The organism is Paenibacillus sp. FSL H8-0537 (genome assembly GCF_038051995.1).
In the GTDB taxonomy this organism is placed as follows: domain Bacteria; phylum Bacillota; class Bacilli; order Paenibacillales; family Paenibacillaceae; genus Pristimantibacillus.
The window spans coordinates 5690343-5860000 of record NZ_CP150290.1 but is presented as its reverse complement, the minus strand read 5'-3'; the positions used below and the strand labels follow the sequence as shown (position 1 = coordinate 5860000).

Annotated in this window: 148 protein-coding genes, 7 tRNA genes, 1 rRNA gene and 1 other annotated feature (1 of these 157 only partly in view); of the genes, 130 read left to right on the top strand and 26 right to left on the bottom strand. The window is 48.0% G+C overall.

Annotated elements, in window-relative coordinates; translation table 11 throughout:
- The 8 genes from MHB80_RS24815 to MHB80_RS24780 all read left to right on the top strand — a co-directional run.
- Window positions 1–1169, top strand: a 23S ribosomal RNA gene (locus MHB80_RS24815) (it extends 1766 nt beyond the left edge of the window).
- Window positions 1170–1255: 86 nt separating this feature from the next.
- Window positions 1256–1330 (top strand) — tRNA-Glu (locus MHB80_RS24810).
- Window positions 1331–1340: 10 nt separating this feature from the next.
- Window positions 1341–1416, top strand: a tRNA-Val gene (locus MHB80_RS24805).
- A gap of 16 nt (window positions 1417–1432) precedes the next feature.
- Window positions 1433–1509, top strand: a tRNA-Asp gene (locus MHB80_RS24800).
- A 14-nt stretch (window positions 1510–1523) separates the two neighbouring features.
- Window positions 1524–1599: transfer RNA gene (locus MHB80_RS24795), tRNA-Thr, on the top strand.
- 19 nt (window positions 1600–1618) lie between these two features.
- Window positions 1619–1705: transfer RNA gene (locus MHB80_RS24790), tRNA-Leu, on the top strand.
- A 9-nt stretch (window positions 1706–1714) separates the two neighbouring features.
- Window positions 1715–1789 (top strand) — tRNA-Gly (locus MHB80_RS24785).
- A gap of 9 nt (window positions 1790–1798) precedes the next feature.
- Window positions 1799–1875: transfer RNA gene (locus MHB80_RS24780), tRNA-Pro, on the top strand.
- A gap of 183 nt (window positions 1876–2058) precedes the next feature.
- Here MHB80_RS24780 and isdG read toward each other — a convergent pair.
- Genes isdG through MHB80_RS24765 form a run of 3 tightly spaced genes read right to left on the bottom strand, consistent with a single transcriptional unit; the run spans window position 2059 to window position 5137 of the window.
- Window positions 2059–3177, bottom strand: a complete 1119-nt coding sequence (gene isdG / locus MHB80_RS24775) for a heme oxygenase (RefSeq protein ID WP_341279468.1) — start codon at window positions 3175–3177, stop codon at window positions 2059–2061.
- A complete protein-coding gene (locus MHB80_RS24770; protein ID WP_341279467.1) occupies window positions 3174–4172 on the bottom strand; it encodes an iron ABC transporter permease in 999 nt (332 codons plus the stop codon). The genes isdG and MHB80_RS24770 overlap by 4 nt, the downstream gene beginning before the upstream one ends.
- A complete protein-coding gene (locus tag MHB80_RS24765; RefSeq protein WP_341279466.1) occupies window positions 4169–5137 on the bottom strand; it encodes an ABC transporter substrate-binding protein in 969 nt (322 codons plus the stop codon). Before MHB80_RS24765 ends, MHB80_RS24770 begins: the two co-directional genes overlap by 4 nt.
- A 456-nt stretch (window positions 5138–5593) precedes the next feature.
- On the opposite strand from MHB80_RS24765, the gene isdC reads away from it, so the two are divergent.
- From isdC to MHB80_RS24725, 8 genes are all read left to right on the top strand, one after another.
- Window positions 5594–6688, top strand: coding sequence for a heme uptake protein IsdC (gene isdC, locus MHB80_RS24760; RefSeq protein WP_341283069.1), 1095 nt, complete (start codon window positions 5594–5596; stop codon window positions 6686–6688).
- 21 nt (window positions 6689–6709) lie between these two features.
- Window positions 6710–7141, top strand: a complete 432-nt coding sequence (locus MHB80_RS24755; protein ID WP_341279465.1) for an NEAT domain-containing protein — start codon at window positions 6710–6712, stop codon at window positions 7139–7141.
- A gap of 164 nt (window positions 7142–7305) precedes the next feature.
- Window positions 7306–10962, top strand: a complete 3657-nt coding sequence (locus tag MHB80_RS24750) for an NEAT domain-containing protein (protein ID WP_341279464.1) — start codon at window positions 7306–7308, stop codon at window positions 10960–10962.
- A 100-nt stretch (window positions 10963–11062) separates the two neighbouring features.
- Window positions 11063–12016 carry a heme ABC transporter substrate-binding protein IsdE gene (gene isdE, locus MHB80_RS24745; protein ID WP_341279463.1) on the top strand — a complete coding sequence of 318 codons (954 nt, stop codon included), beginning with the start codon at window positions 11063–11065 and terminating at the stop codon, window positions 12014–12016.
- A 60-nt stretch (window positions 12017–12076) separates the two neighbouring features.
- A complete protein-coding gene (locus MHB80_RS24740) occupies window positions 12077–13060 on the top strand; it encodes an iron ABC transporter permease (RefSeq protein ID WP_341279462.1) in 984 nt (327 codons plus the stop codon).
- Complete coding sequence (locus MHB80_RS24735) at window positions 13050–13820, top strand: ABC transporter ATP-binding protein (protein WP_341279461.1); 771 nt, start codon at window positions 13050–13052, stop codon at window positions 13818–13820. Before MHB80_RS24740 ends, MHB80_RS24735 begins: the two co-directional genes overlap by 11 nt.
- A 165-nt stretch (window positions 13821–13985) precedes the next feature.
- Window positions 13986–14972: a Gfo/Idh/MocA family oxidoreductase gene (locus MHB80_RS24730; RefSeq protein ID WP_341279460.1), complete on the top strand. Its 987-nt coding sequence runs from the start codon at window positions 13986–13988 to the stop codon at window positions 14970–14972.
- A 65-nt stretch (window positions 14973–15037) separates the two neighbouring features.
- Window positions 15038–16273: an aminopeptidase gene (locus MHB80_RS24725; RefSeq protein WP_341279459.1), complete on the top strand. Its 1236-nt coding sequence runs from the start codon at window positions 15038–15040 to the stop codon at window positions 16271–16273.
- A gap of 118 nt (window positions 16274–16391) precedes the next feature.
- Here the strand turns inward: MHB80_RS24725 and MHB80_RS24720 are convergent, their stop codons facing one another.
- Window positions 16392–17771 (bottom strand): Glu/Leu/Phe/Val dehydrogenase, encoded by a 1380-nt coding sequence (locus MHB80_RS24720; protein ID WP_341279458.1) that lies wholly within the window; start codon window positions 17769–17771, stop codon window positions 16392–16394.
- 264 nt (window positions 17772–18035) lie between these two features.
- Here MHB80_RS24720 and MHB80_RS24715 point away from each other — a divergent pair, with 264 nt between their 5' ends.
- Together MHB80_RS24715 and MHB80_RS24710 are read left to right on the top strand one after the other, a co-directional pair.
- The gene (locus MHB80_RS24715) at window positions 18036–18329 is read left to right on the top strand and encodes a hypothetical protein (RefSeq protein WP_341279457.1); all 294 of its coding nucleotides are present in this window, start codon (window positions 18036–18038) and stop codon (window positions 18327–18329) included.
- A 190-nt stretch (window positions 18330–18519) separates the two neighbouring features.
- Window positions 18520–18798, top strand: a complete 279-nt coding sequence (locus MHB80_RS24710; protein ID WP_341279456.1) for a YqkE family protein — start codon at window positions 18520–18522, stop codon at window positions 18796–18798.
- Window positions 18799–18820: 22 nt separating this feature from the next.
- Here MHB80_RS24710 and MHB80_RS24705 read toward each other — a convergent pair whose 3' ends face one another.
- The gene (locus MHB80_RS24705) at window positions 18821–19030 is read right to left on the bottom strand and encodes a hypothetical protein (RefSeq protein WP_341279455.1); all 210 of its coding nucleotides are present in this window, start codon (window positions 19028–19030) and stop codon (window positions 18821–18823) included.
- 320 nt (window positions 19031–19350) lie between these two features.
- Between MHB80_RS24705 and MHB80_RS24700 the strand changes: the two genes are divergently transcribed.
- On the top strand, window positions 19351–20178 hold the full coding sequence (locus tag MHB80_RS24700; RefSeq protein WP_341279454.1) for a sugar phosphate isomerase/epimerase: 828 nt from the start codon (window positions 19351–19353) through the stop codon (window positions 20176–20178).
- Between the two features lie 81 nt (window positions 20179–20259).
- Window positions 20260–20457 (top strand): hypothetical protein, encoded by a 198-nt coding sequence (locus MHB80_RS24695; protein ID WP_341279453.1) that lies wholly within the window; start codon window positions 20260–20262, stop codon window positions 20455–20457.
- A 490-nt stretch (window positions 20458–20947) separates the two neighbouring features.
- On the opposite strand, the gene MHB80_RS24690 is transcribed toward MHB80_RS24695, so the two are convergent.
- Window positions 20948–22636, bottom strand: coding sequence for a methyl-accepting chemotaxis protein (locus tag MHB80_RS24690; protein ID WP_341279452.1), 1689 nt, complete (start codon window positions 22634–22636; stop codon window positions 20948–20950).
- 19 nt (window positions 22637–22655) lie between these two features.
- Window positions 22656–23969 (bottom strand): extracellular solute-binding protein, encoded by a 1314-nt coding sequence (locus MHB80_RS24685; RefSeq protein ID WP_341279451.1) that lies wholly within the window; start codon window positions 23967–23969, stop codon window positions 22656–22658.
- 234 nt (window positions 23970–24203) lie between these two features.
- On the opposite strand from MHB80_RS24685, the gene MHB80_RS24680 reads away from it, so the two are divergent.
- The 13 genes from MHB80_RS24680 to MHB80_RS24620 all read left to right on the top strand — a co-directional run bounded on the left by MHB80_RS24680 (window position 24204) and on the right by MHB80_RS24620 (window position 39195).
- Complete coding sequence (locus tag MHB80_RS24680) at window positions 24204–24794, top strand: ribonuclease H-like YkuK family protein (RefSeq protein WP_341279450.1); 591 nt, start codon at window positions 24204–24206, stop codon at window positions 24792–24794.
- 103 nt (window positions 24795–24897) lie between these two features.
- Complete coding sequence (locus MHB80_RS24675; RefSeq protein ID WP_341279449.1) at window positions 24898–25782, top strand: ROK family protein; 885 nt, start codon at window positions 24898–24900, stop codon at window positions 25780–25782.
- 25 nt (window positions 25783–25807) lie between these two features.
- Window positions 25808–27286, top strand: a complete 1479-nt coding sequence (locus MHB80_RS24670; RefSeq protein ID WP_341279448.1) for a serine hydrolase — start codon at window positions 25808–25810, stop codon at window positions 27284–27286.
- A gap of 341 nt (window positions 27287–27627) precedes the next feature.
- Window positions 27628–28911, top strand: a complete 1284-nt coding sequence (locus MHB80_RS24665) for an ATP-binding protein (protein ID WP_341279447.1) — start codon at window positions 27628–27630, stop codon at window positions 28909–28911.
- Between the two features lie 88 nt (window positions 28912–28999).
- A complete protein-coding gene (locus MHB80_RS24660; protein WP_341279446.1) occupies window positions 29000–29809 on the top strand; it encodes an alpha/beta fold hydrolase in 810 nt (269 codons plus the stop codon).
- Between the two features lie 81 nt (window positions 29810–29890).
- Window positions 29891–30934 carry a LacI family DNA-binding transcriptional regulator gene (locus MHB80_RS24655; protein ID WP_341279445.1) on the top strand — a complete coding sequence of 348 codons (1044 nt, stop codon included), beginning with the start codon at window positions 29891–29893 and terminating at the stop codon, window positions 30932–30934.
- Window positions 30935–31230: 296 nt separating this feature from the next.
- Window positions 31231–32619: an ABC transporter substrate-binding protein gene (locus tag MHB80_RS24650; protein WP_341283068.1), complete on the top strand. Its 1389-nt coding sequence runs from the start codon at window positions 31231–31233 to the stop codon at window positions 32617–32619.
- 25 nt (window positions 32620–32644) lie between these two features.
- Window positions 32645–33727: a sugar ABC transporter permease gene (locus MHB80_RS24645; protein ID WP_341279444.1), complete on the top strand. Its 1083-nt coding sequence runs from the start codon at window positions 32645–32647 to the stop codon at window positions 33725–33727.
- Entirely contained in the window at window positions 33727–34821 is a 1095-nt protein-coding gene (locus MHB80_RS24640) for a carbohydrate ABC transporter permease (protein ID WP_341279443.1), read from the top strand. Before MHB80_RS24645 ends, MHB80_RS24640 begins: the two co-directional genes overlap by 1 nt.
- Before the next feature lie 84 nt (window positions 34822–34905).
- Window positions 34906–35619 carry a Crp/Fnr family transcriptional regulator gene (locus MHB80_RS24635; RefSeq protein ID WP_341279442.1) on the top strand — a complete coding sequence of 238 codons (714 nt, stop codon included), beginning with the start codon at window positions 34906–34908 and terminating at the stop codon, window positions 35617–35619.
- A 509-nt stretch (window positions 35620–36128) separates the two neighbouring features.
- The gene (locus MHB80_RS24630) at window positions 36129–37274 is read left to right on the top strand and encodes a DUF262 domain-containing protein (RefSeq protein ID WP_341279441.1); all 1146 of its coding nucleotides are present in this window, start codon (window positions 36129–36131) and stop codon (window positions 37272–37274) included.
- Window positions 37264–38325 (top strand): DUF3696 domain-containing protein, encoded by a 1062-nt coding sequence (locus MHB80_RS24625; RefSeq protein ID WP_341279440.1) that lies wholly within the window; start codon window positions 37264–37266, stop codon window positions 38323–38325. The genes MHB80_RS24630 and MHB80_RS24625 overlap by 11 nt, the downstream gene beginning before the upstream one ends.
- A 3-nt stretch (window positions 38326–38328) precedes the next feature.
- On the top strand, window positions 38329–39195 hold the full coding sequence (locus MHB80_RS24620) for a hypothetical protein (protein ID WP_341279439.1): 867 nt from the start codon (window positions 38329–38331) through the stop codon (window positions 39193–39195).
- A 90-nt stretch (window positions 39196–39285) separates the two neighbouring features.
- On the opposite strand, the gene MHB80_RS24615 is transcribed toward MHB80_RS24620, so the two are convergent.
- Entirely contained in the window at window positions 39286–39663 is a 378-nt protein-coding gene (locus MHB80_RS24615; protein WP_341279438.1) for a YtxH domain-containing protein, read from the bottom strand.
- Window positions 39664–39887: 224 nt separating this feature from the next.
- Here MHB80_RS24615 and MHB80_RS24610 point away from each other — a divergent pair, with 224 nt between their 5' ends.
- The 9 genes from MHB80_RS24610 (at window position 39888) to MHB80_RS24570 (ending at window position 49873) form a co-directional block, all read left to right on the top strand.
- A complete protein-coding gene (locus MHB80_RS24610) occupies window positions 39888–41030 on the top strand; it encodes a fused response regulator/phosphatase (RefSeq protein WP_341279437.1) in 1143 nt (380 codons plus the stop codon).
- 305 nt (window positions 41031–41335) lie between these two features.
- On the top strand, window positions 41336–41662 hold the full coding sequence (locus tag MHB80_RS24605; protein ID WP_046229046.1) for an STAS domain-containing protein: 327 nt from the start codon (window positions 41336–41338) through the stop codon (window positions 41660–41662).
- Window positions 41663–41676: 14 nt separating this feature from the next.
- Complete coding sequence (locus MHB80_RS24600) at window positions 41677–42120, top strand: ATP-binding protein (protein ID WP_341279436.1); 444 nt, start codon at window positions 41677–41679, stop codon at window positions 42118–42120.
- A gap of 146 nt (window positions 42121–42266) precedes the next feature.
- Window positions 42267–42812 carry a DUF948 domain-containing protein gene (locus MHB80_RS24595; protein WP_341279435.1) on the top strand — a complete coding sequence of 182 codons (546 nt, stop codon included), beginning with the start codon at window positions 42267–42269 and terminating at the stop codon, window positions 42810–42812.
- Between the two features lie 57 nt (window positions 42813–42869).
- Entirely contained in the window at window positions 42870–43322 is a 453-nt protein-coding gene (gene rsbW / locus MHB80_RS24590) for an anti-sigma B factor RsbW (RefSeq protein ID WP_341279434.1), read from the top strand.
- Window positions 43323–43366: 44 nt separating this feature from the next.
- Entirely contained in the window at window positions 43367–44071 is a 705-nt protein-coding gene (locus MHB80_RS24585) for a sigma-70 family RNA polymerase sigma factor (protein ID WP_237163518.1), read from the top strand.
- A 153-nt stretch (window positions 44072–44224) separates the two neighbouring features.
- Window positions 44225–46963, top strand: a complete 2739-nt coding sequence (locus MHB80_RS24580) for a CHASE3 domain-containing protein (RefSeq protein ID WP_341279433.1) — start codon at window positions 44225–44227, stop codon at window positions 46961–46963.
- Window positions 46960–47802, top strand: a complete 843-nt coding sequence (locus MHB80_RS24575) for a protein-glutamate O-methyltransferase CheR (RefSeq protein ID WP_341279432.1) — start codon at window positions 46960–46962, stop codon at window positions 47800–47802. The genes MHB80_RS24580 and MHB80_RS24575 overlap by 4 nt, the downstream gene beginning before the upstream one ends.
- Window positions 47803–47956: 154 nt before the next feature.
- Window positions 47957–49873 (top strand): HAMP domain-containing sensor histidine kinase, encoded by a 1917-nt coding sequence (locus tag MHB80_RS24570; RefSeq protein WP_341279431.1) that lies wholly within the window; start codon window positions 47957–47959, stop codon window positions 49871–49873.
- Window positions 49874–49925: 52 nt separating this feature from the next.
- On the opposite strand, the gene MHB80_RS24565 is transcribed toward MHB80_RS24570, so the two are convergent.
- Together MHB80_RS24565 and MHB80_RS24560 are read right to left on the bottom strand one after the other, a co-directional pair.
- Window positions 49926–50165 carry an NHLP leader peptide family RiPP precursor gene (locus tag MHB80_RS24565; protein ID WP_341279430.1) on the bottom strand — a complete coding sequence of 80 codons (240 nt, stop codon included), beginning with the start codon at window positions 50163–50165 and terminating at the stop codon, window positions 49926–49928.
- Between the two features lie 124 nt (window positions 50166–50289).
- Window positions 50290–51207 (bottom strand): class 1 isoprenoid biosynthesis enzyme, encoded by a 918-nt coding sequence (locus tag MHB80_RS24560; RefSeq protein WP_341279429.1) that lies wholly within the window; start codon window positions 51205–51207, stop codon window positions 50290–50292.
- 184 nt (window positions 51208–51391) lie between these two features.
- Between MHB80_RS24560 and MHB80_RS24555 the strand changes: the two genes are divergently transcribed.
- A complete protein-coding gene (locus MHB80_RS24555) occupies window positions 51392–51775 on the top strand; it encodes a glyoxalase superfamily protein (RefSeq protein WP_341279428.1) in 384 nt (127 codons plus the stop codon).
- Window positions 51776–51883: 108 nt separating this feature from the next.
- Here the strand turns inward: MHB80_RS24555 and MHB80_RS24550 are convergent, their stop codons facing one another.
- Window positions 51884–54007 (bottom strand): EAL domain-containing protein, encoded by a 2124-nt coding sequence (locus tag MHB80_RS24550; protein ID WP_341279427.1) that lies wholly within the window; start codon window positions 54005–54007, stop codon window positions 51884–51886.
- A 217-nt stretch (window positions 54008–54224) separates the two neighbouring features.
- Between MHB80_RS24550 and efeO the strand changes: the two genes are divergently transcribed.
- The 8 genes from efeO to MHB80_RS24510 all read left to right on the top strand — a co-directional run bounded on the left by efeO (window position 54225) and on the right by MHB80_RS24510 (window position 61559).
- Entirely contained in the window at window positions 54225–55136 is a 912-nt protein-coding gene (gene efeO / locus MHB80_RS24545) for an iron uptake system protein EfeO (RefSeq protein ID WP_341279426.1), read from the top strand.
- A gap of 82 nt (window positions 55137–55218) precedes the next feature.
- On the top strand, window positions 55219–56481 hold the full coding sequence (gene efeB / locus MHB80_RS24540) for an iron uptake transporter deferrochelatase/peroxidase subunit (RefSeq protein WP_341283067.1): 1263 nt from the start codon (window positions 55219–55221) through the stop codon (window positions 56479–56481).
- 22 nt (window positions 56482–56503) lie between these two features.
- Complete coding sequence (locus MHB80_RS24535) at window positions 56504–58288, top strand: FTR1 family protein (protein ID WP_341279425.1); 1785 nt, start codon at window positions 56504–56506, stop codon at window positions 58286–58288.
- Between the two features lie 142 nt (window positions 58289–58430).
- A complete protein-coding gene (locus MHB80_RS24530; RefSeq protein ID WP_341279424.1) occupies window positions 58431–58769 on the top strand; it encodes a lipopolysaccharide assembly protein LapA domain-containing protein in 339 nt (112 codons plus the stop codon).
- Window positions 58769–59701: an RsmD family RNA methyltransferase gene (locus MHB80_RS24525; protein ID WP_341279423.1), complete on the top strand. Its 933-nt coding sequence runs from the start codon at window positions 58769–58771 to the stop codon at window positions 59699–59701. The genes MHB80_RS24530 and MHB80_RS24525 overlap by 1 nt, the downstream gene beginning before the upstream one ends.
- Window positions 59702–59718: 17 nt before the next feature.
- Window positions 59719–59919 carry a hypothetical protein gene (locus MHB80_RS24520; RefSeq protein WP_341279422.1) on the top strand — a complete coding sequence of 67 codons (201 nt, stop codon included), beginning with the start codon at window positions 59719–59721 and terminating at the stop codon, window positions 59917–59919.
- A gap of 229 nt (window positions 59920–60148) precedes the next feature.
- Window positions 60149–60850 carry a hypothetical protein gene (locus MHB80_RS24515; protein ID WP_341279421.1) on the top strand — a complete coding sequence of 234 codons (702 nt, stop codon included), beginning with the start codon at window positions 60149–60151 and terminating at the stop codon, window positions 60848–60850.
- A gap of 64 nt (window positions 60851–60914) precedes the next feature.
- A complete protein-coding gene (locus MHB80_RS24510) occupies window positions 60915–61559 on the top strand; it encodes a hemolysin III family protein (protein ID WP_341279420.1) in 645 nt (214 codons plus the stop codon).
- 80 nt (window positions 61560–61639) lie between these two features.
- Here MHB80_RS24510 and MHB80_RS24505 read toward each other — a convergent pair whose 3' ends face one another.
- Window positions 61640–62455, bottom strand: coding sequence for a lipase family protein (locus MHB80_RS24505; protein WP_341279419.1), 816 nt, complete (start codon window positions 62453–62455; stop codon window positions 61640–61642).
- A gap of 218 nt (window positions 62456–62673) precedes the next feature.
- Here MHB80_RS24505 and MHB80_RS24500 point away from each other — a divergent pair, with 218 nt between their 5' ends.
- Window positions 62674–63654 (top strand): Gfo/Idh/MocA family oxidoreductase, encoded by a 981-nt coding sequence (locus MHB80_RS24500; protein ID WP_341279418.1) that lies wholly within the window; start codon window positions 62674–62676, stop codon window positions 63652–63654.
- A 110-nt stretch (window positions 63655–63764) separates the two neighbouring features.
- On the opposite strand, the gene MHB80_RS24495 is transcribed toward MHB80_RS24500, so the two are convergent.
- Window positions 63765–65009, bottom strand: a complete 1245-nt coding sequence (locus tag MHB80_RS24495) for a magnesium transporter CorA family protein (protein WP_341279417.1) — start codon at window positions 65007–65009, stop codon at window positions 63765–63767.
- A 206-nt stretch (window positions 65010–65215) separates the two neighbouring features.
- Between MHB80_RS24495 and MHB80_RS24490 the strand changes: the two genes are divergently transcribed.
- On the top strand, window positions 65216–65755 hold the full coding sequence (locus tag MHB80_RS24490) for a hypothetical protein (protein WP_341279416.1): 540 nt from the start codon (window positions 65216–65218) through the stop codon (window positions 65753–65755).
- 230 nt (window positions 65756–65985) lie between these two features.
- On the opposite strand, the gene MHB80_RS24485 is transcribed toward MHB80_RS24490, so the two are convergent.
- Window positions 65986–67224 carry an FAD-dependent oxidoreductase gene (locus MHB80_RS24485; protein WP_341279415.1) on the bottom strand — a complete coding sequence of 413 codons (1239 nt, stop codon included), beginning with the start codon at window positions 67222–67224 and terminating at the stop codon, window positions 65986–65988.
- Between the two features lie 130 nt (window positions 67225–67354).
- Window positions 67355–68221, bottom strand: coding sequence for an AraC family transcriptional regulator (locus MHB80_RS24480; protein ID WP_341279414.1), 867 nt, complete (start codon window positions 68219–68221; stop codon window positions 67355–67357).
- 213 nt (window positions 68222–68434) lie between these two features.
- On the opposite strand from MHB80_RS24480, the gene MHB80_RS24475 reads away from it, so the two are divergent.
- The 4 genes from MHB80_RS24475 to MHB80_RS24460 all read left to right on the top strand — a co-directional run bounded on the left by MHB80_RS24475 (window position 68435) and on the right by MHB80_RS24460 (window position 73024).
- The gene (locus MHB80_RS24475) at window positions 68435–69607 is read left to right on the top strand and encodes a galactokinase (RefSeq protein ID WP_341279413.1); all 1173 of its coding nucleotides are present in this window, start codon (window positions 68435–68437) and stop codon (window positions 69605–69607) included.
- A gap of 143 nt (window positions 69608–69750) precedes the next feature.
- Entirely contained in the window at window positions 69751–70749 is a 999-nt protein-coding gene (gene galE / locus MHB80_RS24470; RefSeq protein WP_341279412.1) for a UDP-glucose 4-epimerase GalE, read from the top strand.
- A gap of 26 nt (window positions 70750–70775) precedes the next feature.
- Entirely contained in the window at window positions 70776–72365 is a 1590-nt protein-coding gene (locus tag MHB80_RS24465; protein WP_341279411.1) for a UDP-glucose--hexose-1-phosphate uridylyltransferase, read from the top strand.
- A gap of 185 nt (window positions 72366–72550) precedes the next feature.
- Entirely contained in the window at window positions 72551–73024 is a 474-nt protein-coding gene (locus tag MHB80_RS24460) for a hypothetical protein (protein ID WP_341279410.1), read from the top strand.
- A 101-nt stretch (window positions 73025–73125) separates the two neighbouring features.
- Here the strand turns inward: MHB80_RS24460 and MHB80_RS24455 are convergent, their stop codons facing one another.
- Window positions 73126–73353 carry a DUF1128 domain-containing protein gene (locus tag MHB80_RS24455; RefSeq protein WP_341279409.1) on the bottom strand — a complete coding sequence of 76 codons (228 nt, stop codon included), beginning with the start codon at window positions 73351–73353 and terminating at the stop codon, window positions 73126–73128.
- 216 nt (window positions 73354–73569) lie between these two features.
- Here MHB80_RS24455 and yyaC point away from each other — a divergent pair, with 216 nt between their 5' ends.
- The 20 genes from yyaC to MHB80_RS24355 all read left to right on the top strand — a co-directional run bounded on the left by yyaC (window position 73570) and on the right by MHB80_RS24355 (window position 92654).
- The gene (yyaC, locus tag MHB80_RS24450) at window positions 73570–74118 is read left to right on the top strand and encodes a spore protease YyaC (RefSeq protein WP_341279408.1); all 549 of its coding nucleotides are present in this window, start codon (window positions 73570–73572) and stop codon (window positions 74116–74118) included.
- A complete protein-coding gene (locus tag MHB80_RS24445; RefSeq protein ID WP_341279407.1) occupies window positions 74111–74977 on the top strand; it encodes an alpha/beta hydrolase in 867 nt (288 codons plus the stop codon). Before yyaC ends, MHB80_RS24445 begins: the two co-directional genes overlap by 8 nt.
- Before the next feature lie 54 nt (window positions 74978–75031).
- Complete coding sequence (locus MHB80_RS24440) at window positions 75032–75679, top strand: DUF6483 family protein (protein WP_341279406.1); 648 nt, start codon at window positions 75032–75034, stop codon at window positions 75677–75679.
- A gap of 2 nt (window positions 75680–75681) precedes the next feature.
- Window positions 75682–76857, top strand: a complete 1176-nt coding sequence (locus MHB80_RS24435) for an SAM-dependent methyltransferase (RefSeq protein WP_341279405.1) — start codon at window positions 75682–75684, stop codon at window positions 76855–76857.
- Between the two features lie 135 nt (window positions 76858–76992).
- Window positions 76993–78072, top strand: a complete 1080-nt coding sequence (locus MHB80_RS24430; RefSeq protein ID WP_341279404.1) for an HD-GYP domain-containing protein — start codon at window positions 76993–76995, stop codon at window positions 78070–78072.
- Between the two features lie 162 nt (window positions 78073–78234).
- Window positions 78235–78594 (top strand): hypothetical protein, encoded by a 360-nt coding sequence (locus MHB80_RS24425; RefSeq protein ID WP_341279403.1) that lies wholly within the window; start codon window positions 78235–78237, stop codon window positions 78592–78594.
- 128 nt (window positions 78595–78722) lie between these two features.
- Entirely contained in the window at window positions 78723–79589 is an 867-nt protein-coding gene (locus MHB80_RS24420; RefSeq protein ID WP_341279402.1) for a YitT family protein, read from the top strand.
- Between the two features lie 16 nt (window positions 79590–79605).
- Window positions 79606–80796: a thiamine-phosphate kinase gene (locus MHB80_RS24415; RefSeq protein ID WP_341279401.1), complete on the top strand. Its 1191-nt coding sequence runs from the start codon at window positions 79606–79608 to the stop codon at window positions 80794–80796.
- A 15-nt stretch (window positions 80797–80811) separates the two neighbouring features.
- Window positions 80812–81309 carry a tRNA (adenosine(37)-N6)-threonylcarbamoyltransferase complex ATPase subunit type 1 TsaE gene (gene tsaE, locus MHB80_RS24410; RefSeq protein ID WP_341279400.1) on the top strand — a complete coding sequence of 166 codons (498 nt, stop codon included), beginning with the start codon at window positions 80812–80814 and terminating at the stop codon, window positions 81307–81309.
- The gene (gene tsaB, locus MHB80_RS24405) at window positions 81302–82234 is read left to right on the top strand and encodes a tRNA (adenosine(37)-N6)-threonylcarbamoyltransferase complex dimerization subunit type 1 TsaB (RefSeq protein ID WP_341279399.1); all 933 of its coding nucleotides are present in this window, start codon (window positions 81302–81304) and stop codon (window positions 82232–82234) included. The genes tsaE and tsaB overlap by 8 nt, the downstream gene beginning before the upstream one ends.
- Window positions 82231–82728 (top strand): ribosomal protein S18-alanine N-acetyltransferase, encoded by a 498-nt coding sequence (gene rimI, locus MHB80_RS24400; protein ID WP_341279398.1) that lies wholly within the window; start codon window positions 82231–82233, stop codon window positions 82726–82728. Before tsaB ends, rimI begins: the two co-directional genes overlap by 4 nt.
- A 29-nt stretch (window positions 82729–82757) precedes the next feature.
- On the top strand, window positions 82758–83813 hold the full coding sequence (tsaD, locus tag MHB80_RS24395) for a tRNA (adenosine(37)-N6)-threonylcarbamoyltransferase complex transferase subunit TsaD (protein ID WP_341283066.1): 1056 nt from the start codon (window positions 82758–82760) through the stop codon (window positions 83811–83813).
- A gap of 94 nt (window positions 83814–83907) precedes the next feature.
- Window positions 83908–84210, top strand: a binding site (T-box leader).
- Between the two features lie 180 nt (window positions 84211–84390).
- Window positions 84391–84540 carry a hypothetical protein gene (locus MHB80_RS24390; protein WP_341279397.1) on the top strand — a complete coding sequence of 50 codons (150 nt, stop codon included), beginning with the start codon at window positions 84391–84393 and terminating at the stop codon, window positions 84538–84540.
- Window positions 84541–84935: 395 nt separating this feature from the next.
- Window positions 84936–86507, top strand: coding sequence for a 2-isopropylmalate synthase (locus MHB80_RS24385; protein WP_341279396.1), 1572 nt, complete (start codon window positions 84936–84938; stop codon window positions 86505–86507).
- Window positions 86508–87388: 881 nt separating this feature from the next.
- Window positions 87389–88105: an ABC transporter ATP-binding protein gene (locus tag MHB80_RS24380; protein WP_341279395.1), complete on the top strand. Its 717-nt coding sequence runs from the start codon at window positions 87389–87391 to the stop codon at window positions 88103–88105.
- A gap of 31 nt (window positions 88106–88136) precedes the next feature.
- Window positions 88137–88340 (top strand): hypothetical protein, encoded by a 204-nt coding sequence (locus MHB80_RS24375; RefSeq protein WP_341279394.1) that lies wholly within the window; start codon window positions 88137–88139, stop codon window positions 88338–88340.
- Window positions 88341–88369: 29 nt separating this feature from the next.
- Window positions 88370–89293 carry a polyprenyl synthetase family protein gene (locus MHB80_RS24370; RefSeq protein ID WP_341279393.1) on the top strand — a complete coding sequence of 308 codons (924 nt, stop codon included), beginning with the start codon at window positions 88370–88372 and terminating at the stop codon, window positions 89291–89293.
- Window positions 89294–89416: 123 nt separating this feature from the next.
- The gene (gene comX, locus MHB80_RS24365) at window positions 89417–89590 is read left to right on the top strand and encodes a competence pheromone ComX (protein WP_341279392.1); all 174 of its coding nucleotides are present in this window, start codon (window positions 89417–89419) and stop codon (window positions 89588–89590) included.
- Window positions 89591–89740: 150 nt separating this feature from the next.
- Window positions 89741–92020, top strand: coding sequence for an ATP-binding protein (locus MHB80_RS24360; RefSeq protein WP_341279391.1), 2280 nt, complete (start codon window positions 89741–89743; stop codon window positions 92018–92020).
- A complete protein-coding gene (locus tag MHB80_RS24355; protein ID WP_046229099.1) occupies window positions 91998–92654 on the top strand; it encodes a response regulator transcription factor in 657 nt (218 codons plus the stop codon). The genes MHB80_RS24360 and MHB80_RS24355 overlap by 23 nt, the downstream gene beginning before the upstream one ends.
- Before the next feature lie 297 nt (window positions 92655–92951).
- On the opposite strand, the gene MHB80_RS24350 is transcribed toward MHB80_RS24355, so the two are convergent.
- Window positions 92952–94883: an ABC-F family ATP-binding cassette domain-containing protein gene (locus MHB80_RS24350; protein ID WP_341279390.1), complete on the bottom strand. Its 1932-nt coding sequence runs from the start codon at window positions 94881–94883 to the stop codon at window positions 92952–92954.
- Between the two features lie 155 nt (window positions 94884–95038).
- On the opposite strand from MHB80_RS24350, the gene MHB80_RS24345 reads away from it, so the two are divergent.
- The 8 genes from MHB80_RS24345 to MHB80_RS24310 all read left to right on the top strand — a co-directional run bounded on the left by MHB80_RS24345 (window position 95039) and on the right by MHB80_RS24310 (window position 100963).
- On the top strand, window positions 95039–95650 hold the full coding sequence (locus MHB80_RS24345) for a 5-formyltetrahydrofolate cyclo-ligase (protein ID WP_341279389.1): 612 nt from the start codon (window positions 95039–95041) through the stop codon (window positions 95648–95650).
- A 24-nt stretch (window positions 95651–95674) separates the two neighbouring features.
- Window positions 95675–96169: a cyclic pyranopterin monophosphate synthase MoaC gene (moaC, locus tag MHB80_RS24340; RefSeq protein ID WP_338552938.1), complete on the top strand. Its 495-nt coding sequence runs from the start codon at window positions 95675–95677 to the stop codon at window positions 96167–96169.
- Window positions 96170–96234: 65 nt separating this feature from the next.
- A complete protein-coding gene (locus MHB80_RS24335; RefSeq protein ID WP_341279388.1) occupies window positions 96235–96729 on the top strand; it encodes a MogA/MoaB family molybdenum cofactor biosynthesis protein in 495 nt (164 codons plus the stop codon).
- A 56-nt stretch (window positions 96730–96785) separates the two neighbouring features.
- The gene (locus tag MHB80_RS24330; RefSeq protein ID WP_341283065.1) at window positions 96786–97802 is read left to right on the top strand and encodes a molybdopterin-binding protein; all 1017 of its coding nucleotides are present in this window, start codon (window positions 96786–96788) and stop codon (window positions 97800–97802) included.
- Window positions 97803–97843: 41 nt separating this feature from the next.
- Entirely contained in the window at window positions 97844–98074 is a 231-nt protein-coding gene (tatA, locus tag MHB80_RS24325) for a twin-arginine translocase TatA/TatE family subunit (RefSeq protein WP_046229102.1), read from the top strand.
- A gap of 37 nt (window positions 98075–98111) precedes the next feature.
- Window positions 98112–98927, top strand: coding sequence for a twin-arginine translocase subunit TatC (gene tatC, locus MHB80_RS24320; RefSeq protein ID WP_341279387.1), 816 nt, complete (start codon window positions 98112–98114; stop codon window positions 98925–98927).
- 210 nt (window positions 98928–99137) lie between these two features.
- The gene (locus MHB80_RS24315; protein ID WP_341279386.1) at window positions 99138–100295 is read left to right on the top strand and encodes an ABC transporter permease; all 1158 of its coding nucleotides are present in this window, start codon (window positions 99138–99140) and stop codon (window positions 100293–100295) included.
- A 71-nt stretch (window positions 100296–100366) separates the two neighbouring features.
- A complete protein-coding gene (locus tag MHB80_RS24310; RefSeq protein WP_341279385.1) occupies window positions 100367–100963 on the top strand; it encodes a TetR family transcriptional regulator in 597 nt (198 codons plus the stop codon).
- A gap of 75 nt (window positions 100964–101038) precedes the next feature.
- Here the strand turns inward: MHB80_RS24310 and MHB80_RS24305 are convergent, their stop codons facing one another.
- Window positions 101039–101683, bottom strand: coding sequence for a GntR family transcriptional regulator (locus MHB80_RS24305; RefSeq protein ID WP_341279384.1), 645 nt, complete (start codon window positions 101681–101683; stop codon window positions 101039–101041).
- A gap of 227 nt (window positions 101684–101910) precedes the next feature.
- Here MHB80_RS24305 and MHB80_RS24300 point away from each other — a divergent pair, with 227 nt between their 5' ends.
- From MHB80_RS24300 to MHB80_RS24245, 12 genes are all read left to right on the top strand, one after another.
- Window positions 101911–103143 carry an MFS transporter gene (locus MHB80_RS24300; protein WP_341279383.1) on the top strand — a complete coding sequence of 411 codons (1233 nt, stop codon included), beginning with the start codon at window positions 101911–101913 and terminating at the stop codon, window positions 103141–103143.
- 185 nt (window positions 103144–103328) lie between these two features.
- Window positions 103329–104285 carry a sugar ABC transporter permease gene (locus MHB80_RS24295; protein WP_341279382.1) on the top strand — a complete coding sequence of 319 codons (957 nt, stop codon included), beginning with the start codon at window positions 103329–103331 and terminating at the stop codon, window positions 104283–104285.
- A 30-nt stretch (window positions 104286–104315) separates the two neighbouring features.
- Entirely contained in the window at window positions 104316–105155 is an 840-nt protein-coding gene (locus MHB80_RS24290; protein ID WP_341279381.1) for a carbohydrate ABC transporter permease, read from the top strand.
- Window positions 105156–105355: 200 nt separating this feature from the next.
- A complete protein-coding gene (locus MHB80_RS24285; RefSeq protein ID WP_341279380.1) occupies window positions 105356–106762 on the top strand; it encodes an extracellular solute-binding protein in 1407 nt (468 codons plus the stop codon).
- Window positions 106763–107239: 477 nt separating this feature from the next.
- On the top strand, window positions 107240–109093 hold the full coding sequence (locus tag MHB80_RS24280) for a histidine kinase (protein WP_341279379.1): 1854 nt from the start codon (window positions 107240–107242) through the stop codon (window positions 109091–109093).
- A complete protein-coding gene (locus MHB80_RS24275) occupies window positions 109086–110732 on the top strand; it encodes a helix-turn-helix domain-containing protein (protein ID WP_341279378.1) in 1647 nt (548 codons plus the stop codon). Before MHB80_RS24280 ends, MHB80_RS24275 begins: the two co-directional genes overlap by 8 nt.
- Window positions 110733–110988: 256 nt before the next feature.
- On the top strand, window positions 110989–113079 hold the full coding sequence (locus tag MHB80_RS24270; RefSeq protein ID WP_341279377.1) for a hypothetical protein: 2091 nt from the start codon (window positions 110989–110991) through the stop codon (window positions 113077–113079).
- Between the two features lie 55 nt (window positions 113080–113134).
- Window positions 113135–114289 (top strand): glycoside hydrolase family 88 protein, encoded by a 1155-nt coding sequence (locus tag MHB80_RS24265; protein ID WP_341279376.1) that lies wholly within the window; start codon window positions 113135–113137, stop codon window positions 114287–114289.
- Window positions 114290–114360: 71 nt separating this feature from the next.
- Window positions 114361–115551 carry a DUF2264 domain-containing protein gene (locus MHB80_RS24260; RefSeq protein WP_341279375.1) on the top strand — a complete coding sequence of 397 codons (1191 nt, stop codon included), beginning with the start codon at window positions 114361–114363 and terminating at the stop codon, window positions 115549–115551.
- A 417-nt stretch (window positions 115552–115968) separates the two neighbouring features.
- The gene (gene groES, locus MHB80_RS24255; protein ID WP_046229112.1) at window positions 115969–116250 is read left to right on the top strand and encodes a co-chaperone GroES; all 282 of its coding nucleotides are present in this window, start codon (window positions 115969–115971) and stop codon (window positions 116248–116250) included.
- Window positions 116251–116341: 91 nt separating this feature from the next.
- The gene (gene groL, locus MHB80_RS24250; RefSeq protein WP_341279374.1) at window positions 116342–117976 is read left to right on the top strand and encodes a chaperonin GroEL; all 1635 of its coding nucleotides are present in this window, start codon (window positions 116342–116344) and stop codon (window positions 117974–117976) included.
- Between the two features lie 334 nt (window positions 117977–118310).
- Window positions 118311–119654, top strand: coding sequence for an IS3 family transposase (locus tag MHB80_RS24245; RefSeq protein ID WP_341279373.1), 1344 nt, complete (start codon window positions 118311–118313; stop codon window positions 119652–119654).
- 71 nt (window positions 119655–119725) lie between these two features.
- Here the strand turns inward: MHB80_RS24245 and MHB80_RS24240 are convergent, their stop codons facing one another.
- On the bottom strand, window positions 119726–121186 hold the full coding sequence (locus MHB80_RS24240; protein WP_341277701.1) for an IS1182 family transposase: 1461 nt from the start codon (window positions 121184–121186) through the stop codon (window positions 119726–119728).
- Between the two features lie 601 nt (window positions 121187–121787).
- Between MHB80_RS24240 and MHB80_RS24235 the strand changes: the two genes are divergently transcribed.
- The gene (locus MHB80_RS24235; protein ID WP_341279372.1) at window positions 121788–129242 is read left to right on the top strand and encodes an InlB B-repeat-containing protein; all 7455 of its coding nucleotides are present in this window, start codon (window positions 121788–121790) and stop codon (window positions 129240–129242) included.
- Window positions 129243–129702: 460 nt separating this feature from the next.
- Window positions 129703–129912: a hypothetical protein gene (locus tag MHB80_RS24230; RefSeq protein WP_341279371.1), complete on the top strand. Its 210-nt coding sequence runs from the start codon at window positions 129703–129705 to the stop codon at window positions 129910–129912.
- Between the two features lie 193 nt (window positions 129913–130105).
- Here MHB80_RS24230 and MHB80_RS24225 read toward each other — a convergent pair whose 3' ends face one another.
- Window positions 130106–131083 carry a tRNA-dihydrouridine synthase gene (locus MHB80_RS24225; protein ID WP_341279370.1) on the bottom strand — a complete coding sequence of 326 codons (978 nt, stop codon included), beginning with the start codon at window positions 131081–131083 and terminating at the stop codon, window positions 130106–130108.
- Window positions 131084–131516: 433 nt separating this feature from the next.
- Here MHB80_RS24225 and MHB80_RS24220 point away from each other — a divergent pair, with 433 nt between their 5' ends.
- Window positions 131517–133931 (top strand): S-layer homology domain-containing protein, encoded by a 2415-nt coding sequence (locus MHB80_RS24220; protein WP_341279369.1) that lies wholly within the window; start codon window positions 131517–131519, stop codon window positions 133929–133931.
- Window positions 133932–134404: 473 nt separating this feature from the next.
- Here MHB80_RS24220 and MHB80_RS24215 read toward each other — a convergent pair whose 3' ends face one another.
- Window positions 134405–135643 carry an MFS transporter gene (locus tag MHB80_RS24215; RefSeq protein WP_341279368.1) on the bottom strand — a complete coding sequence of 413 codons (1239 nt, stop codon included), beginning with the start codon at window positions 135641–135643 and terminating at the stop codon, window positions 134405–134407.
- A gap of 248 nt (window positions 135644–135891) precedes the next feature.
- On the opposite strand from MHB80_RS24215, the gene MHB80_RS24210 reads away from it, so the two are divergent.
- The 4 genes from MHB80_RS24210 (at window position 135892) to MHB80_RS24195 (ending at window position 140538) form a co-directional block, all read left to right on the top strand.
- A complete protein-coding gene (locus MHB80_RS24210) occupies window positions 135892–137319 on the top strand; it encodes an aldehyde dehydrogenase family protein (RefSeq protein ID WP_341279367.1) in 1428 nt (475 codons plus the stop codon).
- A 112-nt stretch (window positions 137320–137431) separates the two neighbouring features.
- Entirely contained in the window at window positions 137432–138547 is a 1116-nt protein-coding gene (locus tag MHB80_RS24205) for a stalk domain-containing protein (RefSeq protein WP_341279366.1), read from the top strand.
- Between the two features lie 212 nt (window positions 138548–138759).
- Window positions 138760–140055: a homocysteine synthase gene (locus tag MHB80_RS24200; RefSeq protein ID WP_341279365.1), complete on the top strand. Its 1296-nt coding sequence runs from the start codon at window positions 138760–138762 to the stop codon at window positions 140053–140055.
- Window positions 140056–140058: 3 nt separating this feature from the next.
- Complete coding sequence (locus MHB80_RS24195) at window positions 140059–140538, top strand: GAF domain-containing protein (RefSeq protein WP_341279364.1); 480 nt, start codon at window positions 140059–140061, stop codon at window positions 140536–140538.
- 88 nt (window positions 140539–140626) lie between these two features.
- Here MHB80_RS24195 and MHB80_RS24190 read toward each other — a convergent pair whose 3' ends face one another.
- Complete coding sequence (locus MHB80_RS24190; RefSeq protein WP_341279363.1) at window positions 140627–141037, bottom strand: ImmA/IrrE family metallo-endopeptidase; 411 nt, start codon at window positions 141035–141037, stop codon at window positions 140627–140629.
- Between the two features lie 8 nt (window positions 141038–141045).
- Complete coding sequence (locus MHB80_RS24185) at window positions 141046–141474, bottom strand: helix-turn-helix domain-containing protein (RefSeq protein WP_341279362.1); 429 nt, start codon at window positions 141472–141474, stop codon at window positions 141046–141048.
- Window positions 141475–141777: 303 nt separating this feature from the next.
- Here MHB80_RS24185 and MHB80_RS24180 point away from each other — a divergent pair, with 303 nt between their 5' ends.
- From MHB80_RS24180 to MHB80_RS24105, 16 genes are all read left to right on the top strand, one after another.
- Entirely contained in the window at window positions 141778–142392 is a 615-nt protein-coding gene (locus MHB80_RS24180) for an RNA polymerase subunit sigma-24 (protein ID WP_341279361.1), read from the top strand.
- Between the two features lie 266 nt (window positions 142393–142658).
- Entirely contained in the window at window positions 142659–142847 is a 189-nt protein-coding gene (locus MHB80_RS24175; protein WP_341279360.1) for a hypothetical protein, read from the top strand.
- 3 nt (window positions 142848–142850) lie between these two features.
- Window positions 142851–144167, top strand: a complete 1317-nt coding sequence (locus tag MHB80_RS24170) for a phage tail sheath family protein (protein WP_341279359.1) — start codon at window positions 142851–142853, stop codon at window positions 144165–144167.
- Window position 144168: 1 nt separating this feature from the next.
- On the top strand, window positions 144169–144633 hold the full coding sequence (locus MHB80_RS24165; RefSeq protein ID WP_046229141.1) for a phage tail tube protein: 465 nt from the start codon (window positions 144169–144171) through the stop codon (window positions 144631–144633).
- A gap of 43 nt (window positions 144634–144676) precedes the next feature.
- Complete coding sequence (locus MHB80_RS24160) at window positions 144677–145099, top strand: phage portal protein (protein ID WP_341279358.1); 423 nt, start codon at window positions 144677–144679, stop codon at window positions 145097–145099.
- Between the two features lie 236 nt (window positions 145100–145335).
- Window positions 145336–147765, top strand: a complete 2430-nt coding sequence (locus tag MHB80_RS24155) for a hypothetical protein (RefSeq protein WP_341279357.1) — start codon at window positions 145336–145338, stop codon at window positions 147763–147765.
- Complete coding sequence (locus MHB80_RS24150) at window positions 147765–148433, top strand: LysM peptidoglycan-binding domain-containing protein (RefSeq protein ID WP_341279356.1); 669 nt, start codon at window positions 147765–147767, stop codon at window positions 148431–148433. Before MHB80_RS24155 ends, MHB80_RS24150 begins: the two co-directional genes overlap by 1 nt.
- A 4-nt stretch (window positions 148434–148437) precedes the next feature.
- Window positions 148438–149406 carry a hypothetical protein gene (locus MHB80_RS24145; RefSeq protein ID WP_341279355.1) on the top strand — a complete coding sequence of 323 codons (969 nt, stop codon included), beginning with the start codon at window positions 148438–148440 and terminating at the stop codon, window positions 149404–149406.
- Window positions 149403–149678: a DUF2577 domain-containing protein gene (locus MHB80_RS24140; protein ID WP_341279354.1), complete on the top strand. Its 276-nt coding sequence runs from the start codon at window positions 149403–149405 to the stop codon at window positions 149676–149678. The genes MHB80_RS24145 and MHB80_RS24140 overlap by 4 nt, the downstream gene beginning before the upstream one ends.
- Window positions 149675–150076, top strand: coding sequence for a DUF2634 domain-containing protein (locus MHB80_RS24135; RefSeq protein WP_341279353.1), 402 nt, complete (start codon window positions 149675–149677; stop codon window positions 150074–150076). Before MHB80_RS24140 ends, MHB80_RS24135 begins: the two co-directional genes overlap by 4 nt.
- Window positions 150069–151148 carry a baseplate J/gp47 family protein gene (locus tag MHB80_RS24130; RefSeq protein ID WP_341279352.1) on the top strand — a complete coding sequence of 360 codons (1080 nt, stop codon included), beginning with the start codon at window positions 150069–150071 and terminating at the stop codon, window positions 151146–151148. Before MHB80_RS24135 ends, MHB80_RS24130 begins: the two co-directional genes overlap by 8 nt.
- A complete protein-coding gene (locus MHB80_RS24125; RefSeq protein ID WP_341279351.1) occupies window positions 151141–151725 on the top strand; it encodes a putative phage tail protein in 585 nt (194 codons plus the stop codon). Before MHB80_RS24130 ends, MHB80_RS24125 begins: the two co-directional genes overlap by 8 nt.
- The gene (locus MHB80_RS24120; protein WP_341279350.1) at window positions 151722–152003 is read left to right on the top strand and encodes a ketopantoate hydroxymethyltransferase; all 282 of its coding nucleotides are present in this window, start codon (window positions 151722–151724) and stop codon (window positions 152001–152003) included. The genes MHB80_RS24125 and MHB80_RS24120 overlap by 4 nt, the downstream gene beginning before the upstream one ends.
- A gap of 7 nt (window positions 152004–152010) precedes the next feature.
- Window positions 152011–153327 (top strand): hypothetical protein, encoded by a 1317-nt coding sequence (locus MHB80_RS24115; RefSeq protein ID WP_341279349.1) that lies wholly within the window; start codon window positions 152011–152013, stop codon window positions 153325–153327.
- A 237-nt stretch (window positions 153328–153564) separates the two neighbouring features.
- Window positions 153565–154140, top strand: coding sequence for a phage holin family protein (locus MHB80_RS24110; RefSeq protein WP_341279348.1), 576 nt, complete (start codon window positions 153565–153567; stop codon window positions 154138–154140).
- Window positions 154140–154811: a M15 family metallopeptidase gene (locus tag MHB80_RS24105; protein ID WP_341279347.1), complete on the top strand. Its 672-nt coding sequence runs from the start codon at window positions 154140–154142 to the stop codon at window positions 154809–154811. Before MHB80_RS24110 ends, MHB80_RS24105 begins: the two co-directional genes overlap by 1 nt.
- A 157-nt stretch (window positions 154812–154968) precedes the next feature.
- Here the strand turns inward: MHB80_RS24105 and MHB80_RS24100 are convergent, their stop codons facing one another.
- Window positions 154969–155535 (bottom strand): hypothetical protein, encoded by a 567-nt coding sequence (locus tag MHB80_RS24100; RefSeq protein ID WP_341279346.1) that lies wholly within the window; start codon window positions 155533–155535, stop codon window positions 154969–154971.
- A gap of 301 nt (window positions 155536–155836) precedes the next feature.
- Between MHB80_RS24100 and MHB80_RS24095 the strand changes: the two genes are divergently transcribed.
- The 10 genes from MHB80_RS24095 (at window position 155837) to MHB80_RS24050 (ending at window position 167342) form a co-directional block, all read left to right on the top strand.
- Window positions 155837–156739 (top strand): AraC family transcriptional regulator, encoded by a 903-nt coding sequence (locus tag MHB80_RS24095; protein WP_341279345.1) that lies wholly within the window; start codon window positions 155837–155839, stop codon window positions 156737–156739.
- A 32-nt stretch (window positions 156740–156771) separates the two neighbouring features.
- On the top strand, window positions 156772–157791 hold the full coding sequence (locus tag MHB80_RS24090; RefSeq protein ID WP_341279344.1) for a zinc-binding alcohol dehydrogenase: 1020 nt from the start codon (window positions 156772–156774) through the stop codon (window positions 157789–157791).
- A gap of 4 nt (window positions 157792–157795) precedes the next feature.
- A complete protein-coding gene (locus MHB80_RS24085; RefSeq protein WP_341279343.1) occupies window positions 157796–158617 on the top strand; it encodes a sugar phosphate isomerase/epimerase family protein in 822 nt (273 codons plus the stop codon).
- 123 nt (window positions 158618–158740) lie between these two features.
- Window positions 158741–158872, top strand: coding sequence for a YjcZ family sporulation protein (locus MHB80_RS24080; protein ID WP_341279342.1), 132 nt, complete (start codon window positions 158741–158743; stop codon window positions 158870–158872).
- 84 nt (window positions 158873–158956) lie between these two features.
- Entirely contained in the window at window positions 158957–159073 is a 117-nt protein-coding gene (locus MHB80_RS24075) for a YjcZ family sporulation protein (protein ID WP_231594100.1), read from the top strand.
- A 219-nt stretch (window positions 159074–159292) separates the two neighbouring features.
- Window positions 159293–160372: a GTP-binding protein gene (locus MHB80_RS24070; protein ID WP_341279341.1), complete on the top strand. Its 1080-nt coding sequence runs from the start codon at window positions 159293–159295 to the stop codon at window positions 160370–160372.
- A gap of 241 nt (window positions 160373–160613) precedes the next feature.
- On the top strand, window positions 160614–161090 hold the full coding sequence (locus MHB80_RS24065; RefSeq protein ID WP_341279340.1) for a hypothetical protein: 477 nt from the start codon (window positions 160614–160616) through the stop codon (window positions 161088–161090).
- Between the two features lie 373 nt (window positions 161091–161463).
- On the top strand, window positions 161464–163938 hold the full coding sequence (locus MHB80_RS24060; protein WP_341283064.1) for an EAL domain-containing protein: 2475 nt from the start codon (window positions 161464–161466) through the stop codon (window positions 163936–163938).
- Window positions 163939–164133: 195 nt separating this feature from the next.
- Window positions 164134–165147, top strand: coding sequence for a LacI family DNA-binding transcriptional regulator (locus MHB80_RS24055; RefSeq protein ID WP_341279339.1), 1014 nt, complete (start codon window positions 164134–164136; stop codon window positions 165145–165147).
- On the top strand, window positions 165147–167342 hold the full coding sequence (locus MHB80_RS24050; protein WP_341279338.1) for an alpha-galactosidase: 2196 nt from the start codon (window positions 165147–165149) through the stop codon (window positions 167340–167342). Before MHB80_RS24055 ends, MHB80_RS24050 begins: the two co-directional genes overlap by 1 nt.
- A 237-nt stretch (window positions 167343–167579) precedes the next feature.
- Here the strand turns inward: MHB80_RS24050 and MHB80_RS24045 are convergent, their stop codons facing one another.
- The gene (locus tag MHB80_RS24045; RefSeq protein WP_341279337.1) at window positions 167580–168554 is read right to left on the bottom strand and encodes an aldo/keto reductase; all 975 of its coding nucleotides are present in this window, start codon (window positions 168552–168554) and stop codon (window positions 167580–167582) included.
- 148 nt (window positions 168555–168702) lie between these two features.
- A complete protein-coding gene (locus MHB80_RS24040) occupies window positions 168703–169488 on the bottom strand; it encodes an AraC family transcriptional regulator (RefSeq protein ID WP_341279336.1) in 786 nt (261 codons plus the stop codon).
- Window positions 169489–169658: the final 170 nt, after the last annotated feature.

The following is a 169658-nucleotide window of genomic DNA, read 5'->3' as shown; positions in this document are numbered from 1 at the left end:
GGTAGGGTGAATAGCCCGAGGGGGTCGCAGTGAAAAGGCCCAAGCGACTGTTTAGCAAAAACACAGGTCTGTGCGAAGCCGTAAGGCGAAGTATACGGGCTGACGCCTGCCCGGTGCTGGAAGGTTAAGGGGAGCGGTTAGGAGCAATCCGAAGCTGTGAACCGAAGCCCCAGTAAACGGCGGCCGTAACTATAACGGTCCTAAGGTAGCGAAATTCCTTGTCAGGTAAATTCTGACCCGCACGAATGGCGTAACGACTTGGGCGCTGTCTCAACGAGAGATCCGGTGAAATTTTAATACCTGTGAAGATGCAGGTTACCCGCGACAAGACGGAAAGACCCCATGGAGCTTTACTGTAACTTGATATTGAACTTTGGTACGATCTGTACAGGATAGGTGGGAGCCATTGAAGCATGAGCGCCAGCTTGTGTGAAGGCGACGTTGGGATACCACCCTGATCGTATCGGAGTTCTAACCTAGGACCATGAAACTGGTTCGGGGACCGTGTCAGGTGGACAGTTTGACTGGGGCGGTCGCCTCCTAAAATGTAACGGAGGCGCCCAAAGGTTCCCTCAGAATGGTTGGAAATCATTCGGAGAGTGCAAAGGCATAAGGGAGCTTGACTGCGAGACCTACAAGTCGAGCAGGGACGAAAGTCGGGCTTAGTGATCCGGTGGTACCGAATGGAAGGGCCATCGCTCAACGGATAAAAGCTACCCTGGGGATAACAGGCTTATCTCCCCCAAGAGTCCACATCGACGGGGAGGTTTGGCACCTCGATGTCGGCTCATCGCATCCTGGGGCTGAAGTAGGTCCCAAGGGTTGGGCTGTTCGCCCATTAAAGCGGTACGCGAGCTGGGTTCAGAACGTCGTGAGACAGTTCGGTCCCTATCTGTCGCGGGCGCAGGAAATTTGAGAGGAGCTGTCCTTAGTACGAGAGGACCGGGATGGACGTACCGCTGGTGTACCAGTTGTTCCGCCAGGAGCACCGCTGGGTAGCCAAGTACGGACGGGATAAGCGCTGAAAGCATCTAAGCGCGAAGCCCCCCTCAAGATGAGATTTCCCAATTTAGTAAGACCCCTTGAAGACGACGAGGTTGATAGGTTCGGGGTGGAAGCGCAGCAATGCGTGCAGCTGACGAATACTAATCGGTCGAGGGCTTATCCTAAACAACACGCTAAATGTTTCATGACTTGTCTTTCGCATCCAGTTTTCAATGTGCAACACACATTGATTGGTTTTAAACGTGATCATGGCCCGTTGGTCAAGTGGTTAAGACACCTCCCTTTCACGGAGGTAACAGGGGTTCGAGTCCCCTACGGGTCACCATACCATTTTCGGAGGCTTAGCTCAGCTGGGAGAGCATCTGCCTTACAAGCAGAGGGTCGGGGGTTCGATCCCCTCAGCCTCCACCATTATGATTTTGAATACGGAGCTGTGGTGTAGAGGCCTAACATGCCTGCCTGTCACGCAGGAGACCGCGAGTTCGAATCTCGTCAGCTCCGCCATTCTTTCATTATGTGCCGTTGTAGCTCAACTGGTAGAGCAACTGACTTGTAATCAGTAGGTTGGGGGTTCAAGTCCTCTCGACGGCACCATCTTTTTCAAAAAAAATATGCGGTCGTGGCGGAATTGGCAGACGCGCTAGATTCAGGTTCTAGTGGTGTAACAGCCGTGGAGGTTCGAGTCCTCTCGACCGCACCATATTTTTTTGCGGACGTGGCTCAGTGGTAGAGCATCGCCTTGCCAAGGCGAGGGTCGCGAGTTCGAATCTCGTCGTCCGCTCCATTTTTATTTCGGGACGTAGCTCAGCTTGGTAGAGCACCTGGTTTGGGACCAGGGGGTCGCATGTTCAAATCGTGTCGTCCCGACCATTATATGATTTACAGTATGTCTGAACTTGCTCAGCAATTGGAGCGCAAGAGCAGGCTTTTTTATTTGGAAACGACACATAAGAGCGATAGCTTATACATATGAAAGAAGCTTGCAGTTCCACATGAAAAGTGGCTCTGCAAGCTTCTTTTTTTATAGGAATACAACAGGATTAAAGTAGCAGATTAGTTAACCGCAGAAATGGGGTTCCTGATGACTTTGACTTCGTAAAATGTAATCGTATTGGAGATGATGTAGTCCGGTGTTCCCCCGCGACGGGAATGAGCTTCACGGAAAGCGTCGCTGCGAGTCCAAGCATTGAAATCCTCTTTCGTATTCCAGCGTGTAACAATGGATACCTCCTCGTAGTCTTTCGTTTTCTCTGTCAACAAAACCTCAAGGCCAAGGAAGCCCTCTGCTTTTTCTACATCGCCAACGCGATCAAAGCGTTCAATCAGCTTGTGGGCATTGCCTTTTGTAATATGGGATGCATTCGTAACAATAATCATTTTAGTGTCCTCCTGATTTTTTCTTGGATTCGGGATAATAAGGGGATAACCTTCATCAAATTTGATACGGGCATCCATGTTATACACATCTTTTAAAAACTCGGAAGTTAGTACAGTTTGTGGTTCCCCTGTCATGGCAATTAATCCGCGTTTCATAGCAATCATATGGTCACAGTATGCAGCTGCTTGTTGGAGGTCATGTAAAACCATAACAATTGTAATCTGATGATCCCGATTAATCTGCTGCAGCATCTCCATCACATCGAATTGATGGGCAATATCGAGATAAGTAGTAGGCTCGTCGAGCAGAAGAATATTCGTTTTTTGTGCTAACGCCATGGCGATTCGTGCTTTTTGCTGTTCACCTCCAGATAGAGTGTAAAACATTTGGTGCTGGTAACGCTTAGTGCCGGTAATGGTTAGTGCCCAATCTATGATGTCATTATCTTCGTAAGTCATTTTGTTTTTGAACATAGGCTTGTGAGGCGAACGTCCAAAGGAGACGAGTTCACGTACCGTTAGGTCGGGAATCATTTCTTTGGATTGCGTAAGCATTGCGATATCTTTGGCAAAATCTTTGGATTTGTAGCTTTTAAGCGGCTTCTGATTAATAAAGACTTCGCCCTTATCTGGCGTAAGCAGCTTGGTAATGACCTTCAGCATCGTGGATTTGCCTGATCCATTAGGACCAACAATGGCCGTGATTTTTCCTGAAGGAATAATCATGTTGGCATCTTCCATTTCGAACGCGCCGACGGATAAGCCTACATTTTCGATATTGATAGCAGCATTCATCGTATTGCCCCCTTTTTACGTAATAAATAAAGAAAGAATGGTGCCCCTAGACAGGCGAGAAGAATGCCTACAGGAAGCTCAATCGGATCAAACCAGGTACGTGCGAATGTATCTGCTAAAACGACTAACGATGCTCCACCGACGATAGAAAGCGGCAGGAGAAAGCGATAGTCGTCTCCGATAATTAAACGAACGGCATGTGGGACGACAAGGCCAACAAAACCAATTAATCCAGCTACGCTGACGGCAGCTCCGGCTAACAGTGCAGCCAAAATAATGAGCAGGAAGCGCTGGATCTGAACTTTTTGGCCAAGCAGTTGGGCGGAGTCATCGCCAAGCAGCAGCACATTGGCAGGCTTAATGGCTAGGAAGCAGAGCAGCAGGCCTACTATGGCATAAGGTGCCATGAAGGAGAGATGGCTCCAGCTTCTTCCGTTCAGCCCACCTGCAAGCCAAGGTAGAACCGATTGGACACGGTCGCTATAGACGACCATAAGTCCATTTGTTACAGCTCCGAGCAGTGCATTAATGGCTACACCTGCTAGCACGATTTTGATAGGCGAGGTCCCTTTGTCCCATGCGCTCAAATAGATCAGCAAGCAAGTAATGCTCGCGCCTAAAAAGGCTGCTATTGGCAGCATATAGCCAAGCTGCGGAAGAACAACCATTGTGATAACAGCTGCAAGGCCGCCGCCAGCGGAAACCCCGATAATGCCGGGGTCCGCCAGAGGATTGCGCATTACACCTTGTAGAAGAGCGCCTGATGCAGCTAAGCAAGCACCTACCAGCAGGCCAATAATGACACGCGGCATTCTTAAATTCATAATAATGGTTTCGTAACGGGGATCGGCATCGGAAGTGAGTACCTGGCCAATCTCTTTTAACGTAATAGGGACAGAGCCGTAAACGAGACCGAAATAAGTAACGAGCAGCAAAATAATAGGCGCAATTATGATAGACCATTTGCGCCGGCGGCTTCGCTCTGTTTTATTCATGGCTGCTTCTTCTCTCGATCTAGCATTTCAATCATAAGGGTGAGCGCATCTGTTATACGGGTCCCCGGGTTTGTGCCGAACAGGTCGGCAGGCAGCACTTCGATAGCATTGTTTTTTACAGCATCTAGTCCATTCCAGGCAGCATTGCTTTGCATTTCCTTAAGAAAGGCATCCTTTACCTGATCCGGATTGCCATGCGTCATAATCATGACAACTTGCGGATTGGACTGAACAATTCTTTCTGAGTTGAGCTGGGCATATTGTGGATAGCTTTGAAGTGCTTCGTAGTCGGAAGCAATATTTTCCCCGCCTGCCATCTCCAAAATATTGCCGCTGAGGGAGTTGGGCAGTGCAGCCATAAAGGTACCAGGAGCGCCGTATACTAATAGAGCTCGCGTCTTGTTCGTGCTGGCACTTGCAGCAATTTGGCTGAGCTTGTTATCAATTTCGGCAATAAGCTCTTCAGCGCGCGACTGCTTTTGCAGAAGCTGGCCTAGCAGCGTAATCTGCTTTTTAATATCGTCTATAGAATTGGCTGAGGAAAGCACCATCTTGGCTCCAATGCTCTCTATAGTGGGGATATCCTTCGTATTCATAGGATTGTTGCCCAGCACGACATCCGCTTTCAAAAACGCGATTTTCTCCAGATCAACCTCGTGGGTAGATCCGATTTGTTCTACTGCCTCTGCTTCTTCGTTGCTTAATGGAACGGAGGAGGTTGGCCTGCCGACGAGAGTTCCCCCGAGGGCATAAATAATATCGGCTTCTCCATTGCTTAACGCTACAATATGCGATGGGACAGCAGCAAATGTTAATTGCCTTCCTGCAAAATCGGTTATGGCTACGGCATTCTGTTTTTCAGCATTGCTCGTAACCCCTTGTGCAGCGTTCGAATCAACAGTTTGCGAGCAACCTGCTGCAGCTAAGAGAAGCAGAGCCAGCATCGCAGGGTATAAAATTTTCATATAATCCTCCCAATCCGATCTGATAATGATTATTATTATTAAAATAATGATATTGTAAATGATAATCAATGTCAATAAGAAATAACCAATATATAGAAAAAATAATATTGGCATTGAAAAATTAAATTCATTCTTTTAAAAATTTGATTATCGTATTTTAATGTGAAAATAGAAAATAATTATATTTTATCAGTGAAATATAAATCATATCTAAAGCTTTAAAATCATATAAAGAAAAATAAAACAAAAAAATATTAAAATAAGTGATTGACAAAATTAATACAGTTACGTTAATATCAAGTTGTCGGGCAGCTGAGAAACCATTTGCTAGACATCCTAAAGAGCTGTGAAGGGCATGATGAGCAGACTTAGGAAAGGGGAAGAGAAGGTATTTTTTTTGACACTCAATTGATAATGATAATCATTAACTTGATTGTTGTCTACCTTTTCTAAACTATTTTTTTCCATACGACAGGAGAGGAGGAGAAAGACTTCATTCGTAAACTCCCAATATCAGCATTCTTAATTATTTGTTTTATGATTCTTCTTGCAGCGCCGGCGGCCTATGCGCAGAGCATGGTAGACGGTACATATACGATTGATTATGTCATCAAGAAAGCTGAAGACGAATCGGCATCTATGGCAAATGATTATTGGGAAAAGCCTGCCAAGGTTATCGTTGAAAACGGAAAAATAACAGTGCAGCTGCAAATTAATCATAGTGCTTGGGTAACAGAGTTTAAAGTTCCTGGCGGTGGAGGTTACGTGAACACGAAGGTTATCAGCAGCAGTAAGGCTAATGATACGCGGGTTGTGCAGTTCAGCGTAGACGATTTGTCCCAAGCGATGCTGTCTAAAATTCATGTCACAGTTCCAGATATTGATTATGATCATGACTACACTATACGTTTTGTGTTTGATGCGAATAGCCTGAAGCTTGTAAGCAAGGCAGAAACTCCTGCGACAGCGGAGACCACTCCTAAACCTGCAGCGTCTGCGGAAACAAAGCCGACTGCCACACCGACTCCTAAGGCGACTGCTTCCCCGAAAGCGACCAAGGCGCCTGCTAAGGATGGAAATACTGGGGCAGCAGCTATACCAAAGGCTTCTGCTCAAGCAACGCCAACTGCTGCTGAAGAAAAAGGCACAGCTGACAACAGTGTAGTGGAAAGCGCTACCCCATCATCGACAGAGCCTGCGGAGGCAGCAGCAAGCGCATCTCCTGAAGCTGTAGAGACGCCGGAAGCGTTAACTGATGCAGCTGCTTCTGCAGAGGAGGCAACTGCTTCACCAGAGGAAGCGGAGAAGGCAGTATTGGGAGCGGGAACAGACAAGTCTGTTGAAGCTGCCAGTACAACGGAGGCCGAAGTAACGGCTGAGGATGCTGGCAAGGCTAATGTCGCTGATACCGTTTCTGTAGAAGCTGCGGCAGAGGTAGAACCGCTTCAAGAGCGCTCCAATCATTGGGCGACGCCACTCGCGGTTGTTGCTATCGTTATTTTAGCAGGAGCTGCTATGTATTTTTATCGTAAGAACAAAACCAAAAACTAATAATAGGGAGTGTTTATAATTATGATTAAATCGTTCAAAAAAATGATGCCTTTGATGCTGCTGGTTATGGCTGTTGCACTAGTTGTTCAAGTAGGTTCCGCTTTTGCGGCAACTTCACTGAGCTTTACTGTTTTGAAACCAGACGGCACAGTTTCTTATGCTAATGCATATGCAAACAGCCCTGCAAGCCTTGCATCAGATAATAAAACAGTTACATTGTCCTTTGCTGGCGGCAGCTACATCAACTCGCTGAGCATTTCCAATGACGGCGGTGCTACTTACACGGTTGTTTCTGCAACTACGCTTGCAAACGGTGATAAAGAATTTACTTTCGAAGTAAATAATTTAAATGCTGATACAGTTGCTAAAATCCATGTTACAGTGCCGCCATTCCCAGGCTACCCTAATGGCTACAACACTGTTCATGACATCAAATTCGGATGGGATCTGTAAGATCATTTGCACTAATTAAACAAAGATAGAGTACTAAGAACGGTCTGATTTATACAGACCGTTCTTTTGCCGGGTGAATCAGCATGTTAGGGAGTTACAGTGCCTAGTAAGCAAGACACAGAGATAGCGGAAATAAATGAACTGTTAAAAGGAGAGTAAGTAGGGTGAAAAAGCAATATACAAAAGTGGTAGCATTGCTTCTGGCATTCGTGTTAATGCTGCAAGTAGCAAGCATAGGTCCGATTGCTCAAGCGGCAACTACAACGGTGCCGGACGGAGAATATCCAATCAACTTTCGTTATTTGAAAGATAACACCAATGAAACCTCGATTTTAGAATCGATGGTTGTCGTACCTAATACAGGTAAATTAATTGTTAAAGATGGTAAGGCTCAATTTGAAAATGAATTTTTTAACTATACAGCATTTAAACATTTTTCTGCACGAATGGAAGGGCAAGCGAAAGCAGCAGTAAATGGTCAAACGATTACAGGCATGGATGGTTATAAAGCAGTAACGCCGGTCTTGCTTGGTGATGGAACGAACCCGGATTCTGTTAAAGCGCGAATCGATATAGCCGATTTGAGCCAGCGTCAGGATGTACTGGTGCATATTGTTATACCGGCTGCAAGCTATGATAGCTGGTACAATCTGCAGCTCGATTTGGATACAACAACGCTTCCTACTGGTCCAGTAGATGGCGGCGGTGACAATGGCAGCGGTAGTGAAACGGTAACACTTGAAAAGCTGAATGAGCTTTTTACGGTTACGAAATCCGTCTATGAAAGCACTTATGAAGGTACAGGAGATGGCTTCTATCCAGCTAGCTCCAAAACTAAGCTTTATAATGCCATTCAATTGGCAGAGGGTATCGCTGCATCTGCTGGCGGAAATATTGAGCTGATTAAAGCGGCCTACGCCATTCTAAATGAGGCTAAAAAAGAGTATGAGGCTGGACGGATTAGCGTCAGCAAAATTGCCTTGTTCCAAGCTATAACAGATGCAGGGGCATTTGCTGCTACGGTTAAAAATTCCGGAACGGCAGATAATGGAGGTGGAACAAGCATTGTAAGCGATGGCGAGTATCCATTTAATTATGAACTACGTATGCAAAACGCTATTAATACGGCGAATGGCTGGGCTTTTAACAAGGATGCTACCCAAAAACAAGTCAATGATGCCGTACTTGCCTTGCAAACGGAGGAGGCATTCGTAAAAGGCAGCCGCTACAATGCGCAGGTTATCGATCTCATTGTTCTGAACTCCCTTGCAAGCGATGCTGAAATTTCGGAGTTTGCAGGAGATTTTGCTTCGCAAATTACGTTGCTGCAAGGTATGGTCAAACATACAGTTGCCAATATTTCGTTTAAAACAGCGGTTGACGAGTCTGCTTTGAAAGCTTCTTCCCCATCGAGAAACGGCGGATTTTCGACTACCATCTCCCCGCCATTTTATAAAGTGAACAGCTTGTCTGATGCAGACAATACGATCTATCAGGTGGCAGTGAGAAATGATAATGCAACGGATATTACATTCCAAGGACTTTCGTACCTGGTCTACAAAACGGATTCAGTAACGAAATCCGTCTATTTCAGCTATAACTCAGAACAGTTTAAGACGTTAAACGCGACAATAGAAGAAGCCCAATTGGTACATGATCAAGCGACTGTCGGTACAGAAGCTGGTCAATACGATAACAACACCAAAGCAGCGCTTCTTACTGCTATTGAGGCTGCTACGGCGAAAGCTGAGCAATTATCGGCGACAAGACCGCAATTAATCAGTGCCAACACAGCACTGGAGCAGGCAGTGACGGCATTTAAAGCATCAGCGAACCGTCAAATTAATTATGCAGCGCTACATGCAACTAATCAGGCATTCTCCAGCATGGATAGCTACTTCCTGAAACCGGCGAACGTAACTTCATTTGATGGTTCCACATATGTAAGCTTTACGATCAAAGATAGCAGTATCGTTACAGCCTTCAAAGTTAAGGAAAACGGCGTACTAGTTGATTCTACGATTGTAAGTACAGATACAGCGGCTAATACAAGAGTAGTTAAGTTCAAGGTGAGTGATTTGACGGCGCTGCTGGACGCTCAGGTTCATATTTCTATGCCATTGGTTAAAGATCCAAGAACAGGACAGCCTTATGAGGCGGATCACAATATTCGCTTGAGCTTTGGTACGGGTGATGCTACAGCTTTGAAAGCAGGCATAACTGCGGCCCAAAAATTGCACGATGAAGCAGCTGAGGGAACAGTAATTGATAAATACCCTGCAGAGGCAAAAACGAAGTTGCAAACGGCAATCAATGCAGCTAAAGCTATCACAACGAATCCGGTAGCAACTGAAGCACAAGTAAAAGACGGAAGCTCTGCTCTGGAACAGGCGGTTACTGCGTTTAAAGCTGCAAAAGTTCTAAGCAATGGCACTTACAGCCTGGTGCTTAAATCTTCTGATGAAGGCATTTCTGATCATTTGGAAGCCTCAGGAGTTTTGACGTTCAGTGGCGGAAGCAGCGTGATTAGCTTCACTCCTAAAGCGGGAGTAACGATTAAGAAGCTGAAAAATAATGCAACAGGAGCAGAAATGTTCCCTATAGGCTCGACTGGCGGAGCAAACAATGCCGCTTCGCTTACAAACGCTGTATTTTTGGCGGCAATTGTAGCTGGTACGCCTGTTAAATTCACTGTTCCAAATCTGACGGACACGTATTCACTTGTGCTTGGAGTTAGCGGAGCAATAACGGATGTGGAATATGCGGTTCAGTTTACCGATATTACGAAAACAGCTGATGCTCCTGTTGTCGAATTGCCAAATACGACGGTTCCAGGTCAACTGGCGAATGGAAACTACTTCCTGCAATATGAAATTAAAAAATACGACACGGAAAATGAGTCCGTTATGCAGGGCTACGTAGTCTCCCCAGGATTGCTGAAAGTTTCGGGCAGCACAAAAACATTCTATATGACGCTTACGAAGGACAAGGAAATTACAGGGCTCAAATTTAATAACAATAATGTTAGTGTCGAAAGCAGAGATACGGTAAATAACACGCGGGTTGTTTACTTCAATGTTCCGAACCTTAACAGCACGATTGATGGCTGGGTTAAAATTGATTGGCCAGAAGTGAACTATCACCACGAATATGATATTCAAATTAAGTTTAAACCTGAAACTCTTGTATCAACATCCGGTTCTGTAGCACCTGGTGTAGGCGATGTAGAAGTCGTTGAAGGGACAGATCCGAATGCCGGCAAAGATGACCTCAATGAGCCTGTTGTAACGGACTTCAAGGATATTCAAGGCCACTGGGCAATAGCATCCATTGAAAAAGCGCTGGAGCTTGGTATCGTTAAAGGTTATTCCGATGGCAAATTCCGTCCGAATGGCGTTGTGACTCGTGCTGAGTTCGCTGTTCTGATCAGCCGTGCATTGAAACTCACGGACGGATCGACAAGTGCGACATTCAATGACAGCAAGCTAATTCCAGCTTGGGCGAAGACGCATATTGACCGTGCTGCGAAAGCAGGCTTAATCTCTGGCTATGCGAACGGAACGTTCCTTCCGAGTAGAGAAATTACCCGTTCGGAGCTGGCCTCCATTATCGTAAGAGCAGCTAAGCTCGATATTGATGAGACGAACGAGCTTAGCTTTGCAGATGCAGCCTCGATTCCGGATTGGGCGAAAAATGACATTGCCGCTGCTGCAAAAGCCGGTTATGTTCAAGGCAAAGGCGACAACAAATTTGAGCCGCTTGCTCATGCAACAAGAGCAGAAGCATTGACGCTGATCATGAAGCTTCTGGAAACGACATAGGCTGCTGCTAGGGCTCCATACACAAGTGAAGCAAAACTGACAAGGATGCCGGGAGACCGGTATCCTTGTCATGTTCTCATGAAGGGAGTTAGATCAACGGATGAATAACGCTTTTGGCAAAATGCTTGGGCTGCTCGGATTGCTAGCCCTGCTTCTATTAGCCGCCTGCTCGGCGACAGGAACGGACCCTGCTGCAGAGCAGCAGGGGGCTGGCCACTCCGCACAGGCCGAGCAAGCGGAACAGGCGAAGAATGCGGCCGAGCCGGCTGCTTCTCCTGCAGCAGAGCAGCGCGTCGTATCGACGACCGTCGCGATTACGCAAATGCTTGATGCGCTTGAAGTTGAGCTTGTCGGCGTGCCCACCAGCTCAAAGACGCTGCCTGCCCGCTATGACCAAGTGACAAGGATAGGCAATCCGATGAGCCCAGATATGGAGCTCGTCAAATCGCTCAAGCCAACCGAAATATTGTCGGTGACGACGCTGGAGTATGACCTGAAGCCGGTTTTTGAAGCGGCGGGGATGCAGGCTGATTTTCTCAACCTTACGAGTGTGGAAAGCATGAATGATGCTCTTGAAAAACTGGGCGAGACGTACAATAAGCAAGTACAAGCGCAAGCCATCATCGATAAGTTCGAGCAGAAGGTTGCAGACATTCATGCAGCTACCGCTGAGAAGAAAAAGCCAAGCGTATTGATTTTGCTAGGGGTGCCTGGCAGCTATCTTGTTGCGACTGAGCATTCGTACATCGGTGATTTGGTTCGGCTTGCTGGCGGCGTCAACATTGTGCAAGGTGAAAGTGTAGAGTTTTTGGCTTCCAATACAGAATATTTGCAGCAGTCGAATCCGGATGTGATCCTGCGTGCCGCCCATGGCATGCCGGAGGAAGTTGTGAAAATGTTCGATAAGGAATTCCAGAAAAACGATATTTGGAAGCATTTCAGCGCCGTACAAAACGGCCGAGTATATGATTTGGAAGAAGCATTATTCGGAACGACGGGTAATTTATACGCTGTAGATGCTATCGACACTTTGATGGGGATGCTCTATCCATAAGCTAATATAGCTTAGCTTGATGCGGCTCGGCTCGGGAACTTTTTATAAAGGACGTTGGTCATGATTAAAAAGGTAGGCAGTTTTGTTGTTGTTATCGCTTTGCTGGTGGCTGCTATTATTTATTCGGCGATGACCGGGAGTATTAAAGTAGGCATTTTGGATTTGGTGCAGGGGTTATTTTCAGGAACGAACGATCAGGTTGAGGTTATAAAAGATTTGCGATTCCCGCGTATCCTCGTCTCCCTGCTTACAGGAGCGGCGCTTGCCGTTTCCGGCGTGCTGCTTCAGGCCGTGATGAAAAATCCGCTCGCAGATGCTGGCGTAATTGGGATTTCATCGGGCGCAGGGCTAGTATCGCTAACCGTTGTGACGATTTTTCCAGGGCTGTTTTTCTGGATGCCGCTGTTTTCCTTTTTCGGTGGTGCACTAGCCTGCTACCTCGTTTATGCGCTGTCTTGGAAGTCTGGACTTAGCCCGCTGCGGCTCATTCTCGTCGGGATTGCGATTAATGCGACATTTACGGGGCTCGGGCAATCGTTTAATTATCGCGGCAGCTACGCGGTTACGAGCGTCAATCAAGCGATTTCATCGATTTTCACCATGAAGACATGGACGGATGTGCAAATTATCGGGCTATATGGCCTTATTGGCCTGCTGCTTTCCTTGCTGCTAAGTTCATGGTGCAACATGCTCAGCTTGCAGGATAAAACAGCGAAAAATCTCGGGCTGCGGGTAACGCGTGCGCGGCTGCTGATCTCGGTCGTCGCGGTGCTGCTCGCATCTGTAGCAACAGCCATTGGCGGCTTAATTGCTTTCGTCGGCCTGCTCGTTCCGCATATTGCGCGTACCTTGGTTGGCTCCGATCATAAGGTGCTTATTCCGTTTTCGGCACTGGGCGGCGCCCTGCTCATTTTAGCAGCGGATACGCTCGGACGGACGGTGCTCGCACCGACGGAAATTCCGGCTTCGATCATTATGACGATTATCGGCGGGCCATTCCTCATCTTTATGCTTAGAAGGAGTGAGCGCGTATATGGAAATTAAACAGGTGACGTTCTCCTATGACAAAAAGACAGACCAGCTTAAAAACATCAGCGATAAAATTGAAACGGGAAAAATAACGACGATTATCGGTCCGAATGGCTGCGGCAAGTCGACGCTGCTCGGTATTTTATCGCAAAATTATACACCCGCTCACGGTGAGGTGCTGCTTGATGGCAAGTCGCTCGCGCAAATCAAGCCAAAGGAGCTTGCTAAAAAGCTTGCGGTCGTGCATCAGCAAAATGAGGCGCCTTATGATTTAACGGTGGAGCGGCTCGTCAGCTATGGCCGGCTGCCGCATCGCAGCTTCCTCGGACAGCCGAATGAAGAGGACGAGAAGGCGATTGAAGAGGCTCTGACCTCGACCAATCTGCAGCAGAAGCGCACCCAGCGGCTCAATCAGCTTTCTGGCGGCGAGAAGCAGCGGGTATGGATTGCGATGGCATTGGCGCAACAAACGCCGATCTTGTTTCTGGATGAGCCGACGACCTTCCTCGATATGTATTACCAGATTGAAATACTGGAGCTGGTAAAGGCATTAAATCGGGAGCATGACATGACTATCGTCATGGTACTCCATGACATTAATCAAGCCATTCGCTACAGCGACCGGATTATCGTGATGAAAGCGGGCGAAATTGTAGCGAGCGGTACGCCGGAGGCCGTAATTACGAAGGAGATCGTAAAAGAAACGTATCAGGTTGATGTTATGCTTAAGCAAGAAAGCGATACGGGGCTGTATGTCGTACCGATCGGTATTTGAGCTCGTGATTGAAAGGCAAAGCCGATGCGCAGGCTGGATGCCACACTTTAGAAAGTCGACAGTTCGTGCAGATGGATGCGCGGGCAGTCGGCTTTTATTTTTTTTCGTTGGCTGTAGTGGTAGAATAAGAGGAACAAATCAAGATGAGATAGTGAGGAAAAGCTAATGATACGTTTTGGCATAATTGGGACTAACAAAATTACAGATTCTTTTATCGAAGCGGCACGCGGGCTGGAGAACTTTGCTTTAGCGGCCGTGTATTCGCGAACGTCCGAGCGGGCGGCAGAATTTGCGAGCAAATATAAGGTTCCGCATACGTTCACGGATTTGGAGGAAATGGCAAAGAGTGATCAGGTGGACGCTGTATATATCGCAAGTCCCACCTCGCACCATGCTCAGCATGCGATCACCTGTATGAAGCATGGCAAGCATGTGCTTTGTGAGAAGCCTATTGCTTCAAACTCCCGGGAAATGCGGGAGATGATCGCAGCGGCGAAAGACAATAATGTGCTGCTTATGGAGGCAATGAAATCGACGTTCGTGCCGAATTTTGCAGTTATTCGCGAGCACCTGCCTAAGCTGGGGGCGATCCGGGGTTATTTTGCATCCTATTGTCAATATTCTTCGCGTTATGATGCGTACAAGGAAGGCAATGTCATGAACGCGTTCAAGCCGGAGTTTTCGAATGGCTCGCTGATGGACATTGGCATTTACAGCGTTTACCCGCTGGTCTCATTGTTCGGCAAGCCGAATAAGGTAAAAGCAAGTGCCGTTATGCTGGAGTCTGGTGTGGACGGCAAGGGCAGTCTGCTGCTGCAATATGATGGAATGGATGCGGCCGTGCAACACTCCAAAATTTCCAATTCCCAGCTTCCAGCAGAAATTCAAGGCGAAGCGGGCAATATGATTATTGAAAATATTAGCTACCCGAATCAGGTGCGCATCGAATACCGCAATGGCGATGTGGAGGAGCTGACGGTGCCGCAGGCAGATAATGTGATGGTGTATGAGGCTGAGGCGTTTATTCGGCTCATTCAAAGCGGCGAGCATGAATCAGACATTAATTCGCTTGCGAACTCGCTTGCTGTACTTGAGGTGCTGGATGAGGCGCGCAGCCAGATCGGGCTTGTTTTCCCTGCAGATCGGCTATAATATGGATGTAAGGAAGTAAATGGAATGCAGCAAGATTTATTTTATAGAGATAAAGGAGACTTGGAATGAGCGATACATTAGCTGTTCAATTGGAGAAATATGCTGAGATTATTGTGAAAATAGGTGTGAATGTCCAGCAGGGGCAGGCGGTATTCGTAACGGGAGCGATTGAGGCAGCGCCTCTAGTGCGTCTCGTTGCAGAGAAGGCTTATTCAGCTGGAGCAAGCAATGTACATATTGATTGGACGGATGACCAGTTATCCCGATTGAAATATGAAAAAGCGGGCGCTGAAATTTTCGAGCATTTCCCGCAATGGGAAACGGCGAAGCGCCAGGAGTTTGTTGATAAGGGCGCCGCCTTTATTTCAATCGTATCCTCCAGTCCAGATTTGCTGAAGGGTGTCGACACGCAGCGTATTTCCAACTACCAGAAGGCGGCTGGAGCAGGGCTGAAGGAATTCCGCAGAGCGATTCAAGCGGACAAAGTGAGCTGGACGGTCGTTGCGGCAGCCGCCAAGGACTGGGCGAAGAAAGTGTTCCCGGAGGCTGAGGGCGAGCAAGCAGTCGCGCTGCTATGGGAAGCGATCTTTAAAGCGGTGCGCCTGCATGCAGAAGATCCGGTTGCGGCTTGGCAGGAGCATAACAGAGCGCTTGGAAGCAAGGGAGAGGCGCTGAACAGCTATCATTTTAAAAAGCTGCATTACACCGCTCCGGGCACAGATTTGACCATTGAGCTGCATGACAAGCATCTATGGGTCGCTGCCGGCAGCGAGAACGAGCAAAACATTCCGTTTATGGCGAATATGCCGACGGAAGAAGTATTCACAGTGCCGCTGAAAACGGGCGTTAATGGCTATGTATCGAGCACAAAGCCGCTCAGCTACGGTGGCAACATTATTGACCGCTTTAAGCTGACCTTCGAGAACGGCCGCATTGTGAAGGCCGAGGCGGAGGAAGGCGAAGCGATTTTGCAAAAGCTGATTGATACGGATGAGGGTGCGCGTTATTTGGGAGAGGTTGCGCTGGTGCCGCACCATTCCCCAATATCGGAGTCCAACATTTTGTTCTATAATACGCTGTTTGACGAAAATGCTTCGAACCACTTGGCCATCGGCAGCGGCTATGCCTTCAATATTGAAGGCGGCAAGAAGATGTCGCCAGAGGAGCTGGAAGCAAACGGCGTTAATGCGAGCCTGACCCATAATGATTTCATGATCGGCTCTGCCGATATGGATATTGATGGCATTCAAGCCGATGGCACCGTCGTTCCTGTATTCCGTAAAGGCAACTGGGCGTTTTAAGATGTGAAAAATAAGCGTGAAAAACAGGCTCGGAGCTGCACGATGCAGCTTCGGGCCTGTTTTTCGTTGTTCTGCCTGATTCGCGCATGATAGCGGTTAGGTTCCCTCGGCCAAGTCTCTAATATAGCTTGCCTTGGCGGTACAGAACCGTTGACAGCTTCATCACCGAATGATTATAGCAATTTTGCCGCAGCGTGTAAGTGGCGCTGAAGAAGGAAGGCAAAATAGAGCCGAGTGTGCTTTGCATTTTCTCAAACAGCATGCGATGCACCTGCTCTTCCGTCAAATATTGCGTTTCACGGCCTTGAAGCCACTCGAAATAAGAGACGATAACGCCGCCGGCATTGGCAAGAATATCGGGAATAATAATAACGCCGTTCTCGGAAAGCTTCTGGTCGGCTTCGCCGGTTATTGGCGCATTTGCCCCTTCGACGATGATCTTGGCCTTCACTTTAGCTACGTTATCTTCGCGTACCTGCTCCTCTAGCGCGGCCAGCACGAGCACATCGACATCCAGATACAGCACTTCCTCACGTTCCAAAATGTCTGCTTTGAGCTCAAGCTCTGCGAGATCTTCCTTCGTCTTAGGCAAATCGCCTTGATGGCGATTGGCGTAGTCAATTAGTGCCGGAATCGATAAGCCGTCGGCATTGTAAAGCGTTACATTGCGGTCGCTGACCGCCACGACCTTGTTGTTAAGATAGGTACATTTATGCGCTTCCAATGCTACGATGGAGCCAACATTACCGAAGCCTTGAACGGCGATGGAAAGCGATTTTTCCGCTTGGGCGAGAACATTTTCAGCAAATGGATTAGAGCTGTTGGTCAAATAGCCGCGATGCACTTTAATAAAATCATGCAGCATATAGCGGAATGTGAAATAAACGCCCTTGCCTGTCGCTTCCCGGCGTCCTAAGGAGCCGCCGTTAATGACGCTTTTTCCAGTAAAGCTGCCGAGATACGGTTTGCCGGGATGAATATTTTTATATTCGGCCATCATCCAGTCCATCTCGCGTTCACCAGTTCCCATGTCGGGTGCGGGAATATCCTTTTCTGGGCCGAGAATATCGGTAAAATATTGGACATATTTTTTGCATATAATGTATAGCTCTTTCGCTGAATAGTTGCGCGGATTAATACCGACGCCGCCCTTGCCACCGCCGAACGGAACGTCGTGAAGCGCATTTTTGAGCGTCATCAAGGCTGCCAGATTGGTAACCTCTTCTTCATTTACGGATTCGTGGAAGCGAATGCCGCCTTTGTATGGTCCAAGTGTATCATTATGCTGGATGCGATAGGCCGGTATGCGAACGACGTCGCCATCATCCATCGTAATGCGTAAAAAGGCTTTATTCACCTTGTTTGGCGTGGATAAAATAGCAGCTAAAGAGAGGAAAGCCTGATCGCGATGCTTTCCTTGTAAATCGGACAAAAAGGTGGAGTCACCTGATAATGCATGCAAAGATTGCTGAACGATTGTGCCAGTTTGGTTTGCCATGTTTAATCGACCTCCAGTTTGGGTAACGAAGATTGTAGTACATGGAGCCGGAGAGGGCACCTACATCATTTTAACATAGCAAGAAGACTAATCCAAAATGGAATATAGGTATTTCGTAATGAATATTGCGTTTTTTAGTTATTTAGATCTATATGGCAAATGGAAAATAATCCAAAAGTATGTTGAAATATGTCGCTTTCCTCGTTAACATGTACAGAGCAAGAGAAAATTTCATTAGATAATTAGAGGGAGAAGTGAAAGGTCATGGAACAACAATATCAGAATCAGAATGGCTACCAACAACAAAACCATTTGGCGGAGCCGGTAAGCTTTAAAGAGTGGATGATTACTATTCTGCTTTGCGCTATTCCACTCGTGAACATTATTATGCTGTTCGTCTGGGCTTTTGGCGGCAATGCAAAAATCAGCAAGTCAAACTATGCTAAGGCTTCATTGTTATGGGCTGCTATCGGTATCGTTTTATACATTTTCTTTTTCTTAGTATTCGGTGCTGCTCTAATTGCAGGCTTTTCCGAAATGGGCAACTACTCTTACTAATAATAAAAGCAGCCTGCTGCAAGCAGGTAAGCAAAAGGCGCTCCAACCCGCTGCCATGCGGCGAGGGGCGTCTTTCATTTTGCCCAAATCATGCTATAATAAACGACAATGAAAGGCTATGAGACTGCGAGGAAATAAAGTACCGCTAATTTCCTCGCAGCTTCTGACCATGGAAATAGAGGTGTTACGGATGGCGAAAAAAAATCGGCAGGCAGCAACGCAAGCGAGCAAGCCGAAAGCGGCCGCGGCAGATAGCCAGCAGGCGACCTTGAAGGATTTGCTGAGTGCTGATGTGCTGAGCAAGCTCAAGGAGCAGTCGAATGCGCTGAAGGCAGCGGAGGAGCAGAAGAAGCAGGATGCCGCCCAGAAGGCGGATGAAGCGCGGAAGCAGGAGCAGAAGCGGCTGGAAAACGATATGGAGTATTTGCTCAATAACAGCAAGCCGGGCGACTGGAAAAAATACAAATAAAGACGTATAGCGCGTTTGCTTGTTAGGCGCAATAAATACAAAAGGAATCATCGCTTCTGCCGGCGTGATTCCTTTTGTGCTTCGTATGCAGTTTATTTACTCGCTCTTGCAGAGTAGGGGTTTTTCGTTCGCCAGGCTTCACGCCATTCCAGCTTCCCCGCAGCTGCTCGGGATTCATTAAGCCTCGTTGTGCGAGCTTCTGTCTTGCTTTCTTCGCTGTGCTCATTGCCATAATTGTTTGCCTCCTGTTTGCTGCTATGTGGTGCCGGGTGTTTCAAAGCACTTGCTTCTATTATATGCTGAAAAACGTGCTTAGGAAAGTGTCGGCTTCTGGCAATTGACAGACTTTGCAGGCTGCGTTAAAGTCAATAGGCGAGCTTGAAAAGTAAGCGTCATCATATTGGACGGGCTAGCCGTCATAAATCAGGTGAAAATGTTCAATTAACCGTTATATTAGGCTGCTTAACGCCTGTACATCGGTTTGTTTCGTTATACTGAATTGAGGCGCAATTACATAACCTTGTTGTTGCGAAAAAAGAAAGGGTGAAGGAAATGTCCGTAGGCGTATTAGCACATTTATTTGGGAGCTTGTCTTACAGGGAGCTGGCTGAGAAGGTGGGCGCTGCAGGATTTGGCCATATCCAGCTGGCGATGTGGAAGGCTATTAATGATGTCGATTTTAATAAACCGGGCAAGCTGACTCCGGGGCTCGCGATGTCGATAGCGGAGGAGCTTCGCAAACAAGGCGTGTCGATCTCCGTGCTTGGCTGCTATTTGCATTTCTTTGAGCGCGATGAGCAGAAGCTTCGCGAAAATATAGAGCGGTTTAAGGAGCTGATTCGCTACGCACGTCTGCTCGGCGCGCCTATGGTTGCTTTTGAGACGGGAACCCATCCGGATGGCGTTTATACCGAGCAGGACTGGAAGACGCTAAAATCGACGGTTCAGGAGCTAATAGAGGAAGCGGAAAAATGGGGCGTATTCATTGGCATCGAGGCAGCCAGCGGTCATTTGATTGGCACGGCGGCGGAGCTGCATGCTTTTCTGCAACAGATCCCGTCCTCGCATGTTGGCGTCGTAATCGATCCGGGCAATTTGCTGACGACAGAAAACTTTGCCCGTCAGGATGAAGTTATTGAAGAAGCGTTTGCCCTGCTTGGCGACCGAATCATAGGCGCTCATGCGAAGGATCGTAAACCCGATGCGAATGGAGAGCTGCAGACGGTTCCGGCGGGCTATGGCGAAATGAATTACAGCCTTTATATGCGCTTGCTTAATAAGTACAAGCCGGGCGTTCATATTATTATGGAGACGGCGAGCGAGGAGCAAATGGCGTTTTCCAAAAGCTATATTGAGCGCATTCGTTCAGAATACGCATAGTTTTTAGGCATCCTTTTTATTCTTAATTGAAAAAAGTAGTAAAAGCTTAGTAGTTGTTTAGCTATTAAAGTATCGGGCGATTTGTTTGCTGTTTCATCTGTTTCTGGAGGAGTAGCAGCAGTAGCAGCTTATTATGGTGGTCTTCCTGCTATTCCGCCGGGTATAACAGCAGCTTATTTTGGCCTAATGGCTGCCAGAATATCAGCAAATAATGCATATAACACAGGTGTTTATGTAGGAATCACATGGGCTTTTGTTTTTGACATTGAGCCTCAATAAGAAATAGGTGATTAATATGTGGAATGTAATCGTACCTTATGTAATGCCTTTATTCATGGTTGTTATTATTACGACTTCTCTTATTAAATTAAGAAAAGAATATAAATATAAAGATAGAAAAGGAAAAAAAAGTATTCTTTTAAAGCTAGTTCTCTCATTGGCATTCACTTATTTAGTTATTATGCTTATAATAAATTTGTTTATGAATTATGAATAGTTAGGCGCTTAATAAAAAGGTTGGAATCTTTCTTGTACAATATTCCCTGTTTTCGAGACAGGGACAACATAACTTGTAAGTTTCTAATAACCAGTCGTCGGTGATCCAACCAGCGGCTGGTTATTTATATTTTAATCATATTTGAATATAGATACAAAAACACCTTCAAGAACAGCTCCTACATCTTACGATATAGAAGCATGTTCTTGAAGGTGTTCGATTTTTCTCGCGCTTGTCGGAAAATCAAACGCGGCAATTTTTTACCCTTAACCTCTATAGCTTAACATCCTTAACAAATTGCAGCAGCTCTTCTGACATTTTAGCCAGCGCTTGGGACGAGGAGGTTATTTCCTCCATCGTAGCCAGCTGCTGCTCGGTTGCGGCCGATACGCTTATTGCGCCGGAGGACGTTTCTTCTGCAACCTCGGCTACCCCTTGCAGGGACGCCGCCAGCTTATTCGTATCCTCGGACATTTGCTGCGAGGCTTCGGATACGGAGTGGATTTGCAAGGTCACGGAATTTACGGCTTGCTTAATGTTGTTAAAGGACTCACCAGCAGCAGATACCGCAGCAATACCTGCTTGTACGACCTCCTTGCCGTCATAAACGGACTTAACGGTACGCTCGGTATCCGACTGAATGGAGCGGACCAGCACTGCAATTTGCTGGCTGGACTGGGTCGACTGCTCAGCCAGCTTGCGAACCTCTGCGGAGACGACAGCAAAGCCGCGTCCTGCTTCTCCCGCGCGTGCAGCTTCAATCGCGGCGTTAAGCGCCAGCAGATTCGTCTGCTGGGCAATACCAGCGATTACCTCGACGATTTTGCCAATTTCATCGGAGCGTGAGCCTAAAATGCTAACGTCCTCCGCAATATTTTGCACCGTGGACTGAATATGGCCCATTTGCTCGACAGCGGATTGCACCGCGACCGTTCCATCTACAGCAGTCTGAGCGGCTGCACGCGATTTTTCCGAAACCTGAAGGGCGCTCGCCGCAATGCCGCTCGCCTCCACTGACATATTGTTCACAAAAGCTACGCTCTCCTGAACGACTCTAATTTGCTGCTCGGAGCCGCCAGCTACCTGCTCAATAATTTCAACGACCTGCTCGGTTGCTTTAGTCGTCTGTTCAGCCCCGGCAGTTAACTGCTCGGACGAGGCTGCAACTTGCAGCGCATTTTGTGAAACTTGCTCAATCAGATTGCGCAAATTTTGCGACATCGCATTAAAGGATGCAGCTAATACACCTAATTCATCGCGATTTTTCACCTTAACGGCTTCGCTTGTCAAATCCCCATTCGCAATACGTTCAGCGACGGCAGTAATTCGAACAATGGGCACCGTAATCATCCGGCTAATGAAATAAGCAATAGCTATCCCGGCCACAATCGAAATTAATGAAATAATGAGAACCATCAGCTTGGTGCTGGCCACTTTGGCCGACGTTTCTTCCGAGCTTAGACGAAGCACCTCTTCTTGCTCCAGAACGAAGCGATCCGCTGTTTCCATAAACTTGCTGATAATTGGTTCGTTTTTGGCGGCGAGGCGCATATAATCCTCTACTTTATTTTGTTTCTTGAATTCAATCATTTCCTCGGCGTTGCTCGTATAGCTTTGTTGGAGCAAATCGAGTCCTTGCAGCAGCAGCCAGTCGTCTGAATCGTTTGTCATGCCCTGCAGCTGCTGGCTGACTTCATTATAACGGCGAACGGAATCACGGTAGGCATCGATTTCCGCCTCGTCATTCATCAGAAGATAGCCTGTAATGCTCAAGTTTTCATTTTTAATAGAGAGACTTAAATCCTTAACCAGACTGACGCTATGGGCGCGTTCTTGCAGCAGCTTCTGATAGGTGCTGTTAATCGAGCCAATTTCCACATAGTTAAGAGAGGCGATAACAACGAGCAGCAGCAGAATCGAGAAAAAGCCGCCGTAAAGTTTTTTACTAATCGTTAGTTTCATCAGTTATTGTCCTTTCCGCCTAAGAAGCGGCATCTGCGAAAATTTCGTTCGCACCGTCCCGGAATTGTTTTGCGGCTTCAACCGGCGTAATTTGCCCAAGCAGCGTTTGATTTCTGATTTTGGTGAACAATGTGTTGATGCTGGTCGAAGTTAGGGGAACAGGCGGATCAAGCGGGCTAGAATTTTTCTCAACTTCATCCATATAAATATACTGCTCTTTATCGGTTTCTTTCATCGTACTGAGCAGATGCTCGCGTACCTTAGCTGTGGCGGGAACACCGCGCTCGCCAAGCAAAATATCATTCGCTTCAAAATTGTTGAAGAAAAAGTCAACGAACAAAGCCGCTTCATCCTGCAACTTCGTATAGGCAGAGATCGAGAAATACATCGAAGGCTTAACGTAGTTGCCTTCAGAGCCGCCTTTAAAGGCTGGAAGCGGCAGCAGCTTTAATGCTGTGCCTGACAGGTCCGTAAAGGAGACGACGTTATTGCTCGTCAGCCTATGGAAAGCAGCAAGCTGATTGACGATAAGCGAATCCTTGTCAGCTGAGCGGTCTTTGAGAGTTGCTGCGCTTGCCATTAGGCCGTCATCAATAAGCATTTTCTCCAATGTGAAGAAGTCGGATAAATATTCATCCTTATCGTAGCCAAGCGAGCTGCCGTTCTGGGAATAGTAGCTTGCTCCCCGCTGTCTGAGGTAATAGGAAAAGTCGAGCGACTCCGTACCGATCGGGACAAAGTTCGGGTCACTGATTTTTTCCTTAAGGTCGCGGGCTGTTTGAATGAAATCTTCATACGTATAGCCTGCTTCTGGAACAGGAATGCCAGCTTTCTCGAATATTTCCGGATTGTACATCATGCTTAAGGCATTTATACCAGTAACGACGCCGTAAAGCTTGTCGTCTATCGTTCCTGTCGTGCGCGAGCTTGCGTCCAGATCGGAAAGATCAAGCTTGCCGGAGGCAGCCAAATCATCCAGCGGCAAAATCAGCTTGCGCTTGGCATACTCATCAATATATTTGTAATCCATTTGAATGACATCTGGGAAGTCTTGATCAGCTGCTGTCATAGCGAGCAGCGTCCAATAATCAGCATTTGGTACATCTACCGGTTCAATTTTTATATCTGGATATTGCTTTTCAAATAAATCAATGACTTTAAGCGTTCTTTCACGCCTCCCGTCATTGCCCCACCAATAAACCTTAAGCGTTTTTTGCCCATTTTCTGTTGCTGCAGGCTCTGTGGTAGCAGCTTTAGTTGTGCAGCCAGTAGCGATTAAAGCAACAATGATGACAGTAAGAATGATGAATCGGATTTTAAGAGCTGTATTCACTTATTTCCCCCTTGCGGCTTTTTTTGCCATTTATATATGGTTAACTACTTATTATATCGGATTTACAAAATTTTTAATTAGAGCTGACATGTCCAACTTATTGAACGGATGGTGAATACTATTTTGCGGTACTGTTTGCATAGGTATTAAAAGGAGCCCGGGTATCGAAGCCAGGGGACGGCTTTCGGCCGTTTCACCTTATCACACGGGGAGGAATTTGCGATCGTATCCATAGTGGGAAGCAATCAGCAGCTGATTATACCAGAGGGATTATCGTTCCAAAATGTGACCGAAAGCCGCTTAACCTTTCAGGATGTGAGTGAGCGGATTTGCAGCTTTATTGCTGGAGATGTGCATGCTTCGTATCATTTTGTAGTGGGGACGGACAGTCAAGTATTTCGGGGGTATACGAAGTTTGTTACGGGAGTTGTCATTCGCAGAATTGGAAAAGGGGCCTGGGCCTGCTACCGCCAAACGGTTGTTCCTAGGGAAATGATGAAGCTCAGAGAAAAGCTGACGCTTGAGACGGTATTGTCGCAGGAGGTTGCATATTATTTCATGGATGGCGTGCTGCAGCGAATGGAGGATTTGCTGCTGCCCTATGTGTATCAAGGGGCATCACTGGCGCATTTCATTGATATTGATGCCGGAACGGTGCCTTCAGTTAATGAAACTTCGCTTTATGTACAGGAGATGGTAGAGCGGGTGCAGGGAATGGGAACCTATGCTGCGCGCGTCAAGCCGGATTCTTATGCCGCTTCCTCCTATGCCAACCGTTTTACGAAAAAGGCGGTTCCCCGCTACAAGCGCAGGAGTCTGTTCTGAAGCAGCTAGACATCAGGCAGGCTTTCTTGCATATACGGTGGCACTTAGCTGCCCAGCATGGTATATTTCTGTTAGATCATAGGAATAGAAAGCAGGGATTATCGTGCGTATTGGGGCAATTGAGGCAGGCGGTACAAAATTTGTGTGTGGCGTTGGCAATGAGCATGGCGTCATTGAGGATCGCGTAAGCTTTCCGACGGAAAAACCAGAAATAACGATGGCGAATGTAGTCGACTATTTCAAGGACAAGCAGGTCGAGGCTATTGGCGTCGGCACATTCGGTCCGATTAATATTGATAAATCCAGCCCGCAATATGGTTTTGTTACGACGACGCCTAAACCAGGCTGGGGGAATTTCGATTTTCTTGGCGCATTGAAAGCGCACTATGACGTGCCTTATGGCTGGGATACGGATGTTAACGCTGCTGCTTATGGAGAAGCGGTGTGGGGTGCTGCCAAAGGATTGGACAGCTGCATTTATTATACGATTGGCACCGGCGTAGGCGTAGGCGTTTATTCGGAGGGCAAGCTGGTCCACGGACTTGTGCACCCGGAGGGCGGACATATTTTGACCCGCCGTCATCCTGAGGATACGTATGATGGTTTCTGTCCTTATCATGGTGACTGTCTGGAAGGCGTAGCGGCAGGTCCTGCTATTGAGAAGCGCTGGGGCGTGAAGGCAGTAGAGCTTCCACCGGAGCATAAGGCGTGGGAGATGGAAGCTTTTTATATCGCACAGGCTGTAGCGGGCAGCATTTTGCTGCTGTCGCCTCGCAAAATCATTTTGGGCGGCGGCGTTATGCATCAATTGCAGCTGTTCCCGCTTATTCACGCCGAAGTGAAACGCGCTTTGAATGGTTACGTGCAGGCAGCGGAAATATTGCACAACATTGAAGACTATATCGTATCGCCAGGACTAGGTGATAATGCAGGACTATCCGGTTCGCTTGCGCTTGGGCTTGACGCTTTGACAAATAGCCGGAAATAATCAGTCCTTTATAGAGGAGAAGACAATGCAGAAACCCTATGAATTACCTCGTGCAACACCGGAAAGTCAGGGAATAAGCTCGGCAGCTATTCGTTCTTTTTTGGCAGGCATTGCAGATAATCATTTGGATCTGCATGGCTTGATGCTGATTCGGCATGGGCATGTCGTAGCCGAAGGCTGGTGGACGCCCTATCAGGCGGATCGGCAGCACATCGCTTATTCGTTGACTAAAAGCTTGAGTTCAATGGCGATTGGCTTCGCGGTGGAAGAAGGTCTGTTTTCCGTGGAGGATGCGGTGCTGGACTATTTTCCTGAGGAAGCGACCGAGGAGGTCAAAGCCAATATGGGCGGGCTTAAAATTCGCCACTTGCTTACGATGTCCACCGGACATACGAAGGACACGGCACGCTTTGATATGTTCCAATCCTGGTTGTCTGATCATGTCACTCCCAAGGTAGGTGATCGGGCCGACCGCAATTGGATAAAAGGGTTTTTCGAGCAGCCGATTGAGCGTGAGCCAGGCTCGTTTTTCCTCTACAACAGTGGGGCAAGCCATATGCTGTCAGCTCTTGTACAGCGGGTATGCGGCCTTGCTCTGCCAGACTATTTAATGCCGCGGCTGTTCGAGCCGCTTGGCATTGATCGTCCAGTATGGGATGCGGCGCCGAATGGAGAAGCTACCGGAGGCTGGGGAGCCAGGCTGAAAACCGGGGACTGGGCGCGTTTTGGCCAAATGCTGCTGGATAAAGGCATGTTTAACGGCAAGCGCATAATTTCCGCCGAATGGATTGAGCAGGCGACTGCCAAGCAGATGGACAACATCAATCATGGCGACGTCGTAACAGGCTCCGGCACCGATTGGCAGCAGGGCTATGGCTATCAATTTTGGCAATGCAGACATGGCGCTTATAGAGGCGATGGGGCTTTCGGCCAATTTTGCGTCGTCCTTCCGGGGCAGGATGCCGTCATTGCCATCAACAGCGGCGTGCAGGACATGCAGCTAGTGATGGACATGATGTGGGAGCATCTGCTGCCAGCCATGCTGCCAAACTCGCTGCCAGAGAATGAAGCCGAGCTTGCGGGCTTGCGGGAGAAGCTGGGGAGCCTAGTCCTTCTAGAGCGCACTGCGCAGCCGCGCCCTCTGTTTGCCGAGGGAACGATTCATTATAAGGTGGAGCAAAATGAGGATGAGGTCACGGAGCTCAGCCTGATATTTGGCAGAGAAGTGACAACTTTATTGTGGAGCGATGCGGCAGGGATGCATCGTCTGGACTCTGGTCATCAAGAATGGTATTATGGCAATGAGTTGGCCAATGAAGCCGTAGCAGCACGCGCGACCTGGCTGAGCAGCGAGACGCTGGTTTTCGATGTTTGCCGCGTCTTCACGCCTTATCATGACGAGGTTATTTGCACATTCAGCGGCAATCGTATTACAATCGCCTACAAGCATTTTGATTTTGTAACCCGGCATGGCGAGCTTGCTGGCGAGCGGCTTTCAAACTAGCATTTGACAACTATTCTATTAAACTTGAAGCTGCGGAGAAAGGAGGCCTTTGGTCATGAAGCGTTTGTGTCATAGCCGTATAATGTCCATGGGCCTCTACGGGCCGTTTTAAGCATAAGCATGAAGAGGATATGTGGCTTATTTATTATAGGCCGCTGCCGCAGGCAGCTTCTCTTCATATGCAGGAGGACCGTAGGCTGATGGCTTGCGGTCTTTTTTTGTCCAAATAAAGGAAAGTATATGATTTCGCCTTAACTTTCGGCCGTTTCACCTTGTGCCTGACGGGTGTGGCGGACAAGCCCGGTCGTAATTCCTATTTTAAAGGAGATAATGCCCCATTTATGATTACCAAAACGTATAAACCTTATATTTTCAAAGCAGAAGCAGGCCAATCCACCGATGATTATTTCAATTATGCAACGGCCGTCCAAACGATTAAGAGCATGCTTGAAGAAGCCTTCGGCTCACCTATGCAGTTGTACATGCAGGATGACGGGGACGATGTGTGGGACTGGGTTTCGGATGATCTCGCGAGTGGATACGAAGGTGTAAAGCGGGAGGCTGCTATATACGACTTGGTGGAGGATCGCTCATTTCGCTTTGAGGATTCGAAGTCTGAAGCCAATTACCGGATCAATCCTTCGCTGCGCAATAATGTTATTTCTTATCCCGAATATGAGGTAGCGTTCGCACGAATTCCTTTTTTGCGCCAGTATGGCCTAAACACGGAAGATATTATTTTTGCGAAAAATGATGAGACGATGCGTGCTTTTCTCGAAGCGATGCAGGCGAGACAGCTTAGCGAGCGTCGCGTGACGATTTTTACTGATACGAAGGAAGGGTTTGAGCGCAGCAAGGAGCAAATCACGCGTATGGTAGAACGCGACGAGGTGATGATGAGCGATTCCTTGAAGCAGCAAATTTACCGTTCCATCGATGAGTTTTTCTCCCGGGATCGCGAGTTTTTCCAAACCTATAACGTGCCGTATAAAAGAGGTATCCTCCTGTATGGCAAGCCGGGGAATGGCAAGACGACGCTTGTGAAATCTATCGCAGGCAGCGTAGAGGCTCCCGTCGCCTACTGGCAAATTACGGAGTATACGACGAGCGATTCGATTCAACAGGTGTTTTCCGCTGCGATGAAAATGGCGCCAATGATTCTCGTGATTGAGGATATTGATTCGATGCCGGAGTCGGCACGCTCCTTCTTTCTGAATACGCTCGACGGGGCAACGTCCCGTGAAGGCCTGTTTCTAATCGGCACGACGAATTATCCAGAAAAAATCGATCCGGCGCTCATGAACCGCGCGGGCCGCTTCGACCGGGCTTATGAGATGAAGCTGCCGGATAAAGAGCTGCGGCTCGCCTACTTGCAGCGCAAAGGGTTCGGAAGACTGGCAGAGGAAGCGGATGGACTTATGGAGGACGCAGCGTTATTTACCGAGGGTTTCTCGTTTGCCCAGCTAAATGAGCTGTATGTGTCCGCAGCGCTTCAGAAGCACTACGAGCAAACTGTAGATTTGAAGCGGGTCATTGAAGAGCTGAAAACAGACTTTGACAAGGACCGCCGCGGAGTATGGATGGCAGACAAGGGACAAAAGCCGGTAGGCTTTCAAACGCGTTAAGCGTGCTTGACTGAAACTAACAAACCTAATCGGATGGCGGCAAAGGATGCTGCCATCCGATTAGGTTTGAATTGAAAGGAGTTTTGAAATGGTAATGGATTATGGTTCAAATGCAATCTCGCCATCCCGTCATTCGCGTGGACGCCGTTCGCCTTGGAAGCGAGTGCTGTTATGGGCAGCCATTGTCGTCATTGTTTTGATCCTGGGGATTTTCCTATTTTTACAGGCGAAGACGTATAGTCCGCTGGAGGAAGCGCTCACCGCGCTGGAAAGCGACGGCTCTGTTCAGGTAAGTGAGCTTAAGCATGGTTACCGTTTTGAGCCGGCAGCGAGCAAGGAACTGCTCTTGCCTAATATTATTTTTTATCCAGGAGGACTGGTGAAGCCGGAAAGCTACGCACCGCTTGCACGGCGCCTGGCAGAAGCTGGACATCGCGTTTATGTGGCGTCCATGCCATTTAACTTGGCGCTTACTGCGCAGGACCGTGCAGATGAATACATAGCAGAGCATCCAGAAGAAAGCTATGTGATTGGCGGGCATTCGCTTGGCGGTGCATTTGCTGCGAGATATGCGGCAGAGAATCCGAATAAGCTGGCCGGCATCTTTTTCATGGGCGCATATGCCGATGATGGCGCTGATTTGAGCGGCAGCAAGCTGGCAGTACTGCAAATTACGGGAACGCTGGATGCTGTGCTGAACAAGGAAACCTGGAAGCAGTCAAAGCAAAATTTGCCTGCGGAGCTGACCGAATATGTATCGATTGAGGGCGGCAATCATGGCGGCTTCGGTACATACGGCAAGCAGTCCGGCGACAACGATGCGACGATATCGGCTTCCGAGCAAGCGGACAAGGTGGCAGCTGCAATCGATGCTTGGCTTTCGAAGCTGCAAAAATAAAACGGTTGCCAAAGGATATTTTAGCCATTATAATGACGTTGAAAAGGTTTTCAAAAAAAGAAAATAAAGGATGGTTTGGCGATGAAGCCTACGATCCGCGACGTTGCTAGAATGGCTAACGTATCCATCAGCACCGTTTCCCGTGTCATGAATGCGCCGGAATCGGTCACGAAGGATAAGCGACAGCGTGTGCTAGAAGCGATTGAAAGCTTGAATTTTCACCCGAATGCGCTGGCCCGAGGTCTTATATTCAAAAAGTCGCAAATGCTTGGTGTTCTCATTCCCGACATCCGCAATGCTTATTTTGGCGAAATTATTCGCGGCATGGAGGATGCGGCTAAGCAGCTCGGCTACAATTTGATGATTTGCAATACGGACCGGGTGCCAGAGCGAACTATTTCTTATCTGGATACGTTGAACAAGCAGCAGGCCGATGGCTTATTGTTCGTCAGCGATTATGTCCAAAGCCAGTATTACGAAACGATGCAAGCTTGCGGCTATCCGGTCGTGCTTGTGTCAACCGTGTCTTTCGAATATGAGCTTCCATCCGTCAAGGTTGACGAGGAGGCAGCTGCTTTCGAAGCGGTCAGTTATTTAATCGAACAAGGGCATCAGCATATTGGCCTCATCTGCTTCACACTGCCCGACCCCATCTCAGGTCAGACCCGCCATGACGGCTTCGTCCGGGCTCTCGAACAAAACAACCTCCATCATTGTGCAGACTACGTAGAGTTTGCAACACACTGGTTTGAAGAAGCATATGCAGCCACCTCTCGCTTATTCGACCGACACCCACATCTTACTGCTGTATTTGCTTGCTCCGATGAATTTGCAATGGGCGTTATTTCCTGCCTGAATGATCGCGGAATTCGTGTTCCCGATCAAGTATCCGTTGTAGGCTTTGATAACCTGCGCATGTCTTGGATGACGATACCGAAGCTGACGACGATTGCCCAGCCCATGTATGCGATTGGCTGGAGAGCTGTAGAAAAAATGCATGAGCAGCTCGAAGGCAGAGAAGCTGCTGTTCTAAGAGAATGGCTTCCTCACGAGTTAATCATCAGAGAGTCCACTTTGCCTGCACCTCATGTTCGCCTCCAAAGCAATGTGCATAAAGAAGCCTAGGCTGATGTTTGTTCGCTGTACTTGTCACCTGCGGTTCATTTGCTGAATACGTTTAATGTAAACGTATTCATTTTGGGCGGAGCAGCGGTATTCTTTTGCTATCTCATTTCGCTTCAATCGTGAAGGAGGTGATGCATCATTAAGCTATGAATATAGCTTCTATGAACGACGTACAACCTGCAAACGTACATCATGCGGCGAACGTTCATCAACGAGAATGACTTGCGATTCACTTGACTATGAACGATAAGGGGATGGTTCTTTTGAAAAAGCCATTTAAGTTTGGTTACACGCTCATGCTGAGCATGGTTCTAATTATGGCGCTGCTCGTAGCTGCTTGCAGCAGCGGAAGTGGCGGCAGCAATAGCACTCCAAGCGAGGAAGCGGCAGCAACAGCTACACCTGAGGCTAGTGCGGAGGCTACGAAGGAGCCGGCAGGAAACGCGGATGGTTCGCCGCTGGAGCAGGCGCTTGCCGGCAACTACAAAGGAACAAAAGTATCGATGTTTGGTCCATTCGTTGATGTGGACCAGGTGAAATTCGAGGAGAGCATTAAGGCGTTTGAGGAGCAAACGGGCATCGATATTCAATATGAAGGCTCAAAGGAATTTGAGGCGACGATTTCCATTCGAATTGACGGCGGCAATGCGCCGGATATTTCCGATTTCCCGCAGCCAGGGCTGCTGGCGAATTTCGTGAAATCGGGCAAGGTTATCGATGTGTCGCAATTTTTGGACGCTGATAAGCTGAAGGGCAACTACAATCAAAGCTGGCTGGATATGGCGACGATGGAAGGTCCGAGTGGATCGATTATGGCCGGCGTATGGAATCGCAGCAGCGTGAAAAGTCTCGTCTGGTATCCAAAGAAAGAGTTTGATGATGCGGGTTATACCGTACCTAAGACATGGGATGAGCTGCTGGCGCTCACGGAGCAAATTGCCGCAGACGGCGATCCGGCATGGGCAATTGGCATCGAAAGCGGAGCGGCAACCGGGTGGCCCGCAACCGACTGGATTGAAGACATTATGCTGCGCACGACAACACCGGAAAACTATGATAAGTGGGTAAAAGGCGAGCTGCCATTTACAGATCCTATTGTGAAAAATGCATTCGAGAAGCTGTCGCAAATTTGGCTGAACGACGACTATGTTTATGGTGGACGCAAGTCGATCGTAACGACCGCGTTCGGGGATTCGGTTACACCGATGTTTGATCATCCGCCTAAAGCATGGCTGCATCGCCAAGCCAGCTTTATTACAAGCTTTTTCCCTGAAGGGTTGAAATCGGGTGAAGATTATGACTGGTTCTACTTGCCGTCGATTGATGAGGCTTATGGTGACCCAGTGCTTGTTGCAGGTGATTTGTATGCGATGCATAACGACCGTCCGGAAGTGCGCGCAGTTATGGAGTTTTTCACGACAGGCGAATCGATTAAGACTTGGGTGCAGTCCGGTGGCATAATCGCGCCAATGAATGATGCAAGCCTGGATTGGTATCCGACGGATGTGGAGCGTAGAATGGGCGAGCTCGTGAAAAATGCTTCGACGCTGCGCTTCGATGGCTCTGATCTGATGCCTGGCTCGGTAGGAGCAGGCACGTTCTGGAAAGGAACGACGGACTATATTAGCGGTACCGTTGATTTGGACGGCGCGCTTAAAGAAATTCAGTTTGGCTTTAACAATTAAATTTTAATTGAAGGAGGGCTGGGCCATGCTAGCTTCCACGCCAAAAACGAGCAAGTCGCGAAACGTTGCCGTTACTCTGGCTGTCGTGCTTGTAAATGCGATTTTACATTCAGGCATTTACCTATTCCTGCGCGATACGAATTTGCCATCTGTCTTATATGCTTTGCTTGCTATCATTTGGGGAGTGCTGGGCGTTTATTCGATTTATTGGTCGTTTAACTGGGCAGTGGAACAATATCCGGACATCTGGAAGCGACGCATCCAGCCCTTTATTTTCGTAGGACCTGCTGCGTTGCTGCTCGGCTGGCTGCTGCTTATCCCGACGCTGCGCACCTTGTATATGAGTCTTATGGATGCCGGTACGGAGAAGTTTGTCGGACTTTCTAATTATGCCGCTATTTTTACAAACCGCTTGCTGCTCACCGCGCTGCGCAACAATCTGATATGGGTCGCTTTTGGCGCTACCGCCTGCATCTGCTTGGGCTTGCTCATCGCAGTGCTCGCTGATCGCAGCAGCTTCGAGAAATTGGCGAAGGGCATCATCTTTATGCCGATGGCGATTTCCTTCGTCGCTGCTGGCGTCATCTGGAAATTTATTTATTTCTACAAGCCGGGAGATGAGCAGATCGGTCTGCTCAATGCAATCGTGGTCGCCTTTGGGGGGGAACCGCAGGCATTTACCAGCATGCTTCAGCCCTGGAACAATCTTTTCCTGGTCGCCATTCTGATTTGGATGCAGACGGGATTTGCGATGGTGCTGTTCTCGGCGGCGCTCAAGGGCGTGCCGGAGGATATGCTTGAGGCGGCGCGCATTGACGGCGCAGGGGAAATTCGTATTTTTCGCAGCATCATTATACCAGCGATTTCGGGGACGATTTTGTCCGTGTCGACGACAATTGTTGTCTTTACGCTCAAGATTTTCGATGTCGTCATGGTAATGACTGGAGGGCAATATGATACGGAAGTGGTAGCGACGCAGTTTTACCGCCAATTTTTCATGTATCGCAACGCGGGCTATGGCTCAACGCTGGCGATTGTGCTGCTCATCGCTGTCATTCCCGTCATCATTATTAATTTGCGGCAGTTTCGGAAACAGGGGGGATTCTGATGAAGCGAACAAGGAAAAAGACGATGTCGAAAACAATCGTCAACGTCGTACTCGCTTTTATTTGCCTCATCTGGCTCATCCCGACGGTAGGCCTCTTGGTCTCCTCCTTCCGGCCTGCGGTTGATATTTTGCAGACGGGCTGGTGGACGGTATTCCCGCACCGCGATTATGTTGCGCAATCGACGATCACGCTGCCGAAGGAAACCGATTTGCGGCAGCCGATTGAAGTGAATGGCGAGGTGTTTGACGATGATCAGCTGCGCAGCGGCGTCACCGCGCTGGATGGCAGCAGGCTGATCTGGGAAAATCGCCGAGCGCGCACGATTCAGGTGCAGCAGCCGGACTGGAAGGTGAACTCGAACTTTACGCTAGATAACTATAATGGTGTGCTGACGGGCAAAACCTTTGAAATTATGCAGTCAGACGGCACGGTAAGAGCGCAGAAGGGAGAAGGTCTCTCCAAAGCATTTCTCAATACGCTGGTTGTGACGATTCCATCGACGATTATCCCGATCCTGATCGCGACCTTCGCCGCTTATGCATTTGCTTGGCTGCGGTTTCCGCTGCGTCGATCGATGTTCGTCGCTGTCATTATGATGCTGGTTGTGCCGCTCCAAGTTGCGCTCATCCCGATTTTGAAGGATTATACGGCACTTGGCCTGAACGGCAGCTACCTGGGCATATGGATTGCGCATACCGGCTTCGGCCTGCCGCTGACGATATATTTTATGTATACGTTCATCAGCCAGCTGCCAAAGGACTTGTTCGAATCGGCATTTATGGATGGCGCGTCAAACTTTACGATTTTCACACGGCTTATTCTGCCGTTGTCGGTTCCGGCGATTGCCTCCATCGGTATTTTCCAGTTTCTATGGGTATGGAACGATTATTTAGTATCCTTGGTGTTTATCGGCAGCCAGCCGGATGTACAGGTCATGTCGATGCGGATTGCCGCAATGGTAGGATCAAGAGGCAGCGATTGGCATCTGCTGACAGCAGCTGCATTCGTCTCGATGCTGATGCCTCTAACTGTATTTTTCGCCCTGCAAAAATATTTCGTACGCGGCTTATTAGGCGGCTCGGTGAAAGGCTAGGCATCTAAGGGCGCCTCTCCTTCAAGAAACCCGTGCGTATGCCTGAAAGATTGGGTACAATAGCTGGGTAGGAGGAGATTGAGGATGTCAGATATTACATTTTTGCGAAACTTCCCCTTTTTTGAACATTTGAATGATTTGGAGCTGGCGGCGATCGCTCCGCTGTTCGTGACGAAAACCTTTGCTAAGGGCACCCAGCTGTTCTGGGAGCAGGATGAAGGCGATGAGCTGTATATGATTAAAGCCGGAGCTGTGCAAATTTACCGGCATGAGGAGGATCGCGAGGTTATACTTGCTATTTTCCATGAAGGGGACTATTTTGGCGAGATGGCGCTGATTGATAGTACGAAGCTCCGTTCTGCGTCAGCGAAAGTATTGGAGAAAAGCAAGCTATATGTATTGAAGCGCGAGCAATTTTTCGCACTGCTGAAGGAAAACCCGGGCATTGCGATTCATATTTTGGGGATTACACTGGAACGTCTGCGCAAGGCGAATGAGCTGATTACCGACCTGACGATTACGAATGCTCGTACGCGGATCTCGCGGCTGCTGCTGCGGCTGTCGGATAAATACGGAACGACGATCGGTCTGAAGCTGACGCATCAGCAAATTGCCGATATGACGGGAACGGTGCGGGAGACGGTGACCAAGGTGCTGCTTGAAATGCAAAATGAAGGTTATATTCGTATTGTGAGCAAAAAAATCAGCATTTTGAACAAAGAGCAGCTGCAGGTCATCGGCGGAATCCACCAGGATAGCAGGCTTAATGATGAGAAATCTATCGCTCAAGAAGGCTGATTGCCATTATTTTTGCGAAAATGTAATTTGGATTACATTTTTATGCGAGAGAAGTTGTTATGATCTAAAGGAAGAAGATAATAATAATGACGTGATGTCATCCTCCCGTTTATTCATTACCTATTCATATTGCGTTTCTGAGCGAAGCGCCCTCTCTATTAAGCAAGCATGATGCCTTGCGAGAGGCCGCCCTCTCAGTAGTGTTTCACTACTGAGAGGGCGGCCTCCTTTTTTTTCGCTTAACGAATAAATGATGGCTGCTATTGTTTACGATAAGCAAGCGGCGTCATACCCTCCCTTACCTTGTACAGAATGATAACTTAAGGTGGGAGAAAGAGTTTGGAAGTAGAATAAATAATCAAATATATAAGGTGTCTTACGATCAATTTTTTCCATTTGCTTTGAATACAATCATCCAGATTGAGTGTATAATATTGAAGAGTGATATTCTTTGGTACCTTATAGAATCAGCAGTTATAAATATATAATGTGCAATGAGAGGTAGTGAAATGCAAATGCAAAGACAGGATGATTTAATGGAGGAATTAGAGTCAGAACTTATGGAAGAAAAAGATATAGAAGACAAACTGTTTGATAATGATTACCAAGAAGAAGCGAGCATTTATCCTGATGTTACTATTAAGGTAGAGAGAGAGCAATATTCACTGTTTGAATTAAAGCGTAAGTACGATAAAAAGCCGCAACAAGTTAAGCTTGATCCTGACTATCAGCGCGATGATGTATGGGATGATAAGCAACGTTCAGAATTAATTGAATCCGTATTAATGGGAATCCCACTCCCAGTTTTTTATCTTAATGAAACGAAAGATGGGCAATTAATTGTTGTAGATGGAAGACAAAGGCTTACAACATTTTTTCGTTTTTTTGATGATCAGTTTGAGTTACAACAACTCAGAATATTAAATAATTTGCAGGGGCAAAGATTTTCTGAATTAAAGCATAATCTTCAATCAAAGTTAGAAGATTATCAAATTATTGCACAGGTCATTAAGCCACCTACACCAGATAGAGTTATTTTTGATATTTTTGATCGAGTTAACAGAGGAGGAACACAGTTAAATCAACAAGAGATGCGAAATGCACTTTATCAAGGCAAAGCAACCAAATTACTTGATGATTTGTCAAGTAGTGATTCTTATTTAGAGGTGACAGGTCGAACAATTACACCCATTCGAATGAAAGACCGCTATATGATTTTAAGATTAATATCATTTATTTTATGGAGAAATGGAGAATTAACTGAATATAAACATAAAGAACTGGATGAGTTTTTAGGAAGATCTATGAAGTATATTAATGAAATGGATGATGAAAATATTGCAGAACTCAAAACGCTATTTCATTTAACTATGTGTAATAATATGATTATATTCGGGAATCGCGCTTTTAGGCGAACAAACGGGCGTTATCCAGTAAATTTTATTTTATTTGAATCATTTGGGTATCTATTTACTCAGTTCGATCAAACAACATGTGAAAATAATACAGTTCGTTTTCGTGAATTGTCCAATAAACTACTCGAAGATGGAAAATTTAACGAACTATTGTCCAAGGATCGAGGTACTGGCAGCGTTATACCAGATGTCTTTGACAAAATGGATGAATTAGGGCGGAGGTTACGGGATGATAAATAGGCTTATTATTAATGGTTTAAAGAGTATTGATGTAGCAGATTTAGAAGTAGAACCATTAACTTTACTGGTTGGTATGAATTCCTCGGGTAAATCAACCGTGATTCAAGCATTGCTGCTTGCTATACAAAATGTAACTGATAAACATAAATCACCTTTAAATGGTCAGCTTGTTGCTATAGGAACCTTTGCAGAAGCTAGTAATTTCAGAACAAATGCCCGCAATATTAATCTGGAGTTAGGCTCGAATCAAAGTTCATTTATTAACCTAGACTTTGAACAAGCAGATCCTCAAGCTATTTGTAATATAAGTAGGACTGGAACATTAATTGAGGATTATTTAAATCGTAAAAACAAAAAAATTCAATATTTATCGGCAAATCGTTTAGGTGCTCAAGACACCTATTCTAAAAACTATAGCCAGCATGATGAGTCTGGAGTGCTTGGTGAATATGCAATTGATTATTTTGAAAATCACAAAAAAGATCCAATTGAGCCTTGTTTAATTAAAAATCCCGAAATAGGCAGTACATTAGATATAAATGTTAATTTTTGGTTGGGTTATATTATTAATGCTCAGCTATCTACAGAAGATTTAATAGGCACCGATAAAGTTAGAGCACAATTTCAAAATGCAGGAAATCGGAAGGTTCGTCCTAAAAATATTGGTTCAGGCCTGAGTTATATTATTTCTATAATAATTAGTATTTTATCTGCTAAAAAGGATGATCTAATAATTATCGAAAATCCTGAAATTCATCTGCATCCTAGAGCACAGTCTCGTCTGACTGAATTGTTTTCTTTTGCGGCAGAACGTGGAGTCCGTTTTGTTATAGAGTCGCATAGCGATCATATTTTTAATGGTATTCGTAAATCTATATACCATAAACGAATACAAAAAGAGAAAGTAGCAGTGTATTATTTTGATATTGATGAGAATTTGGTTAGTCGGCCTATACGTATTGAATTTCAGAATAATGGAAACGTATCCAATCATCAAAAAGGACTTTTTGACCAGTTCGATGATGATTTGGATGAAATGCTGGGGCTATAATTTATGGAGCTTATCTTAAATGAGCTTTCACTTGATGGTCAATTCACCTCTGTCCAATCCTTTATGGATTCCTTGTCTCCTATGATTAAATTGCAAAAAATAATTGAGTCAACGAATGTCGTTATGCTACGTCATCATGAACTATATAATCGTAAAGTTACGTTAAATATTACATTACATCATGTCTTAACAGATAATAGTGTTAAAACGTCGAATGAAATTCGCGTATTTAAGAGGTTATTACAAAAACTAATGTCGGATGACCCCTTTTGGACTTATGCACCTAAACATAGTAAAGCTGATAGCTATTATTTTGAATATTTAATGGGTTTGACATCCGGAAACGCCTTGGCAGAGGCATGTGAGAGGGACAAAGTTATTTTATCTTTTGAACATGAGCATTTTAAGATGGATACTGTTGAAGTATTGAAAAATGGGACACCTGTTGTTCTTATTAATGTTACTAATCCTATAATCTTATCTAATCTGCTATGGGAAAATAAACTCATAGTAAATGCAAGAGATTACTGTGTATATAGATATGATGAAACGAATCTTTCCTTTCAAATGCTGGAGCAAGAGCATGGATTTGAACAATTGGAGCTAGAAGAGATTAAAGCATTCTTGTCCTCATTCGACAGCTTCATTCAATTGTCATGGGATGATATTTTGATTCATGATGGCTTGCAATACAAGCCTTACTCACCTTCAAGACAACAAGACGACTGGTTCAGAAATTCGGTTCATCGAGAGAAAACAATTAGTAAATTTAGAACTAGTCAAAAATATCGTTGTTATGGATATCGAGAAAATAATATCTTTCATGTTATACGATTTGAAAGAGACCATAGACGCAGTGATCATGGTTAGATAACTTAACCTATCACAAAAATCAACCCACACCAATATATAAACGGTGTGGGTTGATTTTATTACATATCCTGAAGCTGAAATGTTAATTTATACACGAGGTGCCTCAAGCTGCGCCTTAATGCCTTCCTTCGCTTCTTCGGCTTTCTCAGTAACAGCGTTGATGACATGTTCGGTGCTTTCCTTCGCATGGTCGGCTATGTCAGAGGCTTCATCGCGAACGGTGGTGGCGAGGTCTTGCGTTTTATGGCCTATAGTTGAAACGAGATCGCTCGTTTTCTCGCTAATGTTGGAAGCTAGGCGACCTGTTTTTTGTGATAAATCTGAGCATGTATTGGAAAGAGATTTTCGCAGCTCGGAGCCTGATTTTGGAGCTAGCAGCAGGGCCGACAAAGCACCGAGCGCACCTCCAATCAGAATTCCCGCGAGCAGTCCGTTTGATTTTGCTTCGTTTACAGGGTTCGACATATTAATCCTCTCCTCTTATCTGGTTATCGTCTCTCATGTCATTAAGTAACCCGCCTAGCAAGTTTTGAAACAATGGTTAAAATGAATTGCAGCGAAACGCGCTTATGGAAGGATCATTAATTATAGGATTGGAAAGGCATAATCGAATATGATATAACTACTAGAGCGTTTCACTTTGAAAAAAAAGGTTGATTAACTTGTAGCAACGAAAGGAGCGCGAACATATGCGAATCGCAATTGTGGACGACAACGCTACGAATTTGCTCATTATAGAGAAGATCTTGCAAAAAGCCGGATATACGAAATTAACAACAGCCTCCTCAGCAATGGAGCTGTTTGATATTTTGGAGCTAGATGAGCCGAATGCGACGGAACCGCCGGTTTCTCTCATTCTAATGGATTTAATGATGCCGGGCATCGATGGCATTGAAGCGTGCAGGCGCATTCAGGAAAGCGAGCGCTACCGCGATATACCGGTTATTTTTGTTACGGCGCTTGGGGATTCGAATAAGCTGGCGGAAGCGCTGGACGCGGGAGCGATCGATTATGTCATGAAGCCGATCAATAAAGTCGAGCTGCTTGCCCGCATCCGCTCAGCGCTGCGTCTTAAATATGAAAAGGATTGGCATAAGGAGCGCGATCAGCGAATTTCCTTTGAGCTGAATTTGGCGAAGCAGGTGCAGCGCAGCATACTGAGCGATCCGATAGACAATGATCGGGTCAAAATCGATGCGATTTATCGGCCATCCTCTGAGCTGGCAGGCGATTTTTATGCCTGGTACTGCTTAGGCGGCGGAAAATATGGCGTTATTTTGCTTGATATGATGGGCCATGGCATTTCTTCCTCGCTCGTATGTATGTATATTTATTCGGCGCTGCAGGATACGATTAAAAGCATTTCCGATCCCGAGCTCGTCGTGCTTGAGCTGAACCGGAGGATGATGCAGCTGCAGGGCTCGAATCAACTGATGAACTATTATTTTACCGCCATCTATTATGTGCTGGACACGAACGAGCAGACGATTGAATATGTCAATGCGGGGCATCCCGCTGGTATTGCCTTTGTGGATCAAAAACCGCAGCTGCTGACGGAAGGCTGCTGCGCGTTAGGATTTTTTGATAACATTGAAGTGAAAAAAGGCACGATTGCTTATCGCAATCAGGTGAAAATCGTGCTCTATACCGATGGCCTGCTCGATCAGCTCGCCAAAGGACAAGAGGATGATGTCCAGCAGCTGCAAGCAAGGTTAGGTGAAAATGGGGAACAGCTTGAGGATCATGTGCTGAATCTGTTCGAAGGCTTAGGACAGGTAAGCCAGCAGGATGATATTTGCCTCGTTATGGTCGAAACAAAAGCGAAGGCGTGATAGAAATACAAGTGAGATAGAAATAGAAAAAAATTTTGAAATCATGGCCCGCGAGCTGTTTCAATCATTCCCAAACGGTTTAATATAAGGATATCTGACTATTTCAGCAGATGCTGGTTTTGTATGAACAGCATGATCGGCTGCCTTTCACTTTATTGCAAACGTAGGCATGATAAATGTAATAGTCGCTTTCATCCCGCGAGCGGCAAGCGGGCAGCCGATCTTCAAAATCGGCTGTTCTCCGCTTGTGCAGTGACGGTGTTATTGATATGATCTACTTAAAATTTGCCTTGGGAGTGTGTTCAATGACGTTAAACAAATTTCAGGCAGTTATTCATGAAACGGATAGCGCGATAATTGTACAAGTAGGCGGTGAGCTTGATTTGGCCGCAGCGCCTGAGCTGCGCTCCCTGCTCGAAACGGTTGTCAATCGTACAGATAAAACGCTTGTTCTTGATACGGAACGCCTTGCTTATATTGATAGTACAGGTATCGGCATCGTTGTGTCGGTTATTAAAGCGCGTGATGAGAAGAAAGCAGAATTTATCGTTAAAAATATTCCAAGAAGCATTAAGCGGCTATTTGATATTACCGGCATTTCAGGCTATATCAATGAAGGGACCGTAAGCTAAGGATGAAGCGTATTGTGATGCAAATACCGGCGGACGCACAATATTTGGATATCGTCAGGCTTAGCCTATACGGTATTGCTTCTAAAATGGGTTTTTCGTTTGAGGATATCGAGGATATGAAGGTTGCTGTTGGAGAAGCTTGCAATAACGCTGTTTTGCATTATACGGCAGATCAAGCAGCTGATGCCGTTCAAGCAACGGAGGACGAGCTTCAAATTTTAGTTGAATTTGAAGTGCTGCCCGATCATTTGACGATTAAAATTACGAACAGCGGAGCAGGCTTTGAAGCTGGAGCTTATATGGAAAAGGCAGGGCCGCTTGAAGGTGAAGACGCGAGCGGTTTGGAAGTTGGCGGACTTGGCTTGTATTTAATGCAGGCGTTAATGGATGAAGTTAATATACATTCCGCTGAAAGCACGCAGGTCGTCATGACCAAGCGTCTTCTGCCGCTGCAATAACACATAACCACGACTAAGGCATGGGACGCCCCGGCAAGTCGTGGTTTTGTTTTTTTATATTGCTAGCCGGCTGCTGTTTCATTCCTTGTAGAGCAGGGTAACTTAAACGTAACAAGAAGCACAAGGAAAGTAAGGGGGCTATGCTTATGCTATGGGAGATAGGGGTTTTGATAGCAGCAATTGCTTTTGCCATACTCGTTTATTATGTGATAGAGGCGCTTAGATCACTTAAGTATTCACTCGATGAGATGAGGGTAACTTTAATCGAAGTGAAGCATGAGATATCGGCAATCGGTACAGAGGTGAAGAGTGTCGTTCAAACCACGAACTCTGTTGCAGATGATGTAAATATGAAGCTCAAATCGCTTGACTCGCTGTTCGGATCACTTGATGATGTGGGCCATGTCGTTCAGGAAGCGACCTCAGCGGTTAAGGAATCGGCGGTTGCACTCATTTCCTCTGTGAAATCAGGGCAGAAGCTGCGGAAGGAAAGAGCCGCTGTGCAAGCCGAAGCGGAAGCAGCAAGACCGAAAGTGGCAGTAAATAATACAAAGACGGAATTACTTGCCCAAGGAGCAACGCTTGCAGCGAAAGTGCTGCAGCTGATCGTAGAGCGTAAATCTGCTGCAGGAGCCGCAGAAAGTGTATCTAGACCAGCCGGTATGCATAATACGGCTTCAAGCAGACAGTAAACAGACCGTTAGCAGCATGACGCACATAACATAACATCTTACTGTAGAAAGGAAAGAATGGCTGATATGAAAACATCGGTGCAGTTGACAATTCCAGCGGAGGCAGATTATCTCGATATTGTGAGATTAACCTTATATGGTCTGGCCGTTAAATTAGGCTTTGAATATGAGCAAATTGAAGATATGAAGGTAGCCGTAGGCGAGGCGTGCAATAACGCGATTATACATGGTTATGAGCAGCTTGGCTCTGGCGAGCTACAAGTGAATTTTGAACAACAGCTCGACGGCTTGAAAATTTGTATTCGTGACAATGGCACCAGCTTTAATTATGAGCAGGCAGTCAACCGTACAGCGGGGGCGCTCCATACGACGAGACTAAGCGATGCTCCAATTGGCGGACTTGGCCTGTATATGATGCAGGCGCTTATGGATCATGTGGAAGTGAATACGACTAGCGGTACGGAGGTCATTCTTACCAAACTGCTTGGCAGAAAAGAGGAGATGGCATGAGTACGAAACCCTCCTCCAAAGCTCCAAGTGAAATAGCCGCTTTCATGCAAACCTACCGTGATGAAGGTTGTAATGAAGCGGCTACGGCGCTTCTGGTACATTATGAGGATATCGTTCGAATGGCTGCTGGCAAAATGTCTCGCAGCCGCCCGGATTTATATGAGGATTTATATCAGGTGGGCCAAATGTCGCTGCTGCGGCTCTTTAAACAATACGATCCTTCAATCGGTATTCCGTTTGAAGGTTATGCGATGAAAAGCGTCATCGGCAATTTGAAAAATTATTTGCGTGACCGCTCTTGGTATATTCAAGTGCCTAGACGTGTAAAGGAAAAAGGCAGCATGCTTCAGCATGCGATTGATGAGCTGACGGTAAAGCTGGAACGCTCGCCGAAAGTGGAGGAAATCGCGGCCCATCTGGAGCTTACGCAGGAAGAGACGATTGAAATTTTGGCAGGACGTGATTATTACCATTACACGTCTCTGGATACACCGCTCACCAGCGAAGGGGATGGTGCTTCGATTGGCGATCTCATCGCTAATCCGTCCGATGAATTTAAAGCGCTTGATATGAAGCTGGATATAGGGGAAGCGATGAAAAGCCTCAAGGAAGAAGAACAGACCGTCATCCATTTAATCTATCAGGAAGGCCAGTCGCAGCGCATGATAGCCGACAAGCTGGGAGTCTCGCAAATGAGTGTTTCCCGGATTCAGAAGCGTGCGATTGAGAAGCTGCGGGCATGGCTGTAAGTTCATCTTGGGTGCCTCGTTTCTTGCCATACTCTAAGCAATGATGATAGAGTTAGAGGTATGGTTGGAATGGAGGAATGACTTATTTGGCGTTCGATGCGCTTTACGATAAGAGCGAAAATTTTATTAGGCTACCTTAGCATACTATTATGTTTGGCTGTTGCTATTGTTATTATTGTTGTGCGTATAAATGCTTTGCAGAGCGAAATCAATTTCATAGCAGATCACGATATTACGGTTCATGAAGTGGTTGATCAGCTTGAAATTAATATGCTTGATATGCAAAATGGGCAGCGGGGTTACGTTATCAGTGGTGACGAAAAGTATTTGGTTCCTTACAATGATGCTATTTTAGTATGGGGAAGCAATTATAATAAGCTGCATGAGCTATTGAATGATAATCCTACCCAACAGGCGAATTTAGAAGAAATTAAAGCGAATATTGAGCAATGGGACAAGTTTGCAGGGCAGCCCGTTGTTCAACTGCGTAAAGAAAACAAGATGGATGCGATTCGGACCTATTATGCGAGCGATCTGGGCAAAGAAATTGTAGAAAAGGTGCGTACCCAACTGGATCAGCTTCGCACTTCGGAGAAGGAGCTAACGAAGCTAAGAGTGGAGACGCTCTCACAAAATAATCGCAATTTGCAATATGTGCTGTTTATTGCCTTTGCCTTAGTGACGATAAGCGCGATTGCTGCTGCTATATTCGTCTCAGGTGCCATTGTTCGTACGATTAAGGATGTCAAACATACGATTCGCAGCATCATCGCTTCAGAAGGTGATATTAATGAGCGGATTCGCGTGAATACGAAGGATGAAATTCGCGAGTTGGCCGAGGCGACCAATGAATTGCTGGACAACGTCAATGAAGAAAGCTGGGTACAGAAGCGTACCGTGGAGGTAGCGGATATGTATCAGGGCTTTAAGCATATTGCTGATCTGTCCGAAGCGTTTGTTTATCAAGTAACGCCGATGGTTGATGCTACTTATAGCGCTATTTATATGCGTCATGTACAAAATGGCGTGACTACCTATGTGAAGACGGCTTCTTTTGCCGGGCATGAGCATGCTATAGAAGCAGCTGTAAGCTTCAAGCCTGGAGAAGGAATTGCTGGTCAATGTGTCGTTGACAAACGGCTGTATCATTTGACAGATTTGCCGATGGGATACGTTAAAGTCCGTTCTTCCTTAGGGGAGGCTTCTCCTCGAAGCTTGCTGGTGGCTCCGGTTTTCTTCGAGGGCAAAGTGCTGGCGGTTGTGGAATTTGCCTCTTTAGGAAGCTTCGATGACAAACAACTTACGCTTATTAAAGCGCTGCAGGAAAGCCTTGGCGTAGCAATAAACAGCGTCATAGGACGTATGGAAATCGAGCGTCTGCTTAATGAATCACAAATGCTGACCGAGGAACTTCAGGCGCAGTCTGAGGAATTGCAGGCACAGTCTGAAGAAATGCAAATGCAGCAGGAGCAGCTGCGCCTGACGAACGATTATTTACAGGAGCAGCGGGACTTGGCGGAGCAGCGCAACAGTCAGCTAGAGCAGACGAAGCATGAGCTTGAGGATTATTCCGAGAAGCTTGTCCAGAGCTCGCAGTACAAGACGGATTTTCTGGCCAATATGTCGCATGAGCTGCGTACGCCGCTTAACAGCATTTTAATTTTGTCGCAGATGCTTTATGAGAATGAAAATAAGACGATGACGGAGGAAGAACAGCATTATTCCCACGTCATCCATTCGGCGGGCAAGGATTTGCTCAGCCTGATCGACGATATTTTGGATTTATCGAAAATCGAAGCCGGTAAGCTTGAAGTAACGATTGACGAAGTGAATATGACAGAAATTCCAATGTTGATGCGCCAGTTATTCGATCCTGTAGCCGAGAAAAAACAGCTTTCCTTCGTTACTAACTTCGATGAGCAAGCGCCGCCTATTATTTCGACGGACGGTCACCGCTTGCAGCATATATTAAAAAATCTGCTGTCCAATGCGTTCAAGTTTACAGATAGAGGTTCCGTGCGACTCAGCGTTTCTCCTGTTGAGCAATCAAGAATACTAGAGCTTTATAATGGCGAGGCTCCATCGGATACGATGATTGCGATTTCGGTGAGCGACAGCGGCATTGGCATTTCGCCAGACAAGCAAGCCATTATATTCGAAGCGTTCCAGCAAGCGGATGGCACAACGAATCGCCAATATGGCGGTACGGGCTTAGGCTTATCCATCTGCCGTGAATTTACCCGCCTGCTAGGAGGCAGGCTGCAGCTTGAGAGCGTGGAGGGCGAGGGAAGTACGTTTACGTTGTTTTTGCCAAGCCTAAGTGAAGAATTCATAGCGTTCAGCCAGGAAATGCTGAATAGTCGTGATCAGTCGGCGGCTGGTGCCAACACCGTAATATGGCTTGCATCTGATGCTGCTGGAGGCGATTCTAAGCAACAGGATGATGAAGAGCTTAGCGAGGTGGAGACGGCACAGCTTAAAGCTCACATAGAGGATACGCGGCTATTTGAAGGAAAACGGGTGCTGCTCGTTGATGACGATGATCGCAATGTATTTGCGCTCAAGACGGCGCTTACCAGTAAAGGGGTTATCGTGGAATCAGCGAGCAACGGCAAGCTCGGCCTGGAGCTTTTGAATAAACAACCTGATTTTGATATTATTCTTATGGATATTATGATGCCGGTTATGGATGGATTGGAAGCTATACGCAGCATTCGCAGCAATCCATTGCTGAAGGAGCTGCCGATTATTGCACTCACAGCCAAAGCAATGAGGAATGATCGGGAGCGCTGCATGCAGGCGGGCGCCTCGGATTATATTAGCAAGCCGCTCCAAATGGAGCAGCTTTACTCGCTGCTGCGCGTATGGATGACGAAGCAGGAGGGCCGATGAATCAAGAAGTGGAAAACGTAGAGCTGGAATTATTTTTAGAAGGCATCTACCGTTATTATGGATTTGACTTTCGGCATTATATTCGTTCGTCGCTCTTGCGCCGGATTCAAAATCGGTTGCGTATTGAAGGAATTCCTACGATTACAAGACTGCTCGAACAGGTGCTTCGTGATAAAGAAATGCTGGACAAGGTGCTGCATGATTTCTCTATTAGAGTGACCGAGATGTTTCGGGACCCTAGTTTTTTTCGTGCTCTGCGGCAAGAGGTAATCCCTTATTTGCGGGGACTTCCGGAAATTAGAATTTGGCATGCCGGCTGTGCGACAGGCGAAGAGGTTTATTCAATGGCAATTTTGCTCAAAGAGGAGGGCCTCACCCAGCATAGCAAAATTTATGCGACCGATATGAGTGAGAGCGCGATTGAAAAGTGCCAGCGCGGTGCTTACCCGCTCAAGCAAATGCAAATCTATACGAAAAATTATATGGAAGCAGGCGGAATGAGCGCATTTTCCGAATATTATCAAACGGATCATCAATATGCTTATTTTTTGCCTGAGCTGCGGGATAATATTATGTTCGCCCAGCATAATTTGGTGACGGACGGCTCGTTTAATGAATTTCACCTCATTCTTTGCCGCAATGTGATGATTTATTTCGATACGACCCTGCAGCAGCAAGTCCATAAGCTGTTTTACAGCAGTTTGGCGGCGGAGGGGTTTCTCGGTTTGGGCAATAAGGAGTCCATTGTCCAACTCGATAAGCATTTGAAATATGTCGAATTTAACCCGAATGAGCGGATCTATCGCAAACCAACATTAAGCGGAGATGCCGTAACATAAGCTATATTATTGAAAGAGCGGCTTGTCTGCTCTTTTTTTGTGTTATATAATTTTTTTGCCAATAGGTAAAAAAGGCAGGGATGCTATCAAAGATTGTCGAATACTTTAGGAGAAATGGGCTAGTGATGAATTTTCGAAGCTTTGAGGTGCAGGAATGAGAGAAGTATTGAGATACGCAAGGTTCATCGTATTATTCTTCGTTTTATCCATCTGTTTAATGGTTCCTCGAGCTTTTGCGAGTCCTCCTCCTCCACCAATAACACATATTGATCAGTGGTATATTCAATGGCTAGATGAGGCAAGTCAGGAGCCGGTGCTCGCAGATGTGATGGATCAGGAGCATAATGATAGATGGATCTGGTCAACAGGCAATGATCGGGTAACCACCAAGCCGGACGGCTTTAACTCCGCCTGGATCAAGATTGAGGTTCCAGATTTGAAGTGGGAAAATCCAGGTATTATGCTGGACGTGAACTTTGCGCAGCAAATTCGTATATTTAACGATGGTTATCTTATATATGAGGATGAGCGCAACTACGGCTATGAGACGAACAATATTTTGCTGAAGCTGTCTCCTCATTATTATAATAAGCCGATATACATATATTTAAAAGGCAACGCAGATGCAAGCTCGCTAGGAATCGAGGGTAGCGTGAAGCTTGGCGATTTCCAAAGCATGAATTCTAAATATTTGCAAAAAAATATTTTGGATATTATTTTGGGCGGCACGCTTGTATTTGTATCGATTTCATTACTTATATGTATGCTGTTTGTGAATAAAATATATTGGCCAGGCTGGAATTCGTTATGTCTCCTGATGCTGTCGCTTGGGGTTATGACTTTGACGATTTCTCCGTATTTGTATGCGTTTTTCGGCAAATCCAGCCGAGTTTATTATTATTTGTTTGATATATCCTCGACGTTTATTATGACCTGGATCTTTTTATTTTTTGAGCAAATTATCGGGAAAGGCACAAGCCGAATATTAAAATATGGTTTGCGCGTCCAATTAGTCATCTCCATCGGAAGCAGCGTGTGGCTGCTGCTGAGCATCCTGCTAGGCGGAGGGATTCTGCATTATTATGAGAGCATCGTGCCACTCATCTTCGCATCGTCCGTCATGATCGGCAACATCATCTTAATTTCGGTGCTTGCGCTTTATTGTATGAAGCGAAACCGGGAAAGTATTATTATTTCTACAGGTTTTGCGCTGTTTGCCCTAACAGTGGTATCCGAGCTGGTCATTTATTTTACACACAAAGATTATGAAATGTTTTATTGGAAATGGGGAACGCTGTTTTTCATTTTCTCCTTAATTGTGGTGTTGATCCGGCGGATTATTAATAACTATGAGCAAATGCTGCTGTATTCCCGAAAGCTGGAAGTATTCAATAATGAGCTGCAGCGTTCTGAGAAAATGGAAATCATTAGCCAGCTCGCCGCATCGGTTGCACATGAAGTGCGCAATCCGCTGCAGGTGACACGCGGCTTTCTCCAGTTAATTGGCCATCGTTCTGCCGATCAGAAGGATAAAAATTATATGCTGCTGGCTATCGACGAGTTGGATCGCGCCTCCAGCATCATTACGGACTTTTTGACCTTTGCCAAGCCTCAGGTTGAAATGACGACGATATTGAATATAGCGGAGGAATTGGGACAAATCGAAGCGATATTATCTCCGCTTGCTACGATTCAAGGTGGAGAACTGCGGGTGGAGTCGAATTTTGAGCTGTATGTGCGGGGAAATTCCTCTAAGTTCAAACAAGCGATTATTAATATTGTGAAAAATAGCATCGAAGCGCTGCCGACAAAGGGAAGCATCGACATTATTGCCTATCAGGAGGATTCCACCGTCATTATTCGCATTAGCGATAATGGAGTAGGGATGGAGGAGAGCGAGCTGGAAAGATTGGGCGAGCCGTATTTCTCCAATAAGTCCAAAGGTACAGGGCTTGGGCTGATGGTCACCTTCCGCATTATTGAAGTGATGAACGGTCGGATCTATTTTAACAGTATAAAAGGAGTTGGCACGGAAGCGTTCGTAAGTTTGCCTTTAGCAGAAATTCAATAAAAGCGCCTTGCCGTCCTGGCAGGGCGCTTGATTTATGACTGTACGTAGAGGCTTACTTCCAAGGTGGAGATGCGACAGCTGCTTGGGAGCTATCAGCAGGACTGACAGGGATAACGAGATAATAGCTGTTAGTCTGTTCTTCTACTGCTTTTACTTCAACGTCTTCTGGAATTTCAACTTGAAACGCCTCTTTAATAGCGGCACGTGGATCAGCCAGGAGCTGCTTCTTGAAAGCCTCATCTTCCCATGCTTTCTGAATAATTTCCTGTCGTAAATTGTTTTCGCTGCTCATACTGTTCCACCTTTCTAGTATTATGCATAAGTTCCATTTATATATTGTAACATGGAATTTCGACAAAAACTACTATATATTTTCATAAAATACTAATTAATAGCAGATTTTTTAGGTGATTTTGTCATGATAGTGTTTGAAAGAGTCCGCCCTCCATCTGTTTTTTTCGACTGAGCTCTATATTATGAGCATCATTTGCGAGAGAAGCGGTTATGGATCCATGAAATTCCAGTAAATAACCAGCCTTAAGGCCTAATTTGAGATGCGCCTGTTCATATTGGTAAGCGAGCTCCACATAGTCCGTTAGTAGCCCCTGCACATATATCGCTTTTCTCACTTTACTGACTGTAATCGGCGACTGCTCTGGCCATCTATTCCTGAATAACGCTAGCAATCCATTGTAGCTTCCATCGGCCAAATCAGCTTCCCAGTCCGTCCAATCATCGGCCATTTGAAGCGCAACGAGCACATAATCAACAGCCTGTTCGACTGCCGGTATGAAGGCGTGCTGGTCCGAGAGGAGCAAGGCTCCGGTGCTGGCTATTTTCACGAGTGACGACTTTAAAGCGGTGCGAAGCGGATCGGTATTGAAATAATCGCTCTCGGACTCTTGGGCCACGCCAAGCGACCAATCGGCCATGTAGCGGTCGTAATACTCCCAAATCTTAGAGTCAGAAGTGTGCATACGGTGCAGAACACCGTACATCTGCGTATAAAATAAATGGCTCAAAGCCAGTTTCTGTCTGCTTTCCGCACTCCCCGTATCCATCACTTCATCCACAATAAAAAAATGCAGCATGCCGAATAAATTGGCAAGCGCAAGCTGCTCGCATTGCTCCTCGGTCACATCGGCCATTTCCGTTATCCAATAGGGCAGCAAATAGCCGAGATAGTTCTGGCTGCCGCTGCGATGCAGAGGATTGATCTGCGTAATATACGCTTGTCCCGTTTGATTTAGCGGTGCAGGGAATTTTGCCGTTATTTGCTGTGCTTTGGAGAAAACAGCCTGAAGACTGGCTTCAAAATGGGTGATAAATGGCATGGGGTAAGAGTCCTCTTATCTTTATATAATAGGCTTAAAGGCACATAAAATAATTTGTTTTCCAGTATTATACTTTGTTTTGGCGGTTGAAGATAGAGGGGAAGTTAAGTAAAATGTAGAAACTTGGAACTTTTTTGTGGGAAAACGATAAAAAGAGTGCGGCGAATGCCGAAAGGAGTCGCGAATGGGACAAAACGGGCTATTAATGAAACCAGTCGTACCGATTTTGCGAATTTTTGATGAAGCACATGCTAAAGCGTTCTATATGGACTTTCTCGGCTTCCGGCTGGATTGGGAGCATCGTTATGAGGCGGATTTTCCATTGTATATGCAAGTATCTAATGGCTGCTGTGTGCTGCATTTATCTGAGCATCATGGCGATAGCTGCCCCGGCGCAGCTATTCGTATTGAAACGAGCCAAATTGAAGCCTATCATACCCTTCTGCTTGAAAAAGATTACCGTTACGCCAAGCCTGGACTGGAACGGACGCCTTGGCATACACTTGAATGCGTCGTGACGGATCCGTTCGGCAACCGGCTGCTTTTTTATGAAAACCAAATGAAATAAAGCCATACAAGCGGAGCTGATCCAATCCGCTGTATGGCTTTTTCTATATTTCTCGGAATGAAACGCGCCGCGCCGCCAAAGGAAGGCGGCAGCCGTTTCACCTTGAAATCAGCGATAATATTCATCCAGCTTTTGTCGGTGCAGCAGCGTGCGCGCCTCATCAGCCGGAATCGGACGCGAGAACAAATAACCTTGCAGCCGCTCGCATTTGAGCTCAGCCAGCATTTCCAGCTGGGAGGCGACCTCGACCCCTTCGGCCAAAACATCAAGCTGGAGGCTGTGTGCAAGGCTGATGATGGAATGGACGATTGAAATATCAGGCGTGACGCTGGTCATGTCGCGAATAAAAGATTTGTCGATCTTAAGTGTATCAATCGGCAGCTTTTGCAAATAGTGCAGCGAGCTGTATCCTGTTCCAAAGTCATCAATGGCAATGCGCACGCCTAGTGTCTTAAGCCGATTCAGCTTGTTAATGACCTGATCGGCGCCTTGCAGGCCGATGCTCTCGGTAATTTCCAGCTCTAGCAAATCAGGAGGCAGCTTCGTTTCGAATAGTATATGCCTGATCGTCTCGAACAGGCTGTCATCCTCAAATTGCTTCATCGAGATATTGACCGCAATCGTTACTGGCATAAGCCCTTCATCTATCCAGCGTTTATGCTGCTCGCAGGCTCGGCGCAGCACCCATTCGCCGAGCTGGATAATCATGCCCGTTTCCTCGGCCAGCGGAATAAACTCCAAAGGAGAGATGAGTCCCCGCTCCGGCATATTCCAGCGCACAAGCGCCTCGAAGCCAGTTATTTCCCCTGTACTCGCCTTCACCTGTGGCTGATAAAGCAGCGTTAGCTGCTCCTTCTCCAAAGCGATCGCGAGCTGCTTCTCCATCGTCGTACGGCGTACGATTGATTCATTCATTTCGGAGGTGAAAAAGAGATAGCTGTTTTTTCCCTGTTCCTTTACTCGGTACATCGCAATATCAGCAAATTGAATCAACTGCTCGGAGGATGTGCCATGGTCGGGATATAGGCTGATGCCAATACTTGCAGTAGAGAGCAGTCGATTATTGTCGTAGACGATGGGAACGGCGATTTCGTCTAGTATTTTTTCTGCCAGCTGCTTGGCTTCTTGAGCTCCGGCATGCGTCAGCAAAATAATAAACTCATCCCCGCTGAGCCGGGCAATCGTGCCGCTTTCTCCCACGCACTTGCGCATGCGTAGAGCTGTTTGCTCAAGTAAAAAATCGCCAGCCCGGTGGCCAAGCGTATCATTAATGAGCTTAAAGCGATCCAAGTCGACGAAAAGTACAGCGAACTGCCTGTCCATGCATGTGCTGCATTGGGCCAAAGTCGCAGTCAGCGTCTCGAAAAATGAATGGCGGTTCGGTAAGCCCGTCAAGGAATCAAAATAAGCAATGCGGGAAATCGTCTCCATCGATTGCTTTTGCGCGGTCACATTTTGGGCCACGATGTAGAAACCTGCGAGCTGCTCCTCGACAATAATGGGAATGACCGTTGCATGCAAATAAACAAGCTCACCCGTTTTATTAGTAATAGACGTTTCCTGATTAATAGTCCGTCCCGTATGGACCTGCTCCAATATGTGCTGCAGCTGCCAAGTCTCGACATCGTTTATCAATTCGTCAACCGAAAGGCCGATAAGCTCGGAAGCTATATAGCCAGTGACTAGTTCAATGGCGGCATTGCCGCTCAGCAGCTTTCCTTGCAAATCAAACCACAGTACCATATCCGGATTATGCTCAAAAAGCGATTTAAAGCGCTGCTCGCTTACTTCCAGCCGCTTCTCATGCCATTTGCTGAGCGTAATATCGTGGACGACGAGCATAAAGCCGAGCGGGGTTCCTCGGAAGGAGCGAAGGGCCTTGCCGACGATTCGCACGATGCTTCCGGCTTTTCCCTCGCCGGGCTTCAGCCATAGCTCTTGGACAATATCCTGCTCTCCCTGAAGCAAGCGGTTCAGGGGCTGCTGTTCGGAAGGGAGCGGCATTGCCCCGTTCATTTTAAAATAAAGCGGGTACATGCTGACCTTGGCTGCTGCTGTAGCGAGAAAACCGTATTTTTCAGCTACATGGTTGCTCATGACGAGTTGTCCATCTGTATGATAAATGATGATGCCTTCATTCATATGATTAAATAGCAGCCTGCTGATCGGTCGTATAAGCTTGCCGATACCAGGCCGATAAATGGTTTTTGCTATATGTTGGGTAATAGACAAGGGTTGCTGACACTTCCTCATGTGGTTCATTTATGTTTATGTTATGTTTGATGAGAATAATTGTCAACGATTTCCCTCCTGCTGACTGTCAGGAAGAAATGCAGGAAAGATAAGTGCATCGTTGCCATAAAAATATAATTGACAATGATTCTCAATAGGAATATACTTCGCAATAGAATAAATTCACATGACGTGGATTCTTAAAGGGGAAAATCGAATGAACTGGAAGTTAATCGCAATTTCATTATCTTGTGCCAGCCTATTATTTCTTTCTGCTTGCGGGTCAGATACTGCTACTAATACAAAAACAGACACTGCGGCAGCGACAGGAACAAATACAGCTGAAGAATCACCAGCAGCGTCGGAGGAGTCGCCAGCTGCTACAATAGCGCCTGCCACGGAAGAGGAATGGCAGCCTGTTCTTGACGAATATCGCGCCTTCACGATTAAAGAGGCGGATTCGCTCGTTATTGAAACCGAAAAATTCGTCAATGCCGTTAAAGCGGGCGACATTGAGACGGCGAAGCAGTTGTATGCGCCATCGAGAATGTACTATGAAAGAATCGAGCCGATTGCTGAAGCGCTGGGCGATTTTGACCCGCATATTGATGCCCGTGAAAATGATGTCGACGAGAAGGAGTGGAGAGGCTTCCACCGAATCGAGAAAATTTTATGGGAAGAAAATACTACAAAAGGCGCTGAAGGTTATGCCGATACGCTGCTTGAGGACATCAAGCTGCTTCGCGCACTTATGGAGACGGTCGAAATTGAGCCTAGCCTGCTCGTTACGGGTGCGGTTGAGCTGCTGAACGAAGTATCCTCCTCTAAAGTGACCGGCGAGGAAGAACGTTATTCGCATACTGACTTGTATGATTTTGTCGCTAACGTAGAAGGTGCAGAGAAAATTTATGAGCTGCTTAAGCCGCAATTGAACAAGCATGATGCCGAACTGGAAACATTGATTGGCACAAGCTTCACAAACCTGGACGATGCGCTTGCTGTTTATAAAGATGGCGACGGCTATAAATCTTACCTTGATTTGAAAGAAGAAGATACGAAGAAGCTGAGCCGGCTGCTAGACGCTTTGGCAGAACCGCTTTCACAAATGGGCAAAATTTTGGGGGCTTAATGTCATGAGTTCTACTACTAACAACGACGATAAACAAAAGCATAATCAGAAGCAGGCTGGCGACAGTGTGCTGGAAAAACCGATGAGCCGCAGAGATTTACTGCGGCTCATGGGCGTTGGTGGGGCTGGTTTGCTGATCGGCGCGACTGGCGTAGGCGGCATTATGCAGGCGGCAAGCAAAACGCTGTCCGCCCCGACAACGGCAGCGACAACGGCGGCGACAGGGGCTGGAGCAAATGGAGATGTGCTGCCTTTTTACGGTGCTCATCAGGCAGGTATTGCGACGCCGTCACAGGATTTTATTTTATTTGCCGCTTTTGATCTGACAGCAGCTTCAATCGATGAGGTGCGTACCTTGTTTCAAGTTTGGACAGCCGCTTCGGCTGCAATGACGCAAGGAACGATGATTGGCACGGACAATAATAACTTGAACCTGCCGCCATCCGACACGGGCGAAGCCGCAGGCTTATCGCCTTCCAAAACAACGATTACGTTCGGCGTAGGGCCGAGCTTTTTTGATGGGCGCTTCGGTCTGTCAAGCAAGAAGCCCTCTTCCCTTGAGGAGCTTCCAGCATTTGGCGGCGATGAGCTGCAGCCGGAATGGTGCGGTGGCGATATCGGCGTGCAGGTATGCGCAAACGATATGCAGGTCGCTTTCCATGCCATTCGCAATTTGACGCGGATCGCACGGGGCAAAGCGGTGCTGCGCTGGACGACGGAAGGCTTTCAGCGCACCTCCGGCGCTGATAAGCAGGGCGCGACACCGCGCAACTTGATGGGCTTCAAGGATGGGACCGCGAACCCGGATACGAGCGATGAAGCACAGATGAAGCAGGTCGTCTGGGCTTCCGCCGATGACGGTGTACCATGGATGGCGGGCGGCAGCTATATGGTCGTGAGAAGAATTCGCATGCGGGTAGAGGTGTGGGATCGCTCGACGCTGTCTGACCAAGAGGCAACCTTCGGCCGCCATCGGGAGAGCGGTGCTCCAATTGGCAGCTTGAAGGAGTTTGACACAGTCGATGTGAATAAAAAGGATGAGAACGGCAAGCCGGTCATTCCAGCCAACTCGCATTTGGCACTTGCTAGAGGGGACGGGTCTTTGAAAATATTGCGCCGCTCGTACTCCTACTCCAGCGGTCTGGACAAACGCACCGGACAGCTTGACGCGGGACTATTGTTTATTTGCTATAACCGCGATACGAGCAAGCAGTTTATTCCGATGCAGACCAAGCTGAGCCTAATGGATAAGTTGAATGAATATATCGTGCATACGGGCAGCGCCGTGTTTGCTTGTTTCCCTGGCGTCAGCGAGGGCGGCTATATTGGAGAGACGTTATTGTAGCAGGAGAGAGGAGAAGCGGCATATGTTTTCAGGTAGCAGCCGTTACAGCATAGGGTGGAAATGGCTCGGCATTATCGTTATTTTAGCAGCCATGGTTGCAGGCTCGATTGGCGTGAGGCCCGTTTTTGCAGAAACGTCCAGCGATTTGGATAAGCTGCTTCCGCTCGTTGGCGGAGCGCTTGCAGCGGCAAGCCAGAGCGACTGGGAACAGGCATCAGGTCATATTAAAGAAGCGAATGAGCGCTGGAAGCAGCTAAACGTGAAAAAATCAGATTTATCCGCCGATGTCGGCTCCGCGCTGGCTCATGCGATCGTGCTCTTGGACCAGGGAGACAGCAAGCCGGAGGAGGCAAAGGCTTCCTTATCCGAGCTGGCAAAGGCGATTAATAAATATGTGAAAAGCGTCCAGAAGGACGATCAATCTAAGCTGAGCGGCAAGGAAGCGGCGAAGCTGCTTCTGCCTATGGCGACAAAGCTGCTGGTCGAAATTCAAGGAGAGCAATGGGGGAAGGCGAGCGCTGATTATAAGACGATTAACGATAATTGGCTGACGATTGAACCTGCGATCCGCTCGGACAATTTCACCGTCTATGGCAAGCTGGAGACGGCAATGAGCATGATCCGGATTGCGCTGCAGGCCGAGCCGCCGCGTGCGGAGCAATCCGAGACGGAAACGAATGCGATGATTCAGCTGCTTAATGATTATAGGGCAGGCAAAATCGATGCGGCTGCTGTACCAGCGGAAAAACTGGGCATTGCTGACCTGATTGCAATTGTTGATAAAGCAGCTAAAGACATAGCCGCGGGCAATTTAAGTGAGGCCGATGGCCAAATGCAAGCCTTTATTTCAAAATGGCCGTCGGTCGAGGGGCAGGTGCAGATTCGTTCTGCTGATGCTTATACGAAAATCGAAATTCAAATGACGGCGGTATCGGGCTATTTGCTTTCCAATCCACCGGTTCCGGATATAGCCCAAGCCGTAATTGCCGAAATCAGAGAGATACTTGCTCCAATGGTGGAGGAAACGCGCTATACTGCATGGGATGCTGGAATGATTTTGCTCCGCGAGGGGCTTGAGGCAATTCTCGTGCTTGCAGCTTTACTGGCTTATTTAAAAAAATCGGGCAACGAGTCGAAGCGCATCTGGGTATGGTCTGGCGTCTGGGTCGGCCTGCTGCTGAGCGCTGTTATGGCTGTGCTGCTCACTTATGCGATTGCTCAAGCGGCTGCTGGCAGCGCGCGTGAAGCGATTGAGGGCATCGCTGGTCTTGTCTCCGTCATCTTGATGATAACCGTCGGCAACTGGCTGCACAGCAAAGCAAATTTGCGAAGCTGGAACAGCTATATTGACAACAAGATGGGCAGCGCTATTGCCCGCGGCAGTCTGTGGTCTCTGTTCGCTGTGTCGGCGCTTGCCATTATGCGGGAAGGGGCGGAGACGACGATATTTTATGTCGGCATGGCGCCTTCCATTGATCCATACCAAATGATCTTAGGTATTGGCGTAACGTTCCTGCTGCTCGTAGCAATAGCTTTCGTTATTATTCGCTTCAGCACGAAGCTGCCGATTCGGCCCTTTTTCATTGTGGCATCGGTGCTCATTTATTATTTAGTGTTCCGCTTTATGGGAGAAAGCATTCACTCGCTGCAGGTCGCTGCATGGCTGCCGACGCATGCGGTAAGCGAATGGCCTACGATTGGCTTCCTTGGTATTTATCCAACGCTGGAGACGGCGCTTACGCAGCTTGCGGTATTGGTGGTCATTATCATTATGTTCGTATGGCAGCAGGCGAGAAGAAAAGCGTAGTTAACCAATAAAGCTGTACTGGGAACAATCTTAAGCGGATGCTTGCCCTTGAGGCGGGCATCCGCTTGCTGTTTGGCGCTGCGACTATTGGTTTAATAGGGAATATGATAAACTAATAGCAACCCAGATAAAGGTGGAGAAAATGATGAAGGCTCAGACGATGCTTATATCCGCACTGCTGTTTGCATTTGTTATTGCGTTATTTGCCGTAATTAATGTCAATTCGGTGCAAGTTAATTTTATGTTTGCGCAGACTCAAATTCCGCTTATTCTCGTCATTCTCGCTTCGACGCTCCTTGGCGGACTAGTTATTGGATTGTTTGGCATGGTGCGTGTGTTCCGCTTGCAGCGCCAGGTTAAGCTTCTGAATAAACAGGTGAATGAATTAACCGCTGAGGTGGAAAGAAAAGCAAAGCCGGAGCTTACACCTTTCAGCATCGATGAGTCGCTTCCTCAGACACGGACGTCAGTAGACCATTAATGACTCGCTATTTATACAGCTACAGCTGTCATGAAGAGGAATTGGAGCTATGCCGACTGGAATTGTCGCGACTGCTGGAAGCTTCGCTCAGTGATGGCTTCGTCGTGAGCGAGCATAACGTTCATCCGAGCCGCAGTCCGTTTCTCAAGCGTCGCCTAGAGCTCTCCCTTTCAGGTGAAACGTTGCCGGAGCTGCTGGAGCAGCTGCCGCTTGTTGATTTGAATGGAGCGACGTTCAAGGTGCTTTGCACTGTGGCGGACTCTCCATACAGCTACGAGGAGCAGCGCGGACTTGAGCGTTCCGTCGGCGCGTCATTAATTGGAGTAGCGGATATGCGGCAGCCGGAGCGTCTGCTGGGCGTTACCTTTTGGCAGCAGCGTTATTGGTTTGGCGACTGTGTGGAAGCGAGTGCGATTTGGCTCGCCCATCGGCAGAAGCCGCAAAATTATTCAACAGCACTTGGCACGAGGGTGGCCAGAGCTATAGTCAATATAGCTTCGGGGCCAGCAGGCGAGGCGCTCAAGGCGAAGGTGATCGATCCCTGCTGCGGCATGGGCACCGTGCTCATTGAAGCGTTGTCGATGGGCATTGATATTCGCGGTGTGGATCGCAATCCGCTCGCGGTACGGGGCGCACGGGTCAATCTTGCTCATTTTGGCTATAGCAAGGAACTCGTTGCACTTGGCGATATGCGTGAGCTGGAAGGGCATTATGATGCGGCAATCGTAGATCTGCCGTATAATTTATGTTCGGTCTTGCCGATTGGCGAGCAGCTTGATATGCTGGAAAGTGTAAGACGGATTGCTGACCTTGCAGTCATTGTGACGACGGAGCCGATTGAAACGCAGCTATCAGCTTCCGGCTTCAGCTTGGTCGATCGCTGCGAACTGCATAAGGGTGCTTTTACAAGATTTATTACGTTGGTTAAATAATAAAGCGAGGTGATAATATGTCGGACGTGGAGAACAAGGAAGTACAGGAGCAGCCGAAGAAGCTGACTCAAGCGGAGAAAGCCAAGCAATTGCTGGCCCAGAAGAAGCAGGGTAAAGCAGATGCCTTCGCACAAGGCGGTTTTTCAACAAACACGCAGCAAATGAAGAGCCAGAACACGAAGAAGGTCAATAATCAACGCAAAAAGATGGGCGTGTAGTCAGCTTTCAGCTTGGCGATGCCTAATCGTTTGAATAGCCTTTTGTTATGCTGGGAATGTGCAGCGTAGCGGGAGGCTTATTTTTAATTAGAGCATCTAGAAGGCTGGCATTCTCGTTTGTGTTTGAGGCAAATTTGGATTATTTTTAAGTGGCACGTGCAGGAATGAATCGAAGCTTCTTCCCGCATAATGTACCTATACCATATTTCTTTGCAATGGAGGGAGAAGCATGCTGGCAGCTGGTGGAGGAGCCGTTAACATATTTTTGCTGGCAGGTGTGGCTACGACTAAGAGTGCCTTTAACGTTTGTCGGGACAAGCTTGACCAATTATTTCGCGCGTCCGGCGTTGAGCCCCGCATTCATATTTTGCATCCTTATGGCGATAACAGCCGCAGTCTGTTTCGTCAGGTGCTTGAGGTGGGCAGCGATTTAACCAGTTTTATTGCAGCTGGACGCATCGGTGGGCAAATGGCTTACCGCCAAGTGAAGGAGAAGCTGATGAGCGCTGATGAGCCTTCCCTGTTCATCGGACATAGCGGCGGCGGAGCTGCAGCTTATCAAGCGGCGAAAATGCTGATGGAACGCAATCTAATGACCAATTTCCGTGTCCTGCAGGTCGGTTCGCCGCGCAATCATATTGCGCCAAAGCTGAAAGACAAAGTCTGTTATTTGTATTCCGTGAACGAGGCGGGCAAGCTTAATGATCCCGTAAGCCGGATCGGCAGTTGGGGCGGTTGGACGCGAAGCACTTCTGGCTTGCCGCAATGGCAGCAGATGAAGCATGCGCCAGGCAAGGTTGAGCCGATTCATGTCATCGGCGGGCATGCCCATTATTTCCGCCATCAGGAGGCGTTCCGCGACCAAGATGCCATCTGCAATTTGGATAAAACGATCGATCGCCTGCAGCTGTGGTTGAAAGACTGGCACTGATGTTCTACACTGTAAGTAGTAAGTGTTCAAGATATTCAGTGGTTAGGACGGAGGTACCCTAGCAATGGCCAACACGCACACATATTCCAAACGCGAGGAAATAGCCAATGCCATCACACATGGCATTGGAGCTGCACTTAGCGTTGCTGCGCTCGTTATTTTAATCATATTTGCAGTAGAGAAGGGTACAGCTTCTCATGTGGTCAGCTTTACGATTTATGGCACAGCGATGCTGCTGCTTTATGCCGCATCGACATTGGTGCACAGCTTTCCAGAAGGCAAGGCAAAGCGTGTTTTTGAATCGCTTGACCATTCCTTTATTTATGTATTTATTGCGGGGACGTATACACCCATTTTGCTTCATATTGTGCAGGGGACATTAGGGTGGGTGCTCTTCGGCATCGTCTGGGGCTTTGCGCTCGTTGGCGTCGTATTTAAAGCATTTTTTGCTTCAAAGTTTTTGTTTACCTCGACTATCGTGTATTTGGCCATGGGCTGGCTCATTGTTTTTGCCTGGAAGCCACTTACGAGCCATTTGGCGCCTGGCGGCTTGCAGCTGCTCATTACAGGCGGGCTGCTTTACACCGTGGGAACCGTCTTTTATATGTGGCGGGCGTTTCCTTATCATCATGCGGTATGGCATATGTTCGTGCTAGGCGGGTCCGTGCTGCATTTCTTTGCGATTCTGCTCTATATGCTCCCGTCATAAACGTTCAAAGAAGCTTGGCAGCGGGCGGATGCGTTTGCATCTGCCCGTTGCCAAGCTTCTTTGTGCATACATAAGAATGTCTATTGCGTAAGCAGCGGGCACCAGCCCGGGGGCTCCGAACAGATGGCTAGGGCAAAGATGGGTTCCTCGACATATAGATCGTTAAAATAGCTAGGCAGTACATGGTTGGCGGCAACCGAGCCGAGCCTGAACGAGCGCTTGACCTCGCCCTTTACATGCAAGTAATAATACGTTTTTTTCGTTTGCGGCGATTGATACACAAGTGTTGGGAGATGGGGAACGATATCGTATTCGTTTTGAAAACGCCAATGGGTACCGACAAGATTGTTGTAATTGCGGACAAATTTAGGATCGCCGACCCGCGGTGCCCCGAACGTATAGACAATCGGTGATTTTATTGGAGTATTCGCGGCAATATCGGCAGCTGCAAGCGTAGCCAAAGCGCCGCCTAAGCTATGCCCGGTTATAAACAAAGGCTTATCAGCGGGCAACTGCTCTATAAGCGTCAAAATTTGATCGCGCGCGGACATATAAATATCGGTGAAGCCCTTATGCGTATAACCGCTATTTTTCACGGGACGATAGGGTGTTTGCTGGGCGATAAAATCCGATACCCAATCGACGGCGGAGCCCGAGCCGCGAAAAGCGAGTACGGAGGACTGCTCCGACGTCAGCAGGAAGCCAAAGGCTTCCTCCGTCTGATCATAGGCCTTGGCATTGAACGTCCCGACCAGCGTATAATTGCGCGGCACGAGAAACAGCCCGCTTGGGTTCGTGAATTGCAAATACGTTTGACTGCATACCGCGGCCAAAAACAAAGCTGTCCGAGTGTCCAACTGCTGCGATTCCCGGTTGTTTTTTTTCAAAGTTGCCATTGCCCGACCTCCGCTCCTTATTGCGCCTTTGCGCGAGAAGTTTCTGCCTAATTGCTGTCTGCAAGTGGGAAGCTGATGTTGTAGCATATGAAAGGCTGGGCGTCCCCGCAACCGCTTGGGCCATGCACTAGCAAATAAATTTGGCAAAGTAGCATTGGACGCGAGCGGAGCTGCGCCGTTATAATAATAGGAAAAAGCTTTACGATGGGAGCTTGCACATGACTTTGCAGATTGGTGTTATTGGTACAGGTTGGTTTGGACAAATGCACGCTGAAAAGCTGGCGCGTATGGAAGGCGTCAACGTAGCAGCGCTAGTGGCTACAAGCAAGCAGAAGGCAGACGATGCGGCAAAGCCGTTTACAGATGCACGCGGTTATGAAAACGTTTCCGATATGCTCGATGACCGGAAGCTGGATGCGGTCTATATTTGTGTTCCGCCGTTTGCCCATGGAGAGATCGAAAATGAGCTGGTGAAGCGCGAAATTCCGTTTCTTGTCGAAAAACCGCTTGGCGTCGATGTCGAAACACCGGCAGCTATTGGACAAGCGGTACAGGCTAGCGGTCTCATTACATCAGTCGGCTACCATTTCCGCTATATGGACGGCACGGATAAAGCGAAAGAACTGCTGGAGGGCAGACTGGCTGCCATGGCTATCGGGAGCTGGATGGGCGGTATGCCAGGTGTTGTCTGGTGGAGAAAAATGGAGGGCTCTGGCGGGCAGTTTGTCGAGCAGACGACTCATATTGTCGATTTGCTGCGTTATTTGCTCGGTGAAGTGACGGAGGTTTATGCGGCCTATGGCGACCGAATTATGGCGGGCAAGGAAGAAGGGGTTGAGGTTCCCGATATTGGAACGGCCACCTTTAAGCTGGCTAGCGGCGTAGTTGCTTCCATCAGCAATACTTGCGCCATCAGCGCTGGTGATCGTGCCGGACTGCACATATATACGGATAAAGGTGTATTGGAGCTTGGGCATCACGGGCTCATCGATATTGAATCCAGCCGCAAAACTGAGTACGTAAATAAGCGCGATCCCTATCAGCTTGAAAATGAAGCTTTTCTGCATGCCGTCCGCACCGGCGATACTTCGCTTATTCGTTCCACTTATGCGGATGCTTTGCGGACGCAGGAAATTACAGTTGCGGCTAACCAATCAGCGAAGTCGGGCCTTCCTGTTCGTTTGCCCTCGTATTTATAAGCCGCTTTGCTGAAGGCATGAAGCGATGCTGTAAAATAAATCAAAGCCCCTCCATATTCGCTGAAACAGCGAGCAATGGAGGGGCTTATTTTATCTTAAATCCTGTTTGGCTACAGTCGGCGTGATCGAGTTAATGGCTTGGCTGCTTGTGCAGCCTGCTCCTGCGTGGCCGTCTTGGCAGACGATGTGCGCTCCGATGAGTAACGTCGCCCGCTGTCTTCCTCCTCCGGCGCTTCCTTATGCTTCTTGCGGCTGTGGCGATCAGAACGAGAGGCAGCCAGCTTGCTTGAACCGCCGCGGCCAATCAGCATATCGCCAGTCCAGCCTTTTTTCCATAGCCACACGTAAATGAATACGGTAATGCCGATAATGAAGGCGCAAAGGATCGTAAAGCCCCACCATGTATTGTCCCAAGGCAGCGGCTCCAAATTCACACCCCAAAGGGCGGAAATGACCGTTGCCGGAGTGAAAATCACCGTGAAAATCGTCAGCGTCTTCATAATATCATTGCCGCGGAAGTTGGAGATGGCATCGTCCATTGAAATGAGTGTGTCAATCTCCAGTGAATAATGCTTGAGCAGCGTATCGATTCGTTCCAGCTTGTGTGTAATGCGCTTGTAGGCTTCGCTTTCCATAATCCCGTCGAGAAAGGCTTCCTTCACCGAGCCGTGAAGCTCACGAACGGGCGTAAACAGATGGCTCCAATGCAGCAGGTCATACCGTCTTTCAATGATGACGTCCATCAGGCCAGTACGATTGGCGCTGCGCATATTATTTTCAAGGTCTCCGAGCCGTGTTTCAAAGCCGTCCAGCCCTTCGTGAAAAGGGCCTAATATAACGCCGAGCATAACAAGCAAGGCTTCCGGAGCGGTATCGCATGTTTCCAGCCTGCTCGTTACATCATCTGCTTGAAAGCGTATAGCTAGCCGCATATCCTCATGCATCGTCACAAGTCGCCTGCCGGATACCCAAAAGTGGAACGGCTGTATATCCGTATGCACATCTGAGATCTGGATCATCAGTGTGCCATGAACAAGCGGCCCAAGCTCAGTTGCCGGGGCAACTGTAATTTGATTTGTCGTTCGTCCGTTGCATTCCTCAAGCCAGGAGGCGCATTCTGGAAGCAGCAGCTTCGCCTCGAACTTTTGCGAATCGGCACCGCTGCCCGCCTGAACTGGGTATGGCCGCGCAGCAAGGAAGCTTTCATTATTTTTTCTGTTGTCCTGGCGTTTGGGCAGTTTCTGCCCTAACTCCGCATGCTGCCTTTCGATCTGCAGCATTTGCCAATCCCACTGCGCGGGATAGCGAAGCACTCGATGAATCATCGCCTTGCCCCCTGCTTGTCCGATTTCCATTTCACTTCCTTCCATCATACCTTGAAAGTGATTGTTGTACAACAACCGAGCGGCGAATCTCTAAGCAATACGATTGATTCCTTGCCGCTGAGGGTATAACTATTCTAAGAGCGCTCGGTCAAAGCCGGCTATAATAAGGCGTATGCATCATATGCCAAAATCAGCGGGCTTTTGTATTCACAATCAGGTTTTAGGAGGAGATTCGAATGGCTAAGAAGCTGGGGATTTTCAAGACGGAACAAGAAGTGATTGATACGATTACCGCATTGGAGCAAGCCGGATTCGTGCCTGGGGAGCTTCAAATCATTGCCAAGGATGGCGAGCATTCCCGCCGGATCGAGGCGGAAACCGATGTGCATGCCGATGAGGTAATGGAGCTGGCGCGGACCAAGGGAAGCCATGCGGGCAATGAGGGGACGGCGATTGCTGCGGCTGCGGCGATCCCTACGACTGGCATGACTGGAGCTGGCGGCTGGGCCGCGGTGCCTTTGACAACGGATGGCTTGCTGGCGACTAATCTAAGATCGGATGATGACGGCATCAATCACGCCCTCAGGGCACTTGGATTGGATAAAGCCGAGGATGAAAGCCGAGATGCGATTCGTGAAGGACACATTATCGTCGTCATCGAGACGGATGAGAGCCATACGATGATGAACAAAGAGGGCGGACCGAAGCTGGCGCGGCTGTCAGTAGCGGAATCTGTGCTTCGCAGCCAAGGCGCTGTGCATATTGCCGATCTTTAGAGCTCAGATGAAAAATAGCGTTCAACATGAATGCTAAAGGTGACAAGAAATAACAAGCGAGAAACAAACGGCAAACAAAAGATAAGCAAACGGCAAAGGTAAACAAAAGATAAACACAAATAAATGAACGAAGACCAGCAAAAGGTTTAGGTTATATAGACAGGAAGGGCTCCGCCGATCGGCGGAGCCCTTCCTGTCTATATAACGCTCAATAACGCTGTGATGCTTGCCTATACCTTTAATAAGGAAGGACGGTCAAGGCGCACGATGCTCGCGAGCGGATGCTCCTCCCCATTAATCATATCCCTCAGTATATAAGCAGCCATCGTGCTGTAGACAGTGCCATTGCCGCCGTAGCCGAGGCAATAGTAGACGCCTGGCATTTTTGGATCAGCGCCGATAAAGGGCAGATTATCGCGGGATTCACCGAACGTGGCGCTCCATTCAAATTCCAGCGGCTGATCCAGCATCGGAAACAATGCTGTTATTTTCTCCAGCAGCTTATCGGTTCGCTTGCGCCTTAGCTTCTCGCTTTCAATCGGCGCTTCGGTCATTTCGTCCAGACCGCCGACGACGATCCGGCCATCCACCGTCGTGCGTAAGTATAAATAGGGGCGCGCCGTTTCCCAAATGAGGCATTGCCCCGGCCAATTGGCCCGCAGCTTCGCGTCATCCTGAACGCCAGTAACGGCGGCAAAGGAGCGGTTAATGTCGGCTTTAACCAGCTGGCCGCGCAATTCCTCAGGCTCATAGCCAATAGCGAATATCACATGCTCCGCCTCGATTTCCCAGCCGTCGGAAGTCCGCAACAGCTGCCCGCCTTCTGCAGTCTGTTCATGCTTTACGATGTCGGTATGCTCATAAATTTGCAGCCCGGCTTTCGCCGCAGCGCTGGATACGCCCTGCACGAACTGGAATGGATTAACCTCGGCATCCCCCTGCGCCATAATGGCACCCGGTTTACGGAAAGGAAACTGCCGGGAAATATCGTCAGCCTCCAGAAAGGTGACGTCAAATCCATGCTTGCGCAGCATCTCATATTCCTTCCGCAGCATCGGCAAATCCTGCTCGGAGGTCGCATAATAGAGGCTGCTTCTTGGAATGAAGCCGACATCTACGGGGAGCTGTGCCGCAACCTCCCCAAGCTGCCTCACAGCATCCAGACAGCCGCGATAGAATCGTGCAGCATCGTATTCGCCGATTTGGTCAGCGAGCTCCCACAGCATAATGTCATTGGAAAACTGGAGCAAGCCCGTATTGGCCGACGTACTGCCGCCTGCGACGCTTTCCCGTTCGAGCATTGCCGCCTCAATGCCGCTTTTCGCCAAAATATAACCGCAAATGCTGCCAGACATGCCGCCGCCGACGATGGCAACCTTCACTTTTTTGTTCTCGGTAATACGGGGATAGTCTGCCGTCGAATTTAAGGTCGTAGGCCAATACAGACTGCCTGTATGCAGCTCCTTCATCTGTGGCACAGCTCCTGTTCATTTGATTTTAAATGGCGTTATTAGAAACCATTACACATCTATTCAATTGCTGTACCACTAATATGTCCCATAACAGCCTCTCCATATTACAAGGAATGCGGCTTGCGCCCTATTCTTTCAGACTGCGCATCGCTTCGCGGTACGCGGTGGGGGACTGATTATAAAAACGCCGAAATTGCTTGGAAAAATAAAGCGCATCCTGCAGCCCGACAGAAGCGGAAATTTGCTCAATCGTCAGTTCACCACGCTCGCGAAGCATCTGTCTAGCCTTGTCTATTCTCAGCTTGAGCAGGAAGGTGACAGGCGATGTTCCCGTTTTGCGTTTGAAGAAACGCGATAAATAGGCGCGATTGTAGCCAAGTGCCTCCGCCATTTGCTCAATAGAAACGGGATGGGCATATTGCGTTGATAAATAATGGATCATTTTTTGGAGCAATTGCTCCCCTTCTTCATCGGCCATCAGCGCTTTGCCGCGAGCGGTATCGCTCATAACGGCGCTGTATTCAGCGAGCAGCAGCTGCAAATAGCCATTTGCCTTCAAATGTGCGGCCGCCTCATTCGAGCGGAAAATATGGAAGATATGATGAAAAAGCGCGGCTGGCCGCTTGCTGCTGCCGGTATCAACGACAGGCTGTGCCACAGATAACCCTGCTGTCTCGAGCAGCCCGTTAGCCAGTTTGCCCCTAAAGGCAACCCAGCGGTAGCGCCAAGGATTCTGAACGTCCGATTCATAGCTGACAAGCTGCTCCGGTTCAATCAGAAACGTGTGCCCTGCCCGCAGCTCGTAGCGGTTGTCGCCACAAATGAAGATGCCGCTGCCTTCAAGCACGACATGCATCAAATAAAAATCATATACTTTCGGACCGAGGCGATGCGCGGGCTTCGTCTGGCTTTCCCCTGCGAACAACACGTGCAGCAGATCATTTTCGATGATCATAGGGCTTGAGGCGACTTTATAGTTCTCTGGTCTGGTCATTCATTACACCTGCCTGCAATTGGGAATAAAGACTGCTGTATTTGCGGATTTTAATAATCATAGCATGTCTTAAGATCGATATGAAAGTCACATATATCCATGTAAATAGCACTTTGCGCCATTTTAATTGCCGCTAGCCTTGCGCTATACTGAAGGGGAAGACATCGCCTTACATCAAATTACAAAAGACGATAAAAAGGGACGTGATTGCAAGTGGCAAATATTCAAGAGCTTACACAGAAATTTATCCAACAATATGGTGGAGACGCCTCCGCCATTCAAGTATTTCATGCTCCGGGCCGGGTGAATCTGATCGGCGAGCATACCGATTATAACGGCGGGTACGTTTTTCCGGCTGCTTTAACGTTTGGCACAACGCTGCTCATTCGTGCACGCGGAGACCGCAAGCTTGGGCTGGCAACGACGAATTTTCCAATAAGCCGGGAGTTCGACCTTGAAAATATCGTTTATGACGAAGCGGATGACTGGATGAACTATCCAAAAGGGATTTTCCACGAATTGCAGCAGCGCGGCGTGAGCTATACTTCCGGCTATGATCTGCTGTACCATGGCGAAATTCCGAACGGAGCGGGCCTATCCTCCTCGGCTTCCATTGAAGTGGTCACGGCTTATGCCCTGCTGACGCTTGAAAAACAGCCGATCGACAAGGTGCAAATTGCGCTGCTTTCACAAAAATCAGAAAATGAATTCAACGGTGTGCAATGCGGCATTATGGACCAATTTGCTGTGGCAAATGGCAAGAAGGATCATGCGATTTTGCTTATGTGCGACACGCTTGAATACGATCTCGTTCCGTTCCAATCGGGCAGCTACAAGCTCGTTATCGGCAACACGAACAAGCGCCGTGGATTGGTGGATTCCGCTTATAATGAGCGCCGCAGCCAATGCGAGCAGGCGGTTCAGGACTTAAAGCAGGCGTTCCCTGAGCTGACGCTGCTTGGCCAAATTAACTTGGAGCAGTTCAATGCAAACAAGCACCTGATCAAAGAAAATATCGTCCGCAATCGCGCCCAGCACGTTGTCGAAGAGATCGACCGGGTATTGCAATCGATGGAAGCTCTGAAAAAAGACGATCTCGCATTGTTCGGCCAGCTGATGAATGGCTCGCATGATTCGCTGCGCGATTTGTATGAAGTAACCGGTGCGGAGCTGGACGCGATGGTAGCTGCGGCTCGCAAAGTAGACGGCGTGCTTGGCTCGCGGATGACAGGCGCAGGCTTCGGCGGCTGCACCGTATCGCTCGTTCATGAAGACAGCATCGAGAGCTTCAAGCAGCAAGTGGGCGAGGAATATACGGCGGCAACCGGACTTGTAGCGGATTTCTACGTATGCAGCATCGGCAATGGCGTGGAGCAGTTGTTTTAGTCAACAGCAACTGGCTTAAGCAGTCTTATCAACTGAAACGAGTGAAACGACTTAATTTCACCCTCGAAACGGCAGCTTTGCCGCCAGAGGACAGTGATAGCCGTTTACGCTTATATGCAAGCAAATTTGGGAGGGATAACACAATGGCAGTATTAGTAACAGGTGGAGCAGGATATATTGGTTCGCATGCCGTAGCATCACTTAAAGAGCGCGGCGAAGAAATCGTTGTGGTCGACAATTTGGAGCAGGGACATCGCGAGGCGGTAACGGGCGGAAAGCTGTACGTTGGCGATTTGCGCGATAAGGATTTTCTGGAAACGGTATTTAAGGAAAACAGCATTGATGCGGTCATTCATTTTGCAGCTAATTCGCTCGTAGGGGAAAGCATGCAAAACCCAGGCAAGTATTATCACAACAATGTTTATGGCACATTATGCCTGCTTGAAAAAATGATTGAGCACAACGTGCTTAAGATTGTGTTCTCATCCACAGCAGCTACCTATGGCGAGCCGGAAAACGTGCCAATCGACGAGTACGACCGTACGCTGCCGACTAATGCCTATGGCGAAACGAAGCTGGCAATGGAAAAAATGATGAAATGGTTCGATGTCGCGCATGGCTTGAAATTCGTATCTTTACGTTATTTCAACGCAGCTGGCGCGCATGAGAGCGGAGTAATCGGCGAGGACCACAACCCTGAATCGCATCTTATCCCTATCGTGCTGCAGGCAGCGCTTGGACAGCGTCCGCATATTTCTGTGTTCGGCGAAGACTATGAGACGGAGGATGGCACTTGCATCCGCGATTATATCCATGTCAGCGATCTAGCCGATGCGCATGTGCTCGCCGTAGAACGTTTGCGTACAGGTGCGGACAGCTCGATTTACAACCTTGGCAACGGACAAGGCTTCTCCGTTAAGCAAGTGATTGACATTGCGCGCTCCGTAACCGAACGCGAGATCAAGGCCGTAATTGAGCCACGCCGTTCTGGCGACCCAGCTGTGCTGGTAGCCGCATCCGATCGTGCACGCAGTGAACTGGGCTGGAATCCGAAACGCAACAAGCTTGAGGATATTATCCGCAGCGCATGGAACTGGCATGTGGCAAACCCGCAAGGCTACAAAGGCAAAGCACAGGAGTAGGAGCAAGAGGAAGGAGCGGTTTTCGCATGACAGACAGCCAGACAGCCGCCGCTAATGCGGCGAAGGCGCTTTTAAATATTGAACGACTAATTGGTTTTGCTGAGCACCAGGGCTTGATTCACAAGCTGGACATTCATGCAGCCCGCAATGCGCTGCTTGATTTATTCGGCTTTACGGAGCCGTATGAAGGCGAAATAGCTGATGAGCAGCTGGATAGCGCAGTAACGATATTGGAGGATCTTCTCGATTATGGCCACAGCATTGGCCTGATTGAGGAAAATATTACGACCTATCGCGATTTGCTGGATGCTCGCATTATGGGCTTGCTCATGCCGCGTCCCTCGGAAGCAGTAGCTGCTTTCAATCGGACAGCAGAAGCAGAGGGCATTTCCGAGGCGACGGATGCTTTCTACAAGCTGAATATTGACTCCAACTACATCCGTATGGATCGCATTCGCAAAAATAAATATTGGCTGTACGATACGGATTATGGCAATCTGGAAATTACAATCAACCTGTCCAAGCCGGAAAAGGATCCTAAGGAAATTGCGCTGCTCAAGACGCTGCCGCAAGCCAAATATCCTCAGTGCCTGCTCTGTGCTGAAAATGTAGGCTACGCCGGACGCGCCGATCATCCTGCACGGCAAAATCTGCGCGTCCTTCCGCTGACCTTGCAGGCCGAGCAATGGTATTTTCAATATTCGCCTTATGTGTATTACAATGAGCACAGCATCGTATTCAAGGGCGCGCATGAGCCGATGGCGATTTCGCATTCCTCGTTTGCGAGATTGCTCGATTTCGTCGAACAGTATCCGCATTATTTTATCGGCTCCAATGCTGATTTGCCGATAGTGGGCGGCTCAATTCTAAGCCATGACCACTTCCAAGCCGGACGTCATACGTTTCCGATGGAAGCGGCAGGGGTGGAAGCGAGCTTCGTTAATCCGGAGCTGCCAGGCGTCAAATACGGTATCGTAAGCTGGCCAATGTCCGTTGTTCGGGTCAATGGCGCTTCGAAGGCTGATGTGCTGAAGGCAGCCTGCAGCCTGCTTGATGCTTGGCGCGGATATAGCGATGCGGATGCGGACGTTCTCGCATTTACCGCAGGTGCTTTGGATGCGGCACCAACGCCGCATAATACGATTACACCGATCGCGAGGCTGCGCGACAACGGAGAGTACGAGGTCGATCTTGTGCTTCGCAACAATCGGACGAGCGACGAGCATCCCGACGGGATTTTTCATCCCCATCAGCACCTGCATCATATCAAAAAAGAAAATATCGGCCTGATTGAAGTGATGGGTCTTGCTGTGCTGCCAGGCAGACTGGCAACGGAGCTCGCTCAAATTGCCGCCTACTTGACGGGAGCGGCGACTATGGATGCTTCCCTGCAGGAAAGCGCTCATCCGCTTCACAAGCATGCAGAGTGGATTAGAGAGCTGGTAGCGCGTTATGGAACGTCCTGCTTGGAGAGCGAAGCTCAGGCGTATGTGGAGGCACAGACAGGCGCGAAGTTCCTCGATGTGCTGAAGGATGCGGGCGTGTACAAACGCAACGATGCCGGAAAAGCAAGCTTCCAAAAGTTCCTGTTTTTCATAGGTTTGCAAACTGAATAATGTAGGCTAAACGGTGAGGCTGGCTTTTAATCCTGAGGGGGTTGAGAGCCAGCTTTTAATCTGTGAAATAATTAATTTGAAAAGTGTAAAAAATTATGGTATTTTTTATATGATAAAAAATACTATTTACGTTACTAATGCTTTATTGTGATCGTCAATATTACAAGTTAGATGGAGGAGTTTATATGCCAGAAACTATTATGCCGTTAGATGACTTTTTGCAGTTGAATTCGGATGAGCAAGTGGAAAAGCTGAAAAGATGGAAAATGGATTATACGCTTAAGGATATTCGTGAAGCTTGGGATTTCAAACATTCCGCTCAGTATTACATGCTCCTTAAGAAACTCCGCATCTATGAGCGGGTTGTAAATAAGTCGGACAAGTTCTACCCGGTTCCTGATCATTTGTCCTCACAATCGGGTGGTGGATTTGAACGTGGATGGAGAGGCCAGCCTTCTTACGCTCAGCAGGAGCTTAAGCTTCCAGCAGACCAGTTCAACTACAACTTGAACATAACGCTCAGCGGTGCTGAACTTGCTGAGAAACTGGAGCGCCTTGCTTTCTTCCTGAAGGGCGAGCAGAAACAAGTTGCCATTTCACTGTCCCTTGAAGCTGCAGCAGCTGTAGCAGTCAAGGAATCCGAAACGACAGAAGAATAAAAACAAAGAAACCGGGGCAGCTCTAGCGAGTGCACCGGTTTTCTTGTGTTGTCGATGGGAGTAATATAATGTATTTTAATGGTATTACTTGAAGCGCTGTATTACTTGTTCCTTAGCTTGCCTAGCTCTGTTACAAGGGCTTCTACTTCACTGATACTGAATTTCTCTTTGCCTGCAACAACCTCATACAATTCCTTAATGTCTTCGTATTGCGTAATATTGAAATGGGAAGCCTGCATAGCGGCAGCCGAAGCCATCTTTAATTTTGTTTTGATGGTATCAATCATAAATTCAATATTTTGCGGCGTTTGCTGTTCAAGATCAAGCATGTGTAAATCCTCCTTCATCATTCAGGGCATGAATGCATGCGCCTGCTGTTTCATACTAATGCCGTCATTGTAACATAATTTAAGAATGGGCATCAGATAAATTGAATAGAGCCGATAAATCCGATACAATTAATAGCAGGATGGATAATCATCATTTAGAGCATGAAGGAACGCAGATAAATTGAATTAGGCAGTAAAGCTAAAAGGAGCAGAAAGATGAAGCAGGCAGATCGTTTCAATCTCGAAATAGCTGAATTTCTGGCTCCGATTGCCAGCCAGTACCCGAATAGAAGCGAGGTTTCCTTCGTATGTATTGGTACAGACCGTTCAACAGGAGATTGCTTCGGGCCCCTCGTTGGCACGCTGCTGCGGGAGCAGGGCTGGGAGCATGTAATTGGCACAATGGAGCAGCCATGTGATGCTTATGCAGTAGAACAGGCAGTTCTCATGGCTGAAAATCGTGCAGTCGTCATTGCGATTGATGCTTGCCTAGGCAAGCCGCAGTCGGTTGGAACCTTTCTGGCGATGTCGGGTCCGCTCCAGCCGGGAGCAGCAACGGGCCGAAGACTGCCTCCTGTTGGACATTACAGCATTGCAGGCGTTGTGAATGCATTGAGCCACAAGCCTTACATAACGATTCAGACGACATCGCTGTATCACGTCATGCGAATGGCGGAGCAATTGGCAGCAGCGATAGCACAAGCATGGCCCGGCAGCAAACGCTTATTAAAATGGACCGAAGAGGAGCGTGTTTATTTTGGCTAATGGAGTTTCTCTGGCGAATCAAAAGCTGATGCTTGAGGAAGGCACCGAGCTTAGCTTTTACGACTCAGAAGCGTTAAAATGGCAAGCTGGAGCAGCGGGTTCAGATCCAGAGGCAGGCCATCCCGTGCTTGTATTGCTGCATGGCTACTGCGGCAGCTCGGCTTATTGGGAAGAGGTTGCACCGATGCTGGCGCAGCAGTCGCGCTTGATTATTCCTGACCTGCGCGGTCATGGTCTATCTTCGGCTTCCGCAGAGCTTGAAGCTGCTATGGAAGTGTATGCAGATGATCTTTACGCTATTCTTGTACATCAACGCATAGATAAAGTGTGCCTGCTTGGCCATTCGCTTGGCGGCTACATCGCATTGGCTTTTGCAGAGCGGTATGCGGATCGATTGACGGCATTTGGACTCGTGCATTCTACAGCGCTTGCGGACAGCGAGGCGGCTAAAGACAATCGGGACAATACGATAAATTTAATCAAGCAGGGCAAGTTGGAGCAGGTCATTGACGGCATGTCGCAAAAGCTGTTTGCTCCGGATAATTTGGACAAGCTGCCAGACAAGGTGGCGCGTGTGAAGGCGATTGGCTATCAGACGGGTGGAACGGGAGCGATCGCTGCAGCAGCTGGAATGAAAGCAAGGCCCGATCGGACGAGTATTTTGCGTGAAGCCAAGCTTCCTGTGCTGCTGCTTGCCGGAGAAGGGGATCAAATCGTTCCACCGGAGCGGACGCTGTTATGGGATGGCCCCTCCATCACGCAGGTGCTGCTTAAAGATGCCGGCCACATGAGCATGCTGGAGCAGCCCGAAGCATGCGCAAAGGCAATCAGCAGCTTTATTGCTCCGCTAACTAAATAAGGACTAATTCAAGCGTAGGAGCGGGAATTTGCTTAGAGAAGGAGGCAAGAAGCGATGTTTCAACGGGATTATTTTATGCGCATGATTGAGCAGATGACGGAAGCGGTCGGTCAAGTGATGCAGCTGAGGCGAGAGCTGAAGCAGGCGGACGCGCTTATCGTCATTGACGAGCTGCTGGATCGCAGGTTTGGGCTAAGCGGAAAGCTTATCCGTACGTTGTCAGACGAGGATTTGCTCGCGGTTATGACGAAAAACGGCGTCGTAGAAACGGACAATATCCAGGCAATCGCGATTTTGTTCAAGCAGGAGGCGGAGCTGTATGAGGATTTGGGCAAAGAAGCAGAAAGCTTCGCGCACAGTTTAAAGGCTCTGCATTTGTTTATGCGGCTTTCCCTCATCGACGCGCCGCCGACGCTTGCAAATTCGAGCGATGAGGCGGCGATTTTGCTCGGCAAGCTGTCGCCATATGAGCTGTCCTCTCGAACGAAGCGGCTGGTTGCCGAGTGGCATGAATCAGAGGGAGCTTTTGCGCTCGCTGAAAATATTTGGTACGAGCTGCTTGAGGACGGCGCAGCTGACAAAGGCGAGGTCGCCGCGTTTTATATGCGGCTGCTTCCATTTCAGGAGGACAAGCTCGCCGCTGGCGGCTTGCCGATTGAGGAAATCAGAACAGGGCTTAACAGCCTGGAGATGGAGCAATAGCAATGACAGAACAGTGGCAGCAGGATATTTGCCGCCTGACAGAATCGGGCGGGCTTTTGCAGGGAACGCTGAGCCAGCTTCGCCGCAAGGATGGAGATGCAGCGCCCAAAATCATCATACGTCCCGTCCAGTTGAAAAATGGCCTTCATTATCAATTTGAAGCTCATTATGCAAATAAGGTTATACATAACAATTGGCTTCCTGAGGATGCGGGACCGAAGCTTGTCGAGCTGCTCGGCGAGCAATATCGTCAGGCGCTTCTCAAAACGCAGGAAGCAGACATACAGCTGCTCCTTAGTAAAAAAGGCAAGCCGACTTTGCTTAGAAAGCCGCCAACCGCTACTTCGGCCAGCATGGAGCAGCAGCACAACCGCCAGAAGCAGCGCGTTATTGCAGAAGGGCAGGCAGCTCCGTTTATGGTGGAGCTGGGCATTATGACGCCGGAAGGCAAGGTCCATGCGAAAAAGCAGGATAAGTTCCGGCAGATCAACCGCTTCCTGGAAATGGTTGCCGATGTGCTGCCTCAGCTTCCGCAGGACAAGCCGCTGACCATTATTGATTTTGGCTGTGGCAAATCGTATTTGACTTTTGCTCTTTACCACCTGCTGGCGGTAGAGCAGAAGAGGGATATCCGCATTATCGGCCTCGATTTGAAGGCAGATGTCATCACTTTTTGTTCGGAGCTTGCACATACGCTCGGTTATGATAAACTGACATTTATGGTAGGAGATATTGCTGATTATGAAGGTGTGAGCGAAGCGGATATGGTTGTGACGCTTCACGCTTGTGACACGGCTACCGATGCAGCGCTTGCAAAGGCTGTCGGCTGGGGAGCAGCGGTTATTATGTCCGTTCCTTGCTGCCAGCATGAGTTGTTCAAGCAAGTGAGCAGCGACGCGCTCGCCCCAATTTTATCGCAAGGACTGCTGAAAGAACGGTTTGCTGCAATTGCAACCGATGCGGCCCGCGGCACGCTGCTTGAGGTGCTGGGTTATAAAGTACAAATGCTGGAGTTTGTTGATCCGGAGCATACGCCAAAAAATCTCCTTATTCGAGCGGTTCGCAGCGAGTCGGGCACACAGGCGAAAAAATGGGAGCAGTACGAGCAGTTTCGTAATTTTCTGCAATTAGCACCTAGTCTTGAGAAACTGCTTGCCGGACGTTTGCCCGCAAACTAGCAAGTATATTTGCCGCCAGAGGACGGCGTCAGCCGTTACACTTGTGGAATTGGTTTATTAATGCATGAATGATAGCGACCTAATTATAGATGCCGATTACTAGCGTTATCATGGTTAAAGGCGGGAAACAAGGAAATGAGAAAAGTTCAGATTGGCATGGTGCAGCCGGGGGACAGGCTTGCCAAAACTATTTTTCAAGATAACGGCAGTGTGCTGCTCGGCGCAGGCGTGGAAATGAATGACCGTTTTATTAACAGGCTCGAAAATTTGGGCTATGATTCTGTGTTTATTGAAGATAAGGACACGGAAGATATCATGCCCGAGGACAGCATACGCGACGAGACGCGCAAAAAAGCGGCAGAGGCTGTTTCTGCAACGATGAATGCATTCAAAGAGCCCGCCCTAAAGGGGCGGACGATTGCACCGGATATTGGCCGGACATTCCGCTCGGTATTCGGGTCCATTATGCAGGATCTCGCGAGCAGGCCGAATATGGCGGTCAATTTGACCAGCATTCATTCGGCGGATGCCTATTTGTTTCAGCATTCGGTGAATGTGGCGGTGCTCTCTGGCGTTATTGGCATTGCCAAGGGCTTTAATCGCAATCAATTGGAGGATTTGGGCATTGGCGCGCTGCTGTTTGATATCGGCATGACGAAGCTGCCTCAGCCGCTGCTGGCGACTAAAGGGCCCCTATCCGATAACGAGCGCAAAATTGTACAGAGCCACTCGATGGAGGGCTTTGATATTTTACGGAAGTATCATGACATTTCCCTCGTATCGGCCCATTGTGCCTTGCAGCATCATGAGCGTTATGACGGTTCGGGTTATCCACGCGGACTTAAGAATGATGATATTCATATGTTCGCTCAAATAGTCGGACTTGCCGATGTATATGACGCACTGACTTCACCGCGGCCTTATCGCAAAAGGTATACACCAACGGAAGCCATCGAATTTCTATTCGCGGCTGGCAATACATACTTTGATTTTGAGCTGATTAAGCTCTTTTGCCGCCATATTTCCATTTATCCGGTGGCGACGACGCTGCTGCTCAGCTCGGGACAGACCGCCGTCGTGACAGCGAACAATGAGCTGGCCCTGCATCGTCCGCGCGTACGCATTATTCGTGAAGCCGACGGCTCGCATACGGCTGCTCCTACTGAAATTGAGCTCAAGGACGACATGTATTTAACGATCGTCAAAGAGCTATAGGTTCAGAGCGCGAGTCTTTCTTGAAATATATGCATGAATAAGCTTCAAAAGAGCTATTAATAAGCATGGATATAAATGGGTTTGCTAGGTTGGGGGCTTGACTATACGAGCATTCCTTATGCTGCATAAGCTGTTAAGGCAATAAGCGCATAAAGGAGTGGTATGATGTCTAAAAAATTGACCCCCCCGTTTTTAGGCCCTAAGGGTACAGGAAAAGTAATCAGCAAGGTAACCGGGACAAAGAGGCTTCAAAGCGGAGGCCCAACGTTTAGCCGTCTGATGGTCGTATGGGTTACGAACAATGGCGTGCCGTTTAATACGACTGGTTTTTTTGCCCGTCTGTTTAGAGGTAATAATGTCGTTGCGATTGCGGCGTTTGACCGCTTCGGTGTCGTCAGGTTTAACCAAATTCAGACGCTGACTTCTGTGTCTTACACGATTCGTTTGTACAATTCGAATGGCGTGTTGTTCCGTACAGCTTTCATTCCGGCAGGAGTACAAACCTTCGCGGTTATCGGCTAACATCAGATCCTCTTGCTTTTTCCGCTTATGGCAGGCGGAAAGGGCAGGAGGATTTTGCTTTCTCTTTGAATCTACTCTATCTTCATGTAATATGGGGATAGATGTATAAAGGGGGAGCTTTGATACATATGGGTGTGCAGCATCATACTTTATCCAAGTTGGATATTATTCGCAGAATTCTATTTATTACAATTGGGGCTGCCCTAGTATCTGTAGCTTTAGAGATTTTTCTGGTGCCGAACCATATTATCGACGGCGGGATTGTAGGCATTTCTATTATCGTATCCCATTTTACGGGGCTGCCGCTCGGCTTGTTTTTGTTTGTATTGAATCTTCCTTTTCTGCTGCTAGGGTACAAGCAAATCGGGAAGACCTTTGCTTTATCGACGTTATATGGCGTTAGCGTCATGTCGCTGGGCACGTTTTTACTGCATCCGGTGCAGGCAATTACGAGCGAATATGTGCTGGCCGCTATTTTCGGCGGTGTCATATTGGGAGCTGGTGTCGGACTCGTTATCCGCTTTGGCGGCTCGCTGGATGGGACGGAAATTGTTGCGATATTGAGCAATAAGCGGCTGCCGTTTTCGGTTGGCGAAGTCGTCATGTTTTTTAATCTTTTTATATTGTGCAGCGCCGGTTTTGTATTCGGTTGGGATCGGGCGATGTACTCTCTATTTTCTTACTTCATAGCCTTCAAAATGATCGACATTACAATTGAAGGCTTCCAGGAATCGAAAGCCGTCTGGATTATTAGCGAAAGCTGGCAGGAAATTGGCGCAGCAATTATGAGCCGTCTCGGGCGCGGCGTCACTTATTTGCACGGCGAGGGCGGCTTTACGGGCGGGCAAAAACGGATTATTTTTTGCGTGATCACCCGGCTGGAGGAAGCAAAGATGAAATCGATCGTGCAGGAGCTTGATCCGTCTGCATTTCTGGCCGTCGGCAACATTCATGATGTGAAGGGCGGACGCTTTAAGAAGCGTGATATTCATTAGCAAAGGGGTTTAAGCTTTGGATGAGTTTGCAAGCATCAGCCATTGGACGGCGGGCAGGCAACCGGCCGATTGGCAGCAGCAAAGAGGCGTGACGCTTGGTATTGGCGATGATACGGCCATTATTGCTCCTGCGGCGATGGCCGATGAGCTGGAAGGCCCATTGGAGCTGCTGATGGCCGTCGACACGATGGTGGAGACGGTGCACTTTAATGCCTATACGATGACGGATGAGGATATCGGGTATAAGGCGCTTGCCGCGAACGTAAGCGATATCGCGGCAATGGGCGGTTTGCCGCGGCATGCGCTCGTGTCTGTGAGCGTGCCAGCGGCGTATGGGCCGGAGCGGATAGCCCGGCTCTATGATGGGCTTTATGCGTGCGCCGCGAATTACGGCGTCGCGATTGTTGGCGGCGATACGACGTCTTCGCCGCAGCACTTGGTTGTTGCGGTGACGGTGACGGGAGCCGTCGAAGCTGGGCGGGCTTTGCGGCGCTCCGGGGCGAAGCCCGGAGACGCGGTTGTGCTGACCGGAGCCGTCGGTCTGTCGGCGGCGGGGCTGCATTTGCTGCTCGCGCGGAAGCAGGAGCGGCAGGGGCAAGAGCAGGCAGTGAGCGAAGCAATGGAAGCGTTCGAAGCTGGTGATGCCAGTGAGATGAACTCTGCTGGGGAGTCGCAAACAGTAAGCTCTGAGGGAGCTTCCGCTAATGCAGAGCATGAAGAGGAACGCGGAGCGGCAGTGCTTATAGCGGCACATTGCCGCCCTGTGCCTTCCGTGCGCGCGGGACGTTTGCTGCTAGAGCGTGGCAGCTGCCATTGTCTAAATGATGTGAGCGATGGACTCGCCAGTGAAGCATGGGAAATTGCCGAAGCCTCGAAGTGCTGCCTTGTACTTAAGGAAGATTTGCTACCACGCAGCGGCAGTATGGCTGCTTATGCGGCTGATGTCGGAATTGATCCACTGGAGTGGATGCTTTATGGCGGCGAGGATTATGTGCTGCTAGGCACAATGGAAGCCGCTGATGTGCAGGCCGCCCGAGAAGCATTCCGTGCTGAAGGCTTGCCATTTTATATGGTTGGCGAGGTGAGGCAGGGGGCGCCTTCCGTGGAGCTGGAGCTGTCGTTGCCAGCCAAAGCAACGAATATGGACAGCGCCGCTGCCAAACGTATGCCGCTTGCCAAGCGAGGCTATAATCATTTTAAGAAATGAAATTGGGTGAATAAGATGCAAACAGCGATTGGAGAAGCACAGTGGAAGGCGAGCAGCACGAAGGATACGGAAGAACTTGCGACGCTAATTGCTTCATGGGCAAAACCGGGCACGCTGCTGGCGCTTGACGGCGATCTTGGTGCTGGGAAAACGGCGTTTTCACAGTTTTTTGCCAAAGCGATTGGCGTGCAGGGCATAGTGAATAGTCCAACTTTTACGATTATCAAAGAATATGAAGGCGCAGATATGCCCTTTTATCATATGGATGTTTATCGTGTTTCTCTTGAAGAAGCGGACGAGTTGGGGCTTGACGACTATTTTTATGGCAGCGGCGTGACGATAGTGGAATGGGCAAGCTTGATCGAAGAGCTATTGCCTGAGGAGCGCCTAGAGCTGTATTTGGAGCATACGGGCGGCGAGCAGCGGCTAATTCGACTGAAAGGCATCGGTGAAGTCTACGCAGGCTGGTGCCAGTTTTTGAATGACAGGGAAGTAGGGAAGCAAAATGGTTGAACAGGCGCAGCAGCCCATATTAGCATTTGATACCTCGACGGCTGCCCTTGCGGCGGCTGTTATTCAAGGTGATCGGATTTTAGGTGAAATTCAATCTTTTGCGGAGCGCAATCACTCCGTTTATATTATTACGCATTTAAAGCAGCTGCTTGAGGATTGCGGTGTAAGCAAGGATGCGCTTGGAGGCATCGCTGTAGGCGGTGGCCCAGGCTCTTACACGGGTATGCGAATTGCAGTAACGGCGGCTAAGACGCTTGCTTGGACCTGGGATAAGCCGTTAGTAGCGCTGTCCAGCCTTGAAGCGATTGCTTACGGGGCATGTGAGCGATTAAAACAAACGGATGCTCTGATTTCATCAGTGCCGCAGCAAATTCAGTCGGCTGATCCTAATATGAACAAGGGAGCAGTATGGTTCATTCCTATCATGGATGCAAGGCGGGGCCAAGTATATACAGCAAGCTTCTCCTATGCATATGGCGATCAATGGGAACGTCAGGCGGCGGATGGAATTAGGCTGATGCGGGATTGGATCGATCAGTTACTGGAGCAAGTTCAGAAGCAGGCTAACTATGTTACTAAAATTTACATCACTGGCGATCTTAAGCTTCATGAGGCGGAGGCGCAGCGGCTTGTGGAAGGCTGTGCAGAAGCGGGTGTAGAGGTCAGTCTGTTTCCTTATGAGCTGGAAGGCCGGGCGATAGCTGAGCTGGGGCGGAAACGGCTGCTTGCAGGTGATACAGATGACCTCCATACGCTTGCGCCCAACTATACGCAGCTGCATGAGGCGGAAGTTAAGCTGCAGGAGAAAGAAGCTGCCCTAAAGGCTGCAAAGGAAGCTGAATGGGCAGCCGCTCAATCGGCTTCTCTAGAGTCTGTCATAAATGCCGATGTGGATGCGGCTCGAGTAAAGGATGCGGAGCCATGATGAGAGAAATCGATCGGGATGAGATTATTTATCGCTCCATGACGTTGCAAGATATACCGTTTATTGTGGCAATTGAGCATGAGGCTTTCACGGGCCCATGGACAGCTGAAGCTTTTACCAATGAATTGACGAATAATATGTTTGCCAAATATATGGTGATGGAATATGAGAAGCAAGTTATCGGATATGCGGGCATGTGGGTGATCGTGGACGAGGCGCATGTGACGAATGTAGCGGTTCGTTCCGATCATCGCGGACAGGGACTCGGAAAGCTGCTGCTGGGCGAGCTTCAGCGGACGGCGGTATTTTTCGGTGCGAACAAAATGACGCTGGAGGTCCGGGTATCAAACGAGGTGGCGCAGCGGCTTTACCGCAGTCTGGGTTTTGAATCTTCAGGCGTTCGTCCCGGCTATTATTCAGATAATCAGGAGGATGCGCTCATTATGTGGGCGGAGCTTGATACGAGCAGCTTGGGCGTCCGGGAAGAGGGGTAGGAGCATTGAACATACAACAACAAGAAGGAATGACGACAGCGGCAAATGAAAGCAAGTCAGGCCTTATTCTTGCCATTGAGACGAGCTGTGATGAAACATCCGTTGCCGTTATTCAGGATGGAAAGCATATATTATCGAACGTCATTTCGAGCCAAATCGAGGTGCATCAGCGCTTTGGCGGCGTTGTGCCGGAAATTGCCTCACGCAAGCATGTAGAGGTCATTACGCTGATGATTGAGCAGGCGATTGCTGAATCGGGTATGAAGCTGAAGGATTTATCCGCAATTGCGGTGACGCAGGGGCCGGGACTAGTCGGAGCACTGCTTGTTGGAATCGTAGCGGCCAAAACACTGGCGATGGCTCTCGACCTGCCCTTAATCGGCACCCATCATATAGCGGGACATATTTACGCTAACCAGCTCGTCCATGAACTGGAATATCCGTGTATGGCGCTAGTCGTTTCTGGCGGTCACACGGAGCTTGTGCTGCTCGAAAATGAGGGCTCCTTCCGCATGATTGGTCGCACGCGCGACGATGCGGTTGGAGAAGCTTACGACAAAGTAGCCCGTTCGCTCAAGCTGCCTTATCCGGGCGGGCCGCATATCGATAGGTTGGCATCCGTTGCATCGGAAGCGCTGGCGCTGCCAAGGGCATGGCTGGAGGCGGATTCCTATGATTTCAGCTTCAGCGGTCTGAAGTCGGCGGTGCTCGCTGTTATTAATCAGACGCAGATGCGTGGGGATACGCTCAATGAAGCGGCGCTGGCACGGGGCTTTCAGGAATCGGTCATCGAGGTTCTCGTTGAAAAAGCGCTTCGCGCCGTTCGCGCCTATGGCGCCAAGCAGCTGCTGCTGTGCGGAGGCGTCGCAGCGAATCGCGGCCTGCGGGCAGCTCTGACTTCCCGCTGCGAAGCCGAAGGCGTGCCGCTGCTCATTCCGCCGCTGACGCTGTGCACGGATAATGCGGCGATGATTGGTGCCGCCGCTTTCCTGAAATGGCAGCGCGGCGAATATTCGTCGCTTGATCTTAAAGCTGAGCCGAGCTTCAGCCTAGAAGGCTGGATGGCACCGCAGGCGCAGAGCTAGACCAACGGCAGCTCGAAATTTTTTTGAGTGCTGTGATTGACATCTAATTTTTCAAGGCATATAATAGGCAACAATACTTTGAACTTCATATTCTGCAAACGCAAGGAACAGGAATAGTAGGGCCATTCCCGGAATGAACAGAGAGCTGCGGGCTAGTGCAACGCAGTCGACGGAAGCCTGAAGCTCGCCTGGGAGCGGAACAGTGGAACAGCTGGCTAACCATGGATAGCCGGATTTACTACACTGTCACGGCTAACCCCCGTAATCGGGTGCGCATCGATCAACATCCGGAGTTGATGATGTGCCTAAGGTGGGCTTTCTAATTTGCTGCAATAGCAAAGCGGAGGTCAACAAGGGTGGTACCGCGCAGGATTGTAATAAGCCTGTCGTCTCTTGATTTATTCAAGAGGCGACAGGCTTTTCTTGTTGTTTGGAAGTTCAAAGTTGGAAGCAAGCAATGAAATGAGCAAGCAGACAGGCAGGTTAGACATGAACCAGCATAAGAAGCTGAAATCACATACAGTAAACGCAAGGAACAGGAGTAGTAGAGCGGTAAAGCGGGATAATAGCGGGAACCTTGAACGGGACGCGGCAGGCGGATAACCAAGCTGCTGTATGGTCGACAAGGAAGCGCTGCAGAGAGCTGCGGGATGGTGCGACGCAGTCGAAGCTTACGTTCGAACTCGCCTGGGAGCGGAACGATGGAACAATCGGTGCAGGCGGCTAAGGTTAGCTGCGAGCCTGGTATGCGTACATCGTTACGGAATCAGCCCCCGTGACCGGGCATCAAGCGGGTTTGGACCCGCGCGAATGCAGCAGGTATGGAATTATCCATCCAGCAGCAGCGTGAAAGGAGAAGCCGATCTGGTTTTTCTGCTCAAGGCGCACACAGGGTCCAGCCAATTAGAGTGGTACCACGGTGGGTGAAAAGCCTGTCGTCTCTTTCAATTAGAGACGGCAGGCTTTTTTTTATATAAGCATTTATAAGTTTCACCCTTATAAACAGCTTATATTTCTCGTAATGAAACGTGCCGCGCCGCCAAAGGACAGCGACAGCCGTTTCATCTTGGTTGCAGCTGTAGCTATAGCTACAGCTAACTAAAATTTCAGGAGGTCATAACGATGACAACGGTAAATGAGACGAATAACGGGATTAGAAAAATTCAAATTTTTGATACGACGCTGCGAGACGGTGAGCAGTCTCCGGGCGCTTCCATCGATCCTGAGCGTAAAATTATTATCGCCCGCCAGCTGGGTAAGCTGGGCATTGACGTCATCGAGCCGGGCTTTGCTATTTCCAGCCCAGGCGAATTTGCAGCGATTCAGCAAATTTCCCGCGAGCTGCAGCATGTTGAAATTGCCGGCTTTGCCCGAATGATGAAGGTTGATATTGATGCGGCGGTCAAGGCGACGCAGGATGCGGCAAGAAGAAGGCTGCATCTATTTATTTCCTCGTCCGACATTCATCTGCAGCACCAGCTAAACAAAACGCGCCAGGAAGTGGTGCAAATCGCCCGTGAGATGATTGCTTATGGCAAGCAGTTCGTAGATGAAATTGAATTTTCAGCGATGGATGCAACGCGCTCGGATCGCAATTTTGTCATAGAATTGGTCGAAGCGGCTATAGCCGAAGGTGCGACGATCATCAATCTGCCGGATACGCTGGGCTATGCGATGCCAGACGAAATTGATGATATGTTCCGCTCTGTCCGTCGCCTGGCAAGAGGCGGAGAAACGGTTCGCTACAGCACTCATTGCCATAACGATCTGGGGATGGCAGCTGCGAACAGCCTGGCGGCCATTCGTGCAGGTGCGACGCAGGTAGAGGTTACCGTCAATGGCGTTGGAGAGCGCGCCGGTAACTGTTCACTAGAGGAAATTGCGATGATTATCGAAACACGCAAGTCGGTGCTGCAAATGGAGACGCGGATTGAGCAAAGCGAAATTTATGAAACGTCGCGGATGGTCAGCCGGGCAATGCATTATCCGATTGCATTTAATAAGCCGATTGTGGGCCGCAATGCGTTCCAGCATGAGTCTGGCATCCATCAGGACGGCCTGCTGAAAAACCGCAATACGTATGAAATTATGGACCCGGAAGCGATGGGTATTCCGCGCAGCATGATCGTGCTGGGCAGACACTCCGGCCGTCACGCAATCAAGCATCGCCTGTCGGAATACGGGATCGCCGTAGAAGGCGAGGAACTGGTCAATGTGTACAATCGCTTCAAGCAAGTAGCCGATGAGAAGAAGCTGGTGACGGATAATGAGCTGATTCGCATCGCTGGCGAAATGACGGCGACTCAGCCTGATCCATATATGCTGACCGATCTGCAGGTGCTGTCGGGCAGCCATAAATCCCGTATTGCGACCGTGACGATTCGTGAAAATGATCTGGGTACCGAGCATTCCTATACAGGAACTGGCGATGGACCTCTAGAAGCCGTTATTCACTGTATTCAGCAAGCGATCCCCGTTGCGGCAGAATTCGAGGATCTGGAAATCCATTCGTTGTCCACAGGTGAGGATGCACACGGTGAGGCGGTCGTGACAATAGTCAACAATGGCGAGCGCTATCGTGGAACTTCGATTCATAGCGACATCGTATATGCAGCCGCACAGGCATATGTGGCAGCCTGCAATCAAGCGATGCTGAGCATTAATAAGCGGGCGAATGAACAAAGTGTGATTTAATAGCAAGCTCAAGAAAGCGACTTATTCACAGGGCGGTAAGCTTTGTGGATAAGTCCTTTTTTATGCGTAAAATCAAGGGTTTGACTGGGGAGGGGCTGTTCGTGGAAAGTGGATAGTTTTTTCACTTTATCGACACTGGAATTGTGGATAATGTGAATAATTTTTCAGAAAAATCGACGGCATTAAAAATTTATGACGTTAACGTTTACAAATCCTTTATTTACGTCGGAAAATGTCGACAGAATTTACTAACAATTTGCGTCTGATTGTGGACAACTTTGTGGATAACCATTTTCGATGTAAAAAATGAAAATTTCCTATAGGTTTCCTTTTTATTTTATTAATAACCTAAAATTATGCATTTTTGATCCGATATTAGTGTACGGCTTGTATGGAGAGCGGCAACCCTTTGATTAACAGAAAAATAGGGGACATAAAAGGCTTATTTCCTTTGAGATTAAAAAGGGAAAAAGCCTTTTTTGCCGAAATGAATTAATAAGAGTTTATGAAGGTAATGGAACAAGAGCAGCTTCCCGTTGGTTGAAAAAGGAACCTTCTCTGTCATGCTCAGTTATATTTCATCTGGCTAATTATATAGAAGAAAGGCGTCAGCGATCGTTTATTTTAAAAATGAATCATTAAAAACTCACACTACAAGTCATATTTCTGAATTTTACTCAAATAAATCTATCAATATCCCTGAAAAAGTTGCGGAACCGCAATAAATTTGCGGTGGTAATTGCGTTTTTTTACGGTGAAATTACCGTTCATATGGGGTAAGGTTATAAGACAAGCGGTGGTTTACGGCAGAAGATCAGTGAAACGGGGTTATGCCAAAACGTCTTATTAATCAGGGAGGCGACAATTAGGTGAGAAGGACAATGATTAAGGTAGACTCGGTATGTAAAGCTTATGGCTCGAATCAGGCTGTCGATAATATATCCTTGCGTATAAAAGAAGGGGAGTTATTTGGCATTATCGGCACGAACGGCGCTGGAAAGACGACGCTGCTCGAAATGCTGATGGGACTGCGTCAGCCTGACAAGGGACAAATCGAGGTGCTTGGCGTTAATCCGGCTGCTGAAACAACTGAGCTTCAGGAGCATATTGGCCTTCATCTGCAAAGTATATCGCTGGTGGATAAGCTGAATGTGAGGGAGGCGCTGGAAATGTTCCGCTCCTTCTATAAATGTTCAACCGAGATGGAAGAGATTATTGACCGCTTTGGCTTGGAGAGCTACTTGGATCGTCCCGTTAGGCGTTTGTCTGGCGGCTGGCGGCAGCGCGTGGCGCTGGCGATTTCTGTCGTCAACAACCCAAAGATTATTTTTCTGGATGAACCGACTACCGGGCTGGATATGCAAGCGAGAGAAGAATATTGGTCTATTATATTGGAGCTCAAGCGCCAAGGGAAAACGATAGTTTTGTCCTGCCATGATATGGGGGAAATGCAGCATCATTGTGATCGTATAGCTGTGCTGCGCCAAGGAAATCTAGTGAAATGCGATACCCCTAAGCGATTAATTTCGCAAATTCCAGCCGGTGGTTTAACGATGGAAGCCGTATATGTCCATTTTGCTTACGCGGGAGCCGTGTAACAGCAGCAGTTGGAAGGAGGGCTTAACATTCATGAACCGGGATCGTGACCCCACAGGCCCATTTGTCAATCGTGCCGACATGCTCAGGAAACGAATGGAAATGATCGCTGTGCTGGTGAACCGAATAAACGAGGAGGAGATGGAACAGGAGCGGCTGAATTCAAAGAGGAAGGCGGGTTTTATTACTAAAATATTGAAAAATGTTGGTGCGTTTTTACTCCATCGTGTAAAATAGAAAAATCTTGAAACGATGGGGGTCTAAAGTTGGAGGACTGTGTACCTAAAATCGAATTTGAAATGCGAGAGATGGTCAGACGACATTTTACAGTGGACTCATTGATTCAGTACGCCTACTTATTTTTAATGGACAGGCTGAATGAGCAGCTTCCTTTTGGACGCTTGACGGTGCTCCACTACCGGATGTTCGGCGGTGAAGGGGCGGCAGTGTATCGTGCGGCGGCAGCGGTTGAATTTCTTATTCTGGCGACCGATATTTTCGATGATTTGCAGGATCAGGATGCGCCAAAGCAGGCCTGGTCTGAAGCTCCTCTGCCTATAGCACTGCATCTTGCAGCTGCTTTTTTGACCCTTTCGCAGCAAGCGATGATGGATTCTGAATTCGATAGCTCCCATGTCCAAACAACAATGAAAATGATGAATCTTCAATTGCTGCAAGCGGCGAACGGGCAAATGATGGATTTAATGAACGCTGTGTCCGACGAGCAGTCTTATTTTCAGTCGATTAAGCAAAAGTCGGCTGCTTTAATCGTTCATGCCTGTATGACGGGCGTTATGCTGACCGGCCGAGGCTGGCATCCGATTGTAGCGGAATATGCGGTTGAGGTGGGAATGGCGGCTCAAATTAAAAATGACATTCGCGATCTGCTTCGCTGGGATGAGAAAAATGACTTTTTGCAGCGGAAGAAAACGCTTCTTACTCTGTACATGCTTGAGGATGCTGTAGACCAGCATAATTGGATTAGGGATTATTTTGAAGGTCGCTTGAATGAGGCTGATGTAGCGGATAAGCGCGGCCTGCTTGAGGAAGCTTATGAAAAATCCGGTGCCATGCTGTACGGTTCAGTTGTGATGCGCACACATTATAACCGTTTTATGGAGCTCATGGATTCGGTTCCTGAGGTGGCCGGGCATAAGGAAATGCTGTTAAGCATATTGGCTAAAGAATAGCCTGCGAATAACACCGCAATGGTAGTTGCGGTAAATACGAACTAGATTTGCGTTTGCTTGGCTATCATTTCCTGTTATAGTTAACTACAGAAAGATCCTTACACATTCCAAGGAGGAGTTCCAGTGTTGAAAGAATTTATTCGTTCTTTAGCCAAAGACTCGCATATGATGGATTTAGCAATGAGCGGGAACTTGCAAATGGCTGGAGTGACTCCAGCGGAGAAAAAAGCGATTTTTGAAACCCTGAGCATTCAAGCAGATAAGAAGGATAATTACCAAATGGTCTATTGGACTTAAGGTAATGTTCTGCAAGAATTTAGGGGGAGAAAGATGAAGTTGTTGCGCTCAAGGACACTATTGCTTTTTCTCTTCCTGAGTGGGCTTTTCGCTTTACTTGGTTACCTTACAATGGTTATAATTAGTGATCCGTTTATTGGTGTAGTAACTGTGAAGAATTCACAAGGTGAGTACTTGGTTGAGTCCCTTCAGCCAGCAGGACAAGCTGTTCTGAAGGGCATTCATGTTGGGGACGTCATTGAGGAAGTGAATGGAAAACCGGCAGATCAGAATGTGAATATCATCAAGTTTTCTTCCGTAGAGAGAGTCGAAAGTATTGTCGTTGGTGGAAAAACTGGCGAATCAAGAAAAGTGACTTTCAATCGAGGATGGAATGGTGATCATACAGGTTTGGAACTGCTCATTCAACTTTATCTTCCTTGGGCTTCACTGCTATTGTTTCTCGGTTTATCCTCCTTTTTGTATAAGAAAAGGAAAAATGATAGTGCTGCTATTATGCTTATATTATTTTTCTTAGCGATTGGGTTGAGTTATTTTTCTTCAGCCGCAGCCTATCGAAATGATTTGGTAGGTGTTACCGTTATGTATGCGGTAATTCCATTTGTAGCTATTTTATTCTTGTTATTTATGAATATGTACCTGCGAAGATATGGTATTATCTTTATTAGCCCTAAGCTAATATGGTGTTTATCAGCAGCATTCAGCGTCGTTTCATTGTTTTGCCTCGTCTACATTTGGACGAATTTTATTCCGAAACAATTATTTTTAAACGCTAGAATGGTATACCATGCCACACTGATAGTTGGTAATTTCATTTGCGTCTACCAGTTGTTTAGAAAATTCTTTTATTATCGGAATAGCAGGTTCAACTCTTTGTTCAAAATAACGCTGACTTCGCATTTGGCTGCGTTCACTCCATTTACGACAATGAATTTATTGCCGTTGTTGGGAGGAAACATTCAAATTTTGCCAGCGGCGTTCACAGCACCTTTTTTGTTCGTGCTGCCGATCGTTTACTTTTATTTATTAACATCCAACCAATTGTTTGATGTTGATTTTATATTGACCCGATTTAAGTATTATACATTGCTGTCCTTATTGCCGGCGCTTGTCGTTACGATGATGATTGCTGCGATTGTAAGTAGTGACACTGTATTCTCTTGGGTCAGATGGCTTCAAATCTTTATCATTAATTACGCTGTTATGACCCTGTTTCTTTATTCCAAGGAGCAGATTGATCATAAATTTCGTCCCAAGCTTTTTAAAGCGATGTACAGCTACCAAGACAGCCTTGATCGTTTCTCACGCAAAATTGCACGAGTCATGAAGCGGGATGATCTGGAGATGGTGCTGAAAGAAGAAATTGGGGCACTGATTCCGGCTAGCCGAATTGATTTTCTCATTGTAGACCAGATTGAAGCATTGGTTATTCCGGCAGGAGAGCAGGATGATGAGCAGAGTACCGCTATTTTTCTGCTGCAAGTGACTGAATCGCTTCAAGTCGGGGAAGTCGTTGAGCTGCCTCATGGTCTGGGACTAATTATTGGCTGTCAGAAGTCAAAGCAGTACATCGTATGGATTGGCTCCAAAACCAACCATACCCGTTTCAATTCAGATGAGCTTCGTTGGCTCAAGACACTTGCGAATTATGCAAGTATCGTGTTTGAAAACTTATATCTGATTGAAAGCTTAATCGAGGATTTAGAATCTGAGGTTAAGAAGGAGCAGGCTACAACACCTTGGATTTTAAGATTGTTGTTTTGCCTCTCGGAAAATGAACGGCGGAAGCTTGCAGCCGATCTTCATGATTCTGCGCTTCAAGACCAATTATTGTGGTACCGAAGGCTGGAAGCACTCATGCTGGACCATCCGATAACGGAAAAGCTTGAAGTCGAGCTTGACGAAATCAAGGAAGGACTTCTTGATGTCATCCATCAAATTCGGGAAACCTGCAATGAGTTAAGACCGCCGCTGCTTAAGGAAATGGGCATTGTTGAAGCATTGGAATCGATCATTGAGCATACGCAAATGAGAAACAATTTTGCAGTCGATTTTCGGGCCAAGCCTTTCGACAACCTGCTTAACGAAGAGCAGATTACAGCGATTTACCGCATTGTCCAAGAGTTGCTTCGTAATGCTGATAAGCATGCGCGTGCCAATCTGGTCACGTTAGAGTTGGAGCAGAGAACAAACATAGTTTATTTTCACTATAAGGACGATGGGGTCGGCATGGATGTCGATTACATGGAGGCTTCTTTCGAGCATATGGGTTTATCCGGTATTAAAGAAAGAGTCGCTAGCCTTGAAGGTGAAATAACATTCCGGTCGAAACGTGGAAAAGGTCTTGAGGTCATTATTATATTGCCGCAAAATATGACGACTGGCCGATCGGAAAGGGGTTTGCTGCGTGATTCGTATCTTATTAGTTGATGATCATCCATCTGTCGGAGAAGGCACCAAAACGATGATTGAACAAGATCCCGAAATGAAGGTGACGGTTGTATTATCGGCCATGGAAGCGCTGGATGCGATTAGCAACGAAGGATTTGACATTATTTTATGTGACTTGAACATGCCAGGCATAAGCGGTCTTGAGCTTGCAAAACGTTTGATTCAGCAAGATCCGGATCGCAAAGTGCTCATATATACTGGTTATGAAATTAGTACGCACTATAATTTATTGATAGAATGCGGCGTTTCCGGCTTTATCTCTAAGACGGTCTCGCGAGAACAGCTGCATAACGCCATTCGATGCGCTATGCGAGGGGAAGCGGTTATTCCGATTTCACTGCTCAAGCAGCTGCGGCGCAACGAAGTCAAAATTACGCGTGCTGAGAAAGTAATTGAAGAAGTATCGATTAAAGAACGCGATCAGGATATTTTGCAGCAGGTCGCGTACGGCAATAGCAACAAAGATATTGCCATTAAGCTGCATATGAGTCAGCGTACTGTAGAGTACCATCTAACCCGGATTTTTGAAAAGCTTAACGTTAGGTCCCGATCGGAAGCGATCGCAGAGGCAAAACGGCTTGGCATTATCCGACTTGAGCAATTTGTCCCTTGAGTTTTACCGTTGCTGCCTATATATTCGATAGGCAATGACATTTTCATATTGGGATAGCTGTGGCAATCATTGCAAGCTGCAGTCACTTGATCCCCCCAGTAATACCCTAACATTGGTTTCCCTCTCAATGCTTGCGCTTTTATAGCGCAAGCATCTTTTTATATTCTTTTATGACCATGTTCGCCAGTGCTTCCTAATATAAAAGAAGAACATTAACGAATCCGTGTAGCTTGTGATTCGTTAATGTCCTGAAATGTTATTTAATATTATTTGATAGAGGAAGTGATGCAGCAATTACTATTCACTAAGCGTTTCCCATTGCTCATAGGCTTCGCTTAATGCGGTGCGCTTCTGGTCGATTTGTGACTGGATGTCCTGTATACGCATGTAATCGTTGAAAATAGCTGGGTCTGTCAGTTGCAGCTCCAGATCCGCAATGGCTTGCTCTAGCTCGGCAATATCGGCTTCGACCTGCTCCAGCTTGCGCTGACGGCTGCGTTCCTCACGCTTTGCCTGCTTGTCCAACGCGTAATCGCTAACGTTGTCGGAAGGCGCAGTCGCTTTACTGCTAGCAGTCCGCTTAGCTTCTTCCTCCAGCCGTGCTTCTTCGAGTTCATGCTTTTTCTCTATCATTTCGTCATAATTTCCTAGGAAATGTTCGGTGCCCGCAGGTGTCAGTTCGACAATGCGCTCCGCCATTTTATTAAGGAAATAACGGTCATGAGAAATAAAGAGCAGCGTGCCTTCATAATCGAGCAAAGCGGATTCCAGCACTTCCTTGCTGTACAAGTCCAAATGGTTGGTAGGCTCATCCAAAATGAGCACATTGGCTTGAGCCAGCATGAGCTTGGCAAGCGAAACACGAGCTTTCTCGCCGCCACTGAGCGCCGAAATGCGTTTAAGCACATCTTCGCCGCTAAATAGAAAGCTGCCAAGAACAGTTCGAATACGTGATTCCTCCATATGGGGGTAGAGCCCCCAAACTTCTTCCAATACAGTATTCGTCTGATTAAGTCCAGTATGTTCTTGGTCGTAATATCCGAGCTTGACGTTGGACCCCCAGACGATGGTGCCGCTCGAAGGCTGGCGCTGTCCGACAATCGTTTTGAGCAGTGTCGATTTGCCGATACCGTTAGGTCCAATAAGAGCCACCGTCTCGCCACGCTGCAAGCGGAAGGAGACATGCTGGAACAAGGGCTTGTTTTTCTCGTCAAACAGTACGGATAAATCCGATACCTGCAAAACATCTTTGCCGGTTTGACGCTCAATTTGGAACGTGAAATTGGCTTTCTTTAAATCACCCAGTGGTTTATCGAGCACGTCCATTTTGTCGAGCGCTTTACGGCGGCTTTGAGCGCGTTTCGTAGTAGAGGCACGGACAATATTACGCTGAATGAATTGCTCCATCTTGGAAATTTCGTCCTGTTGCTTCTCAAACTGCTTTAGATCGCTTTCGTATTCTGCAGCCTTCAGGTCAATATATCGGCTGTAGTTTCCTGTATAACGTTTAGCAGAATGCCGTTCGATTTCGACAATCGTCTGCACAAGCGCATCGAGGAAATATCGGTCATGAGAGACGACAAGAATCGCGCCGGAATAGCTGCGCAAATAGCCTTCAAGCCAAGTGAGCGTCGGAATATCCAAATAGTTGGTGGGCTCATCGAGCATGAGCAAATCAGGAGCTTGAAGCAAAATACGGGCGAGCGCCAGCCTCGTCTTTTGACCGCCGCTGAGCGTATGGATAGGTGTATCTGGCGGAAAAGTGCCAAAGCCCATGCCGTGAAGAACGCTGTTGATGCGCGTATTGATTTCAAAGCCGCCTTGCTCGCGAAACCAGTCAGAGCGGCGGGAATAGCGGTCGAGTACCTCTTCATAACGCTTTGGCTGTTCATGCAGCACGGGATCAGCAATTTGCTGCTCCAGATCGCGCAGCTCCTGCTCGGCCTCCAGCAAGTGAGCAAATACGGCGCGCATTTCGGCTTCAATGGTGCGGTCGGATTGCAAACCGCTGTTTTGAGCCAAGTAGCCGAGCCGCGTTTCCTTGGCCTTGTGGATGGCACCGGAGTCGAAAGAAATCTCTCCCGCAATGATTTTTAACAGCGTGGACTTGCCGGCGCCATTGACGCCAACGAGTCCGATACGCTCGCGTTCAAGCACCTGCATCGTAATGTTTGACAATATGGGATCTACACCGTAGCTTTTACTTATATTAGAAACTTGAAGCAGCATAAAAAATACCTCCAACGAATAATTGCTTAGCTTTGGCTTGCTTGCTATTTCATTATATATTACCACAAATGCAAGCCGCCATTGGCGAAAGTTGCATAACAATGGTAAACTGAACATAATTGAAATTGAGGAATTGGAAAGGCAGAATAGCGATTATGACGGACAATGAAAAATCGCAAATAAAGGCGGAAAAACAGCGTATTCGAGCGGATGCTGCTAAAGCTCGCGATCGCTTGTCCAAGCAGGATCGGACATTACGGTCTGAGCTTGCTTGCAGCGCATTAAGCGTATGGCTGGAAGAACATCCGGAGCAGCGCGAAATCATGTGTTATGTTCCATTTCGCTCTGAGCTGGACATGTGGCCGCTAATGGAATGGGCGTGGTCAACCGGGCGTGAGGTAATCGTACCCCGTTGTCACCCGCTTGATCGCTCGATGACACTGTACCGGCTGCAATCGCCAGCGGATTTAATGGAGGGTGCATATGGAATCCGTGAGCCTGACCCGGCGAAATGCGAGGAGCTTCCGCAGGGGCATGTGCCAGGCATCATCATCGTCCCAGGCATTCAGTTTGACCGCATAGGCGGACGAATGGGCTATGGCGGAGGTTATTATGACCGATTTGCGGAGCGGGCAGGAGAGACCGGGAAGCGCGCGATGTGGATTGGCGCAGCTTTCGAGGTGCAGGTTGCAGAGCAGGTTCCGATGCAGGAGCATGATTTGAAGATGAACGGAATCGTAACGGAATCCGGGATTCATTTGCTATAGAAGCCGTAAGGGGGAGAGAGTGCTGTGGGATTGACGCATTTTAACGAGCAGGGCAGGGCCAAAATGGTGGATGTAAGCGATAAGGACGTGACGTCTCGCAGTGCTACAGCACAGACGACCGTTACGATGCACAGCGAGACGTTAGAACGGATTAAAGCGGGAACGATAGGCAAAGGCGATGTGCTGGCCGTATCACAGGTTGCAGCCATTATGGCCGCGAAAAAAACATCGGACGTCATTCCGATGTGCCATCCGCTTCCTTTGACTGGCGTGGATGTGCGCTTTGATGACAATGGTGCAGATGAGTTATACATACAGGCAACCGTGAAAACAACAGGTAAAACAGGGGTCGAAATGGAGGCGCTGACAGCAGTTTCGATCGCCGCTCTTACCGTTTACGATATGTGCAAAGCAATTCAGAAGGATATGGTGATTGGCCCGACACATCTTGTTGCAAAGACCGGTGGCAAAAACGGCGATTACCAGTTTCAAGCGGAAGCAGACTCGATAGAAAAATAAAGCAAGGCGGCTGTTTCCAGCGATGGAATCACCCATGATCGGACAAGGGATGGGAGGAACGGTAAATGCAGTGGAAAGTGGCTATTTTGACGGCTAGTGATAAAGGCTCGCGCGGTGAACGTGAAGATACAAGCGCACAAGTTATCAGGGAGCTGGTAGAGGAAGAGCTTGGCGGCGTAATTGTCGATTATCGCATCGTTCCGGATGAGCAGGATGAAATTATGGCAGCCATCATTGAGATGACCGAATATTATCAAGCGGATTTATTGCTGACGACAGGAGGGACAGGACTTGCGATTCGTGATGTGACGCCCGATGCAACATTGCGGGTGGTCGATCGGGTTATTCCAGGTCTTTCAGAAGCGATGAGGTTTGGCGCTATTCAAAAGACGAGAAGCGCCATGCTGTCCCGAGGTGTATGCGGCATCCGTGGCAAGTCGCTGATTGTTAATTTGCCGGGTAGCCCGAAAGGTGTCCATGAAAGCTTAATGGCCATTATGGATCAACTGCCTCAAGCCCTTGAGATTATTTCCGGTACACAGGGAGAGGACGTATTATGAGCAGCGCCGGGGAGCATAAGCAGCAAGGGCAAGCAGCCACAGCGGCCGAGCTGAGTTTGGAAACCAAGACGGTGCTAAAGGAAGTATCCGTCTACGATGCCATTGGTTTGCGGCTGGCTCATGACCTCACCCGCATTGTACCGGGTGAGTTTAAAGGCCGGATTTTTAAAAAAGGCCATATTATAACCGAAGCTGACATTCCGAATCTGCTCGATATTGGCAAGGAGCATATTTACATTATGGAGCTTGCTCCTGGTGAGCTGCACGAGGATGATGCTGCAAGCAGGATGGCAAAGGCGCTTTGCGGAGACGGCATTTGGCTAAGCGAACCGCATGAAGGTAAAGTAAGCATGAAATCCGAGCTGCTTGGGCTTGTTGAGGTTGACGAAGCGCTGGTGCATGCCATTAATTCGCTCGGGGAAATTGCGCTTGCGACGGTAAAGACGAATAGCGTAGTGAAGAAGGATGGACAGCTTGCGGCTACTCGCGCTATTCCGCTTGTCGTGCCGGAATCCAAGGTAGAGGAAGTTGAGCGCTTGGCAGCAGAGTATCGCTCGGCACATGAGGGCGCAGCGCCCGTTCGTGTAAAGCCATTTCGCAAGCTGCGAGTTGGTCTGCTGACGACGGGCGGGGAAGTATTCGGCGGGAGGATCGAGGATAAATTCGGTCCCGCTGTCCGCAGCAAGCTGGAAGCCTTCGGCTCAGAGGTCATCGAGCAGCGTTTTGCTCCCGACGACAAGCAGGTGATTGTTAATGAAATTAACTATTTGCTTAGGCAAGATTATGATATGATATTGGTAACAGGCGGAATGTCTGTCGATCCTGACGACCGCACACCAGGGGCAATTAAGGCGTCGGGTGCACACATCGTTAGCTATGGAACGCCAATGCTGCCTGGATCCATGCTGTTAATGGGTTATTTGAACGAAGTGCCAATACTCGGCTTACCGGGATGCGTCATGCATGACCCGTTTACTTCATTCGATGTCCTGCTGGCACGCATACTTGCTGGGCATCAAATTGTGAAGGAAGATATTACACAGCTCGGTTATGGCGGTTTGTACGGATGCTGAGTTAGAACAGACATCCAAGAGTGAGAAGGAGGTAGACGATTATGCCATCTATTGGTGCAACGGGAATTATTTTGCTGGTGCTAGTGGCCCTGCTGTTGTTTGGTCCTAACAAGCTGCCTGAATTGGGCAGAGCTTTCGGTCGGACGCTTAAGGAGTTTAAAGCGGGTGCAAGAGATGTAATGGATGACGAGCCAAAGGACAAAGAGGAGAAACGGATCGACGTTTCCAAATCAGACAATACTGAGTCGAATAACAAGCGGCTGCCGGATTAATCGGGCCCGCTTTTTTTCTGGAAGGAGATTGTGACAGATGGGAATCAGGCAAGACGAAGCTACTGAGCAACCCTTTAATCGCGAACGGCTGCGTGAGGAAGGCCTGATGCCGCTGCTGGAGCATGTCGGAGAGCTTCGCAAACGGATTTTTTATATGCTGCTCGTTATCTTGGTGGGCCTCATTGCCGGTTTGTTTGTGGCGAAGCCTGCTTATGATTTCATTATGAGCCTTGAGCCAGCGCGCTCTCTGCCGATGCATACGTTCTCCTTGTGGGACGGGGTCGGCGTCTATATGAAATTCGCGCTCGTCATAGCGCTTATTATTACGATTCCATTTACCGCGTATCAGCTATGGGCTTTCGTAAAGCCAGCTTTGCATGTCAAGGAACAGCGGGCGACGCTTAAATATATTCCATTCGCTTTATTGATGTTTTTGGTAGGGCTGTCGTTTTCTTATTTTGTCGTTTTTCCACTCGCGTTTCATTTCACCAGAAATATTTCGGACAGTTTGGACTTGGTGGAGACGTTCGGAATTATTCAATATTTCACCTTTATGTTTAATATATTGATTCCCATTTCGCTGTTATTTGAGCTGCCGCTGGTCATTATGTTTTTGACCGCAATCCGGATTTTGAATCCGATCCGTTTGCGCAAAATGCGCCGCATTTCTTATTTCATTATGATTTTTATTGGGGTCTTAGTGACGCCGCCCGATTTTGTATCGGATGCGCTCGTGGCCATCCCATTACTCGGTTTATATGAAATGAGCGTTTTCCTGTCCGCTGCAATATACCGCAGGCAGCTTGCTGCAGACAAGCTGCGGGAAGAGGAAATGAACGAAGAAGCCTCATAGCTTCGTGTGCGAGCATCATTACATAAATCCCCATTTCCATTGCTTTCATAGCAGTGGACACGGGGATTTTTCTGATTTTATGCCAGGCATCATTATTTTCATGTTGACAATTTTCGAAGCAAAATATAGTATTGAAACAGTTGTTTAAATCGATTGTTTAAAACATTTGTTTAAACCAGATAAATAGACACAGACAGGATGGGATTGGCGATGAAAAACACGATTCAAGCTTTTATGAAGCGTCCAACAACAATTGTTGGTATTATTACAGCGCTTATGTTTCAAATTGTATTTTCAGTTATATGGATGACAGGTTATAATGGAGTGACCGATCGTATTGATAAACTGCATATTGCAGTAGTCAATGAAGATCAACAGTTCGGCGCGCAAATCGCAGGTTCTTTAGTCGGCAATTTGCCCTTTCAAATGTCGCAGCCTGCAAGTCTTGAGGATGCGAAGCAGCAGCTTAACGCACGTGAGCTGCAAATGATTATTTATTTCCCTGCTGATTTTTCGCAAAAGGCGATGGCGGCAGATGGCAAAGCGGATATTGGCTATTTTATCAATGAATCCAACCCTGCTTTAATTAAGAGCATTATGAGCAATGTTGCCGCAGAGGTAACGAAGGAAGCCAATGCACAGGCGATAGAGCAAGGCATCGCAGGTACGCTTGGCAAGGCAGGCGTTCCGGCGGAGCAGGCGGAGGTTGCTGGCCAAAGCTTAGCGCAGCGTATTACGGCAAACATTGAATCAATGAACCCGGTCAAAGGCATGAGCAATCAAATGGTTCCGATGATGATGGTGCTCGCTTCTTATGTTGGCGCGATGATTATGGGGATGAACCTGGAGCAATCATCGATGATGGTTAGTGCTGTAGCAGGTCGCTGGAAGCGTTTTGCAGCTCGAAGCATGATTACGGCAGGTGCGGCAATTGGCGTATCTCTTGTAGGCTCTTCTTTGCTCGCTGCATTTAATGGACAAATGGAGCAGGGTTTCTTGAAGCTTTGGCTGTTCCAGCTCATGTTCGTGCTTGCGTTTATGTTTGTCTCTCAAATGTTCTTATATGTATTTGGCATGGCTGGCATGCTGTTTAATATTATTGCACTGTCCGCGCAGCTCGTTTCATCTGGTGCGATTGTGCCGCGTGAGCTGCTGCCGGATTTTTATGTGAAGCTTGGAGAGGCGCTTCCTGCAACTTATGCAGTTGAGGGGCTAATGAATGTGCTGTTCGGTGGTAAAGGGATTGGAAGCGAGGTTGTGGCACTGGCTATTATTGCGATCATCGGATTTGTGATCAGCATGGCAGCGGTTGGCTTGAAGAAGCAGCTTGCGCCGAAGCCGGGGCAAATGGCAATGAAGTCAAACTAATTCGTTTCCGCGCTTTCTAATCAGCCCCAAGTGTTTGCGTCAAATAAAGTGGTTGCCGTTAGGAGGCTGAGATGAAAGCTGCGGATATCGATGTGAAAATGAGAATTTTGCTGGCAGCGAAAAAGCTGTTTGCCGCTCAAGGCTTTGACAGGACATCCGTCCGGCAAATTTGTGAGGAAGCGGGCGCGAATGTGGCGCTGATCTCTTATTATTTTGGCGGGAAAGATAATTTGTTTTTCGCACTGTTTGAAGCTTTTTTTCCTAGCAGGGGCATCGCTTCTATCGCTCAGGATATGGAACCGCTTGAAGGCATGAAGCTCGTTATTCGGGAGCTGCTCACCTTTCGTTATCAGGATGCTGAGCTATCCTACATCATTCAATGCGAGTTTGCGCTGCATACACCGCGGATTGAAATGATTCAGGAGCGCGTCCTGCCGCTCTGGCAGCTGATACATCAATGGCTGCTGAAGGGGCGTGAGCAGGGAGTGTTTGAATTCCATTCCATTCATACGGCTTTTACGGCGGTCAGCTCAACCCTGCTTTTTCCGAAAGGAAATATCCACATGCTGGTGCTTATGGGCGAGGATACGTCTACGCTGGAGGAGCGGATTGCGGATACGACGGCTTTTATTCTCAAAGCGTTAAAGCCTTCGGAGCAAGCTGAATAAGCTTATCCATAAACAAGAGAAAACCAACTTCAACTCCGTTATTGCAAGCGGGAGGTGAAGTTGGTTTTTTTTCGCCTAAGTATGGATGCTCACATTTTTCTTCATCATCAGGTAAGCGGCTTCCGCATCGCGGGCTTCCAGCGCGTCAATGATCGCCTGATGCTCCTTGACACCTACCTGGGCAATGAAAGTAGGCTGTTTAATAAATAAATACTTATAGCGGCGAAGGTGCATTTGCAGCGAGGAGGTGAATGATTGAATATAGGCATTATCCGCCAGCTCCAAAATGACATTATGGAATTCCTCATCATATTCGATCGCTTCATATGGTTTATTCTCCTGAATGCATTTCGCAAACTGGGCGTTCAGCTCGTTAAGGCGGGCTATATGCTCCGGCTGAATATGCGGCACTGCAAGCTCTGCCGCGAGAGCATTCAGCGCAACAAGCGGCGCATAAAGCTTAGGCATATCCTCTTCTTCAATCATCGTCACTCTTGTTTCCTTACTGGGCATCATTTGCACAAGCCCTTGTACTTCAAGCAATTGCAGCGCTTCGCGAATCGGCGTCCGGCTGACGCCAAGTGCATCTGCAAGCTCAGCATCAATCAGCTTTTCTCCAGGCTGAAGCGTGCCTTCTATAATCCATTTCTGGAGCTGAGCTAAAGCTCTGTCCTTCGCAGATATTCTTAGCGGCGAGGAATAATTAGTCGGTATCGGCATTACATCACCTTCTTCAAAAAAATTAAATTACAGCTCTCAAACGGCGTTTTTGGCTACCTCCTATCATATATCGAAGCAGCAAGAGGGTGCAAATGGATTAAAGTAAGCTCTGTTTAGACAAAAAGCAATCGGGAAAATAAACCTTGCTATATCATACATAATCAGAATATAATATGCAATATATCGCATATCAAACATCGATTTTTACTTCGAAAAAGGAGAACCTGATGTCAACCAATCAAGCTGCTATTCGGCCGACCAATGTGGCGGCCACTACTTTTTTTCCGATTTTGTTTGCTGCAAGCTCGGTACATTTGCTCAATGATACGATTCAAGCGATTGTGCCTGCACTGTATCCGGTGCTTAAAGATTCTTTTTCATTAACCTTTTCGCAAATTGGTCTTATTACTTTAATCATTAATTTGACGGCAGCGATTTTACAGCCACTTATTGGCATTTTCACCGATAAACGGCCGATTCCAAGGCTGCTGCCGATCGGTGTTCTTTTCACCCTTGCGGGTGTGCTGGTGCTGTCCTTCTCGGCGTATTATTGGATGATCCTCGTTGCGGTTATGCTGATTGGGGTCGGGTCAGCGATATTTCATCCGGAATCGGCGCGGGTAGCTTATTTGGCAGGCGGGGCACGCAAAGGACTTGCGCAATCGATTTTTCAGTTTGGCGGAAATATTGGACAAGCGCTTGCTCCGATCATGACGGCGTTGCTGTTCGTACATACGGGGCAAAAGGGTGTCGTTTGGTTTTCCCTGCTGCTCGTTGTCGGTTTCATGCTGCAAAGCTACGTCGCCAGATGGTATACGAAGCACTTGAAGGCCGAGAAGGAGCGCAAGGGGACGGTGCAAAATTATCCGTTTGCAAGAAGCGGCCTCTCTAAGACAAGAGTAGCGTTTGCGGTTACGATTATAATGATTTTGGTCTTTTCTAAATATGTTTATATTTCAGCGTTAACGAGCTATTATTCTTTTTATGCCATAGAAAAATTCGGGGTATCGACCAGCCAGGCGCAAATGATTCTGTTCGTATTCCTGGTTGCCAACGTTATTGGGCTGCTGTTCGGCGGCATGCTAGCGGATAAATTCAGCCGCCGTGCGCTGATCTGGTTTTCGATTTTGGGGACGGCTCCCTTTTCACTCGCCCTGCCGTATGCGAATTTAACGTTTTCCGTCATCTTGATCTTTTTTGCGGGGTTGATTTTGGCTTCGGCGTTCTCGATCATTATGGTGTATACGAACGAGCTTCTGCCAGGGAAGGTCGGGCTCGTATCAGGCATTTTCTTCGGCCTTGCTTTCGGGCTTGGCGGAGCGGGCTCGGCCATTCTTGGCAATCTTGCTGATGCGACAAGCATTGTGTTCGTTATCCAGTGCTGCTCGTATTTGCCGCTGCTGGGGCTGTTCACCGTATTTCTCCCCTCCGACAAAAAGAATAAGCCGCTGCAAGCGTAAGCGAAAATAGGAAAGAGCGATGATTGGCGCCGGAAGGTGCTGGTCATCGCTTTTTTGCTTGCCAACTGCGTAAGCTTGCCTGCGATAAAGTCAAAATAATGATATAGGTTGGCAAAATACCGTCACAGCGCGGACGGCTTTTTTTCTATGATAAAGGTATCCATTATAGATCGAGGTGAAGGCTCATGAATCCGCTACAAGAAACAACGGCCGAGCAGAAGCATTCAGGCAAACGGCAGCTGGCGGCGAGGCGGTCAACCGGCGCGATCCAGCGAAAAGAAACGCTCGCGGGTTTTCTGTTCGTAGGCCCGATGCTGATAGGAGTGACGGTGCTGACGCTGCTGCCGATACTCGCAACCTTTGGGCTGTCGCTGGCAGACTGGAATTTTATTGCTGGCTTTGATGGCCTGAAATGGGTCGGCTTCGATAATTTTGAGCGGCTGGCGAAGGATGCGGCATTTCTTAAATCGCTTAAAAATAATGCGTACTTTCTGCTGACCGTTCCCGCCTATTTGGCAGTTTCGATGTTTCTCGCGATTATGATCGACAAGCATGTGTATTTGAAAAGCTATTTTAAGGTTGCTTATTTCATGCCGTACATTTCCAGCATAGTAGCGGTGGCTATCGTCTGGCAGGTGCTTTTTCACCCGTCAGCGGGGCCGGTTAATCAGTTGCTTATGGCGCTCGGGATTGAAAATCCACCCAAATGGATTGCAGATCCGAAATACGCTCTTCCGTCGCTCATGATGATTACGGTTTGGACGGCTATCGGCTTTAATATGATCGTGTATATTGCTGGACTTCAATCCATTCCGCGGGATTTGTATGAGGCGGCCGATATTGATGGGGCAAACGCTTGGGTGAAATTCAAAAGCATTACGTTCCCGCAGCTGTCGTCGACCTCGTTCTTTCTGCTTGTAACGGGCATTATCTCGACGTTCAAGGTATTTGATTTAATTGCGATTTTGACCAAGGGCGGGCCACTTTCCTCGACTAGCATGATCGTCTGGTATTTATACGATACGGCGTTCGTCAATTTAAAAATCGGCTATGCCTCATCAATGGCGGTTATCCTATTTGCTTGTGTGCTGCTCATTACCCTTCTGCAATGGGCCTTGCAGAAGAAGTGGGTGAATTATTAATAGCATTTTTATAAGGGAGGCAAGAAGAGAATGAACCAGAAAACGATAAATACGGTTCGCAAGTCGATTTTCACGGTGCTAATGATGGGGATGAGCATAATGTTCCTGCTGCCCTTCGTCTGGATGCTTTCGACTTCCTTCAAAATCGAGGCGGATGTATTCACCTATCCCATTCAATGGCTACCGAAAACGTGGCATGTCATCGAAAATTACAAGGAAGTGTGGAATGGGCAATTTCCGTTCTATAAATACTATTTGAATTCTATTAAAATTACAGTAGTCACGACGATATTATCGTGTATGGTATCCGCGCTTGCTGCATATGGCTTCTCCAAAATCCAGTTTGCAGCAGGAAAATATTTGTTTCTTATCGTACTTGCCACTTATATGATTCCGCAGCAGGCGATTTTGGTGCCGCAGTTTATTTTGTATCGCTCGATTGGTTTTTTCGACAGCCATGTGGGACTCATTTTGCTTGGCAGCTTCAGCGTGCTTGGCACCTTCATGCTGCGCCAGTTTTTTATGGGCGTTCATAATGAATATATTGAATCGGCGAAAATCGACGGGGCGGGGCATGGCCGAATTTTTATGCAAATTGCGTTTCCGCTCGTGCGTCCCGCCGTTGCAACGTATGCGATTTTGCGCTTCATTTGGACTTGGAATGACTATCAGAATCCGCTGATTTTCCTGCGCACAGACAGCCTGTATACGATTCAATTGGCGATGCAAAAGTTTACGACCATTAACGGCGAGTTTTATTCGCTCATTATGGCGGCTGCCGTATCGTCCATCGTGCCGCTGCTGATCATTTTCGTCATTGGACAAAAAAGCGTCATCGAGGGCATTGCAATGGGCGGCGTAAAGGGCTAGTAGGGTCAGTCGCAGGATATGCAGCGGCGATACTTGCCCCAAGCAGGCTTCTAGGGGAAGTCAAAATAGTCGTAAATGTAGTCAATATTGTAGTATAGGAGCGGGCAGCCGCATTGCTACAATAACGATAGATAGAAAGCGCATACAAACATATTTCAGACAGCTATCGTTATTTTTTATTTTTGAGGAGGAGGGTTTGCATGTTTAGAAAAATGAAATGGTTATCGCTTATGCTGATGTCGATTATGATGGTGGCGGCAGGCTGCTCATCAGGTGGAAACGCAAATAGCGGCGGGGGAGCGGCTTCGCCAGCATCGAGCAGCGGTACGGAAAGCCCGGCGCAGGCGGCTGATGAAGAGGTTACGATTAAGCTGCATACGTTCGGCAACGAGGCGAGCTATAATTGGAAGCAGACGATTGCGGCATTTGAGGAGAAAAATCCAAACATCAAGGTTGATGTCGTCGTATTGAGCGAGAAGGGCGATACGCAGGAGGCGATTCAGAAGCTGGATCTTGCCGCATCCTCCAATGAGCAGATGGATGTCATCATGTTCAGTGATCCTGCTGGCTATGCGCAGCGCGTTGGTCTGGGCATGGTTGCTCCGATTGATGATTTTATTGCTAAAGAAGGCTTTAAGGTTAATCAGGAGTACAAGGTCGATACGATGCTGGACGGCAAATATTATGCGCTGCCAGGCAAGTTCAACCCTTGGTATGTGCTGCTGAACAAGACGCAGCTGGCCGCTGCGGGGCTAGAGGTGCCAACCGAATGGACATGGGATGACTTTATGAGCTATGCGAAGACGCTTACGACAGGCGACGGGGCATCGAAGCATTACGGCACGTATTTCCATGGTCCGCAAAATGGCGGCTGGATGGAGTTTCTGAAGCTGGCGCTGGCGAATCAGCCGGATAATACCGAGTTTTTGAAGGCGGATGGCACGTCCAATCTGGATAATCCGCTCATGCGCAAAACGCTGGAGCTGCGTGTGCAGATGGAGAAGCAGGATAAATCGGCATCCCCATACACCGATATGATTTCGCAGAAGCTGCATTACCGCAACCAGTTTTTCAATCAGGCAGTCAGCATGGTCATGATTGGCAGCTGGATGAACACGGAGCTTGGCGGAACGGAGCAGTTCCCGCTTAACTTTGAAGTGGCGGTCGCTCCGATTCCGAAAAATGCAGCGGCAGACGAAGGCGGCTACACGATGGTGACGACGGATTATGTGTCGGTTGCGGCTTCCTCCAAGCATAAGGATGCAGCGTACCAGTTTGTTCGCTGGTATACGACCGAAGGACAGATCGCTCAAGGTAAAAATGTTCCGTCCTGGAATGGCATTGACGATTCCCAGCTGGAAACGATTATTGATACGATTTTGAGCGGTACGGCAAATCCGGAGAAGGTCGACAAGCAGTCATTGCTGTCGGTGCTGAAAAACGCCAAATCGTCCAAAATCATTCCGCCTGTTACGTATCAATCTGAAATTTATAAAGTGATCAATGAGGAGTATGAGAAGCTGATCTTTGATCAGCAGGATATTGATCAGACGATTGCCGCTTTGCAGGAGCGTGTGCAGCAGGTGATTGATTCGAATAAAAAGTAGCAGTAGGAGCGTGTGGTGGAAGGTATAGGGAGAAGTGCAGAGCTGTTGCTGCACTTCTTTTTGCCTGAAACCGCAGAAAATCAATAATGGCGTTCTTTATACAATGGTGCTCTTTGCGTTGCTCGCGGACAGTAAAGTCCCTATTTTCCCATTTTCGGTCCTTTTTCACATCGCTGCGGACCGTGAGGCCGTTATATCCCTCAAACTAGGCTCATTTCATGTTATGCAGCACATATAGCGGCTTCTGAGTCCGCGAGCACGGCCAAAGCTTGCTTTGCTCACCAATAACGGCCTCACTGTCCGACACAAGGTCATTTCCATTTAAACAGCTTCATCTTAGGGCCAAAGCTGATCGACGGAAGCTTCCCGATCTTATATGCTCTAGTCCAATCGATATAGAAAAATCTTAAGGGAAAACGACGCGGGAATGGTGCGTTTCCGTTACACTTGAAAGAACTACGAAAAAGGGGTGGGGTTGTGTCTAGTCAATGGCTGTCGCTGCTGCGGCTGAGGTCGTTTCGCTATCGGTTGATGGTAGCGGCCATCGTCTGTCTGCTCCTCCCCGCTTTAATTACGCTCGCCGTCTACAATATGCTGACGAAGGATGCGATGAAGCAGGAGGCGGTCACGCAATCGCAGCAAAAGCTGGAGCTGGTGGACGGATATGTGTCGAATCTGTTTAATTATATGTTTTATATCGCCAATAACGTACAGCTGGACTCGGAAATGAACCGGATTATGAAAGCGATTGCTTCAGGCAAAACCTATGAAGGCGCAAGCGCGGAATATGACCGCTACCTCGACCGCATGAAGATTATGAATAAAATTGAAAATATGACCGTCGTCGGCGATAAGGCTTATGTGACGATTTTGCTGAAGGACGGGACGAATTTTGCCAATTATTCGTTTGATGAATACGATCCCGGCTTGTTTCGCGAGGAGCCTTGGTTCGCGCAATTAAATGGGCTGTCCGGGCTGCAGTCGTTTTGGCCGGGGGCTACGCCGACGGTGTTTGACAGCGATAAAATTCGCAGCCCCTACCAGCTCTCTATTGCCCGGGCTTTGCGTGGGGATAGTGTGAATCCCTTCGGCTACGTCATTGTGACGATACTGGAAAACAAGGTGAGCGATATTTTTCGGAAAATCGAGCTGGAGCAGGAAACGATGCTGCTCGGCAGCGAGGACCAGATTTTATCCCATCCCGACGCAAAGCGCGTGGGCGAAATTTTTCCTTACGCAACGCTTGCGAGCGAGCAGGCCGACCCGCATATTTTGCAAATCGAAAAAGAGGATTATTTAATGGCCTGGCATACAAATTCCCTTACGGGCTGGAAGCTGGTGTCACTTACTCCTTATGACCGCGCTGTTTTTAAGCTGAATGTCATTTTCAAACGCGTCTTTATGTTCCAGCTCGCATCTTTCTGCTTGTTTATGGTGCTGCTGCTTTATTTGCTGGGGAAATTCACACGGCCGCTCGTTCGTCTGGGGCGGGTAGCGGAGACAGTGCAGCGCGGTAATTTGGAGGTGCGCTCGGGCATTCGCGGGGAGGATGAGATCGGCTATTTGGGCCAATCCTTCGATTTAATGCTCGATAAGGTGAAGGAGACGATTGGCGAAATTACGAAGACGCAGGTGCGAAAGCGCAAGGCGGAGCTTGCGATGCTCCAGGCGCAGATTAATCCGCATTTTCTGTTTAATGTGCTGAATTCGATCCGGATGAAGGTGCTGCGCAAAGGGGATTCGGAAAGCGCGGAAATGATCAGCTCGCTGTCCAAGCTGCTGCGGATGACCATTAGCCAGGATAAAGGCGTCATCCCGCTTCATGAGGAGGTCGATCTCGCGATCGATTATGTGAGGCTGATGAATATGCGGCAAAAAGAGAAGGCGGAGCTCACGCTTGACCTGTCGCCTCTGAGCTTAACAGCACTCGTCCCGCGCTTCTGTCTGCAGCCGATTATTGAAAATGCGCTTATTCATGGTCTCAGTCAGCAGGCTGGCTTAATGACGATTAGCGCAAGCGAAGCAGAGGGTGGCTATCAAATAACGGTGAGCGACAGCGGCGAAGGCATTGAGAAGGGAAAGCTCGAACGGCTGCGACATAAGCTTGGTGCCAGCTCTTTAGAAAAGCTTGAGCAGGAAGCGGCAGGTGAAGAGGATGGTGATGCAGCCGCCTTGCCAGGCAAGTTCTCGGGCATCGGGCTTGTAAATGTATACGAACGGATGGGTATAACCTACGGCGAACGCTTCCAGATGACGATAGACAGCGATATCGGGCAGGGCACAGTCATTACGCTGTACATTCCGAAGCAGGTGGTGGATTCTGATGGTTAAGGTGATGCTGGTTGATGATGATTATCCGGTGCTGGATCTGCTGGCTTTTGCCATTGAGTGGGAGGAGCTGGGCTTTCAGCTGCTAGGCATGCATGAGAATGGCGAGGTTGCGCTGGCAGCGGCGCTGGAGGAAATGCCAGATATTCTGATTACAGATATCGGGATGCCCCGCATGGACGGACTGGAGCTGATACGCCGGCTGAAAGAGCGCAAACCGGAGCTGCGCGTAGCCGTGCTGTCCTGCCACGATGAGTTCCGTTATGCGCAGCAGGCGCTCAAGCTGCAAGTACAGGATTATTTGCTCAAGGATACGCTTGATCCTTCGGATATTCGCAAGCTGCTGCTGCAATTTCAGGCGGAGCTGAATGAGACGAAGGATTTGCATATGGAGCAGCTCCGCAAGGAGCATATGGTCGATCGCAACAAGGCGCTGCTGAAGGAGCAGTTTATTAGGGCGACGCTTCATCAGCCGATGCTGGATCCCGTCAAATGGCAGCAGGAGCTGGGGGCATTCGATCTGCCATTCATAGCTGGCGAGCTTGTCATTCCCGTGCTCGGCATCATCGACGATTATCCGCGGGCGCTGCAGCGTTTTCGCTCCGAAGAGGTGCTGCGATTTGTGGTGGATAATGTCACGCGGGAGGTGATGGCAAGCAGGGAGCACGGCCGCCCCGCTGCGCATTTTGTGTACAGTCCACAGGAATCCTTCATCATGCAGGTATGTCCGCAGGGGCTGAAAATAAACGGCTTCGACGAGGTGAAGCTGATGCTGGCGGAAGTGCAGCGGACGCTCAGAAGCTCGCTGAAGCTGACGATGTCTTTTCTGATCGGCGATAGCGCGGGCGATCCTTTGCGCTTGCGGGAAGCGCTGGCGGAGCTGCTTTCCGGGGCGGAGGCGCGCTTTTATCGCGCGCCAGGCTCTATTGGGAAGGCGTGCGCCGGTAAGGCAGCGCAGCCCGCGAAGGCAGGCAGCGACAATCCGCTGCTGGAAAGGTTTGGCGAGGCGGCCGAGCTGCTGCGGGAGGCGCTGCTGGGCCATAAGCGCGAGGCGGCAGAGGAGCTGGTGCGCCAGTGGCTGTCGCTCGCGGAGCAGCGGAGGCTGCCGCCCGAGCAGGTAAAGGATTGGGTGTTTAAGCTGCTGCTGGATGTAAAGCTCAAGCTTCAATTGATGCAGCATACCCGCTCAGCAAGCTCGATTGACGTCAGCCACCATGAGGTGTGGGAGCTGGGCAGCCTTGCCGAGCTGCAAGAGTGGCTGATTGCCCACTGCTTGTCGGCGATAACCGCTTCCGAAACTGGCGTCAGCGGCAGCAAGCGGGCCGAGGTGATCGACGCTTGCGAATACGTTTCACAGCATTTGGACAAAAAAATCAGTCTCGACGAGGTTGCCGATCAGCTGTTTATGAACCCCAGCTACTTTAGCCGCCTGTTCAAGAAGGAAATGGGCGAGACTTTTATCGAATATGTAATACGGATGAAAATGCATCGGGCTAAAGAGCTGCTCGATCAAACGGGCTCGCCCGTTGGCAAAATATGCGAAACGCTGGGCTACGATAATCAGAGCTATTTTATAAAGCTGTTTAAGTCATGTACAGGTGTGACGCCTGTGGAATATCGGAGAGGGCAAAAGCGATTGTAAGCGATGCCAAGACAGGGGGGCGTTGTCTTAAGCCGAGATGGAAAGATGCTTGAGGTGTAGGGGGACGGAAAGGGAGCTGCTTGGTAATGGATAGAGCATGGATAGAGCATGGATAGAGCATGGATAGAGCATGGATAGAGCATGGATAGAGAGCATATAGAGCACGGATAGAGAGCATATAGAGCACAGATAGAAACGAATAGGGAACTTAGAACAAACGTAAGGCTGTGGATGCATGGGGAGAGGAGCGGAATTTATGAAGCAGCAAGAGCAAGAGCAAGAGCAAGAGCAAGAGCAAGAGCAAGAGCAAGAGCAAGAGCAAGAGCAAGAGCAAGAGCAAGAGCAAGAGCAAGAGCAAGAGCAAGAGCAATTCCCGCTGGAAAAGCGCTTTGCGGAGCGTTTCTTGGGACAGCTGTATTTGTCAGCAGAGCGTCGAAGCGGGCTGGCGCTGTTATTGAAGGGAGAGCTGCTGTCTGCGGGACAGCTAGGCGATGAATGGTATGACAAGCTGCGCAAAGCTGCGGTGCAGCGTCCGTTAGTCGAGGAGATTCGCGCCGAGGCACAGCGCCAATTGGCGAGCGTTGAGCCGGAGCTGAGCGAAGCCCTGTTTCGCATGTACAAGGAAACGGGAGAGCGGCTGCCGTATGAGCGGGTTTATTTTCAAAAAAGGCGGCGGTTGAATTCTTTGGCACTTATGGCGCTGATTGAGCCGGAGGAGTCGTCATATTTGGAGGCGCTGCAGGCTTCGCTTTGGTCGATCTGCGAGGAGCGGACGTGGTGTCTGCCCGCGCATGTCGGTGGGGCAGAGCAGCAGACGCCCATTGATTTATTCGCTGCGGAGACAGGCTTCGCACTCAGCGAAATAATCGTGCTCCTTGGCTTGCGGCTACCACAGGAAGTGCACCTGCGTATTCGTGAAGAAGTAGAAAAGCGGCTGTTTCAGCCATTTTTGACCGAGGGGCCTTATTTTTGGGAAAGCGCGGAGCATAATTGGGCGGCGGTATGTGCCGGGTCGATTGGCGCGGCGGCATTGCATTTGATGGACAATCACAAACAGCTGGAGGTCGTGATTTCCCGCACGCTAGCTGCGATGGATTGCTATTTGGACGGCTATGGCGAGGATGGAGCGTGTGCGGAAGGGTATTCGTATTGGCAATATGGCTTTGGTTTTTATGTTTATTTTGCACAGCTGCTTAAGGCGGCAACGGATGGCGCCGTTGATTTATTTCGCAGCCCAAAAGTGCAGGAAATCGCAATGTTCCAGCAGAAGTGCTTTACAGGTGGACGCAGCATTGTGAATTTTTCCGATGCTCCTCCTGAAAGCGGTATCTTCATGGGGCTGAGCGGCTATTTGCATCAGGAGTTTCCTTCTGTGGCAATGCCGCATGCGAGCTTGCGCGACCCTTATACAGGGGATCATTGCGCAAGGTGGGCGCCTGCGGTGCGGAATTTGCTTTGGTGGGAGGAAGCGGGACGAGGCTCAGGGGATGGGCCGGAGCAAGGAGCCCGGGAAGAGGCTCAGGAAGATGAATTGCAGGAAGGACTGCAAGGTGATGGCGCAAGCACTGCGGGGCAGATTGTGAAGTATGCAGCTGCAGCTCTATGGCCGACAGAGTCGCATTATTTGGAAAATGTACAGTGGCTGCTGTCCCGTTATGTCGCGGAGGATGGAGCTGCATATAGTTTTGCCGCCAAAGGCGGACATAACGCGGAGCCGCACAATCATAATGATGTTGGGCAGTTTGTACTTCATGCGGACGGAGAAGCCTACATGGCGGATTTGGGCAGCGGGGAGTATACAGCGGACTATTTTGGCCCGCAGCGGTATGCGCTTTGGTGCAACGGCTCGCACGGACATTCCGTGCCGATCATTGGCGGCGCGCGCCAGCGCGAGGGCGTGGACGCGCGCGCCGTGGTTGTGCAGGCGGCGACCAGCGCGGAGCTTGACGTGCTGGAGCTTGAGCTGCAGGCCGCGTACGGCGAGGAAGCGGGCCTTGCAGGGCTGGGGCGGCGCTTCGAGTGGAACAAGAAGGGCGCGCTGCCTGTGCTGACGATCCGAAGCCGGTATCGGTTTCGGGAGGAAGTAGAAGGCGGGCGCGAGATTATCGAGCGCTTCGTTGCACGGCAGATGCCGGAGGCCCGGGAGGCCGATGGTGTCGTGGTTTTGCAGGGACGCAAGAGGCTGACGATTGCGTTTGATGCGCAGCAGTGGAAGCCAGTGGTGACGCAGCGGAGCGATATCGATCATTTTGGGCGTGAACGGCAATGGTATACGCTGGATTTTCATCATTTGCAGGCGGGAGCTGCGGCCGTGGAAGCGGAGTTTGTATTTCGCTTTGAGCCATAGGCTGAAATAGCTAAGAGCACGAGATTAATGCGCCAAAGAAAAGGAGAGCGAAGCAATGACAGTGCAGGAGATGGGGAAGCAGCAGCAAGACTGGGTGAATGAAGCTTGGGACAAGGTGAATCAGAAGATAGGAAGGACTAGCGGCCGAATCGGTGCGCAATTTCCACATGCAAGCGTGAACGGGACTTATGTGCTGGAGCCGGCGCATTGGTGGACGGCGGGATTTTGGCCAGGACTGCTATGGCTGCTCTATCAAGATGAAAATTCGCGCACGGAGCGCTACAAGGAGCTTGCCGAAGCCTGTGAGCTTAAGCTCGACGAAGTCATCATGGGCTATGACCGGCTTGACCATGATATCGGCTTCATGTGGACGCTTACTAGTGTGGCACGCTATAAGCTGCTGGGGGAGGAGGCTTCGCGGCGGCGGGCACTGCTTGCAGCGAACCTGCTAAGCGGCCGCTTCAATATTCAGGGCCGTTATATTCGGGCATGGAATCCTTGGCGGGAAGGAGAGCGCAATGACGGGCTGGCTATTATCGACTGCATGATGAATTTGCCGCTGCTCTACTGGGCTTCGCGTACGACGGAGGACCCGCGCTACAAGCATTTGGCGATGGCACATGCCGATACGGTGCTGGAGCATTTTATTCGGCCGGATGGCTCGGTCTATCATATTGTAGAGTTTGATCCGCAAAGTGGCGAAGTAGCTGCAAAGCATGGCGGGCAAGGATTTGCAGCCGAATCGGCATGGTCGCGCGGCGCATCCTGGGCGATTTATGGCATGGCGCTCAGCTACGCTCATAGCGGCGAGCAGCGGTATTTGGATGCGGCGAAGCGCACGGCCCATTTTTTTCTGGCGAATTTACCTGAGGATTCCGTGCCGCATTGGGATTTCCGGATACCGGAAGGCGTGGAGCCGTACCGTGATTCATCGGCGGGCGCTTGCGCGGCTTGTGGTTTGCTGGCGATTGCGGACGTGGTGCCAGAGGTCGAGCGTGACTTGTATCGCAGTGCGGGGGAGCGGATTTTGAAATCGCTGTACGAGAACTATGGCGCATGGGCGGACGATGCAGAGGAGGAAGGGTTGGTTTTGCATGGCACGAGCCACTACCCGGAACGCAAAAATCTCGACGTCCCGCTCATCTACGGCGATTATTTCTTTACGGAGGGCCTGTCCAAGCTGCGCGGCTACGATAGCTTCTGGTCGTAAGTCGAGCATTTGGCGGAAGTAGATCATGATGCGATTAGCAAAGATACGGAACAGAAAGGGGCGAACGGCCATTGATTGGGGAAAAAGGTACAGATTCAGGCGAGAGAGTGCAGTTAGCGGAGGAACGAAAGTATTGGGTGAGCGAGTTATGCCGTGTAGCCGAGCCTGTGCTGCGTCTGCTAGCGGCTCGGGAGCTGAAAAAAACGATGCCTGTGCAGGCTGCTGCGGGACAGGATCGCTCCGATGTGACCCATCTGGAGGCGCTGGGCCGCCTCTTATGTGGAATAGCACCTTGGCTTGAAGGCAGCGGCGGGGCAGATGAAGCGGAGGAGCGGCTGCGCCAGCAATATGCGGAGCTGTCACGTGCTGCGATTGCTGCTGGCTGCGATCCGGAATCGCCTGATTATATGAATTTCGCTGAAGGCTATCAGCCGATTGTCGATACGGCGTTTCTGGCACAGGCGATTTTGCGTGCGCCGACGGAGCTATGGGACAAGCTGGATGCCAAGGTGCAGAAGCATGTTATCCAAGCTTTCAAACTAACGCGCACGCGCAAGCCCTTCGCCATGAACTGGCTGCTTTTCTCCGCAATCATTGAAGCGGCCTTATATCGCATGGGAGAAAGCGATTGGGACCCGATGCGCATTGATTATGCGCTCAAGCAGCATGAGCAGTGGTATGTCGGTGACGGAGCCTATGGCGATGGGCCATCGTTCCATTTCGACTATTACAACAGCTTTGTAATCCAGCCCATGCTCGTTGACATCGTGGCAGCCGTTCATGGCTGCTATGAAGATTGGGATGCTATGCAGGCGAGCATCAAGGAGAGAGCAAGGCGCTGGGCGGAGGTGCAGGAGCGGCTTATTTCGCCGGAAGGCACCTTTCCCCCGCTGGGCCGCTCGCTTGCCTACCGCTGCGGCGCCATGCAAAGCTTGGCGCAAAGCGCGCTGCTCGGCGAGCTTCCCGGCAGCGTTTCTCCGCCGCAGGCTCGCTGCGCATTGACCGCGGTTATTCGGCGCAGCTTGTCTGTGCCTGGCACATTTACAGAGGATGGTTGGCTGACCATCGGCTTTTGCGGCAGCCAGCCAGACATTGGCGAGCATTATATTTCCACAGGCAGCTTGTATTTATGCGCGGCTGTGTTTCTCCCGCTTGGACTTGCCGCTGAGCATCCCTTTTGGAGCGGCGAGCCTGAGGATTGGACAGCGCGCAAGGCGTGGTCAGGGGCTGCTTTTTCAATGGATCAGGCATTGAAAGGGTAGCAGTCGTAATAGGCTGCGAGAGTAAGAGCAAGAGTATATGTTATTAGCAGCAATAGTAAGCAATGAGGTGCGGCTGTACTGTGCAGGTTTGCCTTCTCTTATTTTGCTGCTTTTTCCAACCCGCATATCTAAGAAATGATGAGCTTCAGCCGTGCCTCAAACTTTCATAGAAGACCGTTTACCATGGAGCAAGCTCGGCAACAATGGATGAGGGGCTGCGCTCGCGCTGCATGAGATGAAGCAGAAGGCTTCATAAAACGGTCTTTTTGCCAATGGTATGTAAATTTCCTGCAAAAATCATTCCCAAGCACTTGAAATTAATAACGAAAAAAAGTATGATAAACATGATTGTTAGCACTTCATGCTCATGAGTGCTAACAAAAATAAGCGACAAATTTTTAAAGGAGGCTATTTTCAATGATCAGACCTTTGGGTGAACGTGTATTAGTAGAAGCGATCGCGAAAGAAGAAACGACTGCAAGCGGTATCGTTTTGCCAGATTCGGCTAAGGAAAAACCGCAAGAAGGTAAAGTGGTGGCTGTTGGCAGCGGCGCGCTGAAAGACGGAGTTCGCGTAGCGCTTGAAGTTAAAGAAGGCGATCGCGTCCTTTTCTCCAAATATGCGGGAACAGAAGTCAAATACGACGGCAAAGAGTATTTGATTATGAAAGAAAGCGACATTCACGCGATCTTTGAATAGGCTGCTCACATACAGCTTGACTGGACTTTAACGAAACGGCGCAGGCCGTTAAGCATACTTATATGAATATATTTTCGGGAGGTAAATGTTAATGGCAAAGGAAATTAAATTTAGCGAAGACGCTCGCCGCGCAATGCTGCGTGGTGTAGATGCGCTTGCAAATGCTGTAAAAGTTACACTCGGACCTAAAGGCCGCAACGTCGTGCTGGAGAAAAAATTCGGCAGCCCGTTGATCACGAACGATGGTGTATCCATCGCGAAAGAAATCGAGCTGGAAGATGCATTCGAGAACATGGGTGCACAGCTTGTTAAAGAAGTAGCAACAAAAACAAATGATGTTGCCGGTGACGGTACAACTACAGCTACTGTTTTGGCTCAAGCGATGATTCGCGAAGGTCTGAAAAACGTAACAGCTGGCGCTAACCCAATGGTTATCCGCAAAGGTATTGAAAAAGCGGTTAAAGCTGCAGTTGAAGAGCTGCAAAAGATCGCTAAACCAATCGAAGGCAAACAATCCATCGCTCAAGTTGCGGCTATTTCTTCCGCTGACGATGAAGTTGGCCAACTGATTGCAGAAGCTATGGAAAAAGTGGGCAACGACGGCGTTATTACCGTTGAAGAGTCCAAAGGCTTTGTAACGGAGCTTGAAGTGGTTGAAGGTATGCAATTCGACCGTGGATACATCTCCCACTACATGGTTACTGACACGGACAAAATGGAAGCTGTTCTGGATAACCCGTATATCCTGATCACTGACAAAAAAATTACAAACATTCAGGAAATTCTTCCTGTGCTTGAGAAAGTCGTTCAATCCGGCAAACAGCTTCTGATCATTGCAGAAGATGTTGAAGGCGAAGCGAACGCAACTCTGGTTGTGAACAAACTGCGCGGCACATTCACTTGTGTAGCTGTTAAAGCGCCAGGCTTCGGCGACCGTCGTAAAGCGATGCTGCAAGATATCGCTGCTCTGACTGGTGGTCAAGTGATCACTGAGGAACTGGGCCTTGAGCTGAAATCGACTACGGTTGAGCAACTGGGTTCCGCTCGTCAAGTACGCGTAACAAAAGAAAACACAATCGTGATTGACGGCAGCGGCGACGCTTCTGACATCGCGGCTCGTGTAAGCCAAATCCGTACGCAGCTGGAAGAAACAACTTCCGACTTCGACCGCGAGAAACTGCAAGAGCGTCTGGCTAAATTGTCCGGCGGCGTAGCGGTTATCAAAGTCGGTGCTGCTACTGAAACAGAATTGAAAGAGCGCAAGCTTCGCATTGAAGATGCCCTGAACTCGACTCGCGCAGCGGTTGAAGAAGGTATCGTATCCGGTGGTGGTACAGCTCTAATTAACGTATATAAAGCAGTTGCTGCTGTTAATGCAGAAGGCGACGAGCAAACAGGCGTTAACATCGTTCTTCGTTCCCTTGAAGAGCCGCTTCGCACAATCGCTGCGAATGCTGGCCAAGAAGGTTCGGTTATCGTTGAGCGCTTGAAAAATGAAGAAATCGGCATTGGCTACAACGCTGCTACTGGAACATGGGTTAACATGTTCGAAGCAGGTATCGTTGACCCTGCCAAAGTTACACGCTCCGCGCTGCAAAACGCAGCTTCCGTTGCAGCTATGTTCCTGACAACTGAAGCCGTTGTTGCTGACAAACCAGAACCTAAAGGTGCTGGCGGCGGCATGCCTGACATGGGCGGTATGGGTGGCATGGGCGGCATGATGTAATGAAAGCATTATCGGAGTAATTCGATGATGAGCGACCGCGCTTAAGCGGTAGATTTCATCGCCGATGGAGCTGAAAAACGCTCCATGCGGTAGAACTGACAAGGCTTCCGAGCCTTTCAGCTTTATATCATCCCAGCATTTTGCTTCATAAATTGAGGTTGTAATGACCACGACTTGTGAAGCAGTCACAGTTATAAATAATAAATCAAACAAAAACCACTTCTTAATAATTCTATTGAACTGTAACCCGTAAGATGGACACTTGAAAAAAGTGACCTCTTACGGGTTTTTGTGCTTTAATCATACTATCGAGAATACATGGGGAATGAACATCATGAGGAAAATCAGAACAGGATTTACTGAAACAGAGATCAGGCTATTGGAGTCCAATCCGAATGTCAGCCGCGTATCGGGGAGAAACGTCTCGTATGCTCCAGCTTTTAAACTCGCAGCAGTGCAAGCTAACCAGGCAGGAGAGCCACCAATGGAGATTTTTTTGAAAGCAGGCTTTAGTATTGAGCTCGTTGGCCAGAGAACACCTACAGAAAGCCTCTATCGCTGGAGAGAGACCTACACTAAGCACGGTGAGGCTGGTTTGTTAGAAGAGCGCCGAGGCCTTGGAAGTACGGGTAGACGATCAAAAACGGAATCATCAGTGGAAGAGAAGCTGCAACAAGCAGAAGCTCGGATTAAACTCCTTGAAGCGGAGAACGAGCTATTAAAAAAGCTAGAAGCGCTCGAAAGGCGAAAAAGTAAGGAGTTGACACCTTCCGAGCGCTTTCAGCTCATTCATCAAACGATTCGTAAGCATGATTTACGACGTTTAACACGTTACCTCTGTAAGATTGCCGGAGTAAGTGCAAGTGGCTATTACCGTTGGTGTAACGCTGAAGAGTCGCGTCAATTGCGAGAGACAGCCGATCAATACGACTTTCAGCTTATTAGGGAGCATTTTGAAGCATTGAATGGGAAAGTAGGCGCATTGGTTATCAAAATGAGGCTGGAGAGACTGAATGGCATTGTCATGAATCATAAAAAGATTCGTCGTATCATGCGCAAGTTTGGGCTAGTAGCTACGATCCGTCAAACCAATCCCTATCGCAAAATGGCTAAAGCAACACAAGAACATCGTACATGTCCTAATCTCCTAGAGCGTCAGTTTGATCAAGGAGAACCAGAGAAAGTCCTCCTTACAGATATCACATACATGCGCTATGGTGGCGGTCAATGGGCATATCTTTCTTGTGTGAAGGACGGTGCTACGAAGCAGATTCTGGCACACTATCTATCTTCAACGCTGGAGCTATCCTTGGTTGAGCGGACAGTGGCTCGCCTACTCAAACGATTGGACAGAAATATTCATCCCGATGCCATCTTCCATTCTGACCAGGGCATGCACTATACGCACCCGAAAACCCGCCTCCTCATCGCCGAAGCTGGGTTTAAGCAGTCGATGTCTCGTAAAGGGAACTGCTGGGATAATGCGTCCATGGAGACGTTCTTTGGTCATATGAAGGACGAGCTTGACTACAAGGACTGTAAATCTCTTAAAGAGCTGCGGCTACGGGTTAATGAGTATGTGATCCACTACAATACAGAACGCTATCAGTGGACACTAAAAAAGATGACTCCTGATGAATTCGAGGCCACTGAAAAACTTACGTTTATAATTTGTTAAGATTTGTTTTAAATCAAAAAGGCGAAATTTCGTTCACATTGGAACGGAATATCGCCTTTCTCTTTATTCTTTTACTTTGAATCTTTCATGAGTGTAATGATTCGCTTGAGATTAACAGAAAATATGGCCATGGCACCTTGCATTTGCATGCCAACAAGACCCGAGGACGATGCAACATCATACCCGTGTCTATGCTTGAGTTCACTGTTTTTCGCTTCAATTTTATAACGTTCTTTCGATTTCTCCTTGAAATCATCACTATTTTGAAATGCCTCATGTTCCTTATGTTCGGTGGATTTGATGGTTACAGAATAGGTTTTACTTTTCGCACCTTCTTTATAGCACCCGTCTTTCATTGGACATACTTTGCATTTTTCAATGTCAAACATGTAGGTATTCTTTTGGTTATTATTCATACCTTTCTTACCTGTGCGCGCTCTTTGAATCGCCATATGTCCAGCTTTACAAACGTACATACCTGCATCTTTATTAAACTCAAATTCCTCTTCTTTTTTACGAGTTCCTTGTGTGATATTAGGGTTTAATTTTGATATTAATTGTAATTCGTTGTGATTGGCATACTGAATATTATCTTTTTCAGAATAGGCTGCATCTCCAATAACGGTATCGATCTTCATACCTGTGTCATGACTTTTTTCGATGAGAGTTTGAAGTTGTTTTCCATCATTCTTTTCACCCGTCGTAATCACCGCTGCTGTAATGATTCGTTCTTCATTCATTGCAAGATGTGTTTTATATCCGAAGAAAGAGGAGTCGGCTGTTTTGTGACCTAAACGTGCATCCGGATCATTTGCGAATTGAAGATGCTCTTCGTGATCTTCTACGATTTCTTTTAAATAGTTCAGCTTTTCTTTTACTTTTGGGTATTCGCGAATCTTTTCTTCCTTTTCCACAGCCTGAATGACTTTTCGGCAATAGTCCAATTCATCTTCCAATTTGTTTGTTGTTGTTTTTGAAGGGAATTTATCTTTCATCTTTTCATCCATTTGATAAACGGCTTTTCGTAGCAGCTTGGACTTCTCCATTAAAATCTCTTTGGGTGATTTTTGATTGTAACGCGCTTTTGAATGTGTGGCGTCTACAATAATCGCGGTACTTTTTATGATTTCTTTTTCCAATGCAATCGCTACTGTTTTTTGAATAAGTATGTCTAGTAGGTTTACATCTTTCAAACGAAGTTTTCGAAACTTCGTTAAAGAACTCGAATTAATGACGCCATCTTCCGGCGCCATATCCAAGAAATATTTAAAAGACATGTCATATTTCGATCGTTCTACAACATCCACATCGGATACATCGAAAATAGATTTCAATAATAAATATTTGAACATACGTATAGGAGGTACTGCATTGCGACCGTTATCAAGGCAATATTTATTTTGTAATTCTTCATGGACAAAAGAAAAATCAACAAGGTCAATAATTTGGCGGAGCATATTATCTTTAGGTACAACTATATCGTAAATTCCCACATACGGGCTGAGGTTAAGAGTTTGTTGATTTGAAATCATCCGAGACACCGCCTAGAATTATTACAGCTATTATACAGCAAAACAGAATACCCTTCCTCGCAAAATCGAGGAAAGGTATTCTATTTCTAAGGTGTGGACTTTTTCAGTGGCCTCGATGAATTCAGAAGTCATCTCCTAGCTGCTTAAGGCTTCAATACCGTTTTTTAACACTGTCCATAATTGAGGTTACAGTTCACTATTAGGGAGTGGTTTTTTTTGTTGTTTAAATTTGCTTATAAGGATTTTCTGGATGACAGTCGGTTTAAGAATACTACGAAGGTAAACTTCAGGAATGATCAGACAAGCTAGGTGAGTTAGTTGATGGAAAAAAATGGTTACAAGTTTAAAGTTTTCTTTGTAATTCACCGATGATTCTATCAATCATGGTAGGATGAGAGGGCGAAAATGATAGGATTTGCGCATTTACTGTCGCAATTTTAGTTGTTATGTAAGGAAGGTAAGTAAGTATAACTGAAGCCGGGGGACGATGCATTTGTAATGACGAAGCGGTCAGTGGGATACCGTACTTGAGTCTGATAATAAGCGTGCGAACACGGCAACGAAAGAGATTCAAAACTACTAATAGAGAGGATAAAAAGGGATGAAACAAGTAATTAAACAGGCATGGAAATTAAAATCGCGTCTACTTGCATTGATGATTGCCATCAGCATGTTAGTGAGCTTGTTGCCAGTGCCTCAGGTGGCAGCAACAGAACCTAGTAGTTTTCAAAATATGAATCGAACGGACGAATTTCAAGATGTTAGTATAACGGATTGGTTCTACGATGAGGTAGTCTATGCCCAACAGAATGGATTATTTAACGGAACGGGTGTGGATACTTTCTCGCCTCATGGAACGATGACTCGTGCCATGTATGTGACAGCACTTGGAAGAATGGCAGGTGTGGATATAAGGGAGTATCCTGTCTCGACTTTTGCCGATGTGCAGACGGGGGTTTGGTATGCACCGTATGTGGAGTGGGCAGTTAAGACGGGGATTACTGTTGGTACGGGCAACCAGAACTTTTCTGCAAATGACACAATAACTAGGGAACAGATGGCGACGATGACTTTACGTTACTTTGAACACTATCAAATTCCCTATCAAACTAATAATTCCGTAACCACAGCACCAGCAGATCTTGTGAGTGCATCACCTTGGGCAGCCAATGCTATTGTAAAACTGTGGCAAGCAGGCTTGTTCGTCGGCGATAAAAATGGTAACTTCAACCCGCATGCCCAAGCAACTCGTGCGGAAGCAGCTGCTAGCTTCATGCGCAGTGACGTAATTGTGAAGGAATGGCAAGACCAAAATCAACCGACGACATCACCAACATCAACATCAACACCTGAACCTAGCAGTAACATTGGTGCTGGTGGCGGTAACAGCGGCAATAACAACGGTGGCAACGGCGCTGGATATACGCTGACGTTTGAGAGCAACGGCGGGTCGGCAGTAACCGCTCAGAAGGTACGGGAAGGGAAAACGCTAAATAAGTTGCCTGTACCGGCAAAGGAAGGATTTATTTTTCAAGGATGGTTTAGGGACAGTGATTTGTCACTTATCTTCGCAGAAGGCAGTAGCGTTACTGCTGATACGAAGTTGTATGCGAAGTATATTGATAATGTGAGTAATGCCGTACAGAGTATTCCCAGTTATTCGGTGCTGGATGTTGCGCCGGGCTTTACCATTACTGTAAACGATGCATCCGGTAAGTTGACGGCAGAGGAAGTAAAGGCAGGGATGACATTTGTCGATACAGCGGGCCCTGATTCTACGGGAATTAGCGTTATTGGTATGCAGGGTACTTTCAATGTAGTGTCTGCCGCTGAAGACGGTAGATTTGAAGAGGGTCACACTTATGAACTTACATTGATGAACGACAATCTATCCTTCCAAGGTCAAGATGTGACAACGAGCATCTATGTGTTCAGTGTTGCCAAACAAGAAGCTATGAATATTCCGTTGAATCCGAATATGGTCTATCTACCCTTCGAGGATGTCAAGGATATGAAGCTGAATGGCGAGAATGTGGATTCGCCTGCAATTTCGGTAGTAACTGCCACGGTAGGTAATAACGAAACTGCTCTTGCCGAGGCGAATAAGGGCAGCGGTACTTTCAAGTATGTAGGAAGCACCGAGGTTAAAACTGGCAATATCGTAGCCATCTACGAAGGCATTCGACCTGATGAACGTACGGTAAATACCAGTGGTAGCGACGACGGTGACGTTGCCTATATACAGATTACCAAGATTGAAGGCAACATCTATACCTATGACCACGCGGATGCCAAGCAGGTATTGTTCAGACCAGATGTTTTGCCAGTGAGTGAAGAAGCGGATACGGATGGGGACCCAAGTAATAACTCCATTACGATAGAACATGTTGCGATGAACTATAGCGATAGCCAATATGAGCCATTTGGCTTAAGTGATCTTACGACCGTTGATGTGGGCGATTTTATTGCATTCTATGAGGGTGAGTTTGCTCAAGAAGGTTCTAAAGTAACTAGTTATGGGCGGATCACGAGGATTACGCCTGTGGCAGAGATGGATATTATCGAGTATACCGATGCTACTATGCAGGACATAGAGCAGGCCTTTAATATCTATCAACACCAAGCAATTGACGGTGATCAATTGCTGTCAGATGAGGATATTGCGAAGTTAGAAGAACAAATTGAGCGTCAAGCGATAGATAGCGGATTCGTCGATCAAGCTGCGAAGTATCTATCCACCCTATCGATGGAAACAGATACCTTCAAGGCACAAGCACGGGGGATTTCACCAGAGAAGCTTCGTAGCGGGGAAAAAATCAAAGTAGAGAATTTGACTGTCGTTGCTTCACTCGGTACGACACTTAAGAACATTGCTGGTCGAACATCTGGAGTTAGCGCTAAGCTTCAGGTAGGGGCCGACATTGTAATTAGGATTCATGATGAGAGTGACCTTGTTATCCATATGACCGGAACATTCATTGAGGAGATCAGCTTGGATCTCGGCATCAATGGAGACCTGCAAGGACATTGGCTTACATTGTGGGGCATCCCTTATTGGTATAGCATAGATGATTATATTATTACTGCTAATTTGGATGCTCGCACCTACACCGGGATCAATATCACTGCAGAGATTGCTACCGTTGAACATGATAAGTTGGGTGATGCGCTGGACGATTGGCTTGGAGAGAAGAATGCTGGTCGACTAGGTAAGGTATTGAACATCGCAAAAGAGATTCAAGCGTTGCTTGATGGTGTGCAGGATACGGGAGTAGATTCGGCGACACTGAAGGCTAAATATCAAGAGATGCTGGAGAACGATACAGATTGGGTTCCTTTAATCGAGAAGACACTTCTTGAAAAAAGCATGCGCGTAGTATTTGGGCTTATAGAAATCAAATTTGAAGCAAAATTCGTTGTCAAAGCAAAGGTTAATCTAACAATAGGGACAGATTTTAACTACAAGACTGCTAAGCGCTATTCGGTTACGTTACGTGTGCTAAGTTTGGATGGTAATACTAGCACGGTAAGTCTGCCAGGTGACGGTGATTATCAGTTTACATTCTATGTCATGGGTACGCTCGGATTACGGGCGGGTATTCATCTGGAGCTACAAGCAGGGATTGGTAGCGTTGATTGGAATAGCATTGGAATTTCTGTAGAACCCGGCGCATACGTGAACTTATGGGGATATTTCTACTATCAATTGAAAAATATGAATGGGGTAAAGTCCACCCGGTCATCTGGCGCTCTATATGTAGAGATTGGTCTATACTTGGAAGTCGAAGTAGGAGCACAATTGGGCGATGGGGCTATTTCGGGCAGTGTGCCCGTGTATGAGAATACATGGCCGCTGTATACGGTAGGGGAGCAAACTAATGTTTTCGACTTCTCCTATCCGCAGGATGATAAGCTCGGAATTACATTAGCAGGAAAGGCGTCATCTCTATATTTACCTACGAAGCTAGTAACGATGAGCTTACTCGATTTGAAAACAGGGGATACAAGTGAAGAGACATATCTCGAACACGGTAAGTTTTCGATTGATCCTACGAAATTCGATGTTCAGATAGATAATCCGAACTTCTCCTATAACAAAGAACGCCGGTGGATAAGGGTAGTCGATACGAGTATTCCAGTAAGCACGGGCAACTTAGTCATTACATGGAAGGGTTCACCGCTTACGTTCAATTATGCACCGCTCAAGCGTACCATTCCGTTAATTTGGCTTTCCAAAGCGGGTGACTATACGTTCCAATTGGATCCACAGAATGGAGAAATGACCGAAGTTATCGCTGCCGCTTATAATGCGAAGATTAGTGTAGCAACTCCGATCAAACCGGGATACACCTTTAATGGATGGTACACTGAGGCTTCTGGTGGTACGAAGATGACGATACCAAGCCAAATGCCTGCAGAGGATCGCAATTTGTATGCGCAATGGATTGCGAATACAAATACAGCTTATACTGTTGAGCATTATTTGATTGATCCGAATACAGGAACAGCGTCTTCGCCTGTTTATACGGAAACATTGGCCGGGACTACAGAAGCAGAGATTAGGATAACATCCGATAAGTTTAAGGATCAAGGCTACAGGAATAGTTCGGTTAGCGGGGTATATATCAAGGGAGATGGTTCGACGGTCGCTAGATTGTATTACGCTCCAGCGAATCGTACGATGAGCTTCAATTTGGGCTACACAGGTTCCCAGATCATCAAGGTAACGGAGCAATTCGGCAAGAACATTGCCGCACGTATACCATCAATACCGTCGAGGTTGGGATATACGTTTGCCGGATGGACACCGGAGGTTCCTAGTACTATGCCGACTGTAGATACAAACTATACCGCAAAGTGGATAGCAAGGGAGGATACCTCTTACCAAGTCGTGTATTTACAGCAAAATATTTCGAGTAATACTTATACGGTGGTAGATACAGAATCTTATCGCGGTACAACCGGCACCGAAGTGGATCTAATGACAATTCAACCTAAGTCCTATGAAAACTTTACGATTGATTACAGCAATCCGGGTACTGTGCTAAAAAGCAAAATAGCTGGAGACAATACAACAACTTTGAAGCTATTCTACAAGCGCAGCACTTACAAGATGAAGATTAATTACAATGGCGCTGGCATGGATACTAGTGAAATTGACGTACCATATGGGGCGACTACGTCGCTACGTTTAGGTACTCCAATTAGGCAGGGATATACATTCGCAGGATGGTTGCCTGCACCACCACAAACGATGCCCAATCAGAATGTTGAATTTACCGCACAATGGACGGGTAACAACTATACGGTAAGCTTCAATGTTAACGGTGCTTCACAGGAGGTTGCGGATCAGACATTGGGCTATGGCGATAAGGTGATTATACCTACTGCACCGACGCGGGAAGATTATGTGTTCGGTGGTTGGTACAGAGACATAACCCTTACGAATGCGTATGATTTTGCGACAGCGGTGGTATCAGGTAATTTTACGTTGTATGCAAAATGGAATGAACTTAGTTATACGGTAAGTTTCGACAGTAGTGGCGGTACATCGGTGCCTGACCAGACGGTAAAAAAGGGAGCTGTGGTTAGCATACCTACAGACCCGACGCGGGAAGGTTATGAGTTCGCTGGTTGGTATAGAGATAACGCTCTAACGAACGGCTACGATTTTACGACAGCGGTGGTAACCGGTGATATGACGTTGTACGCAAAATGGAATAAGAAACAGCTGAAAAGTTACACGGTAAGCTTTGACAGTAATGGCGGCACATCATTGCCTAACCAAACTGTAGAAGAAGGAGCCGTGGTTATGGCACCTGAAAATCCAACGCAGGAAGGTTATGTGTTTGACGGTTGGTACAGTGATAATGCTCTAACGAGCGCCTACAACTTTAAGACAGCGATCGTAACAGATGATATTACTTTGTATGCGAAATGGATTAAGAAACAGCAAGATAGTTTAACGGTGACCTTCGACAGTAATGGCGGCACATCAGTGCCTGGACAAACGGTGCAAAAAGGATCAATTGTTAGAGTACCTACAAGCCCAACACGGGAAGGCTATTCGTTCGTTGGTTGGTTCAGTGATAGCGCCCTAACGAAAGCCTACATCTTCTCGACACGGGTGGAAACGGGTGAACTTACGTTGTATGCGAGTTGGTCTAGACGCAGTTATACAGTAGTTTTCAACGAGAGGGGCGGTACACCAGTATCTAGCCAGACTGTAGGAGCGGGAGAGATGGCTATAGTACCTGAAGGGTTTACACGGGAGGGTCATACGTTTGCTGGTTGGTTCAGTGATAGCGCCCTAACGAAAGCCTATAATTTCACGGATCCTGTGGTGAGAAATATAAGCTTGTACGCCAAATGGACGATAAATTCCTATACGGTGAGCTTTAATAACAATGGCGGAGGGCATATTAATAGTGTTGAAGTGATATACGGCAACAAAATAAATATACCTAGCAATCCTGGGAGGGACGGTTATGTGTTCGGAGGTTGGTATATTGATCCTGCGTTGACGGAGCTTTATAATTTCAAAACATCATATGTGTATAACGATATTACGTTGTATGCGAAGTGGACGGTCAACTATACGGTGAGCTTCGAAACGAACGGTGGTTCGGCAGTAGCTAATCAGTCTGTTATACATGGTGAATCGGCTACGATCCCAAATTCAAATAAAGATTCTTATGCATTCGAGGGCTGGTACATCGACGCCGATCTGACTGAAGTATATGACTTCAAGACACCGGTGACGAGTCCTATCACGTTGTATGCGAAGTGGATAACTGGTTCTTACACGTTCACTTTCGACAGTAACGGTGGATCGAGTATAGGAGGGGGGAGAGTGCCAACTGGCGGCAAAGTTTCGAAGCCTACAGGTGTATATTATACACCGAGATTGGAAGGTTATGTGCTCGCCGGCTGGTATAGCGATAGCAGTTTGACGAGTCCTTACGACTTCGAGACACCAGTGACAGCAGACATCACGCTATACGCAAAGTGGGTGCCGTCACCATGGCAAGCTATAGGTAGCCCAACAGAAGAATACTCTCCACAATACGCAATAGATAGCCAAGGCAATCTTTTTGCAGCATTTGCGCAGGGAAGCTCTGTCATCGTGAAGAAGTACGAGAATGGTGAATGGATAGAGATTGGCAATAGTGGTGGCAGCAATGTAACTGTTTATGGTGTAGATATCGGTATAGACAGCAATGACACACTTTACATTACTTATTCACTTAATGATGGGTTTTACGTTGATTATTATACCGTTGTGAGAAAATATGATGGATTCAAATGGGATACTATAGGCTCGCCTACTAATGGGCTTGTCAATAAGAAGAATCCAAAGATATCGTTCGACGGTGCTAACAATCCGTATGTCGTATATTCTTCTGCCGGCTATGAAGATCGACTTCAAGGGGTGGTGAAATATGACGGTACAAATTGGGTGAGCGTTAGTGGTGGTATAGATCTATCGAAAGGTGCTTACTATTCTCCAGATATCACATTCGATAAAAACAATACCCCGTATTTATTTTTTAGGACTTCTGAAAAAACGGTGTTGAAGTATGAGGATGGCTCTTGGAAGGATGCCATCAATGATAACTCATCTGGAGATTTACGGGGTGGAAGTTCATCAATAGCATTTGGCTTGAACAATGAGCTTTATTTCGCTTATAGTGGTAACAATGTAATTGGATTGACACAATATACAATACCTGACTGGGAACCTGTAGGCATAAGCCATCCTTTACAGACATCGAGTAGAGGATTGGGCATACCTATGGTAGTTGATAGCAAAGGTACGCTGTATATTGCCTATAATGATGTAGCCAACGGCAACAGGCTGACCGTGATGAAATACGACGGCAGTTGGCATCCTGTGGGCGAAGTTGCTATCTCTGGGGATATGCCAGACTATTTACAGCTTATTATAGATAGCCAAGACAATATCTATGTGATGTATCAGGAAATCACTAATCAAGGAGAAGTTAAAACGTTCGTGAAGAAGTATGAGCCAAGCTTGGATCTGGTCTCTCCGTAATCTTAGATCGTACAGGGCAGTCTATTCCCACCGGAATAGGCTGCTTTTCTGTTAGTCGATTCAAGAATGAGATGTGTGAACAGCTTCGCTCAGATTCAGGATACAAATTAATGTGTAAAAACTCTTGTAAGGGTTCATACAATGGAACCCATATTTACATTTATGGCAGCAATTTTACTTTCCCGTGGGAGTTACAGATATGGGATAGTAATGATTCTTCTGCGAACGAACAATCTCATAGCGAGCATAAGGCTAAACGTGCTTACATATCATGGCTGCAGATTTATGCTGAATCAAGGCTTAGTGAAATTAAAGGGGCGAGTGAAATGTTCTTCTATTCGGAATTCATAAATTAATCACGGATTCTGAACAATGGGATTCAGTCGTTGAAGAAATATTTCAAAGTTACCGGCAATATGGATCTACCGAAATTGCTGACATGGAAAGAGAAGTATGCTATATGCCAAATGGTCTGACAGGAACTGCTCCCATGCTGAAAGTGTTGTCCAGTGAAAGTGGGATAAGAGTTATGGATTTTATCTTAGAAGTATTGGTAAAGTTTGAAGATTATTCGGCTGTTGATCTAGTTAATAAAACCCATGAAAAGGGCGGTTCCTGGGATAGGGTCTACATTCCAGGAATGAACTGTGAACGGACCAGTGATCTTTAAATACCACCACATCGTTCAATGAGATAAAAAGAGCTCGCATTTGAGCTCTTTTTTTATATGTAGCTTTTTGATATTAAAAGAATCTTTAAAAAATAACGGCGCTATCTCGGGGCCACCGCAATGTGGGCAATCCAAAATAAGAGACCTTCCCTAAGTTCATTGAACTCTTGAGAGGTCTCTTATTTTTAATCTTTCAATCTAATTCTTGCTCTAAAACCGCTTTTACTAAACGACGTACTTCATCTGTTGATGTGGTATCCATTAATTGGTTTCTTAGTTCGCCTGCGCCTCTAAATCCACGAACATAGATTTTGAAAAAGCGAAGAAGCGGTTTAAATGAACGCGGCAGAATTTCTTTTGAATATTTATCGTGAAGATCCAACTGTAAAAGAAGTAAATGGAGAAAATCCTTCGCGCTATGCTCTTTAGGTTCTTTTTCAAAAGCGAATGGATTGGTGAAAATGCCGCGGCCTATCATGACGCCATCGACGCCGTATTGTTCTACTAATTTTAATCCGGTTGCGCGGTCAGGAATATCTCCATTAATCGTTAACAACGTATTTGGAGCCATTTCATCGCGTAATTTTTTTATTTCAGGGATTAGTTCCCAGTGCGCAGCTACTTTACTCATCTCTTTTTTGGTACGAAGGTGAATGGAAAGATTCGCAATATCTTGCTTCAATATATGTCCTAACCAATCGCGCCACTCGTCAATAGCGTGGTAACCCAATCTTGTTTTAACACTAACCGGCAATCCACCTGCTTTTGCGGCTTGAATAATTTCTGCTGCAACTTCAGGATGCTGTATTAATCCCGCGCCTTTCCCATTGGAGGCGACGTTTTGTACGGGGCAGCCCATGTTTAAATCAATACCACGAAAACCAAGTTTTTTCATATCCATACTCATCTGTTCAAAAAATGCAGGTTTATTGCCCCAAATATGAGCGACAATCGGTTGCTCATCTTCTGTAAACGTTAATCGACCACGGACACTGTCTTTTCCTACAGGGTGACAATAACTTTCTGTATTTGTGAATTCTGTGAAAAATACGTCGGGTTTTGCAGCTTCACTAACGACGTGACGAAATACAACATCTGTGACATCTTCCATTGGCGCTAATATAAAAAATGGCTTTGGTAAGTCTAGCCAAAAATTTTGTTCGTTACTCATATTATCTCCTCTTGTTGCATCATATAAAAACCAAATAAGCGATAGCAAAGTCCTTTACCCACCATACATAATATCATTTTTTTTCGTTTGATGCACAGATTCAATTGTGTGATCGAGTGACCTATCGAGTTGTTCCCGCATAGGAAACATATGCTTGAATAATTCCATGGTCACATTTTGACCACGAACACTGCAAACACATCATATTGACTTGGAAATATAGGACTGATTTTTAAGGGGGTTCGGATAGAAAAACTAACATCATACTCGCAACTATCGTCTTTAACAAGAAAGCCAATACAGCTCGAAGCGCAGCTATGTATTATAAAAATTTTTGGGGAAATTACAAAATGCACAATTTTTATCAAGGAATTTGTTGGATTATGACGAATATTAATACTATATTTCTATATATGACTTGGGGGGATTTATTTTGCAGGGACGGGAAGCAATAAACCGAATATTGTCGATCAGGATTTTGAAAAGAGCACTGGCTATTTTCTTAACACTGGTAACAGTTTTGTTTAATTTTCAAGGTCACATTGTACAAGCTGCATCACCATCCACGCTTAGCTTATCAGTAACCGGCACCCACACATTCGATCCTCGAAACGTAGGATACGGGTTCTACACAGATTCTCTTCCCTTAATTCTCACAAAGGTAGGGACAGAGGCGATTACGAATTTAGGTATCAGCTATAGCGGCAGCGCATTCATGGCAGGCACGTTGCCAGCAGATACATTAGGAGCTGGAGTAAATTCAGCAGTTCTTCAAATCCGACCGAAGACGGGACTGTCAGCAGGTGTACATACAGAGACCGTAACCTTGACAGCGGATAATGGAATCAGCGAAAGCTTTCAAGTAAGCTTCACAGTGAATTCTGTCCCATCCACGCTTAGCTTATCGGTAACTGGCACCCACACGTTCGATCCTCGAAACGTAGGATACGGGTTCTACACAGATTCTCTTCCCTTAATTCTCACAAAGGTAGGGACAGAGCCGATTACGAATTTAGGTATCAGCTATAGCGGCAGCGCATTCATGGCAGGCACGTTGCCAGCAGATACATTAGGAGCTGGAGTAAATTCAGCAGTTCTTCAAATCCGACCGAAGACGGGACTGTCAGCAGGTGTACATACAGAGACCGTAACCTTTACAGCGGATAATGGAATCAGCGAAAGCTTTCAAGTAAGCTTCACAGTGAATTCTGTCCCATCCACGCTTAGCTTATCAGTAACCGGCACCCACACATTCGATCCTCGAAACGTAGGATACGGGTTCTACACAGATTCTCTTCCCTTAATTCTCACAAAGGTAGGGACAGAGCCGATTACGAATTTGGGTATCAGCTATAGCGGCAGCGCGTTCATGGCAGGCACGTTGCCAGCAGATACATTAGGAGCTGGAGTAAATTCAGCGGTTCTTCAAATCCGACCGAAGACGGGACTGTCAGCAGGTATATATACAGAGACCGTGACCTTGACAGCGGATAATGGAATCAGCGAAAGCTTTCAAGTAAGCTTCACAGTGAATGCAGTGCAATCGAGTAATAATAATGGACAAACATCATCTTCGACCATGCCTGAGATTTCGGACACGAGTATCGACGTTCTAATCAATGGCAAGGTTGAGAATCTGGGCAAGGCTATTAGGACTAAGATAGATAATCAAACCGTGACAACCGTTATCCTCGATCAGGCTAAATATGAGGAGAAAATCGCGGATGAAGGTAAAGGTGCAGTAGTCACGATACAAGTAACAGATAATGCAGATAAGATTAAAGTTGATCTGAATGGTCAGATGGTCAAACACATGCTAGACAATCTTGTGATTCTAGCATTGCATACGGATAAAGCGACTTATACGCTTCCTGTTGATCAAATCGATTTGGATTTTATATCTGACCAAATCGGAAGTTCGGTTAATTTGCGAGATATTACTTTCCAAGTTGAAGTTTCTCTACCTACAGCAGATATGATTAAATTAGTTGAAAATGCAGCCAAGAATGGGAAATTTAAAATTGTAACACCGACAATTAACTTTACTGTAAAGGCTGTATACGGCAATGTAGTCGTCGATCTATCGCTGTTTGACAACTACGTTGAACGAACAATCGCAATTCCAGAGAGTGTGGATCCAAATAACATTACAACTGGTGTTGTTATTGAGGCAGACGGAACCGTTCGACATGTACCCACCCAAATTATTCAGATCGAAGACAAATACCACGCAAAAATTAGCAGTTTGACTAACAGTATGTACACGGTTATATGGAATCCAATGATATTCAAGGATGTGGAAAAGCATTGGGCCAAGGATACGGTGAATGATATGGCTTCTCGCATGGTCATAACAGGAGTCGATATTGATAATTTTAAACCCGATCAAAACATTACTCGTGCTGAATTCACGGAGTTTATTGTTCGTGGATTGGGATTGAAATTGGAGAATGGAGCAGCTCGATTCACAGATGTTAAAGATTCAGAGTGGTATAGCAGCGCAATTAACGCAGCTTATGAATACCAATTAATTAGCGGTTATGAAGACGGGACTTTCCGTCCTAATGATCGGATTACCCGAGAACAGGCGATGTCTATTATTGTCAAGGCGATGACAATCACAGGCCTGGAAGAGAAACTATCTTCACAACCTGTAGGAGAGTGGATAAGTTCATTCAAAGATGCGGCTGGTGTTTCGGATTGGGCAAGAGAGAGCATAGCCGACGCTGTACAAGCTGGTATTATTATAGGCAAGAATAATGCCCTTCTTGCTCCTAAAGCGTACATTACGCGAGCTGAGGCTGCAGTCATGATACAACGGCTTCTTAAAAAGTCTGAGCTAATTTAAGCTAAATGAACAAAGCCTTTCCACGAGCATAATCTACACTTTGTACGCTGCTCGCATTTTGGGAAATTAACAGTTTGTAGAGATCATTATCCTGAGAGAGTATAGGTTGAAATTTAGCACAAAGATAGCTGTAATTTCTATGAATTAAAACTAATTTCTACAGCATCGACTACTTCCTAAACCAAGGAGGTAGTCTTTTTTATGATAGACGCTTCAAAAATACAACGTGGTTTCTGTTTCCATCATGCATTGAAGATGCTTATGCACAAGAGCTTGGTTTCATAGGGAAGTTTAGATCACTTTGTATGTCGGTCTACGCCGGATGTTATGACTGCTTTCAAGGATAAAGGAAAAGCGGCCTGACTGAACCACGGAGCACAGACTTGCGCCCCACGAATCGGTCAGGCCGTTTAATTAAAATCGGATCTATTGGCAGAATAGGCTGAATAGGGTTTAAGCAGGCGGACAAGCTGCTAGATGAGCTCTTTTCGCGCCGCTAAATAACGGTAGAGGATGACGCCGGTTATCGCGCATAAGAGCAGGCAGAGGCCGATGAAGCCGTAGCCGGCTTGAAGTCCGCGCAGCAAGCCAATTTGCGTCTCGGCCCCGTACGTATTTTTCACCAGCTGGGTAACAGCGCCAATCAAATAGTTGAAAATAACGCTGCCGATCCCCATGATCGTGACCGTAAAGGTAATGGCGGATTCGCTGCCGCGCGGGTAGCGCCTCGCGATGAAGGCCATAACGGTCGGATAAATCGGAGCGATGCCGATTCCGGCAGCAGCGAACAGAAACGCCAGTGATTCGCCGCCCCACACTGCGATAAACGTACAGATCGACGATACGCCGGCGAAGAGCAGCAGCGACAGGTTGAAGCCGATTTTGTCCGTAAGCGGGCCAAGCAGCAGCCGCGCGCCAGCGAAGCAGAGGAAGAAGGCGGACAGCATGCCGGATGCGGATACATTTTGCCAAGCGTAAGCCTTCTCCAAAAAGTTGACGAGCCAGCCGCCTACCGCAAGCTCTGCGACGACGCCGAAGGTGAGAATGAGCGCGATCAGCCACAAGGCCGGATCACGCATTAGCTCCCGAAAGCCGGAGCGTGGACCATCCGCTGCATCATCGCCGGGAAATTTGCTGAGCAGCGTCGGGATCATCGGAATGAGGCATAGCGAAAGCATGATGAGATACATGCCGCGCCAATCCAGAATATGGCCGTAGACGCTTACTGTAATGAGGCCCGAAGCAATCATCGGGGCAACGGTCGAGCTGAGCCCATAGAAAAAATGGGATAAGTTCATCATCGTTCCGACATTGCGCACGAAGATGCGTGCCCCAATGACGGCAAGCGCAATTTCCAGCATGCCATTGCCGATATACATGAGGAAATAGGAGGCTCCGAAAAAGGTATAGCTTTTGGAAAAGAATATAAGGACGCCTGAGAGAACCATCGAGCCGAAAGCAACCAGCGTGACAAGCTTGACGCCAAACTTGCGCGTTAGAAAGGCTGTGAATGAGCAAGCAAGCATATAGCCGAGCGCGTTTAGCGAGAGCAAGGAGCCAAGCTGCTGCTCATCGAGGGTGAAATCGTATTGGATCCGAGGAATCGCGGGTCCTTTTACATTTTCAGAAATACCGAACACAATAAAACCGATGAAAATAGCTGCGAGCTGCAGCGCATAATTTTTGTTAACGGTACGAAGTCGGTTGAACATTTGCAATAGCCACCTTTTAAGAAAGTAAAAAAGTAAATTGGTACCTGCTCATTGTAAAGACTCGCCCGCTTGAATTCAATATAAGCTTTTTCAACGGCCATTGCGAAAGTATAAGGATATGAATGTAAATGAAGCTTGAATCAAGCGTACTAGAAGGGATTTCGCTTCAATGGCCCGAATTATGGTTATAAATAGTTAAATAGGGCTTGTGAATAGGTATCGTTTGGTTAGAGAAAGGACGGGCTTCAATGAAACAAAATTTGTATTTGAATGGCCAAGAAGCAAGTGCGCAGCAGTACGATTCATTACGTTCGCCTTATTCAGGCGAGGTTATTGCAGAGGTAGCGAGTGCAGGGATCGAGCAGGTTGATCAAGCGATTGAGGCGGCGCTGGAAGCGGGCGCCGTTATGCGTAAGCTGCCCGCCTATCGCCGGGCGGAGATTTTGGCCAAGGTGGCCTCGCTTTTGCGGGAACGCAAGGAAGAAGCGGCGCGGATCATAGCTATGGAGGCGGCAAAGCCGATTAAGACGGCTCGCGCCGAGGTGGACCGCACCGTGCAAACGTATCAATTTGCCGCGGAAGAAGCGAAGCGGATTCATGGCGAGATGGTGCCGCTAGACGCAGCGCCCGGCGGTGAAGGTCGTCTTGCCTATACACTGCGCGAGCCGCTTGGCGTCATTGGCGCGATTACGCCGTTTAATTTTCCGCTAAACCTGGTTGCGCATAAAGTCGGACCCGCGCTTGCGGCAGGCAATACCGTTGTGCTGAAGCCCGCTCCGCAGACGCCGCTATCCGCTTATTTTATTGCCAAGCTGTTCGAGGAGGCTGGCCTGCCGCCGGGAGCGCTCAATGTCATTAGTGGAGACGGCAAGCTGCTTGGCGAGAGGCTGGTGCAGGATTCCCGTGTGAAGATGATTACGTTCACCGGCAGCCCGGAGGTCGGAATAGGCATTCGCAAGCAGGCGGGACTGAAGCGGGTGACGCTGGAGCTGGGCTCCAATTCCGCAGTCATCATTGATCACGATAGTGATGTCGATGCTGTTGCTGCACGTTGTGTAACCGGAGCCTATTCGTATCAAGGACAAATTTGCATATCGCTGCAGCGGATTTTTGTCGTGGAGGACCTGTATGAAGCTTTTGTGCATAGATTTGTAGCTTTGGCAGCAGCGCTGCGGACAGGCGATCCGCTGAGCGAACATACGGATGTATCCTCGCTCATCTCGGAGACAGCGACGAAGCGGGCGATGAATTGGGTGGAGGAAGCAGTCCAGCTTGGTGCCGAGCTGGCTATTGGGGGCCGAGTCGATGAGCAAGGCGTTATGCAGCCGACCGTGCTGCTTCAGGTGCCAGCAGAGGCGAAGGTTTCCTGCAAGGAAGTGTTTGCACCCATTGTGATAATCAATAAAATTAGCAGCATTGAGGAAGGCATTCAGCAGGTGAACGCTTCCGATTACGGCCTGCAAGCAGGCATTTTTACGCAAAATATTGGCAAAGCGCTTGATGCGGCGGATGCGCTGCATGTGGGCGGCGTTCTAATCAACGATATTCCTACGTTTCGCGTCGATCAAATGCCTTACGGCGGCGTGAAGCTCAGCGGCACCGGGCGCGAGGGCATTAAATATGCAGTGGAAGAAATGCTGGAGATGAAACTGGTTATTGTGAATCGGAACAAGTAGCAGGGCGATTCGTCGCATCCCGTTCAAGCCTTATTTTTTAAACCTAGTTTGTAACTTATCGGGTGGTATGAGCGTCTACAATGATAATGAACTCACGGAGAGGAAGATGAATATGAATATGAATCCTTTTAAAACGATGACTTACAAACGTACACTTGCTTCGATTCTGGCAGCAAGTCTTATAGTAGGCGCTTCGCCTGCAGCATTCGGTTTTCCCACAATGGAGAAGGCAGCAGCGGCAACGGCTGTGCAAACCTATCGCGTCGTCCCACAACCGTTTATCATTGACGACTACAAATATTCCATCCCGACGATTAACATTAACGGCAGTACTTATATTGGCATTCGCTCGCTCAACGAGAAGCTGGGTCTGGATATTACGTGGAATGTGAATAGCCGCACGATTACACTCGATGGAAGAGGCCGCAAGTTGACGGCGAATCCGGAGGATGGCAGCTATGTCATCAATGGTCAGAAGACATACGGTGACCCAGCGCTTATTTATAAAGGCTCGGCTTATGTGCCGCTGCGTTTTTTGCTGGAACGAATGGGCTACGGCATTTCCTATGAGAAAGGCAGCAAGACGGTAGTCATTAACACGATTGAGGAAAATGAGCTTACGGTTGCGCTGGGCACGATTCAGGAAAATAACGACAAGCAAACGCTGCTCGTCAATTATCCGGTTATCGAAGACCTCAAGGATAAAACAGTTGAGGGTAAAATCAATACGTATTTGAAGCAGGAAGCGGAGTCCTATGCGGCAGCGGGACAGAAGGATCTTTCTAAAGCAACGGCCGCAAATGCAGCTTACATCAAAAAAAATCCGGGTACAACGTTGCCCATGGCTGCCTTCGAGGGCGCATTTAACGTGACCTATAATGAACAGGGAAGACTCAGCCTGTATGTGGATTATTACTCCTACCTGGGCGGAGCGCATGGCATAACGATCCGCGTGCCTTATACGTTTGATCTGGGTAACGGGGAGCTGCTGACGCTGAAGGAAGCTGCCGATTACAACTCGAAATATTTATCCATTATTAATGCTTCGATTAACAAGCAAATTAAAGAACGCAAGCTGCCGCTGATTGCACCGTTCAATGGCATTAAATCGAATCGTTCCTTCTATTTGAAGCATGAGGGAATCGCCATTGCTTTCGAGCAGTATGAATATACGTCTTATGCCGAAGGCATGCCGGAGTTTGTGACGCCATTTGAGGCGTTTGAGTAAGTGTAAACGTTGATTGCTTAATCAGTATTCCGTCAGTTCTGTCAAGGGCTGGCGGAATATTTTTTTGTATGAAAGCTTGTCTCCCTACTGTATAATTTTGCATAGATCTGCTATAATCGTTTTTAATTCCTACTTTTATGGTAGGAATAGTGATGACGCAGGGTGTTATATTCGTAAGCTTGAAAAACTAACGTTCTGGGAGGTTTTTTATAATGGCTAAGCAAGAGAGACAATATTCACCTGAAACTTTAGCGGTACACGCAGGTCAGCAAATTGATCCAGCAACACAATCGCGTGCAGTACCGATTTATCAGACCACTTCCTATGGCTTTAAAGATACAGATCATGCGGCAAGATTGTTTGGTCTTGAGGAATTTGGCAATATCTATACGCGTATTATGAACCCAACGACAGATGTGTTCGAGAAGCGGATTACTGAGCTTGAAGGCGGAGTTGGCGCACTTGGCGTGGCATCCGGTTCAGCAGCGATCACTTATTCCATTCTGAACATTGCATCTGCAGGCGATGAAATTGTTTCCTCAGCCAGCCTGTATGGAGGCACATACAACCTGTTCGCCCATACGCTGCCGAAGCTCGGCATTAAAGTGCATTTTGTTGATTCGTCCGATCCGGAAAATTTCCGCAAGGCTATTAATGCTAATACGAAGGCGGTCTTCGCTGAAACGATTGGCAACCCGCGCGGCGATGTGCTCGATATTGAAGCGGTTGCTGCGGTTGCCCATGAGAATGGCATTCCGCTTATCGTGGACAATACATTCCCAAGCCCGTATTTGCTTCGTCCCATTGAACATGGAGCAGACATCGTTGTACACTCGGCGACGAAGTTCATTGGCGGTCACGGAACGTCCATTGGTGGCGTTATTGTAGACGGAGGAAAATTCGACTGGGCGCAAAATGACAAATTCCCAGGTCTGACTGAGCCGGACCCAAGCTACCATGGTCTTGTGTATACGCAAGCTGTTGGTGCAATTGCTTACATTATTAAAGCACGCGTGCAGCTGCTTCGCGATATGGGAGCTTCGTTGTCGCCATTCAACTCGTTCCTGCTGCTGCAAGGACTTGAAACGCTGCATTTGCGTATGGAACGCCACAGCTCTAATGCCCTTGCCGTCGCCAATTATTTGGAACAGCACGAATCAGTGGAATGGGTAAGCTATCCGGGTCTCGCAAGCCATGCATCGCATGCGCTGGCGCAAAAATATTTGCCGAAGGGCCAAGGCGCCATTATCAGCTTCGGCATTAAAGGCGGCGTGGAAGCAGGCAAAAAGCTGATTCATGGCGTGGAGCTATTTTCACATCTTGCCAACGTCGGCGATTCGAAGTCGCTCATTATCCATCCTGCAAGCACAACGCATCAACAGCTCGATGAGCAAAGCCAGCTTGCATCCGGCGTTACGCCTGGACTCATTCGTTTATCTGTCGGCACAGAAGGCATTGACGATATTATTTATGATTTGGAGCAAGCGATCAAAATCAGTCAGGAGTAAGTAATGTTTACTGAACAACTTTATACAGGAACAAAAGAAGAGAACGAACGCCTGCTGCTGAAGCAATTGGAGGGGCTTATCGAAGATGAGCCCAGCCAGCTGGCTAATTTGGCCAATGCTTCGGCGCTGCTCCAGCAATTTTTGAGCGATATTAACTGGGTTGGCTTTTATTTGCTGGATGGGGAGGAGCTTGTACTCGGACCTTTCCAAGGCAAGCCGGCATGTACGCGCATCAAAGTGGGCAGAGGTGTTTGTGGAACAGCGGTTAGCCGCGGCGAGGCGGTATTGGTAGCGGATGTGCATCAATTTCCCGGCCATATTGCCTGCGACAGCGCATCGAATTCCGAGCTGGTCATTCCCTTGAAACGGGATGGAGCGGTTATTGGCGTGCTCGACATCGATAGTCCGCAATTCTCGCGGTTTGATGAGACGGATTTGGCGACGTTGACGGCGTTTGTGAATATTTTGGAGAAGTATTTATAAAATAATTGCAGCACCAAGAGCTCCAAGCCGCCGATTGGCGTTCTGGAGCTCTTGGTGGTTTCCTTTCTATTTTCCATGAATGAAGCAGCTAAAAATAAAACTTATCCATTTCCTTTGGCACGCCGTTGCGCTGCAGCAGCTCGCCGATCGATTCCGAGCGGCCGATCGTGTCACCTGAGGTCAGCAGGCGGACGGCGAATTTATTCGCTTGGCGCTCATATTTTCCAACATTGATAAAGGACTGCTCGTCCAGCCAAAAACGGCTAAAGCCGGGATGCAGGCGGTCATGTCCCAGCTCATGCGCGCACACAAAACGCTGCCAGTCATCCGGCAGACGCTCGTGTATGACGATAAATCGACGGCGCAGCTTCTTATAATAAAAGCCTCGCGTTTCATGCCCCAGATCGGCATAACGAATATGGATACCCAAACCGTTTGCGATCACAAAAGGATCTCTTGTCTGGAATTTTCGTACAAGGCGCAGTATTAGTTTGTCCATGGCAGCACCTACCCTTCGGTATGATCTGTTGTTTTGTCCGTTATCTCTGGTTTGGGAGCACGTTTGTTCATCTGCTTAGCTTCCCAGAATAGTCCGGTCAGCACATCCATGACACGCTGGCGGTCGCCCTGGCTCATCGGAACGCCATCAAACATGACTTCTCCGTCTTCCTCCAGCATTTTTTTGAAATCCCGTTTGTCTTTGGCAGTTGCCCAGTCCGGCACGTGCTCCGCAAACGCATCGCGGCGTCCGAGCAAATAGTCGGCAGTCGTATGCAAAATGTCTGCAATTTTCTGCAAATCCTCACTAGTTGGAACGACACGATCGTTTTCGATATGCCCAAAATTTGAACGTCCCATGCCAAGCTGTTCAGCAATTTCCTGCTGCGTTAGCCCTCGTTGTGTGCGCAATTGCTTGATCCTTGCTCCCATCGCCATGGTAATACCCTCCGTCTCTCGAAAAGGTATTTATAATACTTGACGGTATTATAAATATCAATTATAATAGAATTCACAGTCGTTACAGCGGCTATGAACGAATTCAGCAAATGCTACTGAAAATAGCAAGTGAAGCATTTGAAAGCGAGTATATAAGCCTTGAAAGCGGCTAAAACGTATTTTTAATACTATATTTATAGTTTACCTTTTAACGATGGTATTGTCAATATCGTAGAGATGCTATTATTTTTTTAAAACGTGGGGTAATAAAAATACTTAAATAAATAGGAAGAGGGTATTTTAATGGACGTAGAAAAATTGACTATTGAGCAATTAAAGTCGTATAAGCGTCTCACTGCCAGAAAGAAGCTGATTGAGAGGCAAAAGGTTGGAAGCGGTCTGACGGTGAGCACGGTCTATGAGGATGACAAGCTTCAGGAGCTTCATCGCCAGCTGCGCGGGATTCCTTCTTATATGTACTTGGACAAGCAGGAGCAGCAGCTGGAGCAGCTGGCACATGCGCATTTAACGAAATATCCGGCGGGAACGAAGGCTCAATTAAGAGAAGTAAAGCAAATTCAGCCGGGCAATGCCGATGAAGAACAGCTCGTGCAGGAGCTCAGCCGCAAAATCGCTAAAGTTATTGAGGCGAGGGCAGGCGCAGCGCCGGAAGGTTATGAAGGTGTTATTGAGCGTTTGAGCGAGCTGCAGGATTTGGAGCGTCAGCTGCAAATGATTGATGAGTCACTGGAAGCGCTGGAAGCTTGTTTCCCTGAATATGCGACGCTGCTCAGGCTTCGATATATTGAAGGAAAGCCAGCAGATTTCGTCGCATCGGAGCTCGGAATCGTCGATCGCACCTTCCGCAGATGGCGTCAAAAAGCGGTTTCCGAGATTGTCCGGTTTATGTCCGTATAGTGTCCGCCCAGTGTCCGAAATAGCCTTCAAAACCGTGTTATTATGATATTGTCACCAAATGAGCAACGGCAGCAAGCGATGCTTGAAAGGTATTTTAAATCCTCTTTTCAAAATTATAAGTAATTTAAATATCTCAATATGGAAGGGGGTGAGGACATGTAGCTCCAGGTGAAGGAAGCTTTACAACAGCGTCAAGGCTGGTAATCGCCGAGAGAGGCGGCAACAGAGCCGCAAGGTAGCTTGGAGGAAACAGGAGGGAAGCAGCGGTGAACGATCAGGATAATCGGCAAGGGACGTTGGAAGCAAAGCACAGCAAGCAGAAGCTGCTGGCAGCAGCGCGTTATTCCGCAGGAGAGAAGGATGTGCTGAGCGTCATTTTGGACGAGCAGAGCGCTTACTCCCATGAGCAGGTCAAACAGCAATTACAAGCATATTCACAAAAGGAGGTCATGTAGATCATGGCAGGAGGAACTTGGACAACGCAAACGAAAGCAAGACCAGGGGTATACATTAATTTCGCGGCTGAGCCGCAATCGGCAGCAAACGTAGGGGAACGCGGCATCGTATCAACGGCGCTGACACTGAACTGGGGTGCGCCGCAAACGATGATTTCCATTAAAGCAGGCGACGATCTGCGCAGCGTGCTTGGTTATGATGTAACCGCGCCGGAAGTACTGCTCGTTCGTGAGGCATTGAAACGGGCACAGACTTTGCTGCTATACCGCTTGAACGCAGGAACGAAAGCGACTGCAACGATTGGTGGCCTAGTTGCAACAGCCAAATTTGGCGGTACACGGGGCAACGATATTACAGTAGCGGTTCAGAGCAATGTGGATGACGAAGATCAATTCGACGTTGTTACTTACTTGGCAGGTGAAGAGGTGGATTCGCAGACGGTTGTTGCGATTGCTGGCCTTGAATCCAATCGCTTCGTCGATTTCAGCGGCACGGGCACGCTTGTTGCGACAGCTGGCACAGTACTTGCTGGCGGTGCGAACGGCACGGTGACGAATCAAAATCATTTGGATTACTTGGCAGCTGTTGAGCTGCAGGAATTTAATGCGGTGGCGCTTGTGTCTGGCGACAGCTCGCTGAAGTCGGTTTACGCTGCTTTTGCCCGCAGACTGCGCGAAAATGATGGCAAGAAAATTCAGGTCGTGCTGGCGAATGCCCCACTATCGGATTATGAAGGTATCATTAGCGTGAAAAACGGCGTCAAGCTCGAAGATGGTACAGCTGTAAATGCCGAGCAGGCAACCGTATGGGTGGCAGCTGCTACTTCTGGGGCAAGCATGAGTGAGTCGCTGACTTACAGCGTGTATGAAGGTGCGGTGGATGCCGACATTCGTTATTCGAATTCACAAATCGAGCAGGCTTTGCGTGCGGGCGAATTTTTGTTTACGCCGAATGGCGGCCGCGTCATCGTTGAGCAGGATATTAACTCTCTGGTCACCTATGTGCCAGGCAAAAATCCTTCTTTTGCGAAAAACCGCGTGATCCGTGTGCTGGACGGCATTGCGACTGACATGAAAAAACTGTTCGAGACGCAATATATCGGCAAAATCGATAACAACCCGGATGGCCGCAGCCTATTCCGCAGCGAATGCGTGAAATATTTGACGCTGCTCCAGGATGGCAATGCGATTCAAAACTTTAATTCCCAAACCGACCTGACGGTTGAAGCGGGCGAGGCTTCCGACAGCATCGTTATCAACGTTTACATCCAGCCGGTTGACAGCATTGAAAAAGTATACATGAAAGTGACGGTGAAGTAATATGGCATTTTTGCATGCAGGAGATACGATTTCGGGGCAAGAGGGACGCGCTTATGCGAAAATCAACGGCCAAAACGAGGAAATGTTCTATATTAAAACGCTTGAAGCAAGCGTGGAGAAGACGAAAGCGGAAATTAAGACGCTGGGTCATCGCGCATTGCAGCATAAAGCGACAGGCTGGTCGGGTACCGGCAGCATGACGGTGTATTATGTAACGTCGAAATTCCGCCAAATGATGCTCGATTATGTGAAAACGGGCATTGATACGAATTTTGATGTCCACATCATTAATGAAGATCCGACTTCGACGATCGGCCGCCAAGAGGTTGTACTGTACAACGTCAACCTGAACAAGGTCATCATCGGCAAGCTCGACACGGAGAGCGAAGCGCTTGAGGAAGAGCTTGAGTTCACCTTCGACGGCGTCGATATTGCCGAAAGCTTCAAAGCACCAGCACGCGTATAAAATAGCTTTATCTTAAAATAAACCCAATTCATGGAGGTAGCAAATGAGTGACTTAAGCTTGTTTTTTGCGCAAAATACAGCTGCGGAGGCGACGGAGAAATTCGTCGTGTCCGAGCGATTCAAAGATGCAGATGGCAATCCGGTAGCCTGGGAGCTGCGCAGCATGACGGAGGCGGAAAATGAAGAATGCCGCAAATCCGCAACCCGCAAAGTGAAAGGCAAAAACGGCACCTTCGTGCCAGAGACGAATACGGATGAATATTTGGCCAAGCTGGTCGTAAGCAGCATTCAATATCCGAGCTTGAAGGATGCCGAGCTGCAAAAATCGTACGGCACGATGGGCGCTGAGCATCTGCTCCGCAAAATGCTGCGCCCGGGCGAATATGCTTCGCTCGTGCAGCGTGTACAGGAAATCAATGGCTTTAATCAAAGTCTTAATGAGCTGAGCGATGAAGTAAAAAACTAATTAAAGAGGGCGACGGGGAAGCGAATTACGCCTACTACGCCCTCCACGAGCTTCGCATTTTGCCCCATGAGCTGATGAGCATGTCGCGCCGCGAGCGGGCGGCGATTTACGCAATGATCGACGTCCGCATCGACAGCGAGAAAAAACAACGGGCCAAAATGAAGAAGAAATAATGAAGGTAACGGGACGGCGCTTCTCTATAAGAGGGCGCTTTTGTTCTGTAAGGAGGTGGAAGAATGGCCGATACGGTAAAATTGGATGCTAGTGCTGCTGCAAGTGCTGTTAAGATGCTGGATCAGTTGAAAAATACGTTGTTGTTCATGGTACAGACCGGCGCCGCCTCAACCCAGCAAACGTTTGCTGCAGCCTCGGAATTCAATAAGCTGAACAAAACGATGAACGAGATGAACCGAGTAGTTTCAACACTTGGTAAAACGTTAAGCAGCTTCAATGCGACTGCCGCTAAGAGCAGCAGTTCAGGTATGTCGGGGCTAGGTGGCATGCTAAAGGGAGTAAGCGTACCCAAATTGTCTTTGGAGGGTCTCTTACTTGGGTTAAAAACAGACGTTAAAAATGTATTAGAATCGCCGTTGAGGGATATGTTTACTGTACCACTAGAGGGTGCTAAAAAACTATTAAAAATACCCCAAGTGGCTGGGACGATTTCGAAAATGAAAGACATTGGCCAAGCATTGACATGGGAGTTTGAGAGTAAGTTTATTTTGCCATTTAAATTCATGTTTAGTAAATTTAAAATACCGTTGAATAATAAGACTATTAAGCCAGTGGAAAATACTCGTAATGATTCGCAAGAACCGTCAAATAACATGTTCACAAAGCTATTAGGTAATGCTGGGGGCTTTTTTAACGGACTAAAGCAGGATATGATTCTTAAGCCATTTGAAGATATGAAACTGGCATTTCGATTACCAGTGGATGATTCGTTTCTTACTCCTTTTAGTGCTATTAAAACGCAGCTTTTGAAAATAGCTTCTGAGCTAGCAGCAATATCCCTGAAAGGTGCATTAAGCGAACGTACTCAAAAGGATTTGTTAATTGCACGTACAGGGAGTAAGGAAAAAGGCACGGCCATTTTTGAGACGGTAAGGAATCAGGCGATTTCAGCAGGGATTGACCCTACTGAAGCGCTTAAAAATACGATGACGCTTCTTCCAATGGCAGAGAATATGGATCAATATACGAAGATGACCTCTATGGCTATGCAGCTTGCGGCATTTGATCCACAAGAAGGAGGTACTGCCAAGTCGGGTGAGGCCATAAAAGCTGCGATGAACGGCGATATGACGTTATTAATGAGACAATATGGTATTTCCTCGGAAGCGGCAGAGGGCTTCGATCCGCAAGCATACATTAATAATGGCGATGTGAACGGATTTTTGACTGGACTTAATCAAGTTTTTGAAAATGCAAATCTCGGTATAGCTGAATTGGATATTGTGTATAAAAGTCCACAAAGTCAAATCAATACACTTGTTAGTAATTTGAAAACCTCCTTGGCTGACGCAGGAATGGGGGCATTGGATGTCCTTTCCCCATTCATTGCAAGGGTTCAGGAAGCTTTTAATAGCGGACAGCTTCAAGGCTATTTTGATATCCTCAGTGCTGGATTAAGCTTTGCAGCAGAACTCTTTGTCATGCTGGGGGATGCAGCATTATGGGTAATAACCAATATAATAACCTACTGGCCAGCAATTGCTGCGATGTTACTAACAGCGGCAGTCTTTTTGATTCCTACTATGATCGCAGGATTATATAATATGCTGCTTCCTCTTTATATGCAGATAGCCGGATGGTTAATGTTGAATTTGCCTATACTAGCCGTTATCTTGGTAGTGGGATTATTAGTCGCAGCGGTCATTGCCTTTGGTGGGACAGTTGGAGATATAATTGGTTTTGTCATTGGAATCATTTATGCACTATTTGCTACTATTAAAAATTCAATTGCCTTTCTCTGGAATATTATCGTTTCAGTGGCTGAATTTTTGAACAATGTATTTGAAGAACCTGGTTATGCTATTCAAAATCTCTTTTATAATCTTATTAAAAATATTACTGATAATTTCGGAAGTATGATTAATTTCTTAATTAATGGTGTGAACTGGCTTATTGGTAAAATTAACAGCATCTCAGATTTGAAAATTCCTTTGATTCCTGAACTTGATTTAAGTGCAGTGGAAGGGCTTAAGCCAGATAAAATTGGTAATGTTGTTGACTTTTCTGATTTAAGAATGAAAACAACAGACACCACTGATGCTTATACACAGGGAAATGGAGCAGGGAAGGATTTGACGGATGGTTTATTGAGTACAATAGATAACTTCAGTCCTGATTTAGACGGCGGATTTGCGCTGCCTACTGGACCTGTGACGCCAGTAACATCCGGGACACCTGACATCGCTAACGTCAACAAAGTCGACGAAGTCGGCAAGGTCAATGATACCGTCGACATCGCCAGCGAGGATCTGAAGACGATGCGCGAGCTTGCGGAGATGAAAAACATTCAGAACTTCGTGTCGCTCCAGCCGACCGTAAGTGTACAAACCGGCGATATTAACAATGGCACCGATATCGACACCATTATTAGCCGTATTGAGCGCTCCTTGAACGAGCAAATCGCTTCGTCGGCGGAAGGGGTGTATGCTTAATGATTACGAACAAGCATCATGAGTACGGCATTTGGCTCAGCTATGACAATCAGAAAAGCGGCTTTCGGCTTCCGGTTAATCCAGCTGAGCTGCAAATTAGCGACGCAACTAGCGGCAAGTCTTACGACGTATCCGGTCTTGGCGAAATCAATGTAATTCAAAGTCCAAAGCTGACGGAGATTTCCTTCGACAGCTTTTTTCCTGCGCCCGGAGCGAATTATTCGTTTGTTGCCAGCGAGACGCTGTTTGAGCCTTATGTTTATTTGACCTTGCTTCAGGACTGGATGAAAAAGAAACGTCCGATCCGCTTTATTTTCACAGGTGCCTCCTTCGATTTAAATCTTGCCGTCAGCATTGAGAAGTTTGAATGGCGGGAAGCGGCGGGCTCTGGTGATATTGAATACAGCCTGGGGCTGAAAAAGTATGTGTTTTACAAGGCAAGGCCTGTCAAAATTAATAAAAACCAAAAGAAGGGCAGCAAGAAAGAGCGCGATACGAAGGAAACCCCAAAAACCTACACGCTCGTAAGCGGCGATACGCTCATTGGGGTAGCCAAAAAGCAGCTCGGTAACGAGTCGCGTTGGAAGGAAATACAGAAGCTGAATGGCATCGCCGATTCTGAGCTGCGCAAGCTGCAAATCGGTAGGGTGCTGAAGCTACCGGGGTGATGAGATGCTTGAAATTTTGATTGATAACCGGAATGGAAAAGTGTGGAATGTGACAAATCTCGTTCCTTCCCTAACGTATAAAACGAAGCGGATAGGCTCCGCATCGAGCTTGGATTTTACGCTTATTAAGGGCGCCCCGTACCAGCACCAAGCATTTGAGGTCAACAATGGCGATGTCGTTCGACTGTCGAAGGATGGGCAGGTCGTATTTTACGGCTATGTGTTTGAATACAATTTTGGCAGGGACGAGAGTGTTACGATCAAGGCGTATGACCAGCTGCGTTATTTGCTAATGAGCGATACGTATGTGTTTAGCAACAAGACCGCTACCGAAATGATTAAGCAAATCGCTGAGGATACGGGCTTGAAAATAGGAACGCTGGCAGAGACGGAGTATGTTATTCCTTCTATGATTGAGGACAACAAAAAGCTGCTGGATATTATGTGCAAGGCGCTCGACTATACGCTGATTAACGATAAGGGTAATTTTGTATTGTTCGATGATGCTGGTGCTTTGACGCTTCGCAATATCGAGGACATGAAGACGGATTCTATCATTGGCGATTGGAGCCTAATGACGGATTTTGGCTACAAAAACTCAATCGACAGCGAATCGTACAATAAAATCAAAGTGGTGCAAAACAATAAAGAAACCGGGAAGCGCGACGTCTACATTGGACAGGACAGCGCGAATATTGCTAAATGGGGTCTGCTGCAATTTTATCAGGTAGCCGATGAGCAAATGAACAGTGCGCAAATTAATGAATTGCTGGATCAACTGCTGAAGCTGAAAAATCGGGAGCAGCGCAGCCTCAGCATTGAAGCGATTGGAGATTTGCGCGTACGTGCGGGCTCTTATGTTCCGATTGTCATTGAGGAATTGGACATTGGGCAATATTTTCTGGTGGACGAATGCTCCCACAAGCTTGAAGCGGACGCGCATACGATGACATTAGAATTGAAGGTGATATGATGGCACTGCTTGATGCAATTAAAAAAGCGGGCGCTGCCGCCCATGCGTCGGGCAATCCCGTCGCTGTGTTGATCGGCCGGGTAACTGGTACGAATCCTCTGGAAGTGAACGTTGACCAACGTTTCACGCTTTCGGAGGATTTTTTAATTATTCCGGAAGGCGTGAGTGATGTGCAGCGGATTAGCCGCGCTTTGGAGCCAGGTGATATTGTAGTGCTGCTTCGGGTTCAGGGCGGACAACAGTTCGTCGTGCTGGATCGGGTGAGCGCATGATTCCACAAGGTGCAAGCATCGACGAGTTGGAGACCGAAACGGCAATTGAGCCTAGCCGCACATATTATATCGATTTTGCGAATAAGCGTATGTCCGGCATGACGGATGGCCTCAGTGCGATTAAGCAGGCAGTGTTCAAAATTTTGCAAACGGAGCGGTACGGTTATTTTATCTATAGCTTTGATTATGGCTCCGAGCTGGATTTATTGAATGAATCCTCCCATCTCTATGTACGCTCTGAGCTCAAGCGCCGCGTAACTGAAGCGCTGCTGGCGGATGATCGAATAGCAGATGTGACGGATTTTGAACTGACGGTTGAGGGGGACAAGGCAGCGGTGAGTTTTACGGTAGTAACCGATGAAGGAAGCTTTAAAGAGGAGGTGATGGCCCGTGTATGAGGCATTTACGTATAGTTTTATTTTACAGCGTATGCTGCACCGGGTTTCAGATGATGTAGATAAGCGGGAGGGCAGCGTGATTTATGATGCCTTGGCGCCAGCGGCTGCCGAGCTATCAGAGATGTATGCGCAGCTTGATGCGAATCAGGTGCTTTTGTTCGCGGATACGGCTGCGGGCGAGTGGCTGGAACGGCGAACGGCTGAGTTTGGTGTGGAAAGGCAGCCAGCTACCTTCGCCCAGCGGCAGGGGGAGTTTTTTGGCAGCAATGGCCAGCTTGTAGATGTTCCTTTGCAGAGCCGGTTTGCCATCGATGATCTGAGGTATACGGTAACGGGGAAAATCGGAACGGGACATTTCACATTGACCTGCGAGACAGCTGGCATTCTTGGCAATCAGAAATATGGAGCGATGCTGCCGCTTGCTTATGTTGATGGGCTCGTGCGCGCCGAGCTTGCGCAAATTTTGGTGCCTGGCGAAGAAGCTGAAACGGATGAGGCTTTGCGGGCAAGGTATTACAGCGTTGTGAATGAGCCAGCGTTTGGCGGCAATATTGCCGATTACAAGCAAATGATCAGCTCGATTGATGGCGTAGGCGGAGCGAAAATCTTCCCGGTGTGGAATGGTGGAGGCACTGTCAAATGCACGGTAATTGCTGCAGACTGGACAAAGCCAGCGGAACCGCTCATCGCGCTTGTTCAGACCGCCATTGATCCAACCATTAACAGCGGGCTTGGGCTTGGTATGGCGCCGATTGGACATGAGGTAACAGTAACAGGTGTCGACACGGCGCAGGTGGCTGTGGAAACGACGGTTATGCTTGCGCACGGTAGGACGATAGGACAGGTTCAAAGCGATATTGAGGATAAAATTTCCACTTATTTGCTAGAGCTGCGTCAAGAGTGGATGAATCAGCAGGAGCTTACCGTTCGCATTGCTCAAATCGAGGCCCGTATTTTGACCGTTTCAGGAGTGGTGGATGTACTTGGCACAACGCTAAACGGAGCCGCTGCCAATTTAGCTTTGGCTGAGGATGAAATCCCGTTATTGGGGACGGTGGTTGTGCATGACTAAGCCAGTTTCATCCTATTGGCCGGAGCTGTATACGGACATTAAGGAATTTATCAAGCTCGCAGCCACGGAAAATGTGGAGCTGGCTCTGCTGGAGCAGGCACAGCTTCAGCAACTGGATGACGGGTTTGTAATGACGGCGAGCCTGCCGGCTATTAAACGCAGGGAGCGCATGCTGGGCATTCAAGCCGATCCGAATGCGGAAACCGTTGATTTTCGCCGGAGACGGATCGTCAATCGTTATTCGACCAAGCCTCCTTTTACGATGAGATATTTGCAGGAGCGATTGGATTTTCTTGTCGGTACAGGACGCGGAATCGCAACGGTTGATGTGCAAAACTTCATATTGACGGTAACAGCGGCAATTGACGAGGCTAATATTTTTAAAGAGGTGGAACGTACGGTTTCCGCGATTAAGCCCGCCAATATCGTCTATCGGCAACAGACGGCGATTATGGATGGCGTTGTTTTGGAGGAACGCATTGTTGGCGTTCCGCTCATGCGGAACACTAGGCTCGGCAGCTGGAAGCTCGGCGTTACGCCATTTACAGATAGGGAAGCAGAGGTGATTGTGAAGTGATTACGTCTACGTTTAAGCAGGAGGTTGCGGAGTTTATTGATTCAAAAATTACGAAGGTTGTGCTCAATAGCGGGGCTTATGAGATTACGGATTTTATAGTGAAATCGGCCAGCGATGGTGCGCTTAGCCTGAATTATTTTATTCCAGAGGGCGCGGTCGATACCGTCACTCGCATTGAGCTGAAAAATGCAGCCGGAACCGTCAGCGACAACGCAGTAAACCTGCCGATTGCATCAGACACACTCATGATTCAAACGATTTTTGTGAAGGAGGAGTAAGATAAACATGGCTAAAACAGACTGGAAATTTAATGATATTGTGACCGAGACAGATATGAATGAGCTGGGTCAGGAAGTGAATGATCAGGCCACGGCTATCGGGGAGCTGCATGCATCCATCGAAGAAATAAATCTTGAGATACCAGATGGGAGCATCAGTGATGAAAAAATTGGTGAGCGCTCTGTAACGGATACGATTGCTGCTTCAGGAGGAGCAGATACACTAAGCAGGCTTTTTTCTAAATTGGGAAATATGATTAAGGGTATTACAGGCAAGGGGAATTGGTATACACCACCAGTGAAATCTATTGAACAGTTAAATGCTGAAAAATTAGCTTTAACTGGGGGACTTCTTTCAGGAGCACTTAAAGTGTCGACGACAGGCAAAGAAATATCAGCAGGGGATTGGGCTGATTTATCATCTAATTCATCTGGATATGCATTATGGGCTAATAACGCATTCACAGGAGATCCCAATAAATATTACTATGCAGTTACACATGCAAGTATAGGTGCTAGAGGCATCAGACTTTCAGCTACTGGAAATAATTTTGAGTTTTTTGACACTGGTTTTATAGCTACTGTAGCAGGTCAGGAATTTACTCCAGTTTGGAGAAGCCTCTATCCTGATGCAAATCCAGTAGCTAATAGGGTGATACTAAGAGATGCTTTTGGTAGAGCAAAAGTGGCTGCACCAGTTGCGGCAGATGATATTGCAAGACTGGATACGGTTCAGGGCTATGCTGGTAATCTTGCAGCTCTAAATACATCAAATAAATCAACACTAGTCGCAGCTATCAACGAGCTTTTTACGTCTGCCAGTAATGGTAAAACCGTTGTCGCCCAGGCGATTACTGCTAAGGGTGTTGCGGCTAGTTCGTCCGATACTTATGCGGTGCTGGCTTCCAAAATTGGCTCAATACCAGCAAGTGCTCCTGATTGGATTTATAGTACTGGAAACTTTGTATTAACAGGACTAAATAATGTTTTAACATCTAATGTTGATACTCCACTGACAGTAGCGGTATTAGAAATAACTCGTGGTGGTACCTTTAAATTTGAGTTCAACTTATGGACCAGCTTTGAGAACGGAAGTTCACGCGCTAGAGCTTGGATCTATAGGAACGGTTCACCAGCCGGGGTTCTTTGGCAAACAACCCCCAATAGTACGCCAAAACTGTTCGTCTCGGAGACATTGTCATTCAATACAGGGGACAAGATGCAGCTGATGCTATGGCGTAATGATATTGGTTATTCGGCAAATATTGACAGTTTTTTGGTTAAAACTAATGTTCAATCTCCCTACTTTAGCATGGGAACATAATAGCATATAGATCATATTGTTCATTTAAGCAAGCCACACTTGTTGATAAGGAAGGGCTTTTTCGCAAAAACAGACTGCTACCTTATTAGAAGGACGGTCTGTTTTTTTGTTTATATAGTATGGATATGTGCATCACTACTAAATTATTTTATTAGTGATAGAAAATTTGCAATAGAAATGTATTTATACCACCAATATTCACATAGGTACTTATTAAGAAAAGAAAGGATGAGAACCATGTTTAAGCAAATTCTGATGGTTGATGTAACGCCAGGTACAACATTAGCCACAATGATTGGAGGGATTTTAGCCCCTTGGATCAGTTTGTTTTACGGACCGAATAGACTTATTCCTATTATTCTACTAGTTTCTGTAACTGCAATGGACTGGGTGACAGGGATTGCGGCATCAAAAAAAGATAAAACATATTCTTCGGAGTATGGTATTCGACAAGGAGTACCGCGTACCATGTTCCTTCTAGCTTTGCCAGTAGTAGCTAACTTGTTTGACCAAATGTTTGTATTGCCTGGATTATTATTTTACGCAATTACACTGGGACTTATCTATCACACCTGGCAGTCCTTAACGGCCAACGCTTACCGTGCCGGCTGGGGTAAATGGATTCCCGAGGCTGTCGTCAAGCTGATCGAGAGCGAACTGAAAGCGAAGATGGAGCGGGCGACAAAACGCGGTGCGGAACCAACAGAAGTAACTGAACCAAGTAAAGCAACTGAATCAAGTGACCCAAGTGACCCAAGTGACCCAAGTGACCCAAGTGACCCAAGTGACCCAACAGAAAGGAACGATTCCTAATGCTGACCTTATTGCAGGTGAAAAATAAATCCATACCCAAGCTCGCAGGACTGCTTGCTCCTGTTCGTGCCGCCTCCGAGCGTCTAATCGAACGCTGCTATGCGCGCGATATTCCTATCGTCATCACGCAAGGACTACGTACAATCGCGGAGCAGGACAAGCTCTACGCGCAAGGCCGAACGACGGCGGGCAGCATTGTCACGAACGCCAGAGGCGGCTACAGCTACCATAATTTTGGCGTAGCGATAGATTTCGCGTTGCTGTCCCCGGATGGAAAGCAGGCTTACTGGGATACGAAACGCGACGGCAACGTTAACCAGACGGTAGATTGGGCCGAGGTAGTAGATGAAGCGAAGCGGCTTGGTTTCGCGTGGGGAGGAGACTGGACCTCATTTAAGGATTATCCCCATTTTGAAATGACGTTTGGCCTTTCGACGGCACAGCTGCGGGCAGGCATCCGGCCGACAACGGCACAGATTACGGCAGCAATGGCCATTATAACGAAGGAGGACTCCTACACCATGAAAGCCGAAGATGCTAATGCTCTTATTAAACGTTACTTGCAGCCCGCTTGGGCAGCATGCAAGCAAAAAGGCGATACAGCAGGCATGCAAGAAGCGCATCGTCTTGCCAACGAGCTTCGCAAGGCTAGCGGACAAAAAGAACAATAAGCCGTCTACGGCTGACCATCCATTTATTCATTCATACAGCCATCCGCATTGTCGATTCATTGCCAGAATATGCACAAAGAAATGGAGAGAAACCATGATTTCAACGCGCTTTTGCGTAATTCACCAGAAGCTCTCCATTTCGGCGCTTGCGGCAAGTCTACTTTTTAACGACGATGTACTGCTGCCTCTTCCATTCAAACGCCTCTGCTTGGAGCAGTTCAGCAATTTCCAGTATAAGATCAGGCTCCAGCTTCTCTACTTCCTTTTCCGTAAAACGCTCCATTCCATCCGTCCAGCAGGAGAATAGCTCGATTTCCTCGCCATTTCTCAGATTGCGGTCAAGGTATTGGAAAAGCTCCGTCAAGCATTTTTTGCCGCAAGCATAGGAGGTGGGATAGGCTTTCTTGATCTCCTCATTCATCTCGAATGAGCCGCCATCCGGATGGACTTCGTACACATAGGGAAAGCGGAATATAAGCGAGGTCTCTTGATCCTGCATAGGTCCGCGTACATATAGCCCTGCGGCATCCTCGTTTGTCTCATAGATTTCCATCAACCTCTCCCCCTTCGGGTCGTTCTCCAGCAATGTTTTCATATGTCCATGATTTTTAGCGTCTGGATTTACATAAGTGACGTAGTCGATTAGCGTCGTCGTCGTACATTTCTTCCCGAAAGAACCCGTTGGAAGCTCATGGCTTGATGCCATATAATAGAAAAGAGACACAGTTAGGGTGACCCTCCTCTCATTAAAATTTAAAAGTGCACGATCCTCAGTTGAACTATATTCTCCAGAAAAATCGATTTTCCTACCCCATCCTTGTGAAAAATATATCGTAGTTTTTGTTAAATAGTCATGCTTTCCCCTAAAGAACTGGAAGCGTTATTACGTTAAAATAAAACGATAGGGAAGTAGCCTACTCGACGAACAAGTCCATTATAGCGAATCTATCTATCGCTCCAGCGATTGCCTCTTCCATGTTAAACTAAAGCTTATAAGCTATTTTTGCAGGAGGCGAGGCGAGCGGATGACTTTTTCGGCAGCAGCATTAAAGAACATTTCCCCATTCGTGCGTTTTGTTAAAATCATCAAATCCGCCGAGCTATCGGGCGAGTGGCTGGATTATGACCATGTGTTTACGTTTATCGAGCAGGGTAAGGCCGATTTTATTTTAAATGGCGTGCGCTATCAGCTGGGGGAAGGGGATGCGATCGTCATGCCGCCGCTGATGACGCATTTCATTCGCTCGACGTCTAGCGAGCCGCTGATTCAGTATATTTTCCACTTTGATTTATATCATGATGAGGCGCGGGGGCGCTGGCAGTCGATTGGCATTGCAAGCGGCGAGCAACTGATCGTTCCGCAGCGCGAGCAGATACTTCGAGGCTTACATCCGCTCTCCGCCATCAGCGGTCCAGACCGCATGGAGCTGAAAAAACTTTTTCGCATCATGCGAAAAAGATTCATAGAAGGCGGCGCAACTAGCGAGCTGGAGCTTAAGGCAATTGCCCTGCAGCTGCTTGTGCTTTTTCTGCGCAATCAAAGCGGACATGAGCGTCAGGAAGGCACGCAAGCGAAAGCGTGGGCGCCGATCCAGCAATGTATTGACTATATTCAGCAGCATTATGCCGATCCTGAATTGGACAATGATCGCATAAGCGAGCAGTCTGGGCTGTCGCCGGGCTATTTATCCAACTTGTTTAAAGAGCAGACGGGTGTCACGCTTCATAAGTATTTGACGTATGTACGCATCGAGCATGCCAAAAAACGGATCATGGCAGGCAAGGAAACGTTGACTGCGATATCGGCGGGCAGCGGATTTTCGAGCATTCATCATTTTAGCCGCATATTTAAACGCGAGGCGGGCTTGACGCCCAGCCAATTCAAGGCCGAAGCCTCCGGTCCTATCCGGAGCCTCATAAGCGGGTAGTCCAACCACTACATAACGGGAGTGTGCATCTCATGAAAAACACGCAAATTGAGTTTACAGCCCCATGGAAAGTAGAAGTGAAGCAGGAGGAGCTGCAAGCCCAGGTTCCAGAGCTTACAGGCAATCAGGTGCTGGTTAAAAAGCATTATACGCTCATTAGCCCGGGGACGGAGCTCGCATGTCTTTCCGGAGGCGAAAGCTGGTTTACTATGCCGTCTGTGCCTGGGTATGCGGCAGCTAGTGAAATTGTGGCATTGGGACCAGAGGCGGCTGAAGGCTTCCAGATTGGCGATATGGTGTTTCATTACGGCAAGCATTCCCACTATGAGCTGACGACGACAAGCGGGGTATTTCTGAAAGTGCCAGATAGCTTGCCACTGGCTTGGGCGCCATTTACGCGTTTGGCTACGGTGGCGATGACGAGTACACGGGTATCGTCCATTGAACTCGGCGATTATGTAGCGGTGACAGGCCTTGGACTGATTGGCAATATGGCCGCACAGCTGGCTGGGCTTCAAGGTGCTTCGGTTATTGGCATTGATTTAGCTGCAAAACGCAGGGATCTCGCCAAGCACTGCGGTATCCAGCACGCCATTGAGGCAGGCGCGGATTCACATAAGCAGGTTATGGAATTGACGGGCGGCAAAGGCGTTTCTACGCTTATTGAAGCAACGGGGGTGCCACAGGTCATTTTGGGCAATGTAGCGCTTGTCGGCCAATATGGGGAAGCGATCCTGCTCGGCAGCCCGAGGGGTGAGCTGCAAAGCAATGTAACCGATTTGCTGAACAGCATCCATTTGAACGGACGCGGCTGTGTAACGTTCAAGGGAGCGCATGAATGGCGTTATCCGCTAATGCCGGAAGCTTTCGTCAAGCATTCCCTTGTACGCAATTCAGAGGTCGTATTCCGCCTTATGCAATATGGCAAGCTGCAGATCGAGCCGCTCATCAGCCATATTATGAGTCCTGTTGATGCACCTGCTGCTTATGAAGGATTACGCAATAAGAAAGATGAATATTTAGGTGTGCTATTTAACTGGGAAGAGGTGTAGGGGAATGATTAGAGGATTAAGCAAGTCGGGATTAGGCTCCATTACAGATGAACAGCTGATTGAAAAAGCAGCAGAGTATGGATTTGGGGTCGTTGATATGGATGCCAAGGCGCTTGTAGACAAGCATGGAGAGCAAGGGGCGGCAAAGCTGCTGTCTGACCATCAGGTGACATTAGGCTCAATAGGGCTGAATGTGGAATGGCGCGGCACGGATGAGCAGTTTCGGGAGGGCCTGAAGCAGCTTCCGCTGCATGCGGCGGCTGCGGCACAATTGGGATGTACAGCCTGCTGTACGTACATTTTGCCTTCGACGGACTATAAATCGGCTCTGTTTACAGCGCTTGCCGTATCCCGCTTGCGCCTAATTGCCGACGTTTTGGACGCATATGGCATTCGGTTTGCGCTGGAGTTTGTGGGGCCACATCATCTGCGGACGGCATGGGCGAATCCTTTTATATGGACGGTTGAGGAGACGCTTGCGCTTATCTCGGCGATTAATCGGCCCAATGTTGGCTTGCTGGTGGACGCTTATCATTGCCATACGACGGGCTTTACGCCGGAGCATTTGCGAGGCCTCAGAGCTGATCAGGTTGTTCATGTCCACATCAATGATGCCCGCGACCTGCCTGTCGATGAGCTGCTGGATAATGACCGTCTATACCCAGGTGAAGGGATTATTGACCTGAAAGGCTTTCTTGCCGCGCTCGCAGACATCGGCTACAAGGGGCCAGTTGTCCAGGAGATATTGACCCGGACTGCTCCTGAGGAAACGCCGGATGAGCTGCTAAGTCGCTCAAAGGCTGGATTTGACAAGGTTTTTGCATAAAAGACTCCTTAAGCCAGCAGGTCGCCTGCGAACAGGGCAAACGCACATTTCTTGCAAGCGCCTATACCGTTTCGCCATTTCGTCCATAGGATACTGTGTACTTCAACCAAAGGAGATGGACAAATGAGCTACAATGTGGCAAACGCTGGAACTGGCTGTGCCCCTCATGGTGTAGGCGGAGCTTTTACAAGCGTAGGATCGATTCTCGTACTTTTCATCCTGCTTGTTATTATTACTCGCGCTTGCTGGCTATAGTCCAGTTATAGGATCAGGCGGCTCGGTGCCGGGCTAGGCGCTGGGCCGCAGGAACGTATATCTGAACAAAAAGGAGTTGAACAAATGAGCTACAATTTAGCAGGTGCAGGCTACGGCCACGGCTGCAGCCCCTTCACTAACGTAGGAGCAATTCTCGTCCTTTTCATTCTACTTGTTATCATCACTCGCGCTTTCATCTAATGAATGATTATTGATGTCTGCCGACATGTCTCTTAACTTTATAAGGTTTTGCATCATTTCCAAAGCGTGCAAAATCATGAAATAGGCTTAATCGTCCCGGAGCATCCCGCGCTCCGGGCTTTTACATAGCTGGAGCCGCATTTAGGGTGCGACAACGTAACAATTACGATATAATAAAGCTTATGTAGAAGGACGATAATGGATACGGGAGTTTTGAAGATGGAAAATAGCAAACCGCCAGTACCGATCTATTTGCTGACTGGGTTTCTCGGCAGCGGCAAGACGACGCTGTTAAAGCGCATGCTCGATTACTGGCAGGCTGAGGGTAAGAAAGCAGCTGTCATTATGAATGAGCTGGGCGATATTAATTTGGATGGGCAAGAAGTCGGAGACGAAGTGCCGATGGCCGAAATGCTGGGCGGCTGTATTTGCTGCACGATTCGCGGTGACTTGAGCTTGGAGATGAAGCTGCTGATGGATGAGCATCAGCCTGATATCATCGTCATTGAATCGACGGGTGCGGCGAATCCGATGGAAATTTTGGATGGCGTGACGGAAGCGGCCATGTATATGCGCATTGACCTGAGAGCGGTCATTACGGTCGTAGATGGCCCCGAGCTGTTAAGGCGAACTCGTGCCGGCAAAGGACGCACGCTTAAGCTGATGCAGGACCAGATTCGCTGCGCGAGCTTTTTGCTGCTCAATAAGGTGGACAAGCTGGAGCCGGAGCAGCTGGTTGAAGCGCAGCAGGCGCTGCGGGAGCTGAACACCCATGCCCAGATCGTTGCAACGATGCGCTGCATCATAGACGAGTGGTCTTGGCTGGATGCCCAGCAAGCGGCGGCTGCAGGCTCTTCCGCTTTGCTGCAGCCTGCAAACCAGGAGCACGCAGAAGCTGCACATGCCTGTGGTCCAGGCTGTTCCCATGAGCATGATGAGGATCATATCCATCACCATCATTCGCATGAGCAGGAAGAGCCGCACGCGCATCACCATCATTCGCATGACCATGTAATGGCGCTGACCCATTATTTACAGGGGCCTGTTGATAGTGTCCAGTTTGAGGCGCTGCTGAACAATCTGCCGGAGCAGGTGTACCGGGCGAAGGGTATCGTTACGTTCACGGATACAGCGAGCCGTTTTTTGTTTCAATATGCCTATGGGGAAAGCGATTTTATGAAAATAACACCGCAGGGGAAAGTCAATGATGTAGCCGTGTTTATTGGCGAGCATTTTTCCCGGGAAGAGCTGATTGCCGAGCTTTCGCAGCTGGAGAACGGCGCTTCATCTGGGGCATAAAGCAATCCAGCCAGCCAATAGTAAGAACGTCAGACGTCAGAGCAGAGGCTCTGGCGTCTTTTTATGCTGCTTCCGCTATCCTCTTGATTATGTTAAATCGCTGATGGACAAAATAACCAAGTAAGGGGCTGAAGCGAAATTCGCCCCCTTGCATCATGAACTTAGGCATGGCGATGAAAGGCTTCTGACAATAGAAATTTATTTCTTCGCTTATGCTCAGCAGAAAGGTTGTGTCCGAGGGATGAACAAGTCAAAAATAGTGCGGTCAGCAGCGGCATGCCTGCTCGCGGCAGCCATAATGGCGCCCGCAGCCTATGCCGCAGAGCCAGCCCAGCCAAAGGCGGAGCAGCAGCCTGACAGACTGCCAGCTGCCAAGGGCCATTTTCACGAGGAGCATAAAAAGCATCATCGCGAGCACGCGCTGGGCCATGAGCAGTATCGTCTAGCCAAGCTTCGTTATATGGCTGAATATTTCGGCATTGCTGTTGAAGGCAAGACCTCCGAGCAATTAAAAGGCGAGCTGAAGGCGGCGAAGGAAAAAGATCCAGCGAAGTGGGAAGCTTTCAAAGCGGAGAATCGGGCTAAGCGTCTGGAAATGCTGCGCCAAGCAGCGAAAGAGTATGGCCTTGAAACAGAAGGAAGAACCGCCGAGCAGCTGCGCGAGGATATTCGCAAGTTTCAACGTTCCAAAGACGCGGCAGACGATAGCAGGCGTTAAAATGGTCATATTTTCCTAGTAGGAAACAGGTTCGATAGGCCCTACCCAAGTAAAGCCGGAAAGCGCGAAAGCTCCCATCTTCTGTAAGGGAGCTTTCGGCAATAACAGAAGATGAGGCAGAGGAATACAGATTTAAGCACATTAGCAGCCAAGCGGGAATTTAGGGAAAACAGCTTTTTTTCAGGTAATAAAGCAGTTAATTTGAGATTCGACAATAATTGTCGCAATTTGTCGCGGCAATTTAAAATATTAAATTAATTTGGCGTTGTGTTTGGATTAATGCGTCAAGTATACTAGAACTATATCATAATTTGGCAAAATTCGTCGATTCTATAAGCAGCTTCATTTGGAGGAGGATAGGCACTTGAAAACAATGAGGGTTGGTATTGCGCATAAATTAATTTTTACATTGGGAGCCCTCATGATCCTGTCTTTCACTTTGCTTGCTTCCATTCAATTAATGAAGCTGTACGACGTTAGCTTGCGCCAAGGGGAACTGGTTGCGCAAAACCAGTCCAATGCTTACATAAGCAAGATGTCCTTAGAGATAAATGATGCCCTAATTAGACTTGAAGGCCTGCAGCAATCCTTGCAGCAAATGAAGGAATATAAGATGGCTGACCGCACAGAGGCAGTCAGGCTTATTGAAAATTTTGTGCGGGAACAGCCTTATATACTTGGTGTTTTTACGGTTTGGGAGCCTAATGCGTTCGATAATCGGGATGGGAATTTTCGCAATAAAAGCAGCTATGATGATGAGACGGGACGTTTTGTTCCCTATATTGTGCGTCAAGCCGATAGGATCGTTGCTTACCCAAATAAGAACTATGAGCAGGTCGGCGATGGGGACTACTACCAAATTCCTAAGCAGACGAAGAAATTCGCTTTATTGGAGCCTTATTATTATGATATTAACGGCGAGCGGATTTTAATTTCGTCGTTTGTTTATCCGATTTTGGATGATGAGGGCAACTTTCTAGGTGTCGTTGGAGCGGATATTTCGCTCGACATGGTGCAGCAGGAAGTGGAGAAAATTCGTCCTATGGGCGGCTACGCGACGATGATTACGGCTGGTGACAGCTACCTTGCTAATGGGCTCGATCGCGCGCTGGTATCCAAGCCCTACTTGCCTTTGCCGGATGGCAAATCTTTAGAGGAGCTGAAGGAGCAGGCCCTGACCATTATGTATACCTCCGACCCTATGGTGAGCGGGACTGTAATGAGGCTGCTTAACCCGATACATATAAAGGATCAAACCTGGTATTTTGAAACGATCATTCCGAAGGGCAATATGCTCAAGGACTATTATAAAGGCTTAAGCAACACCATTATCATTTCCCTGGTTGCTTTTATTTTCACAACGATGCTTATGATACTGCTCATTCGCAAAATCGTGCTCCAAAACATCCGCAAAGTGGTGCACGTGTCCTCAGCGCTAGTGGAGGGCGACACGAACCAGAAGCTGGACATTGACACGAAGGACGAGTTCGAATTTATGGCGCAGCAGTTCAATCGCATGATTGATCATCGCAAGGCGAGCGAGGAACTGATCGAATTTCAAGCGACTCATGATTTGCTAACGGGCTTGCCCAATCGTTATGGCTATACGCGTCATATTGAGCAAATACATACCGTGCTGTACAGCAGCAGCAAGCAGGCAGCGCTGCTTTATATCGATTTGGATCGCTTTAAAGTTATTAACGATACGCTCGATTATGCAATGGGCGACCAACTGCTCAAGCAGTTTGCAGACCGACTTAAACAGACCATTGGTGCCAATGGCCAGGTGTTCCGTTTTGGTGGAGATGAATTTGTCGTGCTTCTGAATGATGTGAATCATATGAATCCGCTGCTGCTTGTAGCCGATGATATTTTGTTTGCGATTGCTGAACCTATCCAATTGAATGACAGGCTTTTTTACATAACCGCAAGTATTGGCATTAGCTTGCAGCACGAGCTGACGGTGGAAACCGGCGACCGTATGGTCAAGGAGGCAGACACGGCGCTTTTTGTCGCTAAGAAGCAGCGCAATACAAGCAGGCTGTACTCTCCATCGATGAAGGATGTTTCAAAGCGGGAGCAGGAGCTGGAGAACGGTCTGTTCCCTGCTCTTGAAGGCGAGCAATTCGTATTGTATTACCAGCCAAAGGTGGATTTGAAATCCGGACAAATATACGGAGCCGAAGCTTTGATCCGCTGGCGCCATCCGGAGTTTGGCATGATCTCGCCGCTTGATTTCATCCCGCTTGCCGAGAAGACAGGCTTCATTATTCCGCTCGGGGAATGGGTGCTGCGAACAGCATGCAAACAAATTAAAATGTGGGAGCAGCAAGGCGTCACAGCGCTGACGGTCAGCGTCAATATGTCAATGCTGCAATTTCAGCAAAAGCATATCGTGGAGACGATCCAATCCATTATTACGGAAGCCTCCGTCCGCCCAGAGCAAATTGAGCTTGAGCTGACGGAGACGATATTTATGGATAATCCCGATCATACGCTTAAAATATTGCGCGAGCTGCAGCAGCTTGGCATTCGGCTTTCTCTGGATGATTTTGGAACGGGTTATTCGTCCCTTAGCTATTTGCAGAACATTCCACTGCATTATCTGAAGCTGGATAAATCGTTTATCCATGACATCGTCTCGGATTTCAAGAAGCAAATGATTTTTAAATCGTTGGTTGTAATCGCCCACAACCTGAACATGAAGGTTGTGACAGAAGGCGTCGAAACGGACGAGGAGCTGCAAATTATTCGCCAGCATAAATGCGACCTGGTACAAGGCTATATTTATAGCCCGCCGGTTACGGCTGAGTGTTTCATCGAACTTTACCACAAGCATGTGTCTTAAGGCTTGTATGCCTTAGATGAGAGTAAGTTAAGTCGGTTATGAGTAAAATAAGGAAAAGCTAGCAGGAGCTTCCCGTACAAGGGCAGGCTCTTTTTTCGTTCTTTAAGACAAGGCTTGTTGTATACCAAGAAATTTGCTAAAATAAAGCGGAAGTTATTTAGTAAATTTATTAACTAAACGAATGTGGTGGAGGAAATGGCAACGATTAAAGAAATTGCGGCTATGGCGGAGGTGTCTGCCGCGACGGTGTCACGTGTGCTCAACAACGATATGACGCTCGCTGTCGGCGAAGAGACGCGTGCGCGCATATTCGCGATAGCGGAAAAGTTGCAGTACAAGCCATCGCGTCTTAAACGGCTCAAGCAAGAAAGCCAGCGTTCACAGCTGCAAATTGGCTTATTGCTGAGCTTTACGCTTGAACATGAGGATATTGATCCTTACTTCCTGTCGATTCGCAGAGGGATTGAACGCCGCTGTGAGGAGCTCGGTATTGCCATCGGTAAAGTATGGCGCATTGGCGGACCTATGGAGCCTCATCCGCAGCTGGATGGCCTCATTGTCGTAGGCGGTGTAGCGCAGCGCGATGTTCGAATGCTGTACGAGGGCAACAAAGTGGTCATGATTGACCATCTGGGCAAGCTGCGGCATTATGACTCGGTCAACTTGAATTTTGAGCAGGCGGTTGAGGACGTTATGGAGCATCTGCTGGCGCTTGGACATACCAGCATTGGCTACATTGGCGGAGGAGTAGATCAAGCCGCTGACGAGCCGCGGCGCAAGCATATGCAGCTCCTGCTGGAGTCGCAAGGCATTTTGCGCCAGGAATGGGTGCTTGCTGGGGAATGGACAACAGGCAGCGGCTACGAGCTGATGAACAAGCTGCTAGGACAGGAAGAACGTCCTACAGCATGCTTTGTCGGCAGCGATCCGATGGCGATCGGTGCGCTTCACGCGCTGCATGAGCACGGTGTTGAGGTGCCGGAGCAAATGGCGATTGTCGGTTTCGACGACATTGAGGTATCAGCTTTCATACAGCCGCCGCTAACGAGCGTTAAAGCGTATACGGAGCAAATGGGCAAGACAGCCGTGCAGCTGCTTTTAGAACGGATTGAAGGCCGCGAGGTTCCGCTGCATGTCATGATGAATACGACGCTAATGGCGCGTGAAAGCAGCGGGACAGCCGGACATAATAAGGAGGCTAACGAATAATGGCTATTATTTTTGACGAACAAAATCAGCTTTTTCATCTGCAATCGAGAGAAACCAGCTATGTAATCGGATTGGTGAAAGGCGCTTATCCGGCACATGTCTATTGGGGCAAGCGGGTACGCGGCAGCCAGCTCGGAAGACTGCTTGAGCTGAAGGAGCGCTGCTCTTTCAGTCCTTCAACAGAAGCGGATGATTTTAAAATATCGCTAGACACGCTGCCGCAGGAATATCCGGCATTCGGCAACTCGGATTTTCGCTATCCGGCGTATCAAGTACAGCTGGCTGACGGAACGACGGTAACGGACCTGCGTTACGATTCCCACCGTATCGTACAAGGCAAGCCGGCGCTTGAAGGATTGCCGTCTGTTTATGTAGAGGGGGAGGATGAAGCGCAGACACTTGAAATTACACTTGCGGACAGCTATTCCGGCCTGCGTGTCGTACTGAGCTATACCGTATTCGAGTCGTATAACGCGATTACTCGCTCGGCTCGTGTCATTAATGGCGGAGAGAATACGCTGCAGCTGCTACGGGCGCTTAGTATGAGCCTAGATCTGCCGAATGACCACTACGATATGCTTCAGCTGTCAGGTGCATGGGCACGCGAGCGTTACATTCATCGCCGCCATCTTGAGCCGGGACTGCAATCGGTGGAAAGCCGCCGCGGCGCCAGCAGCCATGCGCAAAATCCATTTATCGCGCTGTTGTCCGAAGGGGCAACCGAGGATCATGGCGATGTGTACGGTGTAAACCTCGTCTACAGCGGCAGCTTTGTGGGTGGTGTTGAGGTTGACCAATACCATGCCGCAAGATTGTTTATCGGTATCAATCCGTTTGATTTCAATTGGAGACTGGAGCCGGGCGAGCAATTCCAGACGCCTGAGGCGGTGCTCGTTCATTCCTCCGAAGGGCTGGGCGGCATGTCCCGCAGCTTCCATGATCTCTATCGTTCGCGTCTTTGCCGCGGCAGCTTCCGTGACGAGAGCAGGCCGATTCTGATCAACAACTGGGAAGCTACCTATTTTAACTTTACAGCGGATAAAATTGAGGATATTGCTAAGGTTGGCAAGGAACTGGGCATGGAGCTGTTCGTCCTTGATGATGGCTGGTTTGGACAGCGCAATAGTGACAATTCGTCGCTTGGCGACTGGTTCGTTGACAAAAACAAGCTGCCGGGCGGTCTTGAGGAGCTGGTAGCGCGCATTCGCAAGCTGGATATGCAGTTCGGCCTGTGGTTTGAGCCGGAGATGGTATCGCCGAACAGCGAGCTGTATCGTGCTCATCCTGACTGGTGTCTGCATGTCGAAGGAAGACGCCGTACAGAGGCCCGCAATCAGCTGATATTGGATCTGTCCCGTGCCGACGTTCGCGATTATATTGTTAAAACGATTTCGGATGTTCTCGCTAGCGCGCCGATTACTTATGTGAAATGGGATATGAACCGCAATATGTCCGAGATCGGCTCAGCGCTGCTTCCAGCCGAGCGCCAGCGTGAGACGGCCCATCGCTACATGCTTGGTCTTTATGACGTGCTGGAGCGCATTACGTCTGCATTCCCGCATATTTTGTTCGAAAGCTGCTCGGGTGGCGGCGGACGCTTTGATCCGGGCATGCTGTATTACATGCCGCAAACTTGGACAAGCGATAATACCGATGCCGTATCCAGACTGAAAATTCAATATGGCACAAGCCTTGTCTATCCGATTAGCTCGATGGGCTCCCACGTATCGGATATTCCTAACCATCAGGTCGGCCGCAATACGCCGCTTGAGACTCGCGGCAATGTGGCGCTGTCTGGCAACTTTGGTTATGAGCTGGACTTGACGAAGTTCACCGACGAAGAGAAGGAAACGGTGAAAGACCAAATTGCGCTCTATAAAGAAGTCCGCCACCTGGTACAGTTTGGTGATTTCTATCGTCTGTCCAGCCCGTTTGAAGGCAATATTGCGGCATGGATGTTCGTTTCTAAAGACAAGAGCGAGGCGTTTGCTGTCTACACATCCGTCTTGCAGGAGCCGAATCCGCCGCTCAGCCGCTTCGTACTGAAAGGGCTAGATCCAAGCCGCGACTATGTATGGGAAGAGAATGGCGAGACATATGGTGGCGATGAGCTGCTGTATGCTGGACTTGCAGCGCCGCAATTCCATAACGATTATGCAAGCAAGGTTTACCGTTTCCGAGCTGCCGGCGTTTAAGCTGGCGTTCAGTCTGGAACCGTTTCGCATAGTCATGTTGTAGTCGACTTGAGTCAATAAGGCATGAATAAGAAACGAATAAGAAACGAATAAGAAACGAATAAGAAAAAAGCTTCCGGCGCCGCGAAAAGTGGCGGTGGAAGCTTTTTTTTGCATGCTGGTGGAGCAAGCATTTTTTCTGAATTTTTAGGTGTGGCTATTTGCAAAAACGTATAAGTATCATTATGCTCATCATCCTTAAGGCAGCGCTTTGCCGCGCGAGCAGTTATACAGTCTGTACCATTCCTCGCGCGTCAGGCGCAGCGTATCCGCATCTTTGCAGGCGAGTATACGCTTTGGATTGATTGAGCCGATAACCGGCTGAATGTTAGCCGGATGTCTCATCAGCCATGCGAGCACAATCGCTTCCGGCGTCGTATCCTTACGTTCCGCGAATTCAGCAACGAGCGCGGCTGTTGCAACAACCGATTCAGGGCTGTCGCCGAGCGGAGCGCCAGAATAGATGCCTTGGGCGAGCGGGCCCCACGACTGCAGCTGAATATTTTCCATGCGGCAATACTCCAGCGTCCCCTCCGGGAACACATTATCGCGTGCTGCGAGCTGATTGACATGCAAACCTGTATCAATAAATCCATGCTTGAGCAGGCTAAGCTCCAGTTGATTCACAATAAACGGCTCATCCGTATATGCACGAAGCAGTTTAATCTGTCCTTGGCTCATATTGGAAACGCCGAATGCGCGAACCTTGCCAGAAGCCTTAAGCTTCGAAATGGCGCTGGCCACTTCCTCCGGCTCGACAAGCGCGTCAGGGCGATGCAGCAGCAAAATGTCGAGATAATCCGTTTGCAGCCGCTCCAAAATGCCATCGACACTGCTTAAAATATGACTTTCCGAAAAGTCAAAGCGCTGAGGATCATCATCGCCGCCTTGCAGGCGAATCCCGCATTTGGACTGCAAAATAATTTGCTCACGCAGGCCCGGACGGTCCTTCAGCACTTGGCCGAAAACTTGCTCGGCTTTGCCGAACGTATAAATATCTGCATGATCGTACATATTGATGCCTATTTCCAGCGCTGCGTCGACTGCTTCATGGCCTTCCTTAAAATGCTCGGCCTCAATCGGATTACGGTTCCAGCCGCCGCCAAAGCGCATACAGCCGAGAACCAGCTGACTCGCTTCAATGCCGCGTTTATGCAAAGGGATCGAACTCATACGTTTATCAACCTCCATGTAAGTGATTACATCACCTCTTATTATAATGCTAAATGAACAAGCGTACAGTGCTTATTATTGAAAGCGAAACCGGGTTCCAGTTGCCGCGGCTGAACCTATGATCTCCATGCTTCGTTTATGTGGTTATTTAAGGCTGGGTCTTGGCGCGCTCTTTCATATAAAAGGTCGGCGTCCTTCCGGTAAAACGCTTGAACAGCCGCTGGAAGTAAGAAACGTCGCGATAGCCGACGAATTCAGCAACTTCACCAACCGTCAGCATGGAATCGATGAGTAGATAGATCGCTTTTTTCATCCTCGTATCATGAACGAAGGTGCTGATCGTCTGCCCAGTAACACGGCGGAACAGGGTAGCGGCATAGTTGGGGCTTTTCTGAATGTAGCTGCCAAGCTCCTCCTTCGTAATTTTTTCACGGTAATGGTTGAAAATATAATGCTTCATGCGCTCTACCTGCTGGTTCGTATCGGCCATCGCGGGTCCCTTGTTCCATTCGCGGTTCCATACCGCTAGCCATTCGGTTACGACAGACTGAGCGATTATATTCGCATACTCAGCCTGCTCCAGCCATTCCGCATGCAAATGCTTCATTCTGGCCAGCAGCATATCGTACATGCCGATACGGGATTTCACCCATGTCTGGCGCTGAAGCAGCGGCAGCACGGGAGCAGCAGACAACGTTATTGCAACAACAAACTTCTCATGAAAAACAGTAGGCACACATTTGCCATAATAAGCTTGATTCGGCGGAATATAGAGCAGGTCGCCTTTCTCGGCGATAACCTTCTCGTTCTCAATCCAATAGACGACGGTCCCGTAGCTCACCAGTATCAACGCGGCTTCGTTCGTATGTTTTGTATTTTTTTCGTAAAACCAATCCATTCCCCGGTCCTGCCGAACCGCTGTTACTTGCAGCATTTAGGCCATTAGCCCCCTTTTCAAAAATATAAGAAATTATAAGTTTCACTCTTATATTCAGCTTATATTCCACCCTCGAAACGGAAGCTTTGCCGCCAAAGGACGGCGAAAGCCGTTTACGCATGAACCGTACTATATTACATTTAGAATACTATATTTCGTAGTCTATT

What these genes read in the sequence shown, in the direction of transcription:
- MHB80_RS24725 (WP_341279459.1), top strand. Translation starts at nt 15,038, where the DNA reads ATGAGCGATACATTAGCTGTTCAATTGGAGAAATATGCTGAGATTATT.
- MHB80_RS24770 (WP_341279467.1), bottom strand. Translation starts at nt 4,172, where the DNA reads ATGAATAAAACAGAGCGAAGCCGCCGGCGCAAATGGTCTATCATAATT.
- MHB80_RS24075 (WP_231594100.1), top strand. Translation starts at nt 158,957, where the DNA reads ATGAGCTACAATTTAGCAGGTGCAGGCTACGGCCACGGCTGCAGCCCC.
- tatA (WP_046229102.1), top strand. Translation starts at nt 97,844, where the DNA reads ATGCCATCTATTGGTGCAACGGGAATTATTTTGCTGGTGCTAGTGGCC.
- MHB80_RS24385 (WP_341279396.1), top strand. Translation starts at nt 84,936, where the DNA reads ATGACAACGGTAAATGAGACGAATAACGGGATTAGAAAAATTCAAATT.
- MHB80_RS24055 (WP_341279339.1), top strand. Translation starts at nt 164,134, where the DNA reads ATGGCAACGATTAAAGAAATTGCGGCTATGGCGGAGGTGTCTGCCGCG.
- tatC (WP_341279387.1), top strand. Translation starts at nt 98,112, where the DNA reads ATGGGAATCAGGCAAGACGAAGCTACTGAGCAACCCTTTAATCGCGAA.
- MHB80_RS24105 (WP_341279347.1), top strand. Translation starts at nt 154,140, where the DNA reads ATGCTGACCTTATTGCAGGTGAAAAATAAATCCATACCCAAGCTCGCA.
- MHB80_RS24315 (WP_341279386.1), top strand. Translation starts at nt 99,138, where the DNA reads ATGAAAAACACGATTCAAGCTTTTATGAAGCGTCCAACAACAATTGTT.
- MHB80_RS24620 (WP_341279439.1), top strand. Translation starts at nt 38,329, where the DNA reads ATGGAGCTTATCTTAAATGAGCTTTCACTTGATGGTCAATTCACCTCT.
- MHB80_RS24060 (WP_341283064.1), top strand. Translation starts at nt 161,464, where the DNA reads ATGAGGGTTGGTATTGCGCATAAATTAATTTTTACATTGGGAGCCCTC.
- MHB80_RS24350 (WP_341279390.1), bottom strand. Translation starts at nt 94,883, where the DNA reads ATGCTGCTTCAAGTTTCTAATATAAGTAAAAGCTACGGTGTAGATCCC.
- MHB80_RS24565 (WP_341279430.1), bottom strand. Translation starts at nt 50,165, where the DNA reads ATGAGCAGCGAAAACAATTTACGACAGGAAATTATTCAGAAAGCATGG.
- MHB80_RS24630 (WP_341279441.1), top strand. Translation starts at nt 36,129, where the DNA reads ATGCAAATGCAAAGACAGGATGATTTAATGGAGGAATTAGAGTCAGAA.
- MHB80_RS24045 (WP_341279337.1), bottom strand. Translation starts at nt 168,554, where the DNA reads ATGAGTTCGATCCCTTTGCATAAACGCGGCATTGAAGCGAGTCAGCTG.
- tsaB (WP_341279399.1), top strand. Translation starts at nt 81,302, where the DNA reads ATGGTTGAACAGGCGCAGCAGCCCATATTAGCATTTGATACCTCGACG.
- MHB80_RS24295 (WP_341279382.1), top strand. Translation starts at nt 103,329, where the DNA reads ATGAATCCGCTACAAGAAACAACGGCCGAGCAGAAGCATTCAGGCAAA.
- groES (WP_046229112.1), top strand. Translation starts at nt 115,969, where the DNA reads ATGATCAGACCTTTGGGTGAACGTGTATTAGTAGAAGCGATCGCGAAA.
- MHB80_RS24500 (WP_341279418.1), top strand. Translation starts at nt 62,674, where the DNA reads ATGACTTTGCAGATTGGTGTTATTGGTACAGGTTGGTTTGGACAAATG.
- MHB80_RS24490 (WP_341279416.1), top strand. Translation starts at nt 65,216, where the DNA reads ATGGCTAAGAAGCTGGGGATTTTCAAGACGGAACAAGAAGTGATTGAT.
- MHB80_RS24275 (WP_341279378.1), top strand. Translation starts at nt 109,086, where the DNA reads ATGGTTAAGGTGATGCTGGTTGATGATGATTATCCGGTGCTGGATCTG.
- MHB80_RS24735 (WP_341279461.1), top strand. Translation starts at nt 13,050, where the DNA reads ATGGAAATTAAACAGGTGACGTTCTCCTATGACAAAAAGACAGACCAG.
- MHB80_RS24310 (WP_341279385.1), top strand. Translation starts at nt 100,367, where the DNA reads ATGAAAGCTGCGGATATCGATGTGAAAATGAGAATTTTGCTGGCAGCG.
- MHB80_RS24140 (WP_341279354.1), top strand. Translation starts at nt 149,403, where the DNA reads ATGATGGCACTGCTTGATGCAATTAAAAAAGCGGGCGCTGCCGCCCAT.
- MHB80_RS24530 (WP_341279424.1), top strand. Translation starts at nt 58,431, where the DNA reads ATGATGAAGGCTCAGACGATGCTTATATCCGCACTGCTGTTTGCATTT.
- MHB80_RS24165 (WP_046229141.1), top strand. Translation starts at nt 144,169, where the DNA reads ATGGCATTTTTGCATGCAGGAGATACGATTTCGGGGCAAGAGGGACGC.
- MHB80_RS24215 (WP_341279368.1), bottom strand. Translation starts at nt 135,643, where the DNA reads ATGTTCAACCGACTTCGTACCGTTAACAAAAATTATGCGCTGCAGCTC.
- MHB80_RS24190 (WP_341279363.1), bottom strand. Translation starts at nt 141,037, where the DNA reads ATGGACAAACTAATACTGCGCCTTGTACGAAAATTCCAGACAAGAGAT.
- groL (WP_341279374.1), top strand. Translation starts at nt 116,342, where the DNA reads ATGGCAAAGGAAATTAAATTTAGCGAAGACGCTCGCCGCGCAATGCTG.
- MHB80_RS24160 (WP_341279358.1), top strand. Translation starts at nt 144,677, where the DNA reads ATGAGTGACTTAAGCTTGTTTTTTGCGCAAAATACAGCTGCGGAGGCG.
- MHB80_RS24290 (WP_341279381.1), top strand. Translation starts at nt 104,316, where the DNA reads ATGAACCAGAAAACGATAAATACGGTTCGCAAGTCGATTTTCACGGTG.
- MHB80_RS24755 (WP_341279465.1), top strand. Translation starts at nt 6,710, where the DNA reads ATGATTAAATCGTTCAAAAAAATGATGCCTTTGATGCTGCTGGTTATG.
- MHB80_RS24690 (WP_341279452.1), bottom strand. Translation starts at nt 22,636, where the DNA reads ATGAAACTAACGATTAGTAAAAAACTTTACGGCGGCTTTTTCTCGATT.
- MHB80_RS24420 (WP_341279402.1), top strand. Translation starts at nt 78,723, where the DNA reads ATGGGTGTGCAGCATCATACTTTATCCAAGTTGGATATTATTCGCAGA.
- MHB80_RS24525 (WP_341279423.1), top strand. Translation starts at nt 58,769, where the DNA reads ATGACTCGCTATTTATACAGCTACAGCTGTCATGAAGAGGAATTGGAG.
- MHB80_RS24575 (WP_341279432.1), top strand. Translation starts at nt 46,960, where the DNA reads ATGAATCAAGAAGTGGAAAACGTAGAGCTGGAATTATTTTTAGAAGGC.
- MHB80_RS24455 (WP_341279409.1), bottom strand. Translation starts at nt 73,353, where the DNA reads ATGCTTGATCTTGAACAGCAAACGCCGCAAAATATTGAATTTATGATT.
- MHB80_RS24700 (WP_341279454.1), top strand. Translation starts at nt 19,351, where the DNA reads ATGTCCGTAGGCGTATTAGCACATTTATTTGGGAGCTTGTCTTACAGG.
- MHB80_RS24425 (WP_341279403.1), top strand. Translation starts at nt 78,235, where the DNA reads ATGATGTCTAAAAAATTGACCCCCCCGTTTTTAGGCCCTAAGGGTACA.
- MHB80_RS24090 (WP_341279344.1), top strand. Translation starts at nt 156,772, where the DNA reads ATGAAAAACACGCAAATTGAGTTTACAGCCCCATGGAAAGTAGAAGTG.
- MHB80_RS24505 (WP_341279419.1), bottom strand. Translation starts at nt 62,455, where the DNA reads ATGGCAACTTTGAAAAAAAACAACCGGGAATCGCAGCAGTTGGACACT.
- rimI (WP_341279398.1), top strand. Translation starts at nt 82,231, where the DNA reads ATGATGAGAGAAATCGATCGGGATGAGATTATTTATCGCTCCATGACG.
- MHB80_RS24765 (WP_341279466.1), bottom strand. Translation starts at nt 5,137, where the DNA reads ATGAAAATTTTATACCCTGCGATGCTGGCTCTGCTTCTCTTAGCTGCA.
- MHB80_RS24205 (WP_341279366.1), top strand. Translation starts at nt 137,432, where the DNA reads ATGAATATGAATCCTTTTAAAACGATGACTTACAAACGTACACTTGCT.
- MHB80_RS24245 (WP_341279373.1), top strand. Translation starts at nt 118,311, where the DNA reads ATGAGGAAAATCAGAACAGGATTTACTGAAACAGAGATCAGGCTATTG.
- MHB80_RS24300 (WP_341279383.1), top strand. Translation starts at nt 101,911, where the DNA reads ATGTCAACCAATCAAGCTGCTATTCGGCCGACCAATGTGGCGGCCACT.
- MHB80_RS24305 (WP_341279384.1), bottom strand. Translation starts at nt 101,683, where the DNA reads ATGCCGATACCGACTAATTATTCCTCGCCGCTAAGAATATCTGCGAAG.
- MHB80_RS24460 (WP_341279410.1), top strand. Translation starts at nt 72,551, where the DNA reads ATGCCAGAAACTATTATGCCGTTAGATGACTTTTTGCAGTTGAATTCG.
- MHB80_RS24555 (WP_341279428.1), top strand. Translation starts at nt 51,392, where the DNA reads ATGGGACAAAACGGGCTATTAATGAAACCAGTCGTACCGATTTTGCGA.
- MHB80_RS24535 (WP_341279425.1), top strand. Translation starts at nt 56,504, where the DNA reads ATGTTTTCAGGTAGCAGCCGTTACAGCATAGGGTGGAAATGGCTCGGC.
- MHB80_RS24660 (WP_341279446.1), top strand. Translation starts at nt 29,000, where the DNA reads ATGGTAATGGATTATGGTTCAAATGCAATCTCGCCATCCCGTCATTCG.
- MHB80_RS24465 (WP_341279411.1), top strand. Translation starts at nt 70,776, where the DNA reads ATGACAGACAGCCAGACAGCCGCCGCTAATGCGGCGAAGGCGCTTTTA.
- MHB80_RS24115 (WP_341279349.1), top strand. Translation starts at nt 152,011, where the DNA reads ATGGCTAAAACAGACTGGAAATTTAATGATATTGTGACCGAGACAGAT.
- MHB80_RS24135 (WP_341279353.1), top strand. Translation starts at nt 149,675, where the DNA reads ATGATTCCACAAGGTGCAAGCATCGACGAGTTGGAGACCGAAACGGCA.
- MHB80_RS24625 (WP_341279440.1), top strand. Translation starts at nt 37,264, where the DNA reads ATGATAAATAGGCTTATTATTAATGGTTTAAAGAGTATTGATGTAGCA.
- MHB80_RS24070 (WP_341279341.1), top strand. Translation starts at nt 159,293, where the DNA reads ATGGAAAATAGCAAACCGCCAGTACCGATCTATTTGCTGACTGGGTTT.
- MHB80_RS24440 (WP_341279406.1), top strand. Translation starts at nt 75,032, where the DNA reads ATGTTTCAACGGGATTATTTTATGCGCATGATTGAGCAGATGACGGAA.
- MHB80_RS24095 (WP_341279345.1), top strand. Translation starts at nt 155,837, where the DNA reads ATGACTTTTTCGGCAGCAGCATTAAAGAACATTTCCCCATTCGTGCGT.
- MHB80_RS24480 (WP_341279414.1), bottom strand. Translation starts at nt 68,221, where the DNA reads ATGACCAGACCAGAGAACTATAAAGTCGCCTCAAGCCCTATGATCATC.
- MHB80_RS24125 (WP_341279351.1), top strand. Translation starts at nt 151,141, where the DNA reads ATGACTAAGCCAGTTTCATCCTATTGGCCGGAGCTGTATACGGACATT.
- MHB80_RS24085 (WP_341279343.1), top strand. Translation starts at nt 157,796, where the DNA reads ATGATTAGAGGATTAAGCAAGTCGGGATTAGGCTCCATTACAGATGAA.
- MHB80_RS24510 (WP_341279420.1), top strand. Translation starts at nt 60,915, where the DNA reads ATGGCCAACACGCACACATATTCCAAACGCGAGGAAATAGCCAATGCC.
- MHB80_RS24380 (WP_341279395.1), top strand. Translation starts at nt 87,389, where the DNA reads ATGATTAAGGTAGACTCGGTATGTAAAGCTTATGGCTCGAATCAGGCT.
- MHB80_RS24235 (WP_341279372.1), top strand. Translation starts at nt 121,788, where the DNA reads ATGAAACAAGTAATTAAACAGGCATGGAAATTAAAATCGCGTCTACTT.
- MHB80_RS24050 (WP_341279338.1), top strand. Translation starts at nt 165,147, where the DNA reads ATGGCTATTATTTTTGACGAACAAAATCAGCTTTTTCATCTGCAATCG.
- MHB80_RS24110 (WP_341279348.1), top strand. Translation starts at nt 153,565, where the DNA reads ATGTTTAAGCAAATTCTGATGGTTGATGTAACGCCAGGTACAACATTA.
- MHB80_RS24225 (WP_341279370.1), bottom strand. Translation starts at nt 131,083, where the DNA reads ATGAGTAACGAACAAAATTTTTGGCTAGACTTACCAAAGCCATTTTTT.
- efeB (WP_341283067.1), top strand. Translation starts at nt 55,219, where the DNA reads ATGAGCCGCAGAGATTTACTGCGGCTCATGGGCGTTGGTGGGGCTGGT.
- MHB80_RS24040 (WP_341279336.1), bottom strand. Translation starts at nt 169,488, where the DNA reads ATGCTGCAAGTAACAGCGGTTCGGCAGGACCGGGGAATGGATTGGTTT.
- efeO (WP_341279426.1), top strand. Translation starts at nt 54,225, where the DNA reads ATGAACTGGAAGTTAATCGCAATTTCATTATCTTGTGCCAGCCTATTA.
- MHB80_RS24730 (WP_341279460.1), top strand. Translation starts at nt 13,986, where the DNA reads ATGATACGTTTTGGCATAATTGGGACTAACAAAATTACAGATTCTTTT.
- MHB80_RS24270 (WP_341279377.1), top strand. Translation starts at nt 110,989, where the DNA reads ATGAAGCAGCAAGAGCAAGAGCAAGAGCAAGAGCAAGAGCAAGAGCAA.
- MHB80_RS24240 (WP_341277701.1), bottom strand. Translation starts at nt 121,186, where the DNA reads ATGATTTCAAATCAACAAACTCTTAACCTCAGCCCGTATGTGGGAATT.
- MHB80_RS24195 (WP_341279364.1), top strand. Translation starts at nt 140,059, where the DNA reads ATGTTTACTGAACAACTTTATACAGGAACAAAAGAAGAGAACGAACGC.
- galE (WP_341279412.1), top strand. Translation starts at nt 69,751, where the DNA reads ATGGCAGTATTAGTAACAGGTGGAGCAGGATATATTGGTTCGCATGCC.
- MHB80_RS24670 (WP_341279448.1), top strand. Translation starts at nt 25,808, where the DNA reads ATGCAGAAACCCTATGAATTACCTCGTGCAACACCGGAAAGTCAGGGA.
- MHB80_RS24155 (WP_341279357.1), top strand. Translation starts at nt 145,336, where the DNA reads ATGGCCGATACGGTAAAATTGGATGCTAGTGCTGCTGCAAGTGCTGTT.
- yyaC (WP_341279408.1), top strand. Translation starts at nt 73,570, where the DNA reads ATGAAGCAGGCAGATCGTTTCAATCTCGAAATAGCTGAATTTCTGGCT.
- MHB80_RS24520 (WP_341279422.1), top strand. Translation starts at nt 59,719, where the DNA reads ATGTCGGACGTGGAGAACAAGGAAGTACAGGAGCAGCCGAAGAAGCTG.
- isdE (WP_341279463.1), top strand. Translation starts at nt 11,063, where the DNA reads ATGAATAACGCTTTTGGCAAAATGCTTGGGCTGCTCGGATTGCTAGCC.
- MHB80_RS24595 (WP_341279435.1), top strand. Translation starts at nt 42,267, where the DNA reads ATGCTATGGGAGATAGGGGTTTTGATAGCAGCAATTGCTTTTGCCATA.
- MHB80_RS24570 (WP_341279431.1), top strand. Translation starts at nt 47,957, where the DNA reads ATGAGAGAAGTATTGAGATACGCAAGGTTCATCGTATTATTCTTCGTT.
- MHB80_RS24740 (WP_341279462.1), top strand. Translation starts at nt 12,077, where the DNA reads ATGATTAAAAAGGTAGGCAGTTTTGTTGTTGTTATCGCTTTGCTGGTG.
- MHB80_RS24560 (WP_341279429.1), bottom strand. Translation starts at nt 51,207, where the DNA reads ATGCCATTTATCACCCATTTTGAAGCCAGTCTTCAGGCTGTTTTCTCC.
- MHB80_RS24080 (WP_341279342.1), top strand. Translation starts at nt 158,741, where the DNA reads ATGAGCTACAATGTGGCAAACGCTGGAACTGGCTGTGCCCCTCATGGT.
- MHB80_RS24230 (WP_341279371.1), top strand. Translation starts at nt 129,703, where the DNA reads ATGCCAAATGGTCTGACAGGAACTGCTCCCATGCTGAAAGTGTTGTCC.
- MHB80_RS24715 (WP_341279457.1), top strand. Translation starts at nt 18,036, where the DNA reads ATGGAACAACAATATCAGAATCAGAATGGCTACCAACAACAAAACCAT.
- isdG (WP_341279468.1), bottom strand. Translation starts at nt 3,177, where the DNA reads ATGAATGCTGCTATCAATATCGAAAATGTAGGCTTATCCGTCGGCGCG.
- MHB80_RS24200 (WP_341279365.1), top strand. Translation starts at nt 138,760, where the DNA reads ATGGCTAAGCAAGAGAGACAATATTCACCTGAAACTTTAGCGGTACAC.
- MHB80_RS24615 (WP_341279438.1), bottom strand. Translation starts at nt 39,663, where the DNA reads ATGTCGAACCCTGTAAACGAAGCAAAATCAAACGGACTGCTCGCGGGA.
- MHB80_RS24180 (WP_341279361.1), top strand. Translation starts at nt 141,778, where the DNA reads ATGGACGTAGAAAAATTGACTATTGAGCAATTAAAGTCGTATAAGCGT.
- MHB80_RS24605 (WP_046229046.1), top strand. Translation starts at nt 41,336, where the DNA reads ATGACGTTAAACAAATTTCAGGCAGTTATTCATGAAACGGATAGCGCG.
- MHB80_RS24435 (WP_341279405.1), top strand. Translation starts at nt 75,682, where the DNA reads ATGACAGAACAGTGGCAGCAGGATATTTGCCGCCTGACAGAATCGGGC.
- MHB80_RS24375 (WP_341279394.1), top strand. Translation starts at nt 88,137, where the DNA reads ATGAACCGGGATCGTGACCCCACAGGCCCATTTGTCAATCGTGCCGAC.
- MHB80_RS24210 (WP_341279367.1), top strand. Translation starts at nt 135,892, where the DNA reads ATGAAACAAAATTTGTATTTGAATGGCCAAGAAGCAAGTGCGCAGCAG.
- MHB80_RS24170 (WP_341279359.1), top strand. Translation starts at nt 142,851, where the DNA reads ATGGCAGGAGGAACTTGGACAACGCAAACGAAAGCAAGACCAGGGGTA.
- MHB80_RS24640 (WP_341279443.1), top strand. Translation starts at nt 33,727, where the DNA reads ATGAAGCGAACAAGGAAAAAGACGATGTCGAAAACAATCGTCAACGTC.
- tsaD (WP_341283066.1), top strand. Translation starts at nt 82,758, where the DNA reads ATGACGACAGCGGCAAATGAAAGCAAGTCAGGCCTTATTCTTGCCATT.
- MHB80_RS24345 (WP_341279389.1), top strand. Translation starts at nt 95,039, where the DNA reads ATGACGGACAATGAAAAATCGCAAATAAAGGCGGAAAAACAGCGTATT.
- MHB80_RS24665 (WP_341279447.1), top strand. Translation starts at nt 27,628, where the DNA reads ATGATTACCAAAACGTATAAACCTTATATTTTCAAAGCAGAAGCAGGC.
- MHB80_RS24710 (WP_341279456.1), top strand. Translation starts at nt 18,520, where the DNA reads ATGGCGAAAAAAAATCGGCAGGCAGCAACGCAAGCGAGCAAGCCGAAA.
- MHB80_RS24150 (WP_341279356.1), top strand. Translation starts at nt 147,765, where the DNA reads ATGATTACGAACAAGCATCATGAGTACGGCATTTGGCTCAGCTATGAC.
- MHB80_RS24635 (WP_341279442.1), top strand. Translation starts at nt 34,906, where the DNA reads ATGTCAGATATTACATTTTTGCGAAACTTCCCCTTTTTTGAACATTTG.
- MHB80_RS24485 (WP_341279415.1), bottom strand. Translation starts at nt 67,224, where the DNA reads ATGAAGGAGCTGCATACAGGCAGTCTGTATTGGCCTACGACCTTAAAT.
- MHB80_RS24720 (WP_341279458.1), bottom strand. Translation starts at nt 17,771, where the DNA reads ATGGCAAACCAAACTGGCACAATCGTTCAGCAATCTTTGCATGCATTA.
- rsbW (WP_341279434.1), top strand. Translation starts at nt 42,870, where the DNA reads ATGGCTGATATGAAAACATCGGTGCAGTTGACAATTCCAGCGGAGGCA.
- MHB80_RS24705 (WP_341279455.1), bottom strand. Translation starts at nt 19,030, where the DNA reads ATGGCAATGAGCACAGCGAAGAAAGCAAGACAGAAGCTCGCACAACGA.
- MHB80_RS24335 (WP_341279388.1), top strand. Translation starts at nt 96,235, where the DNA reads ATGCAGTGGAAAGTGGCTATTTTGACGGCTAGTGATAAAGGCTCGCGC.
- MHB80_RS24145 (WP_341279355.1), top strand. Translation starts at nt 148,438, where the DNA reads ATGCTTGAAATTTTGATTGATAACCGGAATGGAAAAGTGTGGAATGTG.
- MHB80_RS24265 (WP_341279376.1), top strand. Translation starts at nt 113,135, where the DNA reads ATGACAGTGCAGGAGATGGGGAAGCAGCAGCAAGACTGGGTGAATGAA.
- MHB80_RS24585 (WP_237163518.1), top strand. Translation starts at nt 43,367, where the DNA reads ATGCAAACCTACCGTGATGAAGGTTGTAATGAAGCGGCTACGGCGCTT.
- MHB80_RS24515 (WP_341279421.1), top strand. Translation starts at nt 60,149, where the DNA reads ATGCTGGCAGCTGGTGGAGGAGCCGTTAACATATTTTTGCTGGCAGGT.
- MHB80_RS24185 (WP_341279362.1), bottom strand. Translation starts at nt 141,474, where the DNA reads ATGGCGATGGGAGCAAGGATCAAGCAATTGCGCACACAACGAGGGCTA.
- MHB80_RS24430 (WP_341279404.1), top strand. Translation starts at nt 76,993, where the DNA reads ATGAGAAAAGTTCAGATTGGCATGGTGCAGCCGGGGGACAGGCTTGCC.
- MHB80_RS24065 (WP_341279340.1), top strand. Translation starts at nt 160,614, where the DNA reads ATGAACAAGTCAAAAATAGTGCGGTCAGCAGCGGCATGCCTGCTCGCG.
- MHB80_RS24655 (WP_341279445.1), top strand. Translation starts at nt 29,891, where the DNA reads ATGAAGCCTACGATCCGCGACGTTGCTAGAATGGCTAACGTATCCATC.
- MHB80_RS24285 (WP_341279380.1), top strand. Translation starts at nt 105,356, where the DNA reads ATGTTTAGAAAAATGAAATGGTTATCGCTTATGCTGATGTCGATTATG.
- MHB80_RS24495 (WP_341279417.1), bottom strand. Translation starts at nt 65,009, where the DNA reads ATGGAAATCGGACAAGCAGGGGGCAAGGCGATGATTCATCGAGTGCTT.
- MHB80_RS24645 (WP_341279444.1), top strand. Translation starts at nt 32,645, where the DNA reads ATGCTAGCTTCCACGCCAAAAACGAGCAAGTCGCGAAACGTTGCCGTT.
- tsaE (WP_341279400.1), top strand. Translation starts at nt 80,812, where the DNA reads ATGCAAACAGCGATTGGAGAAGCACAGTGGAAGGCGAGCAGCACGAAG.
- MHB80_RS24610 (WP_341279437.1), top strand. Translation starts at nt 39,888, where the DNA reads ATGCGAATCGCAATTGTGGACGACAACGCTACGAATTTGCTCATTATA.
- MHB80_RS24650 (WP_341283068.1), top strand. Translation starts at nt 31,231, where the DNA reads ATGCTGAGCATGGTTCTAATTATGGCGCTGCTCGTAGCTGCTTGCAGC.